The 171302-nt window shown below is 59.7% G+C and carries 135 protein-coding genes and 7 pseudogenes (1 of these 142 cut by a window edge); 64 read left to right on the forward strand and 78 right to left on the reverse strand.

Features of this window, described 5'->3' with window-relative positions; translation table 11 throughout:
* The 6 genes from D7S89_RS16085 to D7S89_RS16110 all read right to left on the reverse strand — a co-directional run.
* Positions 1 to 906, reverse strand: partial view of an ATP-binding cassette domain-containing protein gene (locus D7S89_RS16085; RefSeq protein ID WP_121279013.1) — the start only. It extends 1386 nt beyond the left edge of the window; the window shows 906 of its 2292 coding nt (coding positions 1–906); it begins with the start codon at positions 904 to 906; the stop codon falls past the left edge of the window.
* A 34-nt stretch (positions 907 to 940) separates the two neighbouring features.
* On the reverse strand, positions 941 to 1822 hold the full coding sequence (locus D7S89_RS16090; protein WP_121278726.1) for a sulfotransferase family protein: 882 nt from the start codon (positions 1820 to 1822) through the stop codon (positions 941 to 943).
* A 52-nt stretch (positions 1823 to 1874) separates the two neighbouring features.
* Positions 1875 to 2345 carry a hypothetical protein gene (locus D7S89_RS16095; RefSeq protein WP_121279015.1) on the reverse strand — a complete coding sequence of 157 codons (471 nt, stop codon included), beginning with the start codon at positions 2343 to 2345 and terminating at the stop codon, positions 1875 to 1877.
* An 84-nt stretch (positions 2346 to 2429) separates the two neighbouring features.
* Positions 2430 to 11219: a beta strand repeat-containing protein gene (locus D7S89_RS16100; RefSeq protein ID WP_121278728.1), complete on the reverse strand. Its 8790-nt coding sequence runs from the start codon at positions 11217 to 11219 to the stop codon at positions 2430 to 2432.
* Between the two features lie 137 nt (positions 11220 to 11356).
* Positions 11357 to 13144: a TolC family protein gene (locus tag D7S89_RS16105; protein WP_425470825.1), complete on the reverse strand. Its 1788-nt coding sequence runs from the start codon at positions 13142 to 13144 to the stop codon at positions 11357 to 11359.
* Positions 13145 to 13241: 97 nt separating this feature from the next.
* Complete coding sequence (locus D7S89_RS16110; RefSeq protein WP_245982969.1) at positions 13242 to 14126, reverse strand: OmpA family protein; 885 nt, start codon at positions 14124 to 14126, stop codon at positions 13242 to 13244.
* A gap of 252 nt (positions 14127 to 14378) precedes the next feature.
* Here D7S89_RS16110 and cysC point away from each other — a divergent pair, with 252 nt between their 5' ends.
* Together cysC and D7S89_RS16120 are read left to right on the forward strand one after the other, a co-directional pair.
* Positions 14379 to 14927: an adenylyl-sulfate kinase gene (cysC, locus tag D7S89_RS16115; RefSeq protein WP_342766901.1), complete on the forward strand. Its 549-nt coding sequence runs from the start codon at positions 14379 to 14381 to the stop codon at positions 14925 to 14927.
* A gap of 42 nt (positions 14928 to 14969) precedes the next feature.
* Entirely contained in the window at positions 14970 to 15437 is a 468-nt protein-coding gene (locus tag D7S89_RS16120; protein ID WP_121279019.1) for an MEKHLA domain-containing protein, read from the forward strand.
* Between the two features lie 188 nt (positions 15438 to 15625).
* Here the strand turns inward: D7S89_RS16120 and D7S89_RS16125 are convergent, their stop codons facing one another.
* The 13 genes from D7S89_RS16125 to D7S89_RS16185 form a co-directional block, all read right to left on the reverse strand.
* The gene (locus tag D7S89_RS16125) at positions 15626 to 16849 is read right to left on the reverse strand and encodes an HrpJ domain-containing protein (RefSeq protein WP_183085224.1); all 1224 of its coding nucleotides are present in this window, start codon (positions 16847 to 16849) and stop codon (positions 15626 to 15628) included.
* On the reverse strand, positions 16836 to 18497 hold the full coding sequence (sctC, locus tag D7S89_RS16130) for a type III secretion system outer membrane ring subunit SctC (RefSeq protein ID WP_245982982.1): 1662 nt from the start codon (positions 18495 to 18497) through the stop codon (positions 16836 to 16838). Before sctC ends, D7S89_RS16125 begins: the two co-directional genes overlap by 14 nt.
* Before the next feature lie 193 nt (positions 18498 to 18690).
* Positions 18691 to 18915, reverse strand: a complete 225-nt coding sequence (locus tag D7S89_RS16135; RefSeq protein ID WP_147426677.1) for a hypothetical protein — start codon at positions 18913 to 18915, stop codon at positions 18691 to 18693.
* Positions 18916 to 18929: 14 nt separating this feature from the next.
* A complete protein-coding gene (locus D7S89_RS16140; protein WP_121278739.1) occupies positions 18930 to 19583 on the reverse strand; it encodes an HrpE/YscL family type III secretion apparatus protein in 654 nt (217 codons plus the stop codon).
* Positions 19584 to 19692: 109 nt separating this feature from the next.
* The gene (locus tag D7S89_RS16145; protein ID WP_121278741.1) at positions 19693 to 20817 is read right to left on the reverse strand and encodes an EscU/YscU/HrcU family type III secretion system export apparatus switch protein; all 1125 of its coding nucleotides are present in this window, start codon (positions 20815 to 20817) and stop codon (positions 19693 to 19695) included.
* A 4-nt stretch (positions 20818 to 20821) separates the two neighbouring features.
* Positions 20822 to 21574, reverse strand: coding sequence for a type III secretion system export apparatus subunit SctT (gene sctT, locus D7S89_RS16150; protein WP_183085226.1), 753 nt, complete (start codon positions 21572 to 21574; stop codon positions 20822 to 20824).
* 70 nt (positions 21575 to 21644) lie between these two features.
* Entirely contained in the window at positions 21645 to 22349 is a 705-nt protein-coding gene (locus tag D7S89_RS16155; protein ID WP_121278745.1) for a GNAT family N-acetyltransferase, read from the reverse strand.
* Positions 22346 to 23044 carry a hypothetical protein gene (locus tag D7S89_RS16160; protein WP_147426678.1) on the reverse strand — a complete coding sequence of 233 codons (699 nt, stop codon included), beginning with the start codon at positions 23042 to 23044 and terminating at the stop codon, positions 22346 to 22348. The genes D7S89_RS16155 and D7S89_RS16160 overlap by 4 nt, the downstream gene beginning before the upstream one ends.
* 2 nt (positions 23045 to 23046) lie before the next feature.
* Positions 23047 to 23874 (reverse strand): type III secretion system inner membrane ring lipoprotein SctJ, encoded by an 828-nt coding sequence (gene sctJ, locus D7S89_RS16165; protein WP_220702162.1) that lies wholly within the window; start codon positions 23872 to 23874, stop codon positions 23047 to 23049.
* Between the two features lie 19 nt (positions 23875 to 23893).
* Positions 23894 to 24325, reverse strand: a complete 432-nt coding sequence (locus D7S89_RS16170) for a hypothetical protein (protein WP_147426679.1) — start codon at positions 24323 to 24325, stop codon at positions 23894 to 23896.
* A 52-nt stretch (positions 24326 to 24377) separates the two neighbouring features.
* Positions 24378 to 24926, reverse strand: a complete 549-nt coding sequence (locus tag D7S89_RS16175; RefSeq protein WP_121278751.1) for a hypothetical protein — start codon at positions 24924 to 24926, stop codon at positions 24378 to 24380.
* A gap of 120 nt (positions 24927 to 25046) precedes the next feature.
* Entirely contained in the window at positions 25047 to 25328 is a 282-nt protein-coding gene (locus tag D7S89_RS16180) for a hypothetical protein (protein WP_121278753.1), read from the reverse strand.
* 134 nt (positions 25329 to 25462) lie between these two features.
* Positions 25463 to 25663: a hypothetical protein gene (locus D7S89_RS16185; RefSeq protein ID WP_121278755.1), complete on the reverse strand. Its 201-nt coding sequence runs from the start codon at positions 25661 to 25663 to the stop codon at positions 25463 to 25465.
* Between the two features lie 214 nt (positions 25664 to 25877).
* On the opposite strand from D7S89_RS16185, the gene D7S89_RS16190 reads away from it, so the two are divergent.
* From D7S89_RS16190 to D7S89_RS16235, 10 genes are all read left to right on the forward strand, one after another.
* On the forward strand, positions 25878 to 26090 hold the full coding sequence (locus D7S89_RS16190; RefSeq protein WP_147426680.1) for a hypothetical protein: 213 nt from the start codon (positions 25878 to 25880) through the stop codon (positions 26088 to 26090).
* Positions 26091 to 26300: 210 nt separating this feature from the next.
* A complete protein-coding gene (locus D7S89_RS16195; protein ID WP_183085227.1) occupies positions 26301 to 26966 on the forward strand; it encodes an RNA polymerase sigma factor in 666 nt (221 codons plus the stop codon).
* Between the two features lie 80 nt (positions 26967 to 27046).
* Complete coding sequence (gene sctQ, locus D7S89_RS16200) at positions 27047 to 28057, forward strand: type III secretion system cytoplasmic ring protein SctQ (RefSeq protein WP_183085228.1); 1011 nt, start codon at positions 27047 to 27049, stop codon at positions 28055 to 28057.
* Positions 28054 to 28710, forward strand: coding sequence for a type III secretion system export apparatus subunit SctR (gene sctR, locus D7S89_RS16205; RefSeq protein ID WP_121278763.1), 657 nt, complete (start codon positions 28054 to 28056; stop codon positions 28708 to 28710). Before sctQ ends, sctR begins: the two co-directional genes overlap by 4 nt.
* Before the next feature lie 14 nt (positions 28711 to 28724).
* Entirely contained in the window at positions 28725 to 28988 is a 264-nt protein-coding gene (gene sctS, locus D7S89_RS16210; RefSeq protein WP_121278764.1) for a type III secretion system export apparatus subunit SctS, read from the forward strand.
* Between the two features lie 25 nt (positions 28989 to 29013).
* Positions 29014 to 31104, forward strand: coding sequence for a type III secretion system export apparatus subunit SctV (gene sctV / locus D7S89_RS16215; protein WP_121278766.1), 2091 nt, complete (start codon positions 29014 to 29016; stop codon positions 31102 to 31104).
* Between the two features lie 16 nt (positions 31105 to 31120).
* Positions 31121 to 32089, forward strand: coding sequence for an FHA domain-containing protein (locus D7S89_RS16220; protein ID WP_183085229.1), 969 nt, complete (start codon positions 31121 to 31123; stop codon positions 32087 to 32089).
* Positions 32090 to 32125: 36 nt separating this feature from the next.
* A complete protein-coding gene (locus D7S89_RS16225; protein ID WP_245982971.1) occupies positions 32126 to 33496 on the forward strand; it encodes a FliI/YscN family ATPase in 1371 nt (456 codons plus the stop codon).
* A 14-nt stretch (positions 33497 to 33510) separates the two neighbouring features.
* Positions 33511 to 33987: a hypothetical protein gene (locus D7S89_RS16230; RefSeq protein WP_147426682.1), complete on the forward strand. Its 477-nt coding sequence runs from the start codon at positions 33511 to 33513 to the stop codon at positions 33985 to 33987.
* A 67-nt stretch (positions 33988 to 34054) separates the two neighbouring features.
* Positions 34055 to 35197: a hypothetical protein gene (locus tag D7S89_RS16235; protein WP_147426683.1), complete on the forward strand. Its 1143-nt coding sequence runs from the start codon at positions 34055 to 34057 to the stop codon at positions 35195 to 35197.
* Positions 35198 to 35367: 170 nt separating this feature from the next.
* On the opposite strand, the gene D7S89_RS16240 is transcribed toward D7S89_RS16235, so the two are convergent.
* A complete protein-coding gene (locus D7S89_RS16240; RefSeq protein WP_121278776.1) occupies positions 35368 to 36273 on the reverse strand; it encodes a hypothetical protein in 906 nt (301 codons plus the stop codon).
* Between the two features lie 522 nt (positions 36274 to 36795).
* On the opposite strand from D7S89_RS16240, the gene D7S89_RS27200 reads away from it, so the two are divergent.
* Both D7S89_RS27200 and D7S89_RS16255 read left to right on the forward strand, forming a co-directional pair.
* Positions 36796 to 38136: a hypothetical protein gene (locus D7S89_RS27200; RefSeq protein ID WP_147426684.1), complete on the forward strand. Its 1341-nt coding sequence runs from the start codon at positions 36796 to 36798 to the stop codon at positions 38134 to 38136.
* Positions 38137 to 38217: 81 nt separating this feature from the next.
* Positions 38218 to 38982: a peptidylprolyl isomerase gene (locus D7S89_RS16255; RefSeq protein WP_121278781.1), complete on the forward strand. Its 765-nt coding sequence runs from the start codon at positions 38218 to 38220 to the stop codon at positions 38980 to 38982.
* 284 nt (positions 38983 to 39266) lie between these two features.
* Here D7S89_RS16255 and D7S89_RS16265 read toward each other — a convergent pair whose 3' ends face one another.
* The 8 genes from D7S89_RS16265 to D7S89_RS16300 form a co-directional block, all read right to left on the reverse strand.
* Positions 39267 to 42095, reverse strand: coding sequence for an ankyrin repeat domain-containing protein (locus tag D7S89_RS16265; RefSeq protein WP_147426685.1), 2829 nt, complete (start codon positions 42093 to 42095; stop codon positions 39267 to 39269).
* A gap of 461 nt (positions 42096 to 42556) precedes the next feature.
* On the reverse strand, positions 42557 to 44446 hold the full coding sequence (locus D7S89_RS28175) for a C2 family cysteine protease (protein WP_121278787.1): 1890 nt from the start codon (positions 44444 to 44446) through the stop codon (positions 42557 to 42559).
* A gap of 199 nt (positions 44447 to 44645) precedes the next feature.
* Entirely contained in the window at positions 44646 to 46082 is a 1437-nt protein-coding gene (locus D7S89_RS16275) for a TolC family protein (RefSeq protein WP_121278789.1), read from the reverse strand.
* Entirely contained in the window at positions 46072 to 47490 is a 1419-nt protein-coding gene (locus D7S89_RS16280; protein WP_121278791.1) for an HlyD family type I secretion periplasmic adaptor subunit, read from the reverse strand. The genes D7S89_RS16275 and D7S89_RS16280 overlap by 11 nt, the downstream gene beginning before the upstream one ends.
* Before the next feature lie 5 nt (positions 47491 to 47495).
* Positions 47496 to 49634 (reverse strand): type I secretion system permease/ATPase, encoded by a 2139-nt coding sequence (locus tag D7S89_RS16285; RefSeq protein WP_121278793.1) that lies wholly within the window; start codon positions 49632 to 49634, stop codon positions 47496 to 47498.
* Positions 49635 to 50005: 371 nt separating this feature from the next.
* Positions 50006 to 50647 carry an ankyrin repeat domain-containing protein gene (locus tag D7S89_RS16290; RefSeq protein WP_121278795.1) on the reverse strand — a complete coding sequence of 214 codons (642 nt, stop codon included), beginning with the start codon at positions 50645 to 50647 and terminating at the stop codon, positions 50006 to 50008.
* Positions 50648 to 50736: 89 nt separating this feature from the next.
* Entirely contained in the window at positions 50737 to 52239 is a 1503-nt protein-coding gene (locus D7S89_RS16295) for a catalase (protein WP_183085243.1), read from the reverse strand.
* Between the two features lie 375 nt (positions 52240 to 52614).
* Positions 52615 to 53529 (reverse strand): RICIN domain-containing protein, encoded by a 915-nt coding sequence (locus tag D7S89_RS16300; protein WP_183085230.1) that lies wholly within the window; start codon positions 53527 to 53529, stop codon positions 52615 to 52617.
* An 880-nt stretch (positions 53530 to 54409) separates the two neighbouring features.
* Here D7S89_RS16300 and D7S89_RS27485 point away from each other — a divergent pair.
* The 4 genes from D7S89_RS27485 to D7S89_RS16320 all read left to right on the forward strand — a co-directional run bounded on the left by D7S89_RS27485 (position 54410) and on the right by D7S89_RS16320 (position 59729).
* Positions 54410 to 57454 (forward strand): OspG family effector kinase, encoded by a 3045-nt coding sequence (locus D7S89_RS27485; RefSeq protein WP_425470826.1) that lies wholly within the window; start codon positions 54410 to 54412, stop codon positions 57452 to 57454.
* 416 nt (positions 57455 to 57870) lie between these two features.
* A complete protein-coding gene (locus D7S89_RS16310) occupies positions 57871 to 58089 on the forward strand; it encodes a hypothetical protein (RefSeq protein WP_121278801.1) in 219 nt (72 codons plus the stop codon).
* Positions 58089 to 59225: a CyaA/EF/ExoY family adenylyl cyclase toxin gene (locus D7S89_RS16315; RefSeq protein ID WP_245982973.1), complete on the forward strand. Its 1137-nt coding sequence runs from the start codon at positions 58089 to 58091 to the stop codon at positions 59223 to 59225. The genes D7S89_RS16310 and D7S89_RS16315 overlap by 1 nt, the downstream gene beginning before the upstream one ends.
* A gap of 27 nt (positions 59226 to 59252) precedes the next feature.
* Entirely contained in the window at positions 59253 to 59729 is a 477-nt protein-coding gene (locus D7S89_RS16320) for a lysozyme inhibitor LprI family protein (protein WP_245982974.1), read from the forward strand.
* Here the strand turns inward: D7S89_RS16320 and D7S89_RS16325 are convergent.
* The 5 genes from D7S89_RS16325 to D7S89_RS16350 all read right to left on the reverse strand — a co-directional run bounded on the left by D7S89_RS16325 (position 59726) and on the right by D7S89_RS16350 (position 67750).
* Positions 59726 to 63082 carry a hypothetical protein gene (locus D7S89_RS16325; RefSeq protein WP_147426686.1) on the reverse strand — a complete coding sequence of 1119 codons (3357 nt, stop codon included), beginning with the start codon at positions 63080 to 63082 and terminating at the stop codon, positions 59726 to 59728. The genes D7S89_RS16320 and D7S89_RS16325 overlap by 4 nt on opposite strands.
* A 1291-nt stretch (positions 63083 to 64373) precedes the next feature.
* A complete protein-coding gene (locus D7S89_RS16335; RefSeq protein WP_183085232.1) occupies positions 64374 to 65354 on the reverse strand; it encodes a lactonase family protein in 981 nt (326 codons plus the stop codon).
* 1102 nt (positions 65355 to 66456) lie between these two features.
* Positions 66457 to 67113, reverse strand: a complete 657-nt coding sequence (gene folE, locus D7S89_RS16340; protein WP_121278811.1) for a GTP cyclohydrolase I FolE — start codon at positions 67111 to 67113, stop codon at positions 66457 to 66459.
* 16 nt (positions 67114 to 67129) lie between these two features.
* A complete protein-coding gene (locus D7S89_RS16345; RefSeq protein ID WP_121278813.1) occupies positions 67130 to 67345 on the reverse strand; it encodes a hypothetical protein in 216 nt (71 codons plus the stop codon).
* A gap of 21 nt (positions 67346 to 67366) precedes the next feature.
* Positions 67367 to 67750 (reverse strand): hypothetical protein, encoded by a 384-nt coding sequence (locus D7S89_RS16350; protein ID WP_121278815.1) that lies wholly within the window; start codon positions 67748 to 67750, stop codon positions 67367 to 67369.
* Between the two features lie 417 nt (positions 67751 to 68167).
* On the opposite strand from D7S89_RS16350, the pseudogene D7S89_RS27900 reads away from it, so the two are divergent.
* Positions 68168 to 68308, forward strand: a pseudogene (locus D7S89_RS27900) (IS3-like element ISKpn18 family transposase); the annotation flags it as partial.
* 127 nt (positions 68309 to 68435) lie between these two features.
* Here the strand turns inward: D7S89_RS27900 and D7S89_RS16360 are convergent.
* Complete coding sequence (locus D7S89_RS16360) at positions 68436 to 80801, reverse strand: cycle-inhibiting factor (RefSeq protein WP_121278819.1); 12366 nt, start codon at positions 80799 to 80801, stop codon at positions 68436 to 68438.
* A 708-nt stretch (positions 80802 to 81509) separates the two neighbouring features.
* The gene (locus D7S89_RS27490) at positions 81510 to 81668 is read right to left on the reverse strand and encodes a hypothetical protein (RefSeq protein ID WP_183085233.1); all 159 of its coding nucleotides are present in this window, start codon (positions 81666 to 81668) and stop codon (positions 81510 to 81512) included.
* Positions 81669 to 82350: 682 nt separating this feature from the next.
* Between D7S89_RS27490 and aqpZ the strand changes: the two genes are divergently transcribed.
* The 5 genes from aqpZ to D7S89_RS16390 all read left to right on the forward strand — a co-directional run bounded on the left by aqpZ (position 82351) and on the right by D7S89_RS16390 (position 87462).
* Positions 82351 to 83049 carry an aquaporin Z gene (aqpZ, locus tag D7S89_RS16370; protein WP_121278821.1) on the forward strand — a complete coding sequence of 233 codons (699 nt, stop codon included), beginning with the start codon at positions 82351 to 82353 and terminating at the stop codon, positions 83047 to 83049.
* Positions 83050 to 83433: 384 nt separating this feature from the next.
* Positions 83434 to 84786: a cupin domain-containing protein gene (locus D7S89_RS16375; protein WP_147426687.1), complete on the forward strand. Its 1353-nt coding sequence runs from the start codon at positions 83434 to 83436 to the stop codon at positions 84784 to 84786.
* 340 nt (positions 84787 to 85126) lie between these two features.
* Entirely contained in the window at positions 85127 to 85603 is a 477-nt protein-coding gene (locus D7S89_RS16380; RefSeq protein ID WP_121278825.1) for a VOC family protein, read from the forward strand.
* A gap of 90 nt (positions 85604 to 85693) precedes the next feature.
* Positions 85694 to 86230, forward strand: coding sequence for an Atu1372/SO_1960 family protein (locus D7S89_RS16385; protein ID WP_121278827.1), 537 nt, complete (start codon positions 85694 to 85696; stop codon positions 86228 to 86230).
* Positions 86227 to 87462 carry an MFS transporter gene (locus D7S89_RS16390; protein ID WP_121278829.1) on the forward strand — a complete coding sequence of 412 codons (1236 nt, stop codon included), beginning with the start codon at positions 86227 to 86229 and terminating at the stop codon, positions 87460 to 87462. Before D7S89_RS16385 ends, D7S89_RS16390 begins: the two co-directional genes overlap by 4 nt.
* A gap of 69 nt (positions 87463 to 87531) precedes the next feature.
* On the opposite strand, the gene D7S89_RS16395 is transcribed toward D7S89_RS16390, so the two are convergent.
* From D7S89_RS16395 to D7S89_RS16410, 4 genes are all read right to left on the reverse strand, one after another.
* The gene (locus D7S89_RS16395; protein WP_121278831.1) at positions 87532 to 88383 is read right to left on the reverse strand and encodes an IclR family transcriptional regulator; all 852 of its coding nucleotides are present in this window, start codon (positions 88381 to 88383) and stop codon (positions 87532 to 87534) included.
* Between the two features lie 80 nt (positions 88384 to 88463).
* A complete protein-coding gene (locus D7S89_RS16400) occupies positions 88464 to 89438 on the reverse strand; it encodes a threo-3-hydroxy-L-aspartate ammonia-lyase (protein WP_121278833.1) in 975 nt (324 codons plus the stop codon).
* Between the two features lie 153 nt (positions 89439 to 89591).
* Positions 89592 to 90563, reverse strand: coding sequence for an ornithine cyclodeaminase family protein (locus tag D7S89_RS16405; RefSeq protein WP_121278835.1), 972 nt, complete (start codon positions 90561 to 90563; stop codon positions 89592 to 89594).
* A complete protein-coding gene (locus tag D7S89_RS16410; protein ID WP_121278837.1) occupies positions 90553 to 91185 on the reverse strand; it encodes a helix-turn-helix transcriptional regulator in 633 nt (210 codons plus the stop codon). Before D7S89_RS16410 ends, D7S89_RS16405 begins: the two co-directional genes overlap by 11 nt.
* 178 nt (positions 91186 to 91363) lie before the next feature.
* Here D7S89_RS16410 and D7S89_RS16415 point away from each other — a divergent pair, with 178 nt between their 5' ends.
* From D7S89_RS16415 to D7S89_RS16430, 4 genes are all read left to right on the forward strand, one after another.
* A complete protein-coding gene (locus D7S89_RS16415; RefSeq protein WP_121278839.1) occupies positions 91364 to 92032 on the forward strand; it encodes a flavin reductase family protein in 669 nt (222 codons plus the stop codon).
* A 288-nt stretch (positions 92033 to 92320) separates the two neighbouring features.
* Entirely contained in the window at positions 92321 to 93448 is a 1128-nt protein-coding gene (locus D7S89_RS16420) for a porin (RefSeq protein WP_121278841.1), read from the forward strand.
* Positions 93449 to 93486: 38 nt separating this feature from the next.
* Complete coding sequence (locus tag D7S89_RS16425) at positions 93487 to 93813, forward strand: hypothetical protein (RefSeq protein ID WP_147426688.1); 327 nt, start codon at positions 93487 to 93489, stop codon at positions 93811 to 93813.
* A gap of 132 nt (positions 93814 to 93945) precedes the next feature.
* On the forward strand, positions 93946 to 95079 hold the full coding sequence (locus tag D7S89_RS16430; RefSeq protein ID WP_121278845.1) for an alpha/beta fold hydrolase: 1134 nt from the start codon (positions 93946 to 93948) through the stop codon (positions 95077 to 95079).
* Positions 95080 to 95192: 113 nt separating this feature from the next.
* Here D7S89_RS16430 and D7S89_RS16435 read toward each other — a convergent pair whose 3' ends face one another.
* The gene (locus D7S89_RS16435) at positions 95193 to 95927 is read right to left on the reverse strand and encodes a hypothetical protein (protein ID WP_121278847.1); all 735 of its coding nucleotides are present in this window, start codon (positions 95925 to 95927) and stop codon (positions 95193 to 95195) included.
* 213 nt (positions 95928 to 96140) lie between these two features.
* On the opposite strand from D7S89_RS16435, the gene D7S89_RS16440 reads away from it, so the two are divergent.
* Positions 96141 to 97088 carry a pseudouridine-5'-phosphate glycosidase gene (locus tag D7S89_RS16440; protein ID WP_121278849.1) on the forward strand — a complete coding sequence of 316 codons (948 nt, stop codon included), beginning with the start codon at positions 96141 to 96143 and terminating at the stop codon, positions 97086 to 97088.
* Positions 97089 to 97122: 34 nt separating this feature from the next.
* Here the strand turns inward: D7S89_RS16440 and D7S89_RS16445 are convergent, their stop codons facing one another.
* Positions 97123 to 97701 (reverse strand): peroxidase-related enzyme, encoded by a 579-nt coding sequence (locus tag D7S89_RS16445; RefSeq protein WP_121278851.1) that lies wholly within the window; start codon positions 97699 to 97701, stop codon positions 97123 to 97125.
* 296 nt (positions 97702 to 97997) lie between these two features.
* On the opposite strand from D7S89_RS16445, the gene D7S89_RS16450 reads away from it, so the two are divergent.
* The 4 genes from D7S89_RS16450 to D7S89_RS16465 all read left to right on the forward strand — a co-directional run bounded on the left by D7S89_RS16450 (position 97998) and on the right by D7S89_RS16465 (position 100105).
* Positions 97998 to 98264: a DUF1488 family protein gene (locus tag D7S89_RS16450; RefSeq protein ID WP_121278861.1), complete on the forward strand. Its 267-nt coding sequence runs from the start codon at positions 97998 to 98000 to the stop codon at positions 98262 to 98264.
* A 246-nt stretch (positions 98265 to 98510) separates the two neighbouring features.
* Positions 98511 to 98756, forward strand: a complete 246-nt coding sequence (locus D7S89_RS16455; RefSeq protein WP_121278863.1) for a DUF3079 domain-containing protein — start codon at positions 98511 to 98513, stop codon at positions 98754 to 98756.
* Positions 98757 to 99117: 361 nt separating this feature from the next.
* Positions 99118 to 99366 carry a hypothetical protein gene (locus D7S89_RS16460; RefSeq protein ID WP_121278865.1) on the forward strand — a complete coding sequence of 83 codons (249 nt, stop codon included), beginning with the start codon at positions 99118 to 99120 and terminating at the stop codon, positions 99364 to 99366.
* 1 nt (position 99367) lies between these two features.
* Positions 99368 to 100105, forward strand: coding sequence for a hypothetical protein (locus D7S89_RS16465; RefSeq protein ID WP_121278867.1), 738 nt, complete (start codon positions 99368 to 99370; stop codon positions 100103 to 100105).
* Between the two features lie 129 nt (positions 100106 to 100234).
* On the opposite strand, the gene D7S89_RS16470 is transcribed toward D7S89_RS16465, so the two are convergent.
* Positions 100235 to 100741 (reverse strand): GNAT family N-acetyltransferase, encoded by a 507-nt coding sequence (locus D7S89_RS16470; RefSeq protein WP_183085234.1) that lies wholly within the window; start codon positions 100739 to 100741, stop codon positions 100235 to 100237.
* 126 nt (positions 100742 to 100867) lie between these two features.
* Here D7S89_RS16470 and D7S89_RS16475 point away from each other — a divergent pair, with 126 nt between their 5' ends.
* From D7S89_RS16475 to D7S89_RS16485, 3 genes are all read left to right on the forward strand, one after another.
* Entirely contained in the window at positions 100868 to 101404 is a 537-nt protein-coding gene (locus D7S89_RS16475; protein ID WP_121278871.1) for a GNAT family N-acetyltransferase, read from the forward strand.
* A gap of 100 nt (positions 101405 to 101504) precedes the next feature.
* Positions 101505 to 102077, forward strand: coding sequence for a GNAT family N-acetyltransferase (locus tag D7S89_RS16480; protein ID WP_121278873.1), 573 nt, complete (start codon positions 101505 to 101507; stop codon positions 102075 to 102077).
* A 249-nt stretch (positions 102078 to 102326) separates the two neighbouring features.
* On the forward strand, positions 102327 to 103496 hold the full coding sequence (locus D7S89_RS16485) for a GGDEF domain-containing protein (RefSeq protein WP_245982975.1): 1170 nt from the start codon (positions 102327 to 102329) through the stop codon (positions 103494 to 103496).
* Positions 103497 to 103540: 44 nt separating this feature from the next.
* On the opposite strand, the gene D7S89_RS16490 is transcribed toward D7S89_RS16485, so the two are convergent.
* The 4 genes from D7S89_RS16490 to D7S89_RS16505 form a co-directional block, all read right to left on the reverse strand.
* Positions 103541 to 104614 (reverse strand): Vgb family protein, encoded by a 1074-nt coding sequence (locus D7S89_RS16490; protein ID WP_121279026.1) that lies wholly within the window; start codon positions 104612 to 104614, stop codon positions 103541 to 103543.
* 85 nt (positions 104615 to 104699) lie between these two features.
* Positions 104700 to 105104, reverse strand: coding sequence for a nuclear transport factor 2 family protein (locus tag D7S89_RS16495; RefSeq protein WP_121278875.1), 405 nt, complete (start codon positions 105102 to 105104; stop codon positions 104700 to 104702).
* Between the two features lie 40 nt (positions 105105 to 105144).
* Positions 105145 to 105906: an SDR family oxidoreductase gene (locus D7S89_RS16500; RefSeq protein ID WP_121278877.1), complete on the reverse strand. Its 762-nt coding sequence runs from the start codon at positions 105904 to 105906 to the stop codon at positions 105145 to 105147.
* Positions 105907 to 105960: 54 nt separating this feature from the next.
* Entirely contained in the window at positions 105961 to 106758 is a 798-nt protein-coding gene (locus D7S89_RS16505) for an SDR family NAD(P)-dependent oxidoreductase (RefSeq protein WP_121278879.1), read from the reverse strand.
* Positions 106759 to 106887: 129 nt separating this feature from the next.
* On the opposite strand from D7S89_RS16505, the gene D7S89_RS16510 reads away from it, so the two are divergent.
* Positions 106888 to 107832, forward strand: a complete 945-nt coding sequence (locus D7S89_RS16510) for a GlxA family transcriptional regulator (protein ID WP_121278881.1) — start codon at positions 106888 to 106890, stop codon at positions 107830 to 107832.
* A gap of 292 nt (positions 107833 to 108124) precedes the next feature.
* Positions 108125 to 108418 (forward strand): GYD domain-containing protein, encoded by a 294-nt coding sequence (locus D7S89_RS16515; RefSeq protein WP_121278883.1) that lies wholly within the window; start codon positions 108125 to 108127, stop codon positions 108416 to 108418.
* 161 nt (positions 108419 to 108579) lie between these two features.
* Here the strand turns inward: D7S89_RS16515 and D7S89_RS16520 are convergent, their stop codons facing one another.
* The 5 genes from D7S89_RS16520 to D7S89_RS16540 all read right to left on the reverse strand — a co-directional run bounded on the left by D7S89_RS16520 (position 108580) and on the right by D7S89_RS16540 (position 114369).
* The gene (locus D7S89_RS16520; RefSeq protein WP_121278885.1) at positions 108580 to 109143 is read right to left on the reverse strand and encodes a cysteine hydrolase family protein; all 564 of its coding nucleotides are present in this window, start codon (positions 109141 to 109143) and stop codon (positions 108580 to 108582) included.
* A gap of 124 nt (positions 109144 to 109267) precedes the next feature.
* On the reverse strand, positions 109268 to 110890 hold the full coding sequence (locus D7S89_RS16525) for an L-lactate permease (protein ID WP_121278887.1): 1623 nt from the start codon (positions 110888 to 110890) through the stop codon (positions 109268 to 109270).
* A gap of 212 nt (positions 110891 to 111102) precedes the next feature.
* On the reverse strand, positions 111103 to 112335 hold the full coding sequence (locus D7S89_RS16530) for an NAD(P)/FAD-dependent oxidoreductase (RefSeq protein ID WP_121278889.1): 1233 nt from the start codon (positions 112333 to 112335) through the stop codon (positions 111103 to 111105).
* Between the two features lie 76 nt (positions 112336 to 112411).
* Positions 112412 to 113344 carry a diacylglycerol kinase catalytic domain-containing protein gene (locus tag D7S89_RS16535; RefSeq protein ID WP_121278891.1) on the reverse strand — a complete coding sequence of 311 codons (933 nt, stop codon included), beginning with the start codon at positions 113342 to 113344 and terminating at the stop codon, positions 112412 to 112414.
* Positions 113341 to 114369 (reverse strand): SPFH domain-containing protein, encoded by a 1029-nt coding sequence (locus D7S89_RS16540; RefSeq protein ID WP_121278893.1) that lies wholly within the window; start codon positions 114367 to 114369, stop codon positions 113341 to 113343. The genes D7S89_RS16535 and D7S89_RS16540 overlap by 4 nt, the downstream gene beginning before the upstream one ends.
* A gap of 96 nt (positions 114370 to 114465) precedes the next feature.
* On the opposite strand from D7S89_RS16540, the gene D7S89_RS16545 reads away from it, so the two are divergent.
* The 3 genes and pseudogenes from D7S89_RS16545 to D7S89_RS27910 all read left to right on the forward strand — a co-directional run bounded on the left by D7S89_RS16545 (position 114466) and on the right by D7S89_RS27910 (position 116312).
* Positions 114466 to 115224 (forward strand): NUDIX hydrolase, encoded by a 759-nt coding sequence (locus D7S89_RS16545; protein ID WP_121278895.1) that lies wholly within the window; start codon positions 114466 to 114468, stop codon positions 115222 to 115224.
* Positions 115221 to 115745: pseudogene (locus D7S89_RS27905) on the forward strand (GNAT family N-acetyltransferase); the annotation flags it as partial. The gene D7S89_RS16545 and the pseudogene D7S89_RS27905, both read left to right, overlap by 4 nt.
* Positions 115746 to 115775: 30 nt before the next feature.
* On the forward strand, positions 115776 to 116312 hold the full coding sequence (locus tag D7S89_RS27910; RefSeq protein ID WP_245982986.1) for a GNAT family N-acetyltransferase: 537 nt from the start codon (positions 115776 to 115778) through the stop codon (positions 116310 to 116312).
* A gap of 54 nt (positions 116313 to 116366) precedes the next feature.
* Here the strand turns inward: D7S89_RS27910 and D7S89_RS16555 are convergent, their stop codons facing one another.
* Positions 116367 to 117125: a DUF2071 domain-containing protein gene (locus D7S89_RS16555; RefSeq protein WP_245982976.1), complete on the reverse strand. Its 759-nt coding sequence runs from the start codon at positions 117123 to 117125 to the stop codon at positions 116367 to 116369.
* Between the two features lie 177 nt (positions 117126 to 117302).
* Complete coding sequence (locus D7S89_RS16560; RefSeq protein ID WP_220702163.1) at positions 117303 to 118616, reverse strand: MATE family efflux transporter; 1314 nt, start codon at positions 118614 to 118616, stop codon at positions 117303 to 117305.
* 677 nt (positions 118617 to 119293) lie between these two features.
* Between D7S89_RS16560 and D7S89_RS16570 the strand changes: the two genes are divergently transcribed.
* The gene (locus D7S89_RS16570; RefSeq protein ID WP_147426689.1) at positions 119294 to 120751 is read left to right on the forward strand and encodes a cellulase family glycosylhydrolase; all 1458 of its coding nucleotides are present in this window, start codon (positions 119294 to 119296) and stop codon (positions 120749 to 120751) included.
* 76 nt (positions 120752 to 120827) lie between these two features.
* Here the strand turns inward: D7S89_RS16570 and D7S89_RS16575 are convergent, their stop codons facing one another.
* The gene (locus tag D7S89_RS16575; protein WP_121278906.1) at positions 120828 to 122528 is read right to left on the reverse strand and encodes an ATP-binding cassette domain-containing protein; all 1701 of its coding nucleotides are present in this window, start codon (positions 122526 to 122528) and stop codon (positions 120828 to 120830) included.
* Between the two features lie 195 nt (positions 122529 to 122723).
* Between D7S89_RS16575 and macA the strand changes: the two genes are divergently transcribed.
* The 4 genes and pseudogenes from macA to D7S89_RS16590 all read left to right on the forward strand — a co-directional run bounded on the left by macA (position 122724) and on the right by D7S89_RS16590 (position 127300).
* Positions 122724 to 123914 (forward strand): macrolide transporter subunit MacA, encoded by a 1191-nt coding sequence (macA, locus tag D7S89_RS16580; RefSeq protein ID WP_121278908.1) that lies wholly within the window; start codon positions 122724 to 122726, stop codon positions 123912 to 123914.
* A 2-nt stretch (positions 123915 to 123916) separates the two neighbouring features.
* A pseudogene (locus D7S89_RS28315) lies at positions 123917 to 124604 on the forward strand (ABC transporter ATP-binding protein); the annotation flags it as partial.
* 95 nt (positions 124605 to 124699) lie between these two features.
* Positions 124700 to 125893 (forward strand): annotated as a pseudogene (locus tag D7S89_RS28320) (ABC transporter permease); the annotation flags it as partial.
* Positions 125894 to 125905: 12 nt separating this feature from the next.
* Positions 125906 to 127300 carry an efflux transporter outer membrane subunit gene (locus tag D7S89_RS16590; protein ID WP_121278912.1) on the forward strand — a complete coding sequence of 465 codons (1395 nt, stop codon included), beginning with the start codon at positions 125906 to 125908 and terminating at the stop codon, positions 127298 to 127300.
* 53 nt (positions 127301 to 127353) lie between these two features.
* Here the strand turns inward: D7S89_RS16590 and D7S89_RS27205 are convergent, their stop codons facing one another.
* Together D7S89_RS27205 and D7S89_RS16600 are read right to left on the reverse strand one after the other, a co-directional pair.
* Positions 127354 to 128307, reverse strand: coding sequence for a hypothetical protein (locus D7S89_RS27205; RefSeq protein ID WP_147426690.1), 954 nt, complete (start codon positions 128305 to 128307; stop codon positions 127354 to 127356).
* Positions 128217 to 129410 carry a hypothetical protein gene (locus D7S89_RS16600; protein WP_121278916.1) on the reverse strand — a complete coding sequence of 398 codons (1194 nt, stop codon included), beginning with the start codon at positions 129408 to 129410 and terminating at the stop codon, positions 128217 to 128219. Before D7S89_RS16600 ends, D7S89_RS27205 begins: the two co-directional genes overlap by 91 nt.
* 50 nt (positions 129411 to 129460) lie before the next feature.
* Here D7S89_RS16600 and D7S89_RS16605 point away from each other — a divergent pair.
* From D7S89_RS16605 to D7S89_RS16620, 4 genes and pseudogenes are all read left to right on the forward strand, one after another.
* A pseudogene (locus D7S89_RS16605) lies at positions 129461 to 129634 on the forward strand (IS3 family transposase); the annotation flags it as partial.
* A 448-nt stretch (positions 129635 to 130082) separates the two neighbouring features.
* Positions 130083 to 131483, forward strand: a complete 1401-nt coding sequence (locus tag D7S89_RS16610; protein ID WP_121278918.1) for a 3'-5' exonuclease — start codon at positions 130083 to 130085, stop codon at positions 131481 to 131483.
* Positions 131480 to 132172 carry a DarT ssDNA thymidine ADP-ribosyltransferase family protein gene (locus D7S89_RS16615; protein ID WP_121278920.1) on the forward strand — a complete coding sequence of 231 codons (693 nt, stop codon included), beginning with the start codon at positions 131480 to 131482 and terminating at the stop codon, positions 132170 to 132172. The genes D7S89_RS16610 and D7S89_RS16615 overlap by 4 nt, the downstream gene beginning before the upstream one ends.
* Positions 132169 to 133974 (forward strand): ADP-ribosylglycohydrolase family protein, encoded by a 1806-nt coding sequence (locus D7S89_RS16620; RefSeq protein WP_121278922.1) that lies wholly within the window; start codon positions 132169 to 132171, stop codon positions 133972 to 133974. The genes D7S89_RS16615 and D7S89_RS16620 overlap by 4 nt, the downstream gene beginning before the upstream one ends.
* A gap of 153 nt (positions 133975 to 134127) precedes the next feature.
* Here the strand turns inward: D7S89_RS16620 and D7S89_RS16625 are convergent, their stop codons facing one another.
* The 5 genes and pseudogenes from D7S89_RS16625 to D7S89_RS16645 form a co-directional block, all read right to left on the reverse strand.
* Positions 134128 to 134709 (reverse strand): lysozyme inhibitor LprI family protein, encoded by a 582-nt coding sequence (locus tag D7S89_RS16625; protein ID WP_183085236.1) that lies wholly within the window; start codon positions 134707 to 134709, stop codon positions 134128 to 134130.
* 213 nt (positions 134710 to 134922) lie between these two features.
* Positions 134923 to 135759 carry a lysozyme inhibitor LprI family protein gene (locus tag D7S89_RS16630; protein WP_147426691.1) on the reverse strand — a complete coding sequence of 279 codons (837 nt, stop codon included), beginning with the start codon at positions 135757 to 135759 and terminating at the stop codon, positions 134923 to 134925.
* Positions 135760 to 135792: 33 nt separating this feature from the next.
* A complete protein-coding gene (locus D7S89_RS16635; RefSeq protein WP_121278928.1) occupies positions 135793 to 138474 on the reverse strand; it encodes a glycoside hydrolase family protein in 2682 nt (893 codons plus the stop codon).
* Positions 138475 to 138537: 63 nt separating this feature from the next.
* Positions 138538 to 141054: a type VI secretion system Vgr family protein gene (locus tag D7S89_RS16640; RefSeq protein ID WP_121278930.1), complete on the reverse strand. Its 2517-nt coding sequence runs from the start codon at positions 141052 to 141054 to the stop codon at positions 138538 to 138540.
* 536 nt (positions 141055 to 141590) lie between these two features.
* Positions 141591 to 141743: pseudogene (locus D7S89_RS16645) on the reverse strand (integrase core domain-containing protein); the annotation flags it as partial.
* Between the two features lie 149 nt (positions 141744 to 141892).
* Here D7S89_RS16645 and D7S89_RS16650 point away from each other — a divergent pair.
* Positions 141893 to 142684 carry an 8-oxoguanine DNA glycosylase gene (locus tag D7S89_RS16650; protein ID WP_183085237.1) on the forward strand — a complete coding sequence of 264 codons (792 nt, stop codon included), beginning with the start codon at positions 141893 to 141895 and terminating at the stop codon, positions 142682 to 142684.
* A gap of 14 nt (positions 142685 to 142698) precedes the next feature.
* On the opposite strand, the gene D7S89_RS16655 is transcribed toward D7S89_RS16650, so the two are convergent.
* The 3 genes from D7S89_RS16655 to D7S89_RS16665 form a co-directional block, all read right to left on the reverse strand.
* Complete coding sequence (locus D7S89_RS16655; RefSeq protein WP_147426692.1) at positions 142699 to 143238, reverse strand: nitroreductase family protein; 540 nt, start codon at positions 143236 to 143238, stop codon at positions 142699 to 142701.
* 109 nt (positions 143239 to 143347) lie between these two features.
* Entirely contained in the window at positions 143348 to 143944 is a 597-nt protein-coding gene (locus tag D7S89_RS16660; RefSeq protein ID WP_121278934.1) for a 7-cyano-7-deazaguanine synthase, read from the reverse strand.
* Positions 143941 to 145140 (reverse strand): PfkB family carbohydrate kinase, encoded by a 1200-nt coding sequence (locus D7S89_RS16665; RefSeq protein ID WP_121278936.1) that lies wholly within the window; start codon positions 145138 to 145140, stop codon positions 143941 to 143943. The genes D7S89_RS16660 and D7S89_RS16665 overlap by 4 nt, the downstream gene beginning before the upstream one ends.
* A 1013-nt stretch (positions 145141 to 146153) precedes the next feature.
* On the opposite strand from D7S89_RS16665, the gene D7S89_RS16675 reads away from it, so the two are divergent.
* A complete protein-coding gene (locus tag D7S89_RS16675) occupies positions 146154 to 146573 on the forward strand; it encodes an archease (RefSeq protein ID WP_121279029.1) in 420 nt (139 codons plus the stop codon).
* A gap of 12 nt (positions 146574 to 146585) precedes the next feature.
* Positions 146586 to 148019 (forward strand): RtcB family protein, encoded by a 1434-nt coding sequence (locus tag D7S89_RS16680; protein WP_121278941.1) that lies wholly within the window; start codon positions 146586 to 146588, stop codon positions 148017 to 148019.
* A gap of 30 nt (positions 148020 to 148049) precedes the next feature.
* On the opposite strand, the gene D7S89_RS16685 is transcribed toward D7S89_RS16680, so the two are convergent.
* The 5 genes from D7S89_RS16685 to D7S89_RS16705 form a co-directional block, all read right to left on the reverse strand.
* Complete coding sequence (locus D7S89_RS16685) at positions 148050 to 148298, reverse strand: hypothetical protein (RefSeq protein ID WP_121278943.1); 249 nt, start codon at positions 148296 to 148298, stop codon at positions 148050 to 148052.
* Positions 148299 to 148372: 74 nt separating this feature from the next.
* Positions 148373 to 149512: a CapA family protein gene (locus tag D7S89_RS16690; RefSeq protein ID WP_121278945.1), complete on the reverse strand. Its 1140-nt coding sequence runs from the start codon at positions 149510 to 149512 to the stop codon at positions 148373 to 148375.
* Positions 149509 to 149709: a DUF2905 domain-containing protein gene (locus tag D7S89_RS16695; RefSeq protein ID WP_121278947.1), complete on the reverse strand. Its 201-nt coding sequence runs from the start codon at positions 149707 to 149709 to the stop codon at positions 149509 to 149511. The genes D7S89_RS16690 and D7S89_RS16695 overlap by 4 nt, the downstream gene beginning before the upstream one ends.
* Positions 149710 to 149850: 141 nt before the next feature.
* Positions 149851 to 150369, reverse strand: a complete 519-nt coding sequence (locus tag D7S89_RS16700; protein WP_121278948.1) for a hypothetical protein — start codon at positions 150367 to 150369, stop codon at positions 149851 to 149853.
* A gap of 52 nt (positions 150370 to 150421) precedes the next feature.
* Entirely contained in the window at positions 150422 to 151381 is a 960-nt protein-coding gene (locus tag D7S89_RS16705; RefSeq protein WP_121278950.1) for a CPBP family intramembrane glutamic endopeptidase, read from the reverse strand.
* A 214-nt stretch (positions 151382 to 151595) separates the two neighbouring features.
* Here D7S89_RS16705 and D7S89_RS16710 point away from each other — a divergent pair, with 214 nt between their 5' ends.
* Positions 151596 to 152609: a glycosyl hydrolase family 18 protein gene (locus D7S89_RS16710; protein ID WP_245982977.1), complete on the forward strand. Its 1014-nt coding sequence runs from the start codon at positions 151596 to 151598 to the stop codon at positions 152607 to 152609.
* 61 nt (positions 152610 to 152670) lie between these two features.
* On the opposite strand, the gene D7S89_RS16715 is transcribed toward D7S89_RS16710, so the two are convergent.
* The 4 genes from D7S89_RS16715 to D7S89_RS16730 are packed head-to-tail and all read right to left on the reverse strand — an operon-like array spanning position 152671 to position 155972.
* Complete coding sequence (locus tag D7S89_RS16715) at positions 152671 to 153207, reverse strand: PaaI family thioesterase (RefSeq protein WP_121278954.1); 537 nt, start codon at positions 153205 to 153207, stop codon at positions 152671 to 152673.
* A complete protein-coding gene (locus tag D7S89_RS16720; protein WP_121278956.1) occupies positions 153198 to 154376 on the reverse strand; it encodes a radical SAM protein in 1179 nt (392 codons plus the stop codon). The genes D7S89_RS16715 and D7S89_RS16720 overlap by 10 nt, the downstream gene beginning before the upstream one ends.
* Complete coding sequence (locus D7S89_RS16725; protein ID WP_245982978.1) at positions 154373 to 155146, reverse strand: Phenylacetic acid catabolic protein; 774 nt, start codon at positions 155144 to 155146, stop codon at positions 154373 to 154375. The genes D7S89_RS16720 and D7S89_RS16725 overlap by 4 nt, the downstream gene beginning before the upstream one ends.
* A gap of 25 nt (positions 155147 to 155171) precedes the next feature.
* The gene (locus D7S89_RS16730; RefSeq protein WP_183085238.1) at positions 155172 to 155972 is read right to left on the reverse strand and encodes a thioesterase II family protein; all 801 of its coding nucleotides are present in this window, start codon (positions 155970 to 155972) and stop codon (positions 155172 to 155174) included.
* A gap of 584 nt (positions 155973 to 156556) precedes the next feature.
* On the opposite strand from D7S89_RS16730, the gene D7S89_RS16735 reads away from it, so the two are divergent.
* The 4 genes from D7S89_RS16735 (at position 156557) to D7S89_RS16750 (ending at position 159619) form a co-directional block, all read left to right on the forward strand.
* Entirely contained in the window at positions 156557 to 156976 is a 420-nt protein-coding gene (locus tag D7S89_RS16735; RefSeq protein ID WP_245982979.1) for a DUF4902 domain-containing protein, read from the forward strand.
* Between the two features lie 62 nt (positions 156977 to 157038).
* On the forward strand, positions 157039 to 157662 hold the full coding sequence (locus D7S89_RS16740) for an acyl-homoserine-lactone synthase (protein ID WP_121278962.1): 624 nt from the start codon (positions 157039 to 157041) through the stop codon (positions 157660 to 157662).
* Between the two features lie 120 nt (positions 157663 to 157782).
* Positions 157783 to 158373, forward strand: a complete 591-nt coding sequence (locus D7S89_RS16745) for a LysE family translocator (protein ID WP_121278964.1) — start codon at positions 157783 to 157785, stop codon at positions 158371 to 158373.
* Between the two features lie 550 nt (positions 158374 to 158923).
* Positions 158924 to 159619: an autoinducer binding domain-containing protein gene (locus D7S89_RS16750; protein WP_121278966.1), complete on the forward strand. Its 696-nt coding sequence runs from the start codon at positions 158924 to 158926 to the stop codon at positions 159617 to 159619.
* Between the two features lie 182 nt (positions 159620 to 159801).
* On the opposite strand, the gene D7S89_RS16755 is transcribed toward D7S89_RS16750, so the two are convergent.
* The 3 genes from D7S89_RS16755 to D7S89_RS16765 form a co-directional block, all read right to left on the reverse strand.
* On the reverse strand, positions 159802 to 161991 hold the full coding sequence (locus tag D7S89_RS16755; RefSeq protein WP_121278969.1) for a prolyl oligopeptidase family serine peptidase: 2190 nt from the start codon (positions 161989 to 161991) through the stop codon (positions 159802 to 159804).
* Between the two features lie 219 nt (positions 161992 to 162210).
* Entirely contained in the window at positions 162211 to 162690 is a 480-nt protein-coding gene (locus D7S89_RS16760) for an OsmC family protein (RefSeq protein WP_121278971.1), read from the reverse strand.
* Between the two features lie 5 nt (positions 162691 to 162695).
* The gene (locus D7S89_RS16765) at positions 162696 to 163115 is read right to left on the reverse strand and encodes an amino acid-binding ACT domain-containing protein (RefSeq protein WP_121278973.1); all 420 of its coding nucleotides are present in this window, start codon (positions 163113 to 163115) and stop codon (positions 162696 to 162698) included.
* A 398-nt stretch (positions 163116 to 163513) separates the two neighbouring features.
* Here D7S89_RS16765 and D7S89_RS16770 point away from each other — a divergent pair, with 398 nt between their 5' ends.
* The gene (locus D7S89_RS16770) at positions 163514 to 165094 is read left to right on the forward strand and encodes an extracellular catalytic domain type 2 short-chain-length polyhydroxyalkanoate depolymerase (protein ID WP_183085239.1); all 1581 of its coding nucleotides are present in this window, start codon (positions 163514 to 163516) and stop codon (positions 165092 to 165094) included.
* A 96-nt stretch (positions 165095 to 165190) separates the two neighbouring features.
* Here D7S89_RS16770 and D7S89_RS16775 read toward each other — a convergent pair whose 3' ends face one another.
* A complete protein-coding gene (locus tag D7S89_RS16775; protein WP_121279033.1) occupies positions 165191 to 166648 on the reverse strand; it encodes an amidase in 1458 nt (485 codons plus the stop codon).
* A gap of 146 nt (positions 166649 to 166794) precedes the next feature.
* Between D7S89_RS16775 and D7S89_RS16780 the strand changes: the two genes are divergently transcribed.
* The 3 genes from D7S89_RS16780 (at position 166795) to D7S89_RS16790 (ending at position 169134) form a co-directional block, all read left to right on the forward strand.
* A complete protein-coding gene (locus D7S89_RS16780) occupies positions 166795 to 167703 on the forward strand; it encodes a LysR family transcriptional regulator (protein ID WP_121278977.1) in 909 nt (302 codons plus the stop codon).
* Positions 167704 to 168004: 301 nt separating this feature from the next.
* The gene (locus tag D7S89_RS16785; RefSeq protein ID WP_121278979.1) at positions 168005 to 168727 is read left to right on the forward strand and encodes a helix-turn-helix transcriptional regulator; all 723 of its coding nucleotides are present in this window, start codon (positions 168005 to 168007) and stop codon (positions 168725 to 168727) included.
* Positions 168728 to 168759: 32 nt separating this feature from the next.
* Positions 168760 to 169134 (forward strand): VOC family protein, encoded by a 375-nt coding sequence (locus tag D7S89_RS16790; RefSeq protein WP_121278981.1) that lies wholly within the window; start codon positions 168760 to 168762, stop codon positions 169132 to 169134.
* Between the two features lie 122 nt (positions 169135 to 169256).
* On the opposite strand, the pseudogene D7S89_RS16795 reads toward D7S89_RS16790, so the two are convergent.
* Positions 169257 to 169929 (reverse strand): annotated as a pseudogene (locus D7S89_RS16795) (transposase); the annotation flags it as partial.
* 85 nt (positions 169930 to 170014) lie between these two features.
* On the opposite strand from D7S89_RS16795, the gene D7S89_RS16800 reads away from it, so the two are divergent.
* Together D7S89_RS16800 and D7S89_RS16805 are read left to right on the forward strand one after the other, a co-directional pair.
* Complete coding sequence (locus D7S89_RS16800) at positions 170015 to 170266, forward strand: hypothetical protein (RefSeq protein ID WP_121279035.1); 252 nt, start codon at positions 170015 to 170017, stop codon at positions 170264 to 170266.
* A gap of 162 nt (positions 170267 to 170428) precedes the next feature.
* Positions 170429 to 170914, forward strand: coding sequence for a GNAT family N-acetyltransferase (locus D7S89_RS16805; protein ID WP_121278983.1), 486 nt, complete (start codon positions 170429 to 170431; stop codon positions 170912 to 170914).
* Positions 170915 to 171302 lie beyond the last annotated feature (388 nt).

Consider the following 171302-nt stretch of genomic DNA (forward strand, 5'->3'; position numbering starts at 1 on the left):
CATGTCCGCCTGCGTGCCCGCCGCACCGGACCACGCCTCGAGCTTGATGTCGAGCAGATGTTCGAAGATGCGGCGCGACAGGACGATGTCGATCCGGCGAGCCGTTACGTCGATAATGTAGGCCCGCACCTCTCGCAGCACGAAGTCCGCTGCAATGGCGATCAGCATGCCGATCATCAAGGTAACGAGCGTGGCCGTCGCCCCGTTGGGTGCCACGGTGTTGAAGATCACCATGGAAAAGAACGGCATCGCAAGGCCCAGCAGCGTCGAGCCGAGTGACGCGATGAGCGCGTAGCGGAACGCCGACTTTTCGGCCAGCAAGACATCCCAGAGCCAAGCCATCTGCTCCTTGCCCGGCAGGCGCCAAGCGCTCTGCGCGCCGCTCGTCGCCGAATACGGCACGCGGTCTACTCTGAGCCACAGCACACCGTCGCCTTGCGGCACCTGATCGGCCTGGTACTCGAAGAATTGGCATCGCCCCGTCGCATCGAAGCGAAACGCCCGCCGCTCATGGCTCATCTCGACGCGCGGGAAGAACAGCACCTGATCCTGCGCAGCGTCGGTGTCGACGGCAATCCATTGCGCCGATCCGAGTTCCGGCCGTTGTCCGGCCTTCACGGTTTCCACCACGAGCCCAAAGGCCTTGGCCGCCTCGATCAAGCCGATCACGTCGACTTGCCCCAGCGCATCGCGGCCGTCCGTCAGCCCGGCCAGCATCGCGTCGAGCGAGACACCGCGCCCCAACGCCCGGCCAGCCTCCGTCACCGCGGCGGCCAGCATCCGATGGACGCGGGCGAGCGGAGGCAGCGCCTCACTGTCGCCGTCGAGCATTCCCCCGATACGTTCCACGGCCACCGTGCCGTCTTTCTGCGTCGAATCCTCGATCGCCGGAATTGCGTCGCTCATGTTTGCTTGTCCTGTTGTGTCATCGCTGCTGCGCTTATCGGGTCCGACCGGCATCCAACGATCGTCGGTCCTGAGAGACTTCCGGCGGCCCGGCCAGGACGGTGCTGTTCGACCCCGTGGTGTCACGCCAGAACGACATCTTGTCGAGACGTTGGAACAGATCGGGCGGAAGCAAGGTCGGGCGTGAAACAGTCCGAACCTCGGAACTCACGCTATGCAGCCCAGGCACGCCCAGGGCGTGATCGAATTTGTCGATGCTTTCTTGATCCGCCATCTCCAAGCCGGTAAACCGATGTTCGAACATGGGTTCGCCGATGAAGTCGTAGACGGCTCGTAACGCGCGCTGCGGATCGGTTGCCAAGTACGTGTATTCGAGCAGGAGCAAACGGTCCGACTGTTCGCCGTAGAAGCCCTCTCGCGTAACGTTCCATGACGCCCCTACAATGCGATCGGCACGCATCAGCGTATCGGTACGGCTGTAGACACTGCGTGCCTCCGTCCCGTCGTTGAAGAATGACGGAATGGCTGTCTGATTCTTGCGGAACAGCCGCTCGAGACTATCGACGACCCAAGCGAGGCTGCGCACGCAGACGATCATCTTCGATTCCGGGAAAATCGTGCTGACGAGCGGCAGCAAAACAGGCCAGCTTCGATTCGAATCGAAGATCATCGTCTTGCCCGACTGCACAGCCTGCTCGTAGTAGCTCTTGAACACCCCCTCGTAGAGACGGCTTCTCAGGTCGTCGCTCATGATCGGATAGTGTTCATTCGGAATGCTGATTGATTGCCGAATGGCTGAAACGATGCCGAAAATAGGGCTCGTGATCGTGGCGTGGAAGCGCGGGTTCTGCGCCAGCAGTGTCGACAGCAAGGTCGAGCCTGCGCGGGGCAGGCCGCATATGAAGTGAGCTTTCATCGTGTTGTGTAATGTTTTGTTATTCGGCGTGACGGCATTCCTTCAAATGCCGTCACGCCGAACAAAGAAAGCCGAAAGACAGAATGATTCGCGGCCGGTCGCCCAACACAGCTGTCGTACCGTGCAACTTCAAGCCGGCATCCACGCGATAGATTCCGCCCTCGGGAACGTCCAGAATTTCGTTGTCGATAATCGGCTGCCCCCCCGCCTGCGGCTTGGAGATCATCACGTTGAAGCGCGTGTGGATCAGCCCGCCCTGATTCGGGTCCCGATGCATGTGCACCGCTCCCCCCCTGGTAATCAAGCTGCACAAGTCGCGGTAGAGTGGCTCCGGCGGCGTATTCCGCAAACCGAATCGCTCGATGATCGATAGCTTGATTTTCCAGACCTCAGCCGGAACGTTCGTGAATAAATGCAAACTCGCGAACTGACGCCCGAACCCGTTCGGCTGGAAACGTCGTACGTTTGCCAGTGCCCACGCACGTATCGGTTCCAGCTTGGTCTCATCGAATAACGGTTCCATCTCGCCCCCGCATCGCAACAACCGCCGCCAGCCGACCGAGCGCCGCGAAAGTGCGGCGCAAGGCGCGGCAAGCGGCAGCGCGGACTACAACCCCGACCCTGGCACGCCGCCGTGAGTCAGATGGATGTTGTGGTTGACGATGACCTGAACGTTCGAGCCACTGAACTCATAGATGTCATACGTCTGCATCGCGCCGTGGACATCGTTGTGATTGACGTGTCCGACAAGCGACCAGTTGCCCGTCAATCCCGCACTTGCGCCAGCCTGAGCGATCGGCGTGAAGGCCTCGAAGTCCAGCGTGTTCGTGGCGTTGCCGTCGATCACCCACTGCTTCATCGGCACGTTCGGCCCGAGCGGCGTGGTCCGGCCGCCATGCGATCCCGTATAGCTGGCGTCCCACGTTGATCCCGACCACGTTTCGCCGTTACCGCCGCCATCGAGGAACACCCCCATGCTCGACGTGTCGAGCACGCTCCGGATGTCGAACTTCAACGTATTGCCGTTGCCGTTCAAATCGAAGCGTTCGATGTTGTGGATGTGGGCGTTCAGATCGCTGCCGTTGGTGGCGATCGTCAAGTCCAGGGTGGCATTGACGGTGTTGTGCGTATCGAATTGCAGCGTGTTGATATGACCTTGCTGCACGATGCCGCCGTCCCAGCGCGAACCGGGCGTATCGAAATTGGCGATGTTGTCGCCGTTCACCACCAAGGTGTTGTTGCCGCCACCGCCCTGGAGTACGTCCACACCGCCATTGCCGACGAGTGTCGCGTTGCCCGGCCCGCCGACCAGCTGGTCAGAGCCGGACGTACCGGTCACCGTGTTGTTGCTCGCGCTCCAGCTATTGGTGTAGCTGGACGCGAAGGGCATCGGCGAACCCGGCGCCGCCGTGCCGCCTGTCTGGCTGTTCGCGCCATAAACCACTTCGACCTTACCCGCGTTCGAACCGTCGGTCGTGTCGCCCGCATTGCCGAGCACCACGTCCCACAGACCATCGCCATTGATGTCAGAGAACTGAACGGGTCCACCGCTCGAATTGTTGAGCAGCTCCAGATGGTTCGGCTGCTGAAACCAGCTCGTGCCGTAGTTGGCGTATTTGCCCGGCTGATAGTCAGGGCTCCCCCACAGAACATAGTATTGGCTGCCGCTTTGGTAAACCGTGTCCTGGTAGCCGTCGCCATTCAGATCCGCCCGCAGGATGGGAACGCCAAGGTTCATCGGATATCCAGTGTTCCCCGAGAAATTCGTGTTCGTCGGGTCGCCTATGATGAACCCCATGGCATTCGGCGTATTGCTGGCCATTGCGTTGTACAGCGCGTCGACGGACAGCGTGGGGATGCCGCCCGGGTCGTTCAGGTGCGTATGGACGTAGTTGGCGAGCCACTTGCCGTCGATGACGAAGTCGAAGGTATTGGGATTGCCCGAGTTGGCGCCGGCCGAGCTGCGGCAGGAAATCACGAGATCGTCGTACCCGCTGCCAGTCAAATCCATCGACTTGATCTGGTAGCCGAACTGGTCACCCGCGTTGGTCGCGCTGTTCCAGGTGATGTAGAAGCCCTGTCCCGGCTGGAGGTTGTTGACATCAACCCCCGTCCCGTCATTGCGGCCGAAGATGATGGCCACACGACCGTTGTTGGCCCGAGTGTTGAACGAGCCGTCGGCCTGGCCGACGGCAATGTCGGTCAATCCGTCTCCCGTGAGACAGCCGATCGGCTGGGCCCACAGGTCCTGCGGCGTGTAATAGCCGTCGCCTTCGCCGAGCGGATGCAGCGCATCGGTGCTATAGACGTAAAAGCCCTTGTTCGCGGCCAGGTTCATCGACGTGCCAGGCAGCGTCAGGTTGTCCAAGCCGACGGGGGAGCTCGGCGTGTAGCCGACGATCAGGTCGCCATAGGTCGTGGGGGAACCGCCACCGCTGCTTCCCGTCCCGCCGTCCGTCCAGAAGAGATCCGGGCGACCGGCGCCATTGATATCGTAATAAGGTGCGAGCTGACCAAACACCGCAGTATTGGTGGGAGCCCCCCCTCCGTGATAGGCGGTATCGGTGTGAAGCGGCACATAGAACTGCGTTGTCGTGCCACTCGTGAGCGTGGAGCCAGTCAACGACTGCGCCCATCCGCCGGAGCCAAGCGCCTCGTTGTAGATGACCTCCGCGACAATCTGAGGACTGCCTTGGGAGTAGCCGCCAATCCTGTTTGCGGCGACAAGCTCGCTATGACCGTCGCCGCCCATGTTGGAGGTGAACGTATAGTTGGCGAGCGCAAGCGCCATGCCGGTCCAGGCATACCCGCCGGTCGCCGCCCCGGCACCATGAGCTTCCCCCCATCCGGGCGCGGTACCAACGTTTTGCAGGTCGACAAAGCCCGTTCCATTAGCGGCAGTGTTCTCCTGTCCGTCAACCACATACACCATGCCGTTGTTGTTCGCCGCGCCGCTGCCGGGTGCCCACAGGAACAGATCGCGCGTCCCGTCCCCGTTCAAATCATCGCCGACGAGAACGGTCGAGCCAAGCTGCGCGTTCGGCCGCCCCAATTGGCGATAGACCTGCACGCCGTTGCCGAGCCACGTATTCGTGCTCGTGTTGTTCGCCTCCGTCCACAGATCCTGGTTGACGTGGGCAGCGTTTTCGGTGCCGGTGAGGACGTCGACATTCGGCGTATTGGTGAAGCCGACGTCTCCGGCCGGATTACGGACCTGCAACTCCACCGTCATCTGATTGATCGGCAGGTAGGTGTTCTGCCAATTGTTGTTGGCATAGAACGTTGCGGGCGCCACCCAGGTCGTCAGCGTCGGCGTGTTGCCGGCCGTGACCGTGAGGTCGGCCGCTTGCAGCGTATAGGTGGTTTCCGACGTCGCCGTGGTCAATCCCGTGCCACTGGCATACGTAAAGGTGAAGTCGACGACGACGATGTCGCCCGGCTTGCTCTTGGATGCCGTGGTCGGGTCGATCTGGAAGTAGACGGGCACACCGGTATGGCCACCCGACACGTTGTAGATCTCCGCCGCGCTCAAACCGTTCGCCAGCGCGGGGATGCCGACCGGTTGCGCATAGTAGTTCGAGCTGGCGCCGGCCGGTGTCTGTACCTGCACAAAGCGTGCGTTCGCGACTTGTGTTTCGATCGTGACGGCGAGATTGGACGACATCGCCGATGTATTGCCGGCGAGATCGACTTGGTAGGCCGAATAGGAATACGTCCCATCGGCCTGAGATGCCGGATCGGTGAATTGCCAAGCCCCCGAACCATTCGACGTCGCCTGGCCGATGGACGCGCCATTGCGATAGACGACGATCAGCGACCCCGGCTCCTCGACGGTGCCGGCGAGAATGGGCTGCGTCGCCATCGTCAAGTCGTCGGTCGTGTTGCCGAAATTGGCGCTGCCTCCTCCGCCGGAATTCGTGCCTGTGCTCCAGTTGGGACTGCCCGTGTACATCGTGTCGTTCTGCAACGTGAACGTCGGTGCCACCGTGGTGCGGTCGATGACGACCTGGAACACCGGCGAGATCGCCGACGTGTTGCCCGCCGGGTCGATCTCGCGCGTGACATACGAGTAGGTGCCGTCCGATGCCGGCGCGGCGAAGGTCGAGAACGTGAATGACCCGCCCGCGCCTGCCTGGGTGTGCGCCACCGAGGTCGAGGTCGTGATGCTGCCCGACACGGTGAGCTGGTAGAGATCGACCGCTGAGCCAGGATCCTCGCCTGTGCCCTCCATCGCGAGGGTGTGCGAGTTAGTGCGGGCGTCCGAATTGGTGCCGGAGGTCCCGACGCCGAACGAATCGGTGGCTGGCGTCAACGAGGTGATCGTCGGCGTCGGGCAATCGGTGTCGATCGTCACGAGCACCGGCGCATCGAAGGTCGACGTATTGCCCGCCACGTCCACCTGCTGCGCCTGGAACGTGTGGACCCCATCGAGCATCGGCGAGGCTTGAATCGTGTACGAGCCGGTCGACGAATCGGCCACGACCGTGCCGATCGTGGCGCCGTCCTGCACGACGGTCACGTGCGCACCGGGCGTCGCGACGCCGACCATGAGCGGCGCGGTGACTCTCGTCAAGCTGTCACTGTTGGTCCCGGTCGTGCCGGCGCCGAACGTATCGTTGGTCGACAAGAGCGTCAGCGAAGGCGGCGCGACATGGGTGTCGACGACCACCTGAATCGGCACGGCAGGCGCACTGGTGTTGCCGGCCACGTCGACCGCCACGGCCGAAACCGTGTACGTTGCGTCGGGCATGGAGGTCGGTGTGAGCGACCAGCTACCCGAGGCGCCGACAGTGACGACGCCGAGCGTCGCGACTGTCGTACCGTTGTTGGCCGTGAGGATGACGGCGTCCTGATAGGCGGCCTGCCCCGTGAAGATCGGCGTCGTGTCGTTCGTGATCCGGTCGGTGTTGCTGAAGCCCGAGTCCGAGCCCGGCGTGATCTGCAAGTTGGTCGGCGCCGGATCGTTGGTGTCGATCTGCACCGTGAGGCCCGCCGATAGCGAGCCGGTGTTGCCGGCCGGATCGACATAGCGCGACTGGATGAAGTGCGTGCCCGGGAACAGGTTGCCCGACGACACCGTCCAGGTCGAGCCGACCGCGCCGAGCGAGGTGGCAGAGCCGATCAGCGCGCCGTTGTCGTAGAGCAGCACCTCGCCGCCCGCCACTTGGTTGACACCCGTGAAGCGGGGGCCCAGGACGTTGGTGATGTCGTCATGGTTGGTCCCGTTCGCGTTTAGCGGCGAGAAGCTGTCGTCGACCTGGAGCAAGGCCGGTGTCGTGCCCGCCGTGGCGACCGTATCGACCGTGACGACGACATTGGCCGGCGCCGATTTGTTGTTCGCAATGTCGTACGAGGTCACGCTGAACGTGTGCGCACCGTCCGCGAGCGAGCCGAGCACTTGCAAGCTCCAGGCGCCGCTCGAGTTGGTGGTTGCCACGCCGATCGTCGTCGTGCCCTCCTTCACCAGCTCTTCCGTGCCGGCGACGGCCGTCCCCGTGAGCCAGGGGTTGGTGATGTTCGTGAGACCGTCCGAGTTGGTCCCCGTGGTGCCGCCGCCGAGGCTGTCAGAGTACGAGGCAAGCTGGGCAACCGGTGTCGGAGGTGTGGCGGTATCGATCGTCACCGCGAGCGCCGGACCCATCGCACTCGTCAAGCCGGTCATCGGATCCGAGACTTTGACCGTCACTTGATGAACACCATCGGCCAGCGACGTCGCGTCCTGAATCGTCCAGTTGCCGTTGCCGCCCGCGACGCCATGGCCCACGGACACACCATCCACGAACAGCGTGACGTTGAACCCGGCACCCGTCGTGCCGGTGAAATGTGGCGTCGTCACACGCGTGATGTCGTCGTTGTTCGTCGAGTCGATCGGCGCGGTATCGTCTGCGGTGAGCAACACCGGCGCGGGTGGCGTCGTGACTTGTTGGGCAATGGAGATCGGCGCAGCGGCCGACGTGTTCGTATTGCCCGCGATATCGACCGCTACGGCCGTGATCGTGTGCCCGCCCGGGCTCAGCGTATTGGTCTGGATCGTCCAGTGGCCCGTGCTGTCGGCATTGCCGACGCCGACGACCACGCCGTTGTCGAGCAGGCTGATCGCGGCACCGGCTTCGGCCGTGCCCGTGAAATCAGGCCGGGTGTGCGTCGTCGTCGTCGCATTGACGTCGGCGTCTGCCGGTATCAGCACCGGGGTGCTCGGCGGCGGCGTCGAGTTGTCGATGACCACCACGTCGGCGGCCGACGTGCTCGACGTATTGCCGGCCGGATCGATCGCCACCGCCACGAGGCTGTGCGAGGTACCCGCAGCCGAACCCGACAGCGGGCTCGACAGCGCGGTCGACCAGGTGCCGTTGTTGCCTGCCACGGCCTCGCCGACCGAGAGCGTCGTGCCGCCCGTCACGTCGTAGAGCTGCACGTAGGCGCCGGCCTCGGCCGTGCCGTTGAACGTCGGCTGCGTCACCGATGTGATGTTGTCGTGGTTCGTGCCCGTGGTGCCCGTGCCGAACGTGTCCGACGAGGGAGACAGCGTGAGCGTCGGCGTCGATGTCGTAGTGTCGATCGTCACCGGCAACGGCGCCGAGGCCGCGCTCGTGTTGCCTGCGGGATCGACCGACGTCGCGGTCAGGCTATGTACGCCATCGGCGAGCGAGGCCGTGTGGATCGTCCAGCCGCCGTTCGCATCGGCCGTCGCTTGACCCACCGAGACGGTGCCGTCCATCAACGTCACCACGTCGCCAGACTCGGCCGTGCCCGTGATCGTGACCTGGCTGTCCTTCGTCAGACCGTCACTCGCGGTGCCCGCCGTGCCGACGCCGAACGTGTCGTCCACGAGATGCAGGTTCGCCGGCTTCGGATCGAGCGTGTCGAGCGTCACCGTCGTCGCCGCGCTCAGCGTCGAGGTGTTGCCGGCGATGTCGACTTGCTGCGCCGTGACTTGATATTGCCCATCCGCGCCGAGCGCGTTGCTCTGAATCGTGTAGTGGCCGCCCGCATCGGCGTTGCCATGACCGATCGACAAGCCGTTCGCATACAGCGTGACGAGCGAACCCGCTTCCGCGCCGCTGCCCGTGAAGACCGGTGTCGTGACGTTCGTGATGCCGTCCGTGTGCGAGACGCCCGAATCCGAACCCGGATCGAGCGTAGGCGCCGCTAGCGGCGCTGCGGCGTTGTCGATGACGACGACGTCGGCCGCCGACGCGCTCGACGTGTTACCGGCCGGGTCGATCGCCACGGCCACGAGGCTGTGCGAGGTACCCGCATCCGAACCCGAGAGCGGGCTCGCAAGGGTTGTCGTCCAGGATCCGGTCGCATCGGCTGTCGCTTGTCCCACGGAAACCGTCGTACCGCCCGTCACGTCATAGAGCTGCACATAGGCGCCCGGATCGGCCGTGCCATTGAACGTCGGTTGCGTCGCCGACGTGATGTTGTCGTGGTTCGTGCCTGTCGTGCCCGCGCCGAACGTATCCGACGATGACGAGAGGGCGAGCGTAGGCTTCGGCGCGTCCGTATCGATCGTCACCGGCAGCACCGCCGACGCTGCACTCGTGTTGCCTGCCGCATCGGTCGAGGTTGCCGTCAGGCTATGCACGCCGTCCGCGAGCGAGGCCGTGTTGATCGTCCAGCCGCCGTTCGCATTGGCCGTCGCCTGCCCCACCGAGACCGTGCCGTCCATCAGCGTCACCACGTCGCCGGCTTCAGCAGTCCCAGTGATCGTGATCTGACTGTCCTTCGTCAGGCCGTCACTCGCGGTGCCCGCCGTGCCAACGCCGAAGGTATCGTCTACGAGGTGCAGGTTGGCCGGCTTGGCATCGAGCGTGTCGAGCGTCACCGTCGTCGCCGTGCTCAGCGTCGACGTGTTGCCGGCGATGTCCACTTGTTGCGCCGTGACTTGATACTGCCCATCGGCGCCCAGTGCGGTGCTCTGAATCGTGTAGTGGCCGGTCGCGTCGGCATTCGCCTGCCCGATCGACATCCCGTTCGCGTACAGCGTGACGAGCGAGCCGGCTTCCGCGCCACTGCCCGTGAAGACCGGCGCGGTGACATTCGTGATGCCGTCCGTATGCGAGACGCCCGAATCCGAGCCCGGATCGAGCGTGGGCGCCGCCAACGGCGCGATGACGGTATCGAGCGTGACGCCCAACGAGACCGACGTACTCGTATTGCCGGCCCGGTCGACCGCATAGCTCGTGAAGGTATTGCTGCCCTCCGTCATCGCCTGCGACACCTGTACCGTGTACTGGCCGTTGACGTCGGCAATCGCCGATACGGTATGCCCCTGAGCATCGGACACATAGACGGTATCGCCGGGATGGGCGGTCCCGATCAGAGACGGCAGCTTGACGTTGGTAATGTCGTCGCTATTCGTGCCGCTCGTGCCGACGCCGAAGGAATCCGAGCTCGGGGCCAGCTGCAGCGTAGGCGTCGTGGCGTGGGTGTCGATCACCACGCTCGTCGGCGCCGACAGCGAACTCGCCAAAGGGCCTTGCTGGGCCTGGAACACGACGTTGTAGGTACCGTCGGCCATCGGAGCGCTGGGCGTGATCGTGAATTGCCCGTTGCTGTCGGTTGGCGCCGTGCCGAGCGACACCAGGTTCCCGTGCCCGTCGACGGCATAGGCCGTGATGAGCGCACCGGCTGGTCCGCTGCCGACCAGTTGGGGCTGCGTGACGTTCTGGATGACGGGTGCGCCCGGCGTGGGATCCTTGTCGCCGGGGGAAAGCAGGAAGTTCGGTGTAGCCGGCACACTAGGCGCCTGCGCGGCCGATGCAGGCCCATTCAGGCCCGACGGCCCAAACCCGCCGCCGTGAACATCCCCAATCCCGAATTCGTCGTTGGACGGCACATCGATGTACGGGTCAATCGGCTTCTCGCTAAGACGTGCCAGATATTCGGGGGTCTCGTCGGTCGTGCGCACGTCCGTGCGCAAGTCGCCCATCAGCCCGGAGTCGCCGAGGCCCGCGTTCTTGATGCCGGAGGTGGTGACGTCACCCATGACCTGCCCCGTCACCGTGTCGCTCTGAAGTGACTCGTCACCGGCCGCGTTCATGAACGGTCGCAATCCAAACGCGCCGCCCTGGCCTGGCGCAGCAACGCCTTGAAGTTGCACCCCTGCCGGCAGCTCGAACTTTTCATTGCCTTGTTCGGTGGCAACGAGCGGTTGAGCGCCGAGCCGAATGACGACACTCTCATCGGCAAGCTGCGCGCCGACGTTGGGCAGGACAGCCGATTCGTCCGGCGTGTGCACGACCAGGTCGCCACCATCGCGCGCAATCGTCGAATTGGCGGGCAGGCTCGAAATGATGAGCTCGTCGCCCTTTTCCAGGCCGGCTTCTTTCAGTTGCTCCAACGTCGTCGGTGCAACCTTGCCCCCACGCATTAACATCACTTTCGTCGTCATGGAATAGTCTCCAAGTCGCAAGGCCGCTGACCCGCCATGCGGGTCAAGCCGTACATACGTCCACTAATCAAGAACTGCCGCCAGGTTGTTTCGAAGTCGAAGCCCCGGTCAGGCGCGAATGGCACTTCGGTTTCGATTCAGCTGGGAAGTCGACTGCCCGGGTTCGTCGGAGGTTGAACCGGATCGCTTGCCGGCTTCGCGTCGGCCGGCGCTTCCAACAGATTGGGCGGCGCCACGTCGACGGGTGCCGGCGTGGGTGCCGGCGGCACGATCAGAGGCTTCGCATCGACTGCGCCTGCCACCGAGCTCGACGACGACACAGGCGTATCGAATAGGACCTTACGTTTGGTGAGCTCGCCCACCACGTCGCCACGAGGCAGACCGTCAGGCGGATTCATCGATGCGATGCGGCCGGGGAAGAAATTGCGCACGGGAGCCGGCCCGATCGGACCGCGTTCCGACTCCGGCACCGGGAACACGTCCACCATCAGCCCCGAGCTCTCGAGCAGCGTGTAGCTCGCGACCACTTCGCGCATACGCAAGTTCAGCAAGGCGGTGGCCGCGCGGGCGCGCGAATAGTAGGCGTTCGACAGGCCGCTGACGGCCTCATCGGACATCGACTGTGTCGCGAACGACTGCTGCCGTTGCTTCAGCACCTCATCGGACAGCCTCAGCGTTTCATTGAGGATCGCTTCGCGCCCCTTGGACGCGGCGAGCGCATCGCGGGAGATGCGGATGTTGCGCTCGACCTCGCGCATCGCGCGTTCGTTGTCGGCCTCGCTCTTCTCTTTCAGGAACATCTTTTCGGCGATCGAATTGCCGTAAGCCGAGCCCCACAGCGTCCAGGTCACGTTGATACCGACTTCGTAGCCGCGCCCGTTATAGGGCTGCGTCGTGCCCTGGGTCGAGAACAGCCGGTTGTCGTTGTAGCGGGCGTAAAAGTTGAGCTTCGGCAGACGATCGGCCTTCATGCTCTCGACCGCATAGGCGGCTGCCTGAATCGTCTTCAGGTTCGCCATGATTTGCGGATGGATCGAATAGGCGAGCCGAAGATTGTCGTCGAACGAAAGGCAGGCAAGATCACGCGTATAGATGCCGGATATTCCGGGTTCGACGAGATCCTCGGGCGGCTCCAATCCTGTCAGCGTTCTATAGGTCGTATTGACTTCGTTCAGCTGACTCAGAATGTCTTCGCGATCGGCCATGACTTCCTGCACGCGCAGCAAGGCGTCGCTGCGGCGCGCTTCCGGCGCGAGCTTCGCCCCCACCCGGTCCTCCACCACCTTGAGAAGCTTCGAATGGCCGAGCAGTGTCTGGCGTGTGATTTCCAACTGCTTTCTGAGCCGATACATGTTGATGTAGTTTTCGACGACCTCCAGGACGATCAAGTCCCATGCGCGCCGATAACGGTCTTCCTCGGCCTCTGCCAGCGTATAGGCTTCCAGATAGCGCTTCTGCGTCGCGCCCCACGCGAAGATTTCCCAGTTCAGATTGGCCTGCCCGCCTCGGAAATGATCGCTACTGTGGGAAAACGTCGAGCCGAACTGCGACGCCTGATCCCCCATTGAACTCTCGAGGCCCGCGGCGTACTCGACCGAAATTTGCGGATAGTGCCCGGCCCAGGCTCTTGCCGCGCGCTCATGCGCGGCGCGCGCCGAAAGCTCCCCGACCAGTACGCGCGGATCGCGCTTACCTACCAGCTCGATCATTTTTTCGAGCGTCATCGGTTCGTCGCCGTGCGCAGCTGGTTCCGCCACCGGCTTCACCGTTTGGTCGGCCAGAGGGAGCGCGCGGGCCGTGTCCACCACGCCCGACGCGGGCAGCGCTAGCGCAGGCGCGGCCGATTGCACGGGCTCTGGCTGAGCATCCATACTGCCCTGCGCAAGGGCCACCGCGCTGCCGGTCGCGATCCCCGCAGCCAGCATGCCGGACGTAACCGCATAAACATAGTTGTGCTTATTAATCTTCACAGCTTCCCCGCTTCAAGACAAAGTCAGATCGCAAATCATTCGAACGGATGGCCTACTTGCTACTGTTCTGATCGATATGGATTTCCACCCTGCGATTTCTCCGCAGGCAGCGGATCAAGTCACCCTGGTTTTGATCGTCGCAAACCACGATGGGATCTGCTGCGCCGCGACCGTAAGACGTCACTTTCGATGCAGGGATGCCCCGGTCGATCAAGTACTCGCGAACCGCATTCGCCCGCTCGTCCGAGAGGCGGTGGTTATGGTCGTCGCTGCCGAGTCGGTCGGTGTAGCCGACCACCGTCAGCTTGGCGATGTCCCCGATGCGGCCCTTCAGCGCGGAGGCAAGCTCGTTCAACTGCTTGCGCCCGGCTGGAAGAATGCTGTCGAAGTTGCCCTTGTCGAACTCGAATAGCGCGTCAGCCGGAAGTTCCAGCTTCGGCGGCAGCGGCGCGGGCACATCGGCCGGAGCACAGGAACTCGCCGTCACGATGCCAAGGCCCGAGCTTCCCGCGGCCCTCGCGGCGATATCCCGACATTCAGGGCTGCTCCAGAAGCCACGATAGGCTTGACCACCAAAGAACTGCACCTGGTATTGGCAGAGCCGCTCCGCATGGTCGGCGTCAGCCAGCTTGAAGACGTAATCCCACCGATGCCAGCCCGTGAAGTCCTCATTGTCGAAATGATGCTCGCCCAGTGCGTCCTGAACCTGGTCCTTTCCGACGCCGAGAAACAGCTTCTTGAACGTACTTGGGTCAACTGGGGCGCCTGCCGGGTACCGCGCTTTGTCCACCGATGGAAAATCGATGCCGCGGTCATAGACGAACATCGGCCCCGAATCGCCGTACCCCGATCCCGACTTCGATGTCGTGCAGCCAGCGAGCCCGAAATAGACTGCGCCGGTCAGTGCAAAAATGAATACTTTTGATGATTTCATCATTAGTAGTACTATGTTTTTCAGAATCTCATCCAGCTGACAAGCTCCCCGACTTCCCTTCATAGTCCGGGAAACAGCTTCCCCTCCGCCTGTCGCTACCCAGTCACCTCTTAAGGTGATTTACGGCTTCATGGTAGCCATCCAGACATGTCGAAGTGCAAAGTTCTGTCACATCGGTGGGAAACCTGTTCGACAGTGCTAGCATCCGTCCATCTCTACTCGCAGCCCGCGAGTCCTAATGAAAGGTACGGCACTGTGGCGGTGGATTTTTCCCAAGGCGGCGTTCTTTGGCTGACCGGGCTTCCGGGAAGCGGGAAATCGACGATTGCTCGAGCACTGCACGATCATCTGCGGGGACAGGGCTTCGACGCGGTGGTGCTCGATGGCGACGCGCTGCGCGCGGGGCTGAATGCCGACCTCGGCTTCAGCGCAGTAGATCGAACCGAAAATCTGCGGCGCATGGCTCATGTGGCCGCGCTCTTTCAACAGCAGGGGTTTATCGCGATCGTGGCGGCAATATCTCCGCTACGCGCGCATCGGGACGATGCGCGCCGAATCGCGGGTACAGGCTTCGTCGAGATTTTTGTGGACGCTCCGCTCGAGATTTGCGAGGCTCGCGATCCCAAAGGGCTGTATCGGCGTGCACGCCTTGGCGAGATCCCCGAGTTCACGGGCATCGACGCGCCTTATGAGGCGCCGGGAAATCCGGATATCCGGCTGCCCACGCAGACATTGGAACTCGACGAGTGTGTGCAAGTCATTGTTGACGCGTTGGGTTTGACACGCCAATCATTCGCTTCGTGACCCGCCACTTGTCCGAACCCGCCCTTGCAGGAGCCTTCTTCGATGTCACTCAGCACCGACGCCGCATTCTTCTGCATCCTCTCTGACAGCTACCGCCGGCTTCTCGGGAAGTCTCTCGTTCCCGATGGCATGAGCGCGTCCGAGGGTGCCGTCTGGCTCTACGAGGCTGCTCCATTCGGCATTCTTGCGCACAACACTGCGCCTGATCCCATCTTCGTCTATGGCAACAAGCGCGCGCAGACCATCTTCGGATACGACTGGAACGAGCTGACTGCACTCCCTTCGCGCCTGTCCGCAGAAGCGCCCGAGCGCAGCGCGCGTCAGGCATTTCTCGAGCAAGTTGCGCGCGATGGCTTCGTCACCGATTACCGAGGCGTACGCATTACCAAATCGGGCACGCGCTTCTGGATCGAACATGCCACCGTGTGGCAGCTTATGGATGCGGCGGGAAACTATCGCGGCCAGGCGGCCATGCTTCCGGAAGTGAAGCGGATCACCGATAGCGACTGACCTCGTCGAGATTCTGCGCGCGAGATATGCCGTTTCTGGCAAAAAGAGAGGCGCGCCCGATGTACCTGACGCGCCTCCAATCGCTAGAACGACCTGATCGATGACAGATGCGGAGACATCTGTCATCGCCCTCGACGATAAACTTCCTCGCGGACAGGACTGCAAATAATTGTCAACTCAGACCGCATTCAACTCGAGATGACCAAGGGCCGTGAGCGACGCAAAACATGCTGCCTGAGGTTGAAAAATTGGTCCATGCGACGGTGCATTTGAGTATGAGCCGCGTTGCGTATTTCTTCCGAAGCCCATACCGGCATCGGAAACTTGCATGACAGCCTATAAAGCAGCGTGACGAGCCACGAGCGACGTTGCGCATCCTTACCGACCAAGGTGTCGGCCAGTTTGTCGATCAACGGCCCGGGAAGCGTCGACGTTCCCAGATTGAAGAGCTCCTTGGTCAGCGACAACTCCTTTTCACGCGCCTTTTCCTTCCCCCCATCCCCCGCCGTTGCTTCATCGCTGCTCGACCTTCCTTGCGTGGTCGGAACGATCGCCTTTGCGCCCAACGCTGTCAGAATCTCGCGTGCGAAGGACACCATGGTCTGCGCCACGCGCGCCGAGCCGAACAGCTCCAGATAGCTCAACATGCGTGCGAGGTGATCGCGCGGCACGGACGAGCGCGCCGTCAGCATGTCGTCACGCAGCGCTTCCGACATCGAAGCGATGACACGATCGATATCATCCACGTTGACGACGCTCGTAATGCCGTTGAACAGCAGCTTGGCCGTCAACGGAGCATTCAGATCGATGGCCTCGTAGTAGAGGCGCCTGAATTCGGCTTGGCTCTTCGGCTCCGCGGAAAAGGAAAAAGCGGCTTCAGCCGTGTTGATCGATGCGCGAATCCGCCGGCCTTCGCTCCGGTAAAGCGTGTCGAGCTCGCTGTCGACGAGCTTTTTCGCTTCGGTAGCGCCATCGTGCAGGAAGCTGCCCTTGATCAGTTCGAGCACCGCATAGCGCATGACGGGATCGTCGATCTCCGAGTGCAAGTTCCCGACCGAGCCCAGCATTTCGATCTGTCTCGCTGCGCGGCGTCCGATATCCAGCAGACGTGACGCGCCATATTCGCCTGCCATCAGGCGCAAGATCGCGCCGATCCGCTTGACGCCGACGTCCACGCGCTCATCGGCCATGTCCGAATCGTGCTGGTCCTTTTCGCCGGCCCCGATTTCAGGTGCCTCGCCGATTCGAAAAGACGGTGCTTCGACGCGCTCCGGCTGATCTACACGAACGACGAGCGGCATCTGTGCCGGTGTCGCATTCGAGACAGTGGGTGCGTCGTCCGTCGAAGAATCATCGACGTCGAACGTATCGACCACGTCCTGCAGTGCAGCGATATTGCTACCGGCCTTCATAGAGCAATCTCCCGTTCCCCGGAGGCGCCGGCGAGTCCGACACCGTATTGCCATGCGGGCGCCCGTTCGCATGAGGTGCGGGCGAATCCCCCACGGTGCCCGCATGCGGCGCTCCGTTCGTGATGCGCGCCGACCAGTCCTGCACGGCTTCGTCGGGGGTCGATTCGACATCGTTCCTGATCGCTCTCGCACTGATGACAAAAATGCGGTCACTAGTAGACGACGAAGAGGAGTCGTTGGTGAACAGCTTGCCGATCAGCGGGATCGAACCGAGCAACGGAATACGACTCTTGTCGCGCTTGCGTTGCTCCTTCTTGTACCCACCGATGACGAGCGCCTGGTTTTCCTTCAGCACCGCTTCGGTCGTGATGGTATTGCGCGAGATAAGCGGTACGTCCGAGCCCGATCCCGTACTGTCGATGGCGCCATCCTCCACTTCGATGTAGACGTGGATCCGGCCGTCCGCCTGCAAACGCGGCGTCACCCGAAGCATCGTGCCGGTCGATATCGACCTCACATCGACTGCGCGCTCGCCGACGAGCTTCAAGTAGGCGGTCTGGCTCAGGTCAAGTACGGCATCGACGTTGTCCATGGTCATGACCGACGGGCTCGCGTAGACTTTGGCGCTCCCGTCCGACTCCAGCGCCCGAAGGCGCGGAAGAAGCCTGCTGGTCGACCACAGCGCAATGTTGGCGTTGGTCACACCGCTGAGCAGATCGAAGGCGGTCGTCGTCGGCGACGCGCTGAGCCCCCCACCGTGGTCCGCCGTTCCGAACAAGAGCTCCGGCGCCCATTCCTTCCCATGACTCGTGTCGAGATCGATGATCGATGCAGCGATTTCGACTGGAACCGTCGACACGTCCAGATCGGCAATGAGTTGTGCATAGAGCTCACGTTTGGCCGACGAGTCGCGAATCAACACGGAGTTCGTCCGGGGATCGGCCATGATCGTGACGTCGTGTGACTTGCGCCCGCCGCCGCCAGCAATGGTGCTGCTCGCCGTGCCGGCGTTGCCCCCACCGTCGCCCGCACCGGAGAGCCCGGCAAGCGTGGGCAGCGGCGGCATGATCGCGGCACTCGAGTTGCCACCCGTCTCGCTCGCTTTGATGTCGCCGAGACGTTCGTGACCGTTCGGGCTCTTTCCGGCAAGCAGGCTCTCCAGCACCGAGGCCACGCCAGGTATCGTCTGCGTCTGATCGCGCAACGTCATCACACGATCGGCGGCCAGCGCGTTCTTCAGGCGGAACACCATGACGTCGGAATCTTGCGCGCCACCCTCGCCCTTATGGGCCAGCAGATTCCGCACAAGACGCACATATTCCGACGGGCCCGATACGAGGACATGCCCATCGCTGTCGAGCTCGCCCCAACCGAATTTTGGATCGAGCAGCCCGACCCCGCGCAACGCCTTCTCGGCACTGTCGATACCTGTGTCCGGGAGCTGAACGTGCTCCGTCACATAGTCGCTGGACGGGCTCACGTACAGCACATTGTTATAGAAGAACCATGTGAACCCGTACTGAACGGCCAAACGATCGAGGTACTCGACCGCGTCGTGCGCGGACAGTTTCGAATCGACCACGACCTTGCGAAGAACAGGCGCAATCGAGGTTCTTACGCCAAATGCCTTGGCGAAATCGCCGAGCACGATAGGCAATGGCTTTCGCTCGGCAGTATAGGCGTAAGCCGACTGCTTCCATGACGCGGGAGCTACCGCATATACGAGCGAGGACGCGGACATGCCGCTCAAAGCGGCCAGGACTACCATCCCACACCGCGCCCGCCCCCACAGTCCAAGCGTATTCACTACCCGCTCCTTCGGAACGACGACAACGTTCCGCTTATCGAATTTCGTCAAAATCTTTCTTAAGCGCCCCGGGACCTTCATTCACAATCTGCTGAAACGACGACAGCATCGCCTGCTTATGGAACATCGAATTGAGCATGATGTTCATCGCATCCGGATCGCTCACTTCCGTGTCCGCAACGCTGCGTTCCTCAGCGTCGAAGGCTTTTTCGAAGCGGGACATCATCTGTTCCGCCATCGATCCCAGGTTTACCGACATATTGACCTCCAGGCTCAAGAAAGATCTAAGGATGAAACGGCGTCGCCGGAATCCGGCGAGTGCGAATGGACACCCGCGTTACCGAGCGCCGCCAACAAGCTGTCGAGACTGCCGCCGAACGACCCGCGCCACTCCCCTTGGCCCGCGCACAGCCGACACTCCCCGGCCTGAAGGGAGGTGTCGACTTCGACTTGGTATGGCACGCTCGTCGCGAGGTCCTCGGCGGCCCGAGTCCAGTCGTCCCTGGATACCTTGAGCACCGCGCCGCCGATTACCGTCGTCTCTTGCAAGAGCACTTTGACGGAACTCAAAAGACGCTCCCGCTCGGGCAATTCAATCATGAGCCGCTCGAGAATCGCCGCAAGAATGGCTTTCAACGTATCCTCCAGCTCATCCTTGAACCGGTGCTCGAGTTCCTCGAGCGCCTCGTGCAACGCTCGAGCCCGAAGCCAAACCTCTTGCTGGGCTTCCTCCACCGCTTCCTCTTCGAGCGCCTCACGTCTCGCATCTGCGGACTGAACGATCGCCACAGCCTGCGTTCTCGCGTTTTCGCAAATCGTCTCCGCCTCGGAGAGGGCGAGCAACACCTCCCGCCTCGCGATAAAACCCGATACTGCATCGTCGCTGGAGTCCGGCGCGCGGTAGCGTCGCTGTATCAAGTGATGCATCGAACCTCTCCTAATTCATGCGATGCGGCTGACTTGCCCCCTCATTGAGTTGCGCAAGCGCCGCAAATAGTTCGTGAGCATTCGTTTCGCCAGCCGTCGAGATCGCATGTCAATCGAGGGTCGGCCCGGGAAGCATCTGCTCGCCCACGTGGGGATCGACTTCAGGCAGATACACGCGGTCGTCGACAGCCGGATCGCCCGACGCACGAAGTTCGTTCACGGCCTTATAGAGCACGGCGACGGCCTTCACCGTCACGGCCGGGATGTACTGACCTTCGCGTCCTACCGCATAGAGAATTCGTGCAAGCTTCACGTAGCGGATCATCGGCACCCGATTCTCTCTCGCCCACTTTCGTATTTCGTCGGCGCGCGCGCCGGCGCCTCTCACGACGACGAGGGGCAGCGAGTCCCGTCCTTCTTCATAGCAGAGGCCGACTGCGATACGCCGCGGATTGACCGCGACGACATTCGGCTTTCTCGGCGCGTTGGACGGTGCCTCGTTCGCGAACTGCTTGCGCATCGAGCGCATGTATCCCTTGGCATGCGGATCACCTTCGGTTTCCTTGTACTCATCCTTCATGTCCTGATGGTCCATTTTCAGTTGGCGCCTGAACATCAACCGCTGAAGGTAGTAATCGAGTGCGGCAAACACGAAAAAGAGCGATAAAGCGAGATGCTCCGTCGAGCGTAGAAGCAGCCCCGCGCCGAGCGCCGACATGTTCAACGGCACGCGAAACAGTTGGAGAATCGGGGGAAGGTACTCGCGCACTTTCGGATAAAGCACAGCGGCAAGGATCACGATCTTCGCGGGCCCGATCGTGACCATGAGAAGCTTCTCGGTGCCGAACAACTGCTTGAAACCGCTAGCCGGATTGAGCTTCTCGAACCCGTGTGTGAGCGCTTTCGTCGACACCAGGAAGCGCGATTGCGGCCACGTCGCGACAATTGCCAAGAGCGCGGCAAGACCGGCGAGCGCGGCGGCAAGCGAAGCCGCATCGCCGATGATGGACCAGGCCGCCTGCATGCTTACCCCTCTCGGCCTCGTAGCCGCGGCAATTGCTTGCGTCAGGAAGGCGGAGAACTTGTCGTACCAGTAGGTGCTTGATGCACACGTGACCTCGAATAAGGCACCAAACAGTACGAGCCTCGTGACATCCTGGCTGATCGTGACTTTGCCGTCCCGTCTCGCCTTCTGCAGCCGGTGCTGGGTTGGCGGAAGGTTTTTGTCTCCCACTGCGTCACCTCCGGATCACCATGTGCTCCAACGATGGCAGCCACTCCCCAAACTCCCTTGCCCCATAGTCGAAGAGATTGGTCGCGTACAGCGCCAGCACGACGAGAGAAAGGAGGCTCTTGATCGGCATCGCCATTTCGTGGACCGGCATGCCTTTGACGATTACGCTGGCGAGCGCGAACACGAATTCGAGCAGCAGTAGCAGCACGAGAATCGGGCTGCTGTATTGCAGGCCCTCGACCAACATGCGTTGAAAGGCCGCCAGATAGGCGCCGAGTTGCGGCCCCGTGACATCGGGGACCAGCTGGAGGACGGGCCACACCGTGTAGCTGTCACCGATGACCTTGAAGATGACAGGGAATACTCCAGCCTCCACGAGAACCAGAATGAGGACGCGCTGAATCATTTCACCGAGCACGGAGCTGTCGGCGGGCAGCGTCGGATTGATCTGTTGAGCCGCATTGGCACCGCGCTGATTGTCGATGAGCACGCCAACGCTCATGAATGCCCAAAACGGCGTGGCCAGAAGCAATCCGATCAGGCATCCGATCGCCCCCTCCTTCAGGGCGAGCCATCCCAGCCATGTCACGCCAACCGCCGTTCCGTCGATTCGCTCATGGATGGCGACGATGAACGGCAGGCCGATTGCCAGCGCGACGGCGTTACGCATCAGGACCGTCAGGTTCTGACGGCCGAACGCCGGGATAAAGTTGACGCACCCGATGAGGCGGGCCGAACCAAGCGCAGCCGCTGCCACCCAATCGAACGGCATTTGAGCGGGCGACATCGCCATCATCCCTCCCCCCCGATACGCGAAGCGGCAACGTTCACGCCTGCGCCACCGGCGAGGTGCCGGCTCCACCGTATCTCGCCGCACGCGCCTTGAGCCTGGCGATCCGCTCATCGCTCTTGGCCTTCATGATCGCCAGATGCTCGAGCCATGACGAGTCGAACAGTGACGCTCCGTAGATATGCAAGTCGCTGCGCGTACCGCCATGACAAATCGCGTTAGGCAGAATGCCCCACAACGTCAGGCCGAAAGCCTTTGCCACGGCGATGCTCGCCGTGTTGCCGCCAGCAATCCAACTCGTCGCGAGTTCGAACCCCTTGGACCGTGCCTCGGCATAGAGGTGGAGGCCGGCAAGGAGCGCTGCGCCGGTGCCATACCACTCCTGCTTGAGATATATCGCGACCTCGGCCATCTGCCGAGTGGCGGCGTCTCCCCAACGAAGGCTGCGTGCCGACGAGTAGGCGACGATTTCCCCTTCGACTTCGAGCACGAGCAAGGGCCAGCGATGGCGCTGGAACCGCTCTATCGTGCCGCCGGCGCTCGCTTCGGTAACCGGGCTGGCGGTCAGCGAACGGCGACTGTCGTGCACCGTTTCATTGATGATGTCGAGAATGGCCGGCCAATCTTCCGCTCGCGCTTTTCTCGCTTTCGCGTGCTCGAGACGCAGCATGCGATCGAGCAGCGCTTTCGAAATCAGGCCTCGCTCCGCCCCAGCTTTTTCGACAACCGACGTGTCCGTCATACCGAATGCCTCCCTGTGTCGGGCTCGCCACGCGTTGCCCAGATGCGTGCCGCCTGACGAATCGAGCTCGGCACCTGCTCACTGTCCAGCCCCTGTTCGAGCGCTTCCAGAGCAGCAACCCAGTCGCGTGGCAATGTCAGGCGCAGCCGCTCCCAGGTGGACGGCCACTGGGATTCGGCCACGATTCGCATCCACGCGGCTCCGACCGTTCCGGCAGTGTCCGCGCAGGCCCAGTCGACGCCGGATCGTTCATGTCCGACCGTGAAGGCTCGCCAAGGATGCGGCAGGCGGCGCAACCGCGCGCGCATGATCGCAGCCCGCCAGCGCTCGCGCGTGGCGACCTCCAGGAGTTCGCGCTTATGCTCGACCCAAGCCGCGGCGAAACGCTGCTCGCCCGCAAGCACCGTGAGCCCTAGATCAACCGCCGCACCCGGCTGATGGGTGGCGTTCGCCAAGTACAGTGGACGCTGCGTCTGGACATCCAAGCCGAATGTCTCGAAGGAGCGCGGGTACTCAGGGAGGCCAAAATGGTTGCACCAAAGCGCATAGCCCGCCCTGCAGGCCGCGCGCCCCCGGCGCATCAACGCAGACCAGCCTGGCGGGCTTGAAGCTTCAAGCCAAGACGGGTGCGTGCCCAGCCATGGCTCGAACCAGAAGACTGCCCAGCACGCCTGGATCTCGCTGGCGTTCGACATGGCTATGGCTGCGCTCGACGCGCGGTGGCTGACTTCCAATAGCCTCGCAGACGCTCGCGAAACACCCATACGCCGGCAGCGGCGATCAACAGCAATCCCGCGAGAGCCGCTGCGACGAGGAGCACGACGTTGCCTGCGGTCGTCGCCTTCGATGAATTCATCCGAGCCGACGAAGCGCCGCTTACGCGAGCTTCAGCAGAATCCGACGGGCGGCTGCCGGCCTCGAGCGCCGGAACGAAGACCACGGCGATCTGCTTCGGATCATTGGCACTCAGGCCCGGGATGCTCGCCGCGACAAGGCTTCGGATCGCGAACTCGTGCGTTTCGATGTCGACGTCCGGACGATATTTGATAAACACTGCCGCAGACGAAGGCTGAACAGGGTCGCCCGGCGCAATGCGCTCGGGAAGCACGATATGCACCCGTGCGACCAATACGCCGTCGATCTGGCACAGCGTACGCTCGAGCTCCTGTGACAGAGCAAACAGATACCGGCTGCGCTCCTCGAGCGGCGAGGAGATCATGCCGTCCTTCTTGAAGATGTCCCCCATCTGCGCGTGAGGATCCCTGGGCAGCCCCGCCGATTCCAGCACCTTGACCGAGGCGGACATGTCCTGCTCGCCGACATTGACCGAGTATCCGTCCTTGGTGACCTCTTTCTCGCTGCGGATGCCGACGTCCGCCAGCGCGGCGACGATTTCGTTCGCGTCGGTTTCGCTGATGCCGGTGCGCAACTCCACCCGCTTGCCGCAACCCGCGAGCGACAACACGACGATCAGCATCCAGCCGACCAAGACATACCGGCGGGCAACTCTTTCGATCCGTCCCATTCGAAGGCTACGCTCAATGTCAGTTCATCTTCACTAATTGATCGATTGCCGACACGGACTTGCCGATCGCACGTTCGGCCAGGCTCACGTTCAAATTTCGCCGCTGCAACTGTGAGATTTCCGTGAGTTCCTTGCTCGGGCGATCATCGGATGAGTCGTCGGTGTCCAGTGCTGACGTGAGACTCTTGGCGAGTGCGTCATCCCCTCCGCCGAGGGCATCGTCGAGCGCGCTCAAAGCCGATTTGGGCGCGTCGTCGCCCACGCCATGACTCTTAGGTGCGAGCATCGATCCGACCTCGGGTGCCGCCAGGGAGCGCATCGCGCTTCTGAAAGCATCAATGTCCGCGCTTGGCGCTCCATGATTGGAGATTGCGCCAAACGGGCTCTCCGATTTCGCGTCCCAACCGCGTTCCTGCCGCTGGACCTGCAGCTGTGTCATATCCGAATTCATCTTTCCCTCGCAACCGATTAGCTCGTTGATCCGGGCACCCAAGCCCGGCTCGTCAATGGCTTGCCTTCAGCAGATCACCGAATTGCAGCATCGTGATCCTCTTGGCGGCCGCCTTCAGATCCATGGTGATATCCGCGCGGTCCTTCACCGCATCGATGGCGGTAAAGATCAGATCGAGCAGTTCTGTCCCGTTGAATCCGCCTGAAGACTGCATCATCTTGTACATTGCGACGGCTCGACCAAATGCCTCGGACTCCTCCTCATCATCACCGCATACGCGGCGAAATACGCCCGCAGCTTCGACGTCCGGCTCGAACTGCGCGAGGAACGACGCATTCTCGGCGATGCTTCCCTGCGATGAGCCCAAACCCGCGCCGGCCAGCGCCGATGCCAACGCTTCACGCCCATCTCTCATCAACGCGGTCAGCATGTTGACCGCCTTGTCGATGACGGCCATATCGCTAACACACGGCCGACTCTCGCTCGACATCAGCTCGCCCCAGCTTTTGGCGGGATCGGCAGGCAAGCGAAAAACATCGGGATGCGCATCCATCAGCTCAGCGATGCAGCGCCGCTTTTCCCGCTCCAGTTCCATTTCCATTTACGAACTCCACGCGAACGCATGTATGGCGCTCTTTGCAAACCTGCAAAACGATCCGAGAAGGGGGCTTGCGCGACCTGAAACCGAATTGACCACGAGTCCCCCTCTTTCGCTCCCTGATTACAGGGAAGCGCTCGAGGACTGGTCCTTGAAGATGTCGAAGTTGAACGAGCCCATCACGGACTGCACGACACTGGCCAACGATTGACCCAAGCTCTGGGCAAGATTCTGGGCGCCTTGAGCCATTTGCGAGACTTGGTCGGTCATCTTGGTCAACTGCTCCATCATCGCCGGATCAGTGGACTGATTGACGATCGTCGTGTCATGGCTGTCCGATATGTTGTGACTATCGGACGTAGACACGTCGTGACTGTCGTTGTGGCTATCAACAGGATTGCTCATCGATTCCTCCGAAAATGATCATTGCGCAAGAGCGAATTCGGACGCATCCCCGAAAGCGACGCGACTGAAATCCCAACGTCCTGCTATCGAGCTGCCGCGAACCGCATTGCAGATCGGTTCGCGGCAACGTCCTCTTAGAGCTGGACCTTGTCGACCATGCCCTTGAGCGCCGAACCGAGCGATGCCTTCATGTTCATCATCGTGTCTTGGACTTGTTGCTGCGATTGCTGCCCGAGCAGACTCGCGATTTGATTGCTGCTCTGATCGAGCTGATTACCGGCATCCCCAATCGAACCTTGGTTGCCACCAAAAACGTTGCCAACGTCCATCGACATAGCCATCTCCTTTAAAAGGTTTTCACTGGATTTGAGAGCTGCACATCGGCGGCCTCGATACGTCAGTGATGAAGACATCTCGGAAAGTTCGCTCGCTGGTTCGTTGCTTGTCGAAACGCGAACTATCTGGCGCCCTCACCCACTCAACTGATCGGCTCCATCGCCGATGGAGCCGCATCATTGGCAACATGTGGATCAACAACTGGAGGTTCAAATGAGCAACATTCTTTCGAGCATTGGCGACGTCGTCTCTGGCGCTCTCTCCGGCGCGCTGAACGGGATCGAGATGGGTCCGGAGGGCATGATCGCTGGTGCGGTCGCAGGCGGAGGATCAGCACTCGCGAAGGACGCGCTCGGCGGCTCACAGGACAATCAAGGTTCGAGCGTCGGCCTGCCGGTACCAGGCCTCGGATCTATTTCGCTCTAACTCATCGCACCGGCGCAAGTCACGACAGCGGCTCCGCGGACGGAGGAGCCGGTCAACACCAGCACGCTAGCTCTCTCACAATTCTCCATAAATTCACGCGAGGCAATTCATAGACTGGCCGCATGCGTCACGAGATCCGCAGTCCGGGGGCTCGAGAGCTGTATCAATTTTTTTGCAGCCCAATTCGCCGCATGATGGATGGATGGACTTATGGAAGTCATCGAACCCCTCGATTGCCTGCTCACGGCTGTTCATGCACCTGGTTCAATCGACGCATCGGAACCGACGAGCCAATCTTCCTCGAGTACGGCGCATCGATCTGAATCGTCGCAGCCAGTGCACGCCGAACACCAGCGCGAGCTGATCGAACAGATCGTCGTCACTCACTTGAGCCGCCTGCGCCGCTTCCTTCAGCGCTACGAGCGCGACCCGCATGATCTCGAAGACCTGCTTCAGAACACGGTTCTCGAAGCGATGCGATGCGCGAAGTCCTATCGTGGAGATGCGAAGCCGGAAACCTGGCTGTTTGGCATCGCGCTCAATGTTGCCCGAGGCCACCGAAAGCGGATGGTCCTCAGAAAATGCCGCTATGTCAGCGTCGACGACGTCGAGGAAAGTGCGGTCGACGAACGCCGTACGCCCAGCTTGATCGACAGCATGATGCTTCGCGAAAGCGTCATATTGATCAATCGTCGTCTGGAATCCATGCCGGTGTCGCTGCAGCAAACCTTCGACTGCATGTTCGTGCGTGGTTTGCGATACCGGGAGGCCGCCGAGGAGCTGAACGTCCCCGTCGGCACGATCCGCTCGCGGGTGTCGAGAATTCGCGAACTACTCATCACCGCGGCGTCGTTCGCGCAGGCTAGCCCACCGTGAGCACTGAGCCAACCGCCACCCGCGGGTGCCGCAAGCTACCGATTCGCGCGCTGTCTCCCGATCTCGTCGCGATGAGACGGATGCTGGCTGGCGGCCGCGAGCGCGCGATCGAGGGCGATACGCTTTGGACCGCGATCAAGATCGCCGAGTGGCGTGAGCCGGTCCATATCGACACCGAGCTGAGGTTCGCCACGTCCATCGGCGAAGTTCGCCTAGCGACGCCTCATTGGCTCGCCATGGTGAGCGGGATTCATTTCCAACCCGACGGCGGTGCCCCTCACGCCATCTTGCTCGAGCTGGCGACCGCAGGACTCCCCACTGACCTCACAGCGTCATGGGGAGGCGCCTGGCTGCTCCCCCAGACCAACGAAGAAACAGCCGAGCAACTCGTGCCGCTACTGCTGGAGGCTGTCGATGTCCACTCGACGCACCACGCCGCGTTGATTCGAATGCGAGCGAGCGCCGTCGTTTCATTGCTTGCCGATTCGCGCTGGCGCCGTCCAGCCACACGAGCGCCGCAACCGGCACTGCTGGATGCGCTGCCCATCTTCACCGCGGTAGCGGCTGGAACCACGCGGCTCCCGATGCACACCGTGACAACGCTGCGTGTCGGCGACGCCATCTTCATTGAAGAACCGAACTTCGACGTTCATGACGAAGGAACGCTCGCGCTGGGCGCCATAGCCCTGTACGTCCGCCGATTGGACGAAGCCTCCGGCGCCCTCGAATTCCTGGGATGGGATACCGCTCGGTTCGCACATGCGTCGAGCGATTCCCGGTCACTTTCTTACTCGGCCTCCGCAAACTCGACGATGGAAAACGCATCCGCTCTCTCCAGCCAGCCCCCGCACGAATCCGATACCGTGCCCTTCGAAGACGTCCCTGTCACGCTCACATTCGTCGTCGGCAAACTCCAGTCGACGATCGGCGAATTGCGCGCGATGGCGGCAGGTCATGTCCTCCAGTGGCATGCGAACACCCGAGGACAAGTCGCTATCGAGGCCAACGGCGCGCTGATCGGATACGGCGAACTCGTCGAGGTGGACGGCAGACTCGCGGTCGAGCTCACGCATTGGAGTCTCGAATCATGAACATCACATCGAGCAGCCCCATCAGTCTCGCGCTGGTGCTGGCGATCTTGAGCCTGCTTCCACTGCTGCTTCTGTGCACGACGTCGCTGCTCAAGTTCTCGGTCGTTCTCGTCATCGTACGCAATGCGATGGGCGTGCAGCAGGTTCCGCCAAGCATGGCGGTCTACGCGATCGCGCTAGCCGGGACCATGTTCGTCATGGCGCCGACCTTCGACGACGCCGCGCATATCGCATTGGGGGATGATCCCGCGGCGATGGTCTCCGCGCCGTTGGACACGGAACGGATGTCGCTTGCAGCCGAGCCGTTTCGCAACTTCATGCTGAAGAACACCACGCCCGAAGGACGCGCGCAATTTCTCGAGATCGCCAGCAAGCATTGGAGCCCTGAGATGATGAAGCGCGCCTCCGATCGCGATTTCGCGATTCTGATTCCCGCGTTCGTCGTCTCGCAGCTTCAGTCCGCATTCGAAATCGGCTTCCTGCTTTATGTGCCGTTCATCGTGATCGACTTGCTAGTTTCGAATCTGATGCTCGCGCTGGGGATGCAGATGGTTTCGCCGATGACGGTTTCGATGCCGCTGAAACTCCTGCTGTTCGTGCAGATCGACGGCTGGGCAAAGCTCGTCAAGGGCCTCACCGACTCCTATCTCTGAGGCACCCCGCAACTATGAACCCCCACACCATTGCGTACTTTCAGAACGGCTTGATGCTCGTCGTCTATCTGACTGCGCCGCCGCTCGTCGTCGCGCTGGTGGCCGGCCTGATCGTGTCGCTGCTGCAAACCGTGTTCCAGATCCAGGACCAGACGCTGCCGTTTTCGGTGAAGCTCGTGGCCGTCGGTTCCACGCTTGCGCTGTGCGGCCGCTGGCTCGGTCTCGAGATTTTGAATCTCGCGACCCAGGCCATGAACTCGATCGCGCTCATCAGATAGAGGTCCCAACATCAGGAGCCGATTCATGAACCACCATCTGCGGAACCTCAACAGCTATCTCGCCCCGAGCGGTGAGCGCGCCGAGATGGTCATGGCGACGATCGTCATCGCGGTCGTCATCACGCTCATCATGCCGCTGCCGCCAACGCTGCTCGACGTGCTGATCGCCACGAACATCAGCGTCTCGGCGTTTCTGACGGTATTCGCGCTGCAGCTGCGCGACGTTCTGCAACTGACGACGTTTCCCTCGTTGCTGCTGCTCACGACGCTGTTCCGGCTATCGCTGTCGGTGGCAAGCACACGTCTCATCCTGCTCGATGCACATGCGGGCCACATCATCGAGGCATTCGGACAGGTGACGGTCGGCGGCAATCTCGTCGTCGGCATCGTGATCTTCTTGATCTTGACCGTGGTGCAGTTTCTCGTCATTACCAAAGGCTCCGAGCGAGTGGCCGAAGTCGGCGCGCGCTTCACACTCGACGGTATGCCCGGCAAGCAGATGGCAATCGACATGGAACTGCGCGCCAACACCATCACCGCCGAGCAGGCACGAACACGGCGCGCGAAGGTCGTGCAGGAAAGCCAGTTCTTCGGCGCGATGGATGGTGCGATGAAATTCGTCAAGGGCGACGCCCTCGCGGGCATCATCATCATGCTGACGAACATGATCGGCGGATTGGGCATCGGCGTCCTGCAACGCGGCATGACGGCCTCCGATGCGCTGCGTCTCTACACGATCCTGACGGTCGGTGACGGGCTCGTCGCCCAGCTGCCGGCGCTACTGACGTCGTTGACCGCCGGGCTAATCGTCACACGCGTGTCCAATGCCTCGGAAGCCGGCCCCCTCAACATTGGCCGAGAAATCCTGTCGCAGATCATGACTACGCCGCGCGCATGGATTGCGGCCGGCGGCGCCATGTGTGTCTTCGGCATGATTCCGGGCATGCCGCTGCCGATCTTCATGACGCTGGCAGCGGGTGCCACCGGGACCGGCATCTACCGGATCAAGAAATCCCGTCGGGAAACCACCGCGTCGGAGGAGCAAGAAAAGGCTATCGTCGCAAACCGAAAGGATTTCGACATCGTCCAGCATTACGTTTTGCAATTCGGTTCGAATGTCAACGATGTCGCACAGTGTCGGCAGATTCTCAACGCCATGCGGGCCATCCGCAACAAGTTGGTCGCGAAATACGGCATGTTTCTGCCGACGGTCGAGACGGGCGACTCTGTCGTGCTTGCGCCATTCGACTTCCAATTCTCGATCGACGAGATCCCGGTGTTCAAGATGACGTTCGACAACGGAAAATTCGCGGCACACTGTGATCGCGGCGTGCTCGCCTCGCACGGGATCGCCGAGTTCGTCGAAGAAAAGGTCGAGTTCTCGGATCGACACGTTTACTGGATCACGGCGGATGACAAGAAACGCCTCGAGGGCGACGGCATCCGCTGCATGTCCTACACCGACATGTTTCTACAGCGTGTGGAGACGATTTTCTATCGCACCGCCTATCGCTACGTCGGCATCGAAGAAGCGCAAAAGATCGCCAAGTGGGTCGGGACCAAGTTCCCGGAGCTCGCAAAAGAAATGGAGCGCACTGTTCCGCCTTCGCGTCTCGCGGAAGTGCTGCAGCGACTCATTGCCGAGCGCATCGGTATCCGGAACGTGCGAGTGATCGTCGAGACGCTGGTGGAATGGGCGCAGCGCGAGCGCGACGTGACCATCCTGGCCGAATGTGTGAGATGCGCGTTGCGCCGGCAAATATGCGAGGAATTCGGCTCCGCGAGTACGCTCAACGTCTTCCTGCTCGAGCCCGATCTCGAGAACCTGGTACGGGACTCGGTTCGCCAGACCTCGTACGGCAATTTCGTGACGCTCGAACAGGAGTCCGTCGAACTACTGGTCGGCAGCATGCGGGCCTTGCTCGCGAAATCGCACGATGTCGCCAAGCCGGTCGTCCTGACCACACAGGATGTGCGACCGCATTTACGCAAGTTGCTGGAGGAGCCGTTTTTCGACGTGCCCATCATCTCGTACAACGAAATCACGCCGGAATATTCCGTGCGAACCATAGGGGTCATCGGAACCTCGCTTGAAGACTCCAGACCATCCATCTAAACAAATGCAGAACGAGATGTTGCTTGAACTGAGGGTTTTGAGCGGCCTGCACAAAGGGGCTTGCCTGCCGCTCGGCGAACACGCCATATCGATCGGCAGTGGCGAGGATGCCGACGTCGTCCTTCTCGATGAAGGCGTCGCTACGCAGCACGTTCTCATCGAACTGCAGTGCCTGGACCGATGGATGTTGCGTGCAGTCGACGCAGCCATCGTCGACGCGAAAGGACATGAGATCGAGACGATCGAGGTCGCACAGGACGAGCCCGCACGCGTACGCTTGAAGGGGACGGACGTCTGGCTCGACATCGTACCGCCGCAGACGCAGTGGGCAGCAGGCGAACTGCTGGTCGAAGAAGACCACGCACATGTCGATCCGCACAGGCAGGATGCGCTCGCAACGATCCCAGCCGTCCCTGGCGATCCCCGCGAATCCCACTCGCGCACGCCCACAAGCTGGCCAAAGCTGGCGATCGCATTCGGTGTAACCGCGGCGGTGGCACTTGGCATGGCCACGGTATGGCGGGTAGCGTCGATCGCGAGCAACGAGCAAGCACGCCCGGCCGCAGCATCCGAAACTGCGGCGGCGTCATCGGCCAAACGCAACGCCGAACGTGCCATCGCCGCATTAAAGGAGCTCCTCAGAGACAGAAGCCTCGAGCAACAGGTCCAATATCGATTTCACGATGGCAAGCTGCGGCTCGATGCCATCCTCGACAGCGATCAACTCAGCCGCTTCGAACCGATCGTCGCCATCCTCAGGGCGCGTTTCTCTCGGGAGATGCAGATCGAAACACACGTGTCGTCGATCGAGCAATCGTTGCCGTTTCACGTCGTGCAAGTCGTGGCCGGTCCGATACCGGAGGTGTTGACCGACGACGGCCATCGGCTCTTTCTCGGCGACTCCATCGACGGATATACCCTTGTCGCCGTCAAGAACGACGCCATTACCTTCGACGGAAAACGCCATGTCGAATTGCCCTGGTAGTGGGTCGGAGCCAGTGGCCAAATCGGAGAGGAAAGCGTGAATCGGACAGTTTTGGATCCAGGCGTCACCGTCCACATCGCTGCCTGGCGTGCCCGCATGCTCGACGCGGTTGAAAGGACGCCGTTGACCGAGTCGCTGGGACGCGTCACTCAGGTCATCGGCACGCTCATCGAGGGCACGGTGCCCAACGCCAGCATCGGCGAGATTTGTGAAGTCTACGATCCCGAGAACTCAGGCAATCGCGTCATGGCTGAAGTCGTGGGCTTCAACGATGTATCGACGATGCTCTCACCGCTTGGGCCGATCGAGGGTACGTCTTCACGATTTTTGATCAAGCCGCTTCGTCGCCGGCATCATGTGAGCGTAGACACCTCGCTGCTGGGCCGCGTACTCAACGGGTTCGGCATCCCCATAGACGGCCGCCCCGCCGGCACGAGCCCTGAAGGCTCCTCTGTCATGGTGCCCGTCATCGCCGAAGCCGAGTTGCCGACGAAGCGCCCTCGCATCACCCAGCCGTTTCCAACCGGCGTGCGCGTGCTCGACAGCATGCTGACCGTCGGCGAGGGACAGCGCATTGGTCTATTCGCCGGCCCCGGCTGCGGCAAGACCACCATCATGGCCGCGATCGCGCGGGGCTCGGGTGTCGATGCGGTCGTGTTCGGACTGATCGGCGAACGCGGGCGTGAGATTCGCGAATTCACCGAGCACGAGCTCTCCCCCGAACTGCTGGCGAAATCGGTGCTCGTCTGCGCGACGTCGGACCGGACGGCAATCGAACGTTCCCGAGCGGCATTCACGGCGACTGCGATCGCCGAGGGCTTGCGTGACCAGGGCTTGCGTGTGCTGCTGCTGATCGACTCGCTCACACGGCTTGCGCGTGCGCAGCGCGAGATCGGGCTGGCCGCCGGTGAGCCACCTGCCCGCGCGGGCTTTCCGCCATCTGTGTACTCCCTGCTGCCGCGCCTCATCGAACGCGCGGGCAACACGGAACGCGGATCGATCACGGCCATCTACACGGTGCTGCTCGAAGGCGAGATCAAAGGCGATCCGATCAGCGAAGAGGCGGTGTCGCTGCTGGATGGGCACGTCCTTCTGTCGAAGAAGCTCGTCGAGCAAGGCCATTTCCCCGCCATCGACGTGCTGCCGAGCCTCAGCCGGATCATGTCGAACATCGTGCCCAAGCCGCACATGCGCGCAGCGATGCGATTGCGGTCGCTGCTGTCCAAGTACAACGAGATCGAAATGCTGATCCGGCTAGGCGAATATCGTCCGGGTATGGATGCGGAAATCGACAAGGCCGTCAACGCTTACCCGAAGCTGATCGCGTTTCTTCGCCAAGACACGAGTACGCCGACATCCTGGGCCGAGAACACCGAAGGTCTGATCGAACTGATCGAGAAACTGTGAAGCGCTGGTGACCCATGACCTCATCCACCAAAAAACGCCGGCCGTTGCGCCATGAAATCGTCGAACCTCGTGTTCCGAATGCACAAGCCACCAAAACGCTGCGCACCCTCATTCGCCTTCAGGAACTGCGCAAGATTCAGCGGGAAGCCGAAGTGGCGAGACAGCGAAGCGCGCTGGAAGATGCTCGTCATTTCCTGCGGCAGGCGGAGCAAGATCTGGACGACGCCGTCGAAATCGAGCGACGCCAGCGCGCTTGCCTGCATCTGGAGTACCTCGAGCAGAAGGCATCAGTCACGCGTGTTCGAAATTGGGCTTCGGCGCTGCGTGAATGCGTGAATCGGACCAAGGAATTCGAGGCGGCGCGCGAGAAGGCGAAAACACAATCCGATGCTGTCGCTGCGCGGCTCGCCGAGACGGAGGACGAGCTGCGCGGCGTCATGCGGGGGCTCGAGAAGTATGCCTATCTGTTGGAGCACGAATTGGAAGGATGATGCGTATAGCTTATCGGTCTTGCCGTCTATATTTCCCTTTACCCGTCCCGACACGAGAAATCACGCCATGAGGCAACTGCCCCTATCCAACCCAGCGGTCTCATTAGCAACGGAAGATATTGCTACGGAAGGCACGAAATTTGACCCCGCCACGCACGACAGGCTTCGAGATTCGGATCACTGTGCAAGCGCCGGCTTGCTCAATCGCGCGGCGGCGCCAACCCAATGCTGGACGCGATATTCTTGCCTCGATCCATCTTGGATTGGCTCCGTCGAATTCAATCCCTCGGGCCCCGGACGACCTGCCGTACTGACGGTCATCACGTCCGCTCAGACCCAGCGCGACAGAAAAGGACAGTTGCATGTGCAGTTCGCACTCACCAAGGCAATTCCGGAAAGCGGCGACATCACTTTGCACCAGAACCACGCAGCGCCCGAAGGTGATAGGCCCACCAGGTCATACTGGCTCGAGCGCGAGAACCCGATCGATGTCGATCGCTACCATACGCTCGGCCTTCCCAAGGGCTTCAAAGGCGAGCGACTGGAGCACTACCACTTGACGTCCGATGCCCTCAACCTGCCCCTGATACGAGACATTCTTTCGAGTCTTGCCAATACCGAAATCAAAGACCTACCTTTGGTGACGGCGCGGGATGCAACAGCAATCCTGAATGCACTCTACCCCGCGCAATACACACACGCCGGTTCAATTGCGAACGCTCGCCCCAAGCCTCTATTCGACAAGCACTTAACGGACCAAGACATCGCCAGGGAAAGCGATCGACTGCAAAATCGCTATTACGATCTTTGCACACGACACGTCGATCGGGCAGAAGCCAATCAAACAGCGCCACTCGATCAACGGCAGTACCTCCCCGTGAACCAGCTGCCTACACCCGCAGCCAACAGAGCGGCGGCATCCGCCGCGTGCTTGACGTTCGGAAGCACGAGAGACGGCGCGATCTTGGCCCGCGCGGCGGAGCTGGCCGAATTACGCGCTATCTATAACGGCCCACAGGGCGTGTTGAAGATCTTGCAGATGCGACGGTACCTCACGCACATGCCCGGTCGCTTCGCGGACGATCCTCGTCTTGAAGCAGATATCCAAGCGGCGATTGCCAACATTGACAGCGTGCTGGGTCGCGATCATGCGTCGAAGCGATCGACCGGCGCAGCGTCGAACAAGATCATTCCAAAGTCGCGGCTATGAGCCATGGATATCGTCGACTGAAAACGGCCGATCGCGATCGACCAGAATCCTTGATGACGCTCAACCGAAATCGTTGATCGCGTCCGCCGAAAATGCGCATGCCGCGCTTTGCAGAAAGAGCGGCATGCTCAATGCGGCTGGCACGCTTACCGATCGATCGCGATCCGACTTTACAGATAGAACCCCTGGTCCGGGTAACGCTCTTCCAGGAATGCGTTGATCGACTCACGCACGCGTTGGTGCATCGGTCGACCGATGTTTCTCAATGCCTGCTGAATCGTGACCGGGGCGTTGAACGAGCCGAGGTGCCCTCCTCCTCGGCTGTGCGTCTTATTAGCACCACCGATAGCCTGGCAAATGGCGTCGCCAAGCTGAACCTGCTGCGCGTTATCGATTTTGCCGCGCTCGTCGGCGCCGATTAGTACGGCGTCGATGGCATTGCGAATCGCACGCTCCTGCTCCTCCGGCAATCGAGGAGGATGCAGCGCACTCGCTTCCCGGCGGACACCCGGGGCAATTTCCGGTACGTGGTCCACTGCGGCAAACCTGCGCTGACGTGGCTTTGGCGTCAGTCCGGCATCGGCATAAACCTGTGCCTGCCGCGCCTCTCCGGATGCAGCGAACGCTATCCCCGACGAAGCCGAAGCCGCTGCTCGCTCCGCTGGGGGAGCGGCATGGAGCTCGGTCGACAGCTTCTTACCCGTCTCGATCAAAGCATCGACTCGGACGAGTGCTTGTTCTCGATCCGCGGCCGAGCTCAAGATCGGGCGCCGAGTAAGGTCTTGAATCGCTTTGGTGAATCCCTTTCGTCGACGACCGAGCTCCAAAGTAGGAGCATTTTTTTGAAGCGATCCGTGAAGCGAGACCAGCTCGTCGAAGCGCTCAAGCAACTTGCGGCCGTCAGCGTGCCAGCCACACAGCTCCAGCCAGCGATAAGCCATGTCAAGGCGCAGCGCAGGCTTGTCCGACGATGCTCTACGCGCCGTGTCCGCACTCGCTTGGCTATCTTCTTCGCCGTCGATGATGGGATCGCCATGGCAAGCGAGATGACTTGCGGTAGTACCTGGGAACTTCATAAGCAGTTCTCTAGCGCGTCGAAATGGAGGCCCGGGGCTGCGTCACCCCGCTATGAATCGTGGAGACTCGTCCATGAGTGCCGCCTGATGCCGCAATGGTTCGTCGAATGCTCTCGAATTATCACCACCACACCCACATGACAATGCAATGAACTTTCGGCATGCATGCTTGCACTCATCTCCACACACTGCGCGCCTAAATCGAAATTGGCAACCTCGCGCGATTGGAGAATCGGCTCGTCGCCGGAGTGGGTATCTCGTTATGCCACATAAATAATAAGTCTTACTTAATTAAATTCATGCCGAAGCATGGAAGGAGACGAAGTGACTAGCCTAATGAAAGAACGCGCTTTAGCGAATGCGCTTGTTGGCACCTCAACTTCAGTGTGGCCGCGTACGTTAGCGACGTGTCCCGGTCCCGGTGATACCTCGAAAGCTGCCCTGTGCATGTACCAAGATGCATTCCGCAACCGGTTTGCCGCATTTGGCCAACGATTTTGCTCATCAAGGAGATAGCCGCTCATGCGGATCGAAGACCATGCCAGCACCCAGCCGTTGCTAGATCCCTATCTTTCACAAGCACAGACAAGGAGTCCCGCCATGATCCCTGCTAGTCCCGAAGCAAGCGGGCACGTTGCCATCGATATGCCCGATATCGATGGCACCGCCCAGCCTTCAGCCACGCCATCCGGTGCACATGTTGACGCAGGTGCGACTGTGGCCCAGGCTGGCCCTGAAAGTACCGGCGCGTGGGCCGCGCGACACGGAAGAAATTTCCTGGCGATCGGGGCACGTAATCTGGTTTCCGTCTTCGCTCCGACAGCTGCACGGGAAGCGGTTCGCCGCTTTGGTCTTCAGTCGGTATGCGCTGCATCCCCCGCTCTATCCAACGCGCTCGGCGGATTAGCCTTGGCAGTGCCTATTGGCTTGCACATTGGAGGCATAGCGCGCGATTGCCGAGACGGGACGATGAATCGGCTCACCCTGGCTTCTCGTGTTACCCATATTGTGATGCTAGGTAGCACCGGCGCTGCCCTGATCGCACTCGGCGGGCTCGCTACCGCGGGACCGGCGCTGGCGGCAGCCAATTTCGTCTATACGCCACTGCGCGACGCCTTTCAGCACCAATTTAACCTGGGAGACAATACCACCGGCGCAGGCGACAGCACCATGAAAGCAACCCTGGTTGCTGCTCCCACGTATGCCGTCAATCAATTTATCGTCGGCGAAGCAATGGATGGTCTGTCGGATCTGATTGCTGGTGGGCTTGGCCAACATCTGCCTGAATCGATAGCCCAACCTCTCGCAAATATGATTGGTCGTGCTGCAGTTAATTGGGCCGGCGAAACAGCGGATGAGATCACCCTGCGCGGAGCGCAAGCCTCCATTGAGGGCACACAGCTCGAAGTCGGCCTGACTTGGCGGCCGCTCCATGCCTCCGCCGAAAACCCGGGCTTTGAGCATAGCAGGCAGGCTGCAGGAGACCGATTGTTGAACTCCCACGCCGGACGCGACACTTTGTTCGGTTCGGCGTTCGCCAATGCCTATAGTGCCAACGCTGGCGGCCTAAGCTCTCATGCGGGCAATGCCGTAGTGGGCGCCACGCTCGGAATTGGCTATGTGCCGTTCATTGGCGCGCATCTGCAAAGCCCTCGCCCGGCAGAACGGGATGTCGAAGCAAGCCTGCCTGAAAACGCCCAAGCGCCCGCTGCTCCCGCTCACGGCGCTTCCGTCACTGAGTTTCATACAGAAAACGAGATTGAGCTTCAACCATGGCAACGGCGCGGATCGCAGGCCGACGCACAAGGTGCTGCGGATACTGCGGATCACGACGCGGCATCCATAAGGGAAACGCGGCTATAGCGCCATCGAGTCCCCAACTTCCCGTCTCGGACATGCCCGCAGCGCGACTTGACCTCTTGAATCACTAATGGCTCGCAAATCATGAACTCTCCCCGCTCTCAAATTTCCTCCCAGCAACGCCGCCCGACACTAAGCTCCGATGCCGAAATGGCCATCCAACAGGAAATCAAAGCCGGCCTTCCCGTCGACAACGAACTGCGCAAAAACATCACCGATACCTACCTGCGCCGCGATGACATCCTTTGGGACATGGCACAGGGCGGCATGAAAGTCACCCAGGCCACGCAGCGCGCACTGGATGAGGCGTTCGCCAATGCCATGATGATGGTCTACATCGATGATTTCATGAGCCATCAGACTATTGATGAGAAAGCCATCAAGCTTCAGTACGAGCAATATCAGAAAGAATTGGGCACCGTGGAATACGAATTCTGCCTTATGACGGTAGCCAGGAAATCCGATGCGGAAGCTGCGATCAAGGAGTATGCGGCATGTCGTGATTTCAAAGAGGTTGCAAGGAAGCACTCCACCGATTCCATGGCTGCTCGAGGCGGATACGTCGGCTGGGCATGCGAGGGACTGCTGTCGGAAAGCGTCCGCGACGCATTGGCGCGGCTTCAGCCGAATCAGATCAGTGCCCCCCTTGAAACGCCGCAGGGCACGCTGCTCGTTTGCTTCCTTGCAAGTCGTAAAGTGGTTCCGATGCCTTTGAACGACATTCGCCCCCAATTGGAGGAAACGATCCGCGCGGAGCGCCTGGGACGGCATCTTCTTAACCTGAGACGACGCAGGGAGACAACGGCAACAACGATCCGAAGCAATTCGCAACCTAATCCCACTAAATAGCCCTTCTTACGATGAACTGAACCCAGGAAATTGGACATCGCCTTGGGGCTTTCTTTGGCAACTGAGCCGCTTGGGTTTCCTGGACAGTGTCGAGTGTTAGTTGTCGACGCTTTTGATGTCTTCGTCCACCGGCCGAAGACTGTATTGCCGGGCTAATTCGGCCGGCGTCAAATCGTTAAGTGCCATGTGGCGCCGGGTCTCATTGTCGTCCCGGTGCCACGCCTCGATCTCACGTCTTTGCTGCCATCGGGCGAATGAGTTGATCGACACTGATTCCGCTCGCCTCACACGCCGCTGTTCCCTCCTTCAAGAACGCCGCGACGAACGCCTGCATGACCTTCCGACAACGCCTCGCGCAAGCCCAGCCGTCCGTTCGTGGGCGTGGCCGCCGTCAGTTCGGCGAACTGCTTGGCGTCGATCACGCCCCTTCTGAGCCCTTCTTCCGCCGCCTTCTCGAATACACTGACGGCATCGACATGGTTGTGCCTCATCGCTTCATAGAGCCCCGGACAGCCCTCACGATTCTTCGCTGCTAGAAGGGTTACGAACTGATCGCTACTGATGACACGGTACATGAGCGCCCGCCATACCTCGTCGATAAACGCCTTGACCGCGTCGGCATGGCCATTGGTCAGCGCCGCGTGTAGGGCCGGCGTTCCGTCCTCACTCATCGCTGCCATCAGATCGACGAACTGTTTGGCGTCGATCGTACCGAATATGAGCTCGTATGCCGCCGCCTTCGCGAATACCCCGACAACATCGACATGGTTATGCCTCATCGCTTCATGGAGCCCCGGATAGCCCTCATTACTCTTTGCCGCTAGAAGGGTTAGGCGCTCGTCGCTACTGATGAGGCCTTCCTTATGCGCATTCAATACGGTGATGACAAACTCATCGACCGTGCGGTCATGGCCATTGGCAAGCGCCGCGTGTAGGGCCGGCTTTCCGTCCTTGCTCATCGCCGCCATCAGATCGACGAACTGGCCGGCGGAGATGACATCCATCTCGCGCGCGCCCCTCACCGAAAGCGCAAACTTCTTGACGACGTCGGCATGGTTGTGCGCCATCGCTTCGTAGAGCCCCGGATTACCCTCGCTACTCCTTGCCGATAGAAGGGTGACGAACTGATCGCCAGTGATGCGAGGTGAATAGAAACTCATCTGGACTAGCCGTTCGATAAACGCATTGACCGTGCCGAGATGGCCATTGGCCAGCGCTGCGTGCAGGGCCGGCGTTCCGTCCCCGCTCATCGCGGCCATCAGATCGACGCACTCCTTGGCGTCGATCACGCCCCTTCTGAACCCTTGTGCCACCACAATTACGAATTCCTTGACAGCCTTGACATGATTGCGCTTCATCGCCTCATAGAGCCCCGGATAGCCCTCACTACTCTTCGCCGATAGAAGGGTGACGAACTGATCGCTACCGATGGCACGTTGCTCAAGTGCCGCGGATACTTCGTTGATAAACGCGTCGACTGTGCCGTCATGGCCATTGACCAGTGCCGCGTGTAGGGCCGGCGTTCCGTCCTCACTCATCGCCGCCATCAGATCGACGAACTGCTTGTCGTCGATCACGCCCCTTGTGAGCCCTCGTGCCGCCGCCTTCGCGAATACCCTGACGACATCGACATGGTCGTGCCTCATCGCTTCGTAGAGCCTCGGATAGCCGTCACTACTCTTTGCCGCTAGAAAGGTCAGGAACTGCGCACCGTCAAGTTTATCGATCAAGCGATCGACATGGTGCTCATCGAGCCATTCGATCGACAGGTTCTGCAATTTCTTGGAGTCCTCATTATCGATGACTCGCCTGACGATCGCGGCACTCAATTCTCTCGCCTCCGGACTCAGGCTCGCTTTGAGCCCTTTGAGCTTCTCGAGATGAGAAACACGTAGCGGCTCTGCCTCGTCGTTCAGCGTCGCCCAAACGAGTTCCCGCTCGTGATGCCAGACGCCTACCGTGTACTTCGAGTTTGGCGAATGGCCGGCGACAGTCCATTTCTCCACCAGTTTCCGCTGATACTGCGGATCAAGCAGGCCATCTGTACGCTGTGCATCCAAGATGTTCAGCGCCAGCAACGACGGATCTCGGTGCAAGCGACATAACGCCGGATCCTCCACATCGAACTCGAGGATACTGCCATCCTTGCAAGTCCCTTTGCCGTATTTTCGGTCAAGCTCGTCCATGACCAGCTTGACCGCGTCAACAGCCTTGTCGTCGTAGCTAAAGCCAGCTCTCAATTGATGAACCGGCATCTCCAATGCGCGGCTCAACCGCTCGGACGCATCAGCCAGGCATTCATCTCCCAGCATCAGTGCTAGATGCCCCGGTGTAAGCTTGCTCTTGACCAGCTCCTCGCACCGGTCGAATTGTGTCTCGGAGATCCTCAAGCTGCGCGTGAAGATATCATCGACGGCAGGCAGTCCGATTCGTTCCGCTATACGGTTCGCGTACGCGTTGTAATAGTGGATCTCATAGGCCAGGTAGCCAGATTCGCGAGCGTGATTAGCACGGACGCTCTCCAAGATGAGCGCTTTGGCAAGCTGTTCCTTGCCCTGCCAGGAAGCCGCCCGGACTCCATCGCTCGCGAGCATGAGGCATCTTACGGCACTCGCCAAATGGCTTACCGCGGCGGGCGCGCACTTGTCGAGCCCTCTCGCCAACTCCTCAACTGCGGCTCGACACGCACACATTCGAGGATCATTGCCTTTGACATCGTCGCCGACTTCGGCGATCAAGCGGCATAATTGGTCGAGCAATTGCTTTCCCACTCCATAAAGCACCTCTCTCGTGGTCGAGTAGAAACTGTCAGCGCAATTGACAACTCGATTTCTGAACTCCTGCAAATTGTGGGCAATCGCGACGTGATTATCGCAGCGATAGCGTGCGAATTTGATCAGTCCCGCAAGCGCCACGCCGACCTCCACTATGAACGTGTGGTGGTCGGCGCTTCGCTCGAAAGCAACGACGCTCCCGTGTCGTTCGGGCGAATACCAGACCGAGGCCAATGCCGTGGGTGGCTCAGCCTTCGACGCGGCTTGCGCTCCGTGTTGCGAATCCATATCGGTCGACAGAAACGCTTTGGAAAATCCATCACCAATCATATTCGGCATACCGGCCCTCGAATGTTTGTCAGCTTTGACTACGTAGGGGTATGAACCTTGCCGTGGTCAAATAATTTCGGGCAGTCAGATTGCTTCCTTTACCCCAAAAAAAAGAGGCACGCGCGGCATGGCACGCGTGCCTCCAAACAATGGAACAACAAGACGATGGCAAACGCGGAGAGGCATCCGCCATCACCCCCAACGGTATCCGTTCCCGAGCACAGGACTCCAAATAATTATCAAACTTCCAACGGGAAAGCGACTCGGTCGCTTCGGTCCTCGTTACGCCGTACGTACCGCTTGCCCGGCACCTGGCGTCTTGGCCCGTGTGTTCGAACCACACTCTGCAATCGAGCATTGTCCGAGGCGCTCCGTCCCGTTGTCCGTGCTCGCGCCCAGCCTGTCGGCGAAGGTACTCGACGGACGGAAAATCCGCCGACTCAGCGGATCGCGACCGTCCGTCATGACGATCAACCCAGATGCAGTTCAGCCGTGTTGATCATCGACGGCTGCACATGCCCGGCCCCCGGGTTCGAATCACCGGCAAACGATGCCATGCCGGCAATCAGCTGGTTGACCTGGGTGCTGGCCAGTCCTGCGCCCGCCGCTGTTGCGCCGCCGGTTCCCTGAACGCTCTTGGCCACATAGAACCCACCCGAATCGTTGGCGCTCCACAACGAGTCCATCGAAACTTCGAAGCGAGTGTCGTAATACGTTGCGGCGCTCGCGGTCTTCGAGTCATCGCCTCCCCACGGGTTGCGGAATTGGAGTTCCCCCGTTGCCGAGTCGACGCCAAGCACCGAATACATGTGGTCTGCAACAAGCTCAGTTTTGCCGCTTGCGTCCTTCGTGTTCTGGAAACTGGCGTACAAGACCTCCTCATGGTTAGCCAGCGCGTTTTCTACCGTCTGCTCGACCGAACCATCCCAGTTTGCCTGCGAGCTGTAGGCGGCACTGAAATAGCTTGCCGTCTTGTCTGCAACGTACCGGATGGCTTCGTCCGATCCACCGTTAATTGCGGTGAACTGATTGGAAAACTCGTTCTCCTTCGCCTGGAACTCGACAAATGCCTTCTCGTCGAGCTGGACCCACTTGTCCTCCAAATTATGGGACTCGTTGGTGGCAACCTGGCTGTCCACCGTGATGTAGACAGGATTCCCCGACGCGTCGTAGAACTCCACGCCATACGTGCCGTTCCCATTGTCGGTAAACTGATGCTCGATCACGTTCGGCTCATCCTGCGCAATGTCGGCCAAGCCCGCCATGTAGTAGCAGTCGCCGATCCCGCCCTGGTTGATATCCGTGACCTGTGGCGTACCCGTCGTACCAAATAACGGCAGATTGTCGGTCGTGTAGCTACCACCCAACCCGCTGATCGAAGGGTTGTTCGTACCGAGCAGATCTTGTCCGATCAGCTGGTTAACCTGGCTCTGGCTGCTGCCGGCCGCCAATTGGCTCACGATGTCCTTCGTCACATATTCCAAATACGACGCGGCACCATCAGCCGTGGCCACTTGCCCTTCGTAGCTCTGCAGACTGGAGAGCTGTTGCTGCGTCAGGCCCTGGCTTCCAGTCGCACTTGCGACACCCTGCAGGTACGAGAGAATGTCCGAGTAATGATACGTTTGCGCAGGATTCGGATTCGGATTCGGATTCGGATTCGGATTCGGATTCGGCTGCGGGCTCGGATTCGGTTGCGGACCCGGATTGGGCTGCGGACCCGGATTCGGATAGTTATAGATAACCGTGTCGTGCAGCCCCTTCAGAGTGACGTGGTCATTGGGGCTGTCTACCGTTATGGTGACGTTGTTGCCATAGACCGTCGCATTATCGTACTGCCCCTCCAAGGTAAGCGTGCCGCCGCTTCCGTAGATGAAGGCATTCTCACGATTCCCCATCAGGTTGACGGTGTCGTACGTTCCTTTATCGACAACGGTGGAGCCAGCACCAAGCACGTCCACGCGGTTGTGCTGACCCTGGAACAACGTCACGACGTCGTTATTACCCGCATCTTCAACGATGTCGTCATTGCCGTATACCTTGGCCTGGTTACCGTTCCCGCCATACAGATACGCCGTGTCGCCGTTACCCGCGCTCGTAACGGTGCTGCCGGTGTTCTGATAGAGGATCGTGACGTCGCTGTCACCGTTGTCCGTCACGCTGTCGCCAGAGCTGGCATCCAGCTCGGTATAAGCGTAACTACCGTTGTTGACAATCGTGTTCCCCGAATCTCCGAGGAAATTCGTGTAGTCGCCGCTGCCATTGTTGGTCAGCCTGTCGCGCGACCTTCCGTGGGCACGCGAGTAGTCACCGTCGATGTTGCTGGTAACGGTTCTGTTGTTGCCAGTGATATTTGACATTTAGCACTCCTTATCACGTGATATGGATCGACACTAGTGACACTTCGCGCACCGTCTCCGCGGAGCATTTTTGGAAATGCTCTCATCAAGCGTACTGACGCTCATGTCCGGAACCATCGCGAATTGTCAACATGAGCGCTACGCAACAGGCAGCCATCGCGTGAAACGTTGATCCGAACGCTCATCTCGCAGCATCCCCTCATCGGTCGGCAATGCTTTGCATGTTCAGACGCCCAAGCTTCGATGCAAGCGCCAGTTTCGCCGTATGCCAGTCCGCCAATGCCTGAATGCGGTGTTGCTGTGCCGTCGCCAGTGCTGTCTGCGTGCTCAGCAGCTCCAGGATGTTGCCTACACCGGCGCGGTAACGATGTTCTGCCGCATCGAATGCCCGTCGCGCGATCGCGACCGCCGCTTCCGTGTGGGCCGCATTCTGTGTCGCGGTGCGCAGCGACTGCCAGGCCGTCCACATATCCAGTGCCGCTTGTTGCCGAGCATCATCCACGGCTGCCTGTTGTCGTTCCGCTTCCGCCTCGGCTTGGCGAACCTCGTAGTGTCTCCCGCCGCCCTCGAAGAAAGGAATGCTGATCTGCACGCCGATGTACGCATCACGGCCTGTGGCCGGATACGTCGGAATGCCGAGCCCCAAGCTCGCAGGCTGGTTGTTGCGGCTGTATTTCGCGACGAGATTCACGCTAGGCAACCCCGCAGAGCGCGTCTGAGCTACCTTTGCCAGCGCCGCCTCGTAGCGCGCCTCGGCGGCGAGCACCGCCGGGTGCGTCCGTTTGACATCGTCGATCAGTTGAACGACCGACTCGCTCCAGTCCCCTCCCGGCAGCGGTGTAGCCGTGACCGGTGGGACCACCAGCGGCACATCCGGGTCCAGTCCCATGTCCGAGGCGAGCGCGCCCAGCGTGGTTTTCGCGTTACCCTCGGCGCGGATCCGGTTGAATGTCGCTTCATCGCGCTTCGTCTGCGCCTGTAACGCATCTGTCACGGGCGCGACGCCCCGGTCCACGCGTGCCTGCGCCGCGACCACGCTGTCGCCGGCGATGCGCTCGATCTCCTCGGCCGCATCGAGTTCACCGCTGGCCGCCTGGACCGCCGCATAATCCTTCGCGACAGTCGCGAACGTGTCCTGCACGGCTGCATCCTGCGTTGCGCGTGCAGCAGCAAGCAGGCTATCGGCATTGCGCAGCGCCGCCGCGCGGCCCCCGAAATCGAACAGCAGCCAGTTCAGCGTGACGCTCTCGGTACGGACGTTGGCCGCAGTGTCCGAATCGAGCTCGGGATGGCCGTTCACTCTCGTCGACGAGACGTCGCGAACCTCCTGCCAGTTGCCGGTAATGCTCGGGAGATACGCCGCTCGTGCCACGCCGACAGCCGCTGCCTGCGCTTTGACGCCCGCCCAAGCCTCGCGGGTCCGGGGGTTGTTGCACAGTCCCCGTTCGACGGCCTCCACCAGCGTTAGCGGCTCGCCTGGGGCCGCGAATGTGCATGGCTGGCCAGCCGGGATAACGTCACCACCCGGATTCGGCGGCACAGTGCGCATCGCGAACAGCGGGTCGAACGCCTGGGCGCGGCCCGACATCAGTAGCGCCGCGGTCAAGGCCATCCCTGCCACACCTCTAGCGTTCATGCATGCTCTCCTGCGCGCCCTCGACAAGGGGGCCGAGCAGATATTGCGCAACGCTTTGCTGGCCGGTCCGGATTTCCGCTGTGACCGCCATGCCCGATGTGAGCGAGATCCACCGACGGTCGATCCACATCCGGTTGCTGTTCAGGCGGATTCGTGCGGTGAACACGAGCCCCAGCCTCCGGTCCTGAGCGGCATCGTTCGAAACGGATACGACCTGCCCCTCCAGCATGCCGTACCGGGTATACGGGAATGCCTCGACTTTGACCGCCGCGCGCTGCCCCACCTTGACGAACCCGATGTCGCGGTTCTCGACCGTTGCCTCGACCTCCAGCGCTTCGTCCGGCACGATCTCCATCACCGTCTGCGCGGTCGTGACCACGCCGCCTGGCGTGTGCACGGACAGTTGCTGAACCGTACCGGCCACCGGCGCCGTGAGGCTCATCAATCCTGCGCGCACATGGGCCTTGGTTTCGTCGTTACGGCTCTGGGCGAACGCTTCGGTGGCCTTCTCCAGCGCATCGAGCTGTTCGCGGCGAAACTGCGAGGCCGCAGCTTCAATGTCTGCTCGCTGTTGGGCAACGCCCGCCTCGAGTTCACGCTCGTGGCCGCGCTGCGCTGCGAGCTCGTGCTCCTGTTCGAGTGCCGTCTGCTCCTTTTGCAGGTAATCGTGCCGAGCGACGTATTCGTCGGCCACCAGCGCTTTGTAGTCGTTCGCCTGTGCGCGCGCGAGCGGAGCGGTAGCCTGAAGCTTCCCAATCTCCGCGCGGGTGCTGTCAAGCGCCGCTTCGCGCTTCGCAAGTTCGTCCTTCGCGGAACCGAGCTTGTCCGCATACTCGCGCCACGTGCCTTCGGCCAGTCGCTGCGCTTCCTGCTGCCGGTCGACGGGCGCACCGTCAATCTGCTCGACCCTGGGCTGCGTAACGGTACGCTGCGCAGCCAGCAGTGCCCGGGCTCGCGCCATGGCGAATGCCGCATCGAACCGCGATGAACTGGCCTTGCTCTCGTCCGCCACAGCCTGAGCGGTATCGAGTTTCATCAGCAGCTGGCCGGCCGACACACGCTCGCCGTCACTCACCGAAATCGTCCGCACGACACCAGTGAAGGCCGGCTGAATGACCTTGACCTGAGCGTTGGGCACGAGCTTGCCTTTCGCCATCGCCACGATGTCGAGCTTCGCGAAGACGGCGATGATGAGCACGACCACCGCAAGCGCCATGATCAGGCGCGCCGTCCAGCGCGGCGCGGGGTGAACCGGTGTTTCGATCAACTCGAGCTGTGCAGGCTGAAATGCCAGTTCGTAGTCGAGCCGGGCCGGAACTTCCATCTGCCGCCGCATGGACCAGGCCGCACGCCACACGGCTGCATACCGCCGCCACAGTCCGGCCAGTGCATGAAGACGCATCGACATGGCGCTCACCCCTTCTGCAGTTCGACCAGATGGGCGTAATACCCGCCCAGCGCAAGCAGCGTCTCGTGCACGCCGCGCTCGACGATCTTGCCCCGATCCATCGCGATGATCTGATCTGCGTGCCTCACCGCTGTCAGCCGATGAGCAATGATGAGTACCGTGCGCCCGGCGCAAATCGCGCGCATGTTGTTCTGTATGACGCGCTCGGTCTCGAAGTCGAGGGCACTGGTCGCCTCGTCGAAGATCAGGATGCGCGGATTGGTGAGCAGCGCCCGGGCGATCGCGATGCGCTGGCGCTGCCCGCCGGACAAGTTGCCCCCGTGCTCCTCGATGCGCGTGTCGTAGGCCTGAGGCAGCTCGCAGATGAACTCGTGAGCGCCAGCGAGCTTCGCCGCGCGCATGACTGCGTCGAGCGGCGCACCGGGGTCGGTCAGCGCGATGTTCTCGCGCACGCTTCGGTTGAAGAGCAGATTCTCCTGCAACACGACGCCCACCTGCCGGCGCAGCCACGCCGGGTCCGCGAGCGCGAGATCGACGCCGTCGATGCGCACGCCGCCGTGCTCGGGAAGGTACAGTCGTTGCAGCAGTTTCGTCAGCGTGCTCTTGCCGGAACCCGAACGTCCGACGATGCCCACCACCTGGCCCGCTCGAATGTCCAGCGTGACGTCATCGAGAACGCATGGGCCGTCCGGCCGGTATCTGAAGCGGATGTTCTCGAATCGGATGTCCCCGCGAATGGCAGGCAACGCCTGTTTGCTGGCCGGTAGCTCGGTACGGGTGTTAAGAATGTCGCCGAGGCGCTGCATCGAGATCCCGGTCTGCTGGAAGTCTTGCCACAGCTGGGCAAGTCGAAGCACGGGCGCGGCTACGCGCTGGGCCATCATGTTGAACGCGACTAGCGCACCGACTGTAAGCTTCCCTTCAATGACGAGGTGAGCCCCAAGAAACAGCGTCGCCAGAGAAACGAGCTTGCCGACGTACTGAATCAACTGCTGCCCCACATTGCCAAGCTGCGTCACGCGAAAACCCGATGCGACATAGGCGGCCAGCTGGGTCTCCCATCTCCGGATGAAGTGCGGCTCGACCGACATGGCTTTGACGGTTTCCACGCCGGACACTGCTTCGACGAGAAACGCCTGGTTGTCTGCACCGCGCGCGAACTTCTCGTTCAATCGCGTACGCAGCGCCGGCACCAGCGCAGCAGAGACGGCGGCGTAAACCGGTAACGAGACCGCAACGATCAGCGTCAGCCAGACGCTGTAGAGACACATCACCGCGAGAAACACGATCGAGAAGAAGAGATCGATGACGGCCGTCAGCGCCTGGCCGGTGAGAAAATTTCGAATGCTCTCGAGTTCACGTACACGCGCGACGGTATCGCCTACGCGACGTGCGGAAAAATAGTTCAGTGGCAGGGTGACCAGGTGCCGGAAAAGACGTGCCCCGAGCTCCACGTCGATACGGTTGGTCGTGTGCGAAAAGATGTAATTGCGCAGGCCCGTCAGCAGCACCTCGAACGTGGCACTCACGAAAAGGGCAATGCACACGACATTGAGCGTCCCTTTCGTGTGGTTCACGAGCACCTTGTCCATGACGACCTGGAACATCAGCGGCGAGACGAGACCGAAGAGCTGCAGCACAAGCGAGATGCCGAGCACTTCGAGCAGTAGGCGGCGGTACCTCACCACGGCCGGGATGAACCACGAGAAGTCGAAACGCGCGAACTCGCCTGCGAGCGACGCGCGGGAGGTGAACAGCATCATGTTTCCGGTCGCGCGGCCGAGCACTGTATCGATCGGCACGAGCGTAGGCGCCGGCTCGCCGGCCTCGAGCACGAACGCGCTCGTTCCATCGAAGCGGGCAACGATGAAGTGACGTCCGTCGCGGTCGAGCACCAGGGCCGGCAATGGCGTGTGGCTCAGGCGATCGGCTCGCAGCGGCACGACGCGTGCCTTCAGACCCAAGCCGCGCGCGGACAGCACCAGCGCATCGACGCTCAGCGCTTCACTGCCTGATGCCGCCGCATGACGCAGTTGTGCTGCATCAGCCGCAACCCCGTGAAAGCGGGCGATCACGACCAGGCACGCGAGCCCCGCATCGTGGACAGTAGCGGGTCCACTTTTATCGATATCCGGTGCGTTCATTTCACCCCCATTCTTGATGCGAGAGCGTCACCGGTCTAGTTACGGCGCATGATCCTATGCTCCGGGAACCCAGACTCATGTGCGAGGCGAGTAGCCGGTACTTCCGGGGGGAGCAACGTCACAACGGAGATCTGCCACCGGCTCGCACAGGCAATCAATGCGGCGACGGATTTCGTCTCCGCCCCGCATGCCCCTGATTGCCACGAGTTTAGGCAAGCCGTCACTGCGAACCTTCAATTTTTGTGACACCGCGACAGCCGCCTGTCGAGCCGCGGATTGGCCTTGGGGACATCGGAGGCGCGTCGATTGTGACGGTGTCATGCCACAACCGATGTCTGAATGTCCTGATCAGCCTGCGAATGTCGCCCCGGTTACGGTCGCATCCGCAAGCTGACATCGGCGTTCGGCGTGGCACCGACCTTCTCGAGCGCTTCGACCGCCGCGCCGTTGCCTTGCAGGATCGCGTTCTGCAGCGCCGTGTGGCCGCGCGCATCGACGTGATCCGGATTAGCGCCGTGCGCGACGAGCACCGACAGCATGTCGAGCCGACCGAACAAAGCCGCGAAAGATAGTGCCGTCTCTCCGGCATGATTGGTCTGGTCGATCTGGCAGTGCGTATCTGCCAGCCGCTTCGCGATCGCAGTCTCGCCCTTGAACAGGGCACCCATCAGCGCAGTGTTGCCGTGACGATCGCCGATGCACGGGTTCGCGCCGATGCGCAACAGATAGTCGAGCGTCGCGGGCTGGTCGCGGTAGGCCGCCAGGATGACGGCGGTATAGCCTTCGGGCGTCGTCGTATCGATCGGGTAATGCGCATCGACGAGCGCCTGCAGGATGTCGATGCGACCGAGGCGCGCGGCATCGAACCACGCATCGTCGTAGCGGCCCGGGTCAGCGTATGTGCCGGGATGCGACACCGCTGTGAGCGGCGCAGTCTGCGCGCACACCGCGAATACGGTGACGCGCGCGATCGCGAGTGCGCGGGCGAGAGTGGTTCGGAATCGGTTCTTCATGAGCGATGTATGCCGCGCGCAGCCGTCCTGCGCAATCAGGCAGGTTCAACGCGAAGGCCATAGGTGCAGCCTTCGCAGGGTTGCGCCGATCAGTTCTCGACGAGCTTGTCGGCGAGCGACTTCACGCGGGCAAGGTCCGCATGCATCGCGCGCGCGAGGCGCGTGCCGTAGTCTATGTCGGCTTTATAGAAGTACGAGAGCATCGTGTACTTGTTGGTGTCGTTCGTCACGTGGTTCAGGTCGCCTGACAGTGCGGTCACGAGATCCTGCCGGTCCTGCGCGGACAGCGTGCGGTAGTACTCGCCTGCCTGCCGGAAGTTCAGCGTCTTTTGGATCGCCGCCTGCTGCGTCGTGCCGGCGAGCGGCGTCTGGACGGACTTGTCGCGCTGGTTCTGCGCGAGCTCGTTCAGTGTCGACGGCTCATAGTTCACTTCGCCCTGACGATCGCCGATGTTCATCGCGCCGTCCTGGTTGTTGTTCATTACAGGCACGCGCGGACGGTTGATCGGCAACTGGTTGAAGTTGGCGCCGAGGCGATACATCTGCGTGTCGGCGTAAGAGAACATCCGGCCTTGCAGCATCCGATCTTCGGACGGCTCGATGCCCGGCACCATCCGCGATGGCGCGAACGCCGATTCCTCGCTCGACTCGAAGTAGTTGTCCGGCACGCGGTTCAGCGTCAGCGTCCCGATCTTGCGTTCAGGAATGCCAGTCCATGTCTTCGTGTCGTCGAGCGGGTTGTAGTCGAAGTTGTCGAGGTCCGACGGATTCAGTACCTGGATATACAAGTCCCACTTCGGATCGTCACCCGCCTTCAGCGCGCCATACAGGTCGTTCGTCATCAGGTTCCAGTCTGCGCCGATCGAGCCGGGGATGTCCTGCGGACGGAGCCCTTGCTTGCCCTGCAGGCTCTTCCAGTGGAACTTCACATAGGTGTACTTACCGTCTGCATTGGTGAACTTGAACGCGTGCACACCGAACCCGTCCATGCGGCGGTACGAATCCGGCATGCCTTCGCTCGTATACAGCCGGGTCAACATGCTCGTTGCCTCGGGCGCATGCGCGAAGAAATCGAACGCGAGGTTCGCGTCCTGCACGCCCGTCACCGCGCTCGGCTTGTTTGCATGGACAAAATCAGGGAACTTGATCGCGTCGCGGATGAAGAAGATCGGCAGATTGATGCCGACGAGATCCCAGTTACCCTGTTCCGTATAGAACTTCACGGCGAAACCGCGCGGATCCCGCGCCTGCTCGGGCGAACCGCGATAGCCCATAACGGTGGAAAAGCGCACGAACACAGGCGTCTTCGTGCCGGGCGTGAACACCTTGGCCGTCGTCAGGTCGCTGATGTCGGCACTCGGCACGAACTCGCCGAACGCGCCGGTGCCGCGCGCATGTACGACGCGTTCGGGAATGCGCTCGCGATCGAAGCGCTGGAGTTTTTCGATGAGATGCGAGTCCTGCAGTAGCGTCGGTCCGTTCGGTCCGGCTGTCTGCGAATTCTGGTTGTCGCCGACGGGCGAGCCGTTGTCGCGCGTCAGTTCGGCAGCATACGGAGATGCGGCCAGCGCGAGGCAGGCCGCGGTGACCATGCCCTGCAAAAAGCGATTCGCGGTGTGTAACATGTCGATGAGATTCCTTGTGTGAGGTGGTTTGTGAAGATCCCCACTAAATTTAATCTCGTCGACATAGATAAAACCAATCGAATTTCTCTAATTGCGCGATAGACAATCGTCGATCATGCGAATACATTTCTTTCGAAACGAAATTTCGATAGATCATCATGCGAAGGCTCGGAAACAATGGACGAAACCACGCAAGCGCCATCGGTCTGCAGCGTGCTGGACGTATATCGATCCCGGCTGGGCACTCCCACCGTTTACGGGTGGGAGGCGTCCATACCATCTCCTTATTTCACCTCGAATTCCAGCCGCGGCCCGGACTCATACCGGGCCAGGCAATCTGGCCTACAAGGTATATGCAGGCCCCCAGGCGGCCGGAAGCTGTGGCAGCTTAAACTCGTTTTGTTGCGAGGGAGAGAGCTGACACGCATTCTGCACAACGGCACCACCGGCTTGCATCTCTACACAAAGACTACTGCTGCGCGAGACGATTTGATAGTTACCATCTGCGAGCTGAGTAACACTCCATTGATCGTTCATACTGGAACTGCCTTGGCAGCCCCATTGGATCAATTGCGCACCGGTTTGAGTTGAATTGCCGGGAACATTGAGACACTCGCCGCTATTTTTTGCAACAAGATGATAGTACTCACCGATGGGCGTAAGCGTCCAAGTCTCGCTGGTAGAACCTTGGCAAGCCGCTTGAGTGATGCCTGTTCCAGCTGCGGTCGAACCGCCACTGACATTCAGACAATTCGCACCTCCAACGGCGCTAATTTCCGTGGGCAAATTCCTATTCCAGGTCACAGTCGCCTTCGCATTTATCAGGCACCCACCCGATACTGGGCATGGATAGTTCGTATTGAAACTTCCATTCGCCAAAAATTCCAATCCAGAATATTGGATCGGCGAAGAGTAGACGGATATCTTCCCACCATTTACCTGAGAGGCACCAAGCGTGATTGGCGAGGCAAGTTGAACGGTCGACGTCCCTTTTGAGTATGAAATGCTTGAATAGTTACCGTAGTTAATTTGCAGCGAACCACTATAATCCGCATTGGCAACGGTCACCGAATCAATAGTCACCGACTCAGCAAACGGATTGTACGCATTGGTGTAGTACGTACCCAATCCACCGGCATAGGTAGATAGATTAAGGGGCACCGTACTCTGCGGAAGCAGTGTCGCCGACGCAGCACCCGAGAATAGACATGCGCCCACTACAGATCCAACGAGTCTAAAAATCGATTTTTTATCCATTTTCCTTATCCTTGGTTTGATCAATGACATCCACAATTTCGGCAAAGACGTGTTCTCGCCGACAATCATCGATGCCTTGAGCGCCTTAGCATAGGAAACGCATGTGTAACCAATTGCGAATTAATGTGTCTTGCACCGCACGTCGCCAGAGCAATCGCCTCAGACAGGCACATGGGGGGTACCCACCCTTACGGATGAAGTCAGGTCCGTGGAGACCGGCCGGGGACATCCACTCATCGTCAAAACAGACGGTTTCCGGCTCCTGGGCTCACGTCCGGCCACGGGGCGTCCAACTGAACCCATGACGCTGGCGTTCAAACGTCGATGTAAGCCAGCCCTCAACGAGTGCTTGCCCCCAAGGAGTTTAGGCAGCCCATCACAGCAAATCTCCAATCTTCGTGGCACGCGCGCATCGTGCCGAACCATCCGGCCACCCGCATCCTCTCAAATCCAGGGCCGCTCATCTCGCTGAAAAGAGGCACGACAGATATAGCCGGTGCGCCTTCGAACAACGAAACGATAGGAAACACTAGATGCGTCTTCCATCGGATTCAAGAGCCGCCATAGGCAAGCACCGGATTGCCTGTCATGCACGGGAGCTCCGCCCGATGACACCGAGAGACGAACCTTCCGGCCATCAATCCACACTCATGCCAAGAATAATAGTCATAGGAATATTGCATCGATGTTTTCAATATCTAATAGCCACCGCTTGAACGACGCAGGTCGACTTAATGCTTCATCTGACGAGACTCACACGAGCTCCCAAGTTGGGACACAGCGATTCGGGCTTTTCGATGTCTTGGGGGCAGTACCACGGCCGCTCAAGTCGTCGGATCAAATTGGCTCCAAAGTCGCTAACGAGTTGCCATCCGTATTGGTGGACGCAACCAAGAAAGGGACTGTATTGACCGTTGCGAATACGATGGCGGTCATTGCGGGGCTAGGCACCGGAACCGGGAGAGTTGTCGTCACGGATGTCGATTTAAGCCATCTGGCTGGTGTTCAAGCAATTCTAAGTTCTGCAAAATTTCATAACGACTATGGTGGGTGGATAGCTGAGGTCAAACAGCGACATCCGGCGGTTGGGGCTCAGATCGAGACAATTTGTGGCCGGCTTAAAACAGAAGCAGACTTCTCCGCATTGAAGCGGAGAGTCGACGCAGACGGCTTCGACTTCGTCCACACCGATCTGGCCGACTGCGATATTGGAAAGCTCAAATCGCTCTCGCCAGGAGGCTACTCCGCCATCTATGCAAGCAATATCGAAATGTACTTGTCGGGCTTTTGCAAGGCCGATGCCGGCGTGACAGATGCATCGAAGCTCGCTCAATACAAGTCCAATATCGTCAACTTGATGGGCGACGAAACCAAATTGATTCATGGGGCGTTCGGAGTGCAAATGAACGTCACCAATGGAATTGCGAAAACTCGTGAATGGACCTCAAAAATTAACGGAGGAACACAGCGATCGCCAGGAGATACCGATTACGAAACCCTAGCGCCCCCCACCGTGGCAGAAGGAAATGACGAAGGTGGCAAAGGAACTGCGGCGACCCATCCCCTAAAATTGGAATTATTGAGTCAGAGCACGAACGTCAATGCCAAAATTACTGAGGCCACTGTAAGGCAGTCGAGCCGAGAAAATTCAACAACAACCGCAACTGACCAGACGAAGGGCATGGGGCTAGGTGCGCGCAAAAAAGGGCTGCGCGCTGGATTAAAGCTTGAAATTCTTCGCCCTACCGAAGAAGGGGGAAAGATTTTAGGAAGCGGTTTGTGCGGAACAGTTCGCGAAGATACGGAGTTCCCAGGGTTCGTAGTAAAAAGCTTTGGAAAGAGCATCGACTTGGCTCATGCCGAATCGGCATTATTTAACAAATACTACGGGGAAGGTAGCTCAGAGGTCTTTTCGAAGGACAACAACATATTCATGCGAATGCTAAGAGTTCCCGGAAAGCCACTAAGCTCATGCAGCCAGGATGAACTCCCTACCAATAGCGAGGAACTCTTTCTCAGGATGATCACCGACCTGAACGATCACGGGATCATGCATGGCGATTTGCATGCTGGAAATATTATGTACGACAAGGATTCCAGTCGATTTTGGCCAATAGATATAAGCAACTCATATGACGCATACTATGCCGACCCTCTCGCTCGAGGTTTCGTCGACATCGATAATGAGACTCGATTTCAGAATATATTGAAAAAATTGCCTCGCAACTCCGGCGTTGCGGTAGGCGAGTCAGCGCATCAGAATGCACGGACTGCAACACCAACTGCCGTGGCCGAGGCCGGGCAGGAAAGGAACGGTACATCGGCAGTCGAAGCTACGCCGATGCAACAAGCAGCGGTAGAAACAGTACGCGCACTCACGCCAAGAGATCAGGCTGCGAGCGAATTCGGCCAGGCCCCCACGGAAGCGGCCGAGGGGAACAGCCAGCAATTCGAAGCGATACTGAATGCCCCGTTCTCGAAGGGCATCGAAGGACAACATCAAGCGCTCGAACGGCTCCGGCAAGTGGCTGCGCACCTGGCGGCCGATCCAGCGCCCGGAATTGCTGACCGACAAACAGCACTCAAGGCGCTTCTGAATCTTGAATTCGTGGTGCGGATGAGAGCAATCGCCGATTTGGGGGACACAGGCGCGGGAAATGTCAAAGCGTCGGCGGTGCTTGGCCACGTTCGGCTCGTGGGCACTCTGCTCAAGGAATGCAGCTGCACGCCGGAAGAGGCACGCGAGGCTTTCGCAACATTGACCGCCAGCAAGCGTAACCCGGCTTATCTGAATGTGCTCGCAACGGCCGCAGCTGGCAATGAGCAAATGGCTCACGCCGTCGGTACATTGATGAAGAGTCTGCATCAGCAGATGGGCGGCGACGAGGCGTCTGCGAAACACATCCGAACAACATTGCTGAAGCCAGCAGCGCAGCTTGAATACGAGGATTTTCCCGGACGTCTCGTCTACAGAGGCAAGCAGAAATGGATGGAGCAGCATCCGGGCGCTTCGATTCTAACGTCGGAGTTGAGTAAGGCTGGGCTATGGCCAAAGAAAGAGGAAATCCTTCAAGCAGGGCACTCACCGACGCGAGCTGGCAAGTACGGCGAAGCGGTGAAACATGCGAGTCAGTACGCGCCCCAACCTGAGAAAGACGAGGTATTCGTCGATGTGTCGACGGCCGCCCGGCAACTGGAATCAACGCTAAAACCAGGCCTTCTCAAGCGTACCCGACAAGCCGACTTGGACCGAGAGAAAGCACAAGCCGCCAGCGAGATGAGGGAACGTATCGAAGGCGACCAGAGCTGGGAAGCCTATCAGCGTATCGAAGCCGAGTGGCTGAACGGAACCGGCCAGGACCCGTCAACGCTCTTGGACTCCAAGACACAGCATCTGTTGACGAAGGCACGCCTGGACCTCATAGCAACGCCGGAGATGAGGGACGCCATTGCGCGGCGCACGGCGGGTTCCAGCGTGTCCGAGACCGAGCTTGAGGCGTTCATGCACGCGCACGTCTCGAGCGCCTTGGAGGTGCCAATACAGCAGGCAGTGGAAAACGCGAAGAAGCCCAGTCCGGTCCGTGAGGCCGCCCGCGCACGCGATGAAGCCTTCGAACTGGCGCAACGTGACGCAGCGGAACAGGAGGCTAGGTACCAGGCGAATGAACGCTGGCGTGCGCGCATGGACGCGTCCTCTTCAAGCGCACCCCACGAAGTCCCGCCAATGAACAAGCCCGTCGTAAGCGGCACAGCCAAACCTGGGCAGGCTGATGTGCCCCCCCCATCATCGCAGGGTGCCGACGAGACCCGCGACACCACCGCGCCAGCAGCCGCGAGCAATGTGAGCGAGAAGCGCGAGACCACGGAGAGAAAGCCCTACGTTCGACAGGACCCGGTGCGAGGCACGTACACCGAGTGGCGGTAAGCGACGGTCGACGTCCCTTTCGAGTGCAGTGCCCCTGGCTGGCGGCCCTTTGGGAAAATCGGCCTGCACTGCCTCCGACGCCGTCTTTACCTGCGGTTCCGATGCCGCATCGATGGAAGAAAGAGACATATCCGTGTGGAGGGTCAGGAGCGGTTGACGCATCCAAACGCGGTCGTACGTCATTGGAATCATCGAGGTCGTCGGTACCAACCGGTAAGAATAGGACTACCAATAATTTTCACATGCGCATTCCGGTCGACTTGCCGCCCCCCCCCCACACATCGGCGGATAGGTCAAGGCAAGCTCTTATGACGCTCTCTCGGCGAACCAGCGTCGAGCGATTTCTCACTAACGAGAGTGCAAAGCATGCTGTTCGATGGGGCAGCAAACCTTCAACCTTTAGTGAGGGTTATGGCATGACGAGCATGGTGGAGATAGGGGCATTTCTTCGCAGACGTCACCTTGACGAGAAAATGCCTGCAAGCGTGATGGCCGATCAGCGTTTCCTGACCTGGTTGCGCGGGGCAAACCACCGGACGAACGTTGCGCGTGTCGATAAGGACACGCGCGAGGATTGCTCGGCCAAATTCATGGGCGAGCGCGTCAAAGTTCGACAAACTGACTGGAGTCAGTAATGCCTATTGTCAACTCTCCGCTCTCGTCTCCCGGTGTTCTCTCCACGGATACATCCCAACCGTCCTCCATGGGGACCGCGGTCTCGCACGCGTCGGATCTCGATCGGCTAGTCGACGGCATCAAAGACGAAGTCGGCATCGTTACCCGACACCTCAAGGTGCTACAGCAGTTCGCGATGGACAATAACTGCATTGTCGGTATCCGTCCGGTCGACAAGATGGCGACAGCATTGATAGAGCATGGCCATCCGACCAAGAACTTGCACATCAAGGGCAAGAGCGCGTCGTGGGGCCCTCAGGCCGGGATGATCTGCCTAGACCAGCGCTTCAGCAAACTTGAAAGCGACCCGCAGGAAGCCAAGAAATTTACTGAACAAACACGGCAATGCATAACAAACCGCGATGCCGTGGCTGTCCCCCTTACGGTTTCGCGCGCGCGCTTGGACGAGCTATTGGCACACAGGATTCTCGACTGGGTCTCGCTCGAAACGTTGCAAGGCACCAGGAAGCTCACTGCCAAGGGGCCGAGCGGTGAGTTTTACTTGTTCGATGCAAAACGTACGGAACGTGGCGGCGAGCCGTTCTATGTGATCACCCACCAAGGCAAGAACCTCGAGGTTCTCGCACCCCGTGCTGACGCGAAGCCGTTGACCGCCGACTATGACCTGATGGTCGTTGGCCCGCACTTGCGCGATCTCGGTCCGCAAGACAATTTTCGCAAACAGGACATCGCCAACGGCGCGGACCATGATATCGGCATTTCATCGAGCCGCATCAACTCCATGATCGTCGGTCTAAACAAAGCGCTGGTTGGCGACGAGGGAGAGCCCCTTATCCATCACGGCCCTGACTCAGCCAATCCTGCGGCTGCGCCGGACACCAACTATCCGGCGACGTTCGCTTTGCCATACCGGATTGGCAGCTTCGACGAGTTGTGTGTCATCCACTCGCCCAAGGAGCTCGCGACGCTGCTGCAGCAGGCGAAAGACAGTGGCTATCATGTTCCCCTCAATCCATTGTGGGAGCCGGAGGTTCGCAGCGTGAGACGAAGCAGTTACACAGAGGCGCGTGTACGCGTCAACCAGGAACTGGAGCGATTCGTCAACGGTCGCAAGCTCAGGTCGCGGTCGATTTAAAGTATCGAGAACATCAAGCATCCGTCAATGAACAACGTCCACCTCCCCTCCTCCATCGGGAAACGCCTCGCTTTCATCAGCGCCGTGCTGTTTTGCATGATGGGGACGTCGGCGCAGTCTGCCGAAACGGTGCCACCCGCCAGCAAGGCAGCGCTTCTTTATCGGCAGTGTCGCAACAAGAACACGATGGCCGAGCAGCGGGACTGTTATCCCGCCGCGATCAGGCAATCCGAAGTCGAGTTGAAGGCAGCGGAAAAGAAAGAACGTGCCAGCATGGCTGAGCTGGAGGCCATTAGTCCAGGCAGCGCCGAGATGCACCCGGTAAGGGCTTTCGACGAGGCGGCACGGGCATTTCGCACCTTCCGCGACGCCGAAAGCCAGCGCGTGCTGGCCTCTTACGGTTCCGGCAATGGTGGCGAACTCGCCGCATCCGAGACCGTCATCAGGATGAACCTCGATCGCATCAAGGTGCTCAGCGGTCAAACGGCGGAAAGCGCTCCCTAGACATCAATCGACGGCGAAGAAGGGGGAAAGCTGCCCTCGGGATCTCGCATGGCCTGCACGAGTTCCGGATGCTTCCTGCCGATAGAGAACGACTCGAGCGTGTCGCGCACTGCAAGCTGATGCTGAGCCATGGCGAAATAGTTGAGACCGTGGTTGCGCTGCGTGACGTACTGGTTGCCACCGAGCAACTTCAACGGGCGCCAGGAGCTTTCACGGTTCAAGATCCCGTCGATCTCGCGGCGGATCGCCTCAATGTCCGAATCGAATCGACGTCCCCCTTCCTCGCCGGAACGTTGCCGACGAATTCTGTGCAGTGACTCCGATAGAGCGGTCAATTGGTCGAGCATATTGGCGGCGTCGGGATGCAAAAACCAGCGCTGCGTAAAGCCCGCTGGATGTACGCCGCGCTCGACATCGGCAAGGTGCGTGTCGAGCGCCTCCCCACCCAGCAACTGTCGCCAGACGGCATCATTGTGCTTGATCGCTTTCATGTAATCGTCCGGCCGGCGATAAACAACATCGCGATAACAGAGCTCCGGCACGTAGCGGCCATCGTTCTGCGTCAGCGTTACCGCGACTTGATGGCCCACCTCGCCGAAGGTTGCCGACGTCGACAGCATCGGCAAGCTCGGCAGGGAAGGATCGTGGACCGGGTCTGCGCCAGCGATCTGGGGAATGGTCAGGCCCGCCGATGCCGACAAGGTACCGATACCTGCCGTACCCGACGCAAATGTCTGACGCTGCATGAGACCGCCCAGGTTCATCGTGCGCGTCTTCACCGTTGGGTTGTACTCGTACGCTGCCCCGGCCTTCGCACCTAGCTTGACCGATTCGGGCACGCCAACGCCCGCGTTCGCCGATGCGCTGCCGCCGATGCGCGACTTGACCGCCGACTGATCCTGCCAACTGAGCGTGAGTGTACGGTCATCGAAAAAGCGATCGACGAAGTCGTCCCACATCTTCGCGGGGGCGTGCGTCGAACCATCGGCGCCAGCCTGCCGAAGCATGAACTCGACGACATTGCCCAGCGTCACGCGCCACTCGTCCTTGGGCTGGCCATCGCAGTCGACCACGCGAGGCGAGCCATTCGGTCCGCGATTGATGCGCGCGCGCAGCAGCAATCCACGCGGCTGACTGATTTCGCCGCCGACGTTCGCCGCAAGCGAGGCGGAGAGAGACGCAACCGGCCCCAGGTTAGGGCCGACAGACAGTGTCACACCTAGATTGCCCGAGAACTGCCGTTCGGTACCGATAAACAGTTCGCCAGCGTGCGAGGAGGCACCGAGTTCGACGATCGCATGGCGCCCCCCTGTTGCTCGTGCCTGAGGCCCTGCGGCGACCAGATGCGGAACGATCGGCACGAGGAACGAAGCGTTGTTCAGCCCCATGACCGCCCCCGCCGAAAAACGAACGCGCTGATTGGACGGTATGGTGTCGACGATCTGCTTGAACTCGCTCCCGATCTCCTGCATGGTCATCGACTCCGGACGGAGCCGATCGCCGCGGTGGATCCTATCGGCTTGCTCGAACGCGGCATCAAAGCGCCCGATCGGCGAATCGACGTCTCGTGCTCCGGATGGACGCTCCAAGGCTTGGCGCATGGCTTTGAGCGTTTTGATCTTGCATGAAAAACCTGCCGCCAACTGGGACACATTCGTTTCGAGAATCTGGCGACGCGCCGCTCTCAAGCTCGTCCGCTGCGCCTCGTTAGGATTGGGAAACGCGCGCATGAGGATTCGCTGCGCCTCGTCGACAATCGTCATCGCCTCGCTGGTACTCGGCCGCATCGAGGCTGTGCTTGCTGTAGGTGCGCCACCGTTCCCCAATTGCAAACGGCGCATCCAAAATTCCAATTTGGCCGCGTCGAGCGCATAGTGAGTCATCCGCTCAGGATTGTATTCGCAGGACAGCTGGTCGTTCATGAACTCCGACAACGCATCGAGCGCGGTCCGCAGATGGGTGTCGAAGCGCGTCTGAAGCGCTTTGCGGCTGTTGCAGGCCAACGTGCCGAGCGGTAACGATGACAACGGTGACTTTGCCTGTCCGAAGTATTCGCGGATACGGTCGGCCAAACGGCGCCAGCGCGGCGGCGTGTCTCGCCCGCCCTCCGTGGGTGGTGTTGCCCCACTATGAGGGGCGAGCCCCGCCGCGCGAGGAATCCACTTGTGCGCCATCGCCGTGAAACGATTACGCGCCATCCCCAATGGGGTGCCGGGCCCATCTTCCCGAAACCCGTGCCGCCATGCGAAGAACGCGTTTTTCTCCGTGCGGGTCAAGTTTTGCACGGCCTGCGGCTCCTGCCAGAGCTTCCAGGCGGCGCGGGCAGCGCAATAGGAAAAGCTCGAGCCAGCCGCCGGCGATGCTCCGGCAGATCTTGCGATGCTCTCCGGCGTGACATAGGGTGCAGCGCCGCTCGACGCCAGCTCGTCACTTGCTTGAAGAAGCGCGCGCATGGCTTCGTAGCGCGGCTCGTCGGCGCTTCCGACAAGCCCCGGTTGCATGTGCTCGAGGGTGTCGTATCCCTCTTGCGACCTCGACAGCATCTGCGCAACACGCCACGCCCGCAGAGGTGTGCTGGACGTCCGCGCGACGGGTGCCGGTCGGCTGCTTTCCGTCCCTCGCCGAACGAGCCGTTCGCCAAGGTTCCGCTCAGTCAGATAGCGAAGCGTAGCCGTGGCGTGTCCTGGATGGCCCTGGCTTGCCGCGAAAAGCGCGTGTAAGAGCAACAATCGCCTTGCGCCCGCATTGGACATATCACCAGGGATCACCGCAGCGATCTCGCCTGCCAGGGTCCTCGCGGCGTCGTTGCGTAAGGCAGATGAGCAGCCCGTACCGACTGCCTGCGAGGGAGCAGCGAACAACGCAGCGGTATATTCGCGCAATCCGGGCAAGCCCACCATCGCCGTCAGCAATAGTGGCTCCGAGGTCACCCGTCGCACATGCGGTGCCAAGGGAAAGCGATCAACGCCCGCGGCACGTGTGAGGTGCTCGGCCGCGCGCTGTCCGACGTCGCGCATCCGATTCGCACCAAACGCGAGCTCTGCTGTTTGCCCAAGCTCAAATGCAGGAGAAAGCGTGGGGTCTCTCGGTCGCAGCGCCGGATTATCCAGTTCGGCCAGCCGCGGCCTCGAAGCAGTTCCGCTTAGTAATCCGAAAAGCTCCCACCCCCTGGTCTGTTCATGAATGCGGGCGGCGGGTGGCAGCCCCGAGATGGAAGAGGCTGACAGGTTCGCATCACTCGCCGTTGTGGGAGGGCCAGCCCCGCGATGCGTCTCCCCCGAATGCTGCCGCTCCGAGTCGAGCGAGCACTCGGTCAAATCACGGATCACCGTCAACGCAACGTCCTTCACCATGGCTTCCTCTCGGGAGTCATATCGGATACGCTGGATATGAGTGATTCCCAAGCCGCGAGAAGTTCGCTTCGATTACCGCAAAAAAAGAGCGCGCCGAAAACATCCGGCGCGCCTTCAATCGAGGGTTCCTAAGACGGATGACAAGGCACGGGGATGCACTCGCCATCTGGTTACAACGATAACTTCAGCAGCCCACGCGATTACAAAGAATTCTCAAATACGATGTCCGCCGGGTGGATGGGTTCATCGCAGCTAGCGCACAAATAGTCACGTCGCGCCACATTTCTTGACAGCTCGGCGCGTGCAGCACTGGCAGGATGCAAGGGTTACTTCCGAGCACCCTCAAAGGCAAGGCATGAAAGGCGGGCTGAACATGAAATCACGTGTGATTCTCTGCGGTCTGTCGTTCGCATTGACGTGCGCGTACCCGCTGTCATTAGCCGACCGACGCAGCATGGACGACTTTGAGCGCGCATTCATGATTCAATCCATCGACGCGGAATCACTGCCCGCCTCCCAAACGGCGCCTCATGACCGATGGCCTGGCGGGTTGCATCTGACGGAAGAGCCTCAGTGGGTTCTCCTGGCGGTAGCGCGCTTGCGGCTTGGCGCAAAGTGATGGCGGGTCGGCAAGCGCCAGTGCTTCGCTCGCCATGACGCGGATCGAACGCAACAAGCGATTCTCCACAAGGGAACGTGGGTCCAACCCACGTTCCCCGATTGGTTTTTGTCAACGACGGAATCGCCTTTCGGTAAGAACTTGGCGCAGCATTCCGCGATTCCAGGCTACGTGACATGGCCACGCCTACCTGAAATGGTGGTGGGTTAGCTGCGCCCGGATGAGTCCTGCCGCTGGCCGCGCGTCTGGAGCCGGTGCGCCGCTGAATGTTGCCGCACGTAGCACGGGGCGACGTTAAAATGCATTAGCCGGAACTCGATCTGACAGGTAGTCGGAGCCGATAGAGAAGATGCCATCAATGAGGAATGAGTTTCTCCTTGGCTAGTTCCAGTGAATCCTGGAAGGTGCGCATCGGCGTCTTGCCGCAACACCATCGTCCCTGTTGCTCATGTTCACTTCACTGTTGTACTCGTCGAGCCACCTGAGTCATAGCCGACTCGTTGCAGTTCGCCGCGCACGGCAATGCTTCGGGCTACGCCCTGCGCACCGCCGTGCGCCAGCACGATGAACCAACTGCTGTCAGATTAAGTCTAGGCTATTCCATATAAGCCGATGCCTTCGGGGAGATAGGGCAAGTCACGCGTTTTTCGAGCCACGCCGATATGCGTTTTCTTACTGTGTAACAGGGGCAATCTCCAGTGTGTTCGAATCGAAGTTCGGGATGAGCAGGGTCGTTCCATCCGGCGATATCGAGAGGCTGCGCGGAAAGATCCCGCTTTTTACTGTCTGCACGGCCAATGGGTTGGATGGTGTGCTGATATCGAAAATCGTCACGTTCTGAACCCCCTGTAGCGGCAGTCCGTTCGAGCCAAGGTTCGAAGCTTGTGATCGGTTCGAATTGCTTACCGCAACGTACTTTCCAGAGGGAAACATGGCAATGCCCACCGGCTCCGTCCCCCCCGAGTAAGCGACGGAAATAAAGGCATTGTTCGGATCGCTTCTGAGCTTGGTGGCATCAAACGCATAGATCGCATTGCTGGATCTAGCCGTCGCCCAGACCGTCTTGTTGTCGGGGCTGACTGCGACCCGGACCGTTTCACAGCCCGCGGCTACTGTGGAAATAATTGCGCTGCCGTCAGGTTGTGCCTCGGCTTGTGCAACGTCGATAACACTCACCGAACCGCTATAGGTGGTGCTGGATGTGGTCAGGGAGCATGCAAAGCCTGTTTCAGGATTACTGTATCCGGCCAGTTGAGCTACCGTTGATTTAAAACTCTCCTCGTTCGCGACATAGAGCGTGGCTCCGTCCGGGGAAAGCGTTAGACCAGGAATCGTGCTCTGCCCTGTCGATATGTTGCCCATCAAGGCCCCGCTCGCATGTCCGGTGCTGTCCTCCTGAATCGAGACCACACCGAGATTCCCCGTTGTCGTGGCGTTGCCGATCTTGCCGTATTCGTTGGCAACGAACACGTACTTGTTATCGTTGCTCACTGCTACGTCGATTGACCCGTTGCCGCTGGCTGAAACACTCGCCCCCTGTTGTACGTACACCGGCGTCGCATTCCCAGCAATAGCGTCCTGAACATTGATGAGTGCAAGCCCTGCTGTTTCCGCAGCGACAGCCAGAGTCGTCTGGTCAGGAAATAGCGCCATACCCGTTGCTTGCGACGTTCCCTGAAGGGGCACATACCCCTGGACTTGCCAATTTCCGGACGATTTGTTGAGGACTGCGATTTCCGCAGAACTGCTACCGGCGGCCCCCGAGTTCGACCCGCTACTCACGTTGCTCAGCGATACGAACGCATATTGACCGTCTTTAGTCACGACCGCTTGGAATACGTTCCCAGGTAAACTTAGCGTTGCTGCAGGCCCGATCGACAAGGTTGTAGCGGGCGGCGATTGCGTTGATGTGGGAGTGGAAGTCGGTGTCTGGGGGGAGGACTGTCCATCATTGCCACTGCTGCAGGCGGCAAGAGAGCAAACTAACAGGGAGATTGAAAGATATCTCATGGCAATTTCCAAATCGCTATTGATCCGTACCGTGGCAATGACTGCACGGGAAAGGTGAATTACTTAGCAATGCCTTTGTCGCTCCATGTTTATGGACGAGGGCGAGAGCACTGGGGATTTTCGATCAAGTACGAGTTCCTCCTGACGACAGGCGTAACCTTTTGAAGCAACGACATTGGCAAGCGTTAGACTGAGCGTCGCCCCAAGCATGCTCAGCTGGCGTTTTCAAAAAGTACGGCTTGCTTTGTTATTATTTATTGAAATTTTCAATGAAGATTTTTGCTTTCATCTCTCCATTCTCGCCAAATTCATCACCCCCGATCTCACGAGATGTTGAAAGAATTGTTGCCCTAGGCGCTTTTTGCAAGTATAGAGGCGATGATGCGGCGAGCGTATAGAAACGCTAAATATAAACTGTGAAATCTGTAACATGATGTAGTGATAACATCATTTTATAAATATTCAGAATCTGCTTTTTTGAATGGATTAAATGACGACACCGCAGTGCCCCATCGCCAGTGGGCATACAGGTGTCCCAACGCTACAGTCACGAATTTTGTGTGATTGGAAATGTCCCGCTGTTCTCCGCCATGGAAGCCAGTTCAGGAAAGCCGTTGACTACGTGGCATGGCCACGCGTCTCGAGCAGGCGCACGAGTGCATGGCATCAAATCATTACCTCCCTTCGTGTCGAAGTCACAATGATTCGATGCTCACCGCTTGACCAGATACGACGCTAAAAAGTACTAGCCAATCGCCCGCAAGAATTCATTACGTGCTTGAGCGTCTTGCTCAAACTCGCCCACGTAACATTGCGTCACCACGCGCTCATCGCCGCGTCGATCCTCGCCCATGAGGAGACACAATTGCTCCGCCTCTATCAGACAGGCCGCACCTCGGGCGTGCCCATGGATCATCAGCGCATTGGCGATCTCATGCGTGATCCATTCCTGATACGTGTATCGGTGACTGATGGCATCCACCATGCGGGCAATGCGCCCAAAGCCATGCAAACGTCCGCCGGGAAGATAGGCAACATGGGCGACGCCGCGAAACGGCAACAAATGATGCGGGCAGACGCCATGCACCGCAATGCTGCGGATCACCACCATGTCGCGGCGTACGTCCTCGAAGCCCCCACCCAGCGCTTCGGCAGGATCCGTCTCATAGCCGTCGAGTAGGCGCCGTTGCCATAGCTCGCGCACACGCTGGGCTGTCTTGCCTGTGTGCTTCGCGTCGATATCGATGCCGCTCGCAACGAGCAGATCCTTCACTGCCTGCTCGAACGCCACCGCGTCGAAAGATCGAGCGCGGGCAATCGATCCGTCGCATACCTTTACCGATCGATCGGCCGCGTCGCGAGAAGACGCATCGCCGCCGTCGAGTTCGTCCCACTGCGCCATTCCCCGCTCCTTGGTTCTAATGCATCGGCACGGCCCTCGGAAACACGAGGACCAGTATCAATCTGAGGAAGCCATAGGCAAACAACAGCGCCAAAAGAACGATGGCGACAGCTTGCGCCGCCGGCCAGCTCGAGCTACGAAGACCTTGTGCCTCGTCGATCTTATTGTCCGGCGCAACGCAAAGCGCTTTCACGTCGCCGAGACCTGCACGATGGGTCGTCTTTGTTCGCATATGCCAGATCCAGAGAGTGAATTAAGGTGTTCCGCGTGAATCCTTCGCCAACACCACCTCAGAGCCACTCCGAGCATCCTCCTGAACGCCGAAGTCCCAGCAAAGCCGATACCCGTTCACTTGCCGGCCCATGAACCCTCCGCGGCGCCGCTCGATCGCGCCAACCATCATCAGTTCATCTTCCGCGCGCCTGAGCTCCGGGACCGACATGCCCGCGAGCTGCGCGATGGCATGAGTGCGGATTGATCGATACGCCCCGAAGTCAAGCGCGTGCACGATCGCCAGCGCCAACTTGAATGCCAACTCCGACGCACCGCGACTGCGCAAGTGCTCAAGAAACGCCCGCTTGCGCAGCGGCAACGCTTCCCATGACAGTTCCGACGGCTTGACGGTCGCTTTCGCCATTTCGATATCTCTTCTTTTAAATTGGCGGCTGCTCTATTAGAGTGAGAAACCAGACCATACGCTTCGCCCATCGTGGCCATGGCGGCAGTGCTCTCGCGCTTCACACGCTCGATCAGCTTCTTCGTTTCGTTGCAATCCAATCGCTCACTCGCCTCTCCTGCCTCATACATCATGCCTCGCGCTTTCGGCCCATGGCCCCCGCTGTGCGAGCCGCAAAGCTTCAGAGGCCCTGGACTCACCATCCCGGCAGACTACTCAAGATTGGCCTGGCGATCGTGAAGAATCGTCAAAGGGAGCTGAATGGCGATTGTGGAGGCGTCCACCGAGCGGCGACTCCCGATTCAAATGTCAGGGTTATGGCGATCGGAATGGAATATCGACGCAAGCGACAACCCTCGCGTCACATGCAATCACGGCGAGACGGGCGTACGGCGCTGGCTGGCGCAGTATGACGCGGAATGCGCGGGCGGCGAGCCGCTGACGGCTGAACAGCAGCGCATTCGGCAACTGGAAGCGGAAAACCAGCAGCTGAGCGAGGGCAACGCTCTGCTAAAAAAACGTCGGCCTTCTTTGCCCAGAAACTGAAGTCCCATCGACTGACGAGCTCGCCGTTCCGACGTATAAGTGATGCACGAGGGCCGCGCCCCATTGTCGCCTGGTGCGCGGCACATTCCCTCATGCGTCGCTACTGCATTTTCCCGTTTGATTCAAAGAACTTCTGAAAATTTATACTTGAATTAATCATCTCAATGCATGACATAAAAACACCTTCGCCACCACTATCATCTGCAACGCTCGCACGCAGCCGCTGCCCTTCGCCCTCATTACTCAAAATATTGACAAGATTCGCTCTAATTCCATCCAGCGCTGGATAATGCTTCAGGAAATCGTCCACCCCTATCTTGCCCAATGCAAGCCGACAGATTCGATAATCCAGGCTATCGACCTCTTCATCAATGTCATGCGTCCGCGCAAAGTCGATCATGGATGCAAGATCCGCGCTTCGATCATGCAAGGCGGCGTATTTCTTCGCGTCGTTCTCCACGGCCTCTTCCGGTTGAGGGGGGTAGAGCCTGCGAGATTCGTTATCCAAATCGAGTGCTTGCTCTTCCGAAATATGCCCCTCATAAGCCAGCACCGGTACCCGGAGCTCGTTGGCGATCACCTGCGCAGTGGATAGGTTTGCACCAAAAAATGATTTCCCCCCGTAAGAAGCTATCAAATGAATCGCTGACACCTTATCGACTTGATATCCTGCAAGCCCACGTATCGCGTGCGCAAATTCGATCGCGTCCATTCCATTGGTATTGAAAGGCAACGCGTGCACCGCCACATCGATGGCGGCGGCATCGAATTGGAAGCGCTCGGACGCACCCCGCTGATGACGACGCACGCTAACCATTTCCCCGGCCAAAGACGAAATTCCCAACGAACCACTCTCGTTGGTATCGGGATCAAAGCCTAGTATGCCCACCAAACGATCCTCCTCCGTCGTTGGCGCCGCTGGGGGGCGCGCCGAATCAAAGGCATATCCGGCCTGAACGCTCAGCTTCTCGCTGCGCCCGGCAATTTCAAGCATTCCGTCAACAAACTGGCCAAGCTCTTCACTCACTGCGATTCCACCGCCTGACAATCCCCCTCCGAGCGTCGATTGTGTGTCCAGCCCACTAAATCTTCCCCCGCCGATAGCGACCATCACGAATAGCGCTTGAGCGCCGCCGTGAAGCGCAACGAGTTCACCCGGCCGAACCTCATTCAACCCCTCGAGACTCCTCACGTAGCGTGGTTCTGAGATGAAACGACTAACGCCCCCCGTCGCCCGAGCCGCTCGAATCTCCTGACACAGCCTGTCCGCATTCGCCTGACTCACAAAGCCCGCCATCCTCAGCACATCTGCGGGGAACCGGTCCCCCCGGTCATTAGTGTCCACGCTTTGCGCTCCACGCCTCGGTCTCGCCCTCCCACGATCCAGAAATAGGGTTCTAGCCGCCTGTCGCAAGCCAGGGTGTACCTCCGACGCCCCTCTAAACACGCTCCTGCCGCCCGCCGTCATCTCGGTGGCCAACGGCCTGGAGCGCGTCCCTGCTTCTCCAACGACCTTCCCGCCCATTTTCATGAATTCACTAGCGGTGATAGGGTTTGCTGCTTTGACAGCAAGCGATCTGACATCCCGGAAATATTCCGTCATGTCGTTTATCTGCTTGAGGCCGGCCAACACAGTTTGTATGCCAGCATGCCTCATATTGTATTCATCAAGCTCAGCCGGCGCAATTCCGGTTCTATCAATAACATACTGTCTAAAACCCAGGTCTCTACTTACAATTGTTCGAGGATGCGCCACGACATGATTTATGATCAGAGCACTAGGATCCCTGCCAGAAATGTCGCGCGCATAGACAATCTCACACACCGAAACAACTTTGTCAGCCTGACCGGCTCGCCCTTTCATCAAAGTAACAAAGCTTGAAATCGCCATATCAGCACCACCCTCGCGCGCGGTTTTCAAGGCATCATCGCTCAACTTTAATCCAATCTTAAAATTCCGCGACAGCGCCTGAATGTTCTCACCACTGTACTCACGCAAGAGGCCCAACATTTTTCGATATTCATCCCTCATTTCACGGATCCCAGAATATATGAGATCATCTGAGGGCAAGCGCTTCGCCTTCGTTATTGTCGGCCCCGAATAAGGCAACGTTTCACAATCTCTCGCCGGAATATATCGCCTGCTGGTTGGATCGAATTTTTCAATCCGCTTATTTTGTGAAAAAAAGGCAAGCTTTCTCCCGTTCCACCAGCCCAGACGAACCTCCCTTGAGAGATTCAGCATCGTAAAATCGGAACGAGTTGCAGCGGCCCCAGCCTGCGCGGCTACGTTAACGTTAGCCACTTGACTAGCTGCTTGCGGCTTCCTGAGGAGGCCAAGCGGGTTATCGGTTTGCGCGTTGATCCCAATCGAGTGCTCGCCGAAACCTTGCACATCAGGCAATTTGAATCCACCCCGTCCGCTTGCTCCCGCCTCCAGCGCCGTAAGCAAGCATATCTCCTGGACACCATCGCCGAAACCGCGACCCATCCAGCTATTATCGACGGCGATTGCGTATCCTCCGCCCAAACTAAGCATCGGGTGCGCCTTCATGCCCCCATCGGCTGCCGTAACATCCAATACAATGCGACTCCCCTTGGGAATTCTGCTCAGCCCATATTTGTCCGTCACCCTCGCCCACTCTCCACCAAGAAAGCCGGACCGCCCGCCTTTCGTGATGCCGCTCGCTCCGCCTTCCCTTTGCAGTTCGAGGACGAAATCCCAACTGTTTCGGGCCGTGCTCGCGCCCGATTCCGATTTAAGGCCCCTTTCGACGGCGAGGTCAAAGGTTCTCGACAATGCCTTGTTCTGCTCCGCGACAACAAAGGCGTCGGAATGCCAAGTCGGCCTGACCAGTATTTGGGTGCGCTCAAGGGTCTCGAACGGATTCGCCGTCATCGAGAAATGATCCTTGCCAATCGCCGAGTGTGACGGCTTGAATCGCTCATCGCTCTCGAAGTACTTCACCAAATGCTTATCGTCGGCGGCGAACGATCTCCTCACCTTCGACAACCAATTCTCCTTCGTGTCGAATATCGCATCCTGCATATCCCCGCGCTTGAATTGACCCGCCGAGATATCGACCGCGATTTCAACACCCTCTTTTTTGGCAAAGACAGCAAAGTGATTGACTGGCGCAGCGTAATCCGCGCTCCATATCCCCAATTCCCCGAAATGAACGTTCTCATACCCGCCCTTCGTCAGCAGGTCGGTAACCTTCTCGGCACACCGATCGCACTTCGAATCCGGGGCCATTCTGTATTCGTCCAGCTTCGCATCTCGCTTCAACAGATCCCTAGTCGCGTCAAGCACGCTCTGCTGGTGCGATGTCAATTGGGCAACCTGTCCAGTTGACGCTTGAAGCGGCTCGACGGTGCCCGGCGGCCGATCGCGAGTGATGATGGTTCCGGGAGGACTCAAACGTGCTCCCTCCGCATGCCGAAAATGCACCCTCGGAGCAATAGGGAGACAGTCCGTAAGTGCCCGCACATGCCGCGCTCCGCCCACTTTCGGGGCGCAAGCCGCCCGGGCCCGGATTTTCGTCAGATTGGAATCGAACTGATCCGGTGAGTATTCGGAAAGAGTAAGCGTCCAAGACGGGCTCGCCCGTTTGATAGACTCCGGCCTGATCGTCAACGACAACGCGTCGTCACCAAAGACCGCCCTCAGCAAGCGCTCCTGCTTGTCCGCCGGGTACGACACGAATCGGGAATCATATAAATCCTTCAAGTCGACCAATTCAGTAGGCCTTTCCCCTCGTATATTTATCCAGCTTTCAAAATCCCCCCCCCTCATTACATTCGATTTTGATTTATGCCCAGACCAAAGGAGATAGATATCTCGGTCGGTCGCACTCCGCATCGAGGCAGGAAAATCGATAACAAACTCGACTCCGATACGATGATCTCGCGCAAGCGCCACATAGCTCTTGCCATCGACAAATTCATCCATAAGCATATGAAATTTCGCGCCGTGCCATTTTGGCAACTTCAACGGGTTGATCGGCGTATCGCCCTCCACCATCAACTTGAAGATATTCCTCGCAAAAATTTCTTCGGACGGCTCCACCGCAGCGCGCGCTGCGGCATCGGAGATTAAATGTCGATCAACAATCGCGGAATTCAAATCCCCATTAAATACGACGGAACGCGAAGCTTCATTACCCAGAAAATCACATATCGCGCGCATCCGAATTGAGCGATCCGAGCGAACCCAATGACTCCCCATCGATATTATTCGACTATTAATGCTGCGGAAATCATTAATTACATCATCGCGACTCCTACCTACTTTCACCTCGCTAAGATAGTCTTCGGACAGAACCTCGATTTTCACTTCATCGTTACTTCTCGCAAGAATGGCGTGCGACTCCCCAACACGGGCTGAGAATTTTTTCCCCGGTGCCTCAGCATAGTCGAAGACCCCAACATTAGGCGCAGCTTTTCCGATCTTCGTTCCTTCTTTTCCTAAATACGTGATGACCGCTTGATCATATGTCGAAAATAGATCGACGAGACTGTCGTTGTGAAGTGCCAATTCGCCGACCAGTTCACCCGTCAGCACCTTATGGCTCTCGATAAGCGCGTGCACGCCCTCTCTCCCCGTTCGCCAATTGGCGTCGAGCCCTTCCGCGTTACTCCTCAGCCCCGCATGGTATACGTAGAAGTGATCGCCCCTGACTGCGTACACCACCGTGCACCCCGACAGATCTCCGCTGTAAGCCAAAATCGGGGTGTCCTTGCCAACAGCATTCAACGGAATCTTAGTTGCAACCACGCCTGAGTCACCGTTGGCGACGGTGATAGTGACTACATTATCAGGAACGGCCTGCTTCCCTTTCCTTGTTAGCATTTGGGTGCCGGATGAAAAGTCAATAAATTCATCAAAATTTATATTGCGATCCCCAGCCTGCATTCTTACCGGACTCTGCATATGCAGCGGCCCTTTTTTTTTCGGACCTCCACCGAGATCATCATACCGATATGCCTCGAATTTAAACGGCGGAATCTCTAGACCCGTTCCTGGCTCCCAAAAATGTGGCCCGCGTCCCGCCATTGACGAAATGTCCCCAGCGGCCAGCCTCTCAAAGCGGTTCGCACTACCGCTCAGAGGGAGGCATCCTAATAGGGTGTCGGCGAGACCTCTCTTGACACGTCCCGTCGCCGGCGGACATGGGTCGCCGATTTTATATGGCTCGGCGCTGCCGGCGCGCATTACCATAGGCTGCTTACGTGAAATCGGATTTAATATTGCGCGCCCCTCCTCGATTGCCTCGTTTCGCACCATAAGACTTGCGCGCAGCTCCACCGCCTTTCCATCTCCAACAGAAACCGTTTTCAAATTCGAGAGATCAGCTATATCGTCTTCTACAATATTCCTGGCAATTTTCGAAGCCTGTGATGCACCCCGCTGGTTCATGTATTGTCGAATCCTCTTCGCTTGATTCATCACAGGATTGACGACCCACTCCGAAGGAAAAGGCAAAGCCAGATCGACCACTGCGTGCAACCCATACGCCGCCGTCTTCATTCCGATCGATGACCACTCGGCTGATTGCATGGCCAGCTCGAGGAAAACGCACTCCTTCAGCGAAACGCGTTTCCCCAGCGCCGCACCGGCAAGCTTCCTATCTATTCCCTTCAGAATCGCCTGCCGAACGAGCTTCTCGCCTGCCGCCCCCAATCTGGAAAATTGTCCGATCACTGGGATGACTGACGTGACCACGCCAATAACATCCCACGAAAGGCTTCCGACGTCGAGCTTATGCTCCGGATCATGGATGGATCTATTGGCTTGATCATAAAATGGGATTAGCTCTAGAAGAAAGGTCCAGAAATTTCTATTCTGATAAGCCTCCTTTAAGTTACCAACCCAATTCGTCAGATTGTCTTTCATAACGTCATCCACGGCGGAAAGCATCGTAGCGCCGGATCGCGGGTACTGTTTTTGGATGATGTTCCGCCCCTTCCATCCCTTTCTAGTGGGCTCGGGTCCCAGCAACATAGGGTATCCCTCTACCGTTCTAGCGCTACGGTATCTTGTTGCTGGCTCGTCACGGAACATCAACGCTCGGTAAGCGTCGCCCCAAAGCGGCTTCAACAACGAATTCACGAGAACCGTCCCCTCTATATTCCTGTCTCCAACTGCATAGGGCAGCCCATTGGACAACTTTATTTCACTAAGGACAGGATTGGCGTCAACCTCGTCCTTCTCGAAAATCTTCGCGATTGGATTCATATTCAGCCCGGAGAGTGCCAATATCCTTCCATCACTCAATGGAATAAACCCTATCGAGCCCCCAACCTCTGTCGCGGGCCCGAGATTACTATTTTCATAGAATTTTCTATTTTTCGGCCTTGGCCCGCCGAGCTCCTTTATTTTCGGGTCCGCTCTAAAAAACACATTCAAATGAGCATAGACTATCCTTTCCGGCTCCATTTTACTGATTTGATAATCACTCAACCCCGCCCTCTCCAGCACCGAAATCGCAAGCCTTTTTACATCAAACTCCAAAAATTCGTTCTTATATTTTGTGAATTGCGAGAAATAATCCCCCCAAGTGGAAAAATGACTACTTTCCTTGAAAGCATCTATCCCACTGTAATTCTCAGGCTCCTCGTCTAAACGACGTCTAAAATACTCACTTTTGCGCACAGCAACGGAGAAATCATCCCCTAGCTTCGACGAACACCGGATGTATTGTGCAGACGGGTCTACATTTCCGGAAATTCTGCAAAATGCTATGGAAGCGGCTTTTTCCAAATATATCTTCGCCTCGTCCGACACGCCGGGATCTTGCCTGATCAGCGAATAAGCAAAGATCTTTTCCTCGTCGCTCAACGTCGGCGCCCCCACACCATACGCCTTGATCGCCAATTCGACTCCAATTCTTTTGGCTTCGAATGCCCGGCGGTCGCCAGAGTACTTATGATGCAAGTCCCCGCGTTCAAGAATTGCACGTGAAATTGAGTAATCCTGCATGGCCTCGGCCACCAGATTTGCGAGGTGGAATTTTTCGATCTCGAGCGCTTCTATTTGCACATCGGTAGCCTTCAGATCTGCATCTCGACGTCCTGGATACAGGTAGGCGGAGGTCAGCATAGCCGGACGGCCCGGCTGAAAAGCGATCACCGGCCCGCTCACGAGGTTGTCCCTTCCCCTTTGATGTACGAGTTGCCGATCGCCAAGAATTCTGATTCTTTGCTTCAGTTCATTTATCAATATGCCTGGAATGCGGTCAAAATTATCTTGCGCACTCGTTAAACCCTCAATGATCCTAAATCCATTCTCAGCACCCAGAATGCCTAATAGATATACACTCTCCGTATTGTCAGCCCCCTCAACACCACTATCGCCCCGCTCAATCAAGCGGCGCTGCTCGATATAAGTGTTATTCAGGCGATCCTTGATACTGTAAGCTGATTTGTAATTTTTAATCGCGTCTTTCTGCTCCTCCGTCAGCGCCGCTCCCACGCCGTCGAGATATAGCGCAGCTGCCGGATTCGATCGAGATTCCTCTATCTTCTCCTGCACGTATTCGAGCGCGTCAATCGCCGCCATTCTTAATCCCACGCTGGGAGGGCGCCGTTCCCGTCCGCTGGCCGCGGCGAGACTGATAAGCGCGGCGTGGAATTCGAGCAGGTATTGCAACCGCCTTGCCTCATTCGATCCGGTGTGACTTTTCGAAAGAACCCGATTGAGTATCGCCGAAAGCTCCGCTTCTTCATGAGCGTCGTATCGTGAGAGATCGAGCTCCTGCTTGAGCGCGACCGTCAACGGGTCCTTGGACATGGATGAAGAGGCTGCCCGATCCATCGACGAAACTGACCGGCGCCACCTGACGCCTGGGCCTTGCGCCTCGAGAAGACTGTTGGCCTGCGTAAGCAGAGACTCGAGCTCGGGAGCGGGCTTGTTATTGGCTACGACTTCGTCGTCGCCGCTCACGTCTTCAGCAGGCTGGGAATCCTGCGAAAACAGCTTCCGATACAGAATCTCTCCGCCAACCGCGTTCGCCAGCAGCAAGGAAACCGCTATCAGCGGCGACTTGGCCAATCGCAGACCGCTTGTTACTCTGGCCGTGAGCGAATCAGCCCCTTCGTGACTTCCCTCGAGTAGGGGCTCCACGGTGTCGTTATAGACGCGCTGAGTCGCGGCCGCACGCGCCGGGTCGCTGTTCTCGGGCTCGACGAGCCTCGTCATCTGGATCGCCGCGTCTTGTGCGGTTGGCTGCTGCGCAGCTTGTGCGCAGCGCAGCTTGTAGGCCGCCGCCCCCACCACGGCCGCCGCGATGGTCGCCTGGGCCGCACGAAAACCGATCTGGGCAGCGCTCAGCTGCCCGTCAGCTTTCAACGCCCCGCCGTCCTTCAAGAGCTTTTCCACGGCCGGCGTATAGGTCGGATCGTTGAAGTCGGGATATGGATCATCCACGCTTTCCAGCCACGGCATGGCGCCAGCTCCAGTCATTTCCGGCTCGGGGGGCGATTTCCCAGCCTCGGCCGATGCGCCGGCCTTGAGCCAAGCCGCGGCTTCGGGGTGCTCCGTCGACAATGCCTCCCGGTCGGCCTCGGACAGATGCGAAAGCAGCTCGGATGCCCGTTCGTGATCACCAGCCGCTGCAGCCTGAAGAACGTGCTCGGGCTTGACGGCAATAGCTCCGGCGTCCGCCACTGGAAGTTTGATGGGATCAAGCCTCGAGAGGCTCGTGTAGAGCGTCGACCCGGCCGCCTTCAGATGCCCAAACATGTATGCGGGCAGTGCCATCGCAGCAGTGCCGGCGGCGCTCGCAGCCGAGGCAATGGAACCCGCCGCAGACGACGCGCCCGTCACAGTGGCCTTGGCCCTTTCCCAGGTTTCGCTGCTTGCGCCGTTCACCAGCAGATCGCTCAGCGAATCCGCCACGTGCTGCTCCAACTGATCCCGCAACGCTCGGATCGCCGGACTCTGACTGCTCATCAGCATCGCCTGCACGCCCTTGAGCCACTCGGTCCACGATTCCGTGGCTGGCAAGCTGCCTTTCTGCGCTTGAATTTCGCGCAATGCCGGCAACAGCGGAACGAGTCCGATGACGTTCCTCAGCCCTGCTGCCGCTGCCTGCGGCAAGTAGCCGTTAAGCGCGTCGACAACGTGACCGAGCTCCTCCTTCGCTTGGTCGGCGCTCGACGGGTCGGCGGACTTGCCGAGTGCGTCGCAGAGCTTCCATGCAACGGTTGCCGACATCACGCAGCGAATGAGCAAGGTTTCCGAATCTTCGCCGGATGTAGCATAAGCCGATGCCGTCTTCAGCACGTCGTGCCACTGCTCGCCTCGCAGCATGGCGGCCGTGACATCGGCCAACGCCAGATAGCGCTTGGCCGCACCGAGCTGATCCGGCAAGAAACGGGTGGCCATGTCCTTGAACACCCTGGCAATCAGCGCGGCCCTTTCATCCCAGCCGAGCCCGGCCCAATTGCCTATCGACGCCGCCTCCTTGCCCCATAATTGCACGCCTGCGTCTAAAACCGACTTCAGACCGGGGGCATACCCGTACAGAGCAGTAAGCGCAGCGCCTTCGATCATCGATGGCGAGTGAATTTCCCACAGCGAATGCAGCACGTCCAAATAATCGGAAGCGGACCGATCCCCACCTGCGACCTTCAGCAACTGCTGTAGCAGCTTCATGGTCTGCGGCGAACAGCCGAGCGTCTGCTCGATATTGGCAACCAGCGGCGCAAAAGCGGCGTGCGCCTTCAACTGGTCCCGCGCCTTGAACAGCCAGTCGGCCTGATCGATATAGCTGGCGTCCGAGGGAAAGCGGCTTACGAGCCCCACCAGCTCCGTAAGCGTCCGCCCGTCACTCGGCAAATGTGGCTCGAGCAGACCGGAGAGCGTCGGGTTCTCGAGCAATCGCATTGTCGCCGCCATCCGCTCACCGATGCCCGCCTCGGAGAAAAAGGCGGTGCGCAAATCGCCGGCGGCGCCCGCGAGCAGCTTCACGCTCTCGGCGGACGCGTCGGGCATGAGCTCTCGCAGCAAGCTGTTGTCCAGCACATCGCTCAACCCACGAAGCGATCTTTGCTCCGACAAGTCGCGCAACGACTTCAGAAGCGCAAGGAACGGCCGTGCGACGTCGAGAGCGGACATCCGGCTCGCTTCCCAGCCTGCCGCCGCGCCTGCCGATGAGACGTCGTCACATACCTGAATGAGCCAGTCGAGCGGCCCCTTATCCGTAGCATGTTCGCGTGTCACGCTCCGGTGAAGCTCCTCGCAAAACGTAGCCAGCTCTCTCGCTTGCTCGGGCAACAGCTTGCGCAAATCGGGATGCTGGAGCGCGTCGATGAACTGCCCCACGGATTGGCACGCTGCCAACGACGACAAGTGTCGAATCAATGCGAGGCCCTGCTCCGCTGACGCGGCCCGCTGCTCGCCGAGCAGTTGGGCCGCCATAGGGCTTTCGGCCACTTTGCTCAACAACGCCAGAATGCTCGAACCCGTCAAATTGCCGGATTGATAGTGGCCGTACATCTCGCTCGCCTGCTTCACCCAGCCCAGCGCTTCACTCGCGCTGTGGACGTTGGCGCTCATCTCCGACGGCAGCAGCGCATGGAGCTCGGAGCTGGCTAGCCAGTTTTCGAACGCGTCGAAGCGGGAACCATCTCCTCCAAGATGCCGCAGGGACCGGAGAAACTCGAGATACGGGCGCGCCTGATTCAACACCTCGAGCGCCCGCTCATTCGCCAGTGCCCCTGTTTGCCCGCCAATACTTGCATGCACCGAATCAAACGCGAATATCAGCTTGTCTAGCGGGCCACCTTCCGGAAGATCCGTGCCCAGCTTCTTAGCGAGAGAAAGAATATCCGCAGCCGCTTGACGAAGTCCGGCCACCGAATTCGGGAGATATCGGTCCAATCGCGAATCGGCCAGCACCGCGTCGAACTCCGCCGAAGCCGTGTGCCGAACAAGCGACGACAAGGTGTCGAAGAGCTCGAGTCCCTCCTTCACAGAAGGCAGGGTGCCTGCCGGAAGCAACCCCGTCAGCAAGGAATTGTTCGACAGGCGGTCTACGCAATCGGAAAGATCAGCAACCGTCAAATCACCGGACTGATAGGCGAGATGAACCTTGCGCATCGCCTCGATACCTTCACGCACGCCCTGCACGGTGTCCCAATAGCCGCGCATCGATTCGGGCAAGTGCTCCGGCAGGCACTCGCTTTCGACGGCAACGCGCAAATACGCTTCCAAGCCCGAGCCTTCTGGAAGCGCGCTCAGCCTTTCCTGAAGTTCGACTGCGTGCCGCAGCATGCCGATCGCGCTCGAAAGATGCCCCGGCACCCCATCGATACGACTCAGAGCGGACAGCACCTGATCGATCCCAGCTCCACGCGGATCCTTCAAAATCGCCAATACGGACCTGAGCTGCTCCCTGACTTCGATGGCCTTTGGGGCGAGCCCTCCCCGCGACCCGGCCTTATCCAGCCGCTCCACGATGCTATTGAGCCGCTCGAGAAAAGACGCATCGCCCCTCTTGCAGATGCCATACAGGTCCTCTCCCAGCGATTTATCGTCCGCTGCGAATCTCGCTATCAGCGATGTGACGACACGCGTTGCGAGCGGATAGCCAAGATGGGAAAAATCACCGAGATCGACCTCGGCCACTGCCGCCCGGGCCGGCCGCTCCTCGAACGCTTCATTGATCGCGCGCTCGAACTCCTCCGCCGACAGCCCGCGAATCAACTCATCCTCATCGGAAGACACGTAGGCATCCGAACTCTCATCCCATCGCGCCCACAGGCGCTGCGCATCGATCTCGCCGAGCGTGAATTCACTGTCGGAATCGCTCTCGCTTACAGAGGATCGGCTTAAGCCCGAATCGGGCAAAGCCTCTTCGCGAGCGTACTCGATGGCTCCCTTGCGCGGGACCGAAGTGGAGCCGGGCAGCACACGCGAAGCCGCAGGATTGCGCAACGATAAATCCGCGGCCCTCTCATTCGCCACGCAGTCATCACGCGTCGCGGATATTCGTTCGAGTTCGCGCGCAGACTCATCCCAGTCGATGCGCCCGCCTCGCGCGCGCAGCGCTTGCACGATCTCGTCGGGCAGTGCGCCGATCGGGTTGCCCCTGACGTCGAGATGCTTGAGTGCCGGCAATTGCCGATGCAGATCCGGCGGCAATTGCGTCAGCTCATTGTTCAGCAAGACCAGATCTTTCAGACCACTTCGCAATTGCTCCGGCAAAGGCGGAATGTCGGCCAAGCACAGCCCCGTCAGGTCCAGGTATCGAAGCTGACGATCGGCGGCAACCCGCACCAATTGGACTGCTTGATCGCGCCGTTCAGACCCGTCCGGGACTTCCCGCCGCCACTGATCCAGACAATCGCCGACACCACCGGCAGCAATCAGTTCGTGTGCATCGACAGCTCCATCTATTCCGGACGCTGTCTGGTCGGTTGCATTGGCCAGAATCGACGACGGCAAACACTGATTTTTCATGGCTACTCCGAACTAAACTTAGAGACTGTTGTTTCTAAAAGGCTGCTCCGCGCTGAAGGGGTTTTCCGGCATACGAGGCAACAACCAAGTTTGAGGAATGCGTCGTGAATGTCACCGCGACGCTGGAAGCGGATACGGAGACAACAGAAGTGATGCAAGCCGGCGTGAGTACATTCAACGCTCCCTGACGCCAGCCGCGGGATAACAGGCGCGCTTCTTAACGGTCGTGTTCTTGTTCTTATTACGGCACTGTTAATAAAGCAGCTCGGACTTCCCGGCGGATTGCACGGATTGCCCCGTCATGCAAAGCAGTACGGCTCTCGTGTAAGCCCAGTGCCTCCGAGTGGAGGACCGAACGCTGGTGGAACGAATTGGCAGCATGGTCGTCCCGGGATCTGCGCGACAGCGTGAGTACGGATCGATCGATGCGCCACGAAGTCGAGCTCATTCGCGATAGCCAATGCCAGCATAATTTCTGGTTCCGACACGCTGCTACTGCACAAGTGCTCAAAAAACGCGCGTGCGTAACGGCAACGCGTCCCAAGACAGTTCAGACGGCTTGACGGTCGCTTGCGCCATTGCGGTCTATCTTCTTTCAACCGTCATCGCGAATGCACACGCCCCCCGTAAATCTGGATCGAGGTGAAAAAGCCGCACGACGATAAACTCCTCGGGCTTGGCCATCGTCCTACACACTCCCGTCACGCTTTATTGCTGAATCATTGTGCCGGTCATCAAGCTGTCGATGAGCTGTGCGGTAACCGTGTCATCAAGCTCAGGCGAGGATGGCATTTGCACAAAAACCGGAACGAGGCCGAGATAAAACAATGTCGCTCGGGCGAAGGATGCCCAGTAGGTCGATTTCATGAAAAACGTCTTATGCGTTGCTAAGAATCTAGACGCACCATTCGGTCTTTTCGAAACGATGCGTGCAGCTGAAGTTGTCAACAACGAGTCGGCATATCGAATCGACTTGGACCTTCAAGTCCCCCAAGACCGTGACATAGAGGCATCAGCAAGAAAATGCGTGCGCTGGCGAGACAACCTCCCTCGCCCACGAACCTTGGCAGGCACAGCGACAAGATTGCCGGTCTCGTTGGCCACTCTATTGGCGTGAGGAGCCAGGCCATACACCTCGGCCATGGCCAAGGCGGCGGCGCTCTCGCGCTTCACGCGTTCGATCAGTTTCTTCGTTTCCTCGCAATCGCTCACTCGACCTCTCATGCCTGATGCTTCATGCCTCGTCCGCAATCCGCACGTGGCCCTTGCTGCGCGAGCCGCGGAGCTTTAAAAGCCTGCAGTTCGCAATCACGGCAGACTACGCAAGATCGGCGCGGCGATCGTGAAGAATCGTCAAGTGACACAGCGCGGCGATTGCAAAGGCGTCCACCGTGCGGCACTTTTGCAATGTTTGTTCACAAAGACTAAGCTGAAAAACTGGCATTCTTCATCAGCCGATCCAACGCGCGAGTTGGATCCCATCGCGCCGCGAGACGACGCTTGGCCGCCCGATCCGTGCGCCCCTCTCCTCTTCTGATACTGCTCACCCATGAACTTGTCTCGACGTCTGACCGCCGAAATGATCGGCACCTTCTGGCTCGTGTTCGGTGGATGCGGGAGCGCCGTCCTCGCCGCCGCATTTCCGGCTCTCGGTATCGGCTTCGCGGGCGTTGCGCTCGCATTCGGCCTCACCGTGTTGACGATGGCCTTTGCGATCGGGCACGTGTCAGGCTGCCATTTGAACCCTGCGGTCAGCCTCGGCTTGACGGTCGCCGGAAGGTTTCCGCGGCGAGATCTCCTGCCGTACATCGGCGCGCAGGTTCTCGGTGCAGTGCTGGGCGCGGCGATTCTATGGATCATCGCTTCCGGTCATGCCGGATTCGATCCCGTCGGCAGCGGCTTCGCCACCAACGGTTACGGCGAGCGCTCTCCGGGTCACTATTCGATGTTGGCCAGCTTCGTTTGCGAAGCAGTCATGACGGCAGGCTTCTTGTTCGTCATTCTCGGCGCCACCGATGAGCGCGCACCGTCGGGCTTCGCGCCAATCGCGATCGGCCTTTGCCTCACGCTCATTCACCTCGTGACGATTCCCGTCACGAACACCTCGGTCAATCCCGCCCGCTCGACAGGCCCAGCGCTCTTCGTTGGTGGCGAAGCGATCCAGCAACTATGGCTGTTCTGGGTCGCACCGCTCGTCGGCGCAGTCGTTGCCGGCGTCATCTATCCGGTGATCGCTCGCAAGCGCTGAACGGTGCGTAAGGGTTCGGGCCGGGTCCAGAGGCATCACAGTGCCTCCGACCAAGCGTCCTTGAAGCAGCACCTGGGCGCAGTAGCCGAAAAGAAAGTCAGCCAGCCCGGGGGCGATAGCTTAGCTGCATAACCTGAGTCAAGAGGCCGAAGCGATCAAACGTGAAGCGGCGAGTATCGCGCTCGACAACAAGCGGCGTGACATCCCCGTACACCTGACAACACTGACAGGCCACGCAACTTCGGCTCGTATTTATAGTGAGGGCGCCCTCATCACTGCTGGGGGTGCTTGCCGCGCATCAGTTGTTCGCCGTTGCTCGATCGGCGCGACAAGCTTCCTGCTGTTTCCCCACGCCTGTTGTCGTGTTACCAGGAGAAAACACTCATGGCATTGGTCCCGCAAACACGTGCTCCCTTGCAACAGTTGTTCCCAACTCAAGCACCCGCGCATGCGCCGGCCGATACGCCGCCCGGCTCTGGCTGGCCCGTTGCGTTCACCAATTACGAATTCCCGGTACGAGGGCAAGGCACGATCTCGTTCACGTTCAAGACCGACCACCCCTTCCGTATCGTGCTCGGCTCGGAAAAGAACCTGGACGGCACGCTGCTCGTGCTCGAGGTCGGCCTCGAAAAGACTCTCTTGCGCCGCGACAACGGCACGGACCAGGCCGGCGTGATCGCCGAAACTACCGCGAAGAAAGCACTGCTCGACTCGGGGGTGGCGATCTCATACTGGATGAGCCTGGACTACCTGAACGCACGCGTGCGCTTTGGCAAGGGAGAGATGCTGCCGCAGCTCGTCGTGTTCGAGGCACCGCTGCCGATCACGCCGTTCACGCCTCCTGAGCTACCGGCCACCGCGACCGCGAAGGCCCGCCGCGAAGCGCGCAAACAAGCCGCGAGCGACGCTGCCGGGAAGTACAAGAACCTGCGCTACATCGGGCTCGCAGCGCAGGCAGGCAAGCCGCTGCCAGTCGCACTCGCGCACCTGCTATGGCCGCTGCCGGTCGTGCTCGCGCCGCCGCCAGTGCTGGTTCCAAGCGACCGCATCACGCTCGACATGATTGCGCACAATCAGGCGACCGTGATTGCAAGCCTACCCGACGCATGCCAGGTGCTGTACGGTAACGTCGCCGGTCCCGCCATCGAGCTCGACACACCGGACTTCCCCGATTTCTCAGCCGCGATCGACTACAGCATCGTCACGCCGGGCTGCATCTGCTACGACAAGCTGAAGGAGAAAGCCAGCGAATTCGGCAAGTACGAGCCGAACGAAACCTATCTTCGCATCACGATAGGCCCTAACCAGGGCGACTCGCCAGGCTCCCCTTACGTGCTCGAGATCTGGCCCGGCAACCACTATTCGCCGATCCACGATCACGGCGAGGCGTGCGCAGTGATCAAGGTGCTGCACGGCGATATCTGGGTCGAGCTGTATCCGGAACTGAGCCCGAAGATCACCGACTATTTCACCGAAGCGGTGTTTCACAAGGGCGAAGTGACCTACCTGACGCCCGAGTACTACCAGGTGCATAAGCTCGTCAATCACAACCCGGCGGGCAATATGACGGCAACGATTCAGTGTTACCGCTATCCGGACGACGACACCGTGCATTGGGAGTACTTCGACTATGTCGACGGCGACGAGATCAAGCAGTTCACGCCGAACTCCGATTGGGAGTACCTGGAATTCCGCGCACTGATCCGTGCGGAATGGGACAAGGCCAAAGGGCGCTAAGACTCCGTCCAGATAGTCATCCGTGAGTGTTGCATGGGACCGGAGTAGGCGCCGAAGCCGAAGCGAATACTCCGGTCTATAACGACAGATTTTTTAGTTAGTACACCTACTAATCAAGCCGATCGCATACGGTATTTTTCCTCTTGCCGACGCGACAGTCACGCCCGATCACGCTCAAGCCATCGTCTCCGCCATTCCGTAGTCGCTCGGCACCACCACCCACCCGCCGTTCCCTCGCCCCCAAGTCGCCCCTAGCGCCGACCGGGTTTACCCTTCCTGGCACCGACAGATTGTTTCTTTATACTCCACATCGTGGATTATTTATCAACGATGTGATCTCATGAAAATCTCCAGGCTCGACCATTTCACGCTGCGCACCCCCAAACTGGAACAGACCACCACTTTCTTCGAGCAGGTGGTCGGCTTACAAACCGGGCCTCGGCCGTCGTTTCGCTTCGACGGCCGCTGGATGTACTGGGGCGACTGGGCGGCGCTGCATCTGATCGAGGACAAACCAGACGACACGCATCTTCTTGCCTATCTGGGGACACGCGACACCTCGGGCACCGCTTTGGCAGGCCCACTGGATCACATCGCATTCCGCTGCACCGACCTCCCCGCGTTCGAAGCACGCTTGCGCCGACTCGGCGTGGGTTATCGCGCACGCACGGTGCCGGATCTGGGAGAGCACCAGGTATTTGTCCTCGAGCCGAACGGCATCACCGTCGAATTCATCTTTTCGACGGCCGAGATGGCCTCGTGGGTCGGGCATGCGGAATACGCACCGTCCCCGGCGGTCGCGGGAGATTCCATGTAGTGCGTTCAAGTAGCACGCGATTTCGCACAACGACAAGAACGGCGGAAGCCGTCGATCTATCGCGTTTTAGCCCCAATCAGGAGACATCGGATGACTCTGTCTATTCCCCTTTCGGCCGTGTCGGCCTCCGTTGCGTCGCCATCGCCCACCACCGCATCGGGCCCCACGAGGCTCGCCGCGCTCGGGTATACGCTACCCGCAGCGCCTGCGGCAGTAGGCGCATACCAGACATGGGCGCGATTCGGCCCCTACGTTACGACGTCATTTCAGCTGCCGTTCAAAGACGGGGTCCTGCAACATAAGGGCCGTCTCGGCGAAGGTGTTTCGCTCGAGCAAGGCATGGAAGCCGCGCGTATCTGCGCGCTCAACGGTCTGGCACAGCTAACCGAAGCCGCTGGATCGTTCGATGGTTTTCGCGTAATCAGGATCGATGGTCACGTCGGCTGCGTCGAGGGCTTTGCCCATATCCCACGTGTGCTGGACGCTTCGTCGAACCTGTTGAACGACGTATTGGGTGAGCGCGGAGCACACGCCCGCACTGCGCTCGGTCATCTCGTGATGCCGCTCGATGCACCGGTGATGCTCGGCTTCTTCGCGGAACTCTTCGACCAAGGGAAGGCATCATGAATCGCGCCCGTCTCTTTGCCGCCAGTTGCCTCTCGATGATGACCACTGCGATGGTCTTCGCCATTCGAGGCGACATCGAAGCGAGTTTGCGCAGTGCGTTTCATTTGACTGCCGAGCAGATGGGGCTGATCTGGGGGCCGGCTTTTTTTGGGTTTACCGCTTCAGTTTTCGTCAGCGGCATCGTCGTCGATTTCATCGGGATGCGCCGCCTGTATCTCACATCGGGATTCGGCTTTCTGGCCAGCCTCGCGCTGATCCTCCTCGCCCCGCATCCTGTCGGCCACGTCGAGTCGATCTTCGGCTGCGCCGGCACGACGACGCTCTACCTCGGCTTCCTCATGATGGGACTGAGCCAGGGGCTGGTCGAAGGCGTGGTCAATCCACTTGTGGCTACCCTGTACAGCGATCGCAAAACGACGCGGCTGAATGCATTGCACGCGTGGTGGCCAGCGGGGATGATCCTCGGCGGTCTGGTTGCGCTTGCGCTCACGAACCTCCACATGCCCTGGCAGATCAAGCTCTTCACAATCGCACTGCCTACGTTGGCCTACATGGCGATGTCGTGGAATCAAACTTTTCCGCCCACCGAGCGCACCGCGCGCCGCGTCTCTTCGCGTGAGATGGCTCGCGAGACGGTCAACCCGCTGTTCCTCGTGATGTTCTGCTTCATGTGGTTGACGGCCATCACCGAGCTGGGGGCCGACCAGTGGTTCCCAACCATCATGAAGCAATTGACCGGCGTCGACGGAATCCTGTTTCTTATCTACACGGCGGGCTTGGTATTTATCATGCGAACGACGTGCGGCCGCGTCATGCACCGATCACCGTTCTTCGGACTCTCGGTCTGTAGCGCACTGTGCGCTGCAGGATTGTGGTTGCTTGGCACACTCGCGCCCGGCGCCCCAGTGCTTGCCGCGTTTGCCGCAGCAACGCTGTTCGGCATCGGCAAGTCGATGTTCTGGCCTACGATGCTCGGCATCACCTCCGAACGCTTTCCGAAGGGAGGCCCTTTGTGTCTGGGTCTGATGGGCGGAGCTGGGTTCCTGTCGATTGCCGTTGCACTACCTGTGATCGGGCACAACCTGGATCAGCTTGGGCCAAACGGCGCAATGAAAGCGCTGGCGGTATTGCCTGCCGCGTTGACCGTGGGTTTCGCCGCGCTTTGCCTGCTCTTCGCACTGCGAGGTGGCTATTGCCCCATCACGCTCGAGGTATCTACCGAGCGTGTGTAGCGTACCGCTCTGCGCGAATCGAACCGAACCGTTCGCGCAGAGCACATTAAGTGGCAAGCGCCGATGGGATCATGTTCGCGCCAGGGCGGCACTCAATTCGCGCCCCGTTTCCGAAACCGCGCGGGTATACGCCGTTTGGGCACGTGGCCCGTCTGGAAAGAGCGGATAGATCATCGAAACGCCGATCGATCCGACCGCATGACCTCGACTATCAAGTACCGGCGCAGCAATACAGCACAGCTGCGGATTGCTCTCGCCCAGATCGAACGCCAGCCCTTCCTCGCGAACCTTCTCGAGCTCGACGCGCAGCATCTCCGGCGTGGTGATCGTCGCTGGCGTCAGCTCCTTGAAGCTGATCTGCGCAATCATGCGATTTCGCTCCTGCTCAGGCAGGAACGCGAGTATCGCCTTGCCCACGGCCGAGCAGTACAACGGATCCCAGTCGCCTGCCGTCTGCTTGACCGAGACCACGTTGTCGGCAAGCATGACCTCGATCAGCACCACGCGATCGTTTTGCAGCACGGCAAGATGCGACGTCTGCTTGGTCATCGTCGAGAGTTTTTTCAGAAGCGGCCGGGCCGTCTCGACGAACGACGTATCTGTTCGGGCCAGCCGTGCCCAGGTCGCCAGCGTCGGGCCGACGGTATACGTCTTCAGCGCGCTGTGCTTATTGACGAGACCCGCGCGCTCGAGTGTGTTGAGGAACCGGAACGCAGAGCTCTTGTCGATCCCGAAGTGTTCGACGATTTCATGGAGCTTGAGCGGCCGGCCAGCCTGCAGGATATGTTCGAAGATACCCAGCCCTTTTTCCAACGACAGAATGATCGTCGTATCCGGCTTTTCCCGCCGGACAGGAACGCTGTCTTCCACGACATCGAGGGCGCTCAACTCAGGTTTTGGTTTGACTTTGGTTGCGCACATGCAGTTGACAATATGTCAATAACGTTTCTCGATTATCTCGCTATTTGTGCGCACCTGCAAACGCTGGCTGGTCCAGCACCTCATGCCGACTGCGACATCAGCGCGCAAAACTTCTCGAGGTCGACGTTGCCACCGCTGATGATCACACCAACACGCTTGCCCTTGAGTTGATCTTTCATCTGTCTCGCTGCGGCAAAACCAAGGCAACCCGTGGGTTCAACGACGATCTTCATACGGGTAGCAAGAAAGCGCATGCAGTCGACGAGTTGGGCATCTCTGACCGTCAGAATGTCGTTGACGTCCCGCTTGATAATCGGAAACGTGTAGTTGCCCAAGTATTGAGTTTGAGCGCCATCCGCGATCGTTTTAGGCGTCTCGATATGAACGATCGTCCCGGAACGGAAGGACTGCTGACCATCGTTTCCGGCTTCCGGCTCCACGCCGTAGAGCTGAGCGTTCGGTGACAGCTCGCGGGTCGAAAGCGCTGAACCGGATAGCAGCCCGCCCCCACCGAGCGGAACAAAGAGCGCATCCAACGGACCGACTTCCTCGAACAGTTCGGCCGCCGCCGTGCCCTGCCCGGCAAGAACATCAGGATGATCGTAGGGCGGAATCAACGTAAGTCCATGCTTCTCGGCGAGGTCGCGCCCGATTTGCTCGCGATCGTCCTTGTAGCGGTCATAGATCACGACATTGCCGCCGTACCCTTTGGTCGCAGCCACTTTCGCCGCGGGCGCGTCGTGAGGCATCACGATCGTCGCCGGCATGTTGAGGAGCTTGGCCGACAAAGCAATGGCCTGGGCGTGGTTACCGGACGAGAACGTCACTACACCAGCCTTGCGCTGAGCCTCATCGAACTTCGATAACGCGCTGAAGGCGCCACGGAATTTGAAGGCGCCCATCCGCTGGAAGTTCTCGCACTTGAACAGGACTTCCGCACCGAGTTCCTCGTTGAGCGTTCGTGAACTCATCACGGGCGTCCGGTGAGCGTAGCCCTTGATTCGGGCGGCAGCGGCCGCGACGTCTGCAAACGTGGGAAGAGACATGTGATTCATAGGGGACTCGACTCGAAAAATCGCTCGGTAACTGCGGCACGCGAAGGCGTGGGCTGCTTGTGGACATCGATGTTAGACAGTATGTATATCTCAAGACATTTCGTCAATCACACCTACCCTGAGCCTATTCGACTGCAGCAATCGAACAGATGATTACCAAGGCCACGGAATACGCGCGCCCAGATTGGACTTGGCCGCCTGTTCGTACAGCATCCGAGCCACCGTCAAGTCCTGCAAAGCGAGCCCGGTCATGTCGAACACGGTAATATCGTCAGGATGACGAATCATTTTCTCGGGCGCTCCAAGCACATCGCCCAGTTCAACGCAGGCGACATCGGGTGCCCATTGGGTCTCTCCGATTTGGCGAGCCTGAGCTTCGTCGTCCACGAACAGCCGCACCCGCTCGAGAAAGCCCTCCGGCAACTCGCGCTTGCCCTTGGTATCCGCGCCGACGCAATTGATGTGCGTACCAGGCTGAACCGCGGCCGCACCGAACAGCGGACCGCCGCCGGGTGTTGCCGTGATGATGAGGTCGCTGGTCGCAACGGCATCGTCCGCGTCGGTCGCATGGGAAATCGCACACCGATCATTGAAATGCGATTCGAAGCGCGCATCGGCCGTGCCTCGCGCCGTGACATATTGCACGGATGAGATCGCAGGCATCATGTGTAGCGCGAATGTGACTTGAATACGCGCTTGAACCCCAGTGCCAAATAAACAGAGGCGCCGACTGTCCGGCCGCGCCAACGCACGCAATCCCAAGCCACCAGCCGCCCCCGTGCGCATCGTCGTGATGGCGTTGCCGTCGATCACGCACAGTGGGCGTCCCGTTGCCGGATCGATCAGCATGATCGTCGCTTGATGAGGCTCGCCGCCTTGGTTTCGGTTCGATGGCCAGAAGCCAGCGGCTTTGAATCCCAGCAGCGACTCGGACTGGACATCTCCTGCCTTGATCCCGAAAACGCCCCCCGTTTCCAGACGCTCGCGGATTAGCGGAAACACACGTCCTTTACGGAGCCGATGAAGTTCGAACGCCCGCTCGACAGCCGCTAAAACATCGTTGGCGATGAGCAGGCTCTCGACTACGTCCTTGTCGAGAAGAAGCAGCTGAGCATTACCTGGCATCGTTGTAGGCCGTCGCACGTGAAACACCGAGATGCTGAGCGACGATCTCCATCGCGCGGCGCACCTCCAAATATCCCTCTTCCTTCAACTCCTGCATCAACGCCCTGCGCTGCTCGAGCTTGAGCAGCCGCGGCGTCGTCGCCAGGTTCATGGCGAACTTGTCGATGCGGTCCCGGATCGCATTCGCATTGGCGGGATCCAGCGTTTCCTTGACAGGAGCGCCTTCTGCTTGACAGAACTGGGTCAGGATCCCCTGTATGCCTTGGAACAACGTCACGTCGACGTTCAGACACAGCGCTGCGACATAGCGCCCCGTGGAATCCTTTATCCCGATCGACGTGCTTTTCGCCGTGCGACCATCCGAGAATCGATTGGGGTAGTTGGACAGAAGCTGGGGATAGTCGTCGTCGGCGATACGGGCTAGACCAAGCTCGGTCGTCGGATCGCCGACAGACCGCCCGGAGAGGTTGTTGTGGATCGCGAGGATCGAATGCTCCGGCGAGCGCAGATCGTGGACCACCACCTCCGTGAAGGGAGCGAACATTTCGCCGAGCCCTTGTGCAATGCACTGAACTTGCTCCAGCAGCGATTCTTGCTCGGATTTGACTTTGCGCTTAGCCATATTGGACGAATTGTCTAATGTTGACCATATTGTACAGCCATTCTTGGGGTGTGGGTGCGCGACGTGGTGGTCATCGTGGAGTGACTCGAAGTGGAATTACGTCGCAACAATCGGAGGGCCGTGCGGTAGCGAGCGAGATAGATTCGCATTCGCCTTCCCAACGACACGGGACACGAAGATGACCTCCCCGCATATCTCGATCGAGCCGAACATCCTCTACTTCGGCACGCCAGTGGTACTGATCAGCACCGTGAACGAAGATAAAACCGCAAACCTGGCGCCGATGTCATCGGCGTTCTGGCTAGGCTGGCGTTGCATCCTCGGACTCGGAATGAGCTCCCAAACCACGCAAAACATGATTCGGACCGGAGAGTGCGTACTGAATCTTCCATCGACGGCGCAGGTGCAGGCAGTCGACCGCATAGCGCGTACCACGGGCCGCAATCCGGTGCCGGGAGGGAAACAGAAAAAAGGCTACGTCTTTGAGCCGAACAAATTCGGCGTTGCCGGGCTGACTGAAGTGCCGTCGGAAACGATAGCGCCCCCTCGCGCCCTCGAGTGCCCTGTTCACATGGAAGCAGTCGTTGCTGCACATCACGGTGTTGCCGAGGACTCGCCTAAAGGGCGTGGGGGAATTGGCATCTTTGAGGTGAGAATTCGGCGAGTCCATGTTCAGCAGGACTTGCTGATGGACGGCCATCGCGATCGGATCGACCCGGACAAGTGGTCACCGCTCATCATGAGTTTTCAAAAATTTTATGGTCTTAACCCTGGCCAAATACATCCGTCCAGGCTTGCAGAGATCCCAGAGCAAGCGTATCGCAGCTCCGACATCGATCGCGCGTGAGAGGCTGGCAGTCCTCAGCATGTCGAATGAAATTTGCACCCTTTTTATGCGGTATGGGCAAATTTTGGGGTGAATTGCACCGGCAGTGTCCATAGACTCACGGGCTGCAGTCGCGACGAGGCGCACAGTTCAACTGGCTTGCGAACGGTAGCGCTGCCGCCCGCATTTCGACGAACACGTTCGGTGATTGAGCGGCCATTCTCCGGGATGCCCCTTCGTCAACGATTACGTCCGTCATTTTCGGACGATTGATGGATATCGTTGGTGACATCACCGGAGTATGGATAAGTGAAAAAGAAGATCATTGGCGCGACCACACTGGCCGTTTTTGCGGTAGGGGCTCACGCACAGAGCAGCGTCACCCTTTATGGTTTGATCGATACGGGCATCGTTTATACGAACAACCAAGGCGGGCATAGCGCGTGGCAAGAAAATAGCAACATGCTGTCGAACACGGTATGGGGCTTGAAGGGAAGCGAAGATCTGGGCGCAGGCCTCCATACGATCTTCCGTCTTGAAAGCGGGTTCTTTTCCCAGAACGGCAAGAGCTACTACAACAACACCAGCTTCGGCCGCCAGGCCTATGTCGGTCTGCAGGACGACAAATATGGCACGGTGACGTTTGGCCGGCAGTATGACTCCGTGGTCGATTACCTTGGCTCGATCGCCTTGGCGAACAACGGCGACGGCAATAACCTGGCTGCGCATCCGTTCGATAACGACAATATCGACGACTCGTTCTACATCAACAACTCGATCAAATATACGAGCCAGACGTATGCCGGCGTGCAGTTCGGCGGCCTGTATGGCTTCAGCAATCAGGCTGGCCGTTTCGCCAACGACCGCGCCTACAGCTTTGGGGTGTCGTACAGCAACGGTCCGATCAATTTAGCGGCCGCGTACCTGCAGCTCAATAATGGCGGCTCGATCGCGAATGGCGCGCTCTCGAATAACGACGCGCCGAACTTCCCCGCCGCGCGCCAGCGTGTCATGGGAGTGGGCGGCAACTACACGTTCGGCCCGGCCACGGTCGGCCTCCTCTGGACGCATACGTTGTTCGACAACACGACGGCAGCATCGGTGCCGGGCGTGTTGAATACGCTGCACTTCAACAACTACGAACTCAACGCGCGCTATACGTTGACCCCGGCATTGTCGCTCTCCGGTGCTTACACCTTCACCGAAGGTGCGTACAGCAGTGCGTCTGGATCGACCCACCCGAAGTGGCACCAAGTCACGCTGATGGCCGATTATTCGCTCAGCAAGCGTACTGACGTGTATCTCGAGGGTGTGTACCAGCACGCATATGGTGCCCCCGTGGACTCGGCGTTCGGGGGAGCGGAGATCAACGGGTTGGCGCAGTCGACGACGCCCAATCAGGTCGCGACGACTGTGGGCATTCGGCATCGCTTCTGATGCAGCGGTGATGAACGGTAGGGCATGAAAGGTACACGATGATGCGAATTCGAGGGGTCCTCAAGGTCGTCTTTCTCGCGATGCTGACCAACCAGGTTCTGACCGTCGTGTTTACCGTGATTGCCCGCCACATCGATCCAGATGTGTCGCCGGAGGCAATTCAGCTGTTCAGCTTCGTCAGCGCGATGTTGGCCGGCTTCTGGGTCCAGGCCGATGCGAAGCAGGCATTTCTCAACGCGCAGAAGGACGGGTATATCGTCTTGCGGCTAACGCCGGAGCCAAGCGTCGTCGTCAAGGAGAACTGCCCGAAGCGATGGCTGGTGCAGCTTTATCTCGAGCTCAATCCATCGCTGGTTCGACACTGAGTGCTGATTGGGTTAGCGGACGTTCGCCTACGAACATCGCCTTGTTATGGGACCGGGGGATTGACAGACTACCGTCGAACCTATCTGGGCAAAGATCGACGACAATAGACGTTCGAACTTGAAAACCCAATCATGTTTGTCTTTCCCCTAAATCCCCGCGAGCTCTTTGACGAACGAAGAATCCAGTTCTTGCGTTGGGGCATTCCGCGCTCCGTCATTGAACGGGTCGAGCGACGCGTGACGGATAACTGGCGTGAGGGTCCGGCTGGCTGGACCTATGAATGGTCGCAGGAAGCCACAGCGGCGGCGGCCGATAAACGCTGGTTATTGGCCTCGATGCTCTATGCTGCAGCACGATTTCCTGTGGTTTGTACGCCGCTTCGACACGAGGCGTTGCGCAAGCAGGTGGATTGTTTCATGCGCGCCTCGACCAGCTTCCCCGTACGTTTCGAACGGATCGCGGTCCGGGCTGCGGCCAATGGCACCGCACGTTTTCCGGTGCACGTGTACCGGCCGAAGCGAGAAGGCCATTATCCGCTGGTGTGCCTCACCGGCGGAGTTGATACAGGAAAAATGGAGTTGCATCGCTTAGCGCTTGCGTTGGCGCTATACGGACGCTTTACCGTGGTGGCAATGGACATGCCGGGAACGGGCGAGACCGACTTACCGTTGCAATCGGACTGCGACGCCGTGTATCACACCGTATTGTCTCAACTCGGCGGGACCGCAAGAAAGGCTATTGTCGGCGTAAGCTTCGGCGGTCATTGGGCGGCAAAGCTGGCTTTACGAGGCGATGTAGATGCTGCCATCAATTGGGGAGGCCCAATCGGCGCAGCTCGGATGGATGCGAGTCACGCGTCGCGCTTACCGAACGGTATGACCGGTATCATCGCGAATGCCACGCGCTTGCCGGGTATGCCGGATATTGCAGGCACAGAACGGCTCCTGCAGATGTTCTCGCTCAAGAACCAGGGGTTGCTCGATCGTACCGATTGTGCGCCGTTATTGGCCGTGAACGGAGACTGTGATCCGTATATCCCGTCCGGCGACGTACAAGTGTTCAGCCGTTACCCATCCGCACAAGTGTGGCTACTGCGAGGATTGGGGCATTGCGCAGCAGAAGCATCAATCCGTGTGGTTCCGGGAATGCTCGCTTGGTTGCGCCTGGCTATGCACGGCGATAGTGTTTCGAGCCGCTTTGCATCGAAGCTCGCTCAATGTATTTTGCCGCCCCGCGTGCGCGGGACAACTATCCACGCTGGATGAGCTTGCCGTGAATTCCAAATGTCTGTTTCGTGGCGAGCGGGATATCACTTACAGGTCGAACTCAGCCATGCGCAACAGGCAAGGTTCGACCATGGCAATTGCTGTCGACTTCGCTATTGCCCCGTGCGTTTGTACGACTCGAGTTCAGCCGTAGAGCGTTCGCTACGCGTACCGTTGCTGCTGTATATCTCCTCGACAGACTTCACCCAGCGACCTACTTCGGGCACATACCAGAAGGCCTTGTAGGTGTGGCCAGCCGTTGTCTCCGGTATGCTCCGCTGCGTTTGCGTGACGAGTGTACTCGCGTCCGGCGCGGCTTGGGCCGTCTGCACGACTGTATTCGACGGAGCCACTTGGGCACGCCAATCGCCTTCGGCTTCGATCTTCAATGCATGGAATTTGCCGGCCGGCACTTGCACGTCTTCATAGCCGATGATCTTGTATTTCGTCGTCCACGTCGCCGAGCTGATCTTCGCGTTCGGATGGGGTTCCGTAAATTGAACCACCCAGCTCTTGCCTATCTCGAGCGGAAAGGCAAGTGGCCGGTTGACGACAACGTCGGTACCGTTCAATTCGCGTATGCGGCTCCAATCTGAACCAGCGATGATCTCGTTGCCGCTTTGCATGGAGCCGGCCTGCTTTGCAAAAAAATATACGTGCGAGTCCGTCACGCGTTGCACGGCAACCTCGTCATGGGTCTGGTGCCATCCCGATGCGCCTCTTTCCTCCGTATTGACATACGTCCAGGAATCGCCCTCTCTCAACGTCGGCGCGGCAATCGACTGCGCCATTGCCATAATCGGCATGCCGTAGGCTAGCAGCAATGCTGCGATCATTTTCGTTTTCATTGGATCGTTCCCTTGAGTCTGGCGATCGCAATTTTACAGGTTTCTTGCGAATGTCCGAACAGGTTTAACTGATGAGTTGCTGGTCGGCCGGAAGGTCAGAATCTTTCGGGACAAGCAAAAATAATCCGCGAACCGCACCCCGCGCTCGCCAATGAGCCGTGAAGCAGCCTTATGCTGCATACTCGAGTCCACGACATCCTAAGCCCCCAGGACATGGTTGCAGACCTCGCACACTCCTGGCTGAAGTTCAGCGCCTCTGTAGCCACTGCAAAGGCCGCCGGCCGGCCGCTCGTCGCGCTGGAGTCGACCATCATCGCTCACGGCATGCCCTACCCGGAGAACGTTCGCACCGCGCGCGAAGTGGAAGCGTTGATCCGTGACTTGGGCGCCGAGCCCGCGACGATTGCGCTGATCGGTGGGCGAATCCGCATCGGTCTTTCCGACGACGAGTTGGAGCTGCTCGCCAGTTCGGATCAGGTACACAAAGTCAGCCGCCGCGACCTGCCGGCCGTGCTGGCCAGCGGCGGTCTCGGCGCCACGACGGTGGCTGGCACGATGATATGTGCCGCCTTGGCCGGCATCGAGGTCTTCGTCACCGGGGGCATGGGCGGCGTGCATCGGGGCGCGCAGGAAACCTTTGACATCTCCGCGGATCTTCAAGAGTTGGCAAAGACCTCGGTGGCGGTGGTCTGTGCCGGGGCGAAGTCCATCCTGGATATCGGGCTCACATTGGAATATCTGGAAACGCACGGTGTACCGGTGCTCAGTTGCGAGCAGGACAATTTCGCTGCGTTTTATACGCGAGACAGCGGCTATCGCGCGGATTTCAGGCTGGACGACGCAACGGATCAGGCACGCTTCATCCGCACCAAGTGGGACCTGGGCCTCGTGGGCGGCGTGGTGTTGAGCACGCCGGTGCCGGAAGCGGCGGCGATGCCGTCCGAAGAAATCGACGCGCTGACTCGGCAGGCGCTAGCCGAGGCCAAGGCGCAAGGCGTCACCGGCAAGGCCATCACTCCTTTCCTGCTGGCCCGCATCAAGGCGCTGACAGGTGGTCGAAGCCTGGCGACGAACATCGCACTCGTAAAGCACAATGCCGAAGTAGGAGCAAGGCTGGCGCTCGCATTGGCTAACGCCGGGCACGGTGCAGGTGCGGCGTAGGCACGCGAGCGCGAGATCTAGAAAAAGCGCCGGCTCACCTTCCAAGTGTGTAGAACTCGTCGTTCGGTCGCATGCTGGTAACGTTGGCCATCCGATTCGATAGGCCAAAAAACGATGCGATGGCAGCGATGTCCCAAGCGTCCTCATCGGTAAAGCCGTGTCCGCGAAGCACCTCGAAGTCGCTGTCGTTCACCGCGTACGCGGCGTTCGAAACCTTCATCGCGAAATCGAGCATGGCTTTCTGCCGCTCGCTAATGTCCGCCTTCCGGTAATTGACGGCAACCTGATCAGCGATCAACGGGTTCTTGGCTCGAACCCGCAAAATGGCACCATGCGCGATGACGCAGTACTGGCATTGGTTGGCGTTGCTCGTGGCCACGACGATCATCTCTCGCTCGGCTTTCGTGAGGTTGCCCGGCTTGTCCATCAATGCATCGTGGTAGGCGAAGAAAGCCCGGAACTCGTCGGAACGATGGGCCAGCGCGAGAAAGACATTTGGAATGAAACCCGCCTTCTCCTGCACGGCATCGATCCGTTGCCTGATGTCATCGGGCAGGCTCGCGAGGTCTGGAACCGGAAAGCGGCTGATATTCGAGGAGTCGGTGTCGATCATGGTTTCTCCTTGGGAAGTTTGGCAGCGTGTTCCCATGATACGTTCGCACGAATGCGAGCGACGATCTCTTCAGGCAGTCCGCTCCTGTACGAGTTAACTAGCTGCTTCGCGAAATCACTGCTTTGGAGAACAGAATAATTCGTGAAGCGTCCGCCTCGCCGCGCGGTCGCAAGCCCGGCGCCCGCGACAAGGCGCCATCGCAAGTGCTTGATTGTGTCGACATGCTCCGGTAAAAAATTAAGAGCATCCCGCCGCAACGATTCCAGCTGCAGCGATTCAACCTTCTGGGGAATGACATGGCAACGCCGATCGAATTCACGAACCGCCGCCACGCCGTCGCGGCGGCACGCGTCGCGTTCGAAGCGAATGTTGAAGGCAAGCCGGTATGGTGCAGCGTGTCCATGGACGCGCTCAACCATCACTTCGGCAACACGGGGACTTCCGCACACGATCTGATCCTGTCCTTCGAGGCGCATCGCCCAAGAATCGAGGCTGCTGCACGAAGAGCCCTCGAAAAGAACGGCGGGCAGTCCGTCGAACTGGAAACCCGCGATCTCGACTGACGGTAAGCGTCGAAAACAACGAGGTCGTTCACCGGCATGGAATCCAGGATGTCCCCCAGCTAGCGGCTACTCGATTTACGGTCCCCGAGTCGCGTCATTGATCGGCAGAGTCAGCCTGCTGGCCATTCTTGCGCGGTAGAAGATCGACTTCTACATCTGCGTCGATCTGACTCAGTTCCGATCCACGACAAGGGCCGGATAATCATGCTTTGCGATTGTCTCAATCGAACTGCTTGGGGAAAACGCATGGCTAAGGCTTTTCCACTACACCCGCTACATCCGGAGCGAATCTGCTGGGGCTGTGACCACTACTGCCCGGCCAGCGACATGCGCTGCGGCAACGGGCAGAGCCGCACACAGCATCCGGCCGAATTGCTCGGCGACGACTGGTACGAACAGGGTGACTGGGGGCTCGAGGTGAGCCCGGGTGATAAATGTGTCAGGCCCAACAGTGCCGGCACCGGCCAGGAGACTAACGTCACTTCAGTTTGACGGGCGTGGGCGGACATGTTCGTTCCTCATTGCGCCGCTACCAGACCTTACACACACAAGAAACCTTGATTGCGGAATCCTTCAAAAAGTCCAGCGACTGTGATTTACCGCACATTTCCGCCTGGCTGACGAGTCGCCGATCACCTATCACATTCAGTGTGCCGCAAAAGGCCGTCCCGTCCAACACAAGTGTCGAAATGGATTGCTATGGCGGCTACTCTCGATGTCCACGATGTTCTCCTGAACTTCGACCCCGCAGATCCTCACCCGCGGTTCAAGGCCACCTGCCTCGAGGAACCGTTATCCGTTGTACGGGCCGGGTAATAGAGCGTGCGACATCGGCGACGCCATATAGAAAGTCATGGAAAGCGTTCCTGGACTGCCATGGTATGCGATCCGAAACGGGTCCGATCCTGAGATTCAGAACACGAACGACAACATGACCGAAGCGGGCGAACAAGCGTCTCAGATCTACGCGAAGTACGGCGGGCTGGTCACCGCCGCGAGGGTAATTGCCACTTGGGGCAGTGATTACTTCCGCCGTGAAAACGGATTGAAGCGGGGCTCCTTGGGGGCGTTCAGCCCTTTACAACTTTGTGCAGAGGTATGAGATGAGCGAGCGTAAGCATGGGCTTCTTGGCAAAGCAAACCCGCAGTTTCCAGTGGGACTGAAGGATTGGAAGACATACATGAAACCGGGAATGGAACTTCCTTCCCCTCCGGATGTTGTGAACGACTATAGCAAGGTCGCCGGCTGGCCGATGGATGGCAACGACAAGTATGGAGACTGCACGATGGCCGCCGCGGCCCACTCAATCCAGCTCTGGAACGCGGTGACCGACCGAAGTGATCCGGAGCCAACCGAGCTTTCGGTTGTAGGCGAATACCTCAAACTGACCCATGGCGCGGATTCGGGATTGATCGAATCAACCGTGCTTAAGACTTGGCGAAGCACAGGGCTGTGGGGAAACAAGATCGTTGGGTACGCCCCGGTCAACGTTCATGACCTGAATCAGCTAAAGCAGGCCATATATGTGTATGGCCTTGCGTATGTCGGGATTCAGATGCCCCAAAACGCGCAAACCCAGTTTGACGATGGAAAGCCTTGGTCGCTCGAAGAAGGGTGGCAGTCGCAACCAATCGTCGGGGGCCACGCCATCACAATCGTTGGCTACGACGCGCAGTACCTTCATGTCGTCACCTGGGACGCCGTGCAATCGATGGCATACGACTGGTGGCAAACCTATGGCGATGAAGCGTGGGCAATCCTGCCCCAGGAGTTCAAGGAGGCAGGCGGATACAATAACCTGAATCTCGTGCAGCTCGCCGCGGATCTCCACAGCGTCTAAAGGCGACCACTTGGCGTGTCTCCGTGTTCCAGAGCACGCCAACTTCCACCATCAACGTCGGATGCAACAGGCGCCGGAGCCAAGCAGAGGAATCCAGATGCGCTGTTTGGGTTCGTGTTGACAGACTGGTTATGCAGCACTCGCCTCGATGATCAACCCCATTTCAATGGTGTCGTGGTACTGCCCGCCGAGAAATAGCCCCATTGACTTGCGACCCTCCAACTTGAACCCGGCCGACGTGTAGAGGGCAATGGCCGCCGTGTTGTCAGCGCGGACCTCAAGATCGACGCGCTTCACCCCAATTGAGCGGGCGTGCTCGAGAGTTCGAGAAAGCAAACGCGTGCCTATCCCTTTGCCGCGATACGCGGCCAATACCCCCATTCCGAGGCCAGCCCGATGCGACAAGGCGCCTGCCCAATGTGGAATGGCGTCGCACCAACCGACGATGCGTCCCCCATGCAACGCGACGTATTGCGGCAAGTTGCCTTGGATGTTTGCGCGGACAAACTCCGCAACTCGTTCGAGTGGAGGGGCTTGTGTTTGGCCTAGGTGCATCTGCTCGCGCGCCACAGCGTCGAGGCAGGCGTGAAACCCAGCAATATGCTCTTCGGAGATTCGCTCAATGGCGGTGATCACAGAACGGCGGTGTCCGTTTAACGGTTGATATTGGTGACGAGATTTATACTCCCCAACCGATTGGCATGTAAAGGCATTGCCATGACAAGTTGCCCAAAGCAGTGATCAAGCTACCTCAACAGTCTGATGCCCATTCATTCAAGTGCTGCGAGTATCGAAATACGCCAGGCCACGGCAATTGATGCGCGAGCTATCGCTGAAATCCATGTCGTGTCGTGGCAAGCCGCTTATGCAGGCATCATGCCTGCACAGTTCCTTGCGGGGCTGTCGATAGAAAAACGCGTGCTCGCGTGGCGCAATGCGCTCGCTGCGGGGAGGGTTCAGGTCGCGCTTGCCAGCGTAGACAAAGAACTCGCGGGCTGGACCGCATACGGCCAATGTCGGGATGCGGACAAAGATGCAATATGGGGAGAAATCGAAGCGATCTATCTGCACCCTTCGCGTTACGGGCAAGGGATCGGCACGTCGCTCATTGAGCACGCATGCTGCTCGCTCCGGGAAATGGGCTACACACAGGCATCGCTCTGGGTGCTAACCAACAACTGGCGAGCAAGAACGTTTTACGAGCGCACGGGTTTCGTCACGGATGAGCAATTGAAGACAGTCGAAATTGGTGGCTCGCTCCTCCACGAAATTCGTTATCGGCGGGGGCTTGCGAAGTAAGTCGTGTGATCGAGACATGCAATGCAAACACCGCGTTTGGTAAGATCAATACCGACAAAGACAATGTTCATGGACTATCCTTTCTGTACATATTGCGCCCATGTCCTTGCCAACCCCGACGCTGCATACCGCTCGCCTGCTATTGCGCCCTTTCACCGAAGCCGATACGGACGCCATCTTCGTGCTGCAAAGCAGCCCACGCGTGTTGCGCTACTGGGACGCTCCGCCCTGGAAAACGCGCGCGCAAGCGGAGCGCTTTATTGCGGTTTGTCGGCAGATTGAGCAGGAAGGCACCGGCGCGCGGCTGGCCATCGAGCGCGCCGCCGACGGTGGGTTCATCGGCTGGTGCTGTTTGATCAGATGGGATCCAGACTATCGCAGCGCGAAGGTGGGCTACTGCCTCGATGAAGCCGCATGGGGCCAAGGCTTCGCCACCGAAGCCGCAGCCGCGTTGTTGCAGTGGGCCTTCGACACGCTCGACCTGAACCGTGTCCAGGCCGAGACTGACACGCGCAACACGGCATCGAGCCGCGTGCTGGAGAAGCTCCGGTTCGTCCGCGAAGGCACGCTGCGAGAAGACTGCATTGTGGATGGCGAGATATCGGATTCCTGGGTGTATGGGCTTCTCAGGCGCGAATGGAAGCCATTGCAGTCAGGATCGGCGGCAGGCTGAATCGCTCGTGATGCGCTCGTAATGTTGCGGTCACACTGCGCATCGAGCCAGTTTCACTCATTCGACATCGGTGCCTGGATCGTCGACAATCGCGAATTCAGCCGCTGGCCTTTCTAATACGACGCTGCGCGGCAACGGCAGGCGGGCGATCCACCACAACAATTGGACTCGACTCCGACCTGTCGACTTCTTCCGGGCAGTCTCATGCATATGCTAGATCCTGCAGTGGCTATCGCCACGTCCGCACTCATGAGCACGGTGCTGCTGGTGCTGCTCGGCTCCCTCCTTCGATCTGGGATACCCGGCGTCCTCGAATGGCTTGCCGCCAATATCGCGATGGTCATCGCATTGCCGCTTATCCTGCTGCGGGGCAGGATTCCAGACACCCTATCCGTCGTAGCCGCGAACATGCTAATGGCACTGTCGGCCGTCACGTATTACGCCGGCTGCGCGCGTTTTTTAGGGCGCCCCACCCACTGGCCAGCGCTGATCGCATCACTTCTACCGCTTGGAATGGCGCTTGTCTACTGGCGTTACGCCGTCGACAGCATTCCCATTCGCGTACTCGTCACAACGCTGTTCAGTTCCGTGGTTTGCGTCGCGGTCGCGCTTCTGGTTCTCCGACACCGTCCATCCGGGCGGTCCGCTTATCCCTATTGGGTTACCGCTGTAATGGCATTCCTCTTTGCTCTATGCCAAGTCGCAAGAGGGATCTATTTCATGACGTTGGACGGCGCGTCGAGCTCGCTGATGTTCGCCTCCACAGGCAGCGTGATATTGCTGGTCGCGGGGGCGGCAATTTTGCCCACGCTGTCGATGTCCGCGATGATGATGGTGCATGAGGTACTTCTCGCCGATGCGCGCGAGGCAGCGAATCGGGACTTCCTCACTGGCGCGCTCTCGCGCAAGGGCTTTGAAGCCGTCGCACGTACACAGTTGGCCGAAGCCAGCCGACGGGATTTGCCGGTCGCGCTCCTGATCGTCGACCTCGACCATTTCAAATCCATCAACGATACGCTCGGTCATGCTGGCGGCGACGCCGTGCTGCGAGAATTTGTCCGCGTGACTCAAATGCAACTGAGGCGTAGCGACGTGCTCGGACGCATGGGCGGTGAGGAATTTGCCGTGCTACTGCCGGCAACGGAGCTAGACGACGCGCGACATTTCGCGGAGCGGCTGCGCAACGCAGTGATCGCACAGCCCGTGACAACCGTTGCCGGGCCGTGCACATACCGCATCAGCGGCGGCTTGGCCGCTTGGCGGTCGGGCGAAACCCTGGACCACCTGAGCACGAGAGCGGACATGGCGCTATACGAGGCCAAGCGTTCAGGACGCAACAGGGTGTGCGTTCACGAGGCGACACCGAGCGCATATGCCTTGCCGCCACAAGGCAGTCTCGAACGGGCTTCGGTTTCGTAAGCACCCGGACGCCGTACAGCTATCCGGGATCGGAACGATATGAATCAGTTACCGCTGGCATTGGCCCCCCGAGACCGATAGCGCAGCAAATGATCGGTACCAGATTCAGCCAACCAGACCTCCCCCGGTCGCCCCATCATCTGGCGTACGTTCCCGTGTGGCCGAGGCAGCGTAACCACATCGAACCGCTCGGATCGAGGATCGAAGCGCACTAGCGCGTTGGCGCTCCATTCACTGAGCCAGACGATGTCCCGGTCGTCGACGAAGATCGCGTACGCATGCGGATCCCGCCCAGGCAACGGCCATTCACGCCATTGATGCGTTGCCGGGTCGAACACGCCGACCTTTCCTGCGTTCCACTCGCTGACCCAGACGCGTCCTTTCGAATCGGACCATACTCGGCGTGCGCCCTGATTTGGCGTCGGCGGCTCGATCACCTGCGCTGCGCCGCTCGCGGGATCGATGCGGCCGAGATAGCTGCCAGCCAGTGACGCGAAGTACAAGCTGCCGTCAGGGGTGACACAGATGCCATACGGCCCCGCCCCACGCGGCGCATCGAACACGCGCATATGGCCGCTCGCCGGGTCGAGCTCGCCGTAGATTCCGCTTTGCCCCGTAAACCACAGGTGCCCTCGCTTGTCGAAAACCGCTGTGTTCAGATTGGCGTTTGGCCGGTCCTTCGGCAACGGGAAACGCGTAACCGCGAGCGTCCTTGGGTCGACACGCACAATCGCGTTCAGGCCTCCGTCCGTGATCCATGCCGCCTGATCGGGACCGGTGATCACGCCATGCGGCGCGGCCCCCTCGCCGAGCAGGACCCTGTCGGTCTTGCCGCCACGCGGGTCCAACCGTCCAACGACACCTTTTGCCTGGGCGGTGTACCACACGGTGCCGTCGGGCGCCGGCGCGACATCATGCGGCGCGCTGCCGGAGGGAACGGCGAACGTGTCGAACGACTGAGACGTAGATTGAGGCTGAGGCTGCGACTGCGACTGCGCTTGCGCCAAACCAATGGTGGCTATGGCGCTCACCAGCGCGAGTGCAAAGACCCGGGCAAACCCAGATCCAAGCATCCCGTGCACCGTCGCTGCAACCGCTCCCTTCGCGATGTGAAGCATGTCCGTCCCCATGTCCCATGGATGGGCTCAAAACGCGCAAGCAGCTTCATTGTGCGCTTATCCATGGGGCGGTATATCGCGAGCATTACCGCTCGTCGGGGAATGTGTCACCGAACATCGGATGACCTCCAGCGGATTCGCTGCGCGTCGCTTCGTCCTGCAGCACGTCCCAGTGCTCGACGAGCTTTCCGTCCTCGATGCGCAAGATGTCCAGCGCGATCATGGCGGCGGGATTTGCCGAACTGGTGTACCGACTGTGCACCCAGACGAAGTCGTCTTTGGCAATCGCCATATCGTATTCGAAGCGAATGTCCGCAAGCTCACGGACGAGACCGAAAAGCCCTTCCCGCCCGGCCGGAACGTGGCGGCTGTGCTGGACGTAGGATTCGGACCAGAACTGCGCCGCCCTGGCGTAGTCCTTCTTGTTGAACAACGTGTCCAATGCTTCGAGAACGAATGCGGTGTTCTTCTCTTCAAGGGTTGCAGTCATGACATGAACTCCGGTGATGGCTGGCGTCGTGTAGCGGCCGTTATTCGATGGGAATCGGGTTGTCGAGGATGAGCTGGTTGAACTGCTCGACAAACGCGTGCTCGTTGGGCCCCGCGTTGTCGCGCAGGGGTCTGGCCGCCTCGACGACAACCTCGGTGGTTGCCGTTTCCAGGAGCGTCATCGTTTCGGCGATAAACGCGTCGAGCGGCATGGCGCGCGGGTCGCCGCTTTTGTGAACGAGATCCGTGTCGACCCAGGGCGGCGCGATTTCGAGCACTCGGACGCTCGTATTGCGCAACACGAAGCGTTGCGACAGCGTGTACGAGTGAATCGCGGCTTTGGTAGCGGAGTACAACGCGGTCGCCGCAAGCGGCACGTACGCGAGTACCGAACTGTTGTTGATGAGGTACGACTCGGGCTGCTGCTTCAGATGCTCGACGAAGGCCGCGCTGACGCGTACCGGGCCAAGCAGGTTCGTGTTGACGAGATGGGCGGCTTGATCGTCGTCGAGTGGCCCACCGGCGTCGTCGAACGGCATGATGCCGGCGTTGTTGATCACGGCGTTCAATGTCGGATAGCGTTCGATCAATTGCGCGGCGACCTCGCGAATCTGCGCAGCGTCGCCGATCTCGAGCTCCACGGTATCGATGCCGGGATTCGCCTTCGCGATCTCATCAAGCAACGCCCTGCGCCGCCCCGCGATGATGACCTTGTTGCCGCGCTTGTTGAGGGCCTCTGCAAGTGCGCGACCGATGCCCGACGTACCACCCGTGATGAACACGGTATTTCCGCTGAGTTTCATGATAAGAACTCCTGATCAATATGGATTGGATGAAGGCTCGATATCCGGGACTTATCAGGCCGTCGCGTATCGCGGTGCAGGAACATCGCTCGACAGGTGCGTCGACATCGTGCGCCGAGCGGCTTCATAGGCTTCCCACTCTTCGCCCGCGTGCAATGACGGAATCGTCACGAGTTCGCGACGGTCGAAGCCGATCAACGCCGCGTCGACCATGTCAGCGGCGGACATGACGATTTCCTTAGGCAAATGCTCGATCGGGAGACCCCCGGTCTGCCAGAAATCGGTAGCCGTTGCACCGGGCAATACGGCTTGCACCTGCACGCCCTTGTCGGCGAGCTCGTGGTGCAGTGACTGGCTGAAGGCGAGCACAAAGGCCTTGCTGCCGCCGTAGACGCCGTTGAGTGTCTCCGGCGAGATCGCGACGATGGACGATATATTGATGACCGCCCCCTTGCCGCGCGCCACGAAGCCCGGGACTGCCGCATACGTCAGGCGGGTGAGCGCGGTAACGTTCAGGTCGATCAAGCGCGTCATCGCGTCGACGTCGCTGTCGAGCAGCGGCGTATGCGTCCCCACGCCCGCGTTGTTGACCAGCAGCGTGATGCTTGCGTCCTGTTTCAATTTCGTTTCGACGCCGGCAAGTGCCGCGCGGTCGTTGAGGTCCGCGTCGACGATTTCGACGCTCCGGCGCGTCTCGTTCGTAATGCGGTCGGCAAGGGAGATCAACCGGTCGCGATTGCGTGCGACCAGAATCAGGTCGTAGCCGCGGCGTGCCAGCCGGTCGGCGTAGATCGCGCCGATACCCGACGATGCGCCGGTAATAAGGGCCGTACCTTGATGTGCTTGTGCCATGATGTCGCTCCGTTTCGAAGGTCGTTGATGAATGCGTGAGTCCATTCTGGCTTCACTTTGGCGCGACGGAAATGACGTATATGGGTATGATTCAGGACATGGCTCGATGGCCTTGCTCGGAGAACGGACATGCACCGGATCGGCTTTCTGCTCAGCGATGGTTTTCAGATCATGGCGCTCGCACCGCAGTCCGTGTTCGAGTACGCGAACATGACGGCCGGCGAGGCGTTCTATACGCTGGAGAATTTTTCGGTAGCCGGCGGCGAGGTGCGCTCATCGCTCGGCGTGGCGGTGGGCACGCGGTCGCTGCGTGGAAAGATCGACGTGGACACTTGGATCGTCGCCGGGGTCAATGATCCGCTCAGTTCGCCACCGCCTGAAAAGATCCTTGCTTTCTTGCGCAAGGGGGGCAGTCGCGCGAGACGCATCGCCGGGATCTGCACTGGCGCATTCGTGCTCGCGGAAGCGGGCTTGCTGGCCGAACGGCGCGCTACGACGCATTGGGCGTATGGCCGCGAAATGCAGAAGCGCTTTCCCGACATCCGCGTCGAAGAAGACCGCATTTATATCGTCGACGGTCCGGTCTGGACGTCCGCTGGCATGACAGCGGGCCTCGATCTGGCGCTCGCGATGGTGGAAAAGGATCTGGGAGCGGAAATCGCCCGTTCAGTGGCGCACAAGCTGGTCATGCATCAGCGCCGGGCGGGCGGCCAGTCGCAACACTCCGAAATGCTGGACCTCGCCCCGAAGTCAGATCGCATCCAGAATGCGCTGAACTATGCGCGCCAGAATCTGAGCCGCTCGCTGACGGTCGAGGAGTTGGCCGAAACCGTTCACCTGAGTCCACGCCAGTTCAGCCGCGTGTTCACGCTCGAAACGGGACAGTCTCCGGCCAAAGCCATCGAAAAATTACGATTGGAGGCGGCGCGGCTGATGATCGAACAGAGCCGGCATCCGCTTGATGTCATCGCTAGAGAAACGGGCTTTCGCGATCGCCGACACCTGCGCGAAGCCTTCGTGCGCGGGTTTGGCCTTCCGCCCCAGGCGGTACGGCGCGACGCGCGTATGGATTAGACTTTCGGCGACTTGCGTTTTGACTAGCATCTCTCGACTCCCCCCATTGCCCCTCTCATGAACCGCGCTCGCTCCTTCTTCGAAGAACTCAACGCTCACTATCTGCAGCTTCTTCGAGCGGAAGGCGACCTCTACTGGTTGACCCATACCGGCCGCACATGACGCTTGCATTATGCTCCATCGTCTAGAATCAGCTTACATGCAGCGCTTGCGATCAGCACAATCGCAGCAGTGTGACGGTCGAGCCTGCATGCCCTAATCCCGATTCTAGGTGTTCGTAAGGGGAATCAGCATGGCGACGTATGTGGTTCTTGCGAAATTCACTGACCAGGGTATCCGCGCCGTAAAAAACAGTGCGCAGCGGGCTACCCAGGCAGCGGAGATGGCCAAATCTTTCGGCTGTGAAATGAAGGAAGTTTACTGGACATTGGGTGGCTATGACATCGTCACGATAGTGGAGGCTTCGGACGAGCAAAGTTTCATGTCATTTGGTCTCGCGCTCGGGTCCGAAGGGAACATCCGTACGGAGACACTCCGTGCATTCAGGAAAGATGAATTTGCCGCTCTTCTCGGCAAACTTCAATAAAAGTAGGCAACCCATCACCTTTACCCTCTCGGGCGCGACATAGCAGTTCAATTCGATCCAAACGTTGCGCCCCTCGCCTCGGGCTGCACTTCCGTTACACCTTCCGATCGATCGAGGCGGGGGAACCCCAATGTGCAAAATTTAGAGCAGACGTCGAACATCTAGGCGAGCAGCAGCAAGGCATCCGCGAGCGACAGCACGGTTGTGCGCGAATCGAACGCGGTAGAGAACAGATGTTCGTGTACCACCTGATCCGGGTCGTAGCAGCAATCCTTGACCGTGTACAAGCGGAAGTCCGCGTCGCTGGCATACGCAACCGACGACAGCACGACACCGGTCGACGCAATGCCGACCATAATCAGCGAATCGACACCTTGTGCGGTAAGTCGTGCCTCGAGATCGGTGCCAAAGAACACACTGGCGCGATGCGCGATGATCAGCGGTTCATTGGCCTGCTGGCCTAACTCCGGCGAGACTCGATCTTCGACGAAGAGACCAAGTTGCTTGATTCCCTGCCCATTTTTGTTCAATGGGCTGACTTCCAGATAGCCGGGACTGAATCGGAGGTTGGCGAAATAGACGCGAACACCTTTGGCCCGCGCTGCGTCGCATAGTTTGCGCGTATTGGCGAGCAGGGTCGGCGCGACCGATGGAAAGAGTCCGAGAATATCGGTCTGATAATGCATGACGACAAGCGCCGTTTGCGCCGGCTCGATTGCCTCCATTCACACTTCCCCTTTAGGTCGACACGCAGTTCATATTCACGGCCTGAGAACGTCGAACGCAGCGAAACACGCTATTGCCCAAACGACGCTTCCCTGCCGCGAAATAATACTTCATGCGACGCGCCTAGCCTCCCCCCGCCAGCATCATCGTACCGGGCGCAAGAAGATAGAAACCCACCCCGATGATGATCAAGTAGGCGAGCAGGATAAACGTCCATCCCATGTTGTGACGAATCACCTCGCCTTCGTTGCGCACAAAGCGGCTCGTCGAGACGCCCACGCTCGCCGTTTGCGGCGCGACGGGCTTTCCTACCTCGGCACCTACCGAATTGAGCGTCGGCAACAGCAGAGTCGGGAAGCCGAGCAGTCGCCCGACCGTGACCTGGAAAAAGCCGAACATGGCATTGGTCGACGTATTGCTGCCGGAAAGGGCGACACCGATCCAGCCGAGAATCGGCGCGACGATGACGAAGGCGACCCCGATCTTCGAGAATCCCTCGGCGAGCGAAGCCGCCATGCCCGAGAAATTGAAGACGTACGCGAGGCCGAAGATGAAGATCCCGACGAGGAAGGCGCCCCACATCTGATGCCAGGTGCGACGGAAAGCCTCGGCGTACTGCGCGGGTTTCATGCCGATCACGAGCACGGTGATGAGCCAGGAGACGAAGATCGCCGTGCCGCCGATGAAAGGCGCGAAGGAAAAGACGGCGCTCACTTCAGAGCCTTTGTGAATCGACGATCCGGCCGCTACCGCCAGCTTGAGCCAGGCTATCTTCGGCAGCGGCGACCATGGGCCGGTCCACAGCACGACCACGACGATCAGCACGATAAAGGGCAGCCAGGCGCGAATGACCTCCGCCCTTGAAAGCCCGTGCGACGCGTTACCGACTTGGGCGGCTTCCTCGATCGGTGCACCGCCATAGCCCAGCATGCGTTTAGGTCGCCAGAATTTCAGCAGTACGAGCAGTGCGGCAAAGCAAACGATAGAGCCGGTGACATCCGGCAGATACGGGCCGAGGTACACGGCAACCGGATATTGTCCGACGATGTAGCCGAGCGAGCCGACCACCGCTAGGGGCCATCCGTCCTTGAGTCCGGCTCGCCCCGATACCAGATAGATCAATACCCAGGGCGGGAGTAGCGCCAGCACCGCCACGACATGCGCGACCGAGGCGGAAAGCGCGAGTACCGGCAGACCCGTCACAGCCGCCAGCGCGATGATCGGCACGCCTAGCGCCCCATAGGAAACGGGTGCGTTATTGGCGATCGCCGCCACGCGAATCGCGTCGAGATCGGGGATGCCGAGCGCGATGAGGATCGGCGCCACGAACGCCCACGGATAGCCGAATCCGACGAGCCCTTCGAGCAACGCGCCGAAAGCCCAGGCGAACATGATCGTCTGCACCCTGACGTCGGCGGTGCCCTGAGCGGTGAGCCACCGCCGAAATTGATCGAACACGCCGGTGAGCGTCAGCGAATTGAATAGCATCACCCCCCAGAATGTAATCCAGTCGACCGCCCAGATGCCCGTCAGCGAGCCATACAGAAAAGCCCGTATTCCGGTGCCTACCGGCATGGTCCAGACGACGGCCGCAAGGATGAAGGTGACGATTGCCCCGATCAGCACGGAGAGCCAAGCGGAAAGCTTGAAGACGGCGAGGAGGACGAGGAGAACGACCACCGGCAAAAGCGCCAGCAACCAGGAAGCGAAGAGGTTGCCTGTGGGATTGAGGACCTGCTGGAACATGATCGGACTCCCTCTGATTATTCAACGCGAGGAGCACATCATCACACTGTGATGTATCTTTCAGTATAGGAGAAAAAATCTCGCCAAGGCCGCGTTCGCGAGCGAGCTTTGTTACCGAAACGCCTGACTCGAGTGCTGGCCAAACGTGACCATCATTCCAGGCTGATCGAATCCAGCCGCGGGAACGAACAGCTTGTGCTGAAAGCTTAAGCTCAAAACCGATCAACTCGAAACGGAGAAGGATCGACAACGGTCTCTTCCCCCGTGATCATCTCGGCCACCAATCGCCCTGTCACGGCACCCAGCGTCAATCCATGATGCGCATGTCCGAATGCAAACCACAAACCCTGGTGACGCATTGCCGGACCGATAATCGGAAGCATGTCGGGCGTACACGGACGCCGCCCCATCCAGGGCTCGCTATCGAGCCGCGCGCCGAGCGGAAAGAGCTGCCGAGCAATGGGTTCGACGGCATTCAATTGCACGGGCGTCTTGGGCGCATCGCAATGTGCGAGCTCGACGCCCGTTGTGAGCCGAATACCGCGAGCCATAGGTGCAATCAAGTAGCCCTTTTCGGCGTCGAGCACCGGGTGGTTCAAGCGTGCTTGCGATTTCGCCTCGTAGTGCATGTGATAGCCCCGCTTGACGGCGAGCGGTAGTCGATATCCCAGCCGCGAAGTGAGCCGATCCGACCACGGTCCCATCGCGACGACAACCGTGGCCGCTTCTATCCGCCCTTCTTGTGTCTCGACGCTCCACCCCTGCTGCAGTTTGGTCGCATCGCCGACGAAAATCCGTCCGCCAAGTCGTTCGAAGTACCCGGCATACGCGGTAACGAGCGCCCCTGGATCGCTCACCGACTCCGCTCCGCTATACCGCACTGCCCCAAGCAACGATGGCTCGAGATCCGGTTCGGCCGCCCGCAAACGCTCGTGATCGAGCGCATCGAATTCGACACCGAACTCCCGGCGCCATTGCTCGGCGAGTCTCACCGCCTCGTCCAGCTTGGGGCCGGTTCTATAGACCCTGATCCAGCCGCTCGCGCGCAATAGATTGCTCGCATTGGCTGCGAGCGCCAACGCCCGATGTTCGGTCACGCAGTGTTCGATCAACGTCGCATAGGAACGCGCAATAGCAGCGTGCCGCGCGGGGTGCGAATTGCGCCAGTATTTCCATAGAAACGGGGCAAGCTCGAGCATCGCATTCGCGTGATAGCGAACGTCGAGCGACGTATTGCGCGCGTAGCGCAACAACTCTCCGAAGCCGCGTGGGAAAGCATAGGGATAGACGCCTTCGCGTTGAATCAGCCCGGCATTGCCGAAGGACGTTTCATTGCCCGGCGCCTTCAAATCCACCAGCGCAACTGCCCGACCCCGTCGCTGCAAATGGCTCGCGACACACACACCGACAATGCCACCACCAAGCACGATAACGTCGAATTTCATTGCCTCTATGCCCCGTATTGCGCCGGCACCGGCGTCGACGCTCATTATGCCCCCACCCGGGATGCACGTAGCATGCCTACACGACCAAACACCCCTGTGTCGCAGCAACGGTCACCGTCGCTTCCATCCCCGCTGTAAACCGGAGATAGTCGGCTTCCATGCCATCGGAAAAGATCACGCCGTTTTCGGGCATGCGCGAGCGTAGCCGCAGGGGTTGCCCTGCGCTGACCTTGCCAAATATCAGCTCCGTCTTCGAGGCGCGGCTTGGAAAAGGCTCTCGTACCGCGAACGTCAGTTGGCCACTGTCCCACGGCTGAGCCTCGTATTTGAAATCCTCATCCCTCCCCTGCATGGCACACACCACACCGATCGAACCCGTCACCACGCTCTTGAGCCAAGCCGTCGACCCAAGCCCCGTGGAGACGATGATGCCGGACGACGACTGAGATTCGCGCCGCTCACCGAGCTCGATATCGTAGAGCGCCGAGGAATGCGTCCGCGGCCCGATGAACAGATCGTTCACGGCACGCAGCACCTGCCCATCCGACAGCCGGGCTTCCGCCATCGTGACCGCTTTCGTCGGTCGGCGATCTTGCGCGACGTCTGCGAGCACCGCCCCAAGCGCTTCAGGCTCGAACGGCAACAGAACGCCGTCCCACCTGCGGGGCTCCGGGTTCAGACCGATCAGCGGCTGGCCGTCGAGGTATTTCATCGAGTTCGCGACCAGTCCGTCCTGTCCCAACGCCACGACGATGTCATCGGGCGCAAAGATGAAATTCGGCAGGTAACCGCGATCGACCATCTGGTAGCGCCCCCAGCCTTGAAGGGCGCGCACGGCGAGTTCCAGGCTGCTTGCGTAAGCAGCGTTTTCGGCGAGGTAGTCGGAGAAATCGGCTCCAAGGTGCTCGATGTAGAACTTCGCCTGGGCCAACGTGTGATGCCGGCTGATCAGTTCCTCGAGTCGCGTGCGGCGCGTGATCAGCACGACCTTGCGAGCGTCGGCACTCATGATGCCGTCCTCCCCCCTGCACTCATGAGGCCCTGCAGCAGGTCAGGCGACACATTCAATTGACCGATGCGCTCCGCCCGCTCCGCGATGCCGCCAAAGGCTTGGGCGATCAGCTGCCCCGGCTGCATGCCGGCCGCGGCCAAGGCGTTGACGATCCGCGGGTCGGCCTTCTCGAGCGCCTGCATCACGGCAGCGACTCTGTGCGCTTCAGCTTCGGCGAGGGTACGGCTGTTGTGCGCCTGCCCGGCCACGAACGCCTTACGCTTCTCCTCGAGCTCGATATCGCTCGCCATCTGCTCATCACGCAGCTCGTTTTCCTTGCGCATCAAGGTGGCCTTGGCCTCCATCTGCGTCTCGCGGATCTGCCGCTTCTTCTGCTCGACCGCGATATCCGTGTCCAGCTCGTTCTGGCGAATGGCGCGCTCGTTCTCGACCGCCGACATGCGCCGCAGATAAACGGCATCGTCAGCCGCCTTGAGATTGGACTCGCGCGCTTCGGCCTCGAGCGCCCGGGCGATGTCCGGCGTCGGCTTCACCGCCATCACCGAGACGCCGAGTATCTCCAGGCCCAGCGCTGCCATTTCAGGCTGACTGGCCAGCTCGGCCTGCGCGGTACGCGCAATCGACGCCGAAGCGCGCAGCGCCTCCTTCAGCTCGAGCGCCTGCACAGTCTGTTGCACGATCACCTCGACCTGCATCGCCACGCGTTCCCCCAACCGCTTCGGGTCTTCCGAAACGTGCGTTCGGCCATCCTTCGCAAGCGAGAAATCCATCATGGCGGCCGTCCGGTGCGGATCGCTGATGCGATAGGTCACCTGCCCCTGCACGGTCACGCTCTGAAAATCCGCGGTGACCAGCTCCAGAATGAACGGACGATCCTGGCTAGCCACGGGAACCGCGACCAATGTCGTCGTGGGACCGTAATAGAAGAACGACAGGCCAGCTCCCTCGCGGACGACCTTGCCCGCACGGAACTGCATCAGGTGGACGGTCGGCTGAGACTTGATGAATCGAATCCCGAACATGATGGGCTCCTCTTTGAGTTTAAGTTGTACTGTACAACTTGTATGGGTTGCACAGTACAACCTAGAATGACGGTCGTCAAGTTTTTCTGATCCGCCATGACAGACCGATCGGCTCAGCCGGGGCGCCGCGCCCGTCGCAGCCCTGAATTTCCCCTTCCGTACACGACCGTCGATGTCGTGATCTTCACGGTGCTCGATCAGGCGCTGCAGGTTCTGCTCGTGCAGCGACCGGACGGTGCCGACGAGCCCTTCCCCGGCCGCTGGGCGTTGCCGGGCGGTTTTGTCGACGTGGCGCTCGACGCGAGCCTCGAGGATTGCGCGCGCCGAAAGCTGGTCGAGAAGACCGCCGTGGCGAGTCCCTACCTGGAGCAGTTGGGCAGCTGGGGCAGCGCGACGCGCGATCCGCGCGGATGGTCGGCGACCCACGTCTATTTCGCGCTGATCCCGGGTCAGGATGTCATGTTGGCCAAAGGCGCGAATGCCGCCAACGTGGCATGGTTCGACGTCGATGAAGTGACGCAGAAAAGCGGGCTCGCATTCGACCACGACGACATCCTGCAAACTGCGGTCGAGCGGCTGCGCAGCAAGGTCGAGTACACGTCGCTGCCGGCGTTTTTACTGTCGGAGCCCTTTACGCTGCCGCAGTTGCAGCGTATGTATGAGGTCGTGCTCGGGCGGCCGGTGGACAAAAGTGGCTTCCGTACGCGAATGCTCGCCGCAGGCTTCCTGAAGGAAGCAGGTTATGCCGCGGGGGAATCGAATCGACCTGCGATGGGCTATCGTCTTGCCGATCGGCACACGCCCGTCATATTTCCTCGGACTTTCAGTCCGCGCGCGCCAAACACCAATGAATGAGGCGTAAATCTTTGAGCACGATAGCTTTCGATTCCTCGGTTTTGTCGACGACACGTCTCAGACTCGAACCCCTTGTCGCGCGCCACGCACCAGCGATGTTTGCTGGGCTAAGCGACCCCGTTGGATATCGTTACATTCCACAAGAGCCACCTGCCACCGTAGAGGAGGTAGACGCCCGATACCGCAGGCTTGAAAGCCGCCGCTCTCCTGATGGCACCGAGGCTTGGTTGAACTGGGCACTAATCGGTCTCGACGGTAAAGCACACGGGTATGTTCAAGCGACGGTCAACCTGACTTCGAAGGAGGCTTGGATAGCCTACTTCGTATTTTCAGCCAGTCGCCAACAAGGCTACGCTAGCGAAGCTTTACGTAGGCTTCTGCCGGCGCTTCGCGACGCCTACGGCATAGCAAAATTCAATGCGGAGATCGACACCCGAAATGTTGCGTCGATTCGGCTGGTCGAGTCCCTCGGCTTCGTTTTCACGAGGCATGTGAAGAACGCGGACGAGTTCAAAGGCTCGATCAGCGATGAATATCACTATTCGCTCCCGCTGTCTCCGGGCGAGATCCATATCGAGTCGGATCGACTTTCCATTAAACCCTTCTCCGCAAGTGATGCCGACGCAACGTTTTCCTGCATCACGCTTTCACTTACTCGGTTTATGGCGTGGGAGCCGCCGCCGGACAGAGAAAGCTTCGATCGCATCTGGCAGGCGTGGTTACCGGCGATAGCCGAAGGGACGGACTTCGTATTCGCGGTCCGTCAGCGTGATAGCGGGGTGTTCCTTGGATTGGCCGGACTCCATCAGGTCAAGGATGCAAGTGCGGAATTGGGCATTTGGATTCGCGAAGATCGCCACCGTGAAGGCCTTGGCCGTGAGGCGGTCGGTCTCGTAGCAAGGTGGGCAAGCGGTGAACAGAACATTGAGCGCTTCACCTATCCCGTTGCCGAAGAGAACTACCCGAGCCGACGTATTGCGGAGTCTCTTGGTGGTGTCGTAGTCGAGCAGCGCGAGACACCGAAATACAAATCCGTCATTTATCAAATACCACGCCAATTGCAACGCGAAGGCAAGAAACGGGCATAGGATCGCCGTGACCAGACGTTGGAAGACGCCGTCCAAGGACTTCCAACGATGACGCTAGATCAATCGCTCCGACAACACGCGAAAGGCGACCTTGGGAACGACGAAGCAAAAGGGTTGATCGACGGCGCCGATGCGCTCGAGAAAATCCCCGCCTACAAGACTGCCGACCGGCTCGAGCGCCTGCACAGTATCGATGTCGATCGGCAAATCGATGCGTGCGTGCGCGAGACGTGCGCCATCCTCGACATAGGCGATGGCGCCATGCTGCAGGCACAGAAAGGTCACCGCGCTGCGCCACGAATCGAAAAACGGCTTAAGCGACGTCGGCAACGCCCGCTCGATCGCCGACACGGTATCGCACCGGAAGTCCGGCGCACTGCCTCCCCCGCCCGACAGGATCGTGTGAAATCTTCCCTCGCTCACTGTGTGCTCGAAACGCTGCGCCAGGTGCGAAGGCAAGGCGTCGCTAAACAGACGGGTGCCGATGGCGTACAGCGGATGATCGAAGACGTTCTTGACGAACAGAACCGTGGAGCTGGAGCTGGAGCCAGTACCACCTGGGAACGTGTCGACGTAAAGCCGCCAGTTGCTCTGCAACGGAGACGGAAACAGACGGCGGAGCGGACCTGCGATGCGCGGGCCGAAATGGCGGTGCGCGTAGGTCAGGATGGTGAACAGCGCCTTGCCTTCTCGCTGCGACAACGCGACGCCAGGCGGCACCAGATGGGCAACGTTCGCCACGTCGACCACCCACGTGCAGTAGACGACGTTCACGACGTCACTGGCGAGTTCCAGAAACGGCAACCGGGACAATAACGCTCGGCGTGTGCGGAGCAATGGTCGGCAATTGACCAGAGCGTTAGCCGCCGCGCCACGCAGGCCCGTTGCCGGATAGACAAATTTATTCTCGTTGCCCATGCGGTGATTCTTTTCGTTTGCAATCTTTTCTGAGGCGGCTAGCTTGCGCGCAGCATGGCCGCCTCATTACCCTCATGCCGCGGCGGATGCAGCGGCCACCACGAGGCGCCTGTCGAACTGCTGCCGCAGCAGCAGCAAGCTGACGCATGCCTGGATGAATACGCTCGCAACCGACAAATGCCAAATCAGCTCGATCCGAAACGTGTGATGCGTGGCGATCCAGATAGTCGGCAATGCGAAGATCAACAGCCGCACCGACGAGCTGAGAAGGGATGGCCGCGTATTGCCGAGCCCCTGGAACACGCTCGAGCAGGTGAAGATCACGCCCTGCGCGACGAAATTCCAGGCGACGACTCGCAGGAATACCGAGCCTTGCGCGACGACGTCGGCATCCTTTGCGAAGCCGCCGATCAACGAGCTTGCGGATGTATAGACGATCACCGAAAGCGGCGCCATGACGAGGCTGATGAGCAGCACTGCGCTGCGGAACGTATCGCGCACGCGATCCGCGCGCCCCGCACCGAAATTCTGGCCGATGATCGGCCCCGTCGCGAAGGCGATCGCCATGCCGGGCAGAATCAATCCTTGTATGATGCGTGAGCCCGTGCCGTAGCCCGCTTGCGCGGCCGGACCGAAATCGCGGATCGCCCAGTATCCGATCACGGCGAAAACGAACATCAGCGCGTACTCGCCGCCTGCCGGCAAGCCGATCGCGAGCATCCGGCCCCACTCGCGCAGGCGTGGCGCGAGCAACTCGCGCTTGACGCCGACATAGCGCTCGAGCTTATGAAAATACCCCCACAGTGCAAGCACCGCGAAGGCAGTCGCCAGCGTACTCGCCAAGCCCGCGCCCGCAACGCCCATCGGCCGGTGCGTGAACCAGCCGGCAATCAGGATCGGCGCGAGGATCGCGTTCAGCACGATGCTCAGCAGTTGCACGGTCAAGGTCGGCTGCACGATGCCGGTACCACGCAGCGTGGAGCCCATCGCGGCCAGCGCGAACTGTAGTGCGAGCCCCGGCATGTACCAATAGAGATAGGTGCGACCGGCATCGACGATGGCTGCGTCGGCTGCGATCGAGCGCAGATAGACGGTAGTCAGCGCATAGCCGAGGATCAGCACAGCGAGACCGGCCACGGTCGCAAGCGTCAGCGACTGGTTGAACACCAGATTGGCTTCGTCACGGTCTTTGCGGCCGGCTGCCTGCGAGATCAGCGCGACGTTGCCGACACCCAGCACCTGCGTGAGCGCGAGCACGAGAAAGGTTCCATTGCCCGCCGCGCCGACGCCAGCAAGAGCTGCCTTGCCCAGCTTGCCGACAAAATACAGGTCGACCACGTAATAAAGCGCCTGGAAAATCATCCCTATTGCAATTGGGATCGCCATGGTCACAATGTGCCGAACGATGGAGCCCTGGGTCAGGTCTTTCATACAAGTCCTTTATCGCCTGGAATGATGTCGCTTGCTCGTCGAGCGATTTGAAATATACGGCAAGAGCCTGGACGCACCGTTAGAAACAGTGCTGTTCCTGGCCACGCAACGGGACGGTGAATCTGCGCAATGGATTGCCGGGAAACGCGGCAGAGAACGCCGAGCGTGCCGAGATTTGTACGCCGCCATCATGCGGCCCGCGCTCGCCAGCATAGGAGGAATTCAATATCCCGTCGATTATACGAATTGGCTTGAATAAATTGCAATCGCAATCTTTGCAGAAGTCTTGATATATGGATCGAATGGTGGATAAAACACAATCATGGGATTCGTATAGCGCATACCATTTTTGCCAGGCTTCCTACGGATTCATCGTGACTCTGCTGCTGCCTGGCATGAAACAATGGCCGCGCTCGACCTGACCGACGATACGCCGCGTCCGTCTTCTGCCGCTCAAACTTTACCCATGTTCCGCTAAGGCTAACGTGCACCTTTCACTCCCTCCTCGCCAGACCGATCGGCAGCGCGCCACGAAGTTGCTCGCTGCCGCCGTACTCACCCTCTTCAGCGCAGCGGCAACCACAGCGGTATCTGCCGCCGAATCCCCGTTGCCGATCCAGCAAGTACGCTTGATGAACTACTTTCCCTCGGCCCACGCGTGGACATATATGTGGACCGAATGGGATGCGGCGACCATCCAGAAGGACTTCGCCCGCATCGCCGCAATGAAGTTCAATACGGTGCGGATCAATCTGGTAGGGGGCATGTTCGGGCTCCCTGCCCCCTCGGCGAGCGCGATGCAGAAGCTCGCGACGGTAATCGCGCTGGCCGATCAGCAAGGGTTGAAAGTCCAGTTAGGGCTGTTCGACTGGTTTGGTAATTTTTCGGACATCAAGGACAGCAAGACCTGGATCGATACCGTTGTCGGCCCGTACCGCAACGACCCGCGCATCGCCTTCATCGATCTGCACAACGAACTCGACACCACCGTGCCGGCACAGCTCTTGTGGGCCAGCGCACTGCTGCCTTACCTGAAATCCGTGGCAGGTTCGGTTCCCGTCACGGTATCGGTCACTGCGCAATCGAAACATACGGTCTTGCAACACCTGCAAAACCTGCGCACGGCCGGCGTGCAGGGGGACTTCATCGACGTCCATCTCTACGGCAATGCGGCAACGGCGTATAGCCAGTTGCAAGACATCACGACATTCGCCGCTGGCACTCCTGTCTTTGTGGGAGAAACTGGCTACTCGACGTATTTCGGGAGTACGGGCGGAACGCTGTCCGGTGTGCCCGCAAACAGCGCGGCGACGGAAGCCATGCAGGCCTATCAACTGAAGACCATGAGCTATGCGGCACAGGCTTTTAGCTTGCCGTTGATCGCGCCTTGGGCCTACGTGGACTTCATGCCAAATGCGATTCCGCCATCGCAGGTCGCATCCAGTCCCGCTCAATACGATTTCGGGTTGCTGCACACCGATTACAGCCAGAAACCCGCTGCCGCGTTCATGACCCGCGTTAACAGCGGCGAAGCCCTGACGGACGACTTCAATAACGGGTTCGAACAAATCGACAGTAGCGGCCTTCCGTTGCTGTGGCGCCTGCGGTCCAAGCCGTGCGGCGCTACGCCCTCGTCGGGGTGCGGCTTTCAAGCTGACTTCGCCGCCGATAAAACCGTCGCTCACAGCGGGACTGCGTCGGCTCGCATCAGCCATGGCGTGAGCAACCAGTACGGCGTGCCCGGCTTCTTCCTGTCGCCACCGGTACCGACCGTACCGGGTCATACCTATATGGCGACCGTGTTCGCTCGTGGTCAAAACGTTGTGGGTACGGCACGCTTGAATCTTTCGGTGTACTCGCAAACGGGCTGCTATATGGGCAGCTACGTATCACCGTCGCTGCCTGCCGGCAATCCCGGATGGACGCAGTTGTCGGCTAGCGTGACTCTGCCGAGCCGAGGCTCCGCTCACGTGTGTGCCGATGCGCTTCCCGCCTATCTGGAGATTCATTTGGAATCTGGGGCTCCGGCGCCCGCCAATGGTGGAACGGTATGGTTCGACGATGTGACGTTTGGGGAAGTGGCGCGTTGACGATGTAGGCGGCCGTATTCGCTGTTTCGCTTGCGGCGACGCATGTCGCCGCGAGCGATTCGCTCAGACCAGCCATCTAAGCCTGTGAGATGAATTCCCGCACCGTCTTATCCTCCAGTCGATACACGCGATTGGCCGACTTCAGCAGCGCTTGACGGTGTGTGATGACGATGAGCGTCGGCACGTATTGACGGACCTGCGCAAAGATCCTCGCCTCGCGTGCCGCATCCAGCGACGACGTGGGCTCGTCCAGGATGACGACCGACGGCCGGCGAGCGAGCGCACGCCCCAACGCGATACGCTGACGCTCCCCGCCCGACAGCGCCCTTCCCTGAACGCCCAGCGGACGATCGAGTACGTCGCCGTTTCCATCATGCGCAAGCCCTTGCAGCTCGAGTAAAGTCACGAGCTCATTCAAAAACGTATCGGGGGGCGCGTTATCGCAGCCATAGATCAGGTTGTCCCTGAGCGTCCCGGTCAAAATCATCGGCGATTGCGGCGCGACGGCGACCGTGCGCGCGATATCACTGACTGCAACGTCGCCAACGTCTTTCCCATAGAGGCGTACGATCCCCGCAGTCGGTCGCGCAAGTCCGAGCATGAGGTTCGCCAGACTTGACTTGCCGACACCAGATGGGCCGGTCAGCACGACGAGTTCGCCCGCATCGACCGTCATGTTGACTTCGCGCAGAATTTGCCGCTCACCTTGCGTGACTGCCACCCGATCGAGTCGATACACCGGGTTGCCTTTGGGCACCAGCGGTGTCTTCGATTCGCTGCGCTCGAGCGGCAGATCGAGAATGCCGAAGCCCTCGCGTAGCGCCAGATGGTTGCGGCGCAACTCCGACAGCGATGCAGCCAGCATGGTAAAAGGCATCGTCAACGTGACGACGTATCCGACGATCATCACGAAATCGCCCACCTGCAATGCCGACCGTGTCACGCCGAGCGCCGTAGTTACCGTGAACAGCGTGAACACTAAACCGGTGCACGCTGCTTGCGCCGCCAGGAGGAGCGCGAGCCGCGCATTGCCGCGAGAGATCTTGCCGACGAAATTGTCGAGAATGCTGCGTAACGCGGCGTCTTCCCTCGCGTAGGCATTGTTGAGCTTGATGTCGAGCATGAAGCCGAGCTTCTCCACGAGATGGCTCGATAGCGTGTCCGCGGCGCCGAAGATCTGCTCATGAGAATCCTTGCTCTTGTTCGCTATCAGCCAGGTCGCGACGAACAGCAAGAGCATCGACGCGACAAAACCCAGTGCGAACGCCCCACTCGCCAGCCGCCACAGCACAGCGCCCGACAGAAACAGCTGAAACACGGTCGGACCAATGACCCAGAACACCGCAAACGTGATCGCGCTGAATGCATCCCTACTTCGCGCGATGACGGACACGAGCTTGCCTGGATCTTCCTGAGTCAACCGTGCATAGTCGACTCTGATCAGCCTCCCGTAAAGGGCTTGATGAAACGCCGCGTCACATCGGGCGAGCACTGCCGCAGAAACCATGCCCTTCAGCCATTCGAACACATGGGCCGCCATCCAGGCCAACCCGTATGCGCCGGCCAGAAGCACGGCTGACGTGGCATGACGATGCACGTCGTCCATCGACAGCGCATTAGTCGTTTGACGCAACAAGTACGGCACCAGCGTGTAGATCCCGGTCAAGAGCACCATGAACAGTGTCGCGCCGATGAAGTGCATCGGTAACTTGCGATAGCTGCGGGTTGTGATCCGATATGCGGAGATCCAATCCTTGAATGGTTCAATTACTCGCATCGATCCTCCAAGAAAACTGTTGCGATCCCATTGATTTTCGATTCGATTTCTTCGATCTACCCTTCAAGAAAAAATTCCAAGACTTATCCATGGCGGTAATTCGGTCCCAACAACGATAGATCGCTGCCACATTGACGCGCTGGCAAGGCACGCTACGAGACTTTTATCCTTTGGAGCCGTCCGTTAGGAATCCAAATGACGAGTCACCTTGCACGCCGCCTTGGAATTTCGATAGTCGCCCTCACTATCGTCATCCTTCTCGCCATCGTCGCTCCGCGCCTGCTTGCGCACAGCAAACGCCCCCAATATCTAACCGCCCAGGTCGAGCGCGGCACGCTCGAGGACGCCGTACTCGCGACGGGCACGCTGCACGCGTTCAAGCAGGTCGACGTCGGCGCGCAGGTATCCGGCCAGTTGAAGTCATTGAAGATCGAGCTCGGCGATAAAGTCACGAGCGGCCAATGGCTCGCAGAAATCGACCCGGTGATCTCACAAAACGCGCTGCGTCAGGCACAGGCCAACGCACAAAAGCTGCTCGCACAGAAGCGCTCGATCACGGCACAGCTGAAACAAGCCGAGCTCGCGTACCAACGCCAACAGCTCATGCTGCCCGACGACGCCACCTCGCGTCAGGACTTCGAAGCCGCGCAGTCTGCGCTCGATGTGCAGCGCGCCAATCTGGCATCGCTCGACGCACAGATCCGCTCGGCCCGCATCGAGATCGACACCGCACAGGCAAACCTCGGCTATACGCGGATCGTCGCGCCGATGAACGGCGAAGTCGTCTCGATCGTCACTCAGGAAGGCCAAACCGTCATCGCCCAGCAGCAGGCACCGGTGATCCTGAAGCTGGCCGACCTCGACACCATGACCGTAAAAGCGCAGGTTTCCGAAGCCGACGTGATCCGCGTCCGTGCCGGCCAAACCGCGTATTTCACGATCCTCGGCGAACCCGACAAGCGCTACTACGGCAAGGTGCGCGCCATCGAGCCCGCGCCGCAAAACTTCCTCGACACGCAGACCAATCTCGGCGGCTCAGGCGGCGGCTCGAAGCCGAACAGCGCCGTCTTCTACCACGCGCTATTCGAAGTGCCGAATCCTGATCACCGGTTGCGCATCTCGATGACCACGCAGGTCAACATCCTGCTCGACACGGCACGCGACGCGCTCAACATTCCGGTCGCCGCACTCGGCGCGAAAGACGACAAGGGCACCCACACGGTCCGTGTACTCGGTGCCGACGGCGCGCTCGAAACGCGCAAGGTTCGGCTCGGGATCAATAACAACGTGAAGGTCCAGGTGCTGACCGGCTTGAAAGAGGGCGAGCATGTCGTAATCGGCGATGTCGACATCGAGGATCACCCGTCGTCGGACAAGGATTCGTGACGATGAAACAGCCGCTGCTCCAGCTGACGAACGTCACGCGCTGCTTTCCGTCCGGTGACAAGCCCTTCGTGGCGCTAAAGAGCGTGACTTTGTCGATCTCGGCCGGCGAAATCGTAGCGATCATCGGCTCATCCGGATCTGGCAAATCGACGCTGATGAACATTCTCGGCTGCCTCGACCGTCCGAGTTCGGGCAGCTATCGCGTCGGCGGACGGGAGACCGACAAGCTCGATGCCGACGAACTCGCACGGCTACGCCGCGAGCATTTCGGCTTCATCTTCCAGCGTTATCACCTGCTGCCTCATCTGAGCGCAACTGAAAACGTAGCGATGCCGGCCATCTATACAGGGAGCACGCGCACCGAGCGCCATGCACGCGCGAACCGCCTGCTTGGGCGCCTCGGACTCGCAGACCGCTTGGAGCGCCGGCCGAACCAGCTGTCAGGCGGCCAGCAGCAGCGCGTGAGCATCGCCCGAGCGTTGATGAACGGCGGTCAGGTGATCCTCGCCGACGAGCCGACTGGCGCGCTCGACTCGAAGAGCGGCCAGGACGTGATCGAGATTCTGCGCGAGCTCAACACCCTCGGTCATACGGTGATCATCGTCACGCACGATGCCCGCGTCGCCGCACACGCTCGACGCATCATCGAGATCAGCGACGGCGAGATCGTCTCGGACCAGCCTAATCCGAACTACCGGGATATCGAGGCGCTACCCGGGGAGCGCCGCCATGCCGAACCTATATCGGGCGACTCGCACAGCGCGAAGCGTCCCCTATCGGCCACGGCCCGCTTCGCCGAAGCGTTCCGCATGGCTTGGGCCGCGCTCGCATCGCATCGGCTGCGCACGCTGCTGACGATGCTGGGCATCGTCATCGGTATCACCTCCGTCGTGTCGGTCATGGCAATCGGCGAAGGTGCCAAACGATACGTGCTCGACGAGATCAACAGTATCGGGACGAACACGATCAATATCTATCCGGGCGAGGATTGGGGCGACAGCCGAGCGGCCGCGATCCAGACACTCGTGCCCGCGGACGCTGCCGCACTCGCCGAACAACGCTACATCGACGGAGCGACGCCGGAGACCTCGCGCACGCTACTGCTCCGCTACCGCAGCGTCGACGTCAACGCACTCGTCAATGGCGTCGGCGACCGCTTCTTCGACGTGCGCGGGATCAGGATGGCGCAAGGCATCGGTTTCAGCGAAGACAACATGCGGCGTCAGGCGCAGGTCGCCGTCATCGACCAGAATACGCGACGCAAGCTGTTCGGCACGAGCAGGAATCCGCTCGGCGAGGTAATCCTGGTCGACAACCTGCCATGCGTAGTAATCGGCGTGACGGCCGACAAGAAAAACGCATTCGGCAACATGAAGAGCCTGAACGTCTGGGTGCCGTACACGACCGCGAGCGGGCGCCTGTTCGGTCAGCCCCACCTCGACGGCATTACCGTGCGGGTGCGTGAGGGCCAGCCGAGCCACGCTGCCGAACACAGTCTCACGCAATTGATGACGCAACGACACGGCCGTAAGGACTTCTTTACCTACAACGTGGACGACGTCGTCAAGACCGTCGAAAAGACTGGCCAGTCGCTGACGCTGCTGTTATCGCTGATCGCGGTCATCTCGCTCGTGGTCGGTGGCATCGGCGTCATGAACATCATGCTCGTGTCGGTGACCGAGCGCACGCGCGAGATCGGCATACGGATGGCGGTCGGTGCGCGTCAGGCCGACATCATGCAGCAATTCCTCGTCGAAGCCGTCATGGTGTGCCTGATTGGTGGCGCGCTCGGGATCGCGATGTCGTTCGGCGTCAGCGCCGTCTTCTCGCTGTTCGTCCATCAGTGGCGCATGGTGTTCTCCAGCGCCGCGATCGCGTCGGCGTTTCTCTGCTCGACGCTGATCGGCGTCGTGTTCGGCTTCATCCCCGCGCGCAACGCGTCGCGGCTCGATCCCATCGATGCGCTAGCGCGCGACTGAGGTAATGCGGTGATGCTTACGTTCTCCCATTCGCTCCGCTGCAAGTCGCTGCTTGTGCCATTGCTTGTCTGCGTGACCGTGCTGTCGGGCTGCGCGACGTCACGTGACGTACCCATGCTCATTGCCGACATGCCATCGCGCTGGATGGCCACCGTCATGCAACAAGCAGCCGCTCCACGCGACGACTGGTGGCGCGCGTTCGGCGACCCTGCACTCGATCGTTTGATCGAGGATGCGCTACGCACGAACAATGACCTCGCGGTCGCGGCGATCCGTGTCTACCGCGCACAACTGCAAGCAGGGCTCGCCGACACGAACCTCACGCCGAACGTGACGCTGCGCGCCTCGAGCGACGTGTCTCGTACACTCGACACGAATGACACGAGCCGCGCTGCCAGTATCAGAGGCACGCTCGGTTATGAACTCGATCTGTGGGGCAAGCTCGCGGCCCAGCGTGACGTGGCGCGCTGGGCGCTTGAAGCTACTCAGGCTGAATGCGACGCCGCCCGGCTTTCGCTGATAGGCACCACGGCATCGCTGTACTGGCGGATCGGCTATCTGAATCGGCTGATCGCGCTTGGCGATGCCAACGTTGCGGACGCGGAGCGCACGCTCGCCATCGTGCGGTCGCGCTACGCGGCGGGGGCTTTGTCAGGACTCGACGTCGCGCAAGCCGAGCAGGATCTGTCAGTGCAACGCGCGACGCAAACCCAATGGCTTCGGCAGCGCACTGAAAGCCGCAATGCGCTGGCGATTTTGTTCGACAGACCACCGAACACGGTGGCCGGCGAGCCGACGACACTACCCGACAGAGCGCTCCCCGACATCGCTGCGGGCTTGCCGGCCGAACTGCTCAGTCGCCGACCCGACTTGCGTGTGGCCGAATCGCAGTTACGTGAATCGCTCGCGAACGTCGACGTTGTGCGTACGAGCTTCTATCCGTCGTTCACGCTGACGGGCACTGCCGGGACAACGAGTGTCAGTCTTGCTCGCGTACTTCAGAATCCCGTCGGTACGCTTGGTGTCGGCCTTGCGCTGCCATTCGTCGAATGGAACACCATGCAGCTTCAGATCAAGGTGTCCAAGACGCAATATGAAGAAGCAGTCGTTCGCTTCCGGCAAAACCTGTATCGCGCACTCGCGGAGGTCGAGAATGGGTTAGCGGCACGCGAACAGTTCGATCGTGAGGCCAACGACCTGCAGCAATCGCTCTCGCAGGCACAACGTGCCGAGGCGATCGCGAAGGCTCGATTCCGCGCACGCGCGACCGGCGTGCAGCCGTGGCTCGATCAGCAGCAGCGGCTGCGTGACGCACAGCGTGCGATGGCGCTCAATACGCTAAACCGGTTGCGGGTGCGGATGGAACTGTTTCAAGCGCTTGGGGGAGGCGCGGCGCCATCGGCTTAAACACCTCCCGGCGCCGCGTTGGTGTCCCATTACCTCCCCCCAATATCAGTGGGTTAGTAGAGGCGACGTGCCCAGAAGAATTGGTATGTCTTTGCGGTTTTTTTGGAAAACCAAGAGCCAGTAATCGACTCGCCTGCAACCTTGCCAGCCATAGTAGCGGTTACTTGCGCGGACTGGTCGTCTTCCGGAGAAAGCTCGTTCAACTTCAATTCGTTTCCAGTCAACTGTCCATTGACAGGTATTCCGACGCCCCTGCTGACGTAAAAGTAGCTACCGTCCAGTTTCCCCTCCGCATTCAAGACTCGAAGAGTGACGTCCACCCAAGCTGATTTTCCAATCCATCCCCCATAGCGCATGTTCTCCCCTGTCAAACCGCAGTTGTTCAAGCACAACAGTGCGCCAGCGTCCGGTTCGGTATTATCGGCAAAAAGATACGTCGAGGAGCTGCGATTTCCTTTTTCGTAAATAGGAATCTCGACAACCAGTCCCTTTGATCGGGCCGCTCTTACCGAATCTGCGTTACCTACATCCTGGTGCTCAGCATTTGGCGTGCTTCCGCATAACGCTGCCACCGCGGACTCGAACGGGCCGCCCTTCGCGTCCAGGCTGATGGCACCTCTACATTCATATCCGCTCCATTCGATCTTTGCAGGTGTCATCGTAAAGGATCTCGACAGCGAAATGACGCGATTAGCAGTTACGTGGTCGTCGCTATATGTAAAGACGAGTGCATCCCAGTTTCTCGATGATGATGTGTTGCTTCGCTCAAGAATATACTCACCCCCACTTTTCAGCAGGGTGTAACTATCGAATACTGTAGCTTTCAAAGGCTTAGCAAACAGGGATGCCCGAGATTTTGCGTCCACAAGATGCCCCTCCTCGTCCAACCGTACAGGACACGCATTTGCCATGCACACTACCAGGCCTGGAAGTTGATAAGGCGTCGCAGCTTGCGAAAATATCGCCCACAGCACAATTCCGACTCCCACCCAGATTTTCTTCCCCATCGAGTTTCCTTAATTATCTTTTCAAATCTTTGCGCATAGTACGCGAACTGAGATGCCTTATCGCTCCCATTGATTATAGCGCGCGCCACAACGTAGTCCGGATTCGCCCCATCAAGATAGTCAGACAGGCCTTGCCCCGAAAACAAGCCATCCCGCATCCCGAGCATCATAATCTTCACCGCGAGCGCAAGCTCGAGCACTCTGTCCGGATTCGCGGTCAAATCAGTGCCCGAAACACCTGAAAATTTTGCATAGGTCTTTTTGAACGTCAACTGCACAAGACCACGACCTCGGTACTTAAATCCATCGCCGACCTCCGTATTGCCCATCGAGATAGCCCTAGCTCGATGCTTCGCGGTTGCCGTCGTCCCACAACCATAGTTCTGCTCCGCATCGGCATACGAGATGTGCTCCACAAACGGACCAAAAAAGACGCCCCGGATAAAATCATATGACTCGACACGAGCGGTGGCAAGCATATAAGCTAGATAGCGATTGTTGCATTCTTTGAAGTAACTCGGGTACTGAGCAAGCATTTCGGCAAGCAATTTTTTTAGATTACCCGACGACTCATCATTGAGAGGAGGTATTTTTTTATGAGCACCACCCTCAAACCAACCGAACTCTTCCTGGTGTTGAATCTTGTACTTCTCACAGAATGCATCGATATTAATACAGGTGCAATTTCCCGAAAAATTTAAAATCAGTGCAATCGGATGAATATGGTATACGACGGGGCTTGATGGAAATCCAGCCACTTTCCCTTTGACGTCGCTCCACCACTGCAGCTTCTTGATACGCTGCAGCTCGCACTTCCAGTTCTCCTGCGCATTCTTCATGAGCGGCGTAAGCGCCTCCCAGCGCGACATGTCACCGCCCCATTCACTCTCGTACCGAAGAATCACATGCGAAAGCTCTGAGGCAAGCCAGCGCTCGCGCATAGCCTGTTGGAGTTTCCCCGCCGTCACAACCGAGCCCGACGCCGCATTTGCGCTGCTGTGGTCTCCGCTCGACAAGCGGCTCACCGTCTTTTCGAGGTGCAGCAACAGAGCACTGCCATTCGCCGCCTGCGCCGAGGGTTCGAACTCGTGCTGCTCACTCAAGTTGGCCGATCCGGTGGGAACAAGATTGCGTCGGAACGCGTCGCTAAGAACGCGAGCTCTATCAAGACGGCAGCCTCTCGGCGGACAGTTCGGGTGAGGAAGTCGTGCCGGCCTCAGAGTTGGCTGACGCGCTCAAGCAAAGCAAGGAACTGTAACGGCTTCTGGGCAAAAAGACGGGCGAGGTGGGGATTCTGTGCGAAGCCGTGGAGTATGGCCGAGCAAAAATGTATGGTCCGCTGCGGCTTTGCAAGCGAGCGCCGTCAGACGAGACAGTTTGCGTAAATGTATCCGGCCTCCCGCGAGTAAGCCGCTTTTGGCAGCAAGGCCATGATGGAATATGCGCGCTCGATTCCCAATAAGTGGACCGACATCAAAGGCCGCTGTCTGCCCCGAGTTTACCGAACGCCGGCGCGCTGTTTCGTCATCAATTGCGCGTCTGCAAAACTTGACGAGCGATCGGCAGCCTACTGTGCTTGTGGCTGCCTCAGATAAAACGTTCTTCACTGCGACTTAATGACAATCGCGATAGGCATACATTTTGAGATATGATTGTCGACGTGGAAAGCCGTCCCGAGTCATGCCTAACGTCCCAACAATACTAGGGTGGCGAGACACATTGCATGGACAATTAAAACAAAAACGGAGAACGCTGAGGGCGGCGATCATATCTATATGGCATTGCCAAAACCAATAGGAAAACAGCTAGAAGTGGTGTGCCTGCCTGCAACAGGGCAGCACGTGGTGCTCGGTACCGCGGGTAGCGGCAAGACCACGATGGCTATAGCGCGTGCAAGGTATCTGACGAACAGTTTGCTTCCCGACGCGGGCCGTACCTTGATTGTCACGTATAACAAGGCTCTGATGAATTACATCAACAGCTTTGGGAGCGAAATCCCCGCAGATGTTGACGTTCGGAATTACCACCGCTTTGCCAGGGGTTATCTCAAGTCCCGTGGCGAGCTGCCCGACGGGTGTCTCGCAGCACCGAAGCAGCGCAAAGACCTCATCGAACAGGCCATCGAAGATGTCAAAGAGGACTACGAAGACCACTCCTTCTTCCGTCGGCCGTTGAAGTTCTTCCTTGACGAGATACAGTGGTTGAACGGACGCAACATCGAGTCGGTCGACCGTTACAACGAAGTAACTCGTACAGGTCGAGCTTCGGCACAGATGAATCGCGTATTGCGGCCCATCATGTGGGAGATCCTCGAGCGCTACCGGGAGTTGAGAGCGGAGCGTGGGAAGCTCTACGACATGGATGACATAGCGGCAGCGGTGTCGGCTTCGCTCGAAAGGGACAAGCGCCCGAGGCTGTACAAGCACGTCATCATCGACGAAGGACAGGACCTCTCACTCGAGATGATTCGGTCTTTGACGAAGGCCATCCCGCCGGACGGTTCCATTACATTCTTCGGGGATGTGGCGCAGCGAATCTATGGCCATGGCCGTGGAATGAGCTGGCGTGAGGCAGGCTTTCAAACACGGCAGGTATGGCGTTTCGAACAAAATTACCGAAACACGCGAAATATCGCCAATCTGGCCGTTGCCGTGTCCGATATGCCATATTTTTTGGGCGGCCAGGACATGATTGCGCCGATTGTTTCCGCGGCAGACGGGCCGAAACCGGCACTCGTTCACTTCGCTGACCCGGAAAAGGAGCGCGAACTAGTCGGTACCATAGTGCAGAGCCGTTACCGGACTCAAAGCGTGGCGGTTTTGCTGCGCACCCACGAGAAGATTCGCGAAATCAGCCCGTATTTGCCGGAAGACGCGGTGCAACTGAAGGAAGAGGGCGCGAACTGGACGGTCGGGCATGGGGCCTACTTTGGCACGTACCATTCGGCCAAGGGTCTTGAGTTTGACCTGGTAATCCTTCCCTTCCTGTCCAGCGCCGAGATACCAAACCTGGAAGACATCGAGGCGGATGAGGTGGACGAGATACTCGCCGAAGACGGCAGGCTCATCTATGTGGGCATCACGCGGGCAAAAACCTCCCTGGTGCTCACCTACACGGGAGACGTCACGGAATTGCTGCCCGCAGATGATTCGCTGTACAACCGGAGTTCACGATGACGGTGCATGAAGATATCCTAAATGATTGCGGCAGGCGGGGCATTACCCGCCTGTGTCACTTTACGCCGTCGCGGAATCTCATCCACGTCTTGGCCTCTGGATATCTGAAGGACCGTCGGACGCTCGACATAGAAGCCCGCGACGAGGTCAACCCGACTGACGAATACCGTCTGGACGGACATCTCGACAAGATTTGCTGTTCCGTCGAGTATCCCAACAGCTACTACCTCGACATCGTGACAAGAAAGGAGCTGGTTTTCCTCGATTGGGTGATACTGTTCATTGACCCCGTGGTGTTGTGGTCACCCGGAACGCTGTTTTGTCCGCGAAATGCGGCTGCCGAGAACGGCTCGCTGATAGCAGGCGGGTGGCCGGGATACGAATCCATGTTTGCACCACGAGTTCAAGGGGCGGGAGGACGAGTTTTCAGGCGCCAGGTCTCACACTTGTCTTGCTCACCTACAGACCTGCAAGCAGAGGTTCTCGTGCCGGGACCCATCCCGATAGAGGCCGTTCAAGGTATGGCCATGCTAACGGAGAAGCAGGCCCACACTGAGAGAGCGCGTTGGGACACGCTCGGACTGTCGCCGCCGACAGTGCCGACAGTCGTTGCCCCGCTCCTCTTCGATAAAATGGCGCTGACAAACCACATTTGGACGGGGCGCCGTCCGACTGAGACCGTAGTATGAGCGAGAGCATCCTGAACCGTCCTGTTGAGCAGAAGACCACGACCAGCCCCGAACGCGCCATCGCAGCGTTCGTGGGTGCTGCCGTCGGTGATGCGCTCGGCTGGCCGTTCGAGGGCAGAGCTGCGGGCAAACTCGACGTCCGCATATGGGACGGCCAGTTCGTCGACTGGAAGAAACGGAGCGGCAGCAGATTTTCACCTCGTTGGGAGCAAATCGACGCCGGCGCCTACAGTGATGATACCCAGCTCATCCTCGCCATTTCGCGCTCGCGGGCGAAAGAGCAGCGTTGGTGGGAGCATTTTGCGCGCGTCGAGTTACCCTTCTGGACCTGCTATGAGCGCGGTGGCGGAGGAGCGACGAAGCGCGCAGCCAACTCATGGCTGGCGGGGGTCGCTCCTTGGGACTCCGACGCCAAAGACGTTGCGAAGCGATACTTCGAAGCGGGCGGCAATGGCGCCGCGATGCGCGTGTTGCCGCATTGTGTATCCCATGCGAGAGACGACGACTTCTCTGCGTTGGCCAGAGACATTCTAGCGGATGGAGTGACTACGCATGGCCACCCGCGGGCGCTTGTAGGCGCACTCGCCTTTGGGTACATATTGTGGAATTCCTTCAAAAGAGTCGATACGCTCGACTACGGGTCTCTCGTTCGCCGATGCGTAGAGGAGACAACCGTCTGGGGAGTATTACCTGACATCTCGCATCAATGGCCCTCGTGGCTTCCCGCCACGCTAGAGCACGTGCAAGACTTCAATGGGCTCTGGCTTCTTACGATAAGTGAGATTGTCAGCCTTTGCCGTCATGCCATGGATGGACTCGAAGCCGGTGTGCTGTCGGACGACATGGTGGTCATGAAAGAACTAGGAGGCTTGAGCCCGAAGACAAACGGTGCCGGCACGACCACAGCTGTTGCTGCACTGTATTACGCGTCTCGATATGCCGCCTCTCCATTGGAAGGTATGCGTTGTGCCGCCACTTCCGAGGGTGCAGATACAGACACTCTTGCGTCTATGACTGGCAGCCTCCTGGGCGTAATAAATGGCATATCCTGGCTGCATGACTATGAGGACAAACTCCAGGATGTCGATTACATACGGCAGACTGCAGAGCATCTAGTTTTCATGCGCAAGACCACGACGACTTGCAACCAAGTAACCAAACGCGACCTCACTGAATTCAAAGCGCGACTCCGAGGCAAAGAAACGTCATCGGACCTTTCCCTGCCCATCGGATTGCGAGTCACAGCAGTGGAGGGTCGTAAAGAGCGACTTGGTGAACGCGTTGTGGAGACGCGCGTTGTTGCGACAGACGCTGGATTCACGCTGTTTATTCCAAGCGGTGCGACTAAGAAGACGGAGAGTCCGGAGAGCATGGTGCAAGCGGGCGAAAGTCTTGAAGGCGCTGTACGCATGCCGGACGGTCCAACGGGAAGCTTATCCCACTCGGACAGCGATTTTGAACCAGTAGTTGGTATGTCTCTCCTGGTTAGAGACCTCAACAAGTCGCGCGTGTTCTACGAGAAGTTTCTGGGGCTAAAAGTCACCGGCGCGTCGCAGAGAGTTGTCCGCTTTTCCTCAACCCTTGCTCTTCGACAAGACGCGAGCGCTCCACTGTCTTGTGGAGGAGTTAAGCTTTTCGTCAACGTCTCCGATTTGAGCTCGTGCTCCGAACGATTGGCCAAAGCGGGAGTTGAGTCCTCGAAGATAGTCGTGCGAGGAAATACCCGTTCTTTCGAATGCCGAGACCCATCCGGGTATGCCATCGAAGTGTTCGAGCGCTTGAAGGCCTACGTAGCGAACTGAGAGAGTCGTGAGGGCGAGCGACTGGGAGCAGGAGCCAAACGTCAGCTCCGCTCATCGTCGCAGCCTGCAATCGAGCGTCTTGGCGATAGCCGAACCTTCGCTTACGCGCGCTCGTTGTCCCGCCATCCAGGCACGCACCCCATCGCCGACGCGCTATCGGGACCAATCTCGATAGAAATTCTGTCGCGCAACGCATGTCAGGCGATCCTCGTGAAACATAGCGGATGCCAATTTGCAGTTTTCCTCAACGTAGTTCAGCCAAAGTCCGTCATCCTTGCTTGGGTACCCAAAATTGATCTTCTTAATAACCTTGTCTCTATCCCCGCCCTCATATGTTCTCGCGACAAAATCTACCGCGTGATAAAAATCACTCAGGTCGTCGTTCAACGCGAAATATTGCAGCTCTCTTTCCCGGGCCCGTGTAACAGCTTCTAGGCAGCTCCACCTGTCGATACCAGCCTCCTGTCCCGGACTAGTCGCATCAAATGCATCTTGGCAATATTTTTCCTTGTACTTTATCCAATTTTGCTGAGCAGTTACGAGCAGATTCTTATGCTGATAGGTTGTCTTGGACAGGAGATCCTTATATGCGGAATTAAGCTTACCATCCGCCTCGGCGTAGTTACTTTTTGCGCACGCCTCAAGCTGTTCGGTAGCCGTGCTGTCGCAAATCTTGCTGGCTACAGACACCCCACATAGCGTCAGCCCCAAAAAAAGTGCGGCAAATCTTTTCATCCAATCCTCGTCTCTGTCCCAAGGTGTAACCATGGAACGATGGCAAACGCCTTGTCTGCACACTCAATCAACCCGGGAAGTTGGTAAGCTGTCACAGCAAGCGCTACCGATGCCCATAAAGTCATTACAATGAAAAGTAACCTTAGTACTCCCTTCGAATTTTTCTCCTAGCATTCGGACTGTGAACGCCTTGTCACCGTCGTCGCCACGAAATCACTGTTGCTCGATGAGTTCGTCGATGCGATGCTTCATCGCTTCCCGGAGACAACGTTCATCAGCATTACATGCGTTCCGTTGCTTAAGCCAAGATCGTTGACCCTCCCCAAGCTGCCGTTCATTTCCGCCAACAAACCTTATCTTTTTTAATGCCTGGGAAAACGCTTCAGCGACGCTCCGGTCCAGGCCAGACAACTCCGCAGAATGGCATATTGCCACCTCGGCCGCCTTCTTCGCAGAATCGCAATCGAACGACGGCGTGATGTCTACGGGCCGCACTTTCACCAGCATCAAGATCGTTTCGTCGCGCCAGCGCAGGTACATCGTGCCATCAGGAGTCAAAGCAATCCACGCACCATTTACAGGGATAAATTTCGCATCCTTGTACAACACGCCCAGATCGCCTTGCCACAATCCATCAGAGCATATGAGACTGATCGCGGTTACAGACGCACCTGCATCGACTGGCAACTTATAATCGCGCATCGGGCTAGCGTCCGATGCCGGGGGGAATCCATATCCCCCAATGCTGGCAAACATAAGATCGCGAAAATTAAGATGGGTGGTTTTCAAAGATGTCACGTCGCAATCATCTTTGAAGTCATAGGCGTCGTCCGTTACTCGATTATTTTCAAATTTGAATAACCGCCACATCAAACGGGGATCGTTCAACCCGTACTCAAGCGTTCGCCCAAGCGCCGTGTTTACATGAACTTCCCGCACTTGCCAAATGCCGGCCAAATTTCCAGGGAGCTCGTACGCTCGCGCAATCCCACCTCCAAATGCAACCCAACAAAGAGTAATTGACAAAATTAACGCCAACCATCGTTTCACACAAGCCTCCGGCAATCAAATCTGTTTTTTTACTCAGCGTGGCGAGAGCGGTTGACTATGAAACTCGTATCGACCCGTGGCATATAAGGTAACTTCATCAGCCCGCCTTTTTACCAAGCCGTCGTACACCTCGCCCCCCGAAATAACATACTGCTTGATCTTATTCATAGCTTGATCGGTTTCCCCAGCGTTGACAAATGACGTTACGCTCCCCCAGCCACCACCGGGATTGTATGCATAGCTGACCAGCGCATCGAATTGGTGTTGTTGCAGACCTACCTTGACCGCGTCGCGCACCATTTGCTCGTAGTGAACCACTGTCTTCCTCAGCAACTCAAGCTGCTTGTCATCAGTTAGGTCTACCAGCGTAGCATTTCTTTTGCAGAACGCTTTCGCTTCTTGCCCGGTTAGCGTGGCGGCGCTCGAAATAGCTCTCGCCGTCGCTTCGTCGATTCCAATCGATTTCATGTCTTGCGCAATACTCTCCGCGGAGCGAGCTTTCATGTCATATCCCGCACCGAGAGTCACGCCGCTGGCCCCTCCGGGCCAATGTAGCTTGTTTGTCACGCCTGCCAAGGCTTCCTGTTTAAAGATGAAATATATTCCGTTCTCCGAAATGGATGTGGCGCGGGCTGTTACATAGTTCCCTACCAGCGCGATCGGGTGAATGTGGTACACAGTCGCGGTGCCAGGGAACCCAGCCACCTTTCCTTTAACGTCGCTCCACCACTGCAGCTTCTTGATACGCTGCAACTCGCACTTCCAGTTCTCCTGCGCATTCTTCATGAGCGGCGTAAGCGCCTCCCAGCGCGACATGTCGCCACCCCATTCACTCTCGTACCGAAGAATCACATGCGAAAGCTCTGAGGCAAGCCAGCGTTCGCGCATGGCCTGTTGGAGTTTCCCCGCCGTCACGACCGAGCCCGACGCCGCATTTGCGCTGCTGTGCTCCCCGCTCGACAAGCGGCTCACCGTCTTTTCGAGGTGCAGCAACAGAGCACTGCCGTTCACCGCCTGCGCCGAAGGTTCGAACTCCTGTTGCTCACTCAAGTTGGCCGATCCAGTGAGAACAAGATTGCGTCGGAACGCATCACTAAGATTGATGCCTGTCGCGTCTACGACCGAGAAGCCCGGCCACGCCCACGGGCTATCCCACTGCGTCCCCGGGTGCGTCTGTTCGCATACCCAACCCGATGATTGACTCCCGTCGGTAGTGCCGATCGACACTTGCCACCAGTGAACGCCATGGTCGTCGGTCGTTCGAAAGGCTCCGTCCATCGCATCAAGCTGAACACGTGAGTACGCGACCGCGTCGCTATTTGCTGGGCCTGCTGCCTTTTGCAATTGGAGAGGAAAGTCTTTCCATCCGGAAACGGCACCTGGCGAGCCTTGGAGATATTTCCGCTCGATCCACACAGGATTCCCGTGATTCACTTGGGGAACGTCTTGCTTTTGCTTTGGCCGTACCCTGACCCAAGGTCCAGTCTTGGGGCTATCCGGGGTTGCCTCAATCTGAAACGTCGCCGTGATTTGCGGAACAGTGACATCTGGCGTAGCCACTTCGCGCACGAGCTTCGCCCCTGCCTGAATGGTCAGGATCGCTTTTCGCTGGTCCGCGGGCAACTGGGCCGCGCGCGCCCGGCTCTTGGCAAGGAATGCACCAAACTGCTCCCCCGCGAAGACCTCAAGATGCAGCAACTGGCGAGCAGGCTTGGGAGGCAGTGGCGTGGAGCGGCCATAGTCGTGGTACTCGCCGATCTGGCCGAGCAGGGTCCCCGCCTTTACCCGGATCGGTTGCGGGGGTATCACAACGCTGCCAAGCGGCGCGGGTTCGGTAATCGGGCGATGGTCGTGCAGGCGAATCCAGCCCCAGTCGCCCTGTGGCGTCACCGGGGCATGGCCGGCGGTGTCGGAGTCGGGGCGTTGCCAAGGCATATTCAAATCGTCGGAGCCAAAATCGCCCCCGCTCGTCGGGCTAATCATTGCGCCCGCGCGAACCTCGTTGATATGCCCCCACTCTCCGCGACGCTCGCCTATCGTGACTTCGCTGCCTTCCGGCAGAAAGCCAACCTGCTGGCCGGCTGCGAAGCGGCCGTGCTTCCCCGCCTTCGGGGCCGTCCACGCGAATGCTCCAGTGGCACCGCCACCTATTTGATGATCGACGCCCTGAATCCGGTATGCCTGAACGCCAAGCCACCAGCCGGGCGCGTTCAGGTGACCATCCGTCAAATAGGTGTTCCAGTCAGCCATGTGCATATACAGGCTGTAGAACTCGAGAATCTCATCCGCAGGTTGCGCCGCGACCGTACTGCCAGGCGCTGGCGGCAAAGCCATACGGTGCCGTACGAGCACGAACCCCGTCGAATACATCGCCCAGCGCTGACTCTGCGTAAAGAACAAGTGCGGATATCCGTCATCGACCCGGTACGCGACGATTTCCCCATCCGCAATACACCGTACACCGTCACCCTGGTACAGCCGCGATGCCGTACCTTGGCCGAAATGGACCCCGCCGTGCGGAAAGCCGTTCACTCCAAGCGGAAAGAAACCATCATCCATCGCGCCAAAGGCTTCGTAGAACGCGTGAGGGTCAAGGATTTCCTTGCGGCCTCCATCGGGAAACGGATAACTCCATTGGAGCGGTGGGACTTGCGACGGAGCTGCGGCTGGTGCAGCAGCCGGTGCCGTAGGCGAAGGATTAGCTGGTGTCGTCATGCGTCTAGATCTGGGTAGAGGGTCATCAGTACAGCCGGACCGCTGCAATCACGAGAGTCCGCGTTAGCCAGAAAAGTGGGACCAGTGATGGGGCTCCATGGGGGCTTGCCCTCCAAGGAGTGAGCCCGTCACTGTCTCCGAAGACGCACCCGCCTTTTCCCACGACGCACACTTCTCTGTGATCTGGCCCGACGTGCCGTTTTCGATCTGGTTCGCATTGATCTTGATGTACGAGCCACCCGCACCGATCCAGATCTCTTTCGATGCGGACAGGACCAAACGGCCGTCCGTACTGGTGATCGTGAGATCCTTCAATGCAGCCAGTGCCATCTCATCGCTTTGCGCCTGAATTTGAATTTTTCCCTTTGCCGCAAACAGCTTCATGCCGGCGTTCTGCACGAATAGGCTCAGCTTCTCGACCACCGTCGCGATGAACGACTTGCCTGTCGCTAGATGTGTGCTCTCACCGCTGACGATGTTGATCTGCTGATTGGCGGTAATCTGTGTCGATTGCTGCGTCGAGAGTCCGATGCCTTCTGGACTGGAGAGCAGCATGATCGGCTTCGCGAATCCATTGGCGTTGCCTGTCCCCCCGCCCGCAGTCCGGCCGCCCGTAGCACTCCCTGGCACGCTGTGCTGCGTGACATCGGTGAATGACCTCAGCGCATCGTGGCCAGCTTTCAGAGTCTCTGCGTTGCTGCCGACGCTGGCCTCCAACAGCGCCTCCATGACACTCTCTGCGTTGACGAGTTGCTCGCTTGCTGCGCTCGCGCTCAACGGCTGGCTGTTGGCTGCGGAGTGGGTCGAAACGTACAGTCCCCGGCTCGCGCGAATGGCGCCATACGCTCCCGACTTCAGGTCGAAGCCCGAGCCGAGGTACGCCCCACGCGTGTTATTCGCATGCTCGACGAGATAACCCAGGTGCAGATGCGAATCGGCGCTCGTCGAGTACAGATGGACGCGATTCTGTCCCGTGGAGTCATCCATCACGAGCTGGTTGTAGCCACTACCGCCGTACTCCTTCGAACGGAATCCCGATAGCAGCCCGTTCGTGTGCCATATCGGCGGCGTCTCCCCGCCATGCATTCTGCCGAGAATGACTGGCCGGTCGCAGTCGCTGTTCATGAAGCCGACCAATACCTCGTCGCCCGCCCGCAACGGAAAGTGCCCGCCACGGCTGGAACCCGCATCGGGAAACGACGCTCGGACCCAGCACGATGCCTTCTCATCCTTCCCGTTGCGACGGTTCCAGGGAAACCACACCTTTACGCGGTTGAGCTCGTCCGTGAAGACTTCTTCGCCCTCTGGTCCAGCGACGACGCCTGATTGCAATTGCATGACAGGCTTCTCATGCTCGAGCGGGCTGCGGAAAGGCGTGCGGCGTCGCTGAGCCTCGATCTCGACTTGAAAGAAACCCTCGCTGCCATCGTTATGCTTGACGATCACCCCGCCGTCGCCTGCGGCAGCGACACCCGCGATTTCCGTTCGCAGGCTCTCCGGGAAATCCGCCACCTCATTCATGCCCGGCAGATTGTTACGCATCGCCCAGGTTGTGGAGAGAATCACGAACTCGCGATCGCCAGGAGTACCCTGATCATGCACAGGATGTCCGGTGAGCACGAACCGGAATCCCGGCATCGCTGAGCGCAGACTACCCACGCCATAAAAGCGCTTCGATTTCGATTGCCACGCTTCGAGCCGCACCACCGCCTGGTCATCGCCCCGTTTACTGTCGCCCCAGGTGTAAGCGCCGGTGTAGTCGTACACCTCGCCTTGTGACGGAACCGAATCGTTACGGCTTACGTCGCCACTGACGTGCTTGGGCCAATCCGGACGCTTGTAGTCAAACGTGCTCGTCGTCAACGTCGCGCTCTGGATCTCCTGCTGCTCCTTCCATTGCGTGAGGCCATCGACCTCTTGACGCACACCATTGCGGAAGAATTTGACTGTTTCCTGCTTGAGCTGTGGCGCAAAGTACAGATCGTCCATCAACACGAGCGTGTGCGACTTGCCGTCTTCGGCTTGCTCGAAGCCGCTGAACACCCCCGCTTCTTCCAGGCTGCGATGAACGAAATTCCAGTCGTCCTCCCACTGCACGCGGTACGAATACGAGGGCATCGACCGGCGCAGGTCGAAGCGGTACGCACCGCGCGCTTGCGGATGCTCGTTGAAGACATCGGCAACGATCTGCTCGCCGACTTGCTCCTGCCAGTCGCGCATATCGCGACGCAGGCGCAGGAAGTACATCCACGAGGAAAACCGCAACTGATAGAACGTGAGGTATCCGTCCGAACCCAAACGGGATGCCGCATGCACGTAGCCGTGATGCGGCTGATAAGAGCCGTCCGTTTGCTGAATCCAAAGGGTGATGGCCTCGCCGATCAAGGCTTTCAGCTCGATACGATCGCCCCGATACGAGAAGCTGTCGACGACGAATTCGTAGTCGCGCCCGATATGCGAAGTACCTTTTGCATGCAGAGGAAACAGCCAGTCCTCGCCCAACGACGTATCGAGTTTGAGCAAGCGATTTCGCTGCGCGCCACCGCTGTAAACCGCATCGAAAAGCCTGTTCGAAGCCATCCCGCGTTCCTCGTTCTTAGCCGGTCGGACTATTCAGCAGGGGACGAATTCTAATTCACGGAAGTGTAAAAATCGATAGCAACATCATTCGAAACATCACGATAATATACAAAATGTAAATTCTTCTTACGCGATGCATTTCGGGTTATCAATTTTCAGGAAAGTAATGCCGAATTCTTTCCACCAATGAAATTGGCCAGCAACATTTACTTTTTATGCTTTTCGTTTGCCCCCGAGCAGTAGTCACCTACCTAGCAGCACACTGGGCCACCGCGCTCTTGACGAACAGAATGGGAGATATCAGTCCACGGACTTTCCTCGAAGCCTGTTGGCTCTGCGTATGGGAGCAGGTCACTCGCGAAGTAGCTCGATCCAGGAATCCTACACGCCGACAGCCCTTACTCGCCTCGACAATCTACGTACTGTCTCGTGTCTTGGTTCAAGCGGCTATTCGGCTGGTGATTCGTCAGCGATCGTCAACTGGCGATCCTGGTTAGAAGATTCTGGTGCTGCCGCAACATCACCACGAGGCAGTATCATTTGCGACCTAGGCAGCACCATCCCGCATACGCTCGTCGTCGGACATCCGCTGCTGCTCTGTATTTCGCCGCAAACGTTGCTGGCGAAAGGTAATTCAGCGCGCTGCGCGGCCGTTCTTCGTTGTAGTCCTGGCGCCATGCCGCGACGAGCGGAAATCCAAGAATCAAAATATTTTCTTCCTATACTCGTAGGCGGACGCCCCGTCTACCGAGTCGAGGAAAGACTGATGTATGATGCGACGCCCCGCGGATGTACTCCAGCAGCGCACGAAAAAACTACGAGACAAGCACCGGTCCAGATGCAAACCATGTACGCCCACATCGCAGGTGAGCTCCGCAAACTGACCCTACCATCAGTGCACGAAGAAGTGCTCCCTGGCATCTGTTGGGGGGCGTTCGATGAGCTGATGACCCCCGCCTATTGGCGCGGGCAAGCTTGGCAACACATAGAATCCGGCACCTTCTGCGATTTTCGCCTCGGCCGCTCGCTTGAGGAAGAGGTTGCTGCGTGTCTGCTTGGAGGCTGGGGGATGCCAGCCGAGTTGGCCTTGGCTGCCTATTCGCGCGTTCGGGAGCGAAACCTTCTTCGCGCGGGCACCACTGCGCAAGATCTCGAAGAAGCGTTGAGTGAGCCGTTCACTTTTCAAGGTCGCGAGCGCAAATACCGATTCATCCGACAGAAGGCGCGGTATCTAAGCGGCTGCCTTGAGCAACTGGCCGGCTTCACTCCGCCCGAGGACGACATCGCTTTTCGAGACCGGTTGAATGAGCTGCCGGGCATCGGCCTCAAGACGGCCTCATGGATTGTTCGCAACCTTCGCCCGCAGAGCGAGGTTGCGATTCTGGACATTCACATTCTTCGAGTTGGCCAATACCTTGGCCTGTTCCCAGAGGACTGGCAGCCAGAGACGCACTACCTACAGCTCGAAGCGCGTTTCGTCGCGTTCGCTCGCGCAATCGATGTCTCTGCAGCCACACTCGACGGTCTCATGTGGGACCACATGCGCCGTCTGTCCGCCGTCATGCGGAAAACTCGCGTGCAGTCCGAGCAACTAGAGCTCTTCGCAGACGACAGCGCCAGCGTCCACTAACAAAACCGTGCAGGTCAGTCTTGTACCGGTAATCCGATTGCAGCGGCACCGACGGCAAGAAGCTGCTCTGCCGAAGGAAGGGCTGAAACGACCTCGTTGCCGAGTAGCCCCAGCGGGCAGAAGCCGAGTCCGAACAGCTCGGCTACTAGCGCTAGCGTCTGAAGCGTAGCGCCGGCGTCGCGCCAAACGAGCGTCTCGCCATGCGCGTACGCACTCATCGGACGAGCCATGTCGGCAACGAGCGTGAGGAACGCCCCACTCGCGCTGGGAAGTATACGTTGGCATTTACTGATCCATGCATCGCGCGCTTCTGCCGAAAATGAGAGCTTCTCGAGCATGCACGAATCGGCATTGACGCGAAAAACGGCCGACTCGTTGAATAGCAACACCGAGATTGGATGGAGTGCGCCGGCCGATAGTGATGGACGGCGGCTTCGTCGCAGCGTGTCCCCTTCTTTCCAAAACCGAGGCGTCAGCGCGAAAAGCAGCGCGCCAACCGTCAACTCCAGCGGGGCTAGCAAGAGCGCGCGAGTGGAGCGGCGTTGCTCGAACACGTCGACGAACCCCCTTCGTGCGGGAGCGCTGAATGGTTCGAACGGCGTGCTCGATTCAAGCGGCCACGCGTAGTCCGAATACGGACCATCGCCTAGCGGTCGTGGGTCTTCAGTATGGGTCAAACCCAAGCTCCTCGAGCGTCTCGTAATGCTTTCTGCAGCCACGGCACATCCCGCAAGCTTCATTGGCAACGTGACAGGAGTGAGCCCATGCGAGCAAGTCGCTTGAAACGCCAGACGTCTTGATGAGTTCCGCGCCGTTCAGTCTGATAGCGGGAGCTTCGAGCGTTATCCCGCCTTCCTGGCATCGCAGCAATGCACTCATGGCTGCGATGAACTCAGGCTTGCCGTCCGCATGGATGCCATCGGTCCGAAGTGAACCTATCAGAAGCTTGTTCACATTGAGCGTGACGACCTTCATCGCAGCCAAAGTGACCAGCATCTGGTTGCGAAATGGCCACCACTCCGATACAGGAGCGAGCGTCGCGGGCGCAAGGCCCGCCATGTCGCCGCTACCCAGTGCGCTCAAGTCGGCTTCAATTACGTGGTGTTCGATGTTCAGCACTTCACACACTGCAGCTGCGGCACGTACCTCCGCCTGGGCTGCGCGCTGGCCATATGCCACCGTGATGCCAACTTCCGGACGCACCCAGTAAGCGATCGCGACCGAGTCCATACCACCAGACAGAAGAAGTGCGGTCCTCATGCTTTCCACGCCGTGTAATGTAGCGCCGTCACAAAGTCGAAGAACATGTTGCAGTCCGAGCCAACAACCATTTTCAGGTCTTCTCCATTGACGGCCTGGGCAAGGGCATATACGGGGATGTTCTTCGCGCGCGCGTAGCCGACTTCGAAGACGGTGCCTGCGTCGAGACCATCGAGAATCGCGAAGACTCGATCACAGGAGTTCAAGGCCTCGATGTCCTTCGGACCCACCTCGTGGGCAGGACCTCGGCCGATGTCGTGAACTGGAGAGAACACCTCTAGGCCAAGCTCACCCAAGCAACGTCGCGCCTCGTCCACGAGCCATCGTTGTCCGAGATTGAAGAACGGACTGGCCAGATAGACCCTCCCGGAAACCGTGGACGCAGGCTTGCGCCGAATCTCTGATAGCTCGTGAGCTGGGGCTGCAGGCAAACCCATCGTTTCCGCGTATTGCGAGACAGCGCGCGAAGCAAGTTCTGCCGCGGCAGAAGGGCTGGCGTGATGTACCGCCCATTGCGCAGCGAAGATGGCAGCAAACACGTCGCCCGAGCCGATGGTCCATACCATGTCGCTTCGGTAAGCCGGAATATGCATCTCTGCGCCGCCGGCCGTGTACACGTACGCACCGGCCGGCCCCGACTTGACTACAACGACTTCAGCGCCGCGTTTCAATAGCAACGTTGCAGCCGCCTTCGGGTCAGAATCTCCCGCCATCGCGGTAATCTCACTTCGGTTGGCGACAATCGCAAGATGCTCGGCTTGGCTGCCGTTATCTCGGAAAGGTTCCGGATGGAATGCAGATTGTGGGTCGTAGACGCACCATTTGGCGTCCACCTTCCCAGAACCCTCGAGCATCCCGAAACGCAGCACCACCTCGGCGTTAACTTCGATTGACTCGTGCGCGTGAATGCGCGCGAGAGCCGGCCGAATGACAGGCGTCGACATGCAATGCACATATTCAAACGAGATACCAGTCCGAGCGGCAGTTATGACCAGGTCGAATTTGTACAGTGTTGCCGCTGTCTTGAATTCGGTTTCGACGTCCGGGTGCGCGTAGGTGTGCAGCGTCACCTTGTCGACGTGACTGACCAGTGTGGTCGCCGCTCGCCCACCAGAACCGAAAATTTGGTCCCATACAGGCCAGATACAATGTTCATGATAGACGCCGCCAACGACGGTAATTTCGCTTTGCCTCACGCCAGTCGCACCCGCACCTGGCAGGAGCCACCCTGGATACCCAATACCTCTGCGACGTACCGACGACCGCTCTGGATGCACTCGATAAATTGAAGCATGGAGCGCGAAGTAATAGACCCGACGATTTGCCCGGTGTTGTCCTGCGCGACGAGCCGTTGCGGCGGCCCCGCCATAAACACCACTTCGAGCAGGGTGCCCGGTCCCACGTTACGCAATGCAGCCGGCGAAACTGAGTTGAGCGACGTCACTTCGTCAATGACGCACGGGTCATCGACGACGCCTCCACCACTACCACCTCCGCTCCTCTTCGGATCCAGGACAGGTGCCTTTGGTTCCGGCCGCCAATCACCACTTCCTCCACCGCCTCCAGACATACTTCCCCCGCATTTTTTGTGTGGATGTTAATAGCCTATCGAGAGCATTATGATGTAAAACGTTTTCGACCCCAGGCGCCGGCGTATATGCATCGCTGAAAGACATCGCCTGCGAAATTTCTTAAAATGGAACTCTCGACCCGCCAGTCTAAATTTACTAACTATTTTTTAGTAGCTGTAGAAAGTGACAGGTTTCCGAGCAGAGCAAGGCGTTAATGGAGACAATCGGCCGAAAAATAACCAGAGCATGCTCTTCTAATCCCGGGACCGGGCCTTCAGTTGCTACACCTTCACTGAAAGCGCCAACGCTCCGGTCGCGAGATAGAAGCGACGGCTTTCGAGGATGAAGCGGCCGCCCGAACGGCTGCCTAACCATCTCGCCCTATGTCTGAGAGTGGCCGGCTACTGACTAGCAACGGCCAATGATGAAATTTCCGGCCAGAAATAGGGGTGCTAGCAAAGCCGCGGTCATGAACACCCATGAACACGTGAATCAGCCCACCGGAGCTTTATCCGGCACCTTTGGAGTAGCAGTATCGTGGCTATAAATAAGAATGGCTAAGCTGTTATAGAGAAGCGCAGAATCCGCGCCAGTCCGGAACGATATCTGATAGTCCACCGCAGCGCCAAGGAGTGACCGTGGCTGCGCATTGGGAGCATTTCCATCACGACGCTGACATCGGCGTGCGCGGCCTCGGCGCTACGCTCGATGAAGCCTACGCGCAAGCCGCCCTTGCACTGACGGCCATCGTCACCGATCCCGCCCTGGTACGCCCCATGCAGTCGGTCGGCATCGCGTGCCACGCCCCCGATCGCGAATTGTTGCTCGTCGACTGGCTCAATGCCGTCACCTACGAAATGGCCGTTCGCCACGTCGTATTCAGTCGTTTCGATGTGGCTTTGAAGCCGCAAGGGCTGACGGCACACGCCTTCGGCGAAGCACTCGATCGAGCCCGGCATCATCCCGCCGTCGAACCGAAGGGCGCGACCTACACTGAACTCATCGTGCGCAGCCAAAGCGACGGTACATGGCTGGCGCAATGCGTGATCGACGTCTGAGTGGGGGTACGCATGAACCTCTCCCTCCTTGAACAGCATAGCGACTTCGAGTGGCACATTCCCGCGACCGGCAAGATGCGCGTGCCCGGCATCATCTATGCAGAGCGCGGCTTGCTTGAAGACATGGATAACAAGGTCTATGAACAGGTCTGCCACGTCGCCGCACTGCCGGGCATCGTCAGCGCGTCGTTCGCCATGCCGGATGCGCACTGGGGCTACGGCTTTCCGATCGGCGGGGTCGCCGCGTTCGATCCCGAAGCTGGCGGTGTCGTCTCGGCCGGCGGAGTCGGCTTCGACATCTCGTGCGGCGTCCGCACGCTACATACCGGCCTCGTCCGAGCGCAAGTCGACGCGGTGAAGGCACGTCTGGCCGATACCTTGTTCGCGCGCATTCCAGCCGGTGTGGGCAGCACCGGCCCCGTGCACCTGTCGGCAACGAAGATCGACGACATGCTGGCTGGCGGCGCCAAGTGGGCCGTCGATCAAGGCTACGGCACGCAGGCCGATCTCGAACGGATCGAAGAGCGGGGCATGGCGCATCACGCCAAGCCTGCCGCCGTGTCGCCTCAGGCGAAGAAGCGTCAGCGCGACGAAATGGGGACGCTTGGCTCGGGCAACCATTACCTCGAAGTGCAGGAGGTCGACGAGATCTATGCGCCGTCGATTGCCGAGGGGCTTGGCTTACAGCGCGGCCAGATCGTCGTGTCGATTCATTGCGGCTCGCGTGGGCTCGGCCATCAGATCGGCACGGAATTCCTCCGGGAGATGGTCGTTGAGGCCAAGCACTATGGCATCGATCTGCCCGATCGCGAACTCGCCTGTGCACCGATTCAATCGGAACTCGGCCAACGCTACCTGGGCGCCATGCGCGCCGCGATCAACTGTGCGCTGGCGAACCGCCAGATCCTCACGCATCTGGCGCGCGAGGCGTTCTCGAAAGTGCTGCCGCAGGCATGTCTGACCCTGCTCTATGACGTCTCGCACAACACGTGCAAGGTCGAACACCATCTCGTCGACGGCAAGACGAAACGGCTCTTCGTGCATCGCAAAGGCGCCACGCGCGCGTTCGGCCCCGGCCATCCCGACCTGCCCGACTCGATCCGCGATCTGGGGCAACCGGTACTGATCGGCGGCAGCATGGGGACGTCGTCGTATGTACTCGTCGGCTCGAATGAAGGGGCGGATGAACGTGCGTTCGGCTCCGCTTGTCATGGTGCCGGCCGCAACATGAGCCGCACGCACGCTGCCGCGCGCTGGCGCGGACGAGCGATCGTCGAAGAGCTGGCGAGCCGCGGCATTCTGATTCGGAGTCCTTCCGATCGTGGCGTAGCCGAGGAAGCACCGGGCGCGTATAAGGACGTTCAAGCCGTCGTCGATGCTGCCCAAGCCGCAGGCCTCGCACGCAAGGTCGTACGGCTCGTGCCCGTCGTCTGCATCAAGGGATAGTGCACCGCCCTCATCAGACCCTACTCGTCCTTATTCGTCGACGTCCGGCTCTTCCGTTTCCAGGATCGCCAGCACATGCGCCGCCCTGCCGTGCAATTCGTAGTGGGGCGTGCGTTGCAGACGCTGGTCGCTTCGGCGCCAGGTGTAAGCGTCGAGCACTTCGGCGCTGGTCGCTCCCGTCGACATGATCCTCTCGATGACATCGTCCTCGAGCGGCCCGATGATGTCTCGGATCTCGGTTGCCGTCGCCGGCGACGAACTTGATGAGTGAGGGTTCATAGGGCCTCCATCCAAAGCGCGCGTCCGCGCTCCGCCAGCATAGCGCATCGCCAACCTCACGCAAGCCGCCGCCATCACCCGCGAACCAACAGCACGCCGTCTGCGCCCTGTTCGACGCGCGTACCGAGCCTCTCGCTCTCGCGCGCAAGCGTCGTATGAAGCCACGCCGCGCCTTGTGCCGGCGCGCAGCGCAATTGCATCTGCCGGATTTGCATCGGCACTGCCTGCAGCTCGATCAACGTTCCGTTGCTACCCTCGACGCATACGAAGTACATCAACGCCAAATCGGGCCGGTAATGCTCTTCTCCGGCGATGCCTTCGTAGTCGTTCAACAGATCGCCGCAGCCATATAGAACGAGTTTGCCCCGGTAGAGCTCGACGCCTCGCACATGGTGTGACGAATGGCCGTGCACGATGTCGACGCCACCTGTGTCGATCAAAGCATGGGCAAACGCCCGCTCGTCGTCGCCGACATCGAACCCCCAATTGCTCCCCCAATGCAGCGAGACGACGACCAGTTCACCCGGGCCGCGTTCGGCCGCCATGCGTCGTCCGATCATCTCCGCACGGCTTACCGTGATTTCCGGCACATAGTTCACACCGCTTCGATGCGCCGTGGCCGCCCAAGAGGCCGGCACACCGCTCGTCGGCGCGCCGAATGCGTAGACCCGCACGCGCAAGCCACTTGCCAGCGTAAGGACTGCGGGCGCTGCCGCTTGGGCCTGATCCTTGCCTGCGCCCGCCGCTTGGATGCCCGCGCCGCGTAGCGTCGCAAGCGTGTCGTCGAGCCCTTGGCGCCCCCAGTCGAGCGTATGGTTGTTCGCCAGCACGCAGCAGTCGACGCGTGCACTCGTCAGACAGCCGATGTTGTCCGGATGCATGCGGTATAGCACCGCCTTGTTGGGCCAGTAGTCGGCGCTTGCCGTGACCGCCGTTTCGAGGTTGATGAGGCGGATATGCGGCTGCATGCGCTCCAGTACGGCCAGCGCGTCGCCCCAGGGATACGCATCGCCGATCGACGCGGGCAGCGCTCCGTTCGCCTGCTCGGCCAGTCGCACGTAGTCGCGCGCGGAATGGCAGAAATTTTCGTAGAGCTGAGGATTGCCGGCGTGCGGCAGGATGGCGTCGATGCCGCGCCCCGTCATCACGTCGCCGCTCAGAAAGAGGCACGCGTACGGCACCTGTTCCTGTTGCACGACATCCACCGCGTTCATCGCCGGAATAGCCAGATCAGGATCGTCAGCACGACTGAAATGACGAGGCAGGTGACGATCGGAAGATGGAAGCTGAAGCCCTCGCGGACGATATGGACATCACCGGGCAAACGACCGAACGGTATCCGCGCGAGCCAGCGCCAGGCGAGCCCCGCCACGAACAGCACGATGCCGCTGATCAGAAGGATGCGTTGCATAGCGCGCGATGAGCAATGGCAACCGGGAGGTGCCGACTTGCATAGCGTAGCGCGTGCCGCGTTCGTGTGCTTGCCCCCTTTCTCCCACAGCGCACGCCGACTCGAGACGGCCGTCGCCGGCGCCGCCTCGATACCTGAACGTTACGGATGCAGCCTTTCGTAACGGGCCAACGCGATCTTGCGGCCAGACGCGGCCGCTGCGAAGGCAAGCACGATCAGGGCGATCGCCAAGCTATGCAGATCCTTGAGCACGCCGGCAGATACCTCCGCCGGCTTCCCAACCTGAGCCAACGTATGATCGATCGTGGTGGCATACAGCGCGATCGTGGCGACCGCGCCGAGCGTACCGAATAGCGACAGCAATTCGGCCGCATATTTGATGCGCGCTTTCTCCGCACGTAGTTCGGGGTCGCTCTTCTGCTTCGCACTCTTGAGCGCGTCGTAGGCGAATTTGTAGCCGACACCACCGATAAAGGCGATCAGCACCACGATGGTAATCGCACGCACCAACAGGGTGTCCGCGTAGCGGCTCGCGGCGATCGCCCCTCCTGCGCAAACGCCCAAGAAAAACAGCGTAGGAAGCGCACGGCAAACGCAGGCGAAGGAATCCTGCGACGGTGGTGACTTCTGTGCTTGTTGTACTTGTTGTTGATCGTTCATAGTGGTCCGCCTCGTTAGCGTGCATGGCGCTGCCGCTCCGGCAGCGCACCGCTTACCGCATGGTTGCATCCAAAGGCGCCCACGCCCTCGGCTTGCGCCCCCACCAGCGCCACATCAGCACGACCATCGCAACGATCACCACGAGCACGAACACGCTGCCCTCGGGCCCCGTCGCGCCGCCGCTCAACAGCGGGTGACCAAGCGGACGCGAGACGAACAGAGCGCCCGCCGACATTTCGCTGCTATCGGCCGTGCCGTAGAAGTACGACTCGCCCCAGTCCCATGCCGCGTGAAAACCGATCGCCCACCACAACGAACCCGTGTACCAGAGCGACAGGCAAAACACGAGGCCGATCAAGCCGGCGCTAATGAGCCCGACCGGCGTTTCGCCAGGGTTCACACCGTGGATCGCGCCGAACGCTACCGAGAAAAAGAGTGCCGCCCCCCAGAAGCCGAAGCCGCGCGCGAGCGTGTATTGCAGATAACCGCGCAGCAACGATTCCTCGAAGAGGCCCGTCGTGACGAACATGAGCCCCCACATGGCGCCGTACTTCCAGAGGTCGGAGCCGTGCGTCGTCGATGCGTCGATCTGCAGGAAGCCGCCCTTCCAAAGTGCGAGCACCAGCAGCGAGATCGCCACGAACCCGGCAACCAGGCCCGATACGAAGCGCATGATGCGCGCCTTGCCTTGCAGGCCATAGGCCAGCAACGAGCGGCGTTCGATCCGCGCGAGCACGGCGGTGGCAATCACGACCGACACCAGTTGTATGCCTTCCATGGCCAGTCCGACACCGGGCGTGAGCACATCCGTACGGGAAACATGGGGCAGGAAATACCGGGAGGCACGGCCAAGCGCGAATATCGACAACGCGAACACGCCGAGGAACAGCAGCATGCTCGACACGGCGCGCCTGCGATTGCCGCCCACCAACAGCCAGCGTAATCCCTGGCTGCGCGAAGCAACAGGCAGTGCATCACCCTCGACCGGGGGCGGGGTATAAGTCTCGTCCATGTGTGGCTCCTATAAGTCGTTTTATTCTTCGACGGCTGCCGGTTGTCCAGTCTAGAACATCTAGTGGACATCACGACCGCCACCTGAAAGGTGCCGCATTTTTACCTAGCCGAAAAGAAATCGCTAGTAGAGCAGAACGTTCCGGCTAGTGTAATGATTCAGTCGGAATTCTATGGAAATATTGAAAGCCCCCTTCTCCTACGGAACAAGAACAATGAAACCTCTTGTCGCCTGCATCGCGGGCCTTCTGTCTGTTGCGTCGATCAGCGCGTCTGCAGAACCCATGGTGCTCGCCTACTATTCGGATTATTCGAATAATTACAATTCTCTGACGCGATATTACGGCAACTTCAACGCTGCCTCGGTCGACTTCTACAACATCACGAAAGATGGGGTCGTCGCGGGCAATGGCGCTCCGGTGCCCAGCACTGCCCTCGCCTTCCTGAAGGCCAAAGGCATTCCCACTTACGGCTGCGTCTCGAACGTCGATGGCGACTGGAGCCCATCGATCGCGCACGAGGTCACATCCAAGAACCTCGATACAGCCGTGCGCAACCTCGTCGCGTTCGCACAGAACAATCAATTCGCGGGCATCAACATCGACTTCGAAGGGGTCGACCAAGGCGATCGCAACAATTTCAGCAACTTCGTGCAGGTGCTGGGTCGCGCATTGCATGAGCAAGGGCTCAAGCTCATCGTCAGCGTGCCGGCGTTCTCGACGACCGACGAAACGAATTCGGCCAACTATGGCTATGATTTGCGCGCACTCGGCGCCGGTGTCGACTATCTGCAGATCATGACCTACGACGAGACGATCCCAGCCTGGTCTCCTGGCCCTGTCGCCGGCTCCGACTGGATGGAAAACGACCTCGACTACGCCACCTCGCTTGTACCGGCGAACAAGATCCTGAACGGCCTGCCGTCGTACGGCAACGACTGGCCTGCCCACGATTCCGGTACGCAACTCTTTTGGGCCGATACCGACGCGCTTGTGCAGCAGTATGGAGTGAAGCCGAGCTATGTCGGCTCGAACAACTCGGTGACGTTCCGCTACACCGCCAGCGACGGCAGCGGCACGCATACCGTGTGGACCGAAAACGCACGCAGCGTGAAGCTGAAGGCAAGCCTCGTCAATGCGTACGGCCTGGCCGGGACGTCGATGTATGCCCTGGGGATGGAAGATGCGCGCTTCTGGCAAGCGCTGAAGGCAGGCCTCGCGCAGCAATGACGCGAGCGACGCAGCCGGAGCACACCGCTTGCCCCGGCCGCGTCACCGCGTGCGAAAAGCATCAAGCCGCGTCGCGGGTCTCGAGGTCCGCGGTGTTGAGCCAGTTGCTGCGCCCGTCCGTGCCCGAATCGCGCTTGGCGAGCCGCGCCACGCCCACCATGCCCGTCGCCATCACGCTGGGCCGCCCGTCACCGTCGATGAGCCGCGCTTCGAGAAACACGACACTCGACGAGCGCCGCACCGCCCAGCATTCGACGACGGGCTGCGCGGCACGCACGGGCTTCATGAACTGAATCGACAGCTGCACCGTCCCGCAAGTACGACCGCGAAAGTGCACGATGCCCGCCACCGACATCGCGCAATCCATCAAGCCCGCGATGATGGCGCCGTTCAACGCTTCGGTGCCGAGGCCACCCGTGTGTGCGCGCGTGCGACGCACCAGCGCAAGCCGCACGACGCGCTCATCGCTGAGATCGAGCGCCGCACCCAGATGCTCGAGAATCGGCATGGCACCGAGCCGGGCCTGCCACTGCGCCCGATCCTCCGCCGTGCCCGGCACGCTCAAAGCGTCCGCGGCCCAAGTCGTACTCAGCCCCATCGCAGCGCGTCCTCCGTCGCCACCGCCTCGGGTAGTGCCGTTACGACGGGCTCCGCTACCGGCTCCGGCTCGCTCGCGCCCTGGCGGAACGGTGACCAGATGAACTGCTTCCAGTAGCCTTCAGCGACGCCGACCCAACTGCGCAGCGACTCGAGACTGTCGAGCGATTTATCGAGGCTCACCATCAGCCAGCTATAGACGGCCTGGCTGTCGCGGCAGTCTTCGCAATGCCCCGACGTGCAGCACAGCTCGACCGTCTTCAGATCGGGCTTCCAGGTGTTGAACATCGGCAGCGCGGCATTGCCGTTCACGAGCCGCTCGGCGTTGCCCGGATGGTCCTGGCTCACGCTCGGGCACACGTCGTAGCCGAACTCGCCACACCATGCATGGCCCGTCACGATCGCTTCGATGTGTGCAGGGTGGTTCAGCACCGTCTCGGGGTAGAGCTCGCGCACACGCAACATCTCGTCGAGCAAACGGCGCTGATTCAACATGCGCAGCGGATGCCCGGTGTTGTACTTGCTGTAGAAGTTGAACGTGACGACGTTGCCGTTCTCGCGAATGCGCCTCACCGTCGGCTCGATGTACGAGAGTCCATCCTCGGTGACCGCGAACACGAACGTCGCGCGCGGATCGTTGCGATAGTTCTCGAGCGCCGTGTCGAACAAACCCGTAAACGTGCTGCCGCCAGGGCGAATCGCACGCAGTTCGTCATCGAGCGGGCCGCCACCGAACAGCGAAATGAACACCGTCACGTCTTTGAACGGCTCGACGTTGGGCAACGGCTTGAGCCCGTTGGTCGAGATCGACACGTAGCGCATGCCTTCGACGAACGCTTCGACGCGGTTCAAAAACAGAGTCGGCTCGCCGCCGATCAGCAAGGCACAGTTGACGCGCCGTCTGCGTTCGTTCTGGATGAAGTCACGCCACTCGTCGATGCTCTTGACCTCGGTCGCGTTCTGGTCGTGACCGAACTCGAAGAACCAACAGCCTTTGCAGCGAATGTTGCAGGCGTTCGTGAGGTGATACTCCGACGCACGCACGAGCGACGAGAAGCGCCGCACTTCAGTGAAGCGGCGTTCGAGCTCGGGGTCCTGAGCGAGCAGAAGCGGCAGGCGTTCGGCGATTGCCGCTTTGCGCTTGATTTGGAGTTCGCGTGTGGCGCTCATGCTGGCTCCGCGGAAACGCTCGATGCCGCCATCTCGGGCACCACCAGCTTGAGCGCCGCCAGGCGCGGCAGGATCTTGCGCACGAAATGCTGGCGCAATTCACCGTTCGTGGTCTTGCGCAGCCCCCACTTCACGTAAAGCGCAGTGCGCTTGGACTCATCGCGCCCGAACAGCGCGAGGATGTGCGGCCACAGCCGATCGAGCGCATGCTGCGCCTCCTGGCGGCCTTCGTCGGTCGAGCAGGCGTCGCGGATGATCCGAAAGCCGTGCGCGACGTGCACATGCTCGTCCTTGATGATCTGCCTGACGAAGATCTCGCTGAACGGCTCATAGCTGCAATCCTGGAACTCGAGCAGATGTTCGAGCACGACCGCCTCACCAAGGAACGAGAAGATGCCACGCTCCATCCAGTTCTTCACGCCGCGCACGAGCTCGTTCGCGTAGTACGGCCGCTGTTGGAAATGCTGCGCCAGCATGGCGCTCGTATCGACGTTGAGATCCGAAAGCACCGCAGCGCTTAGCTGATAGTGCTGCACTTCCTCCCCCGCGCGTTCGCAGCACACGAGCTTTTCGTAGGCGTTGGGCGCAAGGTTGTAGAACAATTGCGTGTAGTCGTCGGCCCCTGTCAGCTCGCCCTCGGTATGCACGAGCATCAGATGCGTGGCGAGCTTCTGATACTCCTCGGGCATGTTTCTAAAGTCTTCTGGTGTCCTAACTGCATTCTTGCCGAGCACCGGCTCGGGCGCTGCATACGTCGGTTCCAAGTGCATCCCCTTTTCGTTTTTCACCTGCGTTTCAGACGCTCGCCACACCCGCGCGGCGATGCGTGTCGGCCTTGAGGCCATCGACGATCGCCGTCAGATGAGCGAGTACCTCCTCCCGATGGCTCTTGATGAAGAAGTGACCGCCATCGAACATCCGCGTGCAGACGGGCACGCTGGAATACCGCTGCCATTCGGCAAGATCCGTCGCCCACACGAGCGCATCGTCGCGTCCGCCAAGCACGTGAATCGGCACGGGCAGCTCGCGAATCGGGGAACGCCACTCTTCGTGGCTTTGCAGGTCTGCGCGGATCGTGGGTAGGAACATGTCAATGAAGGCCTCCGCATTGGGCAAATCCCGCGGCAGTCCTTCGAGCAGATTCAATTCGCGCACCAGCTCGTCGCGCGGCAAATCATGCAGACGTCGCTGGCGCCGCGACGGCAGGTGCGGTGCCGAGCAGCCCGATACGACGAGTGAGCGCGGCGGCGTACCGACATCGAACAGATGCTTGGTCAGCTCGAGTGCGACCACGCCGCCCATGCTGTGACCGTAGACGATCAAATCGACGCCGACAGGGTTGGCTAAACCGCTCATCACCTCGTCGACGATTTCCGCCATCGTGAAGAGCGGCGCTTCGCGAAAGCGCGCGCCGCGCCCCGGCAGTTCGACGGCGCACACTTCGACGTCGGCGGGCAGCAACGTATGCCACCGGCTGTATGCGGAGGCGCTGCCGCCGGCATACGAGCAGCAGACCATGCGCATGCGCGGCGAACGCACCGGCTTGAAAATCATCAGCGGCGCGCGTCGCGGGCCGTGGGCTGCGCTCGAATTCATCGGGCGTTCGCTCTCAGTCTCGTCGTTTTGCTCTCAGGTCCTTCGACACGGCCCGCGGTCTGGCCCAGGAATCTCGAGCGGGCCGCAAGCTGTCCATACCCATCATGCATGGGACTCTACGAAATGGCAGCTGTAGTTTTTTGCAGGTCCAAATCGTTTGCGTCTTCGTAGTTCTGGCAGCACAATGGGCCGCACTTCGCTCGTTCGAAGCGGGATAAACGCAAAACGGCTCCGATATGCGCATATACGCACCTGCCCGGCCCGTTGTCCCTTGGCCATCCCGATTACCCGCTGGCGATGGCCCTACGACGCTCGGATCATCCATCCGATTCGTCACGGTAGACGGCAGCATGCGCTGTGCCGAGCACGCGGCGATACGCCATGCCGATGAGCCGCCTCACTCGTGCGGCCTGCCGTTCCCAATCAAACACACCTTGTCACGAAGCGTCGGGCAACCCGGCGTCGACGCGGGAACCCGCCAAGTTTTGAAGCGGTGTAGCCCTCTCTCGCATGTGTCCGCCGTAGCATACGGCCACACGCGCAAACACCCCCGTCACGCGCAAACAAGGAGATTTCAATTGGGCATGAGACTGGCGAGGATGAGCGCATCGGCGCGTATGGATACGCCGACGTCCGCGGACGGCTACGTGCGCGTACCGGCCGCACGACTGACCGCGCTGACGCTGAATCCGATCTGGGCGGCCGCCGACGAGGACGTGCTTCTGCAAGCGTGGGACGCGGGCATGCCGGCTTGCCGCGCGGGCTATTGCGAGTGGGTCGATCAAGTGTGGCACCCGCCCATCACGCTCGGCTGGTGCTGGTTCGTCGATCCTCGGCATACCTACCGCCTGTTGCCGCAAAGCGTAGCCGGCAACGTGATGATCGTGGGCCCCAAAGGCTATGACATCGGGCCCGCACAAACCGTGCAATGTCTGGAAGACTGGATTTGTACACTTTCGTGGGGCCAGCACATTAACGCGCTCGCGGCACATACCGACCTGTAGGAACTTGCAGTTTCGTCGCTCCTGCCTATCGACTTTAATGGGTCGTCCACAGGAGCTTGCAAATGTTAGAAACGATGATCGGAAGCGCAGCGAAACTGTCTCCCGGGCTCACCGCTGCGCTCGCCTCCTATCGCCATGCCATCTTCATCGAGAAGCTCGGCTGGCAATTGCCTGTCGTCGACGGGCAGGAGCTCGACCAATTCGATCGCCCGGATACCGTCTACGTCGTGGGTAGCATCGAAGGCGGCGCCGTATGTGCGTGCGCGCGCTTGCTGCCGACCACGCAACCGTATCTGCTCGGCGAAGTGTTCCCATCGCTGATGGGCGGTGCGCCAGTGCCATGCGCGCCGGACATCTGGGAGATCTCCCGCTTTTCCTCCTACATCCTCGGCGAAGATCCCAGTTCGTTGGAACTCGCGCATCGCAACACGCGCGCACTGCTCGCCGAAGTCGTGCGCTTCGCGCATGCGAACGGTGTGCGCCGCCTCATCACGGTGTCGCCGCTCGGCGTCGAACGGCTGCTCAAGCGGCTCAGAGTGCACGCACACCGGGCCGCGCCGCCGCAGCTGATCGACGGCAAGCCCGTGTTCGCTTGCTGGATCGAAATCGACGAGATCACGCTCGCCGCGCTCGACATCGAGCCTGACGTGGCGCTGGAACGCGAACTCGCCGCCTGCTACGCTTAGCCCTTAACCGCTGTCGACGCAAGCGTCCCAGCCCGTACGCCACGCGCGGACGGCCTGGGGCACGTTCATCCTCGAGCGACGCGTGCAAGCCAGCGTTGGCAAAGAACACGGGCATCCGACATGCTGTTCTCCCTGATTCTGTTCGTGATCGTCGCCACCATCACACCCGGTGGCGCAACGACGCTCGCGACGGCATCCGGCACGCGGTTCGGCTTCAGACGCAGCGTCCCGCTGATGGGCGGCATCGCGCTCGGTCTCGCGTCGCTGGCGGCCATCGCGGCCATCGGCCTTGCGGGTCTGTTGCGCGCGGCGCCCGCGTCGCAGTTCGCCATGAAAATCGCCGGCACGGCCTACTTGTTGTGGCTCACCGTCAAGATCGCATCGAGCGGATCGCCCAACGTCAACGCGAAAGCCTCGCAATCGCCGACGAGTTTCGTCGGCGGCGCGTTGCTGCTGTGGCTGAACCCGAAGGGTTGGGCAATGGCGCTCGGTGCCGCGGCCTCGTTCGCGGCCCTCACGCCGAATCCGCTGCGCCTGGCCGTCATTCTGGGTGCGGCATTCGGCGTGGCCGCGATCGTGTCGCTTGCGCTGTGGTGCACGGCCGGCGTGATGTTGAGCCGCATGCTGCGTACCGAACGGCATTGGCGTGTGGCGAACGTCATGCTGGGCCTCCTGCTTGCGCTGTCGATCGTGCCGATCTGGATCGGCTGACACCGGTTCGGCAAACCGCATCATCACTCCGCTGAAACGCACCTCGGCGCAGCGTGCCGTTGCTGGGAACGTAGCACCGGCGCGCGCCCACTCGCACGTCTTCCCATCGCATCAATAGGGGGCGGGGCGGCCTCTCTTGGGCCTCGACCGCACGAGGCATCCGCGTTTGCCGCCAATCACGGCAGATCACTACAGCGATAGCCGGTCTTTGGCCGGCCGGTGCATCGACTGGCTTTTTCGCTCGACGTCCAATGGCATGCTCCTCTAGTATGCGCAATGGATGGTTCGCCAAAGTTTGCCCATAATCCACCAAGACCAAATTCTGGAACGGCCAGTCACGCCGCCAGCGGGCACGCGTTCGCACGGTGATATCGTTTAACCGATCGAACTACGCTACGGAGACATTCTCTTTAAAACAGGCACTTTGTTTCCAGGAAACGGCTAATAGACGACTTCCTCTTGCTAGGCTCGATTGATTCATCTGCGCACCCAAGCCGCGTTGGCTGATCTTTCATCGGAGATTGCTGTGGATGCATGGAGAGAAGATGTAATGACCGACCTGTCACAAGCGAAAGACGCGGAAGAAATCCTTGCCTTCATTTCTGCCCGCGTCCGGTCGCTGGGATTCGATTTCTGTGCGTACGGAGCGCGCGATCCGCTGCCGGTGACGCGGCCTTCGTTCACCCTGCACAGCAACTACCCCGCGAACTGGCAAAAGCATTATGTGGCGGAGAACTACTTTGCGCGCGATCCTGTCGTGCGCTATGGGGTGACCTACACGTCGCCGTTGATCTGGCCCGTCAACGCGCGCACCGACGAAGCGTTCTGGCAGGACGCGAAAGGACACGGGCTCGCGCACGGCTGGTCACAGCCGATTCGCGACAAGCAGGGGCGCATTGCGATGTGGAGCTTCGCGCGCGGCGCCGATCCGATTTCGACATCGGAGATCAGCGCCAGCGAAAGCCGCCTGATCTTTCTCGCGCATGCCGGCCATTCGGCGAGTTCGCGGCTGATTCCGGCTCATGGGCACGGTATTCACGTCGACCACTTCACTGCGCGCGAAAAGGAAGTGCTGAAGTGGGCTGCCGACGGAAAAACCGCCATCGAAATCGCGTCGATCCTTTCCATTTCAGAAAGGACGATCACGTTTCACATGCAGAACATCATGGAAAAGCTCAATTCGGTCAACAAGACGCAGGCCATCGTCAAAGCCGTCCTGCTGGGCGTGATCTATGAAATGAGCTGATGCGGAACATTGCCCCACATATGACCCGCACACGATTTGCACTTTATTTGCACACAATCAAAACAATCCGAGCACCCAAGGCGATTACCGTACAAATAGCGATCAGCTAGCCGCATCTCAACGACGACCGGGCGCGCCATTGCAGCTGCGCCCGGTCGCTTCAAGAGCGAACCCGCCTCACATTACTGCTGTTTCGGCTGGAAGCCCGACTTGCCCATCTGCCACAACGCAAACGACCACTCGTCGGCCATCTTGCTCGAATACTGCGAGACGCTCGAGCCCATGCCGTGTCCGCCGTCATAGTCGATACGCAGCAGCACCGGGTGGCCGCTCGTGGTCGCCGCGCGCACGCGTGCAGTCATCTTCAGCATGTGCCACGGCGAGACGCGCGGATCGTTCGCACCCGTCGTGAACATCACGGCCGGATACGGCGTGCCGTCGTGCACGTGCGCATAGGCACTCATCGCATAGAGGCCACGGAAACCCGCCTCGGTCGACGTCGAACCGAACTCGGGCACGTTGGGCGGGCCGTTCGGCTCCGTCTCGAAGCGCAGCGAATCGGACACACCCACGTCGTCGAGGATGACGCGGAACAGCCCCGGGTTGATCGTCAGCGCACCGCCCATGACGATACCGCCCGCGCTCGCGCTATTGGCAGCCAGATACTTCGACTGCGTGTAGCCCGCGTCGATCATGTGCTGCGCCGATGCGATGAAGTCGAGCATCGTGTTGATCTTCGTGAGCTTTTGACCGGAACGATGCCACGCATCGCCGTATTCGCCGCCACCGCGCATGTGCGACGTGACGATGATGCCGCCTTGCTCGATCCATGCCTGCCACGCCGGATGATAAGCGGGATCCATCGATACGCCATAGCTGCCGTAGCCCGTCACGATGGTCGGATGCGAGCCGTCACGCGCGATGCCTTTCTTCGCGACGATGGAGATCGGCACACGCGTACCGTCGTAGCTCGTGGCGAATTCGTCATGCTCCTCGATGTCGCTCGACTCGTTCTTCGACGGCGGAATCAGCCCCGTGTCGACGGCCGTCTTCGTGGCCGGATCGTAGGCCATTTCACGCGGCGCCTTGACCCAGCTACGCAGATCGAACATCACGCCGGGCGCGCGCGGATCGACGGTCATTGACTGGATCGCTCCTGCGTACGGCAAAGCGATCGGATGGCTTTCCTTGCCATCGAACGACACGCGCCGCATCGCGAAGGTCGTGCCAGCGCGTTCGGACACGTAGATCGCATCGCTGGCGAGCGCGAACGCATCGATCACGTTCGAGCCTTCGGGCACGACGACGTCGGCATGCGCGAGATCCGGGTGCGCCGCCGGCATCGACAAGATGCGGAAGTTCGATGCGCCCTTCTGCGTCCGCACGTAGAGCCGGTCGCCGCGCAGTTGGACGTCGGTCACGCCATCCTCGGGGCTCGCGATCTTCTTCCACGGCGTGCTTGCGCCGTGGATCTCGTCGACTCGCGCCACGTAGAACGTGTTCGGGTTGTTGTCCAGGTTGTGATTCGCGACCGCCACGGCATACGGCGAATCGGGCGACAGCAACACGTAAGTGGCCTGGCCTTCCGGCACATCGAGGCTTGCCGACACCCCATGCCCGAACACGGTTTCGTCGCCCTCGCCGTTCGGGCGTTGGCCCACGACGTGCAGATTCGTGACGGCGTTGTACCAGGTCTCTGACGGCGGCGTATTGGGGCCCGTCTTCGGATAACGCGTGTAGTAGAACGACTGGTTGTCGCTGCGCCACGTCACGATGCTACCGCTGGTGCGGTCGATGGCTTCGCCGAGCTGGGCGCCCGTCGCCACGTCGAGCACGTGCAGCACGCTCTGTTCCGAACCGCCTTCGGAGACACCGTATGCCACGTACCGGCCGTCCCACGACGGCGAGTACCAGTCGAGCGCATAGTGATGGGCACTGTCCTTGGCGAGCTTGGCCGGGTCGACGAGGATGTGCTCCTCGCCGGTCACGCCATCGCGGTAGGCCAGCTTCGCGAGGTTGGCGCCGGGCTCCAGCACCTCATAGAAAAGCCGCTTGCCGACGCGCGTGAAGTGACCGCGATGCAGGTCGCCGGTCATCAGGCTCTGGATGCGCTTTTCCAGCGCGTCCCGGCCCGGAAGGCTCTCGAGCACGTTGCGCGTGTAGTCGGCTTGGGACCTCATCCATTTCTGGACTTCGGGGTCCTTGAGATTCTCCATGTAGCGATAGTTGTCGACCACGGACGTACCGAAGTAGGTATCCGTGACCGGCCGCACCGGGGCGACGGACGGGCCGTCTGCCGCCCAGGAGGCACACGATGCGGACGAGAAAGCGAGGGCCAGCGTTACAGCGAGGGTAGATCTTGTTGGTTTCATTTGGACTCTCAAGTAACGACGCGCGAGAAACGACTGCTGCCGGCGCGTTGACGGCTTCCATGAACGAAGCGCCGCGTCTCCTACGGCGCTTCGACCTGCGTTCCGGGATGCGAAATGGTCTTCGTCACGGGTGGAACGGCCAGGAAGGCCCCGAATTGTAACGACTATTCTCGCGGTTTCGCTTCGAGTCACGCCGCTCGAGAGATCCTTCGCCGGGGCTTATGCCATGCGCACGTGCGGCTCGACAGCGACCTCGAATGCCATCGACCGTGCGATGAAGCAATGGTGGTGCGCCGACTCGTGCAGCTCGATGGCCTTTTGGCGGTCCGCGTCGCCGTGGCGCGCATCGAGCGTGACTTCAGGCTTTAGCGTCACGCTCGAAAACGCGCCGGAGCCATCGGCGTTCATCGCGAGCACGCCGCCGGCATCGTCGCGATAGCCGGTCACGATGAGGCCGTTCGCCGAACACAGGTGCAGATACCACAGCATGTGACAGGCGCTCAGGCTCGCCACGAGCAGTTCCTCGGGGTTGTAGCGAGCGGCGTCGCCGCGGAACGCCGGGTCGCTCGAACCCTCGATCGGCTGCTTGCCAGGCGCGGAAACGACGTGGTCTCGGCGGTAGGCGGTATAGCTGCGCGTGCCCTCGCCCGTGTTGCCGGTCCACTCCACGGCGATCGAATAACGGTGATGCTGGTTCATGTCGCTTACTCCGTTCTGGCCAAGTGTTGTGCGGCAAGGCGATCGCGCTCCCAGGCTTCGGACACGGCACGCCCCTTTTCGTAATCGTCGACGACGAGGATCAAGCGGTGATCGTGATCGCTGTACATCGTTTCGATGTTGACGCCCGCTTGCGCCATGCGGCGCCCGATCATGCCGAGCTGGCCCGGTACGGCTTGATGCAGCTTCTGGATCAGCACGTCGCGGACGGCGTCGACCTTGATGCCGGCTGCCTCCAGCACTTGCCGGGCACACTCGCCGTCTTCGAACAGGAAGTGCGCCACGCCGCGTGCGCCGACGGCCCACACGCCACCGCCCTCCACGCTGACACCCGCGGCGCCGAGCACTTCGCCCATCTGGGCCAGCGCGCCCGGGCAATGGTCGAGATCGATCGATACGTCTTGCATGTTACTTCTCCACTTGTTTTTGGGTCATTTGACCTTCGCGGCGTTGGGATCGACTGATTGGGTCGGTCGGTACTCCTAGCGCGGGGCTGCTCCGGGTGCTTCGGTGTGGATGGAACTATAACGGTCGGACTGCGTGCGACGTTTTGGGGTGGGGTGAAATGTGGATGTGACAATGGCAACCATTACCCTTCAAAGTAAGCCCATGGTCTCGCTATGTGGCGCTTGAAGAAATCCGAAAACATCGGTTAAAAAGCTGCTCTAGCGGGGCGAACGATTCCAATTGGTTCGCAGATGTGCACGCGTCGCCGCCGCTCGTCACGACAAACCATCGCGAACCGATACCACCAGCCATCATGCCGGCCCACGAAAAGGCCCATGCCGGCGCTTGGAGGAGACCTATGAATAAACCGTCAGCGGTAGCGGTACGCCTGCGCATTGCCCGTTCACGATGCGCGTCGACGATCGCCAATCTATCGATGCTTGCCCTATCGGCATTCACCATGACAGGCATGCCCCACGCTCACGCGCAAACGAGTCTCGGCGCGTACAACGTCAAACTGTCAGAAACGACAGTTTCAGGCATTTCATCGGGCGCCTATATGGCCGTGCAATTCGCGGTCGCCAATTCGTCGATCGTCAAAGGCGTCGGCGCCATCGCGGGCGGGCCATATGGTTGCGCGCAAGACGACCTCGAAACCGCGTACCGCGGCTGCATGGTCGGCTATCCGAGCTATCCCACCGCCTCGCCGCTCGTGAGCACCGCGCAAAACTGGGCGGCCAGCGGCGCCATCGACCCCACGTCCAATCTGGCCAACCAGAAAGTGTGGCTCTTTCACGGCTACAACGACGGGGTCGTCAAAACAGGCGTCACGAACGTGCTCTACAGCTTCTATGCCGCGTTCGACAATGCCGCGAACATCTTCTACAAGGACAATCTTCCTGCCGCGCATTCGCAAGTCACCGATTCGTGGGGGCAGGCCTGCAACGTGACGGGCGGCGACTTCGTCAACAACTGCGGTTACGACGCAGCCGGGCAGATCCTGCAGCATCTCTACGGCACACTGAACCCGCGCAACACGGGCACGCTCTCCGGCACGATCCAGCAATTCGATCAAGGCGCGTTCTACTCCGGCACACCGGCTTCCATCAGCATGGCGCAGTATGGCTATGCCTACGTACCGGCATCGTGCGCGGCGCAGCAACCATGCCGCGTGCACGTTGCGTTTCATGGCTGCAAGCAATACGCCGATGCGATCGGCTCGGACTACTACGCGCATGCCGGCTACAACGAATGGGCCGATACGAACAACCTGATCGTGCTGTATCCGCAAACGATCGCCACCACATCGTTGCCGACGAATCCCAACGGTTGCTGGGACTGGTGGGGATACAACGATAGCCATTACGCACAAAAGAGCGGCGCACAGATCGCTACCGTGATGGCGATGGTCCAGCATCTTGCCGGCAATTACTCGGGCTGGAGCGGCACGCCGGGCGGGACGTTCGGCGCGCCGACTGGATTAGGTGCGGACAGCAGCACGACTCGCGTCGAGCTGCACTGGACGCCTGTCGCCGGCGCGGCGAGCTACGCCGTCTATCGCGCGTCGTGCGCCGGCTGCTCTCCGACGAAGATCAACACCGCGCCCGTGAACGGTCCAAGCTTCGCCGACTCGGGGCTCACGGCCGGCACGACCTATTACTACGTTGTGCGCGCGGTCGATTCGACTGGTACCGAAAGTACGAACTCGCCGACCGTTGCCGTCACGACGGCCGCGACGCCACCTGCGTGCGATCCTTACTACCGCACCAACTACGATCATTGGTACGAGTCGCGAGCCTACACGGATGTCTTCAACGTCAACATCTACGCGGTAGGCTCGAACCAATGGCTCGGCTATACGGGCCCGCTATCGACGACCGACAACACGCTCCTGCGTCAGACGAGCTCGAACTACTACGTCATCGGGCCGTGTCAATGAAGCAGTGAAGTAGCGAAGCCGTTAGTCGCGCAGCTGGTCGTCGAGCGTATTTCGAGTTCGACGGCCAGCGGCTTGATGTTCGGTTGCAACTTGTCGTCACGACAAACCGAACCCAGCCCATACGACAGGCCGCCGATCAGCCCAAGGCCGTGAACGTTCGAGCTGACCGGCCAGTCGCAACAACGTATCTTCCCGCGCGAATTCTGCGGCGAACTGCATGCCGATCGGCAATCCCGTTTCCGGATGACTTTCTAGCGGGACTGACATCGCAGGGCCCCCGGCAACATTGAACGGCGGGGTGAAGGGTGAATGCTGAAAAACGTGCTGAGTCCATTCGAGACCGCTCATCGATTCCGAGTCCTTGCCGTATGCCCCGATGTCTGGCGGCATGTGCGGAAGCGTCGGCGTGAGCAGCACGTCGAAATCCTCGAACCAGTGCCCGACCGCACGCGTCACCGTGTTTCGCGTGGCCAGCGCGGCGGCGAATGCGGACGCCTTTTCCTCCTTACCGTCGCGATAACAGGCCAAGGTGGCCGACTCCAGCGTCGTCTCATCGATCGGACGCCCCATCGCGGCCGCCAGCCCTTCGATCCAGCCGACGAGCGTCGCCGTCCAGATCGTCGCGTTCATCTGCACGAAGGTATCCCACGACACGCCTAGCGTCGGCCGCACCTCGTAGACCGTGTGACCGAGATCTTCCAGAAGCAAGGCAGTCGCCGTCACCGCGGCCGCAATTGCCGGGTCGGTTCGATCCGCGTTCCAAGGATCGATCATCATGCCGATCTTGAGCTTGCCAGGCTCGCGATCCACTTGGGATAGAAAGCTCTGTGCCGGCGCGGGGGTCACGTAGGGTTCGCCAATCGCGCGTCCCTGGATCGCATCAAGCAACGCGGCGCTGTCCCGCACACTCCGGCTCACGCCCAGTTGAACGCCGAAGCCCGCGAAGACTTCGTCGAGGTCGGGCCCGTTCGAGCTGCGCCCGCGCGTCGGCTTGAGTCCGAACAAGCCGTTATAGGCAGCGGGCACCCGAATCGAGCCGGCCGCATCCGTCGCATGTGCAAGCGGGACGACACCGGCTGCGACCGCCGCAGCGGCTCCACCGCTCGAACCGCCGGCGCTTGCACCAAGCTGCCAAGGATTGCGCGTCGCTCCCTGGAACGTGGACTCAGTGGTCGTGCTGAATGCCATTTCAGGCGTAGTCGTGCGGCCGATCGTAACGAGTCCCGCTGCGCGAAACTGGGACATAAGCCACGAATCTGCGTGGGCTACGACGCCACTGGCGAGCCGGCTTCCGAGCTCGAGGCGCTTACCTCTCATGGCCACCGCGAGATCCTTGATCAGAAACGGTACGCCAGCCAGCGGACCCGCGCCGTTTTCCGCGTAGCCGCCGCTTTCGCTAGCCGGCCAGTGCTCGACTACTGCGTTGATGTCGGGATTCACGGCTTCGATCGCCGAGCGTGCTAGCTCGGCAAGCTCCGCGGGCGTGACCTCCCGGTCCGCGACCCGTTGCGCTAGCCCGATTGCATCGTGACTGGTGTATTCGCTGAGATTCATTTCCGCCTCCGTGTTGAAGGCCAGACGATAGTGCAGGAGCGCACGGCCGATTAGCCCGTTGCCGTGGCAAGGATTGAGCCATCCATGGAACAATGCCTGTGGTAGGCTCGCGCCATCTTCAACGTTCAGCCGGGATGCATGCGTCAATGAGCAGGGATCTCAACGACACGCTCGTCTTTCTCCGCGTCGTGCAATCAGGCAGCTTTACCGCAGCAGCGGTCGCGTTGCAGATTCCGAAGACAACGGTCAGCCGGCGAGTACGAGAACTCGAGGCACACCTCGGTGCGCTCCTGCTGCACAGGACCACGCGCAAACTGCGCCTCACCGAAGCGGGTGCGGCTTACTTCGAGCATTGCCGCACTATCGCCAGTCAGCTCGACGAGGCGGAGAACGCCGTCCAGCGCATTCGCGGGACGCCCGGAGGCTGGCTGCGCGTGACACTGCCTTATTCGTTCGGCGCTACATGGATCGCACCATTGATTGCCGGATTCTGCTCGCGCTATCCCGATGTGCGCCTCGATATTCTTGCGACGCATGTGCCGCTGGATCTTTTCAACGACGAAGTCGACGTCGCGCTGCGTCTTGGCGCCCTTCCCGATTCGAGTCTCGTCGCGCGGCGACTTGGAAGCTTTTCGACGTCGGTCTATGCGAGTCCCGTGTATGTCGAAAGGCACGGCTCGCCAGCCGGCCCCGACGAGTTGAATCTCCATCCGTCGCTCGCACTTCATCAGGCGCGCAGCGACAGCGGGTACACCTGGCCTTTGCGCAAGGTGGGGCGCAAGCCGAGTCACTATGCTCTCGAACCCGTGATCGTGGCTAGCGACCCTGTGCTCATTCTTGACGCCGCGCGTGCGGGGAAAGGTTTGTTGCTGGCTATGGATGCCAGCATGGCGCCCGAGGTCGAGGCTGGGCGCTTGGTAAAGGTGCTGCCTGAATGGATCGGTCCACAACAAGATTTGAATGCGCTGTTCCCGCGAGAGCGGGTTCCCTCGCCGAAATTGCAGGCTTTTCTGCACTACCTAAAGACGCAATTGCGGTTTGGCGATACGAGGTAGGGAGTACAGCAGTCCGAAGGACTGCTCGAATGGCTGCTGTACTCTGTAAGCGACGGCTGAGCCAATGCGTCGCGAAGTCCGAGAAGGGTTGAGGAAGTTGGCTCTCGAATCGTGAGTGCGCGGCCGGACACGCGCGTCGAGCTTCCTGGTTCGGCCAGATTGAGACGTTCGACAGAGCCGCATAGATCGTCAACAATGCAATGTCTGTCCGTTTGTCTGTCTGGACGCGACCTATTGCATTCGACTTAAAGTAGCCGATAGCGTCGCCGATTTACTTCAGTGTCGATATCAGGATTCACCTATGTCCCGCTCCGAACGTCTCCTTCATCTCCTGCAAGTGTTACGTCGTTATCGACGTCCCGTGCGTGGCCAAGCCCTGGCCGAGGAGCTCGGCGTGAGCATCCGCACGCTATATCGGGACATCGCCAGTTTGCAGGCACAAGGAGCAATGATCGAGGGAGAACCGGGCGTTGGTTACGCGATGAAACCGGGTTTCATGCTGCCGCCAATGATGTTTCGCTCAGAGGAACTCGACGCCCTGGTTCTTGGCATGCGCTGGGTGGCCGATCGCTGCGACAAGACGCTATCGTCCGGTGCGCTGAGCGCGCTTGCGAAGATAGCCGCCGTACTGCCCACTGAACTGCGTCGCGAACTGGAGGAGTCTTCGCTCCTAGTCGGCGCACCGTTGAAGAGACCTGCCCACAAAGTCTCACCTGACCTTCTGCGTGCCGCAGTCCGAGAAGAGCATAAGCTCAACATTACATACGCGGACGCCAGTGGTATTCAATCGCAGCGTGTCGTTTGGCCTTTTGCCTTGGTGTATTTCGACCAAGCGCGGGTCCTGATGTGTTGGTGCGAGCTTCGAGCTGATTTTCGGAATTTCCGTTCGGACCGGATCGTGAGCGTCGAGCAGTTGAAAGAGCGCTACCCCCAAAGGCGGTCAACACTGCTCCGTGAGTGGCGCAGGCTCAATCATGTCGCCAGCCGCACGATACTGCCAGAATCTGACAGTATCGACCATTAGTCTGAGCTCCCTTTCTTGGCGAGGAGCGCAAAATGAAGTTGGCATCGGTTCGTGTGGTTACCCGGGATATCGATGGGCTGGTCGAGTTTTATCAAAGGCTTTCCGGTATCGAGGCTGTACGTCCGGCGGATGGATTTGCTGAAATACGATTCGGAGGAGCGACGCTTGCGATATCGTCTGAGCATCTGATCGAGCTTTTCAATGTCGGTGCTGCCACTGCGGCTGCAAACCAATCGGCGATCCTGGAGTTCGAAGTGGAGGACGTTGACGTGGTGTTCGAACGGATGAATGCCTCCGGGACAAACATCGTAATGCCCACGACGTTGATGCCGTGGGGCAATCGTTCGCTTTTGCTGCGCGACCCGGATGGCAATCTCGTCAACATATTTTCCCGTCCCAAGCGTTGAGGAAACCCGCCGTCATGACTGCCCGCCGCGTCGTTTTTTGTTCGCGAACGGCCGCTTCGGGAAGATGCGACCGTCCCTTGTGGGTCGGTTGCGGCCTCTCCGCGGATGGCGGTTGCCTCTCGCGTAAAGCGGTAAATGGCGCGCTCTCCGGCCGGGCACTGATATTCGTCGTCGCGGGCAATGTAGATGACGTCCGCCCGGTCAAAGCGGCCATGAGCCTTCGCGCGGGATGTTGTTGGCTTGGGCAGGATCACAGCAATACCTGCGTCCGCGCATGCCTTGATCTGCGGCCCGCTGTAATAGCCTCGGTCCGCTATGGCTTTGAGACGGGGCCTACCCATTGCATCACGGGCAGCTTGCGCCATCGGGCTAAGCTGAGCACGGTCGTGTCCAGCATTCGTTACCTCATGGGCCACAACGAGATGATGCTTATGGTCCACGGCCACCTGCACGTTGTACCCCACCATGCCCGAGCCTTTTCCGCTCGTCGCCATGGAGCGCGCGTCGGGATCTGTAAGAGATAACTGGCCGTTGGCATTCACGTTCGAGCCGACGACTCGACTGAACTCGGTTGAGATAGCCGTAAATTTAGATCTTCAATAGCACCGCCGGATGGTGTGAGGGGCGGCCTGTTGCAGATGGCCTCACTCCATCAAAGCCCAGCGTCTCTAACTCAAGCCCCTCCACGAATGCATCGATGATCCGCACCGGGTTATCGTCGGCAACGAAGTCATCCAGACATTCCGGCAACAACGTCACCTGTCTGCGGTCGTCACCCTCAACGAATCGCTTCAATTGTTCCTCCAGCCTCGAAGGGCTCACTGAAGTCTAGGCAATCACATGAGAGAATGAAGACTCTAATTGATTGGCGAGAATACTCGTGGACCTCCACGTGATCTACACGCGAAGTGACGGAATTCTTTTGTCCCGCAGGCAGTATGAATCGTGGCGACAGATTCAAGATGAGATCCCTGATTACATCACGTCGCTGGGACCTTGGTCACTTGAACAGGTGGTGGAATACCTCGATAGCGAGCACTCCCGGCTTGATCCAAGTGCAGCTGAACAGGTCAGCACGTTTTTAGCTTCTGCCGAACCCGACATCGAACTCAAGTTCGAGCGGAGCCGCTAGCTCGTCGTGCGTCCCTTGCCGCAAAGCGTCGATCAAAGCTAACGACACGTTTTCACACCGCCTCTGCCACAAGCGGTCGCTCCGTGACGCAGCATGAATTGGCGAAAATTTTGATCCAAAGTACTCTTGCAGCGTGCCCCTCCATCATCTTGATCTCCCCCTATGTCCCCTTCTGTTGATGAACTTCTCGCGCTTGATGTACTTACGCTACGTGAGCATACTGAGCGAGCCGGCGACGCCTTCGACGTAGACGAGCACCGAGCAAATTTGTGCAAGTCCTTAGAGATTAATGAGGTGTGCTCCGTGCGACGGGACGGCAAACTCGCGGCTTATGCAATGCTCCGGCCCGAAGGAGGAGCGTGCTGGTTCGTTGGCGCTTTTGGTACACATCCCTTGCATCGGACGTACACCGTAATAAATGAATTGTTCGCGAAGATCGCGATTCTGGCGGCCGAACGAGGGATCGGTGAGCTACGAAGCCATGTCTATAAGACCAACCGATTGTCTATCGCGTTCCATCGCAAGCTTGGATTTCTGGTGACGCGGGAGAACGACAAGAGCTTCGAGTTCTTCATCACACTGGATGAACTAGCTACGAAGCCAGCGGTGCGGCGTGCCACTGCCTGGGTGACCTCCCGCTCGGACTAACGCGCCAAGCCAGCTGTGTGCTCAATCGTAACGAGAGGTGAGTATTCCCCATGTGTACCCGACCAATTGCCTCTAAACTTCGGTCACCAGAAGCGCACGTTACCACCTTCATGAGGGGCCGCTTCCGGGAAGCGTGACGGACCGCTTCGGATCGGTTGCGGCCTCTCTACGGAGGGCAGTTGCCGGCCAAGAGCTGCCACTCATGAGCGTCACTTTTCGGAGACGAAACACGCTTGCTGAGAGCGCCGCAGAACCGGATGCATGAGACGCTCGGCGCAATGCGGATCGCCATATGGAGCAGCCCCCTGAAACACCGGACACAGCCTCCCACTTAAAATAACGGGTAGGCATAAGACTGTGTTTTTGACTAACACTAGGCAGGAAGTGA

Origin of the sequence: Trinickia fusca (assembly GCF_003628145.1) — a bacterium.
Lineage (GTDB): Bacteria > Pseudomonadota > Gammaproteobacteria > Burkholderiales > Burkholderiaceae > Trinickia > Trinickia fusca.

Excerpts from the sequence above, each read along its gene's own strand:
- sctR (WP_121278763.1), top strand. The coding sequence starts at position 28,054 with ATGAACATCACATCGAGCAGCCCCATCAGTCTCGCGCTGGTGCTGGCG.
- D7S89_RS16240 (WP_121278776.1), bottom strand. The coding sequence starts at position 36,273 with ATGAAGTTCCCAGGTACTACCGCAAGTCATCTCGCTTGCCATGGCGAT.
- D7S89_RS16105 (WP_425470825.1), bottom strand. The coding sequence starts at position 13,144 with ATGCTGGCTGCGGGGATCGCGACCGGCAGCGCGGTGGCCCTTGCGCAG.
- D7S89_RS16315 (WP_245982973.1), top strand. The coding sequence starts at position 58,089 with ATGCCTATTGTCAACTCTCCGCTCTCGTCTCCCGGTGTTCTCTCCACG.
- D7S89_RS16570 (WP_147426689.1), top strand. The coding sequence starts at position 119,294 with ATGAACTACTTTCCCTCGGCCCACGCGTGGACATATATGTGGACCGAA.
- D7S89_RS16430 (WP_121278845.1), top strand. The coding sequence starts at position 93,946 with ATGTTTGTCTTTCCCCTAAATCCCCGCGAGCTCTTTGACGAACGAAGA.
- D7S89_RS16135 (WP_147426677.1), bottom strand. The coding sequence starts at position 18,915 with ATGTCGGTAAACCTGGGATCGATGGCGGAACAGATGATGTCCCGCTTC.
- D7S89_RS16160 (WP_147426678.1), bottom strand. The coding sequence starts at position 23,044 with ATGTCGAACGCCAGCGAGATCCAGGCGTGCTGGGCAGTCTTCTGGTTC.
- D7S89_RS16450 (WP_121278861.1), top strand. The coding sequence starts at position 97,998 with ATGGCAACGCCGATCGAATTCACGAACCGCCGCCACGCCGTCGCGGCG.
- D7S89_RS16775 (WP_121279033.1), bottom strand. The coding sequence starts at position 166,648 with ATGAATCTCAGCGAATACACCAGTCACGATGCAATCGGGCTAGCGCAA.
- D7S89_RS16625 (WP_183085236.1), bottom strand. The coding sequence starts at position 134,709 with ATGAAAAGATTTGCCGCACTTTTTTTGGGGCTGACGCTATGTGGGGTG.
- D7S89_RS16660 (WP_121278934.1), bottom strand. The coding sequence starts at position 143,944 with ATGAGGACCGCACTTCTTCTGTCTGGTGGTATGGACTCGGTCGCGATC.
- D7S89_RS16465 (WP_121278867.1), top strand. The coding sequence starts at position 99,368 with ATGAGCGAGCGTAAGCATGGGCTTCTTGGCAAAGCAAACCCGCAGTTT.
- D7S89_RS16265 (WP_147426685.1), bottom strand. The coding sequence starts at position 42,095 with ATGCCGAATATGATTGGTGATGGATTTTCCAAAGCGTTTCTGTCGACC.
- D7S89_RS16385 (WP_121278827.1), top strand. The coding sequence starts at position 85,694 with ATGACTCTGTCTATTCCCCTTTCGGCCGTGTCGGCCTCCGTTGCGTCG.
- D7S89_RS16455 (WP_121278863.1), top strand. The coding sequence starts at position 98,511 with ATGGCTAAGGCTTTTCCACTACACCCGCTACATCCGGAGCGAATCTGC.
- D7S89_RS27200 (WP_147426684.1), top strand. The coding sequence starts at position 36,796 with ATGCGGATCGAAGACCATGCCAGCACCCAGCCGTTGCTAGATCCCTAT.
- D7S89_RS16405 (WP_121278835.1), bottom strand. The coding sequence starts at position 90,563 with ATGCCAGGTAATGCTCAGCTGCTTCTTCTCGACAAGGACGTAGTCGAG.
- D7S89_RS16290 (WP_121278795.1), bottom strand. The coding sequence starts at position 50,647 with ATGAAGAACCGATTCCGAACCACTCTCGCCCGCGCACTCGCGATCGCG.
- D7S89_RS16255 (WP_121278781.1), top strand. The coding sequence starts at position 38,218 with ATGAACTCTCCCCGCTCTCAAATTTCCTCCCAGCAACGCCGCCCGACA.
- D7S89_RS16490 (WP_121279026.1), bottom strand. The coding sequence starts at position 104,614 with ATGCTTCACATCGCGAAGGGAGCGGTTGCAGCGACGGTGCACGGGATG.
- D7S89_RS16410 (WP_121278837.1), bottom strand. The coding sequence starts at position 91,185 with ATGGCTAAGCGCAAAGTCAAATCCGAGCAAGAATCGCTGCTGGAGCAA.
- D7S89_RS16220 (WP_183085229.1), top strand. The coding sequence starts at position 31,121 with ATGTTGCTTGAACTGAGGGTTTTGAGCGGCCTGCACAAAGGGGCTTGC.
- D7S89_RS16175 (WP_121278751.1), bottom strand. The coding sequence starts at position 24,926 with ATGGAAATGGAACTGGAGCGGGAAAAGCGGCGCTGCATCGCTGAGCTG.
- D7S89_RS16230 (WP_147426682.1), top strand. The coding sequence starts at position 33,511 with ATGACCTCATCCACCAAAAAACGCCGGCCGTTGCGCCATGAAATCGTC.
- D7S89_RS16325 (WP_147426686.1), bottom strand. The coding sequence starts at position 63,082 with ATGGTGAAGGACGTTGCGTTGACGGTGATCCGTGATTTGACCGAGTGC.
- D7S89_RS16435 (WP_121278847.1), bottom strand. The coding sequence starts at position 95,927 with ATGAAAACGAAAATGATCGCAGCATTGCTGCTAGCCTACGGCATGCCG.
- D7S89_RS16730 (WP_183085238.1), bottom strand. The coding sequence starts at position 155,972 with ATGAATTCGAGCGCAGCCCACGGCCCGCGACGCGCGCCGCTGATGATT.
- D7S89_RS16525 (WP_121278887.1), bottom strand. The coding sequence starts at position 110,890 with ATGTTCCAGCAGGTCCTCAATCCCACAGGCAACCTCTTCGCTTCCTGG.
- sctJ (WP_220702162.1), bottom strand. The coding sequence starts at position 23,874 with ATGGGACGGATCGAAAGAGTTGCCCGCCGGTATGTCTTGGTCGGCTGG.
- D7S89_RS16125 (WP_183085224.1), bottom strand. The coding sequence starts at position 16,849 with ATGAAGGCCGGTAGCAATATCGCTGCACTGCAGGACGTGGTCGATACG.
- D7S89_RS16590 (WP_121278912.1), top strand. The coding sequence starts at position 125,906 with ATGCTTACGTTCTCCCATTCGCTCCGCTGCAAGTCGCTGCTTGTGCCA.
- D7S89_RS27490 (WP_183085233.1), bottom strand. The coding sequence starts at position 81,668 with ATGAAATCGACCTACTGGGCATCCTTCGCCCGAGCGACATTGTTTTAT.
- D7S89_RS16360 (WP_121278819.1), bottom strand. The coding sequence starts at position 80,801 with ATGAAAAATCAGTGTTTGCCGTCGTCGATTCTGGCCAATGCAACCGAC.
- D7S89_RS16185 (WP_121278755.1), bottom strand. The coding sequence starts at position 25,663 with ATGTCGATGGACGTTGGCAACGTTTTTGGTGGCAACCAAGGTTCGATT.
- D7S89_RS16785 (WP_121278979.1), top strand. The coding sequence starts at position 168,005 with ATGTCCCGCTCCGAACGTCTCCTTCATCTCCTGCAAGTGTTACGTCGT.
- D7S89_RS16280 (WP_121278791.1), bottom strand. The coding sequence starts at position 47,490 with ATGTCGATGCGTCTTCATGCACTGGCCGGACTGTGGCGGCGGTATGCA.
- D7S89_RS16575 (WP_121278906.1), bottom strand. The coding sequence starts at position 122,528 with ATGCGAGTAATTGAACCATTCAAGGATTGGATCTCCGCATATCGGATC.
- D7S89_RS16760 (WP_121278971.1), bottom strand. The coding sequence starts at position 162,690 with ATGAACCAGCATCACCGTTATTCGATCGCCGTGGAGTGGACCGGCAAC.
- D7S89_RS28175 (WP_121278787.1), bottom strand. The coding sequence starts at position 44,446 with ATGTCAAATATCACTGGCAACAACAGAACCGTTACCAGCAACATCGAC.
- folE (WP_121278811.1), bottom strand. The coding sequence starts at position 67,113 with ATGGCGCAGTGGGACGAACTCGACGGCGGCGATGCGTCTTCTCGCGAC.
- D7S89_RS16480 (WP_121278873.1), top strand. The coding sequence starts at position 101,505 with ATGTCCTTGCCAACCCCGACGCTGCATACCGCTCGCCTGCTATTGCGC.
- D7S89_RS16140 (WP_121278739.1), bottom strand. The coding sequence starts at position 19,583 with ATGCATCACTTGATACAGCGACGCTACCGCGCGCCGGACTCCAGCGAC.
- D7S89_RS16735 (WP_245982979.1), top strand. The coding sequence starts at position 156,557 with ATGAGACTGGCGAGGATGAGCGCATCGGCGCGTATGGATACGCCGACG.
- D7S89_RS16650 (WP_183085237.1), top strand. The coding sequence starts at position 141,893 with ATGCAAACCATGTACGCCCACATCGCAGGTGAGCTCCGCAAACTGACC.
- D7S89_RS16715 (WP_121278954.1), bottom strand. The coding sequence starts at position 153,207 with ATGGGGCTGAGTACGACTTGGGCCGCGGACGCTTTGAGCGTGCCGGGC.
- D7S89_RS16560 (WP_220702163.1), bottom strand. The coding sequence starts at position 118,616 with ATGGCGATCCCAATTGCAATAGGGATGATTTTCCAGGCGCTTTATTAC.
- D7S89_RS16275 (WP_121278789.1), bottom strand. The coding sequence starts at position 46,082 with ATGAACGCTAGAGGTGTGGCAGGGATGGCCTTGACCGCGGCGCTACTG.
- D7S89_RS16440 (WP_121278849.1), top strand. The coding sequence starts at position 96,141 with ATGGTTGCAGACCTCGCACACTCCTGGCTGAAGTTCAGCGCCTCTGTA.
- D7S89_RS16395 (WP_121278831.1), bottom strand. The coding sequence starts at position 88,383 with ATGTGCGCAACCAAAGTCAAACCAAAACCTGAGTTGAGCGCCCTCGAT.
- D7S89_RS16295 (WP_183085243.1), bottom strand. The coding sequence starts at position 52,239 with ATGGTCACCGCGGCCTGCCTCGCGCTGGCCGCATCTCCGTATGCTGCC.
- D7S89_RS16110 (WP_245982969.1), bottom strand. The coding sequence starts at position 14,126 with ATGATGAAATCATCAAAAGTATTCATTTTTGCACTGACCGGCGCAGTC.
- D7S89_RS16615 (WP_121278920.1), top strand. The coding sequence starts at position 131,480 with ATGACGGTGCATGAAGATATCCTAAATGATTGCGGCAGGCGGGGCATT.
- D7S89_RS16700 (WP_121278948.1), bottom strand. The coding sequence starts at position 150,369 with ATGAACGATCAACAACAAGTACAACAAGCACAGAAGTCACCACCGTCG.
- D7S89_RS16460 (WP_121278865.1), top strand. The coding sequence starts at position 99,118 with ATGGAAAGCGTTCCTGGACTGCCATGGTATGCGATCCGAAACGGGTCC.
- D7S89_RS16095 (WP_121279015.1), bottom strand. The coding sequence starts at position 2,345 with ATGGAACCGTTATTCGATGAGACCAAGCTGGAACCGATACGTGCGTGG.
- D7S89_RS16740 (WP_121278962.1), top strand. The coding sequence starts at position 157,039 with ATGTTAGAAACGATGATCGGAAGCGCAGCGAAACTGTCTCCCGGGCTC.
- D7S89_RS16780 (WP_121278977.1), top strand. The coding sequence starts at position 166,795 with ATGAGCAGGGATCTCAACGACACGCTCGTCTTTCTCCGCGTCGTGCAA.
- D7S89_RS16695 (WP_121278947.1), bottom strand. The coding sequence starts at position 149,709 with ATGCAACGCATCCTTCTGATCAGCGGCATCGTGCTGTTCGTGGCGGGG.
- D7S89_RS16540 (WP_121278893.1), bottom strand. The coding sequence starts at position 114,369 with ATGTTCGGGATTCGATTCATCAAGTCTCAGCCGACCGTCCACCTGATG.
- D7S89_RS16530 (WP_121278889.1), bottom strand. The coding sequence starts at position 112,335 with ATGAAATTCGACGTTATCGTGCTTGGTGGTGGCATTGTCGGTGTGTGT.
- D7S89_RS16090 (WP_121278726.1), bottom strand. The coding sequence starts at position 1,822 with ATGAAAGCTCACTTCATATGCGGCCTGCCCCGCGCAGGCTCGACCTTG.
- D7S89_RS16445 (WP_121278851.1), bottom strand. The coding sequence starts at position 97,701 with ATGATCGACACCGACTCCTCGAATATCAGCCGCTTTCCGGTTCCAGAC.
- D7S89_RS16770 (WP_183085239.1), top strand. The coding sequence starts at position 163,514 with ATGAATAAACCGTCAGCGGTAGCGGTACGCCTGCGCATTGCCCGTTCA.
- D7S89_RS16640 (WP_121278930.1), bottom strand. The coding sequence starts at position 141,054 with ATGGCTTCGAACAGGCTTTTCGATGCGGTTTACAGCGGTGGCGCGCAG.
- D7S89_RS16545 (WP_121278895.1), top strand. The coding sequence starts at position 114,466 with ATGACAGACCGATCGGCTCAGCCGGGGCGCCGCGCCCGTCGCAGCCCT.
- D7S89_RS16380 (WP_121278825.1), top strand. The coding sequence starts at position 85,127 with ATGAAAATCTCCAGGCTCGACCATTTCACGCTGCGCACCCCCAAACTG.
- D7S89_RS16120 (WP_121279019.1), top strand. The coding sequence starts at position 14,970 with ATGTCACTCAGCACCGACGCCGCATTCTTCTGCATCCTCTCTGACAGC.
- D7S89_RS16515 (WP_121278883.1), top strand. The coding sequence starts at position 108,125 with ATGGCGACGTATGTGGTTCTTGCGAAATTCACTGACCAGGGTATCCGC.
- D7S89_RS16100 (WP_121278728.1), bottom strand. The coding sequence starts at position 11,219 with ATGACGACGAAAGTGATGTTAATGCGTGGGGGCAAGGTTGCACCGACG.
- D7S89_RS16790 (WP_121278981.1), top strand. The coding sequence starts at position 168,760 with ATGAAGTTGGCATCGGTTCGTGTGGTTACCCGGGATATCGATGGGCTG.
- D7S89_RS16345 (WP_121278813.1), bottom strand. The coding sequence starts at position 67,345 with ATGCGAACAAAGACGACCCATCGTGCAGGTCTCGGCGACGTGAAAGCG.
- D7S89_RS16685 (WP_121278943.1), bottom strand. The coding sequence starts at position 148,298 with ATGAACCCTCACTCATCAAGTTCGTCGCCGGCGACGGCAACCGAGATC.
- D7S89_RS16320 (WP_245982974.1), top strand. The coding sequence starts at position 59,253 with ATGAACAACGTCCACCTCCCCTCCTCCATCGGGAAACGCCTCGCTTTC.
- D7S89_RS16475 (WP_121278871.1), top strand. The coding sequence starts at position 100,868 with ATGCCCATTCATTCAAGTGCTGCGAGTATCGAAATACGCCAGGCCACG.
- D7S89_RS16495 (WP_121278875.1), bottom strand. The coding sequence starts at position 105,104 with ATGACTGCAACCCTTGAAGAGAAGAACACCGCATTCGTTCTCGAAGCA.
- D7S89_RS16535 (WP_121278891.1), bottom strand. The coding sequence starts at position 113,344 with ATGAGTGCCGACGCTCGCAAGGTCGTGCTGATCACGCGCCGCACGCGA.
- D7S89_RS16745 (WP_121278964.1), top strand. The coding sequence starts at position 157,783 with ATGCTGTTCTCCCTGATTCTGTTCGTGATCGTCGCCACCATCACACCC.
- D7S89_RS16500 (WP_121278877.1), bottom strand. The coding sequence starts at position 105,906 with ATGAAACTCAGCGGAAATACCGTGTTCATCACGGGTGGTACGTCGGGC.
- D7S89_RS16765 (WP_121278973.1), bottom strand. The coding sequence starts at position 163,115 with ATGCAAGACGTATCGATCGATCTCGACCATTGCCCGGGCGCGCTGGCC.
- D7S89_RS16680 (WP_121278941.1), top strand. The coding sequence starts at position 146,586 with ATGAACCTCTCCCTCCTTGAACAGCATAGCGACTTCGAGTGGCACATT.
- D7S89_RS16190 (WP_147426680.1), top strand. The coding sequence starts at position 25,878 with ATGAGCAACATTCTTTCGAGCATTGGCGACGTCGTCTCTGGCGCTCTC.
- D7S89_RS16170 (WP_147426679.1), bottom strand. The coding sequence starts at position 24,325 with ATGAATTCGGATATGACACAGCTGCAGGTCCAGCGGCAGGAACGCGGT.
- D7S89_RS16235 (WP_147426683.1), top strand. The coding sequence starts at position 34,055 with ATGAGGCAACTGCCCCTATCCAACCCAGCGGTCTCATTAGCAACGGAA.
- D7S89_RS16750 (WP_121278966.1), top strand. The coding sequence starts at position 158,924 with ATGACCGACCTGTCACAAGCGAAAGACGCGGAAGAAATCCTTGCCTTC.
- D7S89_RS16180 (WP_121278753.1), bottom strand. The coding sequence starts at position 25,328 with ATGAGCAATCCTGTTGATAGCCACAACGACAGTCACGACGTGTCTACG.
- D7S89_RS16610 (WP_121278918.1), top strand. The coding sequence starts at position 130,083 with ATGGCATTGCCAAAACCAATAGGAAAACAGCTAGAAGTGGTGTGCCTG.
- D7S89_RS16155 (WP_121278745.1), bottom strand. The coding sequence starts at position 22,349 with ATGACGGACACGTCGGTTGTCGAAAAAGCTGGGGCGGAGCGAGGCCTG.
- D7S89_RS16335 (WP_183085232.1), bottom strand. The coding sequence starts at position 65,354 with ATGGCGCTATTTCCTGACCAGACGACTCTGGCTGTCGCTGCGGAAACA.
- D7S89_RS16400 (WP_121278833.1), bottom strand. The coding sequence starts at position 89,438 with ATGAATCACATGTCTCTTCCCACGTTTGCAGACGTCGCGGCCGCTGCC.
- D7S89_RS16375 (WP_147426687.1), top strand. The coding sequence starts at position 83,434 with ATGGCATTGGTCCCGCAAACACGTGCTCCCTTGCAACAGTTGTTCCCA.
- D7S89_RS16505 (WP_121278879.1), bottom strand. The coding sequence starts at position 106,758 with ATGGCACAAGCACATCAAGGTACGGCCCTTATTACCGGCGCATCGTCG.
- D7S89_RS16485 (WP_245982975.1), top strand. The coding sequence starts at position 102,327 with ATGAGCACGGTGCTGCTGGTGCTGCTCGGCTCCCTCCTTCGATCTGGG.
- sctQ (WP_183085228.1), top strand. The coding sequence starts at position 27,047 with ATGCTGGCTGGCGGCCGCGAGCGCGCGATCGAGGGCGATACGCTTTGG.
- D7S89_RS16620 (WP_121278922.1), top strand. The coding sequence starts at position 132,169 with ATGAGCGAGAGCATCCTGAACCGTCCTGTTGAGCAGAAGACCACGACC.
- D7S89_RS16705 (WP_121278950.1), bottom strand. The coding sequence starts at position 151,381 with ATGGACGAGACTTATACCCCGCCCCCGGTCGAGGGTGATGCACTGCCT.
- D7S89_RS16350 (WP_121278815.1), bottom strand. The coding sequence starts at position 67,750 with ATGGCGAAAGCGACCGTCAAGCCGTCGGAACTGTCATGGGAAGCGTTG.
- D7S89_RS16690 (WP_121278945.1), bottom strand. The coding sequence starts at position 149,512 with ATGAACGCGGTGGATGTCGTGCAACAGGAACAGGTGCCGTACGCGTGC.
- D7S89_RS16710 (WP_245982977.1), top strand. The coding sequence starts at position 151,596 with ATGAAACCTCTTGTCGCCTGCATCGCGGGCCTTCTGTCTGTTGCGTCG.
- sctS (WP_121278764.1), top strand. The coding sequence starts at position 28,725 with ATGAACCCCCACACCATTGCGTACTTTCAGAACGGCTTGATGCTCGTC.
- aqpZ (WP_121278821.1), top strand. The coding sequence starts at position 82,351 with ATGAACTTGTCTCGACGTCTGACCGCCGAAATGATCGGCACCTTCTGG.
- D7S89_RS16720 (WP_121278956.1), bottom strand. The coding sequence starts at position 154,376 with ATGAGCGCCACACGCGAACTCCAAATCAAGCGCAAAGCGGCAATCGCC.
- D7S89_RS16755 (WP_121278969.1), bottom strand. The coding sequence starts at position 161,991 with ATGAAACCAACAAGATCTACCCTCGCTGTAACGCTGGCCCTCGCTTTC.
- D7S89_RS16195 (WP_183085227.1), top strand. The coding sequence starts at position 26,301 with ATGGAAGTCATCGAACCCCTCGATTGCCTGCTCACGGCTGTTCATGCA.
- D7S89_RS16520 (WP_121278885.1), bottom strand. The coding sequence starts at position 109,143 with ATGGAGGCAATCGAGCCGGCGCAAACGGCGCTTGTCGTCATGCATTAT.
- D7S89_RS16425 (WP_147426688.1), top strand. The coding sequence starts at position 93,487 with ATGATGCGAATTCGAGGGGTCCTCAAGGTCGTCTTTCTCGCGATGCTG.
- D7S89_RS27205 (WP_147426690.1), bottom strand. The coding sequence starts at position 128,307 with ATGGGGAAGAAAATCTGGGTGGGAGTCGGAATTGTGCTGTGGGCGATA.
- macA (WP_121278908.1), top strand. The coding sequence starts at position 122,724 with ATGACGAGTCACCTTGCACGCCGCCTTGGAATTTCGATAGTCGCCCTC.
- D7S89_RS16415 (WP_121278839.1), top strand. The coding sequence starts at position 91,364 with ATGACCTCCCCGCATATCTCGATCGAGCCGAACATCCTCTACTTCGGC.
- D7S89_RS16725 (WP_245982978.1), bottom strand. The coding sequence starts at position 155,146 with ATGCACTTGGAACCGACGTATGCAGCGCCCGAGCCGGTGCTCGGCAAG.
- D7S89_RS16805 (WP_121278983.1), top strand. The coding sequence starts at position 170,429 with ATGTCCCCTTCTGTTGATGAACTTCTCGCGCTTGATGTACTTACGCTA.
- sctV (WP_121278766.1), top strand. The coding sequence starts at position 29,014 with ATGAACCACCATCTGCGGAACCTCAACAGCTATCTCGCCCCGAGCGGT.
- D7S89_RS16310 (WP_121278801.1), top strand. The coding sequence starts at position 57,871 with ATGACGAGCATGGTGGAGATAGGGGCATTTCTTCGCAGACGTCACCTT.
- D7S89_RS16285 (WP_121278793.1), bottom strand. The coding sequence starts at position 49,634 with ATGAACGCACCGGATATCGATAAAAGTGGACCCGCTACTGTCCACGAT.
- D7S89_RS16390 (WP_121278829.1), top strand. The coding sequence starts at position 86,227 with ATGAATCGCGCCCGTCTCTTTGCCGCCAGTTGCCTCTCGATGATGACC.
- D7S89_RS16300 (WP_183085230.1), bottom strand. The coding sequence starts at position 53,529 with ATGGATAAAAAATCGATTTTTAGACTCGTTGGATCTGTAGTGGGCGCA.
- D7S89_RS16635 (WP_121278928.1), bottom strand. The coding sequence starts at position 138,474 with ATGACGACACCAGCTAATCCTTCGCCTACGGCACCGGCTGCTGCACCA.
- D7S89_RS16510 (WP_121278881.1), top strand. The coding sequence starts at position 106,888 with ATGCACCGGATCGGCTTTCTGCTCAGCGATGGTTTTCAGATCATGGCG.